Here is a 230,686-nt window from a genome sequence, read left to right as displayed (position 1 = left end):
GAGGACGTGCCGCAATATGCCTCGCCGGGCAATTCACATGATTTGTTCTCAGGGTGCGGCCGGGCTGACCAACAGCCTTCCGGACGCCGCCACATCTTCGGCGCTGGCGGCGTTGTTCTGCGGCAGGCTGTCCTTCCGTGCAACGGCCTCGGCGGTCTGGCACTCTTTCGGATTGCATCAGGATGATTCACGGGCAGTTTGTCCGAATGAACACGGCACAAGCCCGGATGCATCACGTGCAATCTACCGGGAACACCCCTTCGGCCGTCTTCGTCGTTGAACCATCGTTCATCCAGGCGGGAACGAAGCCCATGCCATGGCTGAGACGTGACTCCAGCTTCTGGTAGTCCGGCTCAAACCGCTCCACCAGTCGCCAGTAGGATTTGGAGTGATTGGGATGCTTCAAGTGACAAAGTTCATGGACCATCAGGTGCCGCAACAGCTCAGGGGACAGGAACAGCGCCTTGCAGTTGAGGCTGATGCGCCCACGCGACGAGCAGCTGCCCCAGCGACGGCTCTGACTGCGGATGGTCACGGAGTCGAAGGCAAGCCCAAGCTCCCCGGCCACGGCACGCAACATGGGCGGCAGGTGTTCGCGCGCCGTACGCCTGACGAACTCCCGCAGGCGTTCGAACATCGCATCTTCGGCCCCACCCGGGCCGGAAAGCATGATCGAGGCGGCGTTTCGGCGCAGACGGACCGCGCCCTCGCGCTCAACGCGGCGCACCTCGAACCCCAGCCCCACTCCCGGAAAATCAACACGGGAGGGCAACTCATGCGCCTCGGGCCATGGCGGGCGCCCCTGCTCCGCCATGGAGCGGACCGTATATTCGATCCACGCGCGCTTCTCGCGCAACACCTCTGACACCATGGATTCCGGCGCCCCCGACGGCAGCACCACCTGAAGCCCGGTGCCGGGAAGCAGCTTGACGATCACCCGCTTGGCCCGGGGATTCCTGCGGACGTAATACGGAAGCGAGGGCATCTCAGTCCCGCGTCTCGGCCGCCACCGGCTCTATGCCGGCACGGCGCAGGGCCCTCGCAAGAAATCCATCGCCGGGGATCAGCCTTCTCCGGAAGGACCCGTCGTAGATCATGCCGCAGCCGCAGGAAGGAGACCGCGGCTGAAGCAGAGCGGTCCGGCAGCCGGCGCGAACGGCCAGCTTGACGGCCTCCTGCGCTCCGCGACGAAAATTTTCCGTGAAGTCCGTTCCGCCTTCGTCGATCACCCTGTCTTCGCGAATCTCGACGGGATTGCGCGGCGTCGGCAGTCCGCCGAGCTGCTCGGGGCACACGGGGAGCGCCCGCCCCCGCTCCACCAGCCGCACCGCGTCGGGATGCTCGTTGTCGCCGCCGTCGTAACGGCACTTCACGCCCGCGAGGCAGGCGCTGACCAGTATCATTTCATCACTCATGAGAACTCCTTGAAGCCGCCGCTTTCAGGGCGCAAGGCCCGGCCGGGCAGTCGGCGGAACCTTACCCTTGATCAATGAGGGAATAAAGGCATATGTTCTGCACCCCCGAGGAGACCTCATGATTTCGGATCGCAGCAAACGAATGTACATCTTCCTGCTGGTGCTGACGCTCGGCGCACACGCCGCGTTTCAGGGCTGGCGGACGCTTCTGAACAACTTTGCCGTGGAAGTCGGCGGGCTCGGCGGCTTCGACATGGGCATCGTGCAGTCGCTCAGAGAGGTCCCCGGCTTTCTCGCGCTTCTGGTGGTGTACGTGCTGCTGATCGTCCGCGAACACCGGCTCGCCGCGCTCTCCGTCGGGGTCCTCGGCATCGGCGTGGCCATGACCGGCTTCATGCCTTCCACCGGGGGCATCATCTTCGCCACCCTCGTCATGAGTTTCGGCTTTCACTACTACGAAACCATGAACCAGTCCCTGACGCTGCAATACTTCGGACACACCGAAGCCCCGCTGGTGCTCGGCAAGCTACGCAGCTTCGCGGCCCTGACCAACATCCTCGTGGGCGGCGTCATCTTTGCCGCGGCATCCTTCACGGAGTACACTACCATGTTCGTCTGTGCGGGAGCCGTGGCCGTGCTCACCGGTATCTGGGCCTTCCTGCAGGACCCCACCCACAAAGAGATCGCCCCTCAGCAGAAGAAGCTGTTCCTGCGCAAGCGGTACTGGCTCTTCTACGTGCTGACGTTTCTCTCCGGAGGCCGCAGGCAGATATTCGTGGCCTTCGCCGTGTTCCTGCTGGTGGAGAAGTTCGGCTACTCCGTGCAGGAGGTGACGGTCCTGTTCGTGCTCAACAACGTCATCAACTGGTACGTGAACCCCCTCATCGGCCGCGCGGTGAACCGGTTCGGGGAGCGCAAGGTGCTCAGCCTCGAATACGGCGCGCTCGTGCTGGTGTTCACGGCCTACGCGCTGACCGACAGCCCGCTGGTGGCAGGAGCGCTGTACGTGCTGGACAACATCTTCTTCAACTTCGCCATCGCGGTGCGTACCTTCTATCAGAAGATAGCCGACCCCGGAGACATCGCCTCCGGCATGGCCATGGGCTTTACCATCAACCATATCGCGGCGGTGTTCATCCCCGCCATGGGCGGCCTGGCCTGGCTGGCCGACTACAGGGCGGTCTTCGCGGCCGCGGCGGTCATGGCCGCCATCTCCTTCGTACTGGTCCAGAAGATAGATTCGCAGGTGGCCAAAAATGCGCACAGCGGTTGACTTGCGGGCGACGCCGTGCTTGATTCGAGTGATCCGCATCCAAATTTTTTCATGATTTCCGGGCGAGCGTGATGCAGAAAAAAGAAGATTTCCCCAGCGTCTTTCTCCAGACTGGCGACTGCTATCTCGCCGTACAGCCCACCATGGTCACCACGGTGCTCGGCTCCTGCGTGGCCGTGACCATGACCCACCCGGGCAAGGGAATCGGCGCCATCTGTCACGCCTTCCTGCCGGACTCCCTCGAAGGCCGGCAGCGCGGCGAACGCGACCCGCAGATCTGCCGCTATGTGGACACCGCCATCTCCAACATGCTTCAGGGTATGAACAAGCTGCGCGTCCCCATCTCCGAGCTGCAGGTCAAGCTCTTCGGCGGCGCCTCGGGGCTTGCGGTGCGGCACACGGAGCACAGCACCTACAACGTGGGCCAGCGCAACGTGGACGCCGCCAAGAAGATGCTCTCCGACTGGGGGCTGCGCGTGGAAACCATGGACGTGGGCGGCAACCGGGGACGCAAGATTCACTACCTGACCCATTCGGGCGAAGTCTGGATGAAACGGCTCGCCGACCAGCCCCCGGCGCACCCCTCCGGCTGAGAACCGGATCCGCACCAAGGAGAACCCGGACATGAAACGCATAGCAATGCTCGCGGCGGTTCTGACGCTCATCGCGACATCCGCCCTCGCCGACGGCATATACCAGTACTCCACCATCGACGCCCTGCTCGCGGGCCGCTACGACGGCGACCTGAGTATGGAGCAACTGCTGAAGCGCGGCGGATTCGGGCTCGGGACCCTCAACGGCCTCGACGGCGAACTGGTGGTGCTCGACGGCAAGGCCTACCACGTGCAGGCAGGAGGCGAGGTCGTCCCCGCCGAGCCGAACGACCGGCCCCCCTTTGCCACGGTCACGCAGTTCGATGAAGACTCAATAGCCTCTCTGGACTCGGTGGCCGACCTCGGCTCGCTCAACAGGGCCATGCAGGACCGGCTGGTCTCCGAGAACTTCTTCCACGCCGTGCGCATCGAAGGCCGCTTCAACATGATCAAGACGCGCGCGATTCCCGCCCAGACCAAACCCTACAGGCCGCTCGCGGAGGTCATGAAGGATCAGGTCATCGTCAAGTTCACCGGGCGCGAAGGCACCCTCGTGGGCCTTTGGACGCCGGGCTTCATGAAGGGCGTCAACGTGCCCGGATTCCACTGGCACTTCCTCTCGGACGACGGCACCCGCGGCGGCCACGTGCTGGACGTGTCCTTCGACAAGCTCGTGGCGCGCATCGACGTGGAGCGTGAGTTCTCCATGACGCTGCCGGAGTTCCTCGACGGCGTGGACCTGACCCGCGACCGCACCGAGGCGTTGCACAAGGTTGAAAAGGACCCGGCCGAATGAGCGGCGGCGAAGATCGAACGCCCATCCGGGTTCGCGTCGACCCCATGCTGGAACCGATCATGGACCGGTACCTCGAGATTCGGCGACGCGAACAGAAGGATCTGGCCCAGGCGCTCGCCGAGGGGGACCTGACCCTCTTGGCCGAGATAGCCCACCGCATCAAGGGCTCTGCCGCCGCTTACGGGCTCAGGGAAGTGGACCGCAAGGCGCGCGAACTCGAAACGGCGGCAGGGGAGCAGGACACGGCGGCCTGCGCTGCCCTCATCCATGACCTCGACGACTACATGGAACGCCTCGTAGTGACCTTCGGCCGCAAATCGGAGTAACGCGTGAACATTCTCATGCTCGCCATCAACGACCCCGCAGGCACGGGCATCCAGTTCTGCCGGGCCGTGAACCGCCACACCGCGCACACCTGCCGCATCGTCACGCTGGAGACTCGGTATACCCACTCGTGGGAAAAGGACCTGCACGTCCCGGACCTGAACGACAACGGCCTTGCCGAACTGGAGGCGCTCCTTCGCACCAGCGACATCCTGCATTTCCACATGACCGCGGACGAGTTCACCCGCTTCGGGCCGTTCCTGCCCGCCGATCATCTGGCGGGCAAGGCCGTCGTGCACCACCATCACGGCCACCACGATTTTCGCTCGGCTCCGGATACATTTCGGGAGAAGTACTCCCGGCTGGGTCGCCGGAACCTGTTGGTGAGCACTCCGGACCTGCTCCGGCTGCTGCCGGAGGCGCGCTGGCAGCCCAACCTCGTCCCGCTGGACGACCCCGGATTCACCCCTTCGGATGTCGACCCGCGTCAGGGGCCGCTCAAGGTGGCGCACTCCCCCACCCGCAAGGACCTCAAGAACACCGACGATCTGCTTGAGGCAGTGCGCGAGCTTTCGGAGCGAGGCGCGGAAATCGCGCTCGACCTCATCGACGACGTGCCAAACCGCGAATGTCTGGAGCGCAAGCGCCGCTGCCACGTGCTTTTCGACCACATGCAGGGATATTACGGCGTAAGCAGCCTCGAGGGCCTGTCGCAGGGGCTGGCCGTCGTCGCGGGGCTTGATGAATGGAACATGGAACGCATCCGGGAGTTCACGGGCGCCACCGACCTGCCGTGGGTCATCGCCCGGGACCGCGATTCGCTTCGCGACGCGCTTGCCGGGCTGGATGCGGATCGGGAACAGTGCGCACGGGTCGGCCGTCGGGCACGGGCGTTCATGGAGCGCTTCTGGAGCGACGCCCGCGTCGCAAAACATCTGGCTGCCTTCTGGGAAACCGTCTGAGCCGGTTTGCCAACCGCGCCCCCATGCGATAAGAACGGATATTGGAGACATACCCTATGGGCAACATCGGTCGCATACTCGCTTTCGTCATCACCGCCGCCGCAGCCGCGGGCGTCATCATCGTGGGTTCGGAGAACTCCGGAGACGCCGAGCGGATGGCGGCCTCGGAAATCCGCAGGCCGGTCGATCCGAACGTGGTTGTCGCGGAGGACCGCATCATTTCGGAAACCGATGCGGACACCGTTTCGGAAGAAGCGAACGCCACGACGCCAGAGCCGGCTCTTACCGAAGCGGAACCCGAAACGCAGGCGAAAGAGGCCCCCCCGGAGCCAGCCGCCGGAAATGCGCGTAAAGCGGAAACGGCCGAAGCGGAAAGCGCCCGGAAGCCCGCGTCCGGAGAAACAGCGGCGGCCCGTGTAATAACGGACTTCTCGCTGGTGCAGGAGGACGGCGGGTTCACGCTCAATGTGATCGGGGCGTCGCCCTCCGCCAGGGTAAAGTGGTTCACGCTGGAGTCCCCGAAGCGGTTCGTCATCGACCTCGCGGGCAGCTGGGACATCCGCGGGGAAAACGTGTTCCGTGTCGACTCGGGGCCGGTACGCCATGTGGTCGCCGGAGTACACTCCGACAAGGTGCGCTTCGTCGTGCATTACAGGGAGGACGCGGTCATGCCGGGAAGTGCCCCGGATGCTGGGGGACAGGAGGGAGTGCTCAGGCTGACCGTGCGCTGAGCGCCCGGGAACAAAGGGTTTTGCTCCGTCGCTCAAATGTAACAAACGGGTCATTGCCGTGTAACCGGGGCAGAGTAGCCGTACTGAGTTCCGGGATCTGCCGGAAAACAGACAACGAATCCGAACGGAGTGGCATTATGGGCAACGCGAAGGTGACTTCCACGAATCTGGATTTCTATTATTCCGACTTCAAGGCGTTGGAAGACATCACCATGGACTTTGAAGAGAACCGTGTAACGGCTCTGATCGGTCCCTCCGGCTGCGGCAAAAGTACCTTCCTGCGGTGCATCAATAGAATGAACGACCTCATTCCGGGAACCCGCGTCGAAGGGAAGATGACCCTCGACGGCGAAGACATTTACGCTCCCGGCCTCGACGTGGTCTCGCTGCGCAGACGCATCGGCATGGTCTTCCAGAAGCCGAACCCCTTCCCCAAGACCATTGCGGAGAACGTCGCCTACGGCCTGCGGGTCAACGGCATCAAGGACCGCGCCTTCATCGACGAACGTGTGGAAGAGAGTCTCAAGGGCGCCGCGCTCTGGGATGAAGTCAAGGACCGGCTGAACACCTCGGCGCTGGGCCTTTCCGGCGGACAGCAGCAGCGCCTGTGCATTGCGCGCGCTCTGGCCGTGGAGCCCGAAGTGCTGCTCATGGACGAACCCGCCTCCGCGCTCGACCCCATCGCCACGCAGAAGATCGAAGACCTGATCCACGAACTGAAGAAGAACTTCACCATCATCATCGTGACGCACAGCATGCAGCAGGCCGCACGCGTGTCGGACCGCACCGCCTTCTTCTACATGGGCAGGCTCATCGAGGTCGACAGCACCAAGCAGATGTTCACCAAACCCAAGAACAAGCAGACCGAAGACTACATCACCGGCCGGTTCGGTTAGGTCGCACACCGGGAGAGCACTATGGAACAAAGAGCGCATTTCACCCACAAGCTGGAAGAACTCAAACTCATGGTTCTTCGCATGGCGGCCCTCGCGGAGTCCGCGGTGCACAAGTCGATCAAGGCATACCTCGAAGGGGACGCTGACCTTGCCGAGGAGGTCATCAAGGGCGACACCGCCATCAACGACCTCGAGGACGAGATCGACAAGTTCAACCTCGAACTGCTCGCGCTGGACCAGCCCATGGCCGTGGATCTTCGGGTCATCGTCGGCACCATGCGGATCACCGTGAACCTCGAGCGTCTCGGCGACGAGGCCGTGAACCTCTCGCACCGGGCCATGTTCCTGAGTTCGCGTCCGCCGCTCCCCTTCAACCCCAAGATGGAGAAGCTGGCCGACACCGCCAAGGGCATGCTCGCCGACTCGCTCAAGTCATTCGTGGACAACGACGTCCGCCTTGCCGAGCAGGTCTGCCGCACCGACGACAAGGCCGACGAACTCACCGTGCAGCTGCTCAAGGAGTTCATCAACGACATGGTCACCGAGTCCCGCATCGTGGAGCGCGGGGTGCACGCCATCATCGGCGCGAGACACCTCGAACGCGTCGGCGACCTGGCGACCAACATCGCCGAGACCGTCGGCTTCATCGTGGAAGGCGACAGCATGAAGCACAATTGCCGGGGATAAGCCTCCGCAATATGTGAAACCTTTTCAGACCGGCGCCGTCCCCAGCGGGGTGGCGCCGGTCTTTTCGCGCCCGACATGGAAACCCCATCGAAGAAGAGACGCCCGAAAGCTGTTTACAGGTGGTGCGATTTCCGTTAAGGGTGATAGCTCTCATAAGCTTTTCTCGGCGAGAAAGGCCTGTGAAACACAAGGCATAACGGCCGCGGACAGGCTCTGAGCCAATCCGACAGAAACGAACCCGGCACCTCGGACCGGACGTCACGACTGGAGGAAGTCCCTGCCAAAATATATATATGCGAAATTCGTCCGAGGCTGTTGTTGGAGGTAACAATGGAAAAGAACAATGAAATCGAATCCCCTGAAATGGAAATGAACTTCGAGGCCGCCCTCGAGGATTATCTCAATTCCGACTTCGGGGAACTTGACGAAGGCACCATCGTTAACGGTGAAGTCGTCAAGGTGGACAAAAACCACGTGCTCGTGGACGTGAACTTCAAGTCCGAGGGACAGATCCCCACTGCCGAGTTCACTGACGCCGAAGGCAACCTGACCGTCGAAGTCGGCGACAAGGTTGACGTTTTCGTGGTTCACAAAGACGAAGGTGAAGGCTCCATCAACCTGTCCCGCGAGCGGGCCAAGCGGATGCAGCTTTTCGATAAACTGGAGGAACTCCAGGAGCAGGATGGCGTGGTCCCCGGCCGCATCATCCGTCGTATCAAGGGCGGCTACACCGTGGACCTCGGCGGCGTCGAGGCATTCCTGCCCGGCTCCCACGTGGACCTGCGCCCCGTTCCCGACATGGACGCCCTCGTCGATCAGAGCTTCGACTTCAAGATCCTCAAGATCAACCGTCGTCGCAGCAACGTCATCGTCTCCCGCCGCGTGCTGCTCGAAGAACAGCGCGCCGAGCAGCGTGAAAAGCTGCTCGAAACCCTCGAAGAGGGCCAGGTCGTGGAAGGCAAGGTCAAGAACATCACCGAATACGGCGTGTTCATCGACCTCGGCGGCCTCGACGGCCTGCTGCACATCACGGACATGTCCTGGAAGCGCATCAAGCATCCCAAGGAAATGGTCCAGCTGGGCGACGATCTCGAACTGAAGATTCTCAACTTCGACAAGGAAGGCCAGAAGGTCTCCCTCGGCCTCAAGCAGCTCGTTCCCGACCCGTGGGAAAACATCGCCGAGAAGTACCCCGAGGAAAGCAGGCACGTCGGTACGGTCACCAATCTGGCCGACTACGGCGCGTTTGTTGAACTCGAGTCCGGCGTGGAAGGCCTCGTGCACATCTCCGAGATGAGCTGGACCCGCAAACTGCGTCACCCCTCCCAGATGGTGAAGGTGGGCGACGAAGTGAATGTCATCGTTCTCGGCGTGGACCAGGACAAGAAGCGCATCTCCCTGGGCATGAAGCAGGTCAACCCGAACCCGTGGGACGTGGTGGCCGAGAAGTACCCCGAAGGTACCGTCCTCGAAGGCTCCATCAAGAACATCACCGAGTTCGGCGTGTTCATCGGCATCGAGGAAGGCATCGACGGCCTCATCCACGTGTCCGACATCTCCTGGACCAAGAAGATCCGCCACCCGTCGGAAGTCTACAAGACCGGTGACGTGGTGCAGGCCAAGGTCCTCACCGTGGACAAGGAAAACGAGAAGTTCACCCTCGGCGTCAAGCAGCTGGCCGAAGATCCCTGGACTCAGGTCCCGGGCAAGTACCCTGTCGGACAGCTGGTGAACGGTACCGTCACCAACATCACCGACTTCGGTTTGTTCGTGGAAGTCGAAGAAGGCATCGAAGGTCTGGTGCACGTCTCCGAGATCTCTCGCAAGAAGGTCAAGAGCCCGTCCGAGATCTACAAGGAAGGCGAGACCATCGAAGCGAAGGTCATCCACGTCTCCGCCGACGAACGCCGTCTGGGCCTGTCCATCAAGCAGACCACCGAAGAAGAGCCCGCTCCCGCGCGCAAGCCCGCCAGCAAGACCTACGGCGGAACCACCGACTCCGGTGCTCCGACCCTGGGCGACCTGCTGCGCGAAAAGCTTGAAGAAGTCGCCGGAGAGGCTGACGAGTAAGACTGAATGGAAAAACGCCTGCGTTTCTCGCAGCGGCACCCCTTCCTTTTCGGGGTGAGCCTGATAATAATGGCCGTGGCCCTCGTAACGGGGGCCATGGCCCTTTTCCGTAGTGCGGAATCCGGCGCTTTCGCCGGTGAGCGCCTTGGAGAACTCCGCGTGAACGGCGTGATTATGGATTCCGCCGACATGGTGGACTTCGCACGCAAGCTCCGCGAGGACGACACCGTCAAGGGCGTCCTGCTTCGCGTCAACTCTCCCGGCGGTGCCGTGGCCCCGTCTCAGGAGCTGTATCAGGCCGTCAAGGCACTGGCCGACGTCAAGCCGGTGGTCGCTTCCTTCTCCACCGTCGCCGCCAGCGGCGGCTACTACGCCTCCGCTCCCGCCACCAAAATATACGCCAACCCCGGTTCCCTCACCGCCAGCATCGGCGTGAAGGTCGAGTTCGTTACCCTGCGCGACGCACTTGAAAAGCTCGGCATCACTCCCGAGGTGCTTACCACGGGACGCTTCAAGGCCTCCGGCACCCCGCTCAAGGAGCTGACTCCGGCGCAGCGGCAGCAACTGCAAAGCGTCATCGACGACCTGCACGACCAGTTCGTGGGGGACGTGGCAACAGCTCGCGGCATGAAGCGCGAGCAGGTGGCCTCCATCGCCGACGGACGGGCCGTGACGGGAAGGCAGGCGATGGCCTACGGGCTTGTGGACGCACTGGGCAGCCGGGAGCACGCCATCCGCGAGCTCAAGCGGTTGGCGGGACTGGAAGGGCCGGTTCCCCTCGAAAGCGGCCCAAAGGTCGAAGAACCGCTGCTCAAGGAGCTGCTTGGGGTCAACCTCTCGTTTGATTCCCTCGTCTCCGGCTGGAAGATTTCTTACTGATTCACAATATAACTGTGGTGACTCTGTCTCACCGTTAAGGTAACCTCTGTTCGATCCGTTCAAGCCGAACATGGGAGACCTCATGCGCTGTACGTTTGCGGGCGTCGGGGAAGCCTTTGACGAGACGCTTCCCAACACATCGATCCTGCTGGAGTCCGAAGCCGCTGCCATTCTGCTCGACTGCGGATTTACCGCTGCCCCGGCTTTCTGGAGGTATGCAGACGATCCGCTCGCACTTGACGCTGTCTGGATAAGTCACTTTCACGCCGATCACTGGTTCGGGCTTCCATGGCTGGTGGCCCGCATGAACGAGGAAGGTCGGTCGCGCCTGCTGACGCTCATCGGGCGCGAGGGCATCCGTCGCCGTGTCGAGTGGCTTCTGGATTCGGCCTACCCCGGCTTACGCGACAGGCTCGGTTTCGAGCTGCGCTACAAGCAGGCCTCGGCCGGCGGCTCCGATTCGGTGGAAGGCTTTCGCCTACGGTACGCCCGCAGCGGCCACTCCATCGAGAGTCTCTCCATCCGGGTGGAACGTGACGGAAAAAGTGTCTTCTATTCCGGCGACGGCGCTCCAACCGAAGAAAGCGTCGAACTCGCGAGGAGTTGTGACCTTCTGGTTCAGGAGTCGTATATGTTGACTGGCCCTGTGGACGGACATGGGTCGGTGGAGGATGCGATAGCGATGGCTAAGCGTGCGCAGACCGGAAGACTCGCGCTCGTTCACCTCAACAGACGATTGACCGCCGAGCGGATGCGGGACGTCGAATCAAAACTGTCCGAATCCGGAATAGACGGCTTCGTGCCGCGTCCGGGTGACAGCGTGGACGCCTGAAGGGTCCGGTCCACAGGAGCAATGCATGGCTGACAAACGATACGATGCCGTTGTTTTCGACTACTTCGAAAAGGAAAGCGGCAATATAGTCCTTCTGACCGAGGACCCGCTATTCTTCAAAACACTGAGGTCGACGGTCGTCAAGACAATCGGCACCAAGCGGGACTGCCTCTTCCATGTCCAGAACACAGGCCCCGCGGCCAAGGCCATCAAGGCGCTCATGGAGCGCAAGATGCCCGTGGTCGTCTGCGTGGAGCGCATGGTTCAGGGCAAACCCAGCACCGACTTCATTCTGGCGCTGAAGAACATGTACCCCGACATCCGCATCATAGTGCTCATCGGCGAGACGCGGCGGGAGAACATCGCCTACTTCTACGAGATCGGCGTGAACAACGTCATCTCCAAGCCCGCTTCAGTGAACAACATCATTGAAAAACTGGCCTTTACCATCAAGCCGCAGGGCAAACTCTCGGAGCTGATGCACACCGGCAAGCTGCTGTTGGATCAGGGCAAGCACAAGGAAGCGCTCGGCATCTGCGCCAAGATTCTCAAGCTCAAGCCCGGCAGCCCCGCCGCGCTGATGCTCACCGGTGACATCTACCTCGACATAGACAAGCGCGACAAGGCGCTGGAAGCATACATGGCCGCACACGAAAGCTCGCGGTTGTACCTTGAGCCCATCAAGAAGCTGGCGAACTTCTACAAGGGTCATGATCAGGAGCAATACCTCTCATATCTCAAGAAGCTCGACCGCCTTAGCCCGCTGAATACGGAGCGCAAATGCGAGATCGGCGCGGTGCATGTGGAGCGCGAGGAGTTGGACCGGGCCGAAAAGTACTTCGACCAGGCCATCGACACCGCCACCAAGGAGGCCATGAGCCTCGTGGCCGGAGTCGCCGACCGCGTCGCCACCTCCGTCTCCAAGGTCTCGCCGCGGATGAGCGAAAAGTACCTCGTCAAGGTGCTGGACCTCAAGGGCGACAGCCTCAGCAAGGACGACATCGGCACCTTCAACCGCCTCGGCATAGCCCTGCGCAGTCAGGGAAAATGGCGCGAAGCCATCGAGAACTACGAACGCGCGCTCACCATCTCCCCCAACGACGAAGGTCTGTACTACAACATGGGCCTCGCCTATCACGACGGCGGCCAGCGGGGACAGGGGATCGAGGCCATGGAGAAGGCGCTGAACATCAACCCCGATTTTTACAAGGAAAAGGAAGGCGTCAGTCTGAACATCGGCAACATGTACGTTGAGCTTCGCCGCTACAACGACGCACGCCCGTTCTTTGAAGAGGCGGCGCGCATCAACCCGAAGGGGCGAGGAGCCAAAAAGCTCCAGGCACTTCAGAAGGTGCTGACCTGATCCCCCGGCGGGACACGGGGGGAGACGTATGGCCGTATCCGGCCTGAGTGCACTGGTGGACTTCGTGGAAAACCGCGACGGCGTGGTGGTGGCCCTGTCGGACGACAAGGTCATCCACCGCACTCTGCGCTCTGCCGTCCACCGGGTGGTGGACACCCGGCGCGATTGCCTTGTGAGCACAGGCAGCCGCAAGACGGCCATGAAGACCCTCAAGGAACTCAATCAGGCAGGTCGTCCGGCGCTGATGCTGGTGGAGCACCGTTTCAACGGACGCTCGGGGGCCGACGTGGTGCTCGCGGTCTCGCAGCAGTTTCCCGACACGAAGATCGTCCTGCTCACGGCCGAAGTGCAGGCCGGAAACATCGCCTACCTCTTCGAGCTGGGCATCGCCGGCGTGGTGGTCAAACCCGTTTCCATCAACAACATGCTGGAGAAGATGGCCAACGCCATCAAGCCCCCCGACGACCTGCGCACGCTCATGTCCGAAGGGCATCAGCGACTCGCGGACGCGGACTACGACGGCAGCGAGGCAGTGGCCCGCCGGATCCTCGAGATCAAGCCCGGCAGCCCCGCCGGACTCATGCTGCTGGGCGACATCCACATGGCGCGAGATCAGCGTGAAGCGGCCATAAGCGCCTACCTCCGCGCCCACAGCGAAGCCGAAATGTATCTGGAACCCCTGAAGCGTCTGGTAACGGCCTTCAAGGGACTGGATGACGACAAGGTCCTCGAATACCTCACCAAGCTGGACTGGATCAGCCCGTTCAACCCCACCCGCAAGCAGGAGATAGGCGAAGCCTACATGCGCCGGGACGATCAGGAGCGCGCCGGAGAGTATTTCGACCGTTGTCTCGAGCTGGTGCAGGAGGAACTGCCTTCGCTCTACTCCAGCGTGGCCTCCGGCATCGCCACCGCCGTGGAGAAGCAGGCACCGGGCATGGCTGCACGGTACCTGAAGGATTCGCTGGACGCCAAAAAGGACAGCCTCGACGAAAGCGACATCGACACCTTCAACCGTCTGGGCATCGCTCTGCGGCGGCAAGGGAAATGGCGCGAGGCCGTGGAAGAATACGACCGTGCGCTCGGCATCGCACCAAAGGACGCGGGCCTGCATTACAACCAGGCCCTTGCCTGGCACGACGGCAACCGTCGCGGCGAAGCGCTCTCCAGCATCCGCAAGGCCCTCGAACTGGACCCGGCCCTGCCGAAGTACGGCGACGGTGTGGCCGTGAACATCGCCAACGTCTTTCTCAACGCCGGCAGCCCGGAGCGGGCGCGTCCGTTTTTCGAGACCGCCCTGGAACTCAACCCGGACAACGCAAGCGCCCGCCGACAACTCAAGCTGATGGACAAGGCTGCGGAAAAGCAGCCATGAGCCTTCCGAACCGCCCCCTCTAGAGCAGCGACGGCCGCGTCTGGGCGTCTATGTACTCCCTTATCCTGAATTTCGACTTTGCTCCGTTATAGCTCATGTAACGAATCTTGCCGAATATGGGTCGCTCGGCCCAGCCCCGGTCGTGCACACCGCCGATGGACCACGCCACGCCCGTATAGCCGTTGGAATCGCGTCCATCGAGCTGATAGCGGTCGTTGAGGTAAATGGCCCGCTCCATGGCCTCGGCGTAATGCGGGGTCCACTCCAGAATCTTCTTGGCCCAGTACATGCGCATGTAGTTGTGCATGTGGCCGGTGCGCACCATCTCCAGCTGCGCGGCATTCCACAGATCATCGTGAGTGGCCGCCTTTTCAAGCTGTTCCAGCGAATAGACATAAGGCCGGTCGTCAGACAGATGGTCTTCGAGTGTTCCCACGGCCCAGTCCGCGAAGCAGCCCGGGTTGTCATAGTCCGGATCGTGGAAACAGAAGTTGTCGGAAAGCTCGCGGCGCACAACGAGCTGCTCCACGTATGCGGCAACAGAGTCCCTGTCCCTGCCGCGCGCCGTCACCTCCCAGAGCACTCGCAGCGCGGATATCTGTCCGAAATGCAGATACGGCGAAAGTCGGGATACGCCGGGGGTGGTCGGCACGTTACGCCCCTTGCCGTAGCTGTCCAGCTCTTCACCGATGAACGCCTCAAGCCGCTCGGCCGCAGCCTCCTCGCCCGGAACGAAGTCGGTCTCCGGCAACGCCGGGGCCTGCCGCACGTACTGAAACGCCTCTTCAAAGCTGGCGCTTTCCGGGCGCTCCTTCAGGGGGAACGGATGCTCCGGCAACTCCGGCGGCTCCACCAGAAACTCGGAGAGCCTCTTGTGGATTTTGGGGCGGATGGTCCGCGCCGCGTACTCGCGTTTGTCAGAAGCCACCCGGCACGGGACCGTATTGCGCGAGTCCACCTCCCAGACCTCGCCCTGAACCGAGTCGGCAACGGTCTTCATCCAGCCGCGCTTGAGCCGCAGCACGTCAAAGTCCATGACCAGCGCGGAGACATTCAGCTCGCGCACCATCTCCGGCACCACCTCGTCCGGCGAGCCGAGGCGCATGAGGAACGGGATTCCCTTCGACTCCAGTATCGCCGTGGTCTCGCGCAGGCCGCGCAACAGAAAGTCGAACTGCCGCGTCGCAGCCTCCAGAAACGCCGGTGCCAACCCGTAGAGCACCACCAACGGCACCTTGCGCCGCTCGGCGAGCGATTGCGCGAAGAGCAGCGCGTGGTTGTCGCGCGCCCGGTGTTCGCGGTGCATCCAGAGGGCCACCGGCCCGTTTCCACCGTTTTCCGACTTGACTGCGTATGCTCTTGGATCGTCCATGCCTGACAGTTTACACCTTTACGGCCAACTGGCAACTTGCAACCGCCTCCGTGAGCGGTTAAGACCATGCGCATGGCTATGCAATTCACGGAAAAAGAAGAACGGATCCTCGCGCTGGCGGGCGGCGACATCCCTGACGGCCCCGAGCCGTTCAAGGCGATCGCCGAAGCCGCGGGAGCCGACGAGGCAGAGGTCATCAGCCTTCTCAAGACCCTCAAGGCGCGCGGCGTGATCCGTCGCTTCGGGGCCACGCTGCGGCATCAGAAGGCCGGTTACGGACACAACGCCATGGTCGCATGGAAAGTCCCCGACGAGCGCGTGGATGAAGCGGGCGAGATTTTCTCATCCTGCCCCGCCATCAGCCACTGCTATGTGCGCCGCACCTATCCCGAGTGGCAGTACAATTTCTACACCATGATCCACGGCAAGCGCCCCGGCGAGACCGACGAGATCGTCGCGGATCTGGAAAAGAAGGTCGGCATCACCGACCACTGCACCCTCAGGAGCCTGCGCGAACTCAAAAAGACCTCCATGGTCTACTTCAAATACGACAAGGATTGATGATGGACTCCAAGACACTCTACGCCAAGGCCCAGACTCTCATGCCCGGCGGCGTCAACAGTCCCCTGCGCGCCTGCCGCTACGTCAAGAGCGAACCCGCATTCATCGCCCGCGCACAAGGCTCCCGCGTCTGGGACGTCGAAGGCCGCGAATACATCGACTACGTCCTGAGCTGGGGCCCCCAGATTCTCGGACACTGCGACAGGGCCGTGAACGACGCCGCCCACAAGGCCGTCGACCTCGGCTCCAGCTACGGCGCACCCTGCGAGGGTGAAATTCTTCTGGCCGAAGAGATCTCCAAACTCATCCCCTCCATGGAGATGATGCGCATGGTCTCCTCCGGCACCGAAGCCACCATGTCCGCCCTCAGGCTGGCGCGCGGCTACACCGGCCGCAGCAAGGTGGTCAAGTTCATCGGCAACTACCACGGCCACGCCGACTCGTTCCTCGCCGCCGCAGGCTCCGCCGCCGCCACCGTTCCCGGCACCCCCGGCGTGCCCGAGGACATCGTCAAGCACACCCTGCTTGCCCACTACAACGACCTTGAAGCCGTGGAAAGGCACTTCGCCGAAAACGGCGACGACATCGCCTGCATCATCGTGGAGCCCGCGGCCGGCAACATGGGCCTCGTGCTGCCCGAACCCGGCTTCCTCGAAGGTCTGCGCGCCCTGTGCACCAAATACGGCGCCCTGCTCATCTTCGACGAAGTCATCACAGGCTTCCGCTTCAGTATCGGCGGCGCCCAGCAGCGCTTCGGCATCGAGCCGGACCTGACCACCCTCGGCAAGATCATCGGCGGCGGCTTCCCCGTCGGCTGCTACGGCGGCAAACGCGAGATCATGAACCACATGGCCCCGTGCGGCGGCGTGTTTCAGGCCGGGACCCTCTCCGGCAACCCCGTGGCCATGGCCGCAGGATACGCCACCCTCAAGCGCCTTCAGGAGTGCGACTACGACGCTCTCGAACAGCGCACCACCAGGCTCGCAGAAGAGCTGACCGCCATCCTGCGCGGAAAAGGTCAACCCGCCACGCTGGTGCGCATGGCTTCGGCCTTCACCATCTACTTCACGGACCAGCCCGTGGTGGACCAGCGCGGCTCCGCGGCCAGCAACGCCGACACCTACGCCACCTTCTGGCAGCAGATGCAGGCGCAGGGCGTCAATCTGGCTCCCGCCGGCTTCGAGTGCACCTTCACCTCCTTCGCCCACACGGACGAAGATTTCGAGAAGACCCTCGAAGCGGCCCGGAACGTAACGTTCTAACGTGAATCAACCACGGCCCTCCCACGGAGGGCCGAGCTTTCGGCGGCCCCCACGCCCGCCGCTCCCGACCCGGCATCCGGTACGGGAGGTATACACCATTTTGGAGACGATCCATGCTTGACCTGAAACTGATGCAGAACGACCCGGACAAGGTTCGCGAAGCCCTCAAACGCCGAGGCGCCAATCTCGACGTGGATGAGTTCGCCGCCCTCGACGCCAACCGCAAGAAGCTCATCAACGAAGTCGAGGAACTCAAGGCCGAACGCAACAAGGCCGGTGCCGAGATCGGCAAGCTCAAGCGCGAAAAGCAGGACACTACCGAGATCATGGAACGCATGGGCAAGGTCTCGGCCCGCATCAAGGAGCTCGACGCCGAACTCTCCGAAGTCGAAGCCGCCGAAAAGGAATGGCTCATGGCCGTTCCCAACATCCCGCACGAAAGCGTGCCCTTCGGCGAATCCGAAGACGACAACCCGGTCCTGCGCTACTGGGGCGAAAAGCCAGAAATGGACTTCGCCCCGCGCGAGCACTGGGACCTCGGCACCGAACTCGACGGTCTCGACTTCGAACGCGCCGCCAAGCTCACCGGCTCGCGCTTCTGCGTCCAGAAGGGCTGGGCCGCACGTCTCGAACGCGCCCTCGCCCAGTTCATGCTCGACACCCACGTCACCGAGCACGACTACACCGAGATGGTCACCCCCACCATGGTCAACCGACAGACCATGACCGGCACCGGACAGCTCCCCAAATTCGAGGAAGACCTCTTCAAGCTCGAAGGCTGGGACTACTACATGATCCCCACAGCCGAAGTGCCCCTGACCAACCTCTACTCCGGCGAAGTCCTCAGCGAAGACCAGCTGCCCATCCTCTTCTGCGCCCACACCCCCTGCTTCCGCTCCGAAGCCGGCAGCTACGGCAAGGACACCAAGGGACTCATCCGGCAGCACCAGTTCTACAAAGTTGAAATGGTCAACTTCGCCCATCCCGACAAATCCTATGAAGCCCTCGAAACCATGACCGCACGCGCCGAAACCATCCTGCAGAAGCTCGGCCTGCACTACCGCGTCATCGCCCTCTGCACCGGCGACATGGGCTTCTCCGCCGCCAAGACCTACGACCTCGAAGTCTGGCTGCCCGGACAGGACAAATACCGCGAAATCAGCTCCTGCTCCAACTGTGAGGACTTTCAGGCCAGACGAGCCAATATCAAGTTCCAGCCCAAGGACTCCAAAAAGAAGGAGTTCGTCCACACCCTCAACGGCTCCGGACTCGCCGTAGGAAGAACCCTCGTCGCAGTCATCGAAAACTACCAGCAGGCAGACGGCTCCATCATCGTGCCCGAAGCACTGCGCCCCTACATGGGCGGCCTCGAAAAAATCGAAGCCTAAACCCCACACAGGAATCCAAAAAAGAAGGCCTTGCGCGGACCGCGCAAGGCCTTCTTTTTGCCTCCGGCGGGCCCTTTAGGCGGACCAAAGGGGCGGGCCCCCTTTGGAATCCCTGGGTTGTCAGCAAGCTTGCAGCTGCTAGGTCCATGCGGCCGCATAATCCGCGTCCTAGCTGCAACCCCGCTGACGAGGTTTTGGTGTCTGTGGTTCTTGGCGGACGAACTCCGCAAACCAATCAACACCCTAAGGGACTCTCTTGGCGCACAAGTTTCCCGTTTGAAGTCACAACAAACCATCCTCTCCCGCTAACCAAGTACCGCAGCAATACCGATCGAGGCATAGAGGCTCTTTTGACCGGTCACGCGGGTCCGGGCGGTGTCTGGTGCATCCAGATGATTCGCCCGGAGCAGTGACCGCGTCATAGAGCCTCTCGCCGAGAGCGGTGGCGCACCCCCAAAAGCGCAGTTTTTGCCTTCTTGTTTCTGCGCAAGCAAAAAAGAAGGTCGGCCAACAGGCCGAAACCTGCATTGAACACGCATGAATTTTCAAAACTCATCAGTTGTTACTCACCAGGAAGTCTGATACGTGCTTTCGATGCGATTGATGCTATTTTGCATAATGCTGTCGGTGTTGTTGCCGACCGAGTGCCTTGGCCGGAATCAGGCTATTCCGGAAAGCATCATCGTCACGCATGCCGAAGCCATGCCGCCGCTTTCCTTTCGGGATGACGAGGGGCGCCCTTCGGGGCTAATCATTGACCTCTGGCGCGAATGGGAAGCTGCAACAGGCATTCCCGTGTGTTTTCGACTTACTGCGTGGAACAAGACCTTTCAGCTGGTCAAGGAAGGCGGAGCGGATGTCATCGGCGGATTGTTCTACAGTCCCGAGCGTGCGATGACATTTTCTTTTGCCAGTTCACTGACAAAGTATTCGGGCAGTTATTTCGCATCGCGCCACCTTGCCATCCAGAAGACAAATTCGGGGATCGACAAGCCGCTTGCCGTCGTGATGGGTGACTATGCCGTGGATTTCCTTCGAGACCACAGGCGCGGCAAGCCGGTGGACTACTACCCTACAGCCGAGGCGCTGTTTCATGCGCTGGAACAGGGATCGGTTGCGTATTTCCTGATGGACACGGCCCTTGCCGAGTGGAAGCTGGAACAGCTGGGGCAACGGAGCCGGTTTCTCTGGCTGGAGTTCGCGTATGAGCGGGATTTGCAGCCGGCGGTCCTTCGCGGAAATGATCACTTGGTCATGCTCATCAACGAAGGATTTCAGAACATCCCGGCCGATCGCAGGGCGGAGATTCTCTCCCGCTGGATTCCCAGAGAAAAAGAGGGCCGCCTGAATTCGTGGGATGTCCTGGGGCTCTGGGCGGCAGTGCTCCTCGTCGGCATGGTCACGTTCTTCTTCACCCGACTGCACCGTCGGTCGCACCTCACCTGAAAACCATTCGTCCGAGGGGGCTGGGCACGGTCAGAACGGGAACACGTTGTAGACCGTTCTGGTCCACGCACCGAGCGCGGCGAAGAATCCTCCTGAAAGAAAATCTCCCAGTATCAGCCCCACGAACAGGAAGCGCAGCTTGTTGTACAGCTTGGTACCACCGTAATGCAGACACAGGTGGTTGCAGAGCCAGCCGAGGAACATGCTGAACCACAAAATCTTGAGCGTGTCCGAGTAGCAGACCAGATATCCGATGGGATGCAGGGGCCACCAGGGGAAGCGGTAGTAGCAAAAGATGAGCAGCCCCATGACCACCGCGCCCGCTGACGAATAGAGGATCATCCACTTGTTGGGGCCGGTGGGCACGTCCACGAGGCGCTGCGCGCTCTCATAGTTGGCGATGACGGTCTGGGTGGCCCAGTCGAGATTCAACTCCCTGATGCCGTACTTGTGGCAGAGCATGAGCATCACGGCGAACCCTGCGGCGACGGCCAGTACGAGGGAAAGCCCGAGCGCGCCGATGACCATCCTGCGCTTGATGGAGCGCTCCGAGACCTTGCAGGAGTGGAACAGGGTCGGCATGACCGAGTCCTTCACGTCCAGAAAAAGCACCTTCTGCATGACGGCGGTGGCGGCGATTCCGGCGGAGCCGAAGAAGCCGGACCCGAAGAGACCGGTGAGTCCGTCGCTAGGTGCGGCGGTGAGCGTCAGGAACGGGACCCCGCCCTGACAGACGGCGCGGGCCGTCACCAGCATCACGATGAAGAACGCGCCGGGCAGCAGCAGGGCCGCGAGCGGAGGCAGCCCGAAGTACCAGCACCAGAAAGCGAGGAAGAGCAGTCCGAGGACGGTTCCCCACAAAGGCCAGATGGGCGGCGTCCACTCCTTGGGCGCTTCCGCGCTTTCGGGCGCGCCGCTGATGAACGGGGCGCACACCGGGCGGACGCTGCATATCCAGACTTCCTTGAGATGATGCCGGGCGAGCCAGACCAGAAAGATGAAGAATATGACATAGGCCCCGATGGTCTGTGCGGCTTCCGGCCGCGCGAGGTCCGGTCCGAAGGTTGTGCCGAGCGCGGCCTCGGGCAGCTGCCAGCCGAGCACGTAGAGCAGGCCGAAGAGCAGCCCCGCCAGAATGTGAAAGCCCCACAGGCTGAAGCTGATCTGCCGCGTGGTGAGGAAGGCGAACCCGATGAAGGCGGGCACGATGGCCAGCTTGAGCTTGTGGAAGCCCGAGAACAGGCCGAACTTGGGAAAATACTTCCCGGCCAGAATCAGTGTCGGAATCTCCGGGATGACCGGATAGTACTTGCTCAGACCGTTGACCGCGTGCAGGCACAGGGCCAGCGCGAGCCCCCAGAGCAGAAAGCGGTTCGTCCAGAGTTGCCCGGACTGGCCGTCGTCCAGCGCCTGCCCCATGATCTGAGGGGTGCGCAGCATGGGAAAGGTCACACGCTCGTTGACCACCCACTGGCGGCCGAAGAGCCGCATCAGGCAGATCATCACGAAATAGGACGCGAGGATGAAAACGGACCAGACCCCAAGTACGGGCAGCCACGATATCCACGGAATGCCTGCCGCGATCTCGCCGTAGTTCATCTCGCGGGCGTCGGGCAGCCCGTCGTAGAGCAGCTTCACGGTGTCGGGATCGGAGGGATACCACGCGTCGGGCAGGAAAGGCTGCAGCGCCTCGGCCCAGCGGTACCCTTCCGACGCGAAACGCTCCGGGGCCGTGATGTTGACGAAGAAACTTTCGGCCAGCCCGCCGTACGAGATGGTGGCGAACAGCGCGGTCATGGCCCAAATGACGAGTATCTCGGAGCCACGCAGCCACGACCTGCCGCCGCCGACTGCGGACTGCACCGCGCAGATCACATAGAGCCACGCAGCGATGAAGAACGGCGCCAGCGGGAACGAGCCCGAGCCCACGGGCGTGTTGCCGAGCACGGCGCTGTTGTAGGGTGTCACCGCGCTCATGACGATGCCGAAGAGCAGGCCGAGGACGATCGAGCGGATTCGTATGCCGTTCATGACAGGTCCTCCTTCACGCCGCCGAGCTTGCGGTCGATGTGGCCGCGAAGCTCTTCCGCAAAACTCTTGTTGGCCTCCTCGTCGAGGGAGCGCCAGGCCAGAAGCTGCTTTCTGAGATCATTGATGAAGGTTCGGTTGAGGTTCTGCCACGCCTTGGCTTCGCCCGCTTCCCGCGTGATGCTCACGCGCACCTGCCTGAAGCCCTTGTAGATTTCCGAAGGGCAGAAGATGATATGCACCTTCTGCCGCACGCCGAAGTCGAAAGGCGCCAGCCATGCGCGCAGGTTCATGTCAAAACAGAAGTCGTCCTGATCCAGCTGCTCGCCGGTGAGCCCGGAGAGGATGGACTGGTCGCGGAAGGCGGACTGATCCCTGTCCACGAAGGTGCATTCCACGTCATCCGTGCAGAACGCGCCATGGGATACGTCGTGGTGCGCCATGTAGTAGTCGCGCAGGAAGCCGCCAGCGCTGAACTGCTCGGAGAGCTTGATGAGGAACGGCAGCTCCACCGTCAGGGTGTCGCCCTTGGGTTCGGGCATGGTCCACGAGCGGTTCACGTCCGGGATGGCGATGCGCGCCGCCACCTTGGCCGGATAGATGGACGAGACCAGCGCCACGGCGATGACCAGCAGCATGGCGGCCACGCCCGCGGTGGATGAATAGTTGGCGGTCATGCCCGCCCACAGCGGCGTACCGGCTAGGAACGCCGCCGCCCCCTGCGCCAGCAGGTAGCCGAAGACAACCGAGATGACCGCGAAGGCCAGCGCCTCGGCGATGAACAGGAAGGCCACATGCTGCGGCGCGAGGCCGATGGAGGTGTACACCGCGATCTCGCCCTTGCGTTCGTAGACGCTGCCGATCATGGTGTTGAGCACGATCAGGATAGAGATGAGCACGGGTATCAGAATATTGGCCGCGCCCGCATAGCTCACGGTATTGGCCGTGTAGTAAAGCGAGGTGCCGTCGGGGCCGCCTCTGAAGATCATCATGCCGAAGCGATCGCCGAGGTCTCCGCCGGGCTGCTCCGATGTGAGCGGCTTGACCGCGATGCCCTTGAGCTTGCCCGCGCCGCCGCCCATGGAGAGCAGAACGTCGGCCGGGATGATCACGGTTTCGTAGCCAGGAATGTGACGGTAGCGGGACTGGTACGTAACCACCTCCTCGCCCTCGTCGATGGCCTCGGCCTCCACGTCGGAGAGCCGCGACGCGGCCTCGTTGGGATAGACGATGGGCGTGATCGGCTCGCCGTCAAGGTCCGGGTTGTCCCGCAGGCCGGTGTCCGCGAAGACGCCCACCACCTTGAGGTCGAATCCCCAGATGTCCACCATGTTCCGCTTCGGGTCTTCCGGGTCCACGTTCAGCTGCCTGGCGATGCGCTCGGGCAGCATGACCACGGCGCGCTCGCCGGTCTTGAACCATCTTCCCGCAGTCAGGATGGAGTCCAGCCCCGAGACCATGGGTTCGAGATGCGAGAGGCCGACCACGCCGCGCGCGACCGCCTCCATCTCGTCTCGGTTCACAGGAATCATCGCCGCCCGGGACATATCGTGCGGGGCGTACCATGCACGCGGTGTGACGATACCCTCCTTGCCCCAAGCGGATCGGGCCACGGAGAGCGACTCCAGCGGCATATCCTGCCAGTTGAAGTACTTGAGCAACAGCCCTTCATAGGAAGCGGTGTCGCTGAAGCGCGACCAGCCCTTTTCCCGCACCGACTTCACGGTGGTGAAGTTCATGATGGTGAAGGTCAGGATTATCAGTGTGATAAGGGTCAGGGCCGTTCGGATGGGCCGCCTGCGCAGGTTGCCGACCCCGAGGGAGAAAGCCGCGCCGAACGCAGCGGTGGCGCTCAGGTTGGAAATGCGGATATGCTTGGAGCGCTGCTGAAGCTCCACCATCTCACGCTCGAAACGGAAAAAGATGATGAGCCCGACGATGAGCGAAAGCCCGAGGATGAAGAAGGCCAGCACCACCACGAGGGGGCTGTAGGTCAGGTCAAAGGCCGGATGCACCGCATAGATGGCCCCGATGACCAGTCCGAGCATCCCCAGAAAGGCCACGATGCGCTTCTTGATGTCCGCGTAGCCGAAGACCAGCCGCTCCATGCAGTAGGCGAACGGGATGAACAGCGCCACATAGAACAGCACGCCGATCAGCACGTCCTGCTGGGTCTTGTCCACGTCGTTGTAGACCCGCGATGCCTTGGAAAGCGAGGCGCGCGCGGACTCCACGAAGCTGCGCCAGTTGCGATCCTCCCGCAGCTCCTCGGCCCGCTGGAGATCATCGAGACCGCGCTGCCAGAGGCCGCGGATGCGGTCGTTGACGATGCCGCGACTCTCCAGCGCACGGATACGCGGGGCCAGCAGCCGCCACATGTCGCGCGCGGCGCGATATTCGGTGAGGGGGATGACGGGCCAGTTCTTGGCGAGGTAGCCCGTGCCCATGGGATGCTCCTTGTCGGCATTGAGCAGGAGCACCTTCTTGTCGATGACCGTATCCGACAGGGTCAGCTTGATGGGCGTTTCCGGTTCCAGAAAGAGCGTTCCCAGCGTGGACCAGCGCGTGTCGAGACGGCTGTACCAGTAGTTGATCGGCGGCGCTTCGGTGCGCGCGTCGATGAGCTTCGGACGGTACAGGTACTTGAACGTGCGCGGGTCGAACATGTCATAGAGCGTGGTCTGGGTACAGTTGAAGAGGGTCAGGCCCGTCTTCATCTGCGAGCGGCTCATCTTGACGCGATAGTTGGCCTTGCCGGTCTTGGGCTTGTTGATGGCCCACTCGGCGAGCCCGGTGTCCGGGTCGAAACCGAAGCCCTCGATGACCGCCTTGTGGTAGCTGATCTTCTTGCTCGCCAGCCCCGGCACGCGAAAAATGCCTTCGGAGTCCACCATGGAATACATGCGCGTGGTCCACTGGAAGGCCAGCATGACCCCGCCCGTTCCGGGCTTGTCAGGAAAGATTTCGCCCTTGCGAAGCAGGTTGGCCCGCCCGGTCAGGACGCAGTACCGGTTCTTCTTGAGCTCTCCGGGATTGTTCATCGGCGTGCTTGCCAGGGCCTTCACCAGCGCCGTCACGGTGCTGGACTGCCTGTCGAGAAAATCCCTGTCGATGGCGTCCGGCGTGTCGAACGGCGTATGCCACTTGGCGCGCGCGTCATGCAGCGTCGCCAGCGTGAAGCCGCGCCGCCCCGCAACAGCCATGGGTTCGCCGCCCATCTCCGGGTTGTCCGGCAGGTAGCTCTGCCACGAGCGCACCGCGCTGGGCCGCAAGGTCCCCTGATACAGCGAGCGCTGACTCGCGGGCAGCTTCTCGGCCGCCTCGTTCATGATGTCGTGAATGCCGGAGAAAAAGCGGGTGCGGTTCACATGCGGCTTGAGGTGGTAGAGCCAGCCCTTGTCGAAGCCGCCCACTCCATTGCCGTGGCTGGAGAGATGCAACCCGATGTGAGCCGCCACGGGCCTGTCGCCCACGAGGTCCCGGACTTCGAACAGGCTCTTCAAATCTTCAAGCTGCTGCCGCGCGTCCTCGATGATGCGCCGCTCCTGCCTGCGCGCTTCCCGCAGAAAAGTCCCGAGCAACGCCCGCTCGCTCTCCTTGAGGGTCACATCGCCGCCCGTGGCCTGCACCCACTGCAACCGCTTGAGCTCCATGCGCTGCTCGGCCAGCCTGTCGATCTCGTTCTGGTCCGCGGCCTTGCCCAGCAGCCGCAACCGCATCAGATCCGTGGTGAGCACGTCCTCGCGGTTGCGCACCACGCGTCGGAAAGCCGTGCGCAGCAGCTCTTCGTCCGTATCGGATTCAAGCATCTCCAGATCGAGAGGGTTGTCACGGTCCAGGAGCCAGAGGGTTTTCTCGGCGTCCGAAAGTCGTTTCTCAAGGTGCTCACGCCGTTCGCGCAGCACCCCGCCGTCCACGGCGATGGCCTGCGTGAACTCGCGCATTCCAAGCTGTGCCTGCGCTGAGGCTCCGGCCGAGAGCAAGAGGACGCTCCGCTCCGGCGGATTGCCGGCGAACTCCGCCGCGACATCGGCCAGCGCCGCAGCGGACGCGGCCTGATCCGCTCCCGGCGAAGCTCCGGCCACCCAGCCTCCGGCGTCATGAAACGCCTGCACGATCAGCAACTCATCGGCAAGTTCCGGATCGCTGCCCGGAATGTGGACCCAGACGTTCTCCCCCTGCTCCCGCGTCCAGCGGGCATCGGCGGTAAGGGTGCACTGCCCCAGATCGCGAGGCCCGCGCTGACGAAAGTCAGACCCCAGAAACGCCTCGGCCTGATCCTCCGGGAGCCAGAGAAAAGGCAGGTCCACCGGGGTCGGCTCGTACTTGATGGCGAAGAGGCTCCGGGCGTTCTGGATATCGCGGCCCGGCCCCACGAAGATGATGGCCCGCGCACCCAGCATGGCCGCGTTGTTCCAGTTCTTGCCGGAAGCAAGCTCCATGACGACCACCGCACCCTCGGCATCGAGCCCGGTGAATTCGGAGAGCGTGCCCTTGCCCGCGTACAGCGCCGGACCGGTATACCCCGGCGGCGGAATCGCGCCCGGAGCAAGCGCATTGGAAGTCAGCTGTTTCGGTCGGTAGACCGCATCGGCCCCTTTCAGAGAAATGGTCGCACCGCCGCGGTGCACCCGCCCCACGCGAAACGTCTGCCTGCCGGATTTGGTGCCCGGAAGCTGCGAAGTGATGTCCTCGAGCCTGTTCAGAACAAGTGAAGCCGCCTCACGCGCGCCCTCACTGCCCGGTGTGCGATCCGGTATTGAGGACAGTTCGCGGATGACCGCGTCCCCCTGCACTCCGGCGAAAGCCGGTACAGAGACGAGCAGGCACAGGAGGCCGAGAATCGCGAAGAGGACGGCGCGGCGCATGCGTCAGCTCCCTTTTCCGGGCTGCTGGATGCCGCCCACGGAAATATCCAGCTCCTCGCGGTTCTCCACGCGGTCCACCATGCCGTCGCTGATCCAGACCACCCGGTCGGAGACGTTGAGCATCTTGTAATCGTGCGTTGCGGAGATGATGGTGACGCCGCGCTCGGCGGAAAGTGAACGCAGAATCTCGATGGCCTCCTCACCCGTGGTCAGGTCGAGGTTGCCGGTGGGCTCGTCAGCCAGAATGATGGAAGGGTCGTTCGCCAGGGCACGCGCAATTGCCACCCGCTGCTGCTGCCCGCCCGAAAGCTCGAGCGGCTTGTGGTCGTGCCGCTTTTGCAGCCCCACCAGCTCCAGCAGTTCCATACCCTTGTCCCGGGCGTCATCCTCGTTCATTCCCGCAAAGGTCATGGGCAGCGTGACGTTTTCCAGCGCGCTCATGACGGGAATCAGGTTGAACGTCTGAAAGATGTAGCCGATCTTGCGGTTGCGCAGCCACGCCAGCTCGTAGGCGTCGAGCTGCGAGATGTCCACCTCGTCGATGAACACCTTGCCGTCCGTGGGTTTGTCCAGCCCGCCGATCATGTTGAACAGCGTGGACTTCCCCGACCCGGAAGGCCCCATGATGGAAATGTATTCACCGGAAAATATTTCAAGGTCCACGCCCTTGAGAGCCTCAACCTCCACCTTGCCCATGGTGAACGTCTTCCTGACTTTGACGACGCGGACGATGACGTGCTTGTCCTGATTCATCGCTCTCCCTTAATGTTCCGCCCGGATGGCATTCACCGGCCGCATGCGGGCGGCCACCACCGCAGGATACAGCACCCCCGCCACACTGAGCAGCAGTCCCCCGAGCAGGGCGGCTCCCAATGACAACGCGACGCTCTCCAGAGGTATCGAGGTCACTGCATCGAACCCGAACCGAATCCAGCCAGCCAGCCACGCAAACAGCCCGCCGGCGAGCGCCCCTGCCAGCGAACCGGAAATGCCCTGCATCGCCGCCTCCAGCAAAAACAGCCGAAGCACAATGGCATCCAGCGCACCAAGACATTTCATGACGCCGATCTCACGGAACCGCTCGGTCACGGACATGAGCTGCGCGTTCACGATCCCCACCACGCAGACCAGCATGGAAAGAAACACGATCCAGCGCTCCTTGGGCGTCATCGCAACAGTGCCCGACTCCGCCCGGACATCATACCCGGCATCCAAAAGTTTCTTTGCCGCGTCCTCCCCGCCGCTGATCAAAACGCCCTCGGCAACGTTCAAACTTACCAGAACGAAAGCCAGAAACGCCACCGCCAGCACCAAACTGCTCACCGTGATCATCGAACGGAAAAAACGCACACGCAAACTCTTGAAGCTGATCTCAAACGACTTGCTCCAAGGTAGCACGATGGCACGACGAATGCCCTTCCTGTCTTTCGAACCGAAAACTGTTTTTTCCATGTTCCTCGACACTAAGCGGTTATGCGCCTGAAAACAAGACCCGGATGCCCTTTTTCACGACACCTTCAGTTATGCCTTTGTGCCTCCTGCGGGCCCTTCAGGCGGACCAAAGGGGCGGGCCCCCTTTGGAATCCCTGAGTTGTCAGCGAGGTTGCAGCTGCCAAGCCCATGCGACCGCACAAATCGCGTTCAAGCTGCAACCCCGCTGACGGGGATCTATGATTCTGTGGGTTTTGGCTGACGGACTCCGTTAACAGAATTCAATCAAAAAGAGACCTCTCTGCTCACATACTCCCCTTTCAGAACTCCCATCAAAACATCTTCTCCCGTCAACCAGAACCCCAGCAATGCCGATCGAGGCATAGAGGCTCTTTTGACCGGTCACGCAGGTCCGGGTGGTGTCTGTGGCCACAGACGTTTCACCCAGAGCAGTGACCGCGTCATAGAGCCTCTCGCCGAGAGCGGCGGCCACCCCAACAGCGCAGTTTTTGCCTTCTTTTTTCTGCGCCGGCAAAAAAGAAGGTCGACCGACAGGCCGAAACCTGCAACTCGTGCGAAACGGCAATGCCTCCGGCGGGCCAAAGGGGCGGGCCCCCTTTGGAATCCCTGAGTTGTCAGCGAGGTTGCCGCTGCCAGGTCCATGCGACCGCACAAATCGCGTTCAAGCAGCAACCCCGCTGACGGGGATTTATGATTCTGTGAGTTTTGGCTGACGGACTTGGAACTGCTTGGGCTATTTCATTTTTCAAAACATACGCCCACTGTCAGCATCCGCCAAGCCGCATACGCGCTTCAGCTTTCGGAAAGCCTCGTACGGCTTGGCAACCCAAAACGTTTTGGAAGGTGGAGGGGAAGGAGTCCAGAGGAAGGGGAGGAGGGAACCTTTTGGAAAAGGTTCCCTCCTCCCCTTCCTCTGGCCGCCGGAGGCACACTATAACCCGAAAAACCGTACTGCGTTCTTCCCGGTTTCTTCCCAGACGGTTTCGGCGGAGAGCCCTTTGAGTTCGGCGATGAAGGCGGCGGTGAAGCCGGTGAGTGCGGGATGGTTGCGCTTGCCGCGCCAGGGTTCCGGGGAGAGGAACGGGCAGTCGCTTTCAACGAGCATGCGGTCGAGGGGGATGATGGTTGCGGCCTCTCGCAGTTCGTCGTTTTTGCGATAGGTGACGGGGCCGGGGATGGAGATGGTCCAGCCGAGGTCGAGCAGCTCGCGGGCGAAGTCCGGCCCGGAGCCGAAGCAGTGCCAGAGCACGGGCTTTCCGGCGAAGCCGCATTCCTTGAGGACGGCCACGGTGTCATCGTGGGCGTCTCGGGAGTGGATAACCGGCGGCAGATTCAGTTCGCAGGCGAGTTCGAGCTGTTCGGCAAAGGCCCGTTTCTGGATCTCGTGCGGGACGCGCTCCCAGTAATAGTCGAGGCCGATTTCGCCCACTGCCTTGAGGCGCGGCTCCGAGCGGAACAGGGTGCGCATTCGGGCTATTTGGGATGACTCGTAGCTTGCGGAATCATTGGGGTGAACGCCGAGCAGGAAGAATATCTCCGGTCGGTTGTCGAAAAGCGAACGGTTGGCCTCGAAGGCGTCGGGGCCGAGGAAGACGTTTCCGAGGTGTTTGATGCCGCAGGCTCGGGCACGGTCAAGGATGGCCTCGCGATCTTCGTCGAAGTCCTCTAGATCCATGTGGGCGTGGGATTCGACGCCGACGGCGGGCAGGCCGAGGGTTTCCGGTTCGGGTCTGTTCTTCTTTTTCTTTTTTGCCATGACGGGACGGTCATACTCCCAAGCGGACCGGGAATCAACGACCGTTTCTAGCCGAGCAGGCGCAGGACAGCCTCGCGCTGCGCCTGCGGGGAATAGGCTGCCGATGTGAGCCGGGCGTTCTCGAGGGTGGCGGCCAGCTCCGGGGGCTGCCCTTCCCACCACTTCACGGCGGTCTCGAGACACAGGGCCGCGTCGAGTACGTCGCCGTCGGCGCTCCAGAGGCCGTTGCCGCCCCATGGGACGTCGCGCAGCGGCCACCATGGGGTGAATCGCGGCGCGGGTTCCGCCTGACGCATGTAGTCCCAGCCGCCGTAGCCGGAAAAACCGGTGCAGAGGCAGCCGCAGGCCATGGCCTCCAGCGGCGGCAGCGGGCAGCCTTCGGGGAATCCGGTCATGAGAAAGATGTGGCTCCTGCGCAGCGTGTCGGCCACGCCGAAGGCGTCCATGCCCTGCACGGGCACCCACCGGACGCGCTCCCTGCCGCAGCGGGCCTCGAAGGCGGCGGTGATCTGTGCGGCAAGCGACTTGTTCTTGCGTGGCATGTAGGCCACGCGGATTATTCCGGTGCGGGCACCGTCACCCCGGTGGAAGATTTCTGGGTCGATGCCGGGCCGCAGCTCGGGTGCGTCGCGCCCCACGGTCTCGGCTATGAACCGGCGCACGGGGTCGGATACGGAGAAAAAGCGCACGGGCAGCCGATCCCAACTCACGCCCTGCGGCAGCGACGAGAAGAGATAGGCCCAGTTCTGAACGTAGCTGATGCAGTCGGCCCCAGCGTCGAGCCCCGGAGCGAGGGCATTGACCCATCCTTCGGGCACGAGCCAGCGGTCGCCGGGGGCGAGCTTCAGTTCGTCCCATTCCAGCACGGGAGCCTCGTCCTTCAGCCCGCCGGGACGCCAGCCGCCTTTGTCCCGCGCCACGAGATACGTTTCGCGACCTGCCGCGTGCAGGATATCGGCGATCTGCCTGAGCACGGTGATGCCGCCCGTGGGCTTGTTGACCGGCGGCAGAAATATGCATGTCTTCATGTGCGACTCTCCTGCGGTCCAGAGAGCATACTCCACGCTTTTTGGCAAGGTTGGGCGGGCGTTACGGGAAACCGTTGCCCACCCTAAAGATGGCGGGGCATCTGTCCGATACAGCATATGAACCGAACTGTCTCAAACAAGGACAAAACCTTTCGCAAGGATGCGAAGGGAGGGGAGCACGGCCATGGACGGCAATGTACTCTTCAGTATCATCACGCCGAGCACAGGACGGCGGCCCCGCGCGCTGCAAATGGCGGTGAAGAGCGTCGAGCGTGCGGTTCTGCACTCCGGGATTCCACCTGAATCGGTGGAAATGCTCATAGGTTACGACGGCATCAAAGGGGAACGCCTCTCGGCGCCCTTTCCCCTTCGCTGTATCAATTTTCCGCCCGACAACGACTGGGGAAACGGCATCCGCCAGTTGCTGCTGAAGATTTCGCGCGGGCGAAAGATCATTTTCCTCGACGACGACAACCAGCTCAAGCCGCGTTCGCTTCAGGTCTACCTGATGCACATGGACGCGGAAATGGTCATAGGACGCGTCGACACCCAGCTGGCTTTCGACAAGCCGCACATCCCGGTTCGCGACGGCGGCTCGGTGGTGCGTCAGGGAAACATAGACCCGCTCTGTCTCTGCCTGTCGCGGGAGCTGGTGCTGGACCGCTGCGGCGGCTGGCGGCATCAGGGACTTTACGAGGCAGACTACATGAACACGCTCGACTGGCATCGGCGGGCAAGGAGCGTCACCGTCATCGACGAGGTGGTGGGCATCTACGACGCGGGCCGCAGCCTTGACGGCGGCGCGCTCTCGCGCAGACAGATGAACATGCTCGACCGCATGGCCCGCGAGCGCGGCGTTACCCTCTCCGGCGGCGCGGACGAAGCACACGCCATCGCCAGCGGCATCTGATTCGGCAGGACATTCCGACTGAACCCCCGGTTCGCGCATTTGCGGGCCGGGCTTTTTCTTTCACGGCCGCGCCTTTGTGTCCGCTCTCCTCAACCTCCGGGGCTGCTCCGATGAACAGCATTACGCACGAGCGTGAGGCTCTGCGACAATTTCCAAAGATATCCACCTACAAAAACTCATCTTTTCACCCTTCATTTTTCCATTTCCTTATCGAACCCTTTTAATGTAAGTAGAGGGGTTCCAAAATCACGACCGAAGCGCCGGTTTCCCGGCCCGTGAAATACGTTCTTTCAACGAGGTAAAGCTATATGCCGCTGTGCACCATCGAAGAAGCCATTGAAGACATCCGGCAAGGCAAAATGGTCATCATGGTGGATGACGAGGATCGCGAGAACGAAGGCGATCTCGTCTGTGCCGCCGAGAAGACCACTCCGGAAATGATCAACTTCATGGCCACCCACGGCAGGGGCCTCATCTGCCTGGCCATGGACGGATACATGGTCGACCGCCTCCAGCTGCCGCTCATGGCCCAGTCCAACAAATCCCAGTTCGGCACCAATTTCACCGTCAGCATCGAGGCCCGCGAGGGTGTCACCACCGGTATCTCGGCCTTCGACCGAGCCACCACCATCCTCACCGCCGTCGCCGACGACGCGGTCCCCGAGGACATCGTCACCCCCGGCCACATCTTCCCGCTGCGGGCCAAGGACGGTGGCGTGCTGGTTCGCGCAGGTCAGACCGAAGGTTCCGTGGACCTGTGCCGTCTCGCCGGACTCAAGCCCGCCGGCGTGATCTGCGAGATCATGCGCGAGGACGGAAACATGGCCCGCATGCCGGACCTGATCCCCTTTGCCAAGGAGCACGGACTCAAGATCTGCTCGGTGGAAGACCTCATCGCCTACCGCATGAAGTTCGGCAACTACTCCGTCACCAAGGAGGCCGAAGCCGAGCTGCCCACGCGCTGGGGCCACTTCAAGAGCGCGGCGTTCAAGTCCAGCACCGACGACAAGACCCACATCGCCCTGTACATGGGCGACATCAAGCCCGACGAGCCCGTGCTCGTGCGCGTGCACTCCGAGTGCCTCACCGGCGACGTGTTCGGCTCCCTGCGCTGCGACTGCGGCAACCAGCTCGCGGACGCCATGTGCATGATCCGCAACGAGGGCAAGGGCGTGCTGCTGTACATGCGGCAGGAAGGCCGGGGCATCGGCCTCGGCAACAAAATCCGCGCCTACCACCTGCAGGATCAGGGCTACGACACCGTGGAAGCGAACATGAAGCTCGGCTTCCCGCCGGACCTGCGCGATTACGGCGTGGGCGCCCAGATTCTGGTGGAACTCGGCATCTCCAAGATGCGCCTGATGACCAACAACCCCAAGAAGATGGTCGGACTCGAAGGCTACGGGCTGGAGATCGTCGAGCGGGTCGCCATCGAGGCGGGCGCGTGCGAGGTCAACCACAAGTATCTCATGACCAAGAAATCCAAGATGGGCCACATGCTGACCCTCGAGGATGAAGAATAGAAACGTCTTTCAGACGCGGAGGATAATCCAATGAACGTCAAGACCATCGAAGGCAAGCTGCAGGCTCAGGGGCTCAAGATCGCCATCGTGTCCGCCCGTTTCAACGACTTCATCGTGGACCGCCTCACCGGCGGCGCGGTGGACTACCTCGTGCGCCACGGCGCCGATGAAGGGGACCTCACCCTCATCCGCGTGCCCGGCGCATACGAAATGCCGCTGGTGGCGCGCAAGCTCGCCCGCTCCGGCAAATACGACGGCGTGGTCTGCCTCGGCGCGGTGATCCGCGGCGCCACCCCGCATTTCGACTTCGTGTCCAACGAGTGCGCCAAGGGCGTGGCTCAGGCCAGCTTCGAAACCGACCTGCCCATCAGCTTCGGCGTCCTCACCTGCGACACGCTGGAACAGGCCATCGAACGCGCCGGCTCCAAGGCCGGCAACAAGGGCGTTGAAGCGGCTTCCGCTCTGCTGGAAACCGTCCGCGTCATGGAGCAGTTGTAACATCCGATGAGCAAGAAGAAAGGCAACAGACCGGGCGTGCGCCGCATGGGCCGCACGCTCGCATTTCAGGTTCTCTACGGCGTATCCATGGTTCCGGAAACGGGCATGGAAGGGATGAAGGCCGCGTTTGAGCGCAACCCGCAGGTGGAGAGCGAAGAAAACGATTTCGTCCGCGACTTCGGCAGATCGCTCTATCTCGGCGTGATGGAGCACCTGGCCCGCCTCGACGAGCTGGTGCGCACCCACTCGCAGCACTGGAAGATCGAGCGCATCGCCAAGGTCGAGCTGGCGATCCTGAGGCTCGCCCTCTACGAAATGGCCTTCACCGACATCCCGGAAAAGGCGGCCATAAACGAAGCCGTGGAGCTGGCAAAGCTTTTCGGCGACGGCAACTCCAAGAGCTTCATCAACGGCATCCTCGACGGCGCGGCCAAGGAACTGAAAGCGAAATAAAGGAATTCGAGCAATGGCCATCGGAAAATACCATCCGGAAAAAATCGAGGGCAAGTGGCAGGAGATCTGGAAAGAGTCCGGATGCTTCGAGGTCGAGGCCGACCCCGCCAAGCCCAAATACTACGTGCTGGAGATGTTCCCTTACCCGTCCGGGAAGATCCACATGGGCCACGTGCGCAACTACTCCATCGGTGACGTGGTGGCGCGGTTCATGTCCATGCGCGGCTACAACGTCATGCACCCCATGGGCTGGGACGCCTTCGGCCTGCCCGCGGAAAACGCCGCCATCAAGAACGACTCCCACCCCGCGGAGTGGACCTACGCCAACATCGACGAGATGCGCGAGCAGCTCCAGCGGCTGGGATACTCCTACGACTGGCGCCGCGAGGTGGCCTCCTGCCGTCCCGAATACTACAAGTGGGAGCAGCTCTTCTTCCTGAAATTCCTCGAAAAGGGGCTCGTCTACCGCAAGAACTCCCCGGTGAACTGGTGCCCGGGCTGCAACACCGTGCTCGCCAACGAGCAGGTGGAGGAAGGCCTGTGCTGGCGCTGCGACGCCGAGGTGGAACAGAAGGACATGGAGCAGTGGTTCCTGCGCATCACCGATTACGCGGATGAACTGCTGGCCGACCTGGACAAGCTCGACAAGGGCTGGCCCGAGCGCGTGCTGACCATGCAGCGCAACTGGATCGGCAAGAGCTACGGCGCGGAACTGACCTTCTCCGTCAAGGGCTCCGACCGCAAGATCGACGTGTTCACCACCCGGCCCGACACCATTTACGGCGCGACTTTCATGTCCGTGGCCGCCGAGCATCCCATGGTGGAAGAGCTCATCGAAGGCTACGAGAAGGCCGACGAAGTCCGCGAGTTCGTCAGCAAGGTCCGCAACATGGACCGCATCAAGCGCGGCGCCGACGACCTCGAAAAAGAAGGCATCTTCACGGGCGCTTACTGCGTCAACCCGGTCACCGGCCGGGAGATGCCCATCTACGTGGCGAACTTCGTGCTCATGGCCTACGGCACCGGCGCGGTCATGGCGGTGCCCGCCCACGACCAGCGCGACTTCGAATTCGCCACCAAGTACGAACTTCCGGTTCAGGTGGTCATCAATCCGCCCGAACTGCACGCGAAAGGCGACGTCCTCGATGTCGCGGACATGAGCGAGGCATACGCCGATCCCGGCATCCTCGTGAACTCCGGCGACTTCGACGGCATGGAGAACGAGCCCGCCAAGAAGGCCATCGTGGAACACCTCGACGGCTCGGGCCTCGGCCGCATGACCGTGAACTACCGCCTGCGCGACTGGAACGTCTCCCGCCAGCGGTTCTGGGGCGCCCCCATTCCCGTCATCTACTGCGACGCCTGCGGCGCGGTGCCGGTCCCCGAGGACCAGCTGCCGGTCAAGCTGCCGGAAGACGCGCAGGCCCGCAGCGACGGCAAGTCCCCGCTTCCGGGCATGGACTCCTTCGTCAACTGCGAGTGCCCGCAGTGCGGCGGCAAGGCACGCAGGGAAACCGACACCCTGGACACCTTCTTCGAGTCCAGCTGGTACTTCCTGCGCTACTGCGACGCCCGCAACGACGACGCGCCGTGGGACAAGGAAAAGATCGACTACTGGCTGCCCGTGGACCAGTACATCGGCGGCATCGAGCACGCCATTTTGCACCTGCTCTACGCCCGCTTCTTCACCAAGGCCCTGCGCGACACCGGGTTCATCAACAACGACGAACCGTTCGAGCACCTGCTCACGCAGGGCATGGTCCTCAAGGACGGCGGCAAGATGTCCAAGTCCAAGGGCAACGTGGTGGACCCCAACGCCATGATCAACCACTACGGCGCGGACGCCACGCGCCTGTTCATCCTGTTCGCCGCCCCGCCGGTGAAGGAGCTCGAGTGGTCCGATCAGGGCATCGAGGGCGCCTACCGCTTCCTCAACCGCCTGTGGCGGCTGGTGGAAGACCTGCAGGACGTGTTGCCGCAGGCAAAGCCCGCGAGCTTCACCGACCCCGCTTCCGACGCCGCCAAGTCCCTGCGCCGCAAGGAGCACGAGACCATCAAGCGCGTCACGCACGACATCGAGAACCACTTCCAGTTCAATACCGCCATCGCCGCGGTCATGGAACTGGTCAACGAGCTGTACAGCCTCAAGGACGAACTGCGCGAGTCCGCTCCGCAGGCCCTGTCCTCCGCCATCGCCACGGCGCTGACGGTACTCTCCCCGGTGGCCCCGCACATTTGCGAAGAACTCTGGGAGACTCTCGGACACGGTACCCGTCTGGCCGAACAGCCATGGCCTGAGCACGATGAATCCGCGCTGGTCCTCGACGAGGTCACCGTGGTGGTGCAGGTCAACGGCAAGGTTCGCGGCAGGCTGAACGTGCCGAACAACGCGCCCAAGGATGACGTGGAAAAGATCGCCATGGAGCAGGAGAACGTGGTCAAGCACATCGAAGGCAAGACCGTTCGCAAGGTCATCGTCGTTCCCAACAAACTGGTGAACATCGTGGCCAATTAGCTCCCCGACATATCCGAAAGAAAAGGCCCCGCTCCGGTATTCCGAAGCGGGGCCTTCTTGCGTGTGATCTCTTTGGCTAGGGGGTCTCGATGATCTCCGGGTCCTTCCAGTTCCACCACTTGAGCTTCTCGGGGTCATGGAAGGTGGTGGAAGCGAAGTACACGGCGCAACGGAACACGTAGAGCACGCAGCGGTCCACGTGCTGGTCGGCCAGCGCCATGAGGCTCCTGTAGATGGCCTCGGGGTCCTGATCCTTCAGATCCCCGACCTCGCGGAAGCCCAGCTCGTACAAATCCTGCGCGATGCTGTCCCCCACGCCGGGGATAGAACTCAGCTCCCGGATGGCCTGATCGTGCTCGTCCATGTCTGACCCGCTAGATGCGTCCGTAGACCTTGTCGAGAATTTCCTTGCCGCCTGCGGCCAGAACGCGCTCGGCCAGCTCGGTGCCGATCTCCCATGCCGCGTCGCGGTGCCCTTGCTGCTCCATGCGGATGGGACGGCTGCCGTCCTCGTCCGCCACGAAGCCGGTCAGGATGATTTTCTCGCCCTCAAGGCGGGACCATGCCGCGATGGGCACCTGACAGCCGCCGTCGAGGCCGGTGAGGAAGCCGCGCTCGGCCAGCACCTGATACTTGCTCTCCCTGTGGTCGAGAAATTCGATCATGCCGCGCACTTCGGCGTCTTCCTTGCGGTACTCGATGCCCAGCGCGCCCTGCGCCACTGCGGGCAGGAAATCCGGCGGACCGAGAATCTCGGACTTGGGAGCGGAGAGGCCGAGGCGCACCAGACCGGCGGTGGCCACCACGATGGCGTCGTACTCGCCGTTCATGAGCTTGCCCACGCGGGTGTCGAGGTTGCCGCGCAGCCACTTGATCTCGAGGTCCGGACGCAGCAGCAGAAGCTGTGACTGGCGGCGCAGGCTGCTGGTGCCGACCACCGCCCCCTCGGGCAGTTCGGCAAGGCCTCGGTAGTTCACGGACAGCAGCGTGTCGGTGGCCGCCTCGCGTTCGGGGTTGATGCCCACTTCGAGCCCTTCGGGCAGCTCGGTGGGCACGTCCTTCATGGAGTGGACCGCGATGTCGGCGCGGCCGTCCAGCAGAGCCTCCTCGATCTCCTTGACGAAGAGGCCCTTGCCGCCGACTTTCGCCAGCGGAACGTCAAGGATCTTGTCGCCCTTGGTCTTGATCTTGAGCAGCTCCACTTCGAGACCGGGGTGTTCTTCGCGAAGCAGTGCGGAAATGTGATTGGCCTGCCACAGGGCGAGCTTGGAGCCGCGGGTGGCGATGGTGATTTTCTGTTTCATGAGAAGCGGTGTGGTTGGGCGCTAGCCGCAGGAGGAACAGTTGCCGCCCACGCATCCTGCGCAGCCGGAAGGGGCGCTTGCCGCAGCGGGGGCGGATTCGGTCTCGCCGCCGAAGTCTTCCCCGGAACCCATGCGGGTCCTGCATGCGGAGATGAGCTTTTCGGTCGCCCCGGATTTACAGGCCGGGCACGGCGGACATTCGTCATGGCTGAAGACCAGTTCCTCGAACTCGTTTTCGCAATCCTTGCACTTGTATTCGTAGATGGGCATAGGCTTCCCCCCTGATAGTTATCCTGTCGCGCCTCGGCGCGGCATACCTGATTATCGGAAAAGGTGGCGGCTGGCAATCACCGCCGCGCCATACGTAAGTATCGGTGACGATTTGTCCACCTGAAAATAACATCATCATCTGGCCTTTCCGGCCCGAAAACGGTATCTTCCGCCGGAAACCCCGAAAGGACTCCATGAACACGCACCAAGACGACATGCGCCTCCCTTCCGAACCGGATTTCGGGCACAGCGGCATCGACGACGCCAATGAAATGGTGCGGTGCGTGTTCTCCACCCAGCGCGAAATAACCATCGGCACCGGCACCACCAAACGCAAGCAGAGCAGCCGCATCATGTGGTTCGTGGAGCAGCGCGACGACGACACCTACGCCGTGCGCAAAATAAACTCCAACTTCGTGCCGGTGGGCAAGGAAACCACCATCACCGGAGAGCAGCTCTTCTCCGAATTCACCCCGGAAGTGGAAATCCACCTGACCAAGGTGGAGCCTGCCATGCTGAACCTGCACCGCACGCTGGAACGCGGCGACCTGCATCGCCTCGTGGGCGAAAGCGGCGAGGCAGAAATGGAGTACAGCGAGGCGTTGCAGATAGACGAGCTCAACGTGCGCGCCATCTTCGGCCTCGGCATCGTGCTGGCCCAGCGCGGCGCCGTGCAGCGCGCCCGCTCCGTCTTTCACGACATCGTCAGCCTCGACGCCGCGTTCGAGGAAGAGCACAAGCACCTGTTCAACGAATTCGGCATCAGCCTGAGAAAGGCGGCCCTGTTCGAAGAGGCGGTGCAATACTACACCCGGGCCATGGAGCTCACCCAGAGCGACGACCACCTGCACTACAACATCGCCCGCGTCCACTTCGAACTGGCGCAGTGGGAAGAGTGCTTCGACCACCTGAGCAAGAGCCTGTCGATAAACGGCAACCTCAACGAATCGCTGAATCTGCTCCGGCTGATAAAGGCCATTCACGGCGACCAGAACCTTTTGGAAAAATACGGGAAGGAACCGGTTCCGCAGTCCGTTGGGGAACAGGCCGAACAACTGCTGAAGGACACGGACTAATCATGAAGCTCGACATCACCCTTGTAGGAAACTACCACGCCGTGGGCCTGCTGCGCCTCAACCGCTACACCATCAAGCAGGGCGTGCAGTCCTTCGGCAGCCGCCGCTGGACCGAGCTTCTCAACGGCATCGCCTACGGCCCTCACCCGGACAGGCTTCAGGAGGCGGTGGAGGCCGCGCTTGGCAAACGGATCGAAGTGGCCTACTCCGGCGGCGGGGTCCTGCTGGACAATCAGTTCGGCATGGAAGTGTTTCTGGATAACGAGGAGTATCCCTGCGGCGGTGTGGACGGCGCCTCCAGACTGATTCGCCCGGAGAAGTTCATGACCGGCTTCCGCAAGAACGACATGCTGTGCGAGTGCAAGGCCTCGGGCATCGGCGCGCTCAAGTGTCGCTGGGAGTTCGACGAGGAGTTCGACGAACGCAGGATACGTCTGGAATACGACGACCTGCGGGAAGTGCTGAACACGCCCAAGGCCTTTGAAGTAGTGACCATGATCACCTACGACGGCAAGCAGCCCGACCGCCTTGTGCGCGATGGCGGTGAAGGGCTCACCACCTCCGCCCCGGTCTACCGCATCTCCTGAGCGGCCCCCTCGTCCAGCCGCGCGAAGAACTCGCGCATCCTCTTTTCCGACCAGTACTCGCCGTTGCCGTTGCGGTTCACGAATCCTACGTGCCCGCCGTGCGGCGGAATCTCCAGATACAGGGAGTCGTTCCGGCGCGCCCTGCCCTCGGGATAGCACAGGGCCGAAAGGAACGGGTCGTCGGCGGCGTTCACCAGCAGGGTCGGCACGCGTATCTCATCCAGGAACTGCCGGCTGGCACTCTTGGCGTAGTAATCCTGAGCGGAGGCGAACCCGTGCAGGGGCGCGGTATAGCGCTCGTCGTAGACTTCGAAGGTTCGGATGTCGTCCAGTCCCGTGAGGTCGAGCCCGAGCTCGGGAAACCGCTCGGCCTTGAGCCGGACCTTCTCCCGAAGCCCTCGCAGGAAATACTCCATGTAGACGCGGTTCACCGGCCGCCCCATGACCTTTGCCGCCCCGGCGAGGTCGCAGGGAACGGAAAACACGGCCGCCCGGCTCACCTGCCGCGGCACTCTGCCCGGGTCCTCCCCAAGGTATTTCAGGGTCTGGTTCCCGCCCATGCTGAAGCCCACGAGCGCGGCTTGCGAGTAGCCGCCGCGACGCAGGGCGTGCGTGAGCACGGTGTGCAGGTCGTCGGTGACGCCGGAATGATACAACCGCGGCAGCCGGTTCGGCTCGCCCGAACAGCCCCGGAAGTTCAGATTGACGGTATCCCAGCCGTCGCGGTTCAGGGCCAGCGCGGCCCCGGCCACGTATTTGCGCCGGGAGTTGCCTTCCAGCCCGTGGGAGATGATCGCCACGCGGTCGGCCCCTGTCCGGCTCCAGTCCAGATCGATGAAGTCGCCGTCGGGCGTGGCGATGCGCTCGGGCTCGAAGCTCAGCTCCGGCCTGCGGCGCGCCAGCACAGGGTAGATGGTCTGGAAATGTCCGTTGGTGAACGGGAACGATGGGGCGTAGTCGGATTTCGTCAGAAGCGGCATGAAAGGCTCATGCCCGATTTGCGGTGTGACGGCAAGACCTCAATTATCATTGACCCTCTGGCATTTCCTGCGGTTTGCTCCTAAAATGAGAATCATGTCTGTCGTCCGGATTCTGATTTCCACGAGCTTTTTTCTGCTGTTTGCGCTCCAGGCCCACGCAGTGGAATACCGCTCATTGCTCATCAGCTCGTATCATCCGGCCTTTCCCACCTTCAACAGGCAGATTTCCGGCCTCGAATCCCTGCTGGAGCCGGCAGGAGTCTCGCTGGACGTCGAATTCATGGATTCGAAGCGCTTTCCCTCAGAAAAACAGCGTCGCGCCTTCCGGAAAGCCCTCTCCTTCAAACTCGAAAGGCTCCCGAAATACGACCTCGTATTCGCGGCGGATGACAACGCCTTCAACTTCGTCATGGACAACCGCGAATCCCTGTTTCAGGGGATTCCGACGGTCTTCTTCGGCGTGAACGACAGCCGAAACGCCCTGCGCCGCGCCAAGGAGGACTCACTGACCACAGGGGTCCTCGAAGAGATTTCCCTCAAGCGGACCCTCGAAATGGCGCGGAAGATGATACCCGAGCTCAGACATGTCATCGGCATCGCCGACTCCACGACCACAGGCATGGCCGACGCCGAAAAGTTTCTTGCCGCACAGGACCAGACGCCCCTCTCGCTCTCTTTGCTCGACCTCGGCGCCCTTGAATGGAAACAGCTCGGGGACCGGATTTCGACTATGGACGACGACACGGCCCTGCTGCTGATCTCCGCCTTTCGCGACAGCCGGGGCGACATAAAGACCTTCGACGAAACCGTGGACTTCCTCACCACCCACACCCGTGTTCCCGTGTTTCACCTCTGGGAGCATGGCGTCGGTCAGGGGCTGGTCGGCGGGAGGGTGGTCTGTCAGTACAATCAGGGCAGACTGGCAGCGCAGAACGCCCTTGCAATCCTTCGCGGTCGCAGCCCTGCCGACATCCCGGTCACGCCGGGGCGCAGCGCCAACATCAATATCATGGACGGCGAAGCCCTCCGCTGCCTCGGCCTGTCCGAAGCGCAGGCGAGCAGTTTCGCGTCGGTCATCAATGGTCGCGAGAGCTTCTTCGAGCGCCATCGCGACCTCATCATGCGCGGCGGGCCGATCATCCTGCTGCTCCTGCTGGCCATCGGCTATCTGCTGTACCTCAACCGGGCTCTGTATCTGACACGAAGGGACCTGCACGAAAGCGAGAAGAAATACCGGGCATACATCGACTACGCCCCGGACGCGGTCTTCGTCACCGATGACAGGGGCTACGTCCTCGAGACCAATCACACTGCAAGAGAAATGGCCCTGATGGATGTGGACCGGGACATCAGCGGCCTGACCCTTTTCGACCTGCTGCCCCGGGTGAACTGGCGTGAGCTGCGCGACGCGTTGAACCATCTGGAGACCGAGGGCGTATTCCGGGGCCGGAGTCAATCCGTGAAGATGGTCGAGACGGACAGGTTCGTCTACGTTGACGCGGTCCGACTGGACACCGACCACTGCATCTGGTTTTGCAAGGACATCACCCAGATAAAGCAGGCGCAGGACGCGCTCGAAGAGAGCGAAACGCGGTTCAGAAGCCTCATTGATCAGGCCGCCGACGCGATCGTGGTCATGGATCTCGACGGCAGCATCGTCATGGCCAACCGCAGCGCCTGCTACTCCCTCGGCTACGGCACCGAGGACATCCTGAAGATCAACGTCGACGCACTTGTTCCGGGGCTGACGCTGCCTGACGCCCCGGACTACTGGGCATTGCTCCCGGCCACGTTCGAACGTGACATCAAACGCAAGGACGGCAGCGAATTTCCCGCCGAAGTCCGAATCGGCGGCATCGCCTACGGCGGCGAACGAAAACTTCTTGCGCTGGCAAGGGACATCACCAAACGCAGAAGCAATGAAAGGCGGATCCTGCGCGAATCCACCATCAATCTGGCGCAGGCGGAAGTATCCGGGGGACTCACGAGCCCTGACATGAGCATCAGCGAGGTCTCCGGGCTGGTGCTCAAACACAGCCTGAAAATTACCGGAAGCGTCTTCGGTTACGTGGGAACCGTGGACCCCGACGACGGAAGCCTGAAGGTCCATACCTTCAGCGACCTCATGAACGATGGCCACTGCAATGTCTCCTCTCCTCCCGTGACGTTCCCCAAGGAGGGCGACAGCTACCCCTGTCTGTGGGGCGTCAGCCTGAATACGCGCGAGACGCTGATCGCCAACGAGATCGACGCCCACCCCGCCTCCCGGGGCCTGCCCGAAGGCCATGTCCCGCTGGAAAGGATGCTCTCTGTACCGGTCATTCACGACGAAACCGTCGTGGGCCAGATCACCGTGGCCAACGCGGAACAGGACTACACGCGGGCTGATGCCGATGCCCTGGGCCGCATGGCCAACCTCTTTGCCGTGGGTGTGCACCGCAAGCGGATGGACCGCGCCATGAGGGTCGCCAAAGAGCAGGCAGAGGCCGCTAACCGCTCCAAGAGCGAATTTCTCGCCAACATGAGTCACGAAATCCGGACCCCGCTCAACGGCATCTTCGGCATGCTCCAGTTGGCCCTTGCCGCAAACCCCAACGAAGAACTGCGCAAGTATCTCGACACGGCCTTCGAATCGGGTCGCAACCTGCTCAGCGTCATCAACGACGTGCTGGACCTTTCCAAGATCGAGGCCGGTAAAATCGAATTGGCCGAAGAGGATTTCCGGCTCGAGGAGACGGTTTCCGCCGCCATGGAGATGTTCCAGGTTCCGGCGGCGGAGCGCGGCCTCGGGCTGTCGTGGTACGTCTCGCCCAAACTGCCGGATGCCGTGCGCGGCGACGCAGGCAGGCTGCGGCAGATACTCTTCAATCTGGTGGGCAACTCCATGAAGTTCACGGAAAAGGGCTCCGTCGCCGTGGAGTGTCACCCTCTGCCCGGCCGAAACAGTGATGAGGTACGCCTGCTGCTGGCGGTTCAGGATACCGGCATCGGCATCCCCGAAAACAAGATGGACAGCATATTCCAGGTGTTCGAGCAGGTGGACGGCTCCCATACCCGCCGCTACCAGGGGTCCGGCCTCGGTCTGACCATCGTCCGCCGTTTCGCGCGGCTCATGGGCGGGGACGCTCTGCTGGAAAGCGAGGAGGGAGAAGGATCCACCGCGCTGGTCTGCCTGTCGCTGCGGCGGGCGCACGAGACAGTGACATCCCTCGAGCAGAGCCGGCCCGCCGCCATCCCGCCGGGAGTCGAGCTGGACATCCTGCTCGTGGAGGACGAGCGGGTCAACAGGCTCGCGGCCCGCAAGCTCCTCGAGCGGCTGGGACACAGGGTCCGCACAGCAGAAAACGGCCAGCAGGCCGTGCAGGCGCTGGAGGAAAACCACGCGGACGTGGTGCTCATGGACGTGCAGATGCCTGAGATGGACGGACTGGAGGCGACGCGGATCATCCGCTCCCAGTCACCGGGCGGCAGGGGCGAGGTGCCGATCATCGCCCTGACGGCCCACGCGCTCAAGGGTGACCGCGAGCAGTTCCTGAGCGCCGGGATGGACGGCTACATCGCCAAGCCCATGCAGACGGACACATTGCAGCTGGAGCTCGGCAGGGTTCTCAGGCGCAAGGGACTCATGCCCGAAGGCTGACGGCAGGCGTGCCGGATTTCACCCACGAAAAAAGGCCCCGCCTTGCGACGGGGCCAGTCACCGAAACGAGTTCGGTGGGGAAACTTGCAGCTATTCGGCGGCCTTGACGGCCACGGGCTTCACGATGGCGCCGTCGCGGATGCAGCGGGTGCAAGCCTTGACGGTGACGACCTGACCGGTTGCCAGCTGATGGCGAACCTTCTGCAGGTTCGGCATGAAGCGACGTTTGGTCTTGATGTGGGAGTGGGAAACGTTGTTGCCCGTCTGGGGACCCTTTCCACAAATATCGCAAACCTTGGACATGGCGACCTCCTCGCATTATATGCAAATTCTTGATTCGTTCTTTATGATGCGCATGCGGAAGGCGGCTCCCGATACGCGGAGGGAGTTTCCTTACCGTCTTGTTCCGTTGTTGGCAAGGGTTTTTTTCTTGACAAGAGAAAAAGTTCCCATATAGGAATCACCGGTTGCCCGAAACCGGCAAGCGTGAGAGAGTCCCGACTATGACCGAATACATGATACCGCTCAACGACATCCCGGCAGAGGGCCGGGAATTTTCTTTTACGGACCAGGACCTCTGGCGCGAGCGCTGGGAAGCGTTCGACCTCGGCCTGGAACCGGCGAAGGACATCGAGGCCGTGTTCACGCTCATGGCGCAGGATGACGACTCCGTACTCGTACGCGGACGCATCGCCGGAGCGGTCAAGGCTCCCTGCGACCGCTGCGCCGAATCGTTCGAGGTTGAACTCGAAAGCAGCTTCGAACTTTTCGAGGAATCGGAAGCGGGCGACGGAATGCTTGACGGAGAAGAGGTGAGAATCGTCACCCGTGACGGTCAACTACATCTTGACATGGGCGCGATACTCTGGGAAGAGTTCGCCCTCGCCCTGCCCGTGAAGCCCCTTTGTTCGGAAAAATGCGAAGGACTCTGCCCCCACTGCGGCAAACCGAGCGCCGAATGCGAGTGCTCCGCGGAGGAAGAGGGCGACCCCAGACTTGCGGTTCTGCGCAATTTGAAGGTAAAGTAACCAGCCCCGCCCGGGTGAGCCCGGCCGGGAGATCAATATCGAGAGGATAGCATCATGGCACTTCCCAAGAAGAAAACTTCCCGTTCCCGCAAGGGCATGCGTCGCGCCCACGATGGCCTGACCGCCCCCAATGTCGTTTACTGCGAGTGCGGTGAGCCCGTGCTGCCCCATCGTGCCTGTGACGTCTGCGGCAACTACAAAGGCCGCCAAGTCGTGAACAGCGACGATGCCTAGCAAACAACCGCGCATTGCCATCGACGCCATGGGCGGCGACTACGGCCCCAGTGTGGTCGTCCCCGCCGCCGTCCGTGCCGCCGAGGAAGGCATTGCCCTGGCTCTCGTGGGTGACGAGGACGCCATTCGTGCCGAACTCGGCCGTCTGAAGACGGACGGGCTCGACATCGATGTGGTTCCCGCTTCCGAGGTCGTCGAAATGGACGACAAGGCCTCGGACGCCCTTCGGCGCAAGAAGGACTCGTCGATCCACGTTGCCTGCCGTACCGTCAAGGAAGGACGCGCCGACGGCGTGGTCAGCGCCGGACACTCCGGGGCCACCGTGGCCTGCGGCATGTTCGTGCTCGGCCGCATCAAGGGCGTGCTGCGTCCTGCCTTCGCCGGCATCATGCCCACCGAGAAGCGCCCCTGCGTGCTTATCGACGTGGGCGCCAACGTCGACTCCAAGCCGCAGCACCTGTTGCAGTTCGGGCTGATGGCCGACGTGCTGGCCCGCGACGTTCTCGGCACCGAGCGCCCCACCGTCGGGCTCCTGTCCATCGGCGAGGAAGAAGGCAAGGGCAACGCCATCGTCAAGGACTCCTTCGAGCTTTTCAGAGAGTCCCAGCTCAACTTCATCGGTAACGTGGAAGGCCGCGACATTTTCACCGGCGACGTGGATATCGCGGTCTGCGACGGTTTCGTGGGCAACGTTGCCCTCAAGCTGTCCGAGGGTCTGGCCAAGTCATTCGGGAACATCCTCAAGAAAGAGCTGAGCAGCAGCTTTCTCTCGAAACTTGGCTCCCTGCTTTCCTTCGGTGCGTTCAAGCGCTTCAAGCGGCTGGTGGACTACGCCGAATACGGCGGAGCACCGCTTCTGGGTCTGAAGGGCATTGTCGTGGTCTGTCACGGCAAGTCCAACGAGAAGGCCATTATCAACGCCATCCGCATGGCCGCCAAGTTCGTGGCCAACAAATCCCACGAGCACCTTGCCGAAGGTCTTGAGGCCCACCGGGCCCTCTCCGACGGCAACAGCGAGAAGGCCGCCTAGACGCACCGTCGCCGACAACCCGGGCCCCGAAGCCCACACCCTACGCAAACGATGAGCATCGATATCGTCCTGCGCGGCCTCGGCCGTTACGTACCCGAAAAGACACTGACCAACGCCGATCTGGAAAAGATCGTCGACACTTCCGACGAGTGGATCTTCACTCGCACCGGGATCAAGGTCAGACACATAGCATCCGAAGAACAAAACACCAGCGACCTCGCGGTGGAAGCCGCGAAGAAGGCGCTCGCCAACGCGAACATGAAGGCCGAGGAGCTGACCCACATCGTGGTCGGCACCTTCACGCCCGACGCCATGGTCCCGTCCTGCGCATGCGTGGTTGAGGAAAAGCTCGGCATCAAGGGCCGCGCGGTGTACGACATCGCCGCTGCCTGCTCCGGCTTCCTCTACGCGCTGGAGAACGCCCGGGCCATTCTCGCCCTGCATCCCGAGGCCAGAGTGCTCGTGATCGGGGCCGAGACGGTCACTCGGCGCATCAACTTCGAGGACCGCTCCACCTGCGTCCTGTTCGGCGACGGCGCCGGCGCCGCAGTGCTTACCCGCGACGGCGAAGGTCCCAAGGTGCTGGACGTCAAGCTCTCCAGCGACGGCAGCCTCGGCCGCTTGCTCACCGTCAACGGCGGCGGCTCCTGCTCCTCCTACTCCCGTCCCGGCGAACCCATCCGCGAAGACTACTTCGTGCAGATGGAAGGCCGCGAGATCTTCAAGCACGCGGTTCGTTCCATGACCGGCGTCTGCAACGAGATTCTCGCTGACAACGGCCGGACCCGCCACGACATCGACGTGCTGATCCCGCATCAGGCCAACTGGCGGATCATCGACGCGGTAGGCAGAAAGTTCGACGTCCCGCCGGAGAAGGTCTACTCCAACGTGGACCGCTACGGAAACACCTCTGCGGCGAGCATCCCGCTGGCCCTTTCCGAGGCCGTGGACAACGACTTCGTGAAGGACGGCGACCTTGTTCTGTTGACGAGTTTCGGCGGCGGCTTCACATGGGCCTCCGCGCTGTTGCAATTTTAACCGAATAGTTTCAAACGAACGTTTGCTGTCGATTTGCAGTCACGTCCGTATTGGTATATTGGGTTCGATCAACTACTCATACAAGACCCAAAGAGGTGAGTGACGAATGAGTGATCTTCCCAAAGTGGCCCTGGTTACCGGCGGGTCCCGAGGCATCGGAAGGGCCGTGGTCGAAAGACTGGCCCAGGACGGTTTCGAAACGTGGTTCACCTACGTGAGCCGTCCCGAAGAAGCCGAAAAGGTCGTCGCCGAGATCGAAGCGGCCGGCGGCAAGGCACGCGCCTTCAAGCTGGACTCCGGCGACTCCGAAGCCGTTGCCTCCTTCTTCAAGGAGGAGATCAAGGGCAAGGCGGAGCTGGAGGTGCTGGTCAACAACGCGGGCATCACCCGCGACGGCCTGCTCATGCGCATGAAGGACGAGGACTGGGACCGTGTCATCCAGATCAACCTGACCGGCTGTTTCACCTTCCAGCGCGAAGCAGCCAAAATCATGAGCAAGCAGCGGAACGGCCGCATCGTGAACATCACCAGCGTGGTGGGACAGATGGGCAATGCCGGACAGGCCAACTACTGCGCCGCCAAGGCGGGGCTCATCGGCCTGACCAAGTCTTCCGCACGCGAGCTTGCCGCGCGCAACGTGACGGTGAACGCCGTCGCACCCGGATTCATCCAGACCGACATGACGGCCGAACTGCCTGAAAAGGCGGTGGACGCCATGCTGTCCCAGATTCCGCTCAAGCGGCTGGGCGCACCCGAAGATATCGCAGCCGCCGTATCATTCCTCGCAGGCCCTTCAGCCGGTTACGTGACCGGCCAGGTCCTCGCGGTGAACGGCGGCATGTACATGTAGCAAAGAACCATCAAACACACCCATCATTGGAGGGTAAAAATGTCCGACGTTGCCAGCAAAGTCAAAGACATCATCGTGGATCAGCTGGGCGTGAGCGCAGACGAAGTCGTTGAAAGCGCAGCTTTTGTCGAAGACCTCGGCGCCGACTCCCTGGACCTCACCGAGCTCATCATGGCCATGGAAGAGGAATTCGACCTGGAGATCGACGACGAGCAGGCGCAGAAGATCCTCAAGGTTCAGGATGCCATCGACTTCATCTCGAAGAACCAGTAGCATCCGCACCGATCTGAAACGGTTACCACAGGAGCGTCTTATCCCGGCCTGGGTATAAGGCGCTCCCGTTGCTATTCGGAACCAACTAAGCAACCGGAAGGCAGTCAATGAACAGGGTTGTCGTCACGGCGGTATCCGCCATCACTCCTCTCGGAAACGACATTGAGACCAGCTGGGAAAACCTCCTCGCGGGGAAATCCGGCATAGGCCCCATCACCAGGTTCGACGCCGACGGCTTCGACGCCCGCATCGCGGGTGAAGTCAAGGACTTCGATCCCACCAAATACATCGACAAGAAACAGGCCCGGCGCATGGAGACGTTTACGCAGTTCTCCGTGTGCGCGACAAAAATGCTGATGAATAACGCAGGCTGGAGCGTTCCCGAAGAGGAAGCGCATCGCACCGGCGTCATCATCGGCGTGGGGCTGGGCGGCCTCGCCACCATCGAGTCCATGCACTCCAAGCTGCTCAAGCGCGGCCCGTCCAAGATTTCCCCGTTCTTCATTCCCGTGCTCATCGCCAACATGGCCGCCGGACAGGTTTCCATCGAAGCAGGAGCGCAGGGCCCGAACATCTGCACCACCACCGCGTGCGCATCCGGAACCCACGCAATCAGCGCCGCGTATACCGACATCATGCTCGGCCGCGTCGACGCCATGATCTGCGGCGGGGCCGAATCCACCATCACGCCGCTGGGCATCTCGGGCTTCACCTCCATGAAAGCGCTGTCCACTCGCAACGAGGACCCCGAAGCGGCTTCACGCCCCTTCGACTCCGACCGCGACGGCTTCGTCATGGGCGAAGGCTGCGGCCTGCTGCTGCTCGAATCGCTTGAGCATGCTCAGGCGCGTGGAGCCACCATCCTCGCGGAGATCGTTGGCAGCGGCGCATCCGGCGACGCCTACCACATGACCGCTCCGCCGGAAAACGGCGAAGGCATGGCGCTGGCCATGAAGGCCGCCCTGCGCGAGGCCAAGGTCGAGCCGGAAGCCGTGGACAGCATCAACGCACACGGCACCTCCACCAAGCTCAACGACCTCTGCGAGACCCGCGCCATCCGCTCGGTCTTCGGCGAGCACGCCGACAACATCGCCGTCACCGCCAACAAGAGCCAGGTCGGACATCTGCTCGGCGCGGCAGGCGGCGTGGAAGGCGTCTTCAGCGTCAAGACCATCGCCGAGGGCACTGTCCCCGGAATCGCCCACTACCAGACTCCCGACCCGGACTGCGACCTGAAGAACCTCGTCACCGAAGGCTCCAGGAAGCAGCAGGTCGAATACGTCCTTTCCAACTCCTTCGGCTTCGGCGGCACCAACGGCTGCGTGCTGTTCAAGCGTTTCGAGGGATAACCAACGAGGTTCGCCGTAATGGAAGAACTGCTGATTCAAGATCCGGAAGTGGCCGCCGCCATCGCCGCCGAGGCGGACAGGCAGGTGAGCAAGCTGGAACTCATCGCGAGTGAAAACTTCGTTTCCACCGCGGTGCGTCAGGCGCAGGGGTCCATCATGACCCACAAATACGCCGAAGGCTACCCGCACAAGCGTTACTACGGCGGCTGCGAATTCGTGGACATCGCCGAGGACATCGCCCGCGATCGCGCCAAGGCGCTCTTTGACTGCGACTACGTCAACGTCCAGCCCCACTCCGGTTCTCAGGCCAACATGGCCGTCTACTTCGGCTACTGCAAGCCGGGCGACACGATCCTGACCATGGAACTGTCCCACGGCGGACACCTGACCCATGGCGCATCGGTCAACTTCTCCGGCAAGCTGTATAACGTGGTCCACTACGGCGTGACCCGCGAGACCCAGACCATCGATTACGATCAGGTCGAAGCGCTGGCCAAGGAGCACCGCCCCGCCATGATCGTGGCAGGCGCCTCCGCCTACCCGCGCATCATCGACTTCGCCCGCTTCCGCGCCATCGCGGACGAAGTGGGCGCCAAGCTCATGGTGGACATGGCGCACATCGCGGGTCTTATCGCAGCCGGCGAGCATCCCAGCTGCATCCCGCACGCGCACATCACCACCACAACGACCCACAAGACCCTGCGCGGCCCGCGCGGCGGCATGATCCTCTCCACGGAGGACCAGACCAAGACCCTGAACTCCCAGATATTCCCGGGCATTCAGGGCGGACCGCTCATGCACGTCATCGCGGCCAAGGCAGCCGCCTTCGGCGAGGCCCTGCGCGAAGGGTTTGTGGAGTATCAGAAACAGGTGGTCAAGAACGCCAAGGTTCTCGCCAACTCTCTCGAAGAGTCCGGCTTCGAACTCGTCTCCGGCGGCACCGACAACCATCTGCTGATGATCGACCTGACCAACAAGGACATCACCGGCAAGGACGCCGAGCACGCTCTCGATCTGGCAGGCATCACCGCCAACAAGAACACCATCCCGTTCGAGACCCGCTCCCCGTTCGTCACGTCCGGCATCCGCCTCGGCACGCCTGCGCTCACCACGCGCGGCATGATCGAGGAAGACATGATCGTGGTCGCAGAGGCCATCACCGCTGCCATTGACAACTGGCAAAACGAGAAGGCTCTCGAAGAAATTGCCAGCGAAGTGGAAGAGTTCGCCCGCGAATTCCCCCTCTTCGCCTGGTAACGCGCCCCCTGTATGCAATGAAAAGGCCTTCCCGCCATGGCGGGAAGGCCTTTTTTCGGGCTCATGCCCGGCAATTTCAATACGGTTCGGCGCCGGCCGCCCCTACTCGCCCAGATACGCCTTCCTGATGTCCGGATTGTCCAGCAGAGACGCCGCATCGTCTTCCATGACCACCTTGCCCGTTTCGAGCACATAGGCGCGCTGCGAGGCCTGCAAAGCCAGATTCGCGTTCTGCTCAACCAGCAGCACGGTCACGCCCTGCTTGTTGATGTCCTGCACGATGTCGAAGATCTGCTTCACGATCAGCGGAGCGAGCCCCATGGACGGCTCGTCCAAAAGCAGGAGCTTGGGACGGCTCATGAGCGCCCTGCCGATGGCCAGCATCTGCTGTTCGCCGCCGGAAAGCGTACCGCCGAGCTGTCTGCGCCGCTCCCGCAGCTTGGGGAACAGCTCGTAGGCGTTCTCCATGTCTTCCTTGATCTTGCGCTGGTCCTTGCGGAAGAAAGCGCCCATCTCGAGGTTCTCCGTCACGGTGAGGCGCGGAAAGATGCGCCTGCCTTCAGGGACCTGGCAAAGCCCGCGACGCGGCATCTGGTCGGAGTTGAGTCCGTTGATGCGCTCGCCTCGGTACAGAATCTCGCCAGAAACGGCCTGTACCACGTTGCAGATCGTCATGAGCGTGGTGCTCTTGCCCGCGCCGTTGGCGCCGATGATGGAGACGATCTCCCCCGGCATGACCTTGAGCGAGATACCCTTGAGGGCCTCGATGTTGCCGTAGGCGGCAACCACTTCCTTGAGTTCGAGAATCGGTGTCTTGTCGTCCATGCTCATCCTCTCTAATCCGAATCGTCCGAGCGCTTGCCCATTCGCTTGGCAGGCCACAGGCCCTTGGGCCGCACGAGCATCATGCCGGTCATCACGCCGCCGAAGACGAGCATCCTGTAGAGCTCGAACTCGCGGAACGCCTCGGGCAGCGCCACCAGCGCGATGCAGCCGAGGATGACCCCGGGGATGGACCCCATGCCGCCCAGCACGACCATGGCCAGCACCATGGCGGATTCGAGGAAGGTGAAGGACTCGGGACTGACGAAACGCATACGCGAAGCGAAGAAGGCACCGGCGAACCCGGCAAAGGTCGCGCCCGAGGCATACGCCAGCAGCTTGAGCAGGAAGGTGTTGACCCCCATCAGCTCCGCCGCGGTCTCGTCCTCGCGGATGGCCTCCCACGCGCGCCCGATGCGCGAGTAATTCAGGCGGTACACCGCCACGATGGTGAACAGGGTGATGCCGAGTATCACATAATAATACAGCGAAAGGTCCCTGATCCAGAAATGTTCGATGCTGAAGCCATTGCTGAAGTCGAACCAGTAATAGCCCGGCCGCTCGATTCCGAGAATTCCGTTGGGACCGTTGGTCAGCTCCATCCAGTTGTTCAGCAGCAGCCGCACGATCTCGCCGAAGCCGAGGGTGACGATGGCCAGATAGTCGCCGCGCATCCGCAGAGTCGGATAGCCGATGATGCATCCGGCCACCGCGGCCAGCGCCGCAGCGACGGGCAGGCAGAGCCAGAAGGGAATGCCGAAATGCACCGAGAGCAGTGCGTAGGTGTATGCTCCCACGCCATAGAACGCAATGTAGCCGAGGTCGAGCAGGCCGGCGAGGCCCACCACTATGTTCAGACCCAGCCCGAGGCAGATGTAGACCAGAACGTTGATGGCGATGTCATGTCCGTAGCGTCCGGTGAGCATCGGAAAGACGATCGCGAACGCCAGAAGCGCGGTCATCCAGATCCAGTTCGGCATGGCCTCGAACCCGGCGGAGACGCGCTCCTTGAGCGTCCCGGCGGAACGGCCGACGAAATCGAAAACGCCCTTCTGCTGCAACTGGTAGAAGACGGCGATGATGAAGGCGGCAAGCGCCACGCGAATCCAGACCGTGAACGTCTTGCCGAACTCCAGCCCTTCGGGCTTGATGCCCAGAAGCGGCCACAGCAGCGCCAGGAACCAGAGCAGCCCGACGCCGAGGTATACCCAGATTTTCTTAGACACGCGTGTCGTCAACGTTCTCTCCCATGATGCCGGTCGGTCTGAAATACAACACGCCGATCAGAATGATGAAGGCGAACACGTCCTTGTACTCGCTGGAAAGATAGCCCGCCGCGAAGATCTCCACCATGCCGATGATCAGCCCGCCGATCATGGCACCGGTGATGTTGCCGATTCCGCCGAGGACGGCCGCGGCAAAAGCCTTGATGCCCGGAACGAAGCCCATGTCGTACCGCACGGAACCGTAGTAGAGGCCCACCATGATTCCGGCTGCGGCCGCGAGCCCCGCGCCGATGGCGAAGGTGGTCGAGATGATGCGGTTGGAATTGATCCCCACAAGGCCGGACATGATTTTGTCCTGTGCGGTGGCGCGCATGGCCTTGCCGATCTTGGTTTTGAACACCAGCAGGTTCAACCCCACGAGCAGAAAGACGGTCAGACCGACGATGAGCACCTGCATGTAGGACACGCTGATCATGCCGAGTTCGAAACCGCCCTGCGTGATCTCGGTGGGGTACGGCTTGTCGTAAACGCCCTGCGTGAGCATGAGGCCGTTCTGAAGAAAGATGGACATGCCAAGCGCGGCGAGCAGTACACTCAACCGGGAGGCGTTTCTGAGCGGCTTGTAGGCCAGTTTTTCCACGGCCATGGCAAGAAGCGCGCAATATCCCATGGTCAGCACCAGTGAAAGCGCCAGACAGGTGTAGGGGTCAAGACCCTGCGCCGCCAGCCATGAAATGAGGATCACGCCCATGTAGCCGCCCGCGGCGAAGAACTCGCCGTGCGCGAAGTTGATAAGCTGAATGATGCCGTACACCATCGTGTACCCGAGGGCGATGAGCGCGTAGACCCCGCCGAGGGTAATGCCGTTGAGAAGCTGCTGGAGGAAATATTCCATTCGGTCTCGCCTGTAGAATCGGGAGCCGGGCCGCGACCCGACTCCCTTTTGTGAATATGAGCTAGAACTTTTCGCCGGTCTGGGGATCCCAGAAGTTGACGAACTCTCCGTCCTTGACGACCTGAATCACGTAGTTGGAACCGGAGTCGCCGTTGGACTTGTAGTCGATGCGCTTGGAGGCACCGTCGAAGGTCATGTCAAGCAGGGCCTGACGGACCTTGTCGGCATCCGCGGAGCCGGCCTGCTTCACGGCCTTCAGGTAAGCCATGGCAGAGTCGTAGGCATAGGCGGAATATGCGCCCGGGTCGCCGTACTTGGGCTTGTAGGCATCAAGGAAGCGCTTGTAGGACTCGGATTCCTTGTCGGTATACCCGAAGGTCAGGTACACACCGTTGGCGGCGTCCTTGGCGATCTCCATCAGCTGCGGATGGTAGACCGCATCCTGTGCGAGGATTTCGGCGTTGATACCCATGCGCTTGGCCTGAGTCAGCATAAGCGCGCCGGTGGCGGAGTTCTGCAGGGAGACGTAGAAGACATCGGGGTCGGCGGTCTTCACCTTGGTCAACACCGCGGAGAAGTCCTTGTCGCCCTGGTTCACGTGGTCATGCGCCAGCACTTCGATGCCGTACTCGGGGCAGAGCTTTTCGAGGTTGTCGGCCAGCCCCTGCGAATAGGTGGTCTTGTCGTCCACGATGTAGACATTGCCGGCCTTCAGGAAGTCGCGGATGAACGTGGCGGCGGCCTTGGACTGGTCATCGTCACGACCGCAGGTGCGGAACATGTACTTGAGCCCGCGCTCGGTCACCTTCTCGGAGGTGGAGGCCGGGGTGAGCATCACGATGTTTTCCTCGGCCAACGTCTCGGATGCCGGGATTGTGGCGCTGGAGCAGTATGCCCCGATGACGCCGGAAACTTCTTCGTTGATGAGCTTGTTGGCTGCGGCAACGGCCTGACGCGGGTCGCATGCGGAGTCCTGCGAGGACAGCGTGATGTCGCTGAATCCGGGGATTCCGCCTTCTCCCTTGACCACTTCGATGGCAGTCAGCGCGCCGTTCTTGATGTCGTTTCCGTCCGCGGCGTACGGGCCGGTCAGCGGGCTGATGGAGCCGAGCTCGAGCACCTTGCCCCCTTCAGCGGTCTTTTCTTCCCCGCCGCCGCAACCGGCAAGCAGGACGACGGCCAACATGGCCACGCACAGAAGCATCAAACGTTTCATAATCTCTCTCCCTTGACTTGAAGTTTCCCCTATTGGCCCAGATATGCTTCGATCACTTTGGGGTCTTTCTGAATGGCCTCGGGCGTACCCTCGGCTATCATGACACCGTGATCGAGAACGACGATTTTGCGGCATACGCCCATGACGACTTTCATGTCGTGTTCCACCATGAGCACGTTGATGCCCAGATCGGATATATGGCCTATGGAATCCATCAGTTTGCGGCTCTCGGACGGGTTGAGCCCGGCGGCAGGCTCGTCCAGAAGGATGGTCTTGGGCTCGGAGGCCAGCGCCCGCGCTATCTCAAGCCTGCGCTGATGCCCGTAAGGCATGTTGGAGGCGGCTTCGTCGCGATAGTCGGCAAGCCCCATGAACTCCAGCGCCTTCATGGACTGCTCCCGGATCTTGCGCTCCTCCCGCTTCTGGGACGGAGATCGAAGGACCGCTCCGAACACTCCGGTCTTGGACCGGCTGTGCTGGGCGACCATGCAGTTCTCCAGCGCGGTCATCTGTGAAAACAGTCGGATGTTCTGAAACGTCCGGGCCACGCCCATGGCGAGCACCTGATACGGCCGCAGTCCCGTGATGGTTCGGTCATCATACGTGACCTTCCCCTCGGACGCGCGGTACACACCTGTAATGACGTTGAACACCGTGGTTTTCCCGGCACCGTTGGGGCCGATCAATCCCATGACCTCGCCCTCGTCCAAAGAGAAGTTCACATCGGTGAGAGCTTGCAGTCCTCCGAAACGGACACAGACATCGTGTAGAGTGAGATTCGCCATAATTACAGACTTGCATATTGAAAATCGTCAAAAATTTCAAGTCAAAAAACCTGCCCGAGGCCGCGGTTGAGCGATTTTTTTCGTTTGCGTCAAGCCGTTATAATTTCGGCAACTTTTATTCTGCATTTTTCTGAAAATTGTAAAGACATCTTTTTTCCTCGCTGCACAAACACCACTCGGCAGCGATGCAAGACGAAATTTTATTCTCTATTGCATCTCAAATGCAGAATCTACAATTCTCCATAGCCATTGCTTTATTCTGGTTCGCCAATACTGCCGTGAGGTCACGAAACTTGACACGGACGACATATCAGGTTTGCTGATAACGTTGGACACTTTGGCAAATGGAAACTCTTCCAAACACCTGTCTACTAACTTACGGGACATCAGAAAAATGGCCTACCCTGCATTGAAGCGACCACTTCTTCCGACAACTCATCTGCATTTGCGGAGGTAAAGCTCGGTTGGTTTGGTAAGCGCCAGGGCATTAAATTGATCGTGCCTGAAGCTCACTCTTCTTGGTTATCCTCAGAGAAGGAAACAGAAAAGCCCCCCGGAAAACCGGGGGGCTTTGTACTTTTCAGCGGGAACCGAGGTGGTGGAGCGGAGTCTACCAGTCGGAGTCGGCGAAGGGGTTGGATCCGAAACCGAAGTCGGCTTCGGGTTCACCGCCGGTGTCGGGGGAGTCGCCGGGAGCGGCGGCAGCGCCTTCAGCGCCGGCAGCACCTGCGACAACAACGCCTTCTTTCTTGACCTTTTCCACTTCGGCCATGAGTTCGTTGAGCTTCTTGATGTGCTCGTCGATCTTGGTGTTGGAGGCCACGATCTTCTTTTCGCCGCCAGCGGAGAAGTCTTCGAAGGTCTTGACCTTGGCTTTCAGGGTCTTGACGTCGGTTTCGGCAGATTCCTTGGCGGAAGCGAGATCGGAATTCTCGGCCTTGAGCTTGGCGTTTTCGGCCTTCATGTCGTTAAGCATGTCAAAAACGGCCACAGCCTGAGAATTGTCGGCGATCGGAGCGATCTTGACCTGATTGCCCAGCTTGGAGATGTCGCCCTCGGCGTACTTGGTCAGACCGGGCTCGGCTTCGTAGATGGCTGCCTTGGCAAGGGACTGGGCGACGGCGCCGAAGTCGGCGTCGATTTCGTCCAGGCCGAGGATGAAGGCCATCATGTCAAGCTGCTCCTGGTCGGCAGACTGGCCGCGAAGGACGGACACGAACGTGTTCATCGGGAAAACCTTTGCTTCGGACATTTGTATTCCTCCTACAGAATAAGCTGTCTCTTTATATTATTCCCATGCGCCCTTACTTCGCGGCACCCATGGGGATACGACCGATCTTCTTGGCATAGCTCAGCGCCACGGTGCGGTACACCAGGTGACCCAGCTTGGTCCACGGCAGGTAGGCGATCATCATGAAGACCGCGATCAGGTGGACGTAGTAGGTCGGGTAGGCGAGGTACTGGATGCCCAGCAGGCGCAGCACTTCGCAGGCGATACCGGTGATGGCGATGATCCAGATCACGTAGAGCAGGAACCAGTCGTAGAAGCTGGAGCCCTGCTTCTTCGGATCGAGGCTCTTGCGGCGCTTGGTGAGCTGCCACAGGCCGTAGACCATCAGCACTGCGCCGATGTTGGCCAGAACCTTGATCACGCTGTCCTGCGGAAGCGGAGTGGCGCCGAGGCGGGCCAGCAGATCCACGGGACCGGCGTGCAGGCCGAGGACGCTCTCGAAGAACCAACCGCCGACCCAGTGACCGGTGGCGATGGTGCCGGTGACGAAGAGCAGGATGATAAAGGCGAACATCAGCATACGGTGGCCGTTGGCGCGCTTCTTGTCCTTTTCGTCGTCGCCGCAGTCGTTGAACTGGGTGTGGTTGAAGATCTCGTACTTGAGCGTATCAATGAAGGCTTCCATCATGCCGGGCTTCTTCACACCCGTGAGGTCGAAGACGCGCGGCTGGGAATCAAAGCCTTTGATGAGCTTCTGGATGCCCATGTAGAAGCAGACCACCATGAACGCGAAGGCCGCGCCGAAGATGGGGTCGATGAAGTAGTCGCCGGGGAACAGGCCGCCGTAGACGATCTGTCCGTCCTGCGCCAGCTTCCAAGCGCCGTGTCCTTCGGCCGCTTCAAAAAGCGGGAAGGCGGTGCCGAACTTGGCTGCCTGCATGGACCAGATCAGCAGATAAATGACCGCCGGGACCAGCGCCAGCATCAGGGCGCCGCCCATGTTGGACATCAGCTTGCCGATGAATCCGAACGGGGCCAGGCTGCGGTAGGCCATGTTCCGAAGAGCGGCCAGCAGGTCGCCGGGCTTGGCGCCGCGCGGACAGAGGTCGGAACAGGTTCCGCAGTTGTGGCAGAGCCAGATATCGATATCGTTAACCAGGCGATCCTTGAGACCCCACTGAGCCCAGACCATTTCCTTGCGGGGGTACGGGCTGTCGGCCGGGGAAAGCGGACAAACGACGCTGCAGGTCGCGCACTGGTAGCACTTCTTGAGGGAATCCCCTCCAACGGTCTGCAGTTCCTTGACGAACTTGAGATCCGGTTGAACCCTAACGGTGTTCGACATGATCCGTACCTCCTAGTAACCCTTGAACGGGTTCGGTCCGAAGTTTTTGGTGATGGATTCGACGAATTCCTCGATCAGGTCGGGGACCGTGTCGTAATCGTCGATCGCAACCTCGTACTGCTCCACGCGCTCGGGCTCGACGCCCAGGCGTCCAAGGGATTCGGCGATGTTTTCCTTGCGGCGGCTGCAGAGCTCGGAGCCCTTCATGAAGTGACACTGGTAGTCGTCACCGTATTTGCAGCCGAGCATCATCACGCCGTCAACACCCTTACTCATGGCGTCGGCGACCCAGATGGCGTTCACGGAGCCGAGGCAGCGCACCGGAATGAAGCGAACGAACGGGTTCCAGGTGCGGCCGCGGATGGCAGCCATGTCGAGCGCAGGGTAGGCGTCGTTTTCACAGGCAAGGACGAGAATGCGGGGGCCGCCTTCGTCGATCTTGTCCGGAACGCGCACTTCCTTGATGGCGGTACCGATCTGGTCGATGTTGTAGTTATCGAAGCTGATGACGCGTTCCGGGCAGGCACCCATGCAGGTACCGCAGCGGCGGCAACGGGTCGGGTTCGGCTTCGGGGTTCCCTTTTCATCATCGTCCAGCGCGCCGAACGGGCATTCCTCGGTGCAACGCTTGCACTGCGTGCAGCGCGTGAAGTTGAACACCGGGTAGCTCAGGTCGCCGGAGCGCGGATGCACCGCAACGCCGCGGTTGGCGGAGGAGATGCACTGCACGGCCTTGAGCACGGCGCCCGCCGCGTCTTCGCGGCAGAGTCCGAGGCCCATGGGCTGGCGGACGCAGCCCGCAGCGTACACGCCGGTGCGGCGGGTCTCGTACGGGAAGCAGATGTAGTTGGAGTCGGCGAATCCGTCGAACAGCTCAAGGTCGGGGAAGGCCGGACCCTGGCGGTAGAGCAGATTGATGGTCGGGTCGTGCGCGGTGGTCGGAACCAGCGCGGTGGGCAGAACCACCATGTCCACGGCAAACTCGACGCTCTGGCCGAGCAGCGTGTTCTTGGCGGAGACCACGACCTTGCCGCCTTCTTCCTTCACGGAGGTGACGGAAGCCTTGGAGAGCATGACGGCCGGGTTGTCCTGGGCAGCCTTGTAGTACTGCTCGTTGATGCCCGGGACCATCATGTGGTCATAGAGAATGTATCCGATGCCGCCCGCGTCGGCCACATAGTTGGCCTGCTTGAGGGCGACCAGAGAGGTCAGCTCGGAGCTGTATGCCAGATGACGGGCGGATTCCTTGTCTTCGTAGACAAAGACTTCGCATTCCTCGTCTCCCGCCTCGCCTTCCGCGGAAGCCTCTTCGGTGTCGGTGTCGCAGGGAAGCGGCTCAACCGGTTCACAGGTCTCGCCCTTCACGTAGTCGACGCGCTCGACCAGCTTGCCGGGGTCGCAGACGAATGCAACGGATTCGGGGATTTTCTCGCCCTTCTTGACCATTTCCTCGAACTGTGCGCTGGTGACGATCTTGGAAGACTCGCCGTAACCCAGAGGCTTGAGGTAGTCGGCATCGCCCGGAACCCAGCCGGTGGCCAGAACCACGGAGCCGATGGGCATGGTCTCGCCGCTCACGGTCACATCGTACAGGCCCGGAGCGCCTTCGATGTTTTCGACGGTGGCGCCGGTGATGACGCGAATCTTGTCGTTACCCTGAACCTCTGAGATGAGCGCCTCAAGGCCGACTTCCTGCGTCTGGTCATACGGATATGCCAGCGGGAAGGACTTGGAGAAGTTGCGGGCCTTGCCGCCGAGTTCGGCTTCCTTTTCCACCAGAACAACGTCGTAGCCCATGCCCGTGGCGTAAAGCGCCGCGTTCAGGCCGGTGAAGCCGCCGCCCATGACCAGAATGGTCTTGTTGCAGTCGGGTACTTCAGGGTCCGGGTTGTTGCTCTTGGAGGCCTTGGCAATGCCCATGTGCACGTAGTCACGGGCGATTTCCTGCAGCTGGCCGGGGTTGGCCTTGTCCTCGCGGAAGGACCAGACGGCCTGTTCGCGCAGGTTCACGCGCTCACACTGGGTGGTGCCGAACTCGAAAACGTCCCACTTGACGCGGGGGGAACAGGCGCAGACAACCACGCCGCCCAACTCGTTTTCCTTGATGTCGGCTTCGATTTCCGCCTTGGCTTCGGGGCTGCAAAGAACCTTGTTGGTCTTCACCACCGGGCAGATGGAAGAGTATTTGCCCTTGCCCACAAGCTCAGCCATGGCGGCGACGTCGAGATCCTTCCCGATGTCGCATCCCTCACAGATATATACACCAAGCTTATCAGCCATCATTTACCTCCCAACAACGGTTTGGATAGCCTTCAGAGCGGCACTGGTGCCGGACTGGGCAGACTTCATAACGTCAAGCGGCTGCTTGGCGCATCCGGCGGCCACGAAACCCTTGTCATCGCCGCCGACGACGAAGCCTTCCTCGTCCACCTGCGCGCCGATCTGGATCTGCTGGCCGGCGGTGCTGGGCTGCATGCCGGTGGCGAGCACGACCATGTCGAACTTCTCGTCGCTCTTGATGCCGCTGACGGCGTCTTCGACGGTGACCACCGGGTTCTTGCCCGTGTCTTCGCAAATATTGGCGACCTTGCCCTTCACGAGGGAGAGCTTGGGATCGTCACAGGTCATGGCCTTGAATTTGTCGTAACGGCCCGGGGTACGCAGGTCGATGTAGTAGATCACGATGACGGCATCCGGATACTGTTCGCGCAGGTAGCGCACGTGCTTCAGGGAAGCCATGCAGCAGATGTAGGAACAGTAGTTGAGATGATTCTCGTCACGGGAGCCAGCGCACTGAACGAAGGCGATGCGCTGGGGCTCGCCCTTGTCGGACGGGCGGACGATCTTGCCTTCGGTGGGTCCGTTCGCAGCGGCCAGGCGCTCGAACTGCATGTTGGTGACCACGTTGGACAGTTTGCCGCCACCGAGGGTCTCCAGCTTTTCGGCCTCGTAGGGCTTCCAGCCGGTGGCCCAGACAACGGAACCGACCTGCAGGTCGAAAAGCTTTTCGGCGTCCTCGGTCTCCACGGCTTCGTAAGGACATGCCTTGGCGATGGCCTTGAGTTCCGCGGGGTCGATCTTGTCGCCATCCACCACATACTGCATGGGGAACATGAACGGGTGCGTCTTGTAAGCGGCCTTGCGCTTGCTCAGACCCAGCTCGAAATCGTTCTCGAACTTGGTCCAGGCGGCCTTTTCACATTCGCCGCAAGCGGTACACCGGCCGTTGACGTAACGGGGGCGCTGCTTGATCTTCACATCATAGCTGCCGGGGCCGCCGGAGACGGAGACCACTTCGGCCATGGTGTAGAATTTCACATTGGGGTTGTTCTTGATGCGCTGGAACTGGATTTCCAGCCCGCAGGAAGGAGGACACTGCTTGGGGAAATATTTATTCAGTTGTGCCACCCTTCCACCGAGGTATGGGTTGGTTTCTATGATGTAAACCTCGTGCCCGACCTCTGCGGCCTCGAGGGCGGCGGTGATCCCGGCGAATCCTCCGCCTACTACGAGAATACTGTTGTTCGACATTCTCACACTCCTCCCTAATGATGTTGAGGCACAGCCAACAAAATGGCCTAAATCCGGCCTGGACATCCGCATGTGTTCCAATCCGGATTCAGACCATTTTGCCGAAGGTCTGAGAAAGAAAGCGGCCGCAGGCCGGAGCCTGCGGCCGCTGGGGATCATTACTTAGTCAGCAACAATCTGAATGTAGGGCTTCTTGAACACGGTGGTATCTCCGGTTTCCGGATCATACTTGGAGTTCACGAAGCACTTCCACTTGGAGTCGTCGAGACCCATGAAGTCGCCGCGGTAGTAGAAGCCCGGGTAGCGGGATTCTTCGCGGAACTCGATGTGCTGCATGTGCAGGCGGACAGTCCACAGGCGGTGGAACTGCTCCCAGCAGCGCATCAGTTCGTGCAGGTCGCGGGCGGCCAGTTTCTTGGAGTCTTCTTCGAGCATGCCGAGCAGCCAGAAACCGGTGTTCAGCAGAGCCTTGGAAGTCATGTAGAGGGTAGCAACACCACCACCGTATTCATCGGTGCACTTGATGAGGCGCATCATGAAGTTCTTCGGGGTGATGTAGTTCGGGTTCACCACCGGGTCGGTGGAGATGTCCTTACCCTCGAGGTAGGTGTAGTACGGCTGGTAGATCTCTTTGGCGAGATCGGCAGCGTTTTCCTTCGGCGTGGGCTTGAAGTCCTTGTGGTCGACAACCCAGCGGACCATCTGCTTACCGACGATGCGGCCTTCAGCATGGGAACCGGAGGAGAACTTGTGACCGGAGGCGCCAACACCGTCAGCACAGGTCCAGAGGCCGTTGACGGAGGTCATGCGGTTGTAGACCTTTCCGTTGTCAGCCTTGATCTTGTACTCTTCGGGGACCCAGTCTTCATCCGGACCGGAAACCCAGATACCGCAGCAACCGGAGTGGGAGCCGAGGAGGTAGGGTTCGGTCGGCATGATTTCGGAGCCGCGGTCTTCCGGAGCGCAGTTGGTAGCGGCCCAGAGGTTTGCCTGGCCGACGCACATGTCGAGGAAGTCTTCCCAGGCTTCGGACTCGAGGTGCTTCCACTCGGGGCTGGTGAGGTCACCGTTGACGGTGTTCAGCAGCGCGGTCTTGGTGTCCATGTAGATCGGACCACGACCTTCGCGCATTTCGCGAAGCATCATGTGGTTACGCAGGCAGGTCGGGATGATGTGACCCTTGGCGTAGCCGCGATCTTCGTAGGGCTTGAGCATGGCGCGGTTGGTTTCGCAGTAGTCTTCGCCCTTGTAGTTGGTGGCTTTCGCCTTGAAGAGCAGGAACCAGGCGCCGACCGGTCCGTAACCGTCCTTGAAGCGGGCGGGGACGAAGCGGTTTTCCATCATGGTCATTTCGCCGCCGACCTGAGCCACCATGGTGTAGGTGGAACCGGCGTTCCAGACGGGGTACCAAGCGCGACCCATACCCTCACCGGTGGAGCGGGGGCGGTACACGTTAACGGCACCACCGCAGGCAACGACAGCAGCGTTGCAGCGGAAGTAGTAGACCTTGTTTTCACGGGTGGAGAAGCCGACGGCACCGGCGATGCGGTTGGGCTCGTTGGCATCCAGCAGCATCTTAACGATGAAGATGCGCTCCATGTAACGGTCTTCGCCCAGTGCGTTCTTGGCAGCTTCTGCCACGATGCACTTGTAGGACTCACCGTTGATCATCATCTGCCAGCGACCGGAACGGACCGGGGAGTCGCCGTTGCGCAGGGCCAGGCCTTCAGCCTTTGCCTTGGCGCCGTCGAGGTTCTTGCCGTCCTTCTTGATCCAGCAGGGCAGGCCCCACTCTTCAAAAAGATGGACGGAATCGTCAACGTGACGGCCGAGGTCGAAAATGAGGTCGTCGCGAACGATGTGCATGAGGTCAGTGCGAACCATGCGGACGTAATCGTCGACTTCGTTTTCACCGATGTAGGTGTTGATTGCGGACAGACCCTGGGCCACGGCGCCGGAGCGCTCGAGGGAGGCCTTGTCAAGCAGCATCATAGAGATGGACGGATCGACTTTTTCAATCCAGCGAGCGGCTTCGAAAGCCACGCCGCAGTTGCCCATGCCGCCGCCGACGAGCAGAAGATCGACGTCCTGCTCGATGACTTCCGGCTCGGCGAGTTCGATACCTTTGGGAGCTTCGTTGGTGGGAAGCAGAGCCATGTTATCCTCCTGAGAGTAAAACTCTGAAATAGTTCAGCTAAGAAGCCTTCCGGCTCGTTACCAGAACGTCCTATTCTTCGAATTCGCCAGCCTTCCACACACGGGAGGCGTCAGCGTCGGAGACCTCAAACTTCTTGTTCACGACTTCCTTCGGAGTAGCGAGTTCGCTCTCGGTGAACAGGAGTTCGCTTTCGAGGTCGCCCGGCTCGGGCTTTCCTTCGAAGGGCTTGATGGAGCCTTCAGGGGTGGTACGGATGGGGAACTTGAAGCGCTTCACGGAACCATTACGGAATTTGATGGTCCACATGATGTCTTCAGCGGAACGCATGGGGATGGAAGTTCCGCCCATCGGGGCAAAGTCAGCGTAGGGGCGTGCTTCGATAGCGCCCTGGGGGCAAATCTTGACGCAGGAGTAACATTCCCAGCAAGCTTCAGGTTCCTGGTTGTAAGCCTTCATGGCTTCAGGGTCCAGGATCATCAGATCGTTGGGGCAAATGTACATGCAAGCGGTCTTTTCGCCACCCTTGCAGCCGTCACATTTTTCCGGGTTGACAAAGGTCGGCATAACTTCTCCTCCTAAAGGGTTTGTTTGATGCCTATTACCGACGTCCTCTAACCAAAAATCTTTCGCCAACACACTCAAATAGCGTGTGGAAATTGAGGACTAGCAAGCCAGGTTCCCGATGTCAACGAGAAAGTGAATTTTTGAACAAGCAAGACACCGGATGCAGTCCGCCACGCCTTCAAAAGGCGCCCTCACCATCATTGACAACCCTGACGAACAGGTCGACAGAGACGGCGGATGGATTCCCACGACAATCACTCAGGGTTATTAGTTCATCAGCGACTTCTTTTGCAACCCATTTTTTTATTCAGAGGAAAATCGATGCAAATCATTCACAAGACATTGATATTTATAATCTTCACAACAAGCCCACGGCCACCTGTTTTCTAGATATTCTTTGCACTTTCTCTATCTCACTTGCAGCCAATTCAATAACTATATGCAGCTTCGCATTCGTTGCCAAATTAGAGCTTGACACGACTTTCACAAAGAGCAATAAGGACCTTTCCGAACGCTAGGAACGGTATTATCCGGCAATGGATCCGGAAGTCCGGATTCATATTGCGACGGTTAAAGGATCTGTCCATTTAATTATCAGGAGGCTAACATGTCCAAACTGGTTCCCCCTCATGGTGGTAAAGGTCTCGTCTGCTGCCTGCTCGAAGGCTCCGAGCGCGACGCTGAACTCAAGAAGGCCGAAGGCCTGAAGAAGATCGAAATTTCCGCCCGTGCCAAGGGCGACCTCATCATGATGGGTATCGGCGGCTTCTCCCCGCTGAACGGCTTCATGACCAAGGCCGACTGGAAGGGCGTCTGCGAAAAGTTCCTGCTGGAAGACGGCACCTTCTGGCCCGTCCCGGTCACCCTCGACACCAACGATGAAGACGTCAAGGAAGGCGATGAAATCGCTCTGGTGCAGGATGGCGACATTTACGCCACCATGCAGGTCACCGAAAAGTTCGAAATGACCGAGGCTAACAAGAAGTGGGAAGCCGAAATGGTCTACATGGGCAACGGTGAAGACTCTGTCGACGGCAACTTCTGGAAGCTGGCCGAAGACGAGCACATCGGCGTCAAGATGGTCATGGCTCAGGGCAAGTACAACCTGGCCGGCCCGGTCAAGGTCTTGTCCGAAGGCGACTACGCCGACCGTTTCCCCGGTGTCTACCTGACCCCGACCCAGATTCGCGAAGAGATGGAAAAGCGCGGTTGGTCCAACGTTGCCGCTCTGCAGCTGCGTAACCCGATGCACCGCTCCCACGAATTCCTGGCCAAGATCGCCGTGGAAGTTTGTGACGGCGTGGTCATCCACTCCCTGATCGGCAACCTGAAGCCGGGCGACATTCCGGGAGACGTGCGCATCAAGTGCATCCAGACCCTCATCGACTACTACTTCGTGCCCGAGAACGTGATCAACGCCGGCTACCCGCTCGACATGCGCTACGCTGGTCCCCGCGAAGCTCTCCTGCACGCCACCTTCCGCCAGAACTACGGCATCAACAACATGCTGATCGGCCGTGACCACGCTGGCGTGGGCGACTTCTACGGTCTGTTCGAAGCTCAGGAAATCTTCGATCGCATTCCGTACCAGAACGAAGAGTGCCCCGAGCCGGGCAAGGCCCTGCTCTGCCAGCCGATGAAGATCGACTGGACCTTCTACTGCTACAAGTGCGACGGCATGGCCTCCATGCGCACCTGCCCGCACACCAAGGAAGACCGCGTCATCCTGTCCGGCACCAAGCTGCGCAAGGCTCTCTCCGAAGGCGGCGACATCCCGGATCACTTCGGCCGTGAAGAAGTTCTCGAAATCCTCCGCGATTACTACGAGAACCTGACCGAAAAGGTCGAAGTGAAGATGCAGAAGGCCGCTTCCGGCGCCGACATGTAAGCTCCCGCTTACCACTGCATATTCAAGGGGAGCGGCTTGTGCCGCTCCCCTTTTTCTTTAGAGCGTTTCACCTTGTGAAATTTTTCCCCTCCTTCATTGCGAAGCGCCAACTTTTCCGGCCGTAGAATGAGCAAATGCCGTTTTTCACAAACACACCTCGCAGACCAAGCGCGATGACATGCAATCCGGGGCTTGCCCGCCGGTCATTTTCGGGCTAAGGACATTCGTTCCTGCGAGAGCGGGAACTACATTACAATATAGAGGAAGACGGTAAGACAATGTCCGAAAAGAATTTCGATGAAACTGCCGAATGGCAGCCGAAGCCGAGTACCCGCTTCAAACAGATTTCCGAGATCGACTCCAAGATCCTCGGACTTCTGGAAAAACGCAGTTATCTGCTGCGCAAGGAAGGCGCATGGCGCCGCTCTAAACAGAAATCCCAGATTGACCCCAAGCTGGAGAAGGAACTCCGGCGCGCATGGGAAGAAGCTGGCGAAGGCCTTGGCCTCGACCCGCGTCTTTCCAAGCAGCTTTTCACCCTCGCCAACCAATTCGCCCAGTCCTCCACGGGCGGCGACAAATCCGGCTACAAGCTCGCCCCCAGACGCGAACCCGCCGAGGCCGAAGTCCTCGGGCCTCGCTCCCTGCGCTCCACCCGCCTGTGGATGGCCGTGGCAGCCGCATCCGGCCAGCCCTGCAGACTTCCCGAAGCCCTGCTCAACGCTCCCAACAAGGACCTCGCCAAAGGCCTCAAGCAGGCCGGGGCCGCCGTGTCCTGGGACGAGAACGGATTCATTTTCGGCTCGGCCGACCCTCTTGAATTCGAAAACGCCATGCTCTTCGCGGGCGACGATCCGCTCAACTTCTACCTGCTCCTTTTCATGGCGCTGGGGGGCATGGGCCGTTGCAAATTCACCGGACAGGCAACGCTTCAGCTGCTTGAAGTGCAGAAGCTCAACCGCTTCCTGCCGCAGCTCGGCGCGCGCGTGGTTCCCATGAACCCGAACAACCCCGGCCTGCCCTGCCGACTCGAGTCCGGCGGCGTCATGGAAGAAGAGATCGAACTCCCCAAGGACGTTGATCCGGACCTCGTAGCCGCACTGGTGCTTTCCGCCTGGACCTATCCCGGCGGGCTGACAGTGACCGGGCTTTCCGAGCACGCCATGGAAGCCGGTGAACAGGCCGCTGCCGTGCTTGAAGCCTGCGGCATCGAGGTCAATCGCATCAAGAAGGGTTTTGAAATCTCCGACGGCATTCCGGAGCTTCCGGAAGCGCCCGAGCTGCCCCTCGACACCGTGCTGACTCCTTACCTGCTGGCAATTCCTGCTTTCAGCGGCGGCCAGATAACGGTGAAGGGTTCCTGGCCCGAATCCGCACAGGACGTCCTCGACGACCTGTCTTCCCTCGGTGTTCAGGTGGAACGGCAGGACGGTCAACTGAAGGCGACTTCCACCGGAATGCCCGCCTACCCGCGCATTACCATCGGTGAACGCCCCGGTCTGTATCCGCTGGCACTGGCGCTCGGCGTGCGTGCCCGCAAGGCCGTCATCGAAGGCAAGCCGCCGCAGGATGCCTCCGATGTGCTGGACCACATGAACGCCACCTACGAGCCGGGCGAAGAATCCATCACCATCAGCAACGTGGGCGAATGGGAAGGCACCTTCGGCAGCCCTGCTCCCGAATGGTCCCTCGGGCTGGCTCTTGCCGCCTGGCCCTGCCCGGCGATCATGCTTTCCAACCATAGTGAGCTCACCGCATGGTGGCCGCAGTTCTGGAACTTCTACAACACCCTTCCCACGGGCATCATGAAGCCCAAGCCCAAGAAGGAGGTCAAGGATGTCAAACGCCGCAGAATCCGCATCGGATAATCCGCAGCTTTCCGATGACGTGAACGTTCTTGAAGCGGAAGCGGCCAAATTCGCGCACCTCATCACCGAGTGCGAGAAACGCATCCGCGAGTTGATGGATGCCGAAGACCCCAAGAACGGGGTCTTCCATCACGCCGAAATCCACCAGCTTCAGCAGGACAAGCTTCGCTATGACGTGGAAGTGAAATTCCGCCGCAACAAGATCAACCGGCTCGAAAACGGCATGGACGAGAGCCAGGTCTCGGAAGGCGTCAAGAACGGTTTCCTTTTCTAACGACACTTCAACATGCAGGAGAGGACAATGGGGAAGAACATCACCCGGAAGATCATAGAGCGGCACCTGAAGAGCGGCTCCATGGAATCCGGTGCCGAAATAGGTCTTGAAATCGATCAGACCCTGACGCAGGACGCCACCGGCACCATGGCCTATCTACAGTTCGAGGCCATCGGCCTTGACCGCGTGAAGACCGAGCTCTCGGTGAGCTACGTCGATCACAATACGCTGCAGATGGGCTTTCGCAACCCTGACGACCATCGCTACCTGCGCACGGTCGCCCAGCGTTACGGCGTGATCTTCTCCCCTCCCGGCACCGGCATCTGCCACCAGCTGCACCTCGAAAACTTCGCCCGGCCCGGCCGCACCCTCATCGGCTCCGACTCCCACACCCCCACCGCGGGCGGCATCGGCAGTCTCGCCATGGGCGCGGGCGGTCTTTCCGTGGCGTTGGCCATGGCGGGCGAGCCCTACGCCATCTCCATGCCCAAGGTGGTCAAGGTCAACCTTACCGGCAAGCTCACCGGCTGGGCTGCCGCGAAGGATGTCATCCTGCACCTGCTCGGCAAGCTCACCGTCAAAGGCGGCGTCGGCAAGGTCTTCGAATACGCCGGCCCCGGCGTGGAGAGCCTCTCCGTCCCTGAACGCGCCTGCATCACCAACATGGGCGCGGAACTCGGCGCCACCACCTCCATCTTTCCCAGCGATGAGCGCACCCGCGACTTCCTGAGGAAGATGGGCCGTGAGAACGACTGGGAAGAGCTGCTTCCGGATGCCGACGCCGAGTACGACGAGGTGATCGACATCGACCTTTCCGCGCTGGAACCGCTCGTGGCGCAGCCGCACATGCCGGACCTCGTGGTTCCGGTCCGTGAACTGGCCGGGCTCAAGATCGACCAGTGCGCCATCGGCTCCTGTACCAACAGCTCGTATTCCGACCTGAAGACTACCGCCCTCGTGCTCGACGGCCGGCGCATCCCCGCGTCCACCGACGTGCTCATCTCCCCGGGCTCCAAGCAGGTGGTCAAGATGCTGGCGGCCGAGAACCTCATCGAACCCATGCTCGACGCGGGCGCCCGCATGCTCGAATGTACCTGCGGTCCGTGCATCGGCATGGGCGGCTCCCCGGTCAGCGCCGGTGTGAGCGTGCGAACCTTCAACCGCAACTTCGAGGGCCGCAGCGGCACGCAGGATGCGCAGATTTACCTCGCTTCCGCCGAGACTGCGGCGCGTCTGGCGCTTGAAGGCCAGTTCACCGACCCCGCCACCTGGGGCGAGCGTCCCGAGCGCATCGAGCTCCCTGACGAAGTTCCGAGCATCCGCGACCTGTTCGTATTCCCGCCCGAGGACGGCAGCGATGTCGAAATCCTGCGCGGACCCAACATCGTCCCGCTGGAAAAGTTCGACGAGCTGCCTGCAACCGTCGAGGCGCAGGTGGCGCTCAAGGTCGGCGACAACATCACCACCGACCACATTCTGCCGGCCGGCCCGCAGATCACTGCCCTGCGCTCCAACATCCCGGCCATCAGCGAACACATCTTCGGCCGTGTGGACGAGGAGTTCGTGGGTCGCATCCGCGGCATGGATCAGGGCGTAGTGCTCGGCGGCGAAAACTACGGGCAGGGCTCCAGCCGCGAACATGCGGCGCTGGCCCCCCGTCATCTGGGTGTGCGCGCGGTCGTGGTCAAATCGCTTGCCCGCATCCACCGCGCCAATCTGGTCAACTTCGGCATTCTGCCACTGCTGCTCGTGAATCCCGAAGATTACGACGCAGTGGCCCAGGGCGAAGGCTTGTCCATCCCCGCATCCGAAATCACCCCCGGCGGCACAGTCTCCATGCGCACCGGCTCCGGCAAGTCCGTGGAAGTCACGAATGATTTGACTGCGAACGAACTGGAGATTATCAAGTCAGGTGGCCTGCTGAATGCGGTCCGCAGCCGCCAATCATAACCGAGAACGAGGAAATCTGGAGTTTCAATGCTCGACATAATGCGCCAGAACGCTTCGAGCTGGATCGTGAAGATCCTTTTCGGAGTCATCATTGTGGTCTTCGTATTCGCCTTCGGCATGAGCAGCCTCGACGACCGGGGCGATCCGATTCTCGCCTACGTGGACGAGGAGCCCATCCCCCGCAAGGAATTCGAGGAAGCCTACGCCCGTACTACCGAGGCGCTGCGCAATTCGCGGCCCGACATCACCGCCGAACAGCTCGCCAGCCCCGCCGTCAAGCAGATGGTGTTCAACGAGCTGGTCACGCGCATCCTTCTGCTGGATGAAGCCAAGAAGCTCGGCATCACCGCCACTGACAAGGAAGTTGCTCAGGGCATCGCTTCCATCCCTGCCTTCTGGGGGCCGAACCGCCAGTTCGACCGTGAAGTGTACAAACGCACGCTTCAGGCACAGCGCATGACGGCCTCCGGATTCGAAGCCGACTTCCGGACCAGCCTCATCACCCAAAAGCTGCGCCAGAGCGTCGCCGCCACGGCGGAAGCTACTCCCGCGCAGGCCCGCCAGATTTACGACTGGGTCCGGGAAACCGCCACTCTGCGCTATATCCCCTTCAGCATCGAAGCCTACAAGGGCGATGTCGAGGTGACGGAAGAGCAGATCAAGGCGTACTACGAAGAAAACGCCGAGCGCTTCACGCGGCCCGAGATGTCCACTTTCGAGATGATCGCTTTCACACCTTCCGCGCTGGCCCCCTTCCAGGAGGTCTCCGACGAGGAGGCGAGGCAGTTCTATGAATCTTCTCCCGGCGAATTCACCCGGCCCGCGGAAGCAAAGGCCCGGCACATTCTGATCGGCACCGATCAGAACGCGTCCGAGGCCGAAATCCGTCAGGCATACGAGAAGGCCATGGAAGTCTATGAGCAGCTCCAGTCCGGCAAGGACTTCGGCGAGCTGGCTATGCTTCACTCCGACGGTCCCTCCGCCACCAAGGGCGGCGACCTCGGTTGGTTCCCACGCGGCGTGATGGCCCCGGCCTTTGAGGAGGCTGCTTTTGCACTCGACAAGGGCGAAATCTCCAAGCCGGTCAAGACTTCTTACGGCTGGCATATCATCCAGCTTCAGGACCGCAAGGACTCCGACAAGCTGCCGTTTGACGAAGTAGAAGGCCGCATCAAAACCACGCTGGCTCAGAACAAGGCTTCCGACCAGATCTCCGATCTGCTCGACCAGGCCATGGACCGCCTCGTTTCCGGCATGCCCATTGACGAAATCGCCCGGGAGCTCGGCATCCTTGCCAACACCACCCAGCCCATGGCCAAGAACACCGCCGTACAGTACCTCGGCATGACTCCCGAGGCCGCCGACATCCTGTTCGGTCTGGCTCCGGATGATTCCCTCAAGACTCCGCTGGCGGTCAAGGACGGCTACATCCTGGCCCGCAAGATCAAGGACATCGAGCCGCAGCCGATTCCGCTGGAAAAGGTCCGTGAGCGTATCGTCAACGAGCTCAAGGCCAAGGGCGCCGAAGAGCTGGCCCGCAAGGAGGCCGAAGAGGCGCTTGAGAGGCTCACCGGAGACAACGCGGCCAAGGCTGTCCAGAGCTTTGACGGTGTCATGCAGGTCTCGGAGCCCTTCGACCGTCGCGGCCCCGTGCCTTCCATCGGCGGCTCCGCGGAACTGGTTCAGGCTGCGTTCAATGCCGACTCGGGCGAATGGCTGCCCAAGGTCTTCCGCATTCAGGACGGCTACATTGTCGCCGCTCAGGAAAAACTGATCCCGGCACCGGACGCCGAGTGGAACGAAAACAAGACCCACTGGATCGACACCGCCTCTCAGAAGTACGGCGATGAGGCCTTCCAGGCATTCATCAATCAGCTCCGTCAGGAGAGCAGCATCGAGCTGGTCCGCCCCGACCTGCTGAACTAGACCGGTTCGACCTATCAGAAGCCAAGGCCCGCCTTTCGAGGCGGGTCTTTTTTATCCATGCCGACGCTCCGTATCTTCTCTGCTAGGACTCGCCTCTAGCCACAGAACATCCATTTCGCAGGGTTGTACGACGGTGTCAGCCTGAATGGGACCGCACGGCTCACCCCTTGTGTTCGGCGAACCATGTTCACCCAGACCGGGATGATGTATGGAAAGGGGAATTGTGCTCATGAGCACACTCTCGAATACGGCAAGGCGATCCCGACTTCGGCAAACTAGCCATAGCAGTTCCTCCACTCGACCATACACGCAAACGGACCCTGCCACGATAATCGTGACAGGGTCCGTATTCATTGCCTCTGAGAGGGCTCTGTCCGGCAGTCCGGCGGAGCGCTCCTCTCGCGGTCTTTATGGTCTACTGCTGCTGTGCTTCGTCATCCAGAGAGGGGTGGGTCTCGATGACCTTCACCAGCTGGTCGGTGCGCAGGTCGAGGCGGTCCTTGGCGAGACTCCAGAGATTCCAGAGCAGCGGCATCCCCTTGCAGTCCTCGGATTCGATGATCCCGCGCAGGGTTTCGCCGTCCACCACTTCCACCACGCACCGCTCGGCGCAGACGATGGTGTGCTGACGCACGCTGTCTTCCTCGAGCGCGGACCAGCCGAAGCAGTACCCGCTCTTGAGCGCGCCCAGGTTGATCTGGAAGCCCTTCTCGGATTCGACCTGAAGCAACGCCTTGCCCTCATCCATGAGGTAGACATTGTCGGCCTTGTCGCCCTTTTCGTAGATTATCTCGTTCTTCTCGAACGTCACCTCGGTCACGGCGCTTTTCACCTTGTCCACGACTTCCTGAGAGACATTGTTGAATATATTGAATCGCATATGCTGCAAACTTCCCATGGTGAAACCTCCTTGGAATTAGAGACTCAAGGCCAGCACGACGGCCAGGCCGAGGATGATCGTGAGCAATACCCCGCCTATGGGCAGCGTGCCGAGGTCAAGATCCTGTTCAATGTTCTTCTGCCGGACCGGGAAGGACCGGTTTTCCTCGCCGGGAGTTTCCGAGGAGAACATCTCCACGAGATACATTCCGGCGACCGGCAGCTGTCTGGCGCCGCGCTCGAAGCCCTGAACCGCGCGGCCGACCATTGCGGCGCAGGCGGTGTTCAGGCCGTTCATGACGCGGTCGGTGGCCTTGTAGAAGAGCTTGCCGCCCACACGGTAGAACCAGTCCACTTCCAGTGCGATGGTGTCGGTGCGCTTGAGCAGCGGCAACAGCAGGAAGAAGGCCAGCGCAGAGAACGTGAGCAGCTGCATCTGTCCGACGACCTTGCCCGCCTTGTACACGGTGAAGTCGCCCATTTCGTAAGGCAGGATCGAGTACAGCGGGTCGGGGTAAACACCGAGGAAGATACACAGGAACGCCAGACCGCCCATGGCCCAGAGCATGTTTGCGGGCGCCTCGGGCGGCCGCAGCCCCTTGTCCTTGGCGAAGAACACGAAGTACGGGAACTTGATGCCCGCGTGCAGGAACACGCCTGCGGAGGCGATCTCGAGAATCAGCAGGACCCAGGTCAGGTGCTGCTCTCCCGCGGCCATGATAATCAGCGACTTACTGGTGAAGCCGCTTGTGCCGGGCACCCCGGATATCGCGAGCGCCCCGATGAGGCCGAGCAGCAGCGTCCACGGCATGGTCTTGTACAGGCCGCCGAGGTCGGTGCATTTGCTCCTGCCGACCATGGCCAGAACCGCTCCCGCAGACATCCAGAGAAGCGACTTGTAGATGATGTGGCAGAAGGCGTGCGCCGCGGCGCCGTTGATGGCCATGGCGGTACCGATGCCCGCACCGGTGATCATGAAGCCGACCTGGTTGGTGATGGAGTACGCCAGAATCCGGCGCATGTCGTTCTCGAGCAGTGCGTAGATGATTCCGTACACCGCCATGAAGCAACCGACCACGATGAGAATCTCCCATCCCGGGAAGCCGCGCAGCAGCACGTAGACCGCCGTCTTGGTGGTGTAGGCCGAGAGCACCACGCCGCCGACGACGGTGGCCGCGGGGTAGGAATCCGAGAGCCAGCTGGAGAACGGAAACGCCGAAGCATTGACCAGCACCCCGACCAGGATGAACCAGCTGCTGACCATTTCCGGAGAGAAGGTCGTGAACACGGTGGAGCCGGTGGTCTGGATGTGCATGATCACGCCAATCAGCATGCAGAGGCCGCCAAAGAGGTGAATCAGCACATAGCGGAACCCGGCACCGTAGGCCTCCGGGGTCTGGCGCGCGAGAATCAGGAACGTGGAGGCCACGGCCATGATTTCCCAGAACACGTAAAGCGTTATCAGGTCGCCCGCGAAGACGGCTCCCAGAGCCGAGCCTATGTAGAACAGCGCGGCCAGCTGCTGGCGCACGTCCGAGAGCCGCAGGGCGAACACGAAGGCGATTGTCGCATTTATGGTAAAGACGTAGCCGAACACCTTGTTCAGCTTGTCGATGTTCATGAATACGAGATCGAGTCCCATGAACGATGCCGACAGACTGTATCCGGGTTCCAGGCTGTAGACGCAGAACACGGCGAGTGCGCCGGCCGCCAGCAGCATGTAGTTCCTCCATCTTCCGAGGAAGACCGGAATCAATACGGCTGCGGCAAAGAGTACAAATGCCGGATGCAAGTTAGTCATCATAGTAGTCCGTCGGTTTTTTGAGTATGAATCCGAGTCCCTTGGCCACCACGATCAGCACGACGCAGGCAACAAAACCGAACAGGCCGTTGAACCCGAAGAAGTTGTCGAAGCCGAAGTGCGGCTTGGGCGACGCCACGAACTGCAGAGCCAGAACGCCGACGCAACAACCCCACAAAAGGTACCAGAGGCCGCGCTTGGTCTTTGGCTTGTCGAAGAAGTCGAATTCCTTTCGCTTGCTCATTGCGCCTCCTAATTAGCGGCCATCCGGGCCAGGTTGAAGAACACGTCGGGCCAGAAGAACAGAGCCATGGAGATTCCCGCGGTTATCAGCAGGGGAACCACGCAGGGCAGCGGCGCTTCGCGAACCGGTCCGGCGTGCACGGCCTGATCTTCGGGGCAGAACCAGGCCCTGTAGACGATGGGCAGGAAGTACGCCGCGTTGAGCAGCGAACTGACGACCAGCGCCCCGGCGAGAATCCACTGCCCGGAGTCGAGGCAGCCGTTGAGCAGCATCCACTTGCTGAGGAAGCCGCCGGTGGGCGGGATGCCGATGATGGACAGCGAGCCTATGAAGAACGCGGCCATGGTCCACGGCATGCGTCTGCCGATGCCGGTCATGCGGCTGATGTATTTCTCGCCCGTGGACACGTAGATGGCGCCCGCGCAGAAGAACAGCGTGATCTTGCCGAAGGCGTGCATGGCCACATGCATCATGCCGCCGGTCAGCCCGGCGGCGTTCATGAGGCCCGCGCCGAGGGCGATGTATGAGAGCTGCCCGATGGTGGAGTAGGCCAGCCGGCGCTTCAGGCCGTCCTGACTCAGGGCCACGAGGGAAGCCACGATCATGGTCGTTGCGGCCACTCCCGTCAGCAGATCGTTCACCCCGATGGCCATGAGCGTCTCGACGCCGAAAACGTCGATCACGACCCTCAGCAGGCAGAAGGCGCCGACCTTGACGACCGCCACCGCGTGCAGCAGGGAGCTGACCGGGGTGGGCGCCACCATTGCGGCGGGCAGCCATGCGTGCATGGGCATGAGCGCGGCCTTGGCAAAGCCGAAGATCATCAGGCCGAACAGCACCGCGATGGTGGTGGGCGAAGCCGAAGCCAGCGCCACGCCGCCCGCGGTGAAGTCGAGGGTGCCGGTGAGGTGGTACAGGACCACCATGGCCGGAAGCACCATGCCGATGGAGGAGCCTACGATGAGGCCGAGGTACTTGCGCCCGGCCTTGCGGCTGTCTTCATCCTGATGGTGCGTGACCAGCGGATATGTGGAGAACGAGAGCAGCTCGTAGAACATGTACATGGTCAGCAGGTTGGCGGAGAACGCCACGCCGATGGTACTGAACAGGGCTGCCGCGAAGTAGGTGTAGAAACGGGTCTGGGCGTGTTCCTTGCTCGCCCGCATGTATCCTATGGAGTATGCGGACGTGATGATCCAGAGCGTGGAGGCCACGATGGCGAACAGCATCCCGAGGCCGTCGACCCTGAAGGCCAGCGGCGCGTTGGGGAGCACCTCCGCCAGAACCCAGGTATAGGTTTTTCCGTCCAGCACCGTCGGCGCCATGCTGAGCACGAGGCCCATGAGCAGCAGGGCCGCGGCAAAGCTCCACGCCTCGCGAATATTGGGCGTGCGGGCGGATATTATTCCGGGTATGGCCGTCAGCGGCGCGGCGACGGCAAGCAATGGTTGTATGGAAAGAATGCCTGACATGTCTTCCTCGGCTAGATTAAATCGGTGGGGAGAACGTTGGCGACGATGGTTTCCACTATCAGACCGGAATACACTCCCCCGAGAATGAGAAGCAGCGCGGTCAGGGCGAGCGGGGCCGTGCGGGCCCAGTGCTCACCCGTGGGCGTCTTGTCTTCCGAGCTTTCGAAAAACGCGGTTTCGAAGATGCGGAAGAAGATGACCACGTTGACCAGACTGGACACCAGCAGGCCGGCCATGAAGCCGAACTCGCCCGCCTCCAGCGCTCCGGACAGAAGACGCCATTTGCTGAAGAACCCGAACAGCGGCGGAACGCCGATCATGGACATTCCCGCCAGCACGAAGCTGGCCATTGTGAAGGGCATGGCCTTGAACATGCCCTTCATGCTCGCGAGGCCGCTTTCAGCGCGGTGACGCAGAATGCTGCCCAGCGCCACGAACAGGGTCAGAGTCATCAGCGCGTCGGCAAAGATGTGCAGGATGGTTCCGGTCATGGCTTCGCGGTTGCCTATGAACAGGCCGCCGACCATGTACCCCACCTCGGCCACGAGAATGTAGCAGAGCGTCCTGCGCAGATCCTTCTGGCGGTAGGCCATTATGGAGCCGAAGAAGATGGCGGCGGTCGCCAGCACGAGGCCGACCTCGGGCAGCATGTTCGAATCCAGCAGGGTGCCGGGGAACAGGCTGAGCACGAGCCGCAGCATCACGTATACCATGACCTTGGTGGTCATGGGTGCCAGGAAGGATGCCGATACGAACGAGGAGTTGGAATAGGCACCCGGCAGCCAGCCGTGGAAGGGAAACAGGGCCATCTTGACCCAGAGCCCCAGCATCATCACGGCCACCGCCGCCTGCAGGGAAGTCGAGACCTGCGCGATCTCCAGCAGACCGGAAAGGTCGAGCAGGTTCAACGAGCCGGTCATGACATAAAGGTAGCCGACCCCCAGCAGGTAGAAGGAGGCGCCCACCGAGCCGATGCACAGATAGCTCAGGCTGGACAGGGGCGAGCGGTCGCCGCTGAAGCCGAGCAGTGCGTAACCGCTCAGCGCGGCCACTTCGATGAGCACATAGAGGTTGAACAGGTCGCCGGTGGCCACGATGCCCATGTGGCCCGCCACCACCAGCAGGATGAGCGCCACGAACGCGGCGGTCTTTTCCTTGAAGTGATCGACGATCTCGTCGTGGTAGACCACGTAAGTGATCAGCGAGGACACCGCGATGAGCACCAGCATGGCCGCGCTCAAAGCATCCACCACGAAGACGATGCCCCACGGCGGCGCCCAGCCGCCCATGGAGTAGCTGAGCGTACCGTCGGTCACGACCTTGGCCAGCACGCGCAGCGTGAAGAACACCGACCCGGCAAGGCCGATCACGCCGATGGAATAGCTGAATTTCGGCCGAATCCACCCGGCCACCAAGGCAAGGAAGGCGCCGAACAACAGCGGAAGTATGGTGAGAACTACATCATGCATAGGTATTCGATCTCTTTATTTGATCCGCGATTTCATCTTCTTCCAGCGTGCCGTACTTGCCGTGAATCCGAAGGACCAGGGCAAGGGCCACGCCCAGCGTCGCCACCGAGACGACGATGGCGGTGAGCATGAGCACGTGCGGCAACGGGTTGATGTAGTCCGCCGGATTGACCGCGTGCTTGGATGCGGCGCGGAGAATGGGAATGGTCGCGCCCTCCTTGGACCCGATGGCCACGAAGAAGAGCATGATCGAGGTCTGGAATATGCTCAGGCCGATCAGCTTCTTGATGAGGTTGCGCTTGGCAATCATCGCGTAGAGGCCGACCATCATGATGACGACGTAGCCCCAGTAGTTGAAGTGGGCCTGCACCTGTGTGAGAACAGCTTCCATAGCTTACAAACCCTCCATGACGGTGCCGCGCGAAGACAGCAGCTTGAAGATGATCGCCAGCGCCGCGGTGACGGTCATGCCGACGCCGGTTTCCACCAGCAGGATGCCGTTGGAGTGGCCGCTGGCCAGAGTCTCGCCCATGAAGCCCTGCAGTCCGCCGTAGTCGAGGAAGTTGGCCCCGGAAGCCAGACAGAACAGTCCGACTCCGCTGAAGACCAGCACCCCGGCCGCGGAGAGCAGGTGCGTGGTGCGCTCCGAGAGCTTGCGGACCATGGTCCGCAGATCTGTGGAGACCGCCAGCAGCACATAGCTCGCCGAGAAGATGACGCCGCCCTGAAAGCCGCCACCAGGGCTGTAGTGTCCGTGGGCCAGAACATACAGGCCGAACAGCTGGATGAACGGGATGACGAAGCGGCTCACGGTGGAAACCACCACATCCTGCGGCGTCCAGTCAGAGTCGATGCGCTCGAAGCAGTAGTCTTCGTCCTCGAGCACGCACTGGCTCTTCTTGCGGACCACGATTCCGGTGGCCTTGTGCCTGTACATGTACAGGTCGGGAACGCAGACCTCGCGCGGGACGCGGATAATCAGAAAACAGGAGAGCGCGGCCAGAAAGACGACCACGGTTTCCAGCATGGTGTCGAATCCACGATAGTCCCCGAGCACCGCGGTGACGATGTTGGGCGTCGCCGTCTGCTCGTAGGCCTGCTCGAGGAAGTAGCTTGACAGGTGCAGGCTCGCCGGAGACATGACATCGCCCCATGACGGGAAGTCCGCCATGGACAGGATCATGAGCCCGCCGGCCAGCAGTACCGATATGAGTGCTGCCTTTTTCAATCTTTCGTCCTCCTGGTCGTGCGGTAGATGGCGGCGAATACCAGCACACTGCTGATGCCCGCGCCGATCGCCGCTTCCGTGAAGGCCACGTCCACCGCGCCCATGACAAGCCACATGACGCACATCATGAAGCTGTAGATGCCGAACAGAATGGCGGCTCCGAGGAGATCCTTGATGCTGATGGCCGCGATGGCGCAGGCTATCATCAGGATCAGGGCGACCACCTTGATTTCGAGAATCATGAACGCCTCCTCTTGGTAGCGGGCTGCATCCACGGCTCGATGCCGGCGCGTACGCCCGCGTCGACCATGGCGTGCGTGGCCGTGGGACTGGTCACCAGGACGAAGAACCACAGCAGCCCTATCTTGAGCTGCGCCAGCAGCCCGACGGACTCCGAGTAGTACCCGCCGTAAAGAATGATGCCCAGAAGCAGGGTAAGACTTCCGAGCGTATCGAGTTTGCCTGCCATGTGCAGCCGCGTGTAGACGTCGGGCATTCTGAGTAAGCCCAGAGTCCCGGCCGCGAACATCAGCATGCCGATGCAGCAAAGGAATATTATTGCGATTTCCAGCATATCTTTATCTCCAAATCCGGATCAGGAACGACCACGGCCTTTCTTGTGCAGATACCTGCTTGCGGCCAGCACGGTGATAAAGTTGAGCATCGCGTAGCAGAGGGCGATGTCTATGAACATGTCGAGACGTTCGAAGATCAGCCCCACCACGACGATGAGCACAACCGTTTTGGCACCGATGGTGTTCATGCCCATGAGCCGGTCGAGGGTGGTGGGCCCCACCGCCGCCCGGTACAGGGAAAAGGCCATGATGCATGCCAGAAACAGTCCGATTACGAGGCCAAGATGTTCCATTAGTCCACCTCGAATATGTCTTTGATCTTGCGCTCCATATCGCCGGGGAGGCCCTCGGCGGAAGCGTCGTCGATCGAGTGTACGGCCACGTAGCCACGCTCGTCGATCATCACGGTGATGGTACCGGGAGTGAGCGTGATCGAGTTGGCCAGCATGGTCAGCGCCAGCTTGGACCGCAGCCGCGTCTTGAAGGTGACGATGCGCGGATTGATGACCTTTTTGGGATTCGGGTGGAACGCCAGACGCAGCATACGCATGTTCGCGACGACGATCTGCCAGATGAGCCACGGCGCATACGCCGTGACGCGGACCGTGGAACGCAGCAGGGCGCTCATGGGCCAGACTTCACCCTCGGCGGGGAACATGTCCATCGAGAGCCACGTCACCAGCGCACAGCAGAAAACGCCGAGGGACAGGTGAAAGGCGTCGTACATTCCCGACAGCAATGCCCACATTGCCATGAGGGCCAGAAAACGAAAGCCCAGACCGATGATTCGGGACTTGAGCCCGGGCTTTTTGGGACGGACTCCGTCCGGCCGCTTCGTGACGGTGATGCCCTGTTCATACAAAGACATTTGATACTCCGATCATAACAGCTCGTGAGACTATTGAGTTGATGGTGGCCATGAATCCGGGACCGCGACGCCGCGCACGGTTCATCCGCGGCGCGTCATACGTCTTTTCCCGGCTCCAGCCGCTGGTTCGCCCCGGACGGCAGGTCCGTACCGAGGCGTGGTCGAATCAGGCGAGAGGCGGGTCTTTTATAAAAAGAACGTGCCCTTCCGAGCAGACGGAGAATCGTCTGGACAGGGATTCGACACGGGGGCAGGCGCACAGCCGATCCTTCCAGAGACGTCCCGCGGCGAAAGGCGGGAAACGCAAACGGCTTCTGGAGATCAGCACCGAACCGCAGCGGACGTCGCCGGGCACTGGGCCGGAAACGGATGCTGCGTCTGCCTGGTATGTATTCGGATGCGCCATTTTTTTGCTTTACGTCCATTTAGCGTGCACTCGGCGCAGCAGTCTTCCGTTCGGCCTTTTTGCGGAAATGGACGGCCGGAGGAAACAACGGAACGGGCTCTGCGTAAATGCGAATGAACTATTCCTCAATTTCTCATCAAAATCAACGGCCCTCGCTCAGATTCTCCGATGCCTATGCGGATCGGCCCGGGCGCCCCGGCGAAAACCGTCGTGACGGCAGGGTGCGACGGCGCTTCCGTCGCGCTCCCCCGTCGAAATATCATTCCGTCCGTTCCCGCGAGCGGGCGGCCGGTCTGCCCGGCCGCCCGATTCTAGCTTACGCGGATGACGGTTTTCATTCCGTCGTGTGACCGATGCTCACCTGCACCGGTCGGCTCCCCTGCCCGTTCTAGTCGTTGTCCGGGGTGAACGGTTCGATGGAGAGCGAGGGGCACAGGCCCTGCTTGTCGCCCTGCGTGAACGGCATGAGGATGCTGTAGGACACGCGGCGGTTGTTCTGGGCGTGGCCGCTGGTCTCGGGCGAGCCGTCGTAGAACGCGCCGTTGAGCTCGAGGATGTGTTCCACGCGGTGCGCGAAACCTTCCACGAACTTGGAGCCGATGCCCTCGAAGGTCATGTTGCCGAGGCTGAACTGCCCCTTGAGCTTGGCGAAGTCCGCCAGCGCCATGGAGTTGGTCTCCAGGTCGCGGGTGCAGGTGATGAAGCCCCAGACCAGATGATCTTCGGGAATCTCGATGGGCTCCGCCGCGTCGATGATGGTATGCGGCATGACGATGCAGCCGTTGCCCACCTTGACCGGGGCCTCCTCGAGGCCGCGCAGGAAGCAGTTGAAGCCCACGAAGGTATTGGTTCCCATGCGGCAGTTGATGACCTTGCCGCCGTGGGCGGTCACGTTGTTGCCTTCGTAATGGGAGTTGATGATGTAGCAGTTCTCCTGCGCGTTGGCGCCCTTGCCGAGGTGCGAGTTCTCGACCCAGCTGCGCTGTGCCACGAGCACGTTCTCCGCCACGGTCACGTCGCCGCGCACCAGCGCGTACGGAGAGACCTTGGAAGACTCGGGGATGTCGATCTCGTGCTCGAAGCTCACCGTGGCGTACATGGGGATGAAGTCTTCCTTGCGCTCTTCGAGGAACTTCATGAATTCGCCGGAGGGACGCCCGCTCTCATCCATGGAGATGTACTTGTCCAGCACGCCTTCCGGGTACTGATAGTCCCACTCGAATGCGCCTTCGGCCTTGATCCAGATGCGGCCCGGCTCGATGCGCTTGTGCAGCAGCTCGCCCGCCTGCACGTAAGAGAACTCGCCGATGGCGCAGTCGTGTGCCACGGAGAGGTCGATGGTGGAGAACGGGGCGAGGAAGGTTCCGTTCAGGGAGGAACCGTGAATGTTCGCGTAGTGCAGGGCCACGGTGTTGTGGACCTTGAACAGTTCGGGGTTCTGCGGGTCCTTGGAGTGGCAGTGCACCAGCGTCTTCATCAGGAAGCTGTCGCGGATATGGAACTTCTCGTCCTCGCGCAGCGCGATCTCGATGCCGGACATTTCCACGAGGTCGCCTTTGGACTTGAGCTCGTCCCCGCGGATGTCGCTCTTGTAGAGCACGGAGTCGAGCACCTCGCACTTGCCGAGAAAGTAGGTTCCGGCAAGGCTGGAGCCCTTGAACTTGAACAGGTTGGTCCGTTCGGAGTCAAGGGAGTAGAATGCGTAGTACTGAGCGTGGGATTTGCTCGGGATAAGGCCGCGGACGAACGGGGAGACGTCCAGCAGCGGGTTCCTCAGGTTGACGTTCACACGTCGGATGATCCGTTCAATGAGTCGTTCAAGATGCGTCATGATTCCGTCCTTGGTGGGGCGGTTGCACGTTGTTGAGGGCGATCCCGGGACATCCGGGACCGCCCGACGTTTATAACGGCTTGGCTACGATACGTAAATGGGCATTCCCATGAGAGGCCAGATCACGCCCACCGCGATGGCGACCATGATCATGAGCAGAACACTCGCCGGGATGCCGTAACCGAAGAACTCACCGGTGGTGAACTGTCCGGAGTCGTAGGCGATGGCGTTGGGGGCCGCACCGACCAGCAGCAGGAAGGGCATACCCGCAACCACCAGCGAGGAGTACAGGATCACTTCCGGCGCCACGCCGAGGTACGGCGCGATGACCAGAGCGACCGGCAGCGAGATGGCGATCGCCGCGACGTTCATGATGAAGTTGGTCATCATCATGACGAAGAACGAGATGCCCATGATGAACAGGAATCCGGGCGCTTCCTCGAACATGCCGAGCCAGTTGACCGCCAGCCACTTTGCCGCGCCGGTCTCCCAGAGGCAGAAGCCGATGGACATTGCGCCGGCAAAGAGCAGGATGATGTTCCAGGGGATGTCCTCGAGGTCCTTCAGATCAAGAATCTTGAAGATGTAGAAGGCGATGGAGGAGCACAGGATGAGCGCGGTCTTGTTGATGGCCGCCAGCGCGGGCACGAAGGAGCGCAGGGACATCAGCAGGATCACGCCGCCGACGATGACCGCCGCCATGATTTCCTGACGGGTCAGGCCGCCGAGACGGCTGTTGAGCTCGCTGGCCTTTTCGCGCAGGCCGGGGATGCGTTCCTTCTCGGGCTTCATGAAGACCATGAAGAAGCCCCAGAGCACGAAGACCATGATCCAGCCGATGGGCGCCATGTAGTAGGTAAGCTCGAAGAAGGACACGTCCTTGTTCACGATCTCGGTGTAGAAGCCGAGGGCCACCGCGCCTCGGGCCGCGCCGAGCAGGGTCACGATGGAGCCTGCGCCAGCCACGAAGGCCATGCCCATGAACAGGCCCTTGCCGAACTTGGTGGGCTTGTCGCCTTCGCCGTAGAGGCCGTAGATGGCGATGAGCAGCGGGTAGATGGTGGCCGCCACCGCGGTGTGCGCCATGATGTGCGTCAGCGCGGCGGTGACGATGAACACCCCGAGATATATTCGGCTGGTCTTCTCACCCACCACCATGAGCATCTTGTAGGCCAGACGCTTGGTGAGGCCGGTCTTGGTGAAGACGAGGCCGATCATGATGGAGGCGAAGATGAACAGGACCGAAGGGTCCATGAAGTCCTTGAACGCCGTCTTGGCGTCGCGCACGTGGAACATGGCCTGAAGCACGCCGATGCCCAGCGAGGTCACGCCGATGGGCACCACCTCGAAAACCCACCAGGTGCCGGCGAGCAGGAAAATGGCGATGGCGCCCTTCCCTTCGCGGGAAAGGACGAAGTGCTCGCCCATGGGGTCGACCGCATCGGGCCACGGAGGGGCGAAATAGACAAGGGTGAACAGGCTGACCCCCAGCAGCATGAACACAAGTCTCTTCCAGTCGAATGCGGGCTTTTCAGCTTTTGCCGCGTCCATAGTCAATCTCCTTGAGTATCGATGAAAATCTTTTGAAAAGACCCTAGAGCTTGCAGGTCTTCATGACTTCACGAATATGGTCGAACACGTCGCCGAGGCGAAGCACGCCCACAACCCTCTTGCCGTCCATGACCATGAGCGGGTGATGCACGCCCATGACGAACAGGTGCAGGGCCATGTCGATCTCCTCTTCGGCCTGGATGTATTCGGCCTCGTTCGGCGGATGCATCACCTGCGACACCTTGAGGGCCGCGCCCTTCTTGCACAGGTCGTGCAGAGGCTCGGACCACAGGTCGTACTCCCTGTAGATTTTCTTGACGTAGGAACCGGTGAGCGCCTTGTTCTGGCCGTTCTTCTCGAGCTTGGCGTAGGAAGGCTCCATGCCCATGATGACGTCATGCACCGTGATCTTGCCGATCAGGTCGCCATCGTCGTTCACCACGAGCACATCTCTGTGAGGGCGTTCCATACCCTCGGGCAGTTCGCCTTCAAGACGCTCGAACATCTCCTGCAACGTCTCTTCGCCCTTTGCTGTATTGTATTCGGCAAGAGGCACCATCAGATCTTTGACTTTAACCGGGTTCACACTCATCCCCCTTGGTGTATGCGCGGTCCCGGCTCAGGCTCCGCGCCTGAGCCGCCGGGCCGCGAGAAGTTTCTTCATGAGCGCATCGATGTCCACGGGCATGGTTATCTCGTCGAACGCACCCAGCTTCATGGCCTCTATGGAAAGCGCCACGTCCTTGATGCGACTGAGCAGGATGACCTTCGCCTGCGGCTGATGCCGTGCCACATCCTCGATGACCTTCAGGCTCTCGCGCCCGAACTCAGCGAGATCGATAAGCACCGCGTCCGCATCCATCTCCGCCGCCTGCCGCCCGACACCTTCGGCACCACCGGCTGAAGCAACGGCACACCCGCGCGCCTCAAGGCGCTGGGCAAGATTTCCGCGGAATCCCTCGTCGGTCTCCACGACGAGAACATTGACATCACTCATATCTTCCTCAATTCACCATGTCACCGTCCCTTTTCGGGACGTTTACCACGCCTCCACTATGGAAGCTGCAACCGCGCATCTACAGCAACCATAGTGCCACAAAAAAAAACCGCCGTGTAAACGGCGGCTTAACTGAAAAACGATTGTTTCAGAAGCGTCTCATGAAACCTTTATGAACCACACTGAAACATATTGAGAAATATTGAACAAGACAAAATGAAACAAAATGAACCAGTCGTTATTATTTCGGGAACAATATCGCCCCGCTCTCGAGGTTGCCCTCGAGGAAGCACTGCAACACCTTGTCCACCGGGCCGAGAACATTGTCGAAAACGGCTACCTTTTTCCAGGTGAGGTACTGGTGGTACTCTTCCTCTATGGCCGAACAGACCACGGCATCCATGCCGTCCGCGATTATCAGCTGGCACAGTTCGTCCGCCGACGCCTCCGGGAGCACCACCACCTTCTCGTCGGCGCGGCTGGTCCCGTCGGGACGCCGAACGATGTTCACGATGCAGACCTCGGTGGCCAGATCAAACCGCGGGGCCACGTCGTTGTCATACAGGGGGATGAGCAGTTTTTCCGCCATATGTCAGCTCCTACTCGCTCAGTCCGTGCGTCTTCATCTTACGCCAAAGCGTGCTCCGGCCCCAGCCGAGAATCTCGGCGGCACGGCCCTTCCGCCCGCCCGCACGGAACAGGGCGTCCATGATCATGCGCTTTTCCAGCCCTTCCCACGTTGCGGGAGTGTCGCCGGCGGGCAGGCCCGAAGACTCCCGCTCGGCCTCGGCCGGTGCCCCGATGGCGGTCTCCGCCTCCACATCCGCCAGATACTCCGGGAGATGGCTCAGGCGAATCTCGTGCTCCCGACAGAAGTTCACCGCATACTCGATGATGTTGCGCAGCTCGCGCACGTTGCCCGGGAAGCGGTACAGGGCCAGCCTGCGCTTGGCGCGGTCGGAAAATCCCCTGATATCCTTGTGGAAGCGCTCGTTGAAGGTGGACAGAAAATGATTCACGAGCAGACCGATATCCTCCCCGCGCTCTCGAAGCGGCGGCAGGTGAAACCTGACCACGTTCAGGCGGAACAGCAGGTCTTCCCGGAAGCGCTTCTCGCGCACCATCTCGCGCAGATTGCGATGCGTGGCGCAGATCACGCGTACGTCGGCATGAAAGCCCGAGGTGCTGCCCAGCGGGTAAATAACCTTGTCGTCGAGAAAAGAGAGCAGCTTGACCTGAAGCGGTATGGGCAGGTCGCCGATTTCCGTCAGGAACAGCGTGCCGCCGTGGGCCATGCGGAAGCGCCCCGGCTTGTCCTCCACCGCGCCGGTGAAGGCGCCCTTGGTGTGACCGAACAGCTCGGATTCCAGCAGCGTCTCCGGAAGCGCGCCACAGTTGACCTTCACGAACGGTCCGTTGGCGCGGTCGGAGTTCTGGTGAATGACTTCGGCCAGCACATCCTTGCCGGTACCGGTCTCCCCGGTGATGAGCACCGAGGAATCGGTCCGGGCGATGCCGGGAAGCATCTGGAAAATCTTCTCCATCTCCGGCGAGTTGCCCACGAGCCCGCCAAGGCTGTAGGCGCGCGAGGCCTGACTGCTCAACTCCGTGATCTGGCGCATGTCCTGAACGGTTTCCAGATATCCCGAGGGGTTGCCCTCGGCATCATGGATCGGGGCCACCGTCAGCCGGACGGGGATACGCTGGCGATCGGTGTTGATGATGTCGGTTTCACGGGTCACCGGCTCGAACTCGCGGATGCCTTTGAGCACGCGGCACCCCTGCATGCAGAACCGGCAGCGAAGCGCGTGCAGGCACGGGAGCCCGCGCACGTCCTCGGTCCCGAATCCGACCAGTGTCTTGTAGGCCCGGTTGACCAGCAACACCCGCCCGTTGCCGTCCAGCACGGCAAGGCCGACGGGCACCTCGTCCAGAAACGGGGCGAGGCTGAGTTGCTCAAACGTCAGTCCGGTAATGGTTCCCAATGATTCCAAAGGCGTATCGCTCCGGGGTCGCAAAGTTTCCTGTAGGTACCACGGAGCCGGGCGGAACAACAAGGCCGGAGGTGATCGTTTCCCGCGCTTTTCCCAATCTCCTCCGGATCGTAACGACGAACGCGCCGACCCGATATATGGTGCATCCCGGAAAGGCGTTGGAAAGAACCTCGCTCTCCCAAGGGGAGGGTCGGATCCGGCCCCGGCCCTTCCCGCCTCTCCTCAGCGAAAAGCCCCCGCCGCAAAATGCGGCGGGGGCTTTCGTATTGTCATTATGTCGCAGGAAGCTAGGCGGTTTTTTCCTTGATCTTCCCTGCGAGGGTACGGCCCAGCTCCACGCAATCCTTGAGGGTGTCGTGGGTGGGGATGTGCTTGACCTTGATGTTGGGCTCGACGATTTCGCAGCCGACGTCCTCAAGCCACTTGTTGAGGATCTTGACGCACTCGCCGGACCATCCGAAGGAGCCGACGGCGGCACCGAGCTTGTTCTGGGGGCGAAGACCCTTCATGTAGGTCAGCATGTCGGCCATCATGGGCAGGATGCCGTTGTTGTGCGTGGGCGATCCCACCACCACCGCGGCGGCCTCGAAGATTTCGCTCATGACCGTGGAGTGGTGGTTGTTCTTCATGCTCATGACCTTGACGGAGACGCCTTCCTCGGCGAGGCCGGAGGCGACGGCGAGCATCATCTTCTCGGTGGACTCCCACATGGTGTCGTACACCAGCACGGCCTTGTTCTGCGGCTTCTGTTCGGCGAACTTCTGGTACTGTTCCAGCACCCATGCGCAGTCGTCGCCGCGGAAGATCAGGCCGTGGTCCGGGCAGAGCATGTCGATGTCCAGATTCATCTCGCCCAGCGCCTTGAGGGTCTTCAGGACCACCGGAGAATACGGCAGCACGATGTTTGCGTAGTATTCCTTCATGGCCTTGAGCACTTCGTGACGGTCGTACTCGTCAACGAACCGTTCGCTGGAGGCGATGTTCTGGCCGAACGCGTCGTTGGTGAAGGCCAGCTTGGCCTCCGGGCAGTAGGTCAGCATGCTGTCGGGCCAGTGAAGCATGCGGGTTTCCACGAACTGCAGGGTCTTCTCGCCGAGGGATATCTCGGAGCCGGTGGGGACGACCTCTACCGGCCAGTCCTCATAATGGAAGTGGGCCTTCATGGCCTTTTCACCCATCGGGGAAGTGTAGATCTTCTCGGGCTGATACTTCTCCACCGCTTCGGCGAGGCAGCCCGCATGGTCCGGCTCGAGGTGGTTGATGACGAAGTAGTCGATCTTGCGGTCGCCCAGGACGTGGGCGATGTTGCATTTCATCTGGCTGAAGAAGTGGCGGTCCACGGTATCGACGAGGGCGACCTTCTCGTCCATGACGAGGTAGTTATTGTACGTGGTGCCGCGCGGGGAGAGCGAATAACCGTGGAAGTTCCTACGGTTCCAGTCCACACAGCCGATCCACCAGACATTTTTTTTTATTTCAACGGGCTTCATGGATAGTCTCCGAAGCATGCTGGGCCGAGAAAGCTCGGCGGTTACAGAAAAAAGAACACGGTCCACCCCGGTAAGGCGGACCGCGTTTCCCTACCTGTCAGGCTGCTTCTGACGGCAGCCGTGCCCGAAAGCTAGGCTTCGGGCGAAAAATTATCCTTGGGAGCACCGCAGATGGGGCACACCCAGTCTTCGGGGATGTCCGCAAAGCTGGTTCCGGGAGCCACATCGTTGTCGGGGTCTCCCACCTCGGGGTCGTACACGTAGCCGCAGATGTTGCAAACGTATTTTTCCATGTCGGAATTCTCCTTGTCTGACCCGTTATTGGCAGGTGCGGCGTTTGCTGTCAACTCTTCGCCGGAGTCCACGGTGGGCAGCTCGCAGTCCGCCTTGGTGGACCCTTCACCCATCAGCGGGCGGAAACATTTCTTGGTGCCCCCGCAAATGGGGCATCTCCAGTCGTCCGGCAGGTCCTCGAACTTGGTTCCCTTGGGAATCTTGCCTTTGCGGTCGCCCTTGTCGGGATTGTAGATGTAGCCGCAATTGACAGTCTGACATTGCCACATGTCTTCAGGGCGAGCCATGGTTACCTCCCGGATGAAAAAGGACGGACCGGCAGCAATGACCGGTCCGTCCGCATTGATGAACTACTTGCTGGCCCAGAGGCCGTGAAGGTTGCAGTAGGCGCGGGCGCCCTTGAGTTCGCCGGTGTTGCCGTGCAGACAGAACTCGGCTTCCGGTGCGTCGCCGGCCTTGAGCATCTTGGTGTAGCAGATGTCGCCCACCATCAGCTCGATCCATTCGATGTAGTGTTTTTCTTCCATGGGGTGGGGGACGCTTCCCACCTTGACCACGACCTTGTCACCGTCGCGCTCGACCACGGGGACGTGCTTTTCCTGAGCGGCGTCCACGGTGTTTTCCTGCATCAGGACCATGTTTTCGCCGCAGCAGACCAGATCGCCGCCGCCTTCGTGCATCACGATGACGATATTGCCGCAGGCCTCACATTTGTATACTCCGCCAAGCTGGGTAGCCATAAGGGTCGTCCTCCGGTTTGTTTACCAGTTGTAGTCGCGCATTTCGAAGTGGGCCTTGGGATGGGCGCAGGCCGGACAGAGCTCGGGGGCGTTCTTGCCTTTGTGGTTGTACCCACAGTTGCGGCAGCGCCAGACGATCTCGTCGTCCTTCTCGAAGACCTTTCCTTCCTCGATGTTCTTGATCAGCGCCTTGTAGCGCTCTTCGTGGTAGGTCTCGGCAACGGCGATGTTGCGGAAGACGCAGGCGATTTCGCCGAAGCCTTCTTCGTCGGCCACGTTGGCGAACTCGGGGTACATGGTCACGAACTCGTAATGCTCGCCGGCAGCGGACTCCTTGAGGTTGTCCAGCGTAGTGCTGAGCACGCCCGCGGGGTAGGAAGCGGTGATCTCCACTTCGCCGCCTTCAAGGAACTTGAACAGACGCTTGGCGTGTTCCTTTTCATGCGCCGCGGTCTCTTCGAAGATGTGCTGAATCTGCACGTATCCTTCCTTCTTGGCGATGGAAGCGAAGTAGGTGTAACGGTTGCGGGCCTGGGATTCGCCGGCAAACGCCTTGAGGAGGTTCTGCTCGGTTCTGGTTCCCTTGATGGATTTAGCCATTTGGTATCTCTCCTTACAACTTGTATATTTTCGTATTTCTAACTGATACCTTCAGCGTATCTGTAGCACAACTGCCGAAAAAAAGAAGCCCGCCCGAACGGTTTTTTCTACTGCCGGGCCGACCGGCACTCGGGGCAGACTCCCACGAACTCCACGTTGCAGTGATGCACCGTGAAGCCCTGCTCTTCGCCCTGCGGGAGCACGGGGTCCTCGATGTCGCACATGATATCCGCGATGCGCGAACATATCTCGCATCGAATATGAGGGTGCGGCTCGGGATTGCCGTCGAAGCGCTTCTGCTCACCCGGCCCCCCGAGCTTGAGCACAAGACCCTGCGTATTCAGGAACTCCAGGTTCCGGTACACGGTACCAAGACTGATCCTCGGCAGAATCCTTCTGACCATGTCATAGACTTCATCCGCCGTGGGGTGGGACGTAACCTTCCTGAGTTCTTCAAGAATGACGCGCCTCTGCTTCGAAAGGCGAAAATTCATTTCCGTATGCATGCCATACCTCCGCGTTAACGATAATAATTCCTAACAAGTGGTCGATGCCCAGTCAACCCCTTTCAGAAAAAAGGGGTGGCTCCTTACGAGCCACCCCTCTTGAGTGATTGCTTTGCCGACTCGTTACGCCTTGAACTTTTCCACGAGGCGAGAGAGTGTCTGGGCCATTTCGTCAACCTCTCGGATGCCCTCGTTGGACTCCCTGATGCCCGTGAGAATCTCCTGCGAGAGCTCGTTGATGTGGTTGACGCTGCCGTTGATCTGGTCGCTCGTGGCGGACTGCTCTTCCGCCGCCGCCGCGATGCCCTGAACCATGTTGGCCATGCTGCCTGCCTGATTGACAATCTGGCTGAGCTTGTCGCCCGAGCTGACTGCCATTTCGGAGGCCTTGACCACACGGCCCTTGGTGCTGTCCATCTCGCGGACCGCATCGCCTGTGCTCTGCTGAATCAGGGAAATGGCGTCTTCCACTTCCTTGGTGGCGCTCATGGTCTTTTCCGCGAGCTTGCGGACCTCGTCCGCGACCACCGCGAATCCGCGTCCCGCCTCGCCTGCCCGGGCGGCCTCAATGGCCGCGTTCAGGGCGAGCAGGTTGGTCTGGTCGGCGATATCGTTGATAACGCCCATGACCTTGCCGATATTCTCGGCCCTGTCTGACAGATCGGAGAGAGACTCGGCGAGGCTGTCCGTGATGCGCGCGACGTAGTTGATCTCTTCCACCGTGGTGGCGACCACCTGGCCGCCCTCTTCGGCCACCTTGTTGGACTCGTCCGAGGCCTGCGAGGCTTCCGACGCGTTTTTGGCGACCTCCAGCACGGTGGCGTTCATCTGCTCCATGGCCGTGGCCACCTGACCCGTCTGGTCCGCGGTGGTGTCCACGCCCCGGGACAGGTTCTCCATCTGCTGCGACAGCTCGGTGCTGGAGGCTGACAGGCGCGACGCGACCTCGGTCACTTCGTTGGCGACCTCCATGAGGTTCTGTTGCTGCTTTTCGATGTTCTTCTTGTCCTCTTCCTCGCGGGTGAGGTCGATGAGAACACCGATGGCCCCGACCACTTCGCCCTTGGCGTCCTTGAGCGGGGAGCACTCGAAGTGCACGGGGACCTTTTCGCCGTTGTCCCGAACAAAGACGAAGTTGCCCGAGAGAGCCACTCCGGCGCCGATGACATGCGCCGCGTCGCAGGTTTCGTCACCTTCGGCGCACTCGAATATCTGGGACACGGTCTTGCCGACGATCTTGTCCTTGTCCTTGCCGAGCACCTCGCACATGGGCGGGTTGGCGAACTGGAAGCGCTCCTTGGCGTCGGTGACGAAGAGCGGCACGATGATGCCGTCGAGGATGCTCTTGTTGTACTGGAGCTGGTCCTTGATCTGGCGCACCATTTCCGAAAGGTAGCTGCTCAGGTTGCCGAGCTCGTCGGATCCTTTGACAGAGAACTCGGCGTCAAGGTTGCCCTTGCTCACTTCCTCGGTGGCGTCCGCGATGAGCTTGATGCGGTTGACCACGTTTCGGCGCATGAAAATGATCAGCGCGGTGAGCAGCGCCAGCACGCCGAGCACGGATATCCCGGCCGACTTGACCTGGGTGCTCTTGAGGCTGTTGAACTGCGGTGTCACGTCCTGCACGAGCACCATCGCGCCGAGGATGTCCCGCGACGAGCCGTGACAGTGATGGCAGCTTTTCTCATTGGGAATGGTGGCGACGCTGGTGAAAAAGAGGCCGTCGCCGTCCTCGACAAGCTCGCCCTTCTTGACGGGCCTCTCGAGGCTCTCGATGATCAGGTCGGTGGCCTTTTTGATGGAAAAGACCTCGAAGACTTCCTTGCGGACGGTCTCCTTCTCGGTGGAATAGGTGATCTCGCCCTTGTAGTCGATCATGTGCGCGGTGATGTCGTCGTACCGCTCGGCCACCGTGTCGAACTTGCTAATGGTGCCCTCGTTGTCGCCCACTGCCATGGGCTCCTCGATGGCCATATAGAGCATGTCGGAGTTTCTGTCGGCGGCGCCGTGGACCTCCTCCAGCATGGTCTCGTAGTTGGCGTAGGAATTCCAGATGAACAGGCCCGTGAAGGCGACAATGGTCAGCAGCGACGTCAGCAGCAGAACCTTGACGCCGAGAGATTTCCGGATGAACTGCATTGCGGCCTCCTAGTGAGCGCCGCCGAACAGCAGCGGCTTGTAGTCGAAGGCCTCGACCCGTTCGGAATTGTGGCAGGTTTCGCAATCGGAAACCTCGAGTTCACCCTTGATAAGGTAGGGATCCCCGCCGGATTCGACATGTTCGTATCCGGGTCCGTGACACACTTCGCAGCCCGCGTCACTCAATTCGGGCGTCTCCTCGAAGCTGACGAAGCCCCCCGGCTCGCCGTAGCCTGTCACATGGCAGGAGAGGCACTCCTTGAACTCCTCATCCGTCAGGTCGCCGGCCATGATCTGGACCGACTCCCCGGAATGGGCTTTCTTGGCGTACTTTTTGAAATTTTCATACTCTACTTCATGACAATCGGCACAAGCGCCGCTCCCCACGTATCGACCGGATTCACAGAATCCGGATGCCGCAACAGCACCAACGATGAGGAGCGCCGCCGTACCAACCGTCAGGCAGCGCCGCACCGGCTTGAAGAACCTGGACATTGTACCCCCCTAGGCAACTTTCCGACCAGAAAATGGTTCTTGCTATACTCCCCGACAGAACACCTCCGTAAGGCTTCGTACCTCCATATTCTTTTTTCGTTATCGGGTAAACCCCCAACAACGGCGCGCTTTATCTCGCTACCAGTCCAGCGTGGCCCGGAAGGCGCGGCCGAGGCTTTCCACCCCGGAGGTCAAAACAGTCTTATCGGAAGCTCTGGCGATCAGTTTAGCCCCCTGCTCCACCCTGCCGATGCGCGCGAAATGCGTCCCGGCCATGGCCTGCTCGAACGCCGGACGGTTTCGTTCGGGAACGCTCACCAACAGGCGACTTGCGGATTCGGAATACAGAAGCGAGGTCAGGTCCACTTCGCCGCAGGTCGGGACCGCGTCAAGGTCCACGTTGGCCCCCAGACGCCCGCCGATGCACATCTCCGCCAGCGCCACGGCGAGGCCGCCGTCGGACAGGTCGTGCGCGCCGTTGACGAGCCCTGCCTGCACTGCGTGGAAGAGGCGGCGATACCGCTCCCGGGCGGCCAGCGCGTCCACCTGCGGCACTTCGCCGTGCACGAACCCGAGCTGTTGTGCAAGTTCGGAGCCGCCGAGTTCGGTACGCGTGAGGCCGAGAACGTAGATGTCGTCGCCGGGATTTTTGAAATCGGAAGTGATGCACCTGTTTACGTCGGGCAGCACGCCGATGACGGAGAACAGCACGGTCGGCGGGATGGAAATCTTCTGGCCGCCTCCCTTGTAGTCGTTCTTCATGGAGTCCTTGCCGGAAACGCACGGAACGCCGAAGGACAGGCAGTAGTGAGCCAGCGCCTTGTTGGCGCGCACCAGCTGGGCGAGCTTGTAGCGCCCGTCCGGGGTTGCCTCGGACTGGACCGGATCGCACCAGCAGAAGTTGTCGCAACCGGCCATGAAGTCCGGGTCCGCGCCAACGGCCACGGCGTTTCGCACCGCTTCGTCAACGGCGTTGGCCATCATCCAGTAGGTATCGATGTCCGAGAACTTGGGACAGATGCCGTGAGAAATGACGAGGCCCTTTTCGCTTTCCAGATCCGGACGCAGCACGCCCGCGTCGGAGGGACCGTCGTTCTCCTTGCCGACCATGGGCTTGACCGCGCTCTTGCCCTGCACCTCGTGGTCGTACTGACGCACCACGTACTCCTTGGAGCAGATGTTGAGCCGTCCGAGCATGTCGTGCAGCAGCGCGTCGTGGTCCTGCACCTGCGGCACCGGATCGGACTCGATGCGCGGGGCTTCCCAGCGGGCCTCGAGCTTCATCTGCGGCACGCCGCCATGCAGGAAATCCATGTCGAGGCAGGCCACCGTGGTGTCGCCGTAACGCACGAAGTAGCGGCCTTCATCGTTGTAGCTGCCGAGCACCGTGGACTCCACATCCATAGCGCGGGAAAGCTCCATGAACTCGTCCAGCTTTTCCGGCGGCACGGCCACGGTCATGCGCTCCTGCGCCTCGGAAATGAGGATCTCCCACGGCTTGAGGCCGTCGTACTTGAGCGGCGCCCTGGCGAGGTCCATGTCGAACCCGCCGCAGTCTTCGGCCATTTCGCCCACGGAGGAGGACAGGCCGCCCGCGCCGTTGTCGGTAATGGCGTTGTACAGGCCCTTGTCGCGGGCACGCATGAGAAAATCGTACATCTTGCGCTGGGTGATGGGGTCGCCGATCTGCACCGCGGTCGCCGGGGACCCCTCGTGCAGCTCCTCCGAGGAGAACGTTGCCCCGTGGATGCCGTCCTTGCCGATGCGCCCGCCGCACATGACGATGGCGTCGCCGGGCATGGCGCACTTGTCTTCGCTGGGTCGCCCGGCCACAGTGACGGGCATGGTGCCCACGGTGCCGCAGTAGACCAGCGGCTTGCCGAGGTAGCGTTCGTCGAAGACGATGGAGCCGTTGACCGTGGGGATGCCGGACTTGTTGCCGCCGTGCTCCACGCCCTCGCGCACGCCTTCGAAGACGCGGCGCGGGTGCAGCAGCCTCGGGGGCAGTTCGCCCTCGTGATACGGCGAGGCGAAGCAGAAGACGTCCGTATTGCACAGCAGGTTGGCGCCGAGGCCTGTGCCCATGGGGTCGCGGTTCACGCCCACGATTCCGGTGAGCGCCCCGCCGTAGGGGTCGAGGGCGGACGGGCTGTTGTGGGTCTCCACCTTCACGCACACGTTCAGGTTTTCCGAGAACTTGATGACGCCCGCGTTGTCCTTGAAGACGCTGAGGCAGTAGTCGCCGTAAGGGCCGTCTTCCGCGTTGCGGCGGCGGATGGCCTTGGTGCTGCCCTGAATGAAGGTCTTGTAAAGGCTGTCGTGGGTTTCGACCTTCCCGGTCTCCACGTCCTCGTAGGTGATGAAGGAGCTGAAAATCTTGTGTTTGCAGTGCTCGGACCAGGTCTGCGCCAGCACCTCGATCTCCGCGTCGGTGGGGTCGGCGGGAAGACCGGCGGCGCGACGGTCGGCGGCCACGTCCTCACGCAGGTAGTAGGCGCGGATGGCGTACATTTCGTCCAGAGACAGGGCCAGCGTGTTGGCGCGGGAGAAGTCCATCATTTCGTCGTCGGTCATGGAGGACAGCGGGATCACCGCCACTTCGTCGCTGGCCTGCCCGGTGACCTGTGCGGCGCGCGGCGCAAAGCCCGGCTCGGTCTTCCATGCTTCGGCGGATTTGTACTCGTAACGCTGGATGAGTTCGTTGGCGAGCAGGTCGGTGCAGACATGCTTGACGGTGGCCTCGTCAAGGTCCCCGGAGATCAGGTACTGGTTGGCCACGTAGACCTTCACGGACTCCATGCGCTGACGGTCGAGCCCGAGGACCACGGCCAGGGTCTCCTGCGCGGTGCGGCCTTCGTTGTCGGTGACGCCGGGGCGAAAGCCCACTTCCACGGCCCAGTCGAACCCTTCGGCGATCGGCCCGAGAGAGACCTCGTGCAGCACGGGATCGTGCAGCGCGCCGCGCTCCACGGCCATGTCCACCTCGTCCTGTTCGAGCCCTTCAAGCGTAAAGACCTTGACCACTCGCACGCCTTCGGTGGCGACACCCAGTTCGTTGGCGATCTTGCGGGCGACACGCGCGCCCACGACGTCACGGACATGGGACTTGAGTCCCACCTCGACACGGCACAGCATCCGGATACTCCTTTGACGGTTGTCTCTATGAGAAAAGGCCGGTCGGGCACCCCGAAACCGGCCAGTCAGCTACTTGTTTCTTGTCAGCACGTAATCGGCGGCTTGGCGCAGTACAGCGAGTTCCGCCGAGTCAGCCATCCCGGCGAGCGCGGCCTTGGCCTTTTCCACGTACATGGCGGCCTCGTCCCGCGTCTTTTCCGCGTACCCTCCGGCCCGGATGCGCTCCAGCACCGGCGCGGCCTCCTCGTCCGGAATATCTCCGGTCTTCAGCCTCGCCAGCAGGGTCTGACGCTCCGCCTCTTCCGAGGCCTCCATAAGCAGGATCAGCGGCAGCGTGACCTTGCCTTCGCGAAGGTCGCCGCCCTCGGGCTTGCCTGTCTCCGACGTGGGGGAGACATAGTCCAGCGCGTCGTCCACGAGCTGGAAGGCAATGCCGAGGTTCAGGCCGTATTCGCCCGCGGCGTCCTCCTGCTCCTGCGTGGCACCGGCAAGCGCCGCGCCGCAGCGGCAGGCGGTCTCGATGAGCCGGGCGGTCTTGCCTATGATGATTTCCATATAGGTGTCGCGGTCCAGCGCGGGGTCGCGGGAAAACTCGATTTCACGGATCTCGCCCTCGGCGGTCTGCATGATGCCGATGGCCAGCAGGCGGCTCAGGCGGGCGTTTCCGTAGCGGGAGGCCATCTCGTTTGCCAGCGCCAGCAGCGCGTCGCCCGCGAGAACGGTCTCGGTGGTGCCGAACTGCAGATGCGCGGCGCGGCTGCCGCGGCGGGTGTCGGCCCCGTCGAGGTAGTCGTCGTGCAACAGCGTGGCGGAGTGCAGCAGCTCCAGCGCGCAGGCCATGGGCAGGTGGTCGTCCCGGTCGTAGCCCAGCGCGCGGGCGGTGAGTATGGTCAGCATGGGCCGGATGCGCTTGCCGCCGGACGCCATGATGTGCAGGCAGACCTCCCGCACGATGCCGTTGAGCTCACGCCCTTCCTGCATCAGGAAGTCGTTGACCGCGGGCAGTTCCCTTGTGAAGTAATCTTTGAGTTCAAGCATATCCCTCGCCCTATGCCGCAAGAAGCGCACCGCAGGCCACTTTCAGCGCGGTGAACGCCCCGCCGATGTCCCACCCTTCGCGGGAACCGACGCGGTTCGATACGGTGCGGATTTCGAGAAACGGCAGCCCGGCCCGCACGCAGGCCAGCGCCACGGCAAAACCTTCCATATTCTCGAGGTCCGCGTCAAATGTCGTTTTCAGCCCCTGCGCCCCCTCGGGCGTACCGGTCGCCGCCGAGACCGTGAGGCTCGACGCTGTCTCCAGCCACGGCAGGGAAAGTCCCATGTCTCCGGCGGCCCGCACCGGATCCATGCAGATGCGGTTGCCGACGGCCTGACCGTCCACGGTGGCCAGCGGAAACCCGATGCCTTCGGGGTCCACCCCTTCAGCAGTGGCGAGCCCGTACTCCGGCCATGTTTCACAGCGCACGGCGCACACGGACTGCGTGGGCAGCCGCCCGGTGTCGAAGCTCCCGGCCAGCCCGGCGTTAACAACGCCGCCGACCCCGCGCTCAATCAATCTGCCAGTCATGATGCCGGCATTCACCGGACCCACGCCGCTGACTGCCACGAGCCATTCGCGGCCGTTGCAGGTCCAGCTCTCCATGTCGCCTTCGGCAACGCGCGGCGCGTCGTCGAATTTGCCCAGCGCGGTGCGGAGCTCCTTTTCCGTGGAAACAATGAGGGCGAGCATGGAGTTTCTACAGCCTCCAGAGGTGCACGCCCGCGGCGGCCATGGCCTCGCGGTCGAAAAAGCCCTTCACGTCAGCCACCATGGCCTTTTCCGGGTCGCGGAACATGGCCTTGAGCGCTTCTGCGTCCAGCGAGCGATATTCATCGTGCGAGACGGCCAGCACCACGGCGTCCAGATTGGTGAGCGCGTCAAGGCCGCACAGCTCCATGCCGTACTCCTCGCGAGCCTCTTCCGGGTCGGCCATGGCATCGGTGACCAGCACCTCGCAGCCGTAGTCGCGCAGCTCTTCGACCACATCCACCACCTTGGTGTTGCGCAGGTCGGGCACGTTCTCCTTGAAGGTGAAGCCGAGCACGCCCACTCGCGCGCCACGGATGACGGCGCCCTCGCGGATGAGCCGCTTGACAACGGACTCGGCGATGAACTTGCCCACGCCGTCGTTTATCTGGCGCCCCGCAAGGATGACCTGAGGATGAAAGCCCATGGCCTCGGCCTTGAAGGTCAGATAGTAGGGATCCACGCCGATGCAGTGGCCACCCACGAGTCCCGGACGGAACGGGAGAAAATTCCATTTGGTTCCGGCCGCTTCGAGCACGTCCAGCGTGTCGATGCCCATGCGGTCGAAGATCATGGCGAGCTCGTTCATCAGCGCGATGTTCAGGTCTCGCTGGGTGTTCTCGATGACCTTGGCCGCTTCGGCGGTGCGGATGTCGGCGGCGCGATGGGTTCCGGCCTCGACCACGGTGCCGTAGACCTTCTCGAGCAGCTCGGCGCACTCGTCGTCCTGCCCCGCCACGACCTTCACGATGGTCTGGAGCCGATGCGTCCTGTCGCCGGGGTTGATGCGCTCGGGAGAATAGCCGACCTTGAAGCCCGCGCCGCAGGACATGCCGGACTCGCGCTCCAGGATGGGCACGCAGATTTCTTCGGTCAGGCCGGGATACACGGTGGACTCGTAGACCACCACGGAGCCTTCGGCCATGTTGGCGCCGACGGTACCGGAGGCACCGACGACCGGGCGCAGGTCCGGGCTGCGGTACTCGTCTATGGGCGTGGGCACGGCCATGAGCACCAGCCGGGTATCCTTCAGTCGGGAAACGTCGGCGGTGAATTCCAGATCCACCTCGCCCACTTCGGAAAAATCGACCTCGCCGGTGGAGTCTCTGCCTTCACGCAGCTCCCGCACCCGCTTTTCGGAAACGTCCACGCCGAGCACCGTGAAGTGTTCGGCCAGCGCCACCGCCAGCGGCAGGCCCACATAACCGAGGCCGACCACCGCTATGGCGTCGCGTTTATCCGCCAGACTTTCGTATGTTACCATTATGCGGCTCTCTCCCTGAATGTTGTTGCGGCACCGCACGGCTGGACACGACCCCCGGGGGTGGGTAGAAAGACCCCATGAATATCGACTGGTCCACCCTTCTCTGTGCGGTCGGCATCGCTTTCGTTCTCGAAGGCATCCCTTACTTCGCCTTTGCGGAAAAGATGCCCAAGGTACTTCTCACTCTGGCCTCCCAGCGTCCGAAAAGCCTTCGCTATCTCGGGCTGACGGCCATCATCCTCGGATTGCTGACCGTTTCGCTGGCCCGCTCCCTCGGCTAGAGGGGCTTCTCCGCCACGTGCAGAAACACGATCCCCGACATCATGGGGACGTGGTACACGCGGTCGAATCCCGCCTCGCGCATCTCAAGCGCAAGGCTGCGCTCGTCCGGAAAGGCGCGGATGGTGTCGGCCAGATACCGGTACGCACCGGAGTCCCCGGAAACCACCTTGCCCACGCCGGGCAGAACGCGATCCAGATAAAAATTGTAGACGCCCTTCCACACGCGCCTGCTGCCCGTGCCGAACTCCAGCACGCACAGCCGCCCTCCGGGCTTGAGCACTCGCAGGAACTCCGCCCACGCCTCCTGCCTCGGCACGATGTTGCGGATGCCGAAGGCGATGGTGGCCGCGTCCATGCACTCGTCGGGCAGCGGCAGAGAGCGCCCGTCAGCCTGCACCGGGAAGATGCTCTCGGCACGCGCTCCGGCCAGCTTCTTGCGCTTGCCCTGCTCGAGCATGGGCAGGGAGAAGTCCAGCGCGGCCACGCTGATGCCGGGATACTGCCGCAAGAGCTCCACGGAAACGTCGAGCGTTCCGGCGGCAAGGTCCAGCACGCGACCGTCCGGCGCCGGACGCGCCGCCCGCGCCAATCGATAGCGCCAGTAGACGTCCTGCCCCAGGCTCAGGAAATGATTGAGAAAGTCGTACCACCCCGCAATGCGCCCGAACATGTCGGAAACCTTGCGGCCGTGCTCCACGGGATCAACGGCGGCACCGTTTCGGCTGCTGCTCATCCGCGCCCTACTCGTCGCGGTCGTCGCGGTTGTTCTCGGCGATGGTGGTGACCACGTCCGAATAGATGGTCTTGAAGTGCTCGCCGAAATTCGTCGGGGAGATACGTCCCACCTCGATGAACTTGATGATGACTTCCTTGGCGACCTGAAGCGCCTGCTTGTCTGCTTTTTCCATTGCTTTACTCCGAGAAGCTAAAACCCGCCCGGTGGGAAACGGCATTGACCCATGTCAAAGTCGGCCGGGCGGGGAAGCGGAAGAAACCTGGCGGCACCTTCCGTTTTTTGGGGGTCTTTAGCACGTGCCGGGCCGACTCGTCGAGTCGGAAGTGGGCCCTGCAAACAAAAGCAGGCCCGCACGAGGCGGGCCTGCGGCAAATCTTTATGCGGACGCGGGCCTACTCGCCCATCTCCTCCATGAGCGCGGCGATCTCCTCGCGGATGATGCGTGCCGCCTCCTCCGGAACGGAGCGGCCCACCTCTTCGCGCACCGCACGGCCGACCTCCTCGCGGACCATGTCCACCAGCTCGTCGCCACCTGCGCCCGAGGATTCCTCCGGAGCGTTCTGCTCCAGAGCCTCGCGGACGGCATCAGCCGCCACGTTGCGAACATCCTCGCGCACGGCACGGGCCACCTCTTCGCGAAGGAAGCCCTTGAGCCCCTCCACACGGTTCTCGAGCACGTCCACGCGGGCGGCCAGTTCCAGTTCATGATCGGCGCCGGCCTTCATGAGCATGTCTTCCATGCGACCCATGCGCCTCTCGAGAGAATCACCGGCTGCGCTTTCCATCTCGGCAAGCCGCGCCTCGAGCGCGTCGATGCGCAGCATCAGCGCCTCGCTCACCGCCTCGTCGGTCTCCAGCGCGTCCTCGGAAAGGTCGAACCCGAGATCGTCATCGCCAGCCGGGACTTCAAGGTCGGACACATCCACGTTCGCAAGCAGGGAGTCGACGTCTTCGTCAACCACCGGCTCTTCGACGTCTTCCGCGTCCTCGTCCGTGCGCGCGGGACCCGCGAGCGAGGCAAGCTCCTCTTCGGACACGCCTTCAATGGCGGGGGAGTCGTCCTCGACCTCGCGGTCAAGGCCTATCTCGCTGCTGGTCTCCAACAGGTCCTCGGCAGGAGCGGAATCCTCATCTTCCTCGACCTCGCCGGCTTCGGGCTCTTCCGGAGCGCCTTCCTCGGCGGCCATGGCTTCCGCGAGCAGGCGGTCCGCCTCGTCGTCATCCTCGTCGGAATCCAGAATGGAGGGGTCGATCTCCGCAGGTTCGATCTCGGGCGCCCCGGCTGCAGGTTCCGGGGTTTCGGCCTCTTCGGACATGGTTTCGGACACGTCCTCGACAGCCTCTTCAGCCACCTGATTCATGGCCTGCTGAAGCTCGTCCTCAACGTCGACCTCGTCGACGTCCTCTTCGCCAGCCACAGCTTCATCCGGAGTTTCATCCGAAATGTCAGCCGCAGCTTCGGCCGTGTCCTCATCCGGGGCCTCGGGCTGTGCTTCAGGCTGCGCTTCTGCTTCAGGCTGCGCTTCTGCTTCAGGCTGCGCTTCTGCTTCGGGCGCAGGCTCCTGCGAAGGCGCTTCGGGGGCCTCCGGCCCAGAAATATCTTCTTCGGGTTCGACCGCTTCGGGAGATTCCTCGGCTTCGCCGTCGCTCTCCTCAACCAGATCGTCGAGCTTCAGGGCATCCAGATCGTCCCCTTCAGGCTGCTCCGACTCCTGAGAGGGCTCCGCCAAATCGTCCACCTGAGACAGCATGGCATCCAGATCGTCGTCGGAATCGTCGTCCGAGGCATCACCGAGAATGTCATCCACCCCGTCAAGGCCCAGATCGTCGGAATCCGGAGCTTCCGGAGCAGACTCCTCAGCGGGGGCCTCGGCCTCCTCTTCCACGGCCATGCCGGAAAGGTCGAGCGGCTCTTCGTCCTCGGCGGGATCGTCTTCGTCCGCAACCTCCAAATCCGCTCCGAGCTCCATGGGCTCTTCGTCTACGCCCGGCTCATCGGCTTCGCCGCTCACCTCCAGGTCCGCCCCCAGCTCAAGGGGCTCCTCATCGTCAGCGGCGCCATCTTCGGCGGTTTCTTCGTCGGCGACCTCAAGGTCCGCTCCGAGTTCCATGACATCGTCGTCATCGGCCAGTTCTTCAAGCACGACAACGTCCTCGTCATCGGAGGCGGCCTCCGCAGGCGCAGGCTCTTCCTGTTCGGAAGTCTCCTTGTCCGAAGCGTCAGCCCCTTCCTCGACGAGATCGTCGAGCATGATCGGCTCCGGCTCGCCCGTGGGGGGAGTTTCTCCCAGTTCCTCGGCGAACAGGTCTTCCAGCTCCTGCTCGAAATCGGCATCCGTGGAGCCGCCGTCCGTCGAATCGTCAGACTGGCTTCCGTCGCCTTCAACGATATCGGTCAGTTCGAGAATGTCGTCTGAAGGGGGAGCGGGAGTCATGCTCGAAACCTCCGGGCAAAATTTGGAAAAAATGGGGGGCCGCCTCAGCGACCCCCCTTGTCAGCCGAGTCGGCCGCTACTTCTTCTGGCGCGGGTGGCAGTCGTTGCAACCCTTGGGACCCTTGCGCTCCTTGCGATGGCACTTGATGCACATGTCATGGTATGCCTTCTTGAAGGAGAGGGTTTCGCCGCGCTTGGCACGCTTCTTCACGTGGCAGCCTTCGGCGGCGCAGGACTTCACGTCGGACTTGCCGTCCCAGGTGTGGTGGCAGGTCGTACATTCGGGGACCAGTTTTTCGTGAGCGGCGTGCGGGAACTGCACGGGCGCCTTCCTCATCTTGTAAGGCGCTTTCAGCAAGATGTCAGCGGGAGCCTCGTTTGCGGCGCTCAGGTTGGGCAGTGCGAAAGCACACACCAGAGCGGCCACGACGAGGCTGATCATGAAAGTTTTCTTCATTCTCCTCGTTCCTCCTGTTGCGAAAAGGTAATACGTCACACTCTCTACCATTGCGGAATAAATGACCTGTCCCGCAGTGTCAAGCCGACGCGGCCTGAATAGAGGCCGCCTTTTTACTAGAAATCATGGTGTTTCCGCAAGAAGATTGTGACGGAATTCACCTACTCCGCTAATACTCGTACTTCCCGTGATATCCCCGCGGGGTGAGCATGTAGCCCCCTGCCCGGCGAGTGGCGCTATTACCAATGAGTACGACCGTCTGCATATCAACGGCTTCGGGATTTACGGCCGATAGTTCCGTCACCGTGACACGCTCGCCGGGCCGGGCCGCACGGCTCACGATGCCCACCGGCGTGCTCCCCGAACGGTGTTTGGCCACGATTTCCAGCGCGCGCGGCAGCTGGTCCCGTCTTTTTCTGGAGCGAGGATTATAAAGGGCCAAGACGAAGTCGGCGCCCGCAGCGGCCTCGATGCGACGCTCGATGGTCTCCCACGGGGTCAGCAGGTCGGACAGGCTCACCGAGGCGAAATCGTGCATCAGCGGCGCGCCCAGCAGCGCGGCTGCGGCGTTGAAGGCCGCAATGCCCGGAATGACCCGGAACGGGATCGAGGCCAACAACTCCCGGCTCTCGAGTACTTCCAGGGCAAGCCCCGCCATGGCGTAGATGCCCGCATCGCCGGAACACACCAGCGCGACATTCTTTCCCGATGCCGCCAGCTCCACGGCGCTGGTGACGCGTTCCACTTCGCCGCGCATCCCGGTGGCGACCACTTCTTTCCCCTTCAAAAGATCCCCGGACACCAGTTCGATGTATCCCCGATAGCCGACCACGGCGTCCGCGCCCTCCAGCGCCTGCCGGGCCGCCGGGGCCATGAGGGAGTCGTCCCCCGGTCCGAGGCTGACAACTACAAGCATGTATTGCTCCGCGCCACGGCGAGCGTGGCCTTTTTCGATTTTCTCTTGGGCACCACGACGCTGCCGCCGTTTGCAGCGAGCACCGCCGCGGCTTCGCACACCGAGGGCGTCCCCAGCGTATCCAGAACAAACTCCGAGGGCGTAGGCACATCGACGCGCGCCAGTTCCGCCTCGGGATGAAACCGCACCTCCAGCCCCAGTTCACGGGCAGCTTCCAACAGGCCCGCCTCGTGCCGCTTGGCCTCCACCGAAGCCAGCGCGCCCACGCTCTCGGGCCTGATGCGCTCGGTCGCCAGCGTCTCGCGCACGAGTTTGATAATCTCTGAGGCCGTAGCGCCGCGCCGACACCCTATGCCCAACGCAAGCACCTTGGGATGCAGCCGCAGGGCGTCCGGGTCGCGACAGTCGTCGCGCCACGAAACCCATATGCCGGGTTCGCCTTCCTTCCACTCGCCGCGCCGCACCTCGCGCATTCGCGCGCCGTCGATCCCGAGCAGCCGCTCCTCGGGGTCGAAGATCTGCACGGTGCGGCCTTCGAGCCATGCGGCGTTGACATGCCGGACTGCATCCAGATTCCCGATGATCAGCCCGGAACGCGCGGCCATCATGTCGGCGGAAGGCAGCCCCTCCATATCGGTGGCCGTGGTGATGACGGGATGCCCGTTCACGGCCTCGGCGATGCGCAGGGTCAAAGCGTTGCCGCCGCCGAGGTGGCCGGAGAGTAGACTGATGACGTGCCGGGCGTGATGGTCGAGGCAGATCACCGCCGGGTCCGTGTCCTTGGCGACGATGTGTTCGGCGATTACGCGCACGGCAATGCCCGTGGCCGCCACGAAGACGTGCCCCTCGTAACGGATGAAGGTCTCGCGGACGCACTCGCGCAGCGACTCGAAGGGGATGGCCCCCTGTTCCTCCAACCGCTTCGGAGCGTAGACGTCTGCGCCGAGGGTTTCGCGTATTCTTTGTGCCGGGGCGAGCCCCTGCCGCGTCACTGCGTACACTGCCAGTTTCATGCGCGAGGTATAGCCGATTTGCCGGTGCTTCGCCATGCCCTTGGCCACCGTTGAAAAGGGACCACTTCATATTGATTTACCCGTGCAGGTGATGCATGAAGCGGGACATGGAAGGAATTTTCACATTCGAGGCCATCGTCGCCCTGCTGACCCTGACCGGACTGGAAATCGTCCTCGGCATCGACAACATCGTGTTCGTCACCGTTGTCACGAACAAGCTGCCAGAAGCCAGACGCGCCGCCGCCCGGAGGCTGGGCATCGCTCTTGCCATGATCATGCGCATCCTGCTGCTCCTGACCATCAGCGCAATCATGGGGCTGACCGCGCCCCTCTTCGAGATATTCTCACACGCGGTTTCCGGCAGGGACATCGTGCTGCTGCTGGGCGGTCTGTTCCTCATGGCCAAGGCCGTGCACGAAATCCACGACAAGATGGAGGAACCGGGCGCGGCGCACGTCTCGGCGGCTCGTTCCTATGCCTCGGCCATCGCACAGATCGTGATCCTTGATCTGGTGTTTTCGCTGGATTCGGTCATCACGGCGGTGGGGATGGTGGACCAGCTCTGGGTCATGGTCACCGCCATCGTCATCGCGGTGGGCGTGATGTTCATCTTCGCCGAGGCCGTGAGCAGGTTCGTGTCCCGGCACCCCACCATTCAGATGCTGGCCTTCGCCTTTCTCGTGCTCGTGGGCGTGTTCCTCGTGGCCGAGGGCCTCGGCAAGCACATCGACAGGGGCTACATATACTTCGCCATGGCCTTCTCGCTGGGTGTGGAGATGCTCAACCTGCGCATGCACAAGGCGCGGCAGGGAGGTTCGGATTGATTTCCGCGACAGGCTGAGGCATTCTCCGCTGCCTTTCTCCCCGAACCGCAACCCGGAGTCCGCGCATGAACATCGTCTTCGTCAATTCCACCCGCAAATGGGGCGGCGTGAAGTCGTGGTGCATCAACTCCGGCAAGGCGCTGGCCGCCATGGGCGATACGGTGCGCATCTACGGACGGCCCGGTCCGTTCATCGACAAGGCGCTGGAGCAGGGCCTCGATGCGCGTGCGGTGGAGTTCGGGGCCGACTTTCACCCACAGACTCTCGCCCGGTTCTGGCGCGACTTCCGTCAGGACCGCCCCGACGTGGTCATCTGCAACATTTCCAAGGACCTGCGTTCGGCAGGAGCCATGGCGCGGCTCCTTGGCGTTCCGGTGGTGCACCGCGTCGGCTCTCCGGCGGACGTGGAAAACACCCGCAAGACGCGCCTGACGCAGCGGCTGCTCGCCCCGTCCCTGTTGGCGTGCAGCGAACACGTCAAAACCTGCCTGACGCGTCGGGTGCCGCTTTACGCAGCCCACACCTTCACGGCCATCCACCCCGGCGTGGTCCTGCCCGAAGGCACGCAGGAGCTGCGGCCCCGCGATGTGCCGACCCTCATCACCACCAGCCAGCTCAACCCCGACAAGGGCCATCACGACCTGCTCCACGCCCTCGCGGAGCTCAAGCGCGAAGGGATCGCCTTTCGGCAGATCATCTGCGGCACCGGGAAGATCGAGAAAAGGTTGAAGTCGCTGTGCGTGGAGCTGGGGCTTGAAGAACAGGTGCAGTGGACCGGGTTCGTCAAGAACGTCCAGGACTATCTGGACAGGGCGGACATCTACGTGCTGCCCTCCCACGCCGAACCGTTCGGGCAGGCGCTGGCCGAAGGCATGGCGCACGGGCTGGCCCCGGTGGCGCGCCGCACGGGCGGCGTGCACGAATTCTTCCCGTCCGAGCTTTCCGACTGCCTCGTGGAAGAACGCAACGGGCACGAACAGATACTCGGCGTGCTGCGGGGCCTGCTCTCACTTTCACCAGATGAGTTGCTTGAAAAAAGACGCACTGCCCTTGAACACGCCAGACAGCATCTGGACATCCACGCGCAGACCACGCGGCTGCGGGAGTGGCTGGAATCCGTGATCCGCAGCTAATCCGGCTGACGCACCCTGTATATCCCCGCCACCCCGGAAAGCCCGTAGGCCAGACGCTCCCAGCTCAGGCCGGAATCATCGAGGAATCCTTCGGCGGCCCCACGGCGCATCCAGTCGGCATAGTTACGATGATGCTCGGCTCCGGCCAGCCGTTCCACCAGCCCCGCTGCGGCCGCGGCCACTTGCGACGCGCCATGCGGCCGGCAGTAGTCGGCCACGAGGAGCGTCCCGCCGGGGCGCAGCACGCGCATGGATTCCGCAAGGATATCCTCTCGCGCTGGCTGCGTTTTTTCGTGCAGGGCAAAGGTCACGGCTGCGGCATCGAAGGCTTGGTCGGCAAAGGGCATGGCGGAAGCGTCGGCACGCACCAGTGGCAATCCGGGGTGCTTGCGCCGGGCCACGGCCAGCATCGGCTCGGAACGGTCCAGACCGCACACAGGAAAACCCTGCTCCTGCGCCATGGCGGCGAACATGCCGGTGCCGCAGCACACGTCCAACAGTCTGCCGTTCGGCGGCAGGTTCGGGATGAGTTTTCGGAAAACCGAGGCGAGCGGCCTGCCCACCACCCAATCATAGATTCCGGCAAAGCGGGAATATTCGTCCATCTCACACCCTAACGCGGCGGACGGACGCGGGCAAGGGCGTCAGATCGGCTGATCGGTGAGCAGCAGGGTCTCGCGTGCGTTGACCATGGCGGCCGGGAAGAGGTGCCGGGCCGTATCGGTGCCGCGCATCTTGGCGAGCACCTGCGCCTTGTCCGCTCCGGTGGCGAGAAACACAACCCGCGCCGCATTGTTCAAAAGCGGCAGGCAGAAGGTCAGGCGATTCACATCGGGCGTGACGTCGGCGGGCCTCACGGAGGTCACGAGACAGGACTCAGCCACCGCGCGGGTGCCGGGAAAGATGCTGGCCGTGTGGCCGTCAGCGCCCATGCCCAGCAGCACGAGGTCGAACTCGGGGACACCGGGGCCGAAGACCGAGCGCAGTTCCGCCTCGCAGGCGCTCACGGCGCTTTCCGGCTCCAGTTCGCCGCGCATGCGGTGGATGTTGGCCTTGGGAAGAGGCACGCGGTCCAGCAGAATCTCGCTGGCCATGCGGTAATTGCTCAGTTCACTGTCCGGCTCGACCATGCGCTCGTCGCCGAAGAAAACGTGGGTCCGATCCCACGGCACGGCGCGCCAGCGCGGGTCGCTCGCCAGCAGCTCGTAGGCCAGCTTCGGCGTCGATCCACCAGCCAGAGCGACGGTGAATCGCCCGGATCGCTCCAGCGCCCGGTGCGAGGTTTCTACGAACAGGTCTGCCGCGGCGCGGCTCGCCGCCTCATGATCATCCAGAATACGAATTTCCATGGTTCCTCGCGTGGTCGGGGAAGCTAGCACTCGGCGGGTTCCGGCCCATCGGATCCAGCCCGATACAGCTTGAGCATGTTTCTGCGCTCGGGACAATCGCATTCCATCAGGACAGGCGTCAAGAATCCCCAGCACAAATCCACGCCGTCCTGACGCCAGAAAAGCGTCTGGTCCCCCAGCAGGACGTCCAGAAGCACCTTTTCGTACGCGCCGAGGTTGTCAGCGTGTTCATCCTTGTAGTCGAAGCGCATGTCCACATTGCGCAGGCACATGCCCGAACCGGGCACTTTGGCCTGAAACGCGAGGCGGACCTCCTCTTCCGGCTGGATGTTGATGATCAGCCGGTTGGCGGTGATGTGCTCGCCCAGTATGTTGCGGAACATGGAGCACGGCACTTCCTTGAACCGGACCTCTATGCGGGTGCGCTTCTCCCGCATCCGCTTGCCGGACACCAACTCGAACGGCACGCCCTGCCAGCGCCAGTTGTCGATGAAGACCCGCATGGCCGCATAGGTTGGCGTGTCGGATTCCGCCGGGACGCCCGGTTCGTCCACATAGGCCGGGACCTTCTCGCCGTCCACCACGCCGGAGGCGTACTGGCCCAGCGTGAGCAGCGACTCGATGTCCTCGGTGGGGAACGGCTTGAGCGCGCGGTAGAGCTTGGTCTTCTCGTCGCGGATGCGCTCGGCCTCGTAGATCGAGGGAGGCTCCATGGCCACCAGCGAGAGCAGCTGCATCATGTGGTTCTGGAACATGTCCCGCAGTACGCCCGCGCTATCGTAGTAGCCCGCGCGGTGCTCCACCCCCACGCTCTCGGCGGCGGTGATGTGCACGGACTCCACGAACTGGCGATTCCAGACCGGCTCGAACATGGCGTTGGCAAAACGCAGCATGAGCATGTTCTGCACGGTCTCCTTGGCCAGATAGTGATCGATGCGAAAGACCTGCGACTCGTCGAAGCTGCCGAGCAGAGCGGTATTCAACCGTTGGGCCGATGGCAGATCGTGACCGAAGGGCTTTTCGATGACGATGCGGGAGAAACCCTTTTCCTGTCCGGCCAGCCCGGCCTCACCGGCGTTGATCGCGATCTCCTCGTAGGCCGCTGGCGGCACGGCAAGGTAGAACATGCGGTTGCCGGAGGTTTGAAACCGGTCGTCCAGTTCATTCAGAAATTCGGCAAGCGACCGATAATCGTCCGGAGAGCCGAAATCCAACGGGCGGTAGAACAGGCGCGAAGCCAGCGCATCCCAGTCCTGCGGGAGGGCTTCAGCCTTTTCCGCGGCCTGCCGCATGCGCTCGCGGAAGGCGTCATGGTCCAGCTCCGTTCGCGACGCGCCCACCACGGCGAAATCCTCGGGCAACGCCTGCGTTTCGAACAGACGGCACAGGGCGGGAAAGAGCTTGCGTGCGGTCAGATCGCCCGTAGCCCCGAAAATGACGATGACGCAGGGGTCGCCCGCGCCGGAGCGGGCACACGGATCATCACGCATCACCCCCCTCCTTTTTCACGGCGTGGCCGCCGAACTCGCGGCGCAACGCGGCGAGGATCCGGTTGCGGAAGTCGTCTTCGCGGCGGGAGCTGAAGCGCTCCATCAGGGCCAGCGAGAGCACCGGAATCGGCGTGCCGCTCTCCACGGCCTGCTGCACGGTCCAGCGGCCTTCCCCCGAGTCCTCGACCCACCCCTTCACATCCTCCAGCCGCCCGGAATCCGCAAAGGCCTTTTCCGCCAGCTCCAGCAGCCACGAGCGGATGACGCTGCCGCGATTCCACAGATTCGACAGGGCCGAATAGTCCAGCTCAGGGCCGTAGCGGGAATCCTCCAACATGGCGAACCCTTCGGCATAGGCCTGCATCAGACCGTATTCGATGCCGTTGTGGACCATCTTCACGAAATGTCCGGCTCCGGGTCCGCCGCAGTACATGTATCCTTCGGGCTGGGCCAAGGATTTGAAAACGGGCTCCACGCGCTCAAACTGTTCGCGATTGCCGCCGACCATGAGGCAGTAGCCGTTCTCCAGCCCCCAGACGCCGCCGGAAACGCCCGCGTCGAGGCAGTGCAGGCCCTTCTTGGAGCATTCCCACGCTCGGCGCACCGCGTCCTTGTAGAACGAGTTGCTGCCGTCGACAAGCGCATCGCCCGGCTCCAGCAGACTTTCGAAACGATGCGCGGCCTGAATGGTGGCGGCGCCGGCAGGAAGCATGAGCCAGACAGTGCGCGGCGGCTCCAGTTTTTCCACCAGCTCCTCGAGGGTGTAGGCGCCCTCTCCGCCCTCGCGGACCAGCCGCTCCACCTTGGCCGGGCTGCGGTTGTGGCCGACGACCTCATTTCCGGCGAGCATCAGCCGCCGGGCCATGTTCATGCCCATCTTTCCCAGTCCCACCATTCCAACACGCATGGCGACGCTCCTTGTATGCGATCGAGCCGGAGCTCCCCTCCGGCGGCCGGCTACACTGCCAGCGAGTTATACCGGCTGCTGCCAAAGCCGAGTATGGGCCAGAAGACGAACGGCAGCAGGAACAGCCCCACGCTGAACACGGCGGGCATCCCGAACCGTCGCGAAAGGTCGATGAAGGCCAGCAGCATGAAGACCAGATTCACCAGCGGAATCAGGAACATGATGAACCACCAGCCGGGGCGGCCTACGATGCGAAGCAGCACCCAGAGGTTATAGAACGGGATCAGCACCGCCCAGCCCGGCTCCCCGGCTTTCTGGTAGGTCTTCCAGCTCCCGGCGATGATCAGGACGAGGCAGGCCAGCTGAAACAGCACTTCCATGAATGGGCTCCTTTTTTTCTTTCCTTCATTAGCACGAAAAAGCCGAAATGGGTCAACCGCCGCCGAGCTCTTTCAGGCAGTCGGCAAACGGCACGACGCGAACGGGCTCCTCCGGGGTGATCATGGTCGCCCAGACGTGGTTGTGGTGCCGGATGACCGCAGCCGCGTCCAGTTCGGGCTTGTCCCCGGTGGTGTGGCAGTCCGAGGGCACCGTCAGCCGGAATCCGAGACTTGCGGCCGCCCGCACCGTGGCATCAATGCAGTAGTCCGTGCAGCAACCCACTATATAAAGATGCTCCACGTCGCGCTCGCGCAGCATGGTCTCCAGAGGCGTGCGGCAGAACGAGTCGCAGGATATCTTCTCCACGAAGAGGTCCGTCTCGAAGGGATGCAGCTCCGGCAGGATCTCCCAGCCTTCGGTTCCGGGCTCCAGCCAGCCGTCCCCTCCGGCATGGCGAACGAAAACCACTGCCGAGTCGGCGGCGCGCATCGCGCTGCACAGTGTGTCGATACGACGGACCACACCCTGCGCGTCGTGCCGGGTCCCGGAGACTTCAAACAGGTCCCGCTGCATATCCACCACAAGAAGTGCGTTCATTGCTTTCGCCAAAAGAAAACCCCTGACGACCCGGGCGGGCTGACAGGGGTGATGTTCGCGTCGTTCGGCACGGACTAGAATCCGTGCTTTCTCAGAAAATCTTCGGTGAGGGAGGACTTGGGCGCGTCCTGCGATGCGCCGCCGGTCCACGGAGCCACCATCCGCTCCACGTACTTGCCGATGACGTCGGTCTCCATGTTCACCTTGCGGCCGGGGGTCCAGCCCCTGATGGTTGTGGCGCCCTGCGTCTCGGGAATGATGTTCACCTCGAGCCAGTCGGGGCCGCACGCGTTCACGGTCAGGCTGATGCCGTCCAGCGCCACCGACCCCTTGCCGATGACGTACCGGCCGTGCTCCGCGGGAAAGGTCAGGCGGTAGACCTTCGACTCTCCGGCGGGACGGACCTCGGCCACCTCCGCGATGCAGTCGACGTGGCCGCTGACGATATGCCCCCCGAGACGGTCGCCCATGGCCAGCGCGCGTTCCAGATTCACGGTGGAGCCGGTGCGCAGCCCGCCGAGACTCGTGACCGAAATGGTCTCCCGGCTGGCGTAGGCCGTGAACCAGCGCTCGCCGAAGGTCTCCACGGTCAGGCAGACGCCGTTGACCGCGATGGATTCCCCGAGGACGATGTCTTCAAGGGCATAGTTGGCCCTGATGCGGAAACGAGTCTCCGCGCCGCGGTTTTCGGCGCTCTCGACGGCGCCGGTTCCCTGTACGAGTCCGGTGAACATGTGCATCCTCCACTTGGTTGCGTGGATGATCAGATAGCAGGTGACCGCCGGGGTGTAAACGCCGGACAGAGGCTAGTAGCGCGAGATCCCGTCGAAGGCGCGGCGAAAGCTGTTAACCACCTGATCCGGAACGGCCTTGTTGAAGGCCATGCACATGCTGATCTCTCCAAGCTGACGGATGACCCGCAGCCCCTGCAGTTCGTGACGGTTTTGCGCGCTCATGAGGTACCGCTCCGTGACCACTATGTAGTCCAGACGCTTTTCGACGAGCTTTCGGACGTTGTGCTCGGCGGAGTTGGCGACCTCCGGGATCAGCTTGTCGCCACAACTGCTTTTGACCACCTCGTAGGCGGCCCCGCCGCGCACCACGCCCACCCTCACGGGATACCCGTCGAGGCACAACTCCGCCGCGGGAATGGAGTCCTGCCGTCCGACCATCACCAGCGGCTCGCTCGGGAACGGACAGGCCCATTTGAACATGTCCTCGCGAGAGGGCAGACGGGCCGTACTGAAGAGCACGCCCTGCGGATCGGTCATGGCGGAATCCATGGCCCGGGCCCAGGGCAGAATGTTGATGTCCTTCTCCGGCACTCCGAGGCGCGCCCACGCCCGCCGCAGCAACTCCATGGAGCGACCACGCACGACACCGGCCTCCAGATAATTGTACGGGGGCAGGTTCTCCGAGTAATACTCAAGCGCCGACAGCCCGGAGGCATCGGGCGGCTCCGAAGCAGAAGCAGGAGAAATGGTTACTACTATCAGGCATGCTATACAAAAGAGTCCCTTCTTCATCGGCGCGAAGTATCACACCGCTCATCCGGCTGCAACAGACAAAGCGATATTTTGCGAAACCGAGAAGGATTCTTGACGGTTCTTCGCGAAACGCGAAGGGTCAGTCCCTGTCGGGCAGAAGGGTCAGACGCAGGTCGCGCCCCACGTGCCGGATGCGCGCGATGCGATAATCCACGGCATCGGCCATGCGCATGCCGGTCCTGCCGGAAAAGGCGGAGCGGGCGGTCGCGTCGCCGAGGACGCGGGGGGCGAGGAAGTAGTCCATCTCGTCGGCGAGCCCCTGCAGGACCAGCGTCATGGCGAGCCGTCCGCCGCCTTCCACCATGGAATAGTGGCAGCCGCACTCTTTCCGGAGCCAGCGGAAGCCCTCTCCGAGCAGCAGGCCCGAATCGTCGGCGGGCAGACCGATGACGCGAACCCCCTTGGCACGAAGCGCCTCGGCCTGTTCGGAAGCCGCCTGCGCCTGTCCGGTCCAGAAGACCGTCTGGTGCGGCCTGAAGCGGAGGAGCTTGCGGTCCGCGTCCGGCGCGGGAAGCGCGGAGGTGACGACAACGGCAAGGGGCTGCTCGAACGCTTCGGGCAGGCCGGCGCAGCGACACGTCAGGGAGGGGTCGTCGTTGCGGAAAGTCTCGCCACCGACCACCACCGCCCCCACAAAGGAGCGGATGTCCTGAACGCACTCGAATGACGCGGGACAGGACACGGCTTCGGGCGTACCGTCCGCGGCAGCGATGCGTCCGTCGAGCGTCGCGGCGAGCTTGAGGATGTTGTAGGTGCGGTCCGTCTCCTGCCAGAGCAGGAAATCCGCCACCAGGTCGCGGCATTCATCTTCCAGGACACCGTGACTCACGGAAACGCCGTGCTCCGCCAGCCGCTCCATGCCGCCGGCCGCCAGCGGGTTGGGGTCGCGGAACCCGATGACCACTTCGCCGATCCCGGCCTCGATGATGGCCTCGGTGCACGGCGGGGTGCGGCCGTGATGGTTGCACGGCTCCAGCGTCACGTACATGGCGCACTCGGAGGCGGGAACGCGGTCGAAGACGCCCTTTTCGCGGGCATCGGCCAGACATTCGCGCTCCGCGTGCAGCTCTCCGGCGCGGGTGTGCCAGCCCTCGGCCACAACCTGTTCGCCGTGCACGAGCACCGCGCCAACGCAGGGGTTCGGGGCGGCGGGTCCTCGGCCATTGCGGGCCAGCTCCGCCGCGCGGGCCATGAAGCGTTCCCTAGCAGTATTCGCCGGACAGCAGTTCATGGTTCACTCCCGCTTCGGCCAGCATGGCCTCCGCCAGTTCGTCGGGGTAATGTTCCGCGTAATAGATGTTGTGTGCGCCGCAGTTGATGAGCATCTTGGTGCAGATCAGGCACGGCTGGGTGGTGCAGTAGATATCGCAGCCCTTCAGGGACAGCCCGTAGGAGGCGGCCTGAATGATGACGTTCTGCTCCGCGTGCAGTCCGCGGCACAGCTCATGCCGCTGGCCGGAGGGGACCTCCATGCGCTCGCGGATGCAGCCCACCTCACCGCAGTGCGGGACCTTGGTGGGCACGCCGTTGTAGCCGGTGGCCACCACGCGCTTGTCGATGACCGCCACCGCGCCCACGGCGCGACGGGTGCACGTGGAACGCTGGGCCACCAGATGGGCGATTTTCATGAAATAATCGGGCCATGGCATTCTGCCGGACATGGCTGTTTCTCCTGTCTTTGGGTTCTCCGCCGTTGCGGGAAAGGCCCCGATAGCACGGGCGTTCCCGAAAGAAAACATCCCTCAGGGCTTCTCGGCCCACAGGATGAAAACGGGGTTGGCGGCGCGAAAACGCAGGTCGCCCGCGAGCCTGTCGGCCTCGTTGGCCTGAAGCTGCGTCACGCCGAACAGCCAGCCGCGCTCCTTGAAGAACATCTGCGCACGATGCAGCGTGTCCAGCAGGATGCAGTGGGCCACCAGCCTGCCGCCGGGGCGAAGCCGTTCGGCCACGGCCTCCAGCAGGTCGGACTCCCTGTTGGACTCGCCGCCGAGCCCGCCGCCGATGAACACGCGATCCGGGTCGGGCAGCCCCTTGAGGCAACCGGGCAGGCCGCCCGTCACCACCTCCACCAGCCACGCGCCCATGCGCCGCTGGTTCTCCCGGATCATGGCGGCGCGGGTGCGATCGCGCTCCACAGCCACCACGCGCCCGTCCACCGCGAGGTGCGAGGCCTCGATGGCCACGGAGCCGCACCCGGACCCGAGGTCCCAGACAGTTGAACCGGGGGCGATGGCCAGAAGCGCCAGCCCCGTTGCACGGACCGGCAGCTTGGTGATCAGGCCGCGCTGATGAAAATAGAAATGATCCGGCACGCCGAGGCGCAGGGGGACCTCCGGCGGATACTCCCGCTCAAGAAAAACAAGGTTCAGGGGATCGAAGCCCATGCCCCACGTCTCTTCAAGCCCCACGCGGCGGACCTGCTCGCCCTCCGTGCCGAGGCGTTCCAGCACGGTCATGGTGAACCCGTCCGCGCCGCGCTCCAGCATGGCGCGGGCCACCGCGGAAGGATCGTTCTCCTCGTCGGTGAAGACCGCGATGGTATCCGCCCGGACCAGCGCGGCAAACAGCGGCGTATAGTCGCTACGCCCATGCAGGGAGATGGAGACCGTGCGCTCCCACGAGACCCCCAGCCGCGACGCCGCCAGCTGGAGCGTGCTTACGGCCGGGAGCACTTTCAGTCGCTCGCGCCCGAGCTCACGCGAGAGCAGGTTGCCGATGCCGAAAAAGAGCGGGTCGCCGTCAGCCAGCACCACCACGCGCCCGCCGCCGTCCACCTCCTTGCGGATACGCCGGACGCAGCGGTCCAGCGGCGAGGACAGAGGCAGCCTGTCCGCCTCCGGGGCCGCATCGCGACCGACGGCGTCCAGAAGACGGTTGCCGCCCGCCAGCAGCGTGGCGCTCTCCAGCAGGTGGTGACAATTATCGGGTATATCGAGTGTGCCGGGGCTCATTCCCAGCACGCACACGGTTTCTGTCGTTTCCATGGCTGCGTTGTAACGCAACGCAAGGCCGGTGAAAAGGACAGTTTGCTTGCCTTTTGGTCCTCCCGGCTGCACGGTGGGCGCACGGAGGACCGATTTGAACAACGAACCGCGCGGAATCTGGGCATGGGCCTTCTACGACTGGGCGAACGCCGGCTTCAATACGCTGGTGCAGACCTTTGTGTTCGCAGCCTACTTCACCTCGGCCGTGGCCGTGGATGAAGCCGCCGGAACCGCCATGTGGGGCAACGCCATGGCGCTGGCGGGCCTGTGCGTGGGCCTGTCCGGGCCGGTGGTCGGAGCCATCGCCGACCACACCGGCCGGCGCAAGCCGTGGGTGGGAGCCCTGACAGCCGCGTGCATCGCCGCCACCGCCCTGCTCTGGTTCGTCAAACCCGACCCGGAGTGGGCCATCTACGCCGTGACGCTGGCCTTCGTTGGGGTGACCGCGTCCGAAGGCGCGCAGATATTCTACAACGCCATGCTGGCCGACCTCGTTCCCGAAGAGCGGCTCGGCCGTTGGTCCGGCTGGGGCTGGGCCATGGGCTACGCGGGCGGACTGATCTGCCTCGTGGCCGCGCTCTACGGCCTCATTGACGACAACGCCCTGTTCGGCGTGACGCACGACGAAGCCCTGCACGTACGCACGGCCATGCTCTTCTCCGCAGGCTGGTATCTCGTGTTCGCCCTGCCCATGTTCCTGCGCACGCCGGATACGCCCTCCACGGGGCAGACCATGCGCGCGGCGGTCCGACACGGCTTCCGGCAGCTGAAGGGTTCGCTCGCCAACGCGAGGCGCTACAAGGGCGTGGGCCTGTTCCTGTTGGCACGCATGTTCTACAACGACGGGCTGACCACCCTGTTCGCCTTCGGGGGCATTTACGCGGCCGGGACCTTCGGGATGCAGACCTCGGAGGTCATCCTCTTCGGCATCGGCCTGAACGTGACCGCGGGCCTCGGCGCCGCCGGATTCGCGTGGATCGACGACCGCGCCGGCCCCCGCAGGACGCTCATCATCTCGCTCGTTGCGCTTACGGCCGCGGCCGTCGCCACCCTGCTCGTGACGGATAAAACGCTTTTCTGGATTTTCGGCCTGACCGTAGGTATATTCGTCGGCCCGGTGCAGGCGTCGAGCCGATCCTATCTGGCCCGCGCCGCGCCGCCCGATCTTCGAAACCAGTTTTTCGGGCTGTTCGCCCTGTCCGGAAAAGTCACGGCCTTTCTCGGTCCGCTCCTCGTGGGGTGGATCACCGTCGCGGCCGACAGCCAGCGGGCCGGGATGGCCTCCGTGGTGGGACTTTTCCTGATCGGTCTGGCCCTGCTCGCGGCCGTGCCGCGCGTCAAAAAGCAACAAACCACCGAGGAGCTCAGATAATGTCCGATTTCCATTTCATGCTCAGCGACGAGGAAAAAACCTACCTCAAGGACCTCGTCAGGCAATCCATCCGCGCCAAGCTCGAAGGCGACGAGTCCGCCGCCCCGGCCGAGCCGGAATCCCACAAGCTGCGCAAGGAGTTCGGCGCGTTCGTCACCCTGAAGATCGACGGCCAGCTGCGCGGCTGCATCGGCAACGTGCAGGGCGGCGGCGAAATCTTCCAGACCATCTGGGACATGGCCCGCGCCGCAGCGTTCAGTGACCCGCGCTTCCCGCCCCTGAGCGCCGAGGAGTTCGACAAGGTGGACATCGAAATCTCCATCCTCAGCCCTCTGAACTACTGCCGCTCTCCGGAGCAGATCGAGGTCGGCCGCCACGGGCTGATCATCCAGCGCAACCAGAGCACCGGGCTCCTGCTGCCGCAGGTGGCCGTGGAGCAGGGCTGGGACAAGTACCAGTTCCTCGCCAACACCTGCCGCAAGGCCGGGCTGCCCGAGGACTGCTGGAACAAGGTCGGCACCAACATCCTGTGGTTCGAGGCCGAAATCTTCTAGCCCACATACCGCCCTTTTCGGCCCGGCGCGTCCCCTTCCCGAAGGATACGCCGGGCCGCTTCCGTTCCGACCCCGTTTATAATTCCCCGTGCCTTCCTGCGGCGTACCCTCGAATCAGGAGGGGAAGACCGCATGGAACAGGATTTCAGGGATTTCGTCCTCGAACACATGCCCCACATGGACCGCCGCCGCATCGGGCGGCTGTACACCGATACGTCCGACTTCACTTCCATAGGCTACGGTGACGTCATCCGTCTGGCGGCCCGGCACTACCTGGTCCTGCGCGACGAGGCCGAGCGCCGCTTCGGCATCGAGGACTTCAAGTTCTGGGTCAAGCGCTGCCGCTGTCTGGAGACGAGGGAACCCGCCATCCTCAAGCTGGTCTTCCACGAAGAGTTCACGCAAAAGATCGGTTCCATGAGCATCCGCAGCTTCCGCAGCGCCACCAAGGAGGCGCGGATTCTCGAGCTGGTGCGCGACGACCCGCGGTTCATGCACGGCTTCTCCGCCCGCGACGAGGCCGGAAACCTCGTGCGCGTGCTGGAGGTCATCCGCGGCAAGCGCTTCGACGAGGTGGTGGATTCGCTACCGGGCGACCACGCCTTCTACTTTCACAACAACCTGCGCCCCGTGCTGAACACCTTCATCGACGCCTGCGAGGCCATCGGCTTCCTGCACGAGCACGGCGAACAGCACGGCGACGTGCGGCGCGACCACCTCTGGATGGAGACCTCCACCGGGCGGGGCCGCTGGCTGGACTTCGACTACGCCTACGAGACGCGGGCCAACCCGTTCGGGCTGGACCTGTACGGCTTGGGCAACAGCCTGCTGTTCCTCGTGGGCAAGCGCATATATACGCCGCACGCCTTCGAGGGGATGGAAGGCTCCGACACCTTGCAGCCCGGAGATTTTTCCCCGGTCATCCGGAACAGGCTGGTCAACCTGCGGCGCCTGTTCCCCTACATCCCCGAACCGCTCAACAACGTGCTGCTCCACTTCTCGGAAGGGGCCGAAACCTTTTACGACTCCGTGGACGAAATGCTCTGCGAGCTGCGGCCCTGCCTTGACCTTCTGCCCAACCCGCAGGAACCGAAGGAGGAAGTCCCATGAACCCCAGAAAGATCCTCGTGGCGGTGGATGCAAGCGAAAACGCCATGCGCGCCGTGGGATACGTGGGTGAAATCGCGGCCGGATGCCCCGGCTTCGAAGTGCACCTGCTCTGCATCGAACAGCTTCCCCACCGGGACCTGTTCGGCAAGGACGAGGACTGGGTGCGCGCCTGCCGGAACGCCAGAGCCGAGTTCGAGGACTTTCTCGATCAGGCGCGGGAGCGACTGGTGGCCATGGGCATGAAGGATGACGAGGTGCAGAAGAACTACGTCGCCTTCTGCCACTCCCCGTTCAACGATCAGGCCACGAGGTGCAGCATGGGTACCAGCGTGGCACTGGAGATTCTGGAGACCGTCAAGTCGGGCGGGTTCGGAACGGTCGTGGTGGGACGGCGCGGCCTCTCCAAGGCGGAGGAGTTCCTGTTCGGTTCGGTCTCCAACAAGATCGTCCACTCCGCCAGAGACTGCACCGTCTGGGTGGTCTCCTGACCTTCAGCCTGCCGGCCGCAGCGACCTCTCGCGCCGACTGCGTGCAACAGGTCAGCCAGAGCGGGAATCTTTCCCGGGTGCCGAGCGCATCTCCGGGAGAAGTTCCCGCACCCATCCCCTTGCCTTATTGCCCGTGTACCGCATATATTGACGTTCTAAACTCATCCACTGCACGGGAGACAGCTACCGTATATGGCGGACCATCTCACATCGACCGAAACAAACGGTACATCCAGAGACAGCCGAGTCACCAAGATGGCTGGCGTGAACCTGGAGGTGGCGCTGGGCGCCGATCTGGTGGTGACGTTTCCCGGCATGCAGCGCGGATACCGCGGCCGCGTCGTGGGCTTCGACCCGTATGAATTCCTCGTGGCCAACGTGCGGCTGCCGTCATCCGTTCGCGGCGGCATGGGCTACAAGGACACCATCGTGGTGAAATACCTCCACGAAGGCACGGTCTACGGCTTCGAGACCCTCGTGCTGAACCACATCACGCGCCCCGCTCCCCTGCTCTTCTTCGAATACCCCGAGTCCATCGAAAAGCTCGACCTGCGAAACGCCTCGCGCACCAACTGCAACATCGACTCCACCCTGCACACCGCCGACTCCGACTACGACTGCCTCGTGGTGAACGCCAGCGACACGGGCTGCCGGCTTTCCGTGGCCGTAGGCAGCCGGGACGCGCTGAACATGGTGGAAGTGGGCGACGACATGGTCGTCAGCATGCGTCTGGGCAATCTGGGGAACATCAAGATCCCCGTCACCATCAAGAACATCGTCGCGAAGCAGGGGGTCCTGCTGCTCGGCTGCATGTTCATCGACATAAGCGAAGAGGAGCAACAGCTCATTTCCACTTACGTGGAGAGGATCGCCAGACTGAGCATCTGACGATCCGCCGAAGGAGGGGGCGGCGGTGATCAGAAAGATTTCGGTTCAGGACCTCAAACCGGGCATGGAAGTGGTGCGCATGGCATCGGACATGTGGACGCATCTTCCCTATCTGTACACGAAACCCGGGGTCATCCGGTCGGAGATGGAAGTCCATCGCATCCGGCAGGAGGGCTATCTGGACGTCTTCATCAGGCAGGAAGTCCCGGAGGACGGAAAGACCGACGACGAGCGGCTTGAGCGCATCGTCCTGCAACGCAGGGACAGCCCGCCGCGCAAGCGACGCGCCCCGTTTCACCGCGAAATCCGCAAGGCCAGAAAGGCCTACGACGAAGCCCTGGTCCAGACCAAGCGGATGATGACCGACGTGAAGATGGGCCGTCAGGTGGATGTCGAGAGCACCACCCACGCGGTTGAAGGCATCATCAACGTGGCCGTGCAGAACCCGGATGCGCTCATCTGCCTCTCCAAGCTCTCCCGCTACGACTCCTACACATACGCCCACTGCATCAACGTGGCCTCCATCGCCGTTGTCTTCGGCGAATATCTCGGCCTGCCGCTGGAAGACCTGGTGCTGCTCGGGCTCGCGGGCATGATGCACGACCTCGGCAAGACCGCGGTCCCCGAACGCATCATCAACAAGCAGGGACGGCTCTCCCCGCGCGAGTTCGAAGAGGTTCGCAAACACCCCACATACGGCCAGATGATTCTGGACAAATCGGGCAACATCGCCCCGCGCGTGATGCAGGCGGTGGCCCAGCACCACGAGAAGTTCAACGGCTCGGGCTATCCGCACGGCATGCGCAAGGACGACATCGGCGTGTTCGGGCGCATCCTGTCACTGGCAGACGTCTACGACGCCCTGACCAGCGACCGCTCGTACAAGGACGCCATCCTGCCCAACAAGGCGCTGGCCATCATGTACGGCATGCGCGATCAGGACTTCTGCTCCATCGAGGTGCAGATGTTCATCAAGTGTCTGGGGATATTCCCTTCCGGGAGCCTCGTCCGGCTCAACACCGGCGATCTGGGCGTGGTCTTCGAGAGCAATCCCGAACGTCCGCTGCTGCCGAAGATCAAGGTCATTCTGGACGAGGACCTGCGCCCCATCCCGGCAAAGCTCGTGGATCTGGCGGCGGAGCAGACCCCGGCCTTCAACATCGTGGAGTGTGCGGATCCCTCGCAATACAAGCTCAACCTCAAACCCTACATTCAGACACGGGAATAGGCGGTACCGATCATGTTCGAAGAAACTTTCTGGATTCCGGTATTCGCGCTGCTGGGGGTCCTGCTGATCATCCGGGCCGTGTGGAAGCCCGCCAAAGGCAAGCGCTACGTCATCTCCGAGGAGTCGCTCAAGAACTCGCACAAGATCGCCATGGAGGTCCTGCCGCTTCTCGAATCGGCGCAGGACGTGCGCGACGTGGCCGAGCTGCCCTACCCGAAGGAGAAGCTCAAGAGCGCCCTGAAGATTCTGGCCTACCAGTTCGCGCGCAACACTCAGCACGAGGAACTCGCACGCATCAAGAAGGCCTTCGTGCAGCTCTCGCGCTTTCAGGACCTCGAGCGGGCCGGAGGCCGCGCCGAAGCCCTTTGCGAAAAAGAGAGCAGCGAGCTGGCGGCGGATATCAACCGCCACCTGCTCACGGTCCCCAGGGCCTAGCGGCCCATGCGCTCTCGTATCTTCTTCAGGATGTAATCATACCCTTCGGGCATGTGGGGGATGGTGCACAGGGTACAGTCCTTCACGCCCGAGTCGGTGACGGAATACCGTCCGCCGCACTCCTCGTAGAAATACAGCGGGCAGAAGCAGAACAGGCAGTTGAACTTCTCCGGGTCCTTCACCTTGTGGCAGGGAAAGTACTCGCACTCATCATTGCGAAAAAAGCGGCAGCTGTTCTTCACTCTCTGTCGAACTCCGGTTCTTCCGCCGGTTCGCCGCTGGAGGGGAAATCCTCGAACGGGAAGGGCCGGGCGTTTTCATTGAGGGTGGCGTAGCGCAGCAGCCTGTAGGCATACAGCGACAGCCTGTTGTTGAAGTTGCGCAGCGGCGCGCTGTAGCTCTTGGAGATGAGCATCCACGCATACTGGAACAGGGCGGAGACCTGCACGAGCAGGCGCACCAGCTCGAACACCAGCAGACAGACTATGGTCACGGCAAGGCGCTTGAGCACGCCAGTGCGCTCGACGTTGATTTTGGGCATCAGGGTATCCTTTTCGTTTCATCCGGGGTTTACCGCTCCTGACGGGAACGGATCGCCCACCGGATCATTATCGGGAATGCAAGGGAGTAATCGTATCCGAGTTCAGGGCTTGGGGCAAACAGCCGGACATCGCTCCATGTCCGCTGGTCCTTTCTCCGCTACGCTCCCAGCCACTTGACCCACAACTTGCGGGAGCGCGGGCCGTCGAACTCGCAGAAGAAGATGCGCTGCCACGTGCCGAGCTTCACCTCGCCGGATTCCACGATGAGGTATTGCTCCGGGCCGAACATGCTGACCTTGATGTGCGCGTCCGAGTTGCCCTCGGCGTGACGGTAGTCCCCCCTGTGAGGCACCAGCCGCCGCATGTTGGTCACGATGTCGCGCTTGACGTCGGGGTCGGCGCCCTCGTTGACGGTGACCGCACCCGTGGTGTGGGGGCAGTAAAGCAGGACCGCGCCGTCCTTCCAGCCGTTCTCTCGGACCGTGCGCTGCACGAGCCCGGTGATGTCGATCAGCTCTTCACGCTGTCCGGTATCGATGTGCAGTGTTTCCATGAGAATCCTCCTAGCCTCTGAACATATGACGGAAATCCTCGTCGTACAAGAGGGAGCGGGCGCTTTCGGCGTCCTGCCCCGGCAGGATCAGGAAAAGCGTCTGGCGGGTGAATCCGTTCTCGCGCGCCGTCTCCGCCAGAGCGGAAACTGTCGTCTCCACTATTTTTTCTTCGGGCCAGCCCACGCGATAGGCCGCGAGCGCGAGGGTGGACGGCGCAACGCCGCCCTCCAGCAGCGCATCGCGGACGCCTTCGGGATTGCCCGCCGAAAGATACACGGCCATGGCCGATCCGTGCCGCGCCAGCTCGCGCAGGTGTTCGGATTCCGGAACCGGGGTGCGTCCGGCCAGACGCGACAGGATAAGGGTCTGGGTCCCGCCGGGGACCGTGAAGGAGCGACCGGCCGAGGCGACCGCGGCCGAGGCCGAGGTCACGCCGGGGACAATCTCCCAGCGCACGCCGTCGCGGTCAAGCAGCTGCGCCTGTTCGCGCACGGCGCCGTACAGACCGGGATCGCCGGTATGCACACGGGCGACGAAACCGCCGGAGCGCACGGTCCGCAGTATCAAATCGTGGGTTTCGGAAAGGGACAGCGGCGCGGAGTCGACCACTTCGGCATCGCCGCGGGCGCAGGCCACGAGCTCGCGCGGCACGAGCGACCCGGCATACAGCACCAGCTCCGCCTGTTCGATGATTCGCTTTCCCTTGACCGTGACCAGCTCCGGATCCCCGGGACCGGCGCCAATGAAATACACGCTGGACAAATGTTCCTCCCGCTCGGGCAGTCGGTTTTCGAAATCAGCGTGCAGGTACTATTTCCTCCCGAAGAAGCCAAGAGCGAGCGGACGAAAAGGCTCCGCGCAGGGACGAGACGCCATCAGTTCCTGCGAGGCAGAACCTTGCGGATGTCGGCGACGCGTCCATGGTAGTTCTCGGGACGGTATTCCAGAAACTCCAGCAGGCCTTCCGCGGACTCCTCGGGCGTGATGAGCATGTCCTGCTCCTTCCACGGCCTGAAGACCTTGCGCAGCGGCTCGGCACATTCGCCTTCGGCGTTTCTGGCCTGCTCCTGCATCTGCCCTTCCACGATGCCCGGTCGCCAGATGAGGGTCAGGATCTCCGGCGCCTCCACCGCCAGCTGTCGCGCGAGATGCTCTTCCGCGGCCTTGGCGGCGCAGTAGGTGCCGATGCCCGGCTGGGTCTTCTCGGCCGCGCCGGAACCGAAAAACACGGCCAGCCCCTGCCCCTGCTCGCGAAGCCGGGGCACCGCATGGCGAATGAGCAGATGCGAGGCCGTGACGCTGGCGTCCATTACCTCATGAAAACCGGAGGTGGGCATCTCCCACACGGCCGGGCCGGGCTTGAGCACACCGGCCACATGGATGAAGCCGAAGAAGTCGCCCATGTCACAGGCGGCATCCACCATGCGCCGGACGTTTTCCGGGTCCGCGGCGTCGCCGGCTATGCTCTTGGCGGCCACCCCCTCGGCCCGGCATGCGTTCCTCGCCGCGTTGAGCGGACGCTCCCGGCGCGCATTGAGCACAAGGCGCGTCCCCCGCCGCGCCAGAGCGAGCGCCAGAGCGCGCCCGATGCCCTCGGAGGCCCCGGTGATCACCAGTGTTTGATTTTTCAGCGTTATCATAATACCTTTATCCCCTCATTTTCAAAAATATCGTTTGCCACCAAACTACCCCATTGCGGGGCTTCCAACAAGAGGACCGGGTGCATGAACAGCAGGGAACGCGAAGAATTCACAAACGTCATCCAAAAGGAACTGGAGAATCTCAGGGAACAGCTGCCCTCGCTTGAGGAACGCATGTCTCCGGTTTCACCCGACCAATCCATCGGCAGACTGAGCAGGCTGGACAACATGGTCAATCAGGGCGTGGTGGAAAAACAGCTTTCGCAGACCCGCACGCGCATCCTCAAACTGGAGATGGCCCTCAAACGGCTTGAAGAAGACGAGGAGTTCGGTACCTGTCAGGAATGCGGGGAAAAGATTCCCATGAAACGGCTGCTGGTCATGCCGGAGGCCGAACTGTGCGTGGAGTGCGCCTCCTGAACCGCCGCACAAGCATGTTTCCTTTCCGAACGGAAATGCCGCCGAGCGCGCCGTCTGCCATCGCGGACGCATATTTTCTGCCCGTTTTCACCCCCTGTGAAGGCCCGCCGGGCTTGACTAACGGTTGACAATGGAATAACTCACGGCTTCTTTGCCCGTGTTGGACGGGCCTTTTGTGCGTGGAAAACGACGGATCACGGGAGTTTCGGAGTGTTTGACAGCCTTCAGGATCGGCTTCAGGGAGCCTTCAAGAAACTGCGCGGACAGACCCGCCTTGATGAAAACAACGTCAAGGAAGGCTTGCGCGAGGTACGTCTTGCCCTGCTCGAAGCCGACGTCAACTTCAAGGTCGTCAAGGACTTCGTCAATCAGGTCAAGGAGCGCGCCCTCGGCGAGGACGTCCTCAAGGGCCTGAACCCTGCGCAGCAGGTGGTCAAGATCGTCAACGAGGAACTTACCGAGCTCCTCGGCGGCGAGCAGGAAGGCGTGGACCTCTCCGCCAAGCCGCTCAAGATCATGATGGTCGGCCTGCAGGGCTCCGGTAAGACCACCTCCTCCGGCAAGATCTCTCTCTGGCTGCGCAAGAACCACAAGCGCAAGCCCTACCTCGTCCCCGCGGACGTTTACCGCCCCGCGGCGATCGACCAGCTCAACACGCTGGCCAAGCAGCTGGACGTGCCCGTCTACCCGTCCACCACGGAGATGAATCCGGTGGACATCTGCCGGGACGCGGAAGAGAAGGCCGCCGAGCTGGGCTGCGACGTCATCCTGTACGACACCGCGGGCCGTCTGCACATAGACGAGCCGCTGATGGAGGAGCTCTCCTCCATCAAGCGCGAGTGCCGGCCGCAGGAGATCCTGTTCGTGGCGGACGCCATGACGGGTCAGGACGCGGTGACCGTGGCCGACAAGTTCGACGAGACCCTCGGCATCACCGGCGTGGTGCTGACCAAGATGGACGGCGACGCCCGAGGCGGCGCGGCGCTCTCCATCAAGTCGGTGACGGGCAAGTCGGTCAAGTTCGTCGGCATGGGCGAGAAGCTCTCCGAACTGGAACTTTTCCACCCCGACCGCATCGCCTCGCGCATCCTCGGCATGGGCGACATGCTCACGCTCATCGAGAAGGCACAGGACGAGATCGACGAGGACGAAGCCAAGGACATGGCCGACAAGATGGCCAAGGCGGAGTTCGACCTCGAGGATTTCCGCACCCAGATGCGCCGCATCAAGAAGCTCGGCTCCATGGAGGGCCTGCTCAAGATGATTCCGGGCATGGGCAACATGATGAAGCAGCTCGGCGACGCCCAGCTGCCCGAGGACGAGATGAAGAAGTCCGAGGCCATCATCAGCTCCATGACCATGGAAGAGCGCCGCAACCCGGACGTGCTGAAGAAGGCCAGCCGCAAGGAGCGCATCGCCAAGGGCGCCGGCATGACCGTGGCCGACGTCAACGCCCTGCTGAAGAACTTCAAGCAGATGAGCGGGATGATGCAGCAGATGATGGGCGGCAAGACGGGCAAGAAGGGCAAGCTCGGCATGCCCAAGCTGCCCAAGGGGCTCGGCGGCATGGCGGGCCAGATGCCCGGCATGGGCGGCGGAGCCGGTGGCGGAATGCCCGGCCTTCCCGGAATGGAAGGCATGGAGGGCATGGAGGGAATGGAAGGCATGCCCGGTATGGGCGGCGGCGAGCAGCCCAAGAAAGGCCCTTCCAAGAAGACCCTCAAGGAAAGAAAGCGGAAAAAGCTCAACAAGAAACAGCGCAAAAAGAAGAAAAAGTAATTTTTGCGCCGCGTTTGCGGAGAGCTTCGAAAATAACGGTGATTACTTGCCAAAGACTGGCTTAAAACGTAAAGAATAAAAACTGGGGGTATTGACACCATGGCTATGACTATTCGACTGACCCGCATGGGTTCCAAAAAGCGTCCGTTCTACCGCGTCGTCGCACTCGACAGCAAAACCCGTCGCGACGGTCGTCCGGTGGAGTACCTCGGACACTACAACCCGATGGTCGAACCCGCAGATGTCAAGATCGACAAGGAAAAGGTCGAAAAGTGGGTCAGCGAAGGCGCCACTTTGTCCAATACCGTTCGTTCCCTGCTCAAGCAGGCCGGAAAGTAGTTGTTGCGGCGCTACTGGTCCGGGCTTGTTTGGCGGAACTTCATGTTCGTAGGCGCTCTCACATCGCACCGCCTGAATCGGAGGTAGATCATGCTGAAGGAACTTATTGAGTTCATTGCCAAAGCCCTTGTGGACAACCCGGACGAAGTGCTGGTTTCCGAAGTCGAAGGCGAGCAGACGTCGGTGATCGAGCTGAAGGTCGCCAAGGAAGACCTCGGCAAAGTCATCGGCAAACAGGGCCGCACCGCCCGTGCGATGCGCACCCTTCTGGGTGCCGCGTCCACCAAGGCCAGAAAGCGCGCCGTTCTGGAAATCCTCGAGTAGGAGACCATGACCGCAGCCGCCAGGCCCGTTGCCGACAAGTCCTTCGTGACCGTCGGCAGGGTGGTCAAACCGCATGGCATCCGCGGGGAGTTCAGCATGCGCATGTATGCTGACTCCCCTTCGCTGTTTGACGAAGTGGACCGCGTGTTTCTCGATACGGGAGGCAGGCGGCCCAAACGGTATAGTATTGTCAAGTGGCGAATGCACAAGGGGCTGGTCCTCGTGACCTTCGAAGGCGTGGACGACCGCACCGCGGCCGAAGGCCTGAGAGGGGCCGACGTGCAGGTGCGCAAACGCGACCTGCCTCCGCCGGACGAGGACGAGGTCTACCTGCATCAGCTGGAAGGGTGCGACGTGGTGCTGCCCGACGGGGCTTCCCTGGGCGTACTTACCGGATTCATCGAGACCCCGCAGCAGGACACGTGGAGCATCACCACTCCCGAAGGGCGCGAGCTGCTCCTGCCCGCCGTTCCCGAATTCGTTCTGGACATCGACCTCGACGAAAGACGAATCGTGGTCGACCCGCCGGAAGGCCTCGCCGAAGTCTGCACCGACTGATCCCGCCTGCGCCCTCAGAAACCTTTCACGCACCGGCTCGCTCATGAACTTCCATCTCGTCAGCCTTTTCCCCGAGTTCTTCGAGACTCCCCTCTCGTCCGGCCTCATGGGCAAGGCGACGGAGAGCGGCCTCGTGCGCTTCGACCACGTGGACCCGAGGGACTTCACTACGGACCGGCATCGTACCGTCGATGACCGCCCTTACGGCGGCGGTCCCGGCATGGTCATGATGCTCGACCCGCTGGATCTGGCGCTGCAGAGCATCCAGCGCCCCGGGCGCATCCTGATGATGTCCCCGCGCGGGAAGCCGTTCGACCAGTCCATGGCCCGCGAACTCGCTGCGGAAGAGGACGTGACCATCCTGTGCGGACGCTATGAAGGAATTGACGAACGCCTGCTGGATATCCACGACGTGGAACTGGTGAGCATGGGCGACTTCGTGCTCAACGGCGGGGAAGCCGCCGCGCTTTGCATGGTGGAATCCGTGGCGAGGCTGGTTCCCGGCTTCATGGGCCATGAGGATTCCGGCGAAGAGGAGAGCTTCTCGGGGGGCACCCTGGAATACCCGCACTACACGCGCCCCGTGGAGTACAAAGGGCACGGCGTGCCGGACATCCTCAAGAGCGGCGACCACGGCCGCGTCGCACGCTGGCGCAGGGAGCAGGCCCTCTCGCAGACCCTCTGGCGCCGTCCCGACCTCTTGGACGGGGCCGGGCTCGCACAGGAGGACATCGACTTCCTGAGCGACCTCTCGCGCCACAGGCTGGGACGAAACCTGTACATCGCGCTGGTGCACTATCCCGTCTGGAACAAACACAAGCAGAAGGTGGCGGTGTCCCTGACCAACCTCGACGTGCACGACATGTCGCGTGTTTCGCGCTCCTATGCGCTCGGGGGATTCTACGCCGTCACTCCGCTCGAAGACCAGAAGGAGCTTGCGCGCTCGCTGCTGGAACACTGGACGAGCGGCCCCGGAAGCCGCGTCAACCCCGACCGGGCCGAAGCCCTGTCGCTGGTTTCCGTTTCGGACGATTTGTCGCAGGTTGTGGTTGACATTTCCGCCAGAACAGGGCAATTACCCCTGCTCGCGGCAACGTCTGCGAAGCTCGACTGGAGAAAGGGGGCACCACCGCCCATGACGGTGGAAGATGTCCGCAACCAGTTGGAATCACGCCCGGTTCTGCTCGTATTCGGAACAGGGCACGGATTGGCCGAGGAAGTGCTCGACGCCTGCGACGGCACCATCAGGCCCATCCGATTCATGGACGACTACAATCACCTGTCCGTAAGGAGCGCGGTGGCCATCACCATTGACCGCCTGCTCGGGGACATTTGGTAAATATTCGTTACAAGGAGACTGACATGAACGCCATTCAGAAGATCGAAGCCGAACACATGCGCCTCGACCTGCCCCAGTTCAAGGGCGGAGACACCGTCAAGGTGCACTACCGCATCCTCGAAGGTGAAAAGGAACGCATCCAGGTTTTCCAGGGCACGGTCCTTCGCGTTCGCCGCGGCACCACCAACGCCACCTTCACCGTCCGCAAGATTTCCGACGGCGTCGGCGTTGAGCGCGTGTTCCCCATGCACAGCCCCTACATCGACAGCATCGAAGTGGCTGCCGAGGGCAAGGTTCGCCGCAGCCGCATCTACTACCTGCGCCAGCTCCGCGGCAAGGCCGCCCGCATCAAGTCCAAGGCCAACTGGGAATAGACCTCCCGGCCCCGGACGCCGCAAGAATTTCGGCAACCGCCTCGAGCATTCCCGCAGTGCTCCGGGGCGGTTTGTCGTGCTTGTGCGCAATGCGAACCGTCCTTTCGGCATCCGGCAACGGAACGCCGCCTGCCAGCTTGGAGCATGTCGGTCAGAGCCGCCTGCCCTTGCGGGCAACGGCGGTTTTCGCGTATCCGATGGATGCCGCCAGCTCGCACCGCCTCGGCCTCCGGCCCTGACGAAGGAAGGCGGCCCAACCCGTCTGCCCCCTCAGGCAGGACACCACATACAGGAGTCGTCCATGCAGCCCGGTTCCCTGATCGAATCCGAGCCCCTGCTCCCCGACCATATCGCCGGAGTGGATGAAGCCGGACGCGGGTGTCTTGCCGGTCCAGTGGTCGCCGGTGCCGCAGTGCTCCCCGCAGAGTACGACCTCCCCTTTCTCACAGACTCCAAGAAACTCACCGCCGCAAAACGGGAAGTCCTCTTCGATCAGGTCCGCGAGCAGGCCCTCTTCTGGGCCGTGGGTGTCGCATGGCCTGCCGAGATCGACCGGGTGAACATCCTTCAGGCCACCTTCCGCGCCATGAGCCGGGCCCTGCGACATCTCCGCACGACGCCCCGGCTGGTCCGCATCGACGGCAACCAGACACTTCCTTCTCCCCTGATGCCCTTCAACGCCTCACAGGAGGCCGTGATCAAAGGCGACGGCACGGTTCCGGCCATTTCCGCCGCATCCATCCTCGCCAAGACCTTTCGTGACCGGGTCATGATCAAGCTCGCCCGCCAGTACCCTCAGTACGGCTTTGACGGACACATGGGGTACGGAACCAAGGCCCATTGCGAGGCCATCCGCACCCACGGGCCCAGCCGCATGCACCGCCTGACCTTCGGCAAGGTAGCCCCGGAAAAACCCGCCGCAAAACAGGCCGGACTGCCCGGACTGTAAGCGAATCCTCCTCCGCTTGCCGAAATCCTCCAGGCATCGTATGATGCCATCATGCTGAAATATCTCTTCGCCACCACAGCCCTGCTCGGAGCCGTGCTGTTCGGCCTTGGTTGGAACACGCCCAACCCCTACCTCTGGAACACGATTGAAGTGACCGTCACGGCATACAACTCCGTGCCTTCGCAAACCAACTCGCAACCCTTCCTCGCCGCCTGGAGTGACACCCTCAAGCCCGGGATGCGCGCCGTTGCAGTCTCTCGCGACCTCATCCCCATGGGACTCGACCACAAAACCAAAATCCACCTCGAGGGCCTCGGCCCCTTCGACGGTAAATACACCGTCCTCGACAAGACCAACCGACGGTTCAAAAAGCGCATAGACCTGTACTTCGGCCTCGACATCCAAGCCGCCCGCGAGTTCGGCGTGCAGCAGGCCACCGTCTACTGGCGCGGCGAAGATTTTCGCCTGGCGGAAAACCTCTTGAGCGACTGAGGGTGCAGCCCATTTCGGGGAACTGACCCTGTCCTGTTTCGTTCGTCTTTTCCTGCTTCAGAGTGCGGCAATGCCCGGCGCGGCAGGCGCATGAACCGTTGCTGCTCCGTGGGAAGGGCGCGGGCCGGGTGCGGTCGAAGAGCAAAAGAAAAGCCTTCCGCGCTTCGAGCGGCAATTGCTGCGGGGCTTGGTCGACGCGAAATAATGCTTTGCCGGAAGTTCAGAGGAATCATTTTTGGCTTGGCGGAGCTCCTTGGAACCAAATCAGGCTAAGAGAGTCCGTCCGCCCAGACGCACGGAACCCAAAATCCCGTCAGCGGGGTTGCAGCATGGCCGCGGGTTGTGCGGTCGCATGGATCTTGCGCTGCGAGCCCGCTGACAACCCGGGGATTGCAAAGGGGGGCCGCCCCTTTGCCCGCCGGAGGCATATACGAGCCTAAAAAAGGCCGGTCCGCATGGTGTTGCGGACCGGCCTTTTGGGTATCTTTCGAGCTGAGGATCAGGCTTCGAGCAGGTCTTCCGGGCCGACGAGCTTGTAGCCTCTTTCCTTGAGCACCGCGTTGATTTCGGTGGGCTCCTCGGTTGCGACGCGGATGACGATGATTCTGCGCGGTCCGTGGAAGAAGGTGGAGGTGGAGATGATGGAGTATTTCATATTGGCGATGATGCCTGCCACTTCATAGAGAACGCCGAAGCGGTCTTCGGTTTCTATGGTGATTCGGCTTCCGCCTTCGCGATATCCCATTTCTTCCACGAGCACTTCGAGCATGCTGGAGCGGTTGATGTATCCGATGAGTTTGCCGTGATCGTCGATGACGGCGAGTCCGGCGAGGTTCATTTCATACATCATGTCGGCGGCGGCTTCGATGTCGGTCTGCGGGGTGACGGTCCGGATGTCTTTCCGGACGACTTCGCTGATCGTGAGCTGGCTCATGAGGTAGTTGAGCTCGTGTTTATCGAGCGAATTGACGACGCTGGGCATGGCGGCGCAGAGGTCTTCCTTGCGCACGTAGCCTACGAGGTCGTCGCCGTCGACTACGAGCAGCATCCAGAGCTTGCTGGCCTCGATCATCTTCTGAGCGTCCTTGACCAGTGTCTCCGGGGTGACGGTGACGAAATCCTTGAGCATTTTCAGCCCGACAAACATGCGAATTCCTCCTTGAAAGACAGAAACCGTGCAACGCAGCCTTCCCGGGGAAGGCCTACTTGAAAACTATGTAAAGGGAGTTCTACTTCCAGGAGCCGTTCTGGAACCTGAATATGACGTAGTTGGGTTTGCGCTCGACGACATTGAAGTCGCCGGCCCTGCACTCGCTGCGGGTCTCGGCGACGGATTCGTAGACGCGTTCTTCGAGGATCATGGTTCCGGTGTAGGGAACCTGCTTGCTCGATTTTTTGCGGACGCGACAGCGTTCGGTGTTGGTGGCGTATTCGTGGTAGCGTGCCCGCCATTCTCCGGTGGGCAGCTGCTCCACTTTCATGCGGGAGCGGGAGTGGAGGTGATTCCTGTTGAGCGATGCGATGCGTTGTTTGGCGAAGCGCCTGAAGTGAGCGTGCATCTTGACCAGTTCGTCCTTGACGCGTGGCTGAAGCGCTTTGCCCTGCGCTTTTCCGGGCTCGGCGGTCGCTACGTCGAGCGTACCGGTCGAATCCCCTTCCGCGTGTGCGGCGGGGACCAGAAGAAGCGCAACAAGAATTGCGGCGAATGCCATACCGGCCGTGGATTTCATACCAACTCCGCGAAATGAAAAGCCTTGCCGGAAGCGACGTGCACCCGGCAAGGCCCACAATACGGCTATTTGCTCAGGAGATCAACCCTACGGTTGAGCCTGCGGCCTTCACGGGTGCCGTTGTCGTACTTGGGATTGAGCTCTCCGTAGCCCTTGGTGGTCAGGCGATCGGAATCAATGCCGTTTTCCACGAGCCAGTCATGAACGGAACCGGCGCGGCGTTCGGAAAGGCCCTGGTTGTACGCTTCGGTACCGATGGAGTCGGTGTGACCGGCGATCTCGAACTCAAGGGACTTGTTTTCTTCGAGCAGCATCTTCACTTCTTCGAGCACGGGGACCATCTCGTCGGTGATCCTGTACTTGTCGAAGCCGAAGTGCAGGTCGAAGGAAATGGTCATGGCCTCGGGCGCGGGCATGGGCTCGGGCTTCTTCTCCTCCTGAACTTCCTTGTAGAAAACGTTGTTGGCGTAGTTGCTGAGGAAGGCGGGTTCGAAGAACTGGGTCACTTCCGCGTTGACGGAGCAGCCGTCAAGGGCGCGGATCTTGTCGATGACCATGCGGCCGTGGTCGTTGGTGGCCAGGCTCACGATGTGCAGGCACAGGTTGGAGCCGTATTTGGCGTACAGCGCCTTGGCCTGCATGACCGGGTCGGCACCGATGTTGGAGTCGCCGTCGGTGAACATGACCACCGCGGTCTTGCCGGAAAGTCCGGAAAGCACGGGGTCGAGATCCATGAAACCGTTACCCATGGGGGTGTTGCGGTCGAAGATGTCGAAGTCGTCGGGCAGCGCGGCGATGCCGTCGGCGAAGGCGCCGGTGCTGTAGCCCGTGGGCTGGATGCGGGCCTCGAACGGGGCGAAGCAGAAGATCGCCGCCGTGTAGTCAAGGTCGGGCACTTCATTGTTCATTGCGGAAGCGGCCTTCTTGGCGAGGTCGATCTTGGTTTTGCCCATTGCCGTGTACTGCTGGGCCATGGAGCCGGACTGGTCCATGAAGATGATGAAATTGTCCACCTTCTTCACCATCTTGGCGTTGGCGATGCCGACGCCGAGCAGCATGGTTGCGGCCATGGCGAGGCACAGGGCGATGATACGGGTCTGTTTCATGACGATCTCCTTGTATCCGGTTGAAACGGTAAAATAATTCTACACGGTTTTCAGTGGACCTAAACGTTAGAACAGAAAAAGGGATGAATCAAGCGGGTGTCTGAAAAAATCACATTCATTATGCTTTTTGCGCGTCAGGCCCGCGGTTGCGCCCCGGAGCATAACAAAGTATAAAACCGTGTTTTGCCGCGAGCGGCAGTAAAAATGAAATCGCTTTCCGGGAGTTGCGGAATGTACATAGTGACCGGCGGCGCGGGCTTCATCGGCAGCGCCATGATATGGAAGCTCAACACCATGGGCATCACGGACATCCTCGTGGTGGACAACCTCTCCACCTCAGAAAAGTGGAAGAATCTCGTCAATCTGCGGTACGAGGACTACCTGCACCGTGACCAGTTCCTCAAGATGATCATCAGCGGCGAAGACCCGTTCGAGACCGAAGGGGTCATCCACATGGGCGCCTGTTCGGCCACCACGGAACTGGATGCGGACTTCCTCATGGAAAACAACTACCGCTACACCCAGCACCTTTGCCGCTTCAGCCTCTCGGCCGGAGCCCGGTTCATCAACGCATCCAGCGCTGCCACCTACGGCGGCGGCGAGCACGGTTTCTCGGACGACGAGGACGGCATCGACGCGCTGCGGCCGCTGAACATGTACGGATACTCCAAGCAGCTTTTCGACCTCTGGGCCAAGCGCGCCGGACTTCTGGACCACCTCGCGAGCCTGAAGTTCTTCAACGTCTTCGGCCCCAACGAGTATCACAAGGGCGACATGATGAGCGTGGTCTGCAAGGCGTTCTCGCAGATCGGCGACAACGGCAAGCTCAAGCTGTTCCGCTCCCACAGGCCCGATTACGAGAACGGCGGCCAGTCCCGCGATTTCGTCTACATCAAGGACTGCGTGGACATCATGGGCTGGCTGCTGGAGAACCCGGACGTGGGCGGCATCTTCAACGTGGGCACCGGAGAGGCGCGGTCCTTCCGCGATCTGGGGCTGGCGACCTTTGCGGCCATGGAGCGCGAGCCGAATATCGAATTCATCGACATGCCAGAGACCATCCGGGAAAAGTATCAGTATTTCACGCAGGCGGAGATGGGCAAGCTGCGCGGCGCGGGCTACGACGCCCCCATGACGCCGCTGGAGGACGCGGTGAAGGATTACGTGCAGAATTATCTGGCACAGGATGACCCGCACCTGAAACCCTAACCTCCTGAGATCGGAGACATCTTGAAGCCGTTTTCGCGAAGTGCACTGCTGTCGGCCGCCGGGGCGGCCGTACTCATCCTGCTCCTGCTGCCCGCCATGCTCATGGGCAAGGACAGGGTGCTCAGCGGCATTCGCGCCTATGTGCCCCAGATGCCCGAAAAGGCCGAGGAAGAGCCCGACAGATGGACCTTTTCCGCAGACAAGGTCTCGGCCCAGCATACCAGTGAATACATCGAGGCCACCGGCAACTGCACCCTCGCCATGGGGGGCAACCTCATCCGCGCCGACTTCGCCCGCTACTATCGCGAGACCGGGTGGGTGCTCCTGCGCGGCAACGTCCGCGCCCGGTGGGAGGGGGACTTCCTCGAGGCCGACGAGGCCGAATTCGACCTGAACAACATGCTCGGCTGGCTCAAGAACGGCCGCGCCTTCATGGCCAAGTCCCACGTCTACGTGGATTCCGAGCGCATCGAGCGAAAGCCGGGGGGGATGTACTCCTTCGAGAACGCCCGCGTGACCCGCTGCTCGGGCGACAACCCGGCGTGGTCCGTGACCTCGGCCCGTGGCGATGTGACCCTCGACGGCAAGGTGCGGCTGTATCACACCGCGTTCCGGGTCAAGAATCTTCCCGTGGCGTATCTGCCGTATGCATCGCTGCCCGCCACCGGCGACCGGCAGAGCGGTTTTCTCTTTCCGGAGGTCGGGTCCAGCTCGCGGCTCGGGTTCAACGTCAACGCCGCCTACTACTGGGCCGTCAACGACGAAATGGACGTGACGGTTTCGGAATACTTCATGAGCAAGCGCGGCCTGATGCACGGGCTGGAGCTCAGGCACACCGAAGACAAGAACTCCAGAGGCCTCTGGAAAGGCGACTGGCTCGTTGACAACACGCGGGCCACCAGTGAATCTGACGAGGACGAGGCTTTCGACGACGACGGGCTCACCCGCCCCAACCGCAACCGCTGGTGGCTGCGCGGAAAGTACGACGGCTGGCTGTTCAGCCCAGAATGGAAGACGCTGGTGGACCTCGACCTGGTCTCTGACCAGAACTACCTGCGCGAGTTCAACCACGGCAGGTCCGGATTCGAAGCCAGCCGCGACGAGTTCGTGGACAAGTTCGGCCGGGACATTGACGACGCCGACTCCGAGACCCGCACGAGCAGCGCCTATATCTCCCGCAGCTGGGACCGCTTCGGGGTGGCGGGCAAGGTCGAATACAACCAGAACCTCGCCTACCGCAACGGCAACGGGGACGACAGCAAGGACCCGTCGGTGCACTCGCTGCCAGAGCTGGACGCTTTCGCGTGGAAGGATACCATCCCCGGCACCCCGCTGGAGTTCCAAGGGTCCGCCAAGTTCGACCATTTCGTGCGCCGGTACGGCGACGCCGGGCAGCGGCTTGACCTTCGCCCCGCCATCAGCCTGCCGATGGCCAGCAAGTTCGTGACCGTGATTCCCCGAGCCCGCGTGTTCGCCACCTTCTACAACACCACCGAGCAGGAAGACACCGGCAACCGGACCATCTCCCGTTTCGACGTGGAGAACAACAGCACCGAGGGCGGCAGACAGAACCGCATCGGTTACGAGGCGGGGGTTTCGGCATTCTCCGAGGTTGACCGCGTCTACCAGCTCGACGGCTCTCTCGAGGCCTCGCGCGAAAACGCCGGAAAGAGCAGATGGAGCAGCCTGCGCCACTCGGTGATTCCCCGCGTGGACTACAATTATCGGCACAGCATGGGCGACCAGTCCAGGCTGCCCTATTACGACAGCCGCGACAGGCTCGAGCCGGAAGATCTCCTGACCTATTCCCTGACCAACGTGTTCACCCGCAAGCGCCAGTCCGTGAAACTTCGCCCCGGCGGCGACGACGGACCGCAGGCGTTCATGAAGACGGATTATCTGGACTTCGCCACCGTGCGCTTCGAGCAGAGCTACGACCGCAACGAGGCCCAACGCGACGACCGCCGCGATCAGTATGAGCGCAGGCCTTTCTCGGATTTCCTCGCGGAAGTGGTGGTCCGCCCCGACAACTATCTCGACGTGGTCATGCGCACCTGGTGGTCGCCCTATATCCAGAAGGTCACTCAGCACGAGGGCACGGTCCGGGTCCACAACGACATCGGCGAAGTGTGGGCGGGCTACGACCTGCGCTCCGAGGTCGACGAATACAAGCGCCTGCGCGAGGACGAGATGTCCATCGGCAAGATCGGCGGCTCGCTGCGCGTGGCGAAGAACGTGACCCTCGGCGTGGAATACCGCCGCGACTTCGAAGCCAGCGAAGACCTTGAAAAGACCGTGCGCATGACCTTCGAAGGCGAGTGTTACGATGTGTACCTGCACTACTCCAGAACGCCCGACGACAGTCGTTACGGCATAAGCTTCGACATCCTGAAATTCTGATATGACCGAACGCGCCACCATCAGACCGCTCCCCCAGAGCCTGCGCAACCAGATCGCCGCCGGTGAGGTGGTGGAGCGGCCTTCCAGCGTGGTCAAGGAGCTGGTGGAAAACAGCCTCGACGCCGGGGCGACCCGTGTCGACGTCACCGTGGAGCAGGGCGGACGCACGCTCATCGTCGTGCAGGACGACGGCTGGGGCATCCCGCCGGAAGAGCTGGAGCTCGCCGTCACGCGCCACGCCACCAGCAAGATTCACGAGCTGGGCGACCTTGCGGCCATCGGCTCCTTCGGGTTCCGCGGCGAGGCCCTGCCGAGCATCGCCTCGGTGTCCCACTTCAAGATGACCTCCAAGGCCGAGAACCACGACGTAGCCTCGCACGTTGAAGTCCGCGCGGGCGAGGTGGAGTCCTCGGGACCGGCGGCCCTTGCTGCTGGAACACGCGTCGAGGTTCGGGGACTTTTCTCCAACGTCCCGGCGCGCCTGAAATTTCTCAAGACCGACGCCACCGAGCACAAACGCATCACCGACATCCTTTCGCGCATCTCGCTGGCGCATCCGCACGCGGGCTTCTCCCTGACCGTCAACGGCCGCGAGAGCTTCCGCCTCCCGCCCCGGCAAAAGCTGGCCGACCGGCTGTCGGCATTCTGGCCGCCGCAGGTGTGCGACAAGCTGCTGCCGTTCGACGCGGAGCGCGACGGGTACCGTGTTCACGGCGTGGCGGGGCACCCGAGTCAGGCGCAGGGGCGCGGGGACCGGATCTTCCTGTATGTCAACGGCCGGGCCGTGGCGGACAAGGTCATGCTCCGCGCCGTGAGGCAGGCCTACGCCGGGATGCTGCTCTCGCGCGAGTTTCCGCAGGCGTGCCTCTTTCTGGACATGCCCGCCGATCAGGTGGATGTGAACGTGCACCCCGCCAAGATGGAGGTGCGGTTCGTCGACGAGAAGGCGGTCTTCTCGGCCATTCGGCGAGGTGTCGTGCAGGCGCTGACCTCCCATCAGTCCGCCCGTGATGAAAGCCCGGCAATCGAAGCGACAGCCCGTCCCGGCGTCGGCGGCGACACGCCGGATCGCCAATGGAGCGCTCCGTCCGGTTCGGCTGAACCTTCCAAACGGCCACACACGCCGGGCGGCGACGCGCCCAAGTTCTCCTCATATCGCGAATACCGCTCCACCTACGGCGCCCCGTCCACCATGGACGTCCCTCTCCCGGTGGCGCCCTCGCGTGCGCCGGAAGCGGGCGGGGACGAAGAAATCCCTGCTCCGGACGAAGACGCAGCCTTTTCGCCCGAGCCCGGAACGACCGGTCACGAAGCCGAGGTCTCCCGTCGGACCGAGCGGCCCCTTTCCGGCACCGGCATGGAATATCTGGGGCAGGTGGCGGACACGTATCTGGTGATCCGCGAGGGTGGCCGACTGGTGCTCGTGGACCAGCACGCCGCGCATGAACGGGTGATCCTCGAAGCCATGCGCCGCGACCGCACCCGCGGAGACTCCCAGCCGCTGGGCATCCCGCTCGAGGTGGCCCTGCACCCGTCCGAGGCCGAGGTGCTCGAGGAGCTGTGGGACGGCCTGCGCACCATGGGCTTTCTGCTTGAGAGGGACGGCCCGAATCGCGTTCTGGTCAAAGGCATCCCGCCCACGCTGGAAACGGCCAAGGCGCGCGAATATCTTTCCGCCGCGCTGGGAGAGCGCTCCCGCGGCCTCGACGAGCTGTGGACCATGCTCGCCTGCAAATCCGCCATCAAGGCCGGGCAGCCGCTGGCGGACGACGAGGCGCTGGCCCTGCTGGACGAATGGATGCGCTGCCCGGAGCGCGAATACTGCCCTCACGGAAGGCCCGCCGTGCTGCGCTGGAGCGCGGCCGACATGGAAAAACTCTTCAAGCGCAAGTAGATTCAGCCATGAGCATCACCTATTCCAAACTTCGCTGCATCGTCGACCTCGACGCCATCCGCCACAATTACAGGCTCATGAAGGAGGATGCCGGGAACGTGGTCCCGGTCATCAAGTCCGACGCTTACGGGCACGGCCTCGTACAGGTGGCCCGCGCCCTCGAGTCCGAGGGGGCCTCGGATTTTGCCGTGGGCTACGTGCACGAAGCCGTTGACCTGCGGCACGCCGGCATCTCCGGCGGCATCATTTCGCTGCTCGGGCCGGTGAACATGGACGACTGCGAGGCCATGATCGAACACGACATCGTGGGCTTCGTGGGGCACTTCGAGACGCTGGCCCGACTGGCCTACAAGGCGGACGGGCGGCCCGTGCGCATCAGCCTCAAGTTCGACACCGGCATGTCCCGGCTGGGCTTCACACGCGAAGAGCTGCCGAAGCTCAAGGCGTTCCTGCGCGGTCGGCCGAACATCGTCCCGGTGATGGCCAGCTCGCACCTTGCGGTGGCCGACGACCCCGCGGCACGCGAGATCACTGCCGCGCAGGCTCAGGTTTTCTGCGAGATCGTCGAGGACCTGCGCGCCTCCGGCTTTGCGGTGCAGGCGAGCCTCGCCAACTCCGCAGCCATCATGGGGCACGAGGGCTGCCGTCTGGATGTCCAACGGGCGGGCATCTCCCTCTACGGCGGCAACCCGTATGCAGGGACCGAGTGGGAATCGCTCGGCGACGATCTTCGTCCGGCCATGCAGGTGGCGGCGCCCGTCCTGCACGTGCACACGCTGGACAAGGGCCGCAGCATCAGCTACGGCCATACCTTCACCGCGGACAGGGACATGACCGTGGCCGTGGTCGGCGCAGGGTATGCCGACTGCTACAGCCGGGGGCTCTCCAACACCGGCTGGATGAACGTGGGCGGCGTGCGCTGTCCCATCGTGGGCCGGGTCTGCATGCAGATGACCGCCGTGGACCTCTCCCCGGCCGAGGCCGCCGGAGTGCAGGTGAAGACCGGAGACGACGCGTGGCTGCTGGGCGGCCCCGGTGAAGGACGTATTTCACCACAGGACCTTGCGGACTGGTGGGGAACCATTACATATGAAGTGTTCTGCGTGCTGGGAATGAACCGGCGCGAGTATCCGGACACATAAAAGGAGCGACACGATGAGCGAATGGGTCATTGCTGAGAACTACCCCAAGGAAGAGCTGGAAAAGGAAGGCGTCACCCCCGAATGGCTGCTGGGCAAGTGGCTGGACGTGGCCGAAGACATGGCGCTGATCCCCGAGCGCAACGTGCGCGTTGAAGAGCGCGGCGGCGTCGTCTTCGTTGAAGTCAGCGAGGAACTGATGTCCTGCATGCGCGGCATGTAGCATTTCCCGTCCACAGGGACGATGAAACGGGAACCGTGACCTGCGGTTCCCGTTTTTTGTTCGTGTTGGCGGCCATTTCCGCTCCGTACTTTTCCGCTTGACGCGTTGTTGAAACCGGTTATACGGTGGATCATGGCCCGTCTGCGCGTGGTCCCCTGCGCAGGTCGGGCCATACTTGCGTCCAATATACGGAGGAGAAGCAATGGCACCTTCAAAGCCAGCAAAAACGAAATTTGATGTCATCATCGTGGGCGGCGGTCCTGCGGGACTTTTCGCAGCCTATTACCTTGGCGAGCACACCGATCTCGACGTACTCGTCATCGAGCGCGGCAAGTCCTCGCTCAAACGCAAATGCCCCATCGCCGGGGACGAGTGGTGCGTCAAGTGCCGCCCGTGCAACATCCTGTGCGGCGTGGGCGGAGCCGGGCTGTTTTCCGACGGCAAGCTCAACTTCATCCCGAAGCTCGGCAAGACCGACCTGAGCCAGTTCATGCCCATGTCCGAGGCCAACAAGCTCATCGATGAAACCGAAGCGATATTCAACCGCTTCGGCATGGACGGCAAGGTCTACCCGACCAACATGGACAGCGCCAAGTCCGTTCGCAAGGAAGCCAAACGCAACGGCATCGACCTGCTGCTCATCAAGCAGAAGCACCTCGGTTCCGACAACCTGCCCGGACACATCGCGGGCATGGCAGAGCATATCAAGGAAAAGGGCGTAGTGTTTCAGACTTCCGAGGAAGTGAAGGACGTCACCGTTGACAACGGCAAGGTCACCGGCGTTGTCACCAGCCGCGCCGAGTATCAGGCCGACAACGTCATCCTCGCTCCCGGTCGCGTGGGTGCGGAGTGGGTCGCCTCCGTCGCCAAGGGGCACGGCATCAACGTCTCCCAGCGCGGCATAGAGGTGGGCGTTCGCGTGGAAGTCGCCAACGAGATCATGCAGGACCTCTGTGACGTGATCTACGACCCGACCTTCTTCGTGCGCACCACCAAGTACGACGACCAGACCCGGACCTTCTGCACCAACTACGGCGGCTTCGTGGCGCTGGAGAACTACCAGGACTTCGTCTGCGTCAACGGGCACGCCTACATGGACAAGAAGTCCGACAACGCCAACTTCGCCTTCCTGTCCAAGGTGGTGCTCACCGATCCGGTGGAGAACAACACCGCCTACGGAGAGTCCATCGGCAGGCTCGCCACCATTATCGGCGGCGGCAAGCCGATTCTGCAGCGATTCGGCGACCTCAAGCGCGGCAGACGCTCCACGTGGAACCGCGTGCGCAACAGCTCCATCGAGCCCACGCTCAAGGATGTGGTCTGCGGCGACATCGCCATGGCCCTGCCGGAGCGCATCGTCACCAACCTCGTGGACGGGCTGGAGCAGCTCAACGAAGTGGTCCCGGGGGTCTCCAACGACGAGACCCTGCTGTATGCTCCCGAGATCAAGTTCTTCGCCACGCAGGTGGACACCACCAACTCGCTGGAGACTTCGATTCAGGGGCTGTTCGTGGCCGGTGACGGTCCGGGCGTCGCCGGAAACATCGTGTCCGCCGCCGCGACCGCGCTGGTCCCGGCCAAAGAGATTGCCAAAAGGTCTTAGAAATGTGTCCCGGCAGCCCGCAACAGGGCTGCCGGGTCTTGCCGTACCCCGCTGATTCTTGTAGAAAAGAGGGGTGCGAACAATTCATTTCCCGGCTGCGATGGCCCTCCTTCTGCTCATGGTCTGCTCCTCCGCGGCGCAGGAGCTCGACGTGGCCTATCTGGAGTATCCGCCCTACATGTACACCGAGGACGGACGCTTCGAGGGTATCCTCGCCGACGCCACCCGGGAAGTGATGGACGAGGCCGGCATAGACGCCAACTACAAGGTGCTGCCGGCAAAGCGAATCCTCACGCTCATGATGGCGGGAGAGAAACTTTGCGCGATCGGCGCCTTCCGCACCCCGGGTCGGGAGTCGTACGCATGGTTTTCCGACGTCACCTACCAGAACTCCCCTCTTGCGGTGATTCATCGCAGCTCCGACGAGCGGTTCGACAAGAAGCGCACCCTCACCGACATCCTCGACGACCCCGATCTGGTCATGGGCAAGATGTACGGCTACTCGCTCGGCAGCATGCTCGACCACGAGATAAACATGCGCGTGCGCCGCGTGCGCGAAGTCACCGCCGACCTGCAGCAGTTCCTGCGCATGATCGAGATAGACCGCGTGGACTATGCGTTCTTCTCACCCGAGGGCATCCGGGGCCTCATGGCGACCAGCGGCACAGAGCCCGGCAGCCTCGAATGGTTCATCCCGGAGGGCATGCCCGAAGGACAGACCCGGCACATCATCTGCTCGCTTTCCGTACCGAAGGACGTTCGCAAGCGCATCAACGACGCCGTGAACAAAGTCGAGTTTCCTCGCTGGCAGGACGTCATCAACTGACGCTCCCTTTGTCACCTTCCGTTTTTTCTCTCTTCGCCCCGCTCCCGACCGGGAAGGCGGGGTTTCGTTTTGCGGTGTGGAAAAACCGCAGTGCATGTTTAGAAATTTTTTAAAAAAATCGGATACCGCTTGACATGGTGTCATTAGATTGACAGAGAGTGTAGAGCGTAGGGTGAATCGCGACGTGTTGCGCGCGGTTCGCGAGTTCTGAAGCGGAGGATCAATGGCGCTGAAACTTGACGGTATCATCGGGGGCAGCCCGGCCCTGACCGAAGTCTTCAAGGTTCTGGAGAAGGTCGCCCCCACCGAGAGCACGGTGCTCGTGAGCGGGGAGTCCGGCACAGGCAAGGAGCTGCTGGTCAGGGCGCTGCATCGCAACAGCGATCGTCGCGACAGGCCTTTCGTTCCCATCAACTGCGGCGCCATCCCCAAAGAGCTGCTCGAATCCGAACTGTTCGGCCATGAAAAGGGCGCTTTCACCCATGCGGTGCGCTCCCGCCCCGGTCGTTTCGAGCTGGCGGACGGCGGCACCATTTTCCTCGACGAAATCGGGGAGATGGACCTGAGTCTTCAGGTGAAGATCCTGCGCGCCCTTCAGGAAAAGGAAATCGAGCGCGTGGGCGGCACGCAGGTCAAGAGCGTCGATGTGCGCGTGGTCGCCGCCACCAACCGCGATCTGGAGGTGGAGGTCGCCGCCGGTCGGTTCCGGGAGGACCTCTTCTACCGGCTCAATGTCATCCCCATGCACCTTCCGCCGCTTCGCGAACGCGGGGCGGACATCCTCGAACTCGCCCGTCATTTCCTGGGAGGCTTCTGCCGCGACAAGGGCCGCAAACGCCTGAAACTGACCCGGGACGCTCGAGAGATGTTTCTGACCTACTCCTGGCCGGGCAACGTGCGCGAGCTGGAAAATTTCATGGAACGCCTCTCCATCCTCTGCGACGGGGAGGAAGTTCTGCCCGAGGACCTGCCGGACAAGATGTGGCAGGACATCGGCGAAAAACCCCGCAGAAAGGAAGAGGAGGTCATGGTCCGGCCCGCCGGATTCGCATGGCCCACCCTGAGCGACATGAACGACAAGGCCGGCGACCTCAAAGCCTTTCTGGAATCCGTCGAGGACAGGCTTCTTCTCGAAGCTCTGGACGAGGCGGAAGGGGTCAAGAACCGGGCCGCCGAACTGTTGGGAATCAAGCGGACAACGCTCATAGAGAAGCTCAAAAAGCGCAAATTGCTGGACAACAAGCAATAGCGGCCCCGGTGCGTCCGGGGTTGCAGCACGGAAATTGCAAAGGCAACCCTCGTGACCGAGATACGTCTGCACCGAATCGTCTGGCTGCTGGCCGCCCTGATGTCCGGGTTGCTTCTGGCAACACCGGCCAAGGCCTTGAGCATTGCCTATGCCCAGCGCGGCGATTCAGACCGTTTCACCTTCACGTTCGACGGTTCCCGCCCGGAATTTTCGGTAAAGCGCACAGGACGGCAACAGATCACCGTGCAGTTCCCTCCCGGTTTCTGGGACGATGAACGCCAGCCCTCCACATCCGCTTTTCAGGGCGCCAAGCTCGTGGACTCGGTAAATATTTCCGGCAATTCCCTCCTTATTCGCACCGGCACCGACGCCTTCGGCTACCTGCGACTCAATGTCCCGGGACGCCCGGAGTTCGTCCTGCAAGTGTTCCGGGATCCCATCGGCGCCAAATGGAAACCCGAGTCGGAGCGCAGGATCGCGCCTGATCCGGAACCCGCTCCCCGACCCGAGCCGCAACCTCGGCCGGAGCCCGCCCCCGAGCCTGAACCGGAGCCGGAACCTGCCCCCGACCCTGATCCCGCTCCTGCGCCAACGCAGGAAGCTGCGGAGCCCGCACAGTCCGCCAGCGACATCGCCGCAAGGCTGGACGAGGTTCAGCCTGCGCCGAGGTCTCCCGAAGCGCAGCCCGCCCAGCAGGCGGAAGAGAGGCCCGCCCCGGTCCCGCAGACGGAACAGGTACCGGCAGAGCCCGCTCCGGAGACGCCCGCCCCGGTCAGTCAGGCCATGCCCGCTCCGGACAAGCCGTTTTACTCCGTACCGTACTCCGTGCGCAGTCAGGTAGTCGCCCCCCCGGCACCCGGCGAGGAGCCGGCCCCCCCGCAGCCCGTGCCGTCGGATGTCGCCGACACCGCCCCCACCGCGAAAGGGGAGGTGCGTTTTCAGGCGCAGAACCGAGACGCGGAGGACGTCAAACTTTCCGAACTGGACGGAGAAGGCGCATCGCAACCGGTAGCCCCGGCCCCGGAACAGGAGGCGGGCGGTCAGGTCGCTCCGCCACCGCCGCAGGGAGAGGATCCGGCGCCCGTCGAACCAGCGGAGCGCCCGCTCCCCGAGCCCGTGGCGGAAGACATGGCCGCGGCTGACGCCTCCACCGCGCCCGGAGCAGTATCCGGCGCAGTGGTCCCGCCCCCGACGCAGAAGGCTCCCGTCGAGCCTCCCACCTCGGAAGAGGTGAAGACCGATGCGCCAATCGTGCAGGAGACGGCGGACCCCGCCCCAGCTCCTGATCCTGCTGTGGAAAAGCCCCCCGAGGCTGCACCGGAAACCGGTGAAACAGCATCCGCCGAATCAACCGCAACGGCCAACGCCACGCAGGAAGAGGAACCCGTCACCCTCCCGGAAGGCGTGCCGGAAAAGGACCTCACTCCCGCCCAGAAGCAGCTGCTGGTCAAGAACAAGATGTACGACGCCCAGTCCATGATGTTCAACGGCGAGTTGCAGGAGGCTCTGGCGATCTATGAAGAGCTGCTGCAGAAGCCCTATCTTCCCGAAGATATGCGCGAAGAGATCCTCTATGCCGTGGCCGACATCAAGATGCAGCTCTACAAGAACGACCCGGAAGGCTTCTACGCCGAGGTCAACGACGCCTACCAGAAGGCACTCAACGCCAACCTCGAGTCCGAGCGGGTGCCGCGTGCGCTTCTGAATCTGGGGCTGGTGAACCTCAGGGCGGGCAACGTGCCCGAGGCCAAGGCGTACTTCAACATCCTGCGCAACAAGTATCCGGACGACCCGAACATCCCGGCCATCAGCTATTACTGGGGCGACTACTATTTCAAGCGCGGCGACTATCAGGAGGCCGCCGAGCAGCTCCAGTACATGATCCAGAAGTACCCGGAACACGAGCTTGTAAAATCGGCCGCCTACCTGCTGGCGCAGGCCCTCGAGCGCACTGGTTACGACAAGCAGGCCTTTCAGGTGGTTGACTACATCGACAAGCGCTGGCCCGACTTCTACATGCAGCGCCCGGAATTCCTGATGCTCGCAGGCAGCATCGAGGAGCGGGTGGGCAAGCTCCGTCAGGCCAAGGACCACTATTTCACCTATTACAACCTCAACCCCGCCGCGGATCGGGCCGACATCGCCATGGCCAAGATCGGGGACCTGTATCTCCAGATGGACCTTCAGGACCCTGCCAAGGAGATCTACCAGAAGGCCGCCAAGGAGTTCCCGGACAAGGAGGGCGGACTCATCGCAAAGATGCGGCTGGCCGAGGAAGGCATCTACGACGACCCCACGCTCGTGCAGATGGGCAGCGTCTTCGACCGCCCCTACAACCTGCAGCCCGTGAACATATACAAGGAAATTGTCGAGAAGCATCCGGAAAGCCCGCTGGCTCCGGTGGCGCAGCTCAAGCTCGCCATGTGGTACGCCTTCCACAACAAGAACGCGGACGCCCTGGCCGCCGCGCAGGACTTCCTCGACCTGTTCCCGGAGAGCGAACTCGCCCCCAGGGCCAGAAAGCTCGGCGACAGCGTCTTCGTCAAGGCCGTCCCCGGCCTCATGGAGCAGGAGCACTACAAGCGCATCGTACGCTACTGGGAAGACTACGATTTCATCGGCGAAGAGGATACCAAGGTCGACGACGACACCAAACTCATGGTCGCCACCTCCTACTGGAAACTGGACCAGCCCGCCAAAGCCCTTGCCCTGCTTGAGCCGTACCTTGACGAGCAGATTCCCGGCGTCTCGGAAAAAGCGCTCGATCTGGCCGTGAACGTCTACCTCGGCGAATACAACTGGAACGGCATCAACCGTCTGGTGCAACACGCAGAGGAAAACTGGGACATCGACGAAAAACAACTGCGGCAGCTGAACTACGCCCGGGCCATGGCCCTGCAGAACATGGGCGAGGATATTCGCGCCGTACCGCTCTGGGCCGAACTCGCCAAGAATCCCGAGGTGGACCCGTCCTTCCGCGGCTACGCCATGTATTACCTCGCCAAGAACGCCCTGCGAAAACAAGACCTTCGCCGCGTCTTCCTTTACTCGCAGGAGGCGCTCTCCCTGTTGTTGCAGACCGACGGCGACCCCGAAAAGATCAAGGATGCCGTGTTGATGTCCATTAACGCCACCGAACGCTCCGGCCGCTACGAAGAGGCCCTGCGCTGGGTGCGCGAGTACGACAAATACATCACCCCCGACCATCCCGAATGGGCGCCCACGCGTCTGAAGCTGGCCCGCATCTACCGAAAGGCCGGAGCCATGGACGAGTGGAAATCTTTATTGCAGGATATAGTGGAAAGAAAACCCGGAACCCTGCAGGCGGACCTCGCCCGGTCCGAGCTGGAAACCTGGGAACTGGAACAACGGGCGCAGGAGTACGCGCCCCAGTAAACGGGAGGTGCGAATGAACAGGCAACCCTGCGTCGCCGGACGCTTTTATCCCGGCGAACCCGCCGCCCTTCAGGCGGAACTGGACACCTATCTCGATGACGGCGGCGACCCCCGTCAGGCCCAGACACGCCTCGCCATGGTCCCGCACGCGGGCTACATGTTCTCCGGCCCGCTCTGCGGAAGAACCCTCGCACGCGCCAGACTCGCCGACACCATCCTCATGCTCGGCCCCAACCACACCGGCATGGGCACGCCAATGAGCCTCTGGGACAACGGCCACTGGGAATTCCCCGGCGGCTCCACGCCAATCGAGACGGAACTCGCACAGAACCTGCTCGCCAACGTGGACGAGTTCCAGCCCGACACCCGCGCTCACCTGAACGAACACTCCCTTGAAGTCGTGCTGCCCTTTCTGCACCGACTCAACCCCGAAGTGCGCATCGTCCCCGTAGCCGTGGCCGAACAGGACCCCGAAGCGCTCGCCGAAGCAGGAAGACAGGTAGCCGCGGTGCTGAGAAGCCACTCCGAAGACGTGTCCATCGTCGTCAGCTCCGACATGAGCCATTTCATTTCCGAAGAACAGGCCGCCAGACAGGACAAGCTCGCCCTTGATGCCGCTTTGGAAATAGACCCCGAAGCCCTCTGGCAGACAGTACGAACCAACCGGATCTCCATGTGCGGCGTCATGCCCATGACCCTCGGCCTGACAGCAGCAAGAAACCTCGGAGCAACCTCTGCCACGCTTACCGGATACACCTCGTCAGCAAAAGTGACCGGCGACCGGGAACAGGTGGTAGGATACGCAGGAATTATCGTAGAGTAAGCAAAGCAGCCTCCGGCGGGCAGGGGCTCCGCCCCTGCACCCCGGCAAAGGGGCGGCCCCCCTTTGCAATCCCTGGGTTGTCAGCGGGGTTGCAGCGCAGGGTTCATGCGGTCGCACAACCCGCGTCCGTGCTGCAACCCCGCTGACGGGAATTTTGGGTCCTGTGGGGTTTGGCTGACGGAGATTCATGTGTGATCCCCTCGGATAACCAGTTCTTGGTTCCCTAGAGACTCCCCTCACTTATGACCGGCAACCGCCACTCGCCCCCGCCAAGCCGCCAATGAGCTCAGGCTTTCGGAAAGCCTCATGCGGCTTGGCAAGCCAAAGGTTTTTGGGAGATTCTTAAGAACCCTTTTGCAAAAGGGTTCTTAAGCCCCGGAGGGTCCTCGAAGGGCCGCCGAGGGCATATCGGATTCAGGAGATGGGCAGTCGGACCGTGAAGGTGCTTCCTTTGCCGAGGGTGGAATTCACTTCCATGGTGCCGTTGTAATGGTCGATTATTTCGCGACAGATGGCGAGGCCGAGGCCGCTTCCTCTGCGGGTGCGGCGCAGGGTGTCGCCCTGTTCCACGCGATGGAAGCGTTCAAAGATTCGTTCTTTTTCGTCTTCCGGGATTCCTCTGCCCGTGTCGCGCACCTGAACAACGAGCTGATCGTCTTCTGTGGCGGCTTTGAGTTGGATCTGCCCTTTTTCCGTGAACTTGGCGGCGTTGCCGAGGAGGTTGTTGAGCACCTGTTCGAGGCGCTTGGGGTCTGCGTTCAAAGTGGGCAGGGTCTCCGGGATATCCCACTGAAACTCGACCTGGCCGTCTTCGGCAAAGAGCCTTTCTCCTCTGCGCGCGGCGACCATGAGTATCTCGGCGGGGTCCATGGGCGAATCATTCCATTCGAGGCCGCCCGTTTCGAGCTTGGAAAGGTCTAGGAAATCGCTGACGAGTCGGGTGAGATGGTTGCCTTCGTCTTCTATGATATCGAGATTCTTGAGGACTCGTTCTGTCAGGGCTCCGTGTTCGTCACAGACTGTCTCGTCCTTGCGCATGCTCATTATGTCCCTGCGCAGCAGCTTGGTGAAACCGATGACCGATGTCAGCGGGGTCCGAAGGTCGTGGGAAACGGTGGTGAGCATGCTCGATTTCATTTTGTCGAGTTGCAGGAGTCTGGCGTTCGCCTTCTCCAGTTCCCGGCTCTTGTCGACGAGGGAAGCGGTTCTCGCCTGCACGAGCGCTTCCAGTTCAGTGCTGGTCTGGGCAGCCTTCTGTTCCAGTTCGCGCCGACGGGTGATGTCCATGAGCATGACGAGATCCGCTGGCTGGCCGTCCTGCATGACCGTGAGCGAATGGATTTCAACCCAGCCTTCGGAGCCGTCCTTCCTGAGGTTGCGGAACGTGTAGTTCTCCACAGCGTTGCCCGGGGCACCCTGTTTCACGGCCATCTGTTCAGAAACGAGTTTTCTGTCGTTTTCATGGACCAGACCGAGAATGCTCTGGCGGTCGAAGGCCAGCATTTCATCGGGCTCGTAGCCGAATATCTCGGCAAAGGCCGGATTCACGTACTGAAAACGATCCTCCTTGAGCACGGCGATGCCCAGGGGGGCCTGATCGGTATAGACACGGAAGCGCTCCTCGCTCTCGCTCAGGTCCTGCCTTGTCTGGAGGCGGTTGACGGTGTCGCCCATTCGCCGGGCCATCTCCTTGAAGAGATCGACCTCGGCGGGCTTCCATATCTTGTCATGACTGCATTGGTGCAGCCCAAGAGCCCACATGCGGCCGTCGGTGGAGCTGAAGCAGATGACCATCATGCTGCGCACGGAAAAATCCCGCCTGAGCAGTTTGGGAACCTGCTGTTCCGTGGTGGGGTCTGCCGAGAGCGGGCCTTCCATCTGCATGAGCTTCTTCAGCATCGAGCTCATGGTGTTGTCCATAACGAGCTTCTTGCCGAGCGCTTTGAGGCCCGGGTATTCCATGCTCGTCCGCTCGGCGACGACCTCCCACTCCACGAGGCTGTCCATGGCCTGCGTCAGAAGCCATGCGCGGTCGACACCGAAATAGCGGCGCATATCCTCCATGGCCGAATCCATCACGGACTCGACGGAGTGCCCGGACCGAAGGCTGCGGTCCAGCTCTTCAAGGCCTTTTTCCAGCCACTTTCGCTGATTGTGGTCCTTCTCGGCCTTTTTGCGGTCCATGATATCGAGCAGCACGGCGTCGAGTCGGGTGCCGGATTTCATCTCGAACGGTCTGCCCCGCTCCTGCACCCAGCGGACGACTCCGTCAGCGTGCATGATCCGGTACTCGACGACATACTCCTCGAAGGTCTCCACGGCGTCGCGAATCTTTGAGAGAACACGCTGCCGATCATCGGGCAGCATGACGGAAACGAAGTCCCTGCCCTGCTCGGTGAACGTTTCCGGGGCATGGCCGGAGAGTTTGGCGATGTGGTCACTGACGAAGTCCACGGGCCGCCGGTCGTCATGCGTCGTACGCAGGATGACAGCCGGAATGTTTTCTCCCACGGAATGAGAGCCGTGCGCGGTCGGAGCTTCTGCCCCGGTCTTTTCGCCGCCCCTTTTGGGGAAATCGGCGAACAGCATGAGACCGCCTGCGAGAGCCAGAAGAAGAAGCAGGGCGAAGGCCAGAGGCTGGCCGGGCAGCAGCACCCACGCCAAGCCGGTGAGCGACGCTACCGAAACCGCCGGCAGAAGCCATCGCATAGCTGTATTCATGACATCGCACTCCTGTTCGATTACACAGCCCCGTTCATAGCAATCTCCAAGGTAAAAGGCTACCTGGATGCAGTTCATTTTCCGATATCAATACATGGACGGACAATGTGCGAACATGCTACATGAACAGTGGGACGTATTCCTTTGTCATTACATTTCCATACAGGAGAGTCCTGCCGTGCACGAGACCGATCCTTCCACACAGAACGATTTCAGCATCCTCATGAACCGAGTCCCCGTGTTCGACCGGGAAAGCGCCATTCAAGGCTATGAACTAAGCCTGCATGAGGATGACTCTTCGCCCGTAGAGACCGCAGACCAGTTTTCTGAATTGCTTCGCACGTTCGAGGCGGAACTGTCGCAGGACAAGAAGATTCTGCTCGGCATGGACGGCCGACTGGGGGCAATGGTGCTGCCCGACGCGACGGAGCGTCACATCATCGCTATCAGCCCGGACTCCTCCACCGAGGAAGTGGCGACTGCGAAAAGACTGCGGGAGAGCGGCGCAAAGCTCATGGTCCATTACAGACCCCACAGCCGTGACCGGCATGACCTGCTTCGGGAAGCGGACATTATCCGGCTCTCCATCCGCAACCGCAGTCCAAGAGAGGTCATGGCGGTGCAGAAGGACCTCAAGGGAATGCCGGGGATGAAAATGGCCGCGGATATTGATTCATGGGAGGCGTATGAAGGAACCCGGGCGCTCGGCTTTCAATGGTTCCACGGCCCGTTCTTCACCCGCCCGTTCTTCAGGCCCGGCGAGCCGGTCAGCACGGGTGCCGTGGCCAAACTTCAGATTCTGCGGGAGCTCAACATGCCGGAATGCGACCTGAAGCGCCTCTCCGAGGCCATCGCCACGGACGCGGGGCTGAGCTATCGCCTGCTCTCGTACATCAACTCCGCAGCGTTCAGCCTGCCCAACAAGATCAAATCCATCCAGCAGGCGGTCGCGCTTCTGGGGCTCGAAGAAACCAAGAAGTGGGCCATGGTCGTGCTGATGTCCGGACTGGACGAGACCGACAAGGGAGGCGAGCTGGCCTTCATGGCACTCCAGCACGCCCGTTTCCTCGAAGACATGGCAGCGCTGGAGTCCGTTCCCCACACGCCCGGGACCATGTTCCTGCTGGGGCTGTTCTCCCGATTGGACGCCCTGCTCTCGCACCCCATGCCGCAGCTGCTGGAAAGGCTTCCGCTTGATGACGAGATCAAGCTCGCCCTGTGCGGACGCGAGTCCCCCCTGCGCAACTGGCTGCGAATGCTGGAAGCGGTTCAGCGCGAGGATTGGAAGAAGGCCAACGAGATTCTGTGCGGATACGGGGCGTGCCTGCCAGAGGCCGCGGCAAGCTATCTGCGGGCCTCCTCATGGGCCAACCGCCAGTGCTCCGCCATCTCATGCTCCCTCGGCGCGGAAAGCGCCAGCGACAGCACTCACTGACGCAGCTGGGCCAGACGGAAGATTCCCATCATTTCGAATACGGCGCGGAAATTCTCCGAGAGGCCGGCAATGTAGATGTGTCTGCCGTCCTCCACGCATTTCGACATGCGCCCGGCCAGCGACGAGAGGCCGGCGCCGTTGATGGAGGTGTTCTCCTCGAAGCTCAGAAGGATGTCGCCGTCCGCGGAGCAGGCCTCGTCGAAGGCACGGTTGAGCACGGGGCCGCTCAGTGCGGTGACGTTGCCGCGCACCCGGATGTGCGTCTGGTGGTCCTCTGGCTCCACAGAGACCAGGCTCTCCTCGTTGCGGGAGAGAAGGATCCGCTCCTCGGCGCGTTTCAGGGCCTGCTCCAGCGCCTCTCGCTGGACCGGCTTGTTGATGAAATCCGTGGCGTCCAGGTTCAGCGCCTCGATGGCCAGATCCATATCGCCATGCCCGGTGATGACAACCACCTCTGCCAGCGGCGACAGCTCCTTGACTCGGCGCAGCACCTCTATGCCGTCCATGACGGGCATCTTGATGTCCGTCAGCACGATGTCCGGCCGTTCGCGGTCGAACATCTCGACGCCCTGCTGCCCGTCCGAAGCGGCAAGTGTCTCGTAGCCCATGGCGCCAAGCAGCAGCTTGAACATGTTCAGCGTTGGCTTTTCGTCATCTATTACCAATATTCTGCGGCTCATTGCTTTCGTCCCCTCTCTGGCGCGGCCGGAAAGTCGAGGGTGAACCTCGTGCCCACTCCGGCTTCGCTCTCGATGTCCATGGTTCCACCGTAATCTTTTACTATGCCGTAGGAAATGGCAAGCCCCAGCCCCATCCCCTGGCCGGTTTCCTTGGTGGTGAAGAACGGTTCAAAGACCTTGTCGAGTACGTCTTCCGGTATACCGCCTCCGGTATCGGTCACGGATATCAGCACCCTGCCGTCCTCCTGACAGGTCTCTATGCCGATCCGCCGCGGCGCATCGCCCGACCGCTCGTTGATGGCGTCGCGGGCGTTGGTGACCAGGTTGAACAGCACCTGCTGCAGCCTGTTGCTGTGACCGAGCACCTCGAGGCCGTCGTCGGCCATGGAGAGGTCGAAAAGGATATTGTCCAGCTCGAACTGCCTCTTGAGAATGGAGAGCACATCCGAAACCACCGCGTTCATGGAGACCCGCTCGCGCACCAGGTCCGACTTTCTCCCGAAGGAGCGCAGCGTATTGATTATCTCGGAAGCGCGGTCCACCTGTGTGCTCATCTCGCGGACCACGTCGCGATACTGGTCCGGCCCCACCGTCACGTCGCTTTCGTCCATCATGATCAGGTATTCGCTCCCCATCTTGATGGCATTGAGCGGCTGGTTCAGCTCATGGGCTATGCCCGCGGACATCTCGCCGAGGGATTTCATCTTGCCCGCCTGAATGAGCTGGGCGTCCTTCTCGATCATTTCGGTTATGTCCGTGGCGGAGACCACCACCGCCCTGCGCCCCTTGTACGAGATGGAGCACGCGTGCACGTTGACGTAGAACGGCTCCCCGCCGCCCTTGTAATGAAGCACCTTGGGACGATACAGGCACTCGCTTCCCGGATTGGTGGATTCGAGGCTTCCGGGGACGTATTCCGGCCAGAGGGTCTTGAACTCCATCCCCACAACCTCCTGCCGCGAGTACCCGTACAGCTCCTCCACTCTCGGGTTCGCGTCCAGAATCCGGCCCGTGTCGCAGTCGAGCACGAACACCGGGTCCGGCCCCGAGTCGAACAGGGAGCGGTATTTCTCCTCGGACTCCCGGAGCCTGCGGCGGTAGAGCTTGATGCTCCAGACCATGTTGCGGAACGAGTTGCCCAGCTGCAGGACCTCGTCCCCCTCTCGAGTGCCGTAGAAAAGACAGCTGCCGCAGTTTTTATAGACCTCCGTCTTTTCCAGATCGGCCTGCTCGCGGGCCGAGAGATCAAAATGCCAGCACGGCAGATTCGAGTCCCGATAGGCCGGACAGTCGTTGGGATTCCAGTCCTTCCCGGCGCTCTGCAGCAGCGGCACGTCGAAGTTGCCCCGGCTCACGTCGTCGGCGATCCGCGTCAGATTGCTGATGGGTCTGGTAATGTAATGCGACAGGCGATTGGAAAGGTAGACCGCGATGAGCACGATGCCGGAGATGAACCCGAGAAAGGCCACGCGCAGCTTGGACACGAGGCTGTCTATGTGGCTCTTGCTGAGCCCCACGTGCACCGTGCCGATGCGGTACAGTCCCTCGTTGATGGGCACCGCGATGTCGATGATCGGGGTATCGCCGAAGTTGATGAGCTTGACGCTCCTGATGGCTCCGTCCGGGACCGAGTTCTCCTTGAACCCCTCAGGGACCGGCCGCGTGAGCGTATGGGCGACGATCTCGTTGTTCTGGTCCTCGATGAAAATATAGGATACCAGCCGCCTGCGTTCGTGCAGCCGCACTTCGTCGAAGATCAGCGCCAGCAGCATTGGGTGGTCGTGGTCCAGTATGAACCCGCCGCCGCGCTCCGCTATGGAATGTGCAATGGCGCTGCCGCGCATTTCAAGCTCGCTGGTGAGCGACGAGACGAGAATCCAGCGGGCGATGAACGCGATGGCCACGCTGATGAACATCACGCCGGCCAGCATGGACAGCACCAGCTTGTTCTTGAGGCTCATGACCTCGAACCGCTGCCTCGCCCTTCTGAAGAAGTCCATCATCGCGGCACTCCGAAGGTATGGCAGGGCCGCAACTTGTCCCATTCCTGAAACGGGACGAACCTCCCCCCCTGCAGGCGGGTGAAGAACACGCGGTCCATCCCCTGGTGATCTTTCGGGCCGAAGGAAATGCGCGTGGATTCACCGATGCGCAGGTCGTGTATGGATTCGATTGCGTCGATGAAACCTTCGCGGGTCAGGTCCCTGCCGGCGCGACGCAGCCCCTCGACGAGCACGCGGGCGTTCAGGTACCCCTCCAGCCCCACGAAACTCGGCGGCTCTCCCGGATAATAGCGGTTCAGGAGCGCAATGTAGTCCAGCGCGGCCTCGGCCGGTCTGTGGCGACTGTCGCCGAAGGGCGTCGGAACCACCTGAGACATGACTACAGGCGCCTTGGGGTCGCTCTTCAAGCGGCGGGCGAGCTCTTCCGCCCCCACAAAGGAAACCGTATAGTAGAGCGGATGGTAGTTCTTCCGAGCCGCCTTCATGATGAACTCGGCACACGCGCCGTAGGTGCCTATCATGACCACGGCCTGCGCCCCCGAGCTGCGTATCCGCTTGAGCCCCTCCTGAACGTCGAGGGTGCCCCGGATGTACGACCCCCGCGCAACCGGTTCGAGCCCGAAGCGTTTCAGGGCCAGCTCCGTGCCCACGAGTCCGTCAAAGCCATAGGCGTCGAACTGGTAGAACACGGCGATCTTGCGCATCCCCAGATCCTGAACCATATGCCGGACCGCGGCCTCGGTTTCCTGATAATAGGAGGCGCGGATATTGATGACGTATCGGTTGAACGGCGTCCGCAGGGCGTTGGCGCCTGTAAAGACGCCCAGCAGCGGCACCTTGGCCTCTTCGACCATGGGCAGCACCCGCACGGTCGTGGGCGTTCCCACATAGCTGAAGAGTGCGAAGACCTTGTCTTCTATAAGCAATTTTTGCGTATTGGCGAGACACTTGGGCGGGTCGTAGGCGTCGTCGAGGGCAAGAATCCTTATTTTCCTTCCATGGACGCCGCCGTTTTCGTTGACGTGACGAATGTAGCTCATGGCTCCGCGCAGGGTCTGGGTTCCCAGATATCCCGCATGGCCTGTCAGCGCCAGAGATGATCCTAGCAATATCTCATCTTCCGACACACCGGGAACCCTTGCACGCGTCCCCCCTTCCCCTTGCGAGGGCGAGCACGCAGCCAGCGCGAGAACGAGTAGGGACAACAGCAACCGGACCATGACACCCCTCATTTCACCAACTTATGAAAATAATAATGACACTACTTTTCTTATACAAAAAATACAAGACCACACCGAAGCCGCCCTCCACGCCATTCTCTCCCCGTTTTTGACTTGACTCTCCCGGCCAGTATCGCTTATTTTCTTCCTCCTTCGCCAGAGTAGCTCAGTTGGTAGAGCAACTGATTCGTAATCAGTAGGTCGTCAGTTCAACTCTGATCTCTGGCTCCAGGAAAATCAAAGGCTGATGCGGGTTTGCGCCCGAATCAGCCTTTTTTTGTACTGCCGAAAAATGGCGAAAATTACCCAAAAGGGACCCGTTTTTTGGGGTCCCTTTACCTTTTTGGGGTCCCTTTTGGGTCCCTTTTCGGGTCCCTCTGGGTCACCTTTTGAGGAGTGCTAGGATTTGGACGAGCCGAGCAAATCCACGGGGCCGAGCTTGACCAGGTTGACGGCCTTGTGGAGCTCTTCGTCGGCTACGTGAGCGTAGGTGTCGGCGGTCATGCGGAACTCACTGTGGCCGAGGAGAGCCTGAAGGCTTTTCATGTCCCCGCCGGTTTCGAGGTAGACCACGGCGAAAGAATGCCGAAGGTCGTGCAGGCGAAGGTTTCCGAGGCCTGCTGCGCGCAAAGCCTCTTTGACCTTGTGGGTGAACGTGTCCGGGTGCGACCACTTGGAAAAGATCCGTCCTCGCTCCCTGGGCATGGACTCCAGAACCGCTTTGAAAGCCGAGCTCATGGGATAGAAGCGGCAGAGGTGGCGCTTTTCTCTTGCCACGAAATAGCGGTTTTCGTCCCACCGGATATCCTCCCAGCGGAGCCGAAACAACTCCGCGCGGCGGCGCCCGGTGGCCAAGTACGCCGCAATAAGCCGACGCAGATCCACGTCCTCGACGCTGGCCAGAAATCCCGTGAGCTGTTTTTGCGTCAGGTAGTTCGCCGCGGCTTTTGCCTTGGGCAACTCCTTGGCTCCCCTGAAAGGATTCTTCTGGAGATAGCCCCACTCCACGGCCTTGTTCAGCACCGCCTTTGCGTGCCGCAGATAGTTGTTCACCGTGGAAGGTTTCAGGTGCCGGTGGACGCGCTTGAGCTCGTCCATGGTTTTCATGGTCAGTCGATCCAGCCGAACGTGGCTGCCTTCGATCTGAATGACCTTCTTCAGCGCCAGCCGGTTTGCCTTGAAGGTCTTTTCAGGCTGCACTTCATACGCCCATTCCAGATACTCATCGCGAAAAGTGCCGAGCGTCTTGGAACTGTACCCAGAGATTCTCAGCAGCTTCCCCTCGTTGTACGCCTTGCGGATGCAGGCCAACAGCTTGAGGGCTTCGGAGTAGCTTTTGGTCTTGAGGGATAAGCGGCGGCCGTCGATCTTATAAAACCACGACGTCTTGCCGGCCACCTTGAACGGTTTGCGGCTCAGGCCCATGATGACCTCACAGGCCAGCGGTATGAATCAGAGAGGCCACCTTCGCGTCGAAGGCCGATTCGGAATAGATGGGGAGGGAGTCTTCTCGGATGCGCCAGTCGAACCGCTTTCCGGCCGGGACCTGCTTGGCAACGACCAAGCCATCGACACACCATCGTCTCATTGTGTCCCGACAGACGTTTGCCTTTTTGCAAGCTGTTCCCATTTTTAACCAACGTTCCATTCCAGAGCCCTCACTTAAGAAGGCTCTTTCTGTTGCATATGTGCGACAAGAAGGTCAACAAAAATGCCGACCATCTCCAACCAAAGCCGGGTCAACTACTCGCCGACAATCCCTGACGCCCTCTTCAAAACCGCATCAGGCGATACGCCAACCGCCTTGCATATCTTAGAAAAATCACTTGTCCGCATAGGCTCACGTCCGGTGAGAAGTGCTCGAACATCTGGCAGGTTAAGGACCTCCAGGTCTCTGGCCACATCGTCGAACTCTTTACCCAGAGCCTTAGCTGCAGCAACGAGAGTCGCTGCTATAGCTTTATCCAGTTCCGTCATAGCCCGATCCGGAGACGGTGGCGGCAAATCGACACTGTCACCAAAAACTTTGTTCAGAGGGATCCTCAGCCGGTCCAAGTAGCGAACCATGTCGCGAAAAGACGTGTTCTCACGCACAACACGCTCTGTATACCAGCGGTGCACGGTTGTTCTGTCACAGCCGACCAAACGACTTATCGAGGACTGGGACTCTCCTTCCGAGACCCTTCTGACCACCTCTTCAATGATCAAATCCGCTGCCTGCCGTGTAATGCGATAACTATCCATGTTTTCAGCCATAAGCCCCTCGCTAGTGACAACGTTCACTTTTAGACTTGACTTGACCGTTGACAATTAGCAACATAAGCACCATGAAAAACGCACTCGAACGATACCGGCAGAGGATGGGTCTGGGCTTCGCGGAGCTTGCACGTCAGGTCGAGTACGACCGCGCGACCGTGTGGAAACACTGTCGCGCCAAGCAAGTCCCCGAGTCCGCAGCGGCCCGATACCATGCAAGGTTGCAGATTCCGCTGGAAGATCTGCGCCCGGAACTGTTCAAGGGCAAGCACAAGGTATCAAGCCGATAACCGCCGCTCTACCCGTGTGAACAAACCAGAGGAGCACAACTATGGGACAGCACGACAACGAAATACCGGGACTGCTCAGGCTCGATGCCATTGACGCCTTCAAGCTCGCAGCCCAGAAGTCCGGCAAAGGCGTCGGCGAGATCGCCAAGGAGATGGGCTGGGACGGCGGCCAGGCCCGCAGAATTTTCTCCGTTGACCGCTACTACCCCTCTTACGAGCAACTGCCGAAACTCTGCGGTGTACTCGGCAACACAATCATCATCCAGTGGCTGCAGGTTCAGGCCATGCACGCAGGAATGGCCACGGTCCCGCAGGACATCAACTGCGCAAAGCTGATCCAGCAGATCGGCAAGCTGTTCGGGGAAGTCTCCGACGTGGGCAAGGAAGCGCAGTGCGCGATCGAGGACGGCAAGCTGGAGCCCAAGGAAGTGCGGCGCATCATCCGTGAGCTCAACGACGTGCTGGACCATGGCGCCGACATGCTCGGCACGCTCAGGGCATGGGAACGCGACAACATCGGGAGGGCCTCGGAATGAACAAGCACGAGCTCAAACGCAATGCGCGCAAGGAACGGCTGGCCGAGCTGCTGCAACTGGGGCTGAACGCCGGGCGCAGGGAGTTGGCTCTTTGCAATCTCTTTCCCAAGTTCCGAGACGAGGCGCGGTTTACCAGAGTCTCCGCCCTGCACGCCTTTGTGAACCGGCTTCCCCTGACCGCTCCGCATCCCGGGATTGGTGGGCACCGCAAGCGGGTCATCGTGCTGGATGCCCGGGCGGAAGCATTCGTCCGCCGTGAGCTGAAGCTGCCGGATCCCGACGACGTGCCGGACTTCACGCCGCAGGGTGACCCGATCTTTTCAGCCGCAACCCAGCAAGGTTAACCCATGACCAATCATCGTCCCGACATCGGCGCAGCTGAAGTAGTTCAGGCCTTGATGCAGGAATCCTCCTTCCAGTTTCAGGATCAGGGGGATTACCTGCGCAAGGGCGTATGCCCCAGCTGCGGCAAGAAGGAACTCTACGTGAGCAAGGAGCGGCCCTGGAAGCTGCACTGCGGCCGGCTCAACAAGTGCGGATGGTCGGCAACCACGCGGGAGATTCTTCCCAAGCTGTTCGAGGACTTCTCGCGGCGCTACCCGCCGACCGAGCAGGATCGCAACGCGACAGCCTCCGCCTACCTCGGCATGGACCGGGGATTCGACCTCTCCAAGATTCGGGGCTGGTACGAGCAGGGAGCCTACCAGTTCCCGCGTACCAACCAGTTCGCCCCCACCGTGCGGTTCTATCTGGACCGGGAGCAGGGCATCTACTGGGAGCGGTTCATTGACCGCCGTCCCCGCGACGGCCGCAAGGCCAACTTTGAGGGCAAGTACAAAGGCATGGCGTGGACGCCGCCCGGATTCGCACTGGATAAAGGCGACCGCTGCTATCTGGTGGAAGGCTGCTTTCACGCCATCGCCCTGCACCATCTGGATATCAAGGCCGCGGCCTGCCTTTCGTGCGTGAACTTCCCGGCGCAGCTCATCGAAGAACACAAGGGACAAGACATTACATGGGTCCTCGCGCTGGACGGAGACGAAGCCGGGCGGCGCGACGCTCGAAAACATGCGCGCCGGCTCAAGGAGATGGGCGAGAAGTTCGAGGTTCTGATCCTGCCGAACAACGACAAGGACCTGGACGACTACCACCGCGAACACAAGCTCACCCGCGAGTTCCTCCGCGAGCGCCTCTATCACGGCAAGCTGTTCATGGCGGAAAACGTGGAGGAAAAGGCCTTCCACTTTTACAACAGGCATCAGCTGCGCAAATTCATCCTCGATTTCAAGTCGGCGCTTTACTCCGTGACCGTGGACACCGCCGGACTGCATCACGAGCTGACCCCATCAAAAAAGGACGACGGGGAACCCGACCAGGAACCGATCGAACTGGACTCCCCGCAAGGCTGGGGAATCTTTCTGCGCTATGTGGACGTGGATCAGATCAGCAACGTGAATCCCCGCTTCCTCTACATGGAGCGGGATCCGATCATGGACGAACAGCGGTATGTCTTTCAGATCGAATACGCCAACGGCAACGCGCCTGACATCATCGGGCTGGAGGGCACGAACATCACCAGTCCGGACGCCTTCCACAAGTCGCTACTGAACCGCTCCAGCGGGGGCACCTTCGACGGCGACGTCCGGCAGCTCAAGATCCTGCGCGACAACTGGCTGAACCGGAAAATGAAGACGGTCCAGTCAGTGCCGTTCGTGGGCTATGACCGCGACACCAAGACATACGTTTACCAACAGGCCGCATACAACGGAGGCCGCGAGATACGGCTGAACCGGGACGGCTATTTCCGCATAGGCAACGTGGGCATCAAGACCAACCTGAACGGCGTGGCCATCAACACCGACGGCGATTTCCACCCGGACTGGCTGGACGACTATTTCAAGGCCTTTCACTGGCAGGGACTCGGCCTGCTGGCCTTCTGGCTCGGCAGCCTGTTCGTGCAGCAGATCCGCGCCAAGCACAAGACGTTCCCCTTCTGCGAGTTCACCGGTGAGCCGGGCGCGGGCAAGTCCACCGCTCTGGAGTTCTGCTGGAAGCTCTGCGGCCGCGACGACTACGAAGGGTTCGACATCATGAAGTCCACCATCGCCGGACGCCGGCGCGCCTTCAGCCAGCTTTCCAACCTGCCCATCGTGTTGATCGAATCCGACCGCGACTCGGGCGAGAAGGACGCCAAGGCCCGGCAGTTCAACTTTGACGAGTGCAAACCGTTTTTCAACGGCCGCGGCACAGGGACGCTCGGTGTGGCCAGGCGAAACAACGACGTGGAGGAAAACCTTTTTCAGGCCGCTCTGGTCATCAGCCAGAACGCCGAGGTGGACGGCTCCGAAGCACTCCTACAGCGCATCGTTCATTTCCACGTGGACAAGCGCCACCACACGCCGGACAGCCGCGAGGTGGCCCGTTGGTTCGAGCGGCAGACCTCGCAGTCCGTGGGCGGCTTTTTGCGCAAGGCCCTGCAGAAGGAGCGCGAGATCCTCTCCGTGTATGAAGAGGCCTTCCATCGCTATGAAGAGTGGTTCGCCCAGAGCGACATCCGCAACGAGCGCGTGGTGAAGAACCATGCGCAGATTGCCGCATGCGGCGCAGCGCTGGCCGTGCTGTTCCCGAGCCTGGATCAGGAACGGCAGGACAAGCTGGCCATCTATATTCTTGAACGCGCCCGCAAGCGCGAACAGCGGCTTTCCGCAGACCATCCGCTGGTGGAGCAGTTCTGGGAATCCTTCCACTATTTGAACAGCCAGCACGAGACCAAGGTGGACAACTTCCTGGACCACTCGTCCGATCCCGGCATCATCGCCGTCAACCTGAGCCAGTACCGCGAGCTCTGCCAGAAGCATGGCCAAGAGCTGCCGGACATGAAGACGTTGAAAAAGCTGCTGCCGCAATCCAAGCGCCACAAATTCGTGGAAGCCGGCAGAGCGGTCAGCAGCCAGCACTTCAACAAGACCATGCGCTGTTGGATTTTCAGCAAGTAGTCACTGGAGAAGCCATGAAAGAAACCATCGACCGATTACGGGCGGAGATGCTTTCGCACGAGGCGGAGGTCAAGAAGCGCCGGGATGCGATCCGGGCGCTGCAGGAGGTTTGCGACCACGACTTTGTGCCTGATGGGCATGACAGCCATCACGAATACAAGAGGTGCACGCGCTGCGGCCTGGAGAAACAGGCTTGAGCGGATCAACCGATTCTAGAAAAGGAGATTCCTGATGTTCAGCAACGGATCATGGGCAGTCAATGTCACAACGGTAGGCGAGATGGTGGACGAACTCTCACGGCTCCCGAAAGACATGCCTGTGCAGGGCGTTCTGGAGGATACCGTGGACGCCGTGATCATGAATCGCAGATATGCCTCGGCGTTCGTTGCCTTTGAGGAAGGCGGAGAATGGACGACCGAGGAGGAGGAGTAGCAGAATTATGTACGACAAGCCTTCTCGACCATGTTCGGATCCAGCCATTGCCGCCATTCTGGAATGCCACCAGGATGGCTACTGCCTTGGCAAGGTTCGTTGGGAGAAACGTCCGCACGCCCACGGGGAGCTGCGCAAGGCGGCCAACGTGAGGCGCTGCCCCTATGTAGATGCCTGCCGGCTGTGGTGGCGCCAACACCCTGAACTCACGCAGCACGTGCAGCGGTAGCTCTCCCCCAGCCAAGCGGCCATCGAGGATTCGTCCTTGATGGCCGCTTTGTTGTGTCCTGTTCTTTTACGCACACGCACGTGCGTGTGCGCGACGCGGGACAAGGAATTGCGGAAACCAGAGGGGGCTACGGAAAACCGTAATTGGCGTAATGACTTCCCCTTGAACGTCGGGAAATGCGCGGCAGACAAGGGATTGTGGAATATCCGTATACTGTAATTTTTATGTAATAATACTGTAATCCAATTACACTCATTTCATTACACTTTCCCTATAAACCAACCCACTGTTTTCATTGACCATTACTTTTTTGATTACATTCAATTACCAATTTATTACATTTGCTGCCCCGTTCTTTAACGACTGTAAGGATTGGAAAAATCGTATCAAGCCATTGGCAGATTGCATTAATTACACTTTTCCGTAGCCCCTCCCCCTATAGAGCATTTCAGCTTTGCGGATTCGTCCCGGAGACAGTTCGCGTACCTCCGCCGAGCGGGACGTAAAAAATACAACTCGGAGGCTACATGCTCGAATCGAACACACCTTCCACCGACGACATTCTGAACACGCTTTCCCGAATCGCGCACGCCATGAACTACCTTGCCGATCTGGATCCAGACGCGGCCCCGCTGCTGCGGCTTCTGGCCGAGCGGATATCCATCTGCACTTTGGAACTAGATGAACGAATGGGAGGATAAGGAAAGCCCCCGGCCAGATTGGTCGGGGGCTAGCTGCGACAATGCGTGTTGCCTTTACGCAACAAATGAAGAATGGTAGCCAAAAGAGAATACGCGAACCCAATACGCCTATACGAAGCGCATATGTGAGGAAATAAAACCACCCCGCCCCTATGACCTTGATCAAATAGCGTCGGGAGGCGGAGATGGCTGCATTTTCCTCTACGGAGAAGACGCAACGATAAGGCTCGTTCGTAGATACTAGTCAGGACAGTCTGATTCGAGAGCAAACAAAAAAATAGTGAGGATGACCATGGCAACTCCTGGAGCAAAATTATATGAAATGCGCAACAGAGCACGGACAAAACCGCTAGATTTCGAAGAAACAATGACTTGCCTTCAAAAAATTGAAGGGGCCAAAAACTGTAGAATATTCGACCTCAACAATAGGTCATTACACGCACACAGCCTTAAGCACATTCACAATGGCGAAGGACATTTTATCGATGGATTTTTGAAATATGGCAGTTATGGCATGCATCAGGCCCACCATGATGTTAAAAAAGAAGGAGATGAAGAAGAAATACCAAGTGAACACGCCACCACGAAAGAATTTTACTTCATGCTCTATGACAATTCTCAAAACAAAAAATCCAGCAAACCATACATATTTGCAACGCAACTTTGGGGCCGTGAAAACCCATACTCTTGCGTAAAAAAGTTTTTCTCACGAGATCTTCATTATTGTATGAATCCATTAGTAAATAGAAAGCATCTCACAAAGATGCTTGAAAGTGGACGTGGAAATGAGATGATCCTAAAATTCACAACAACTCCTGAGTACAAAGACGAAATACCATCCGAGGAACCTTGTATAATTACATTGCGAGGCAAGGGCAAAGGATTGACGGAGATATTTAAGGATAAACTGGCGAGTATGCTAAAAAAAGATGACTATGAAAACTTCTTAGAAATATGCGAAGAAGAAGTTGCAACACGGTTCAACTACACTGAGGGCGATCTTGACGAGGTCTCTTTCAAAGTTCTTACGGCAGCTGGCGAAAAGACGGTTTCTTATAGCAAATTATCACAAGGCCTTCAGGAAAAGTATTGCCTGAAAGCACTCTTCAAAGATAACGTACAGCCTGACAGAGGAGATCTACGCAAGGAGTTCCTCGAAATCATTCGCACCTCTTTATGACAAAGACTTTGTTCAAAGCCATATCCCTGTACATGGAAGGGTTTAGGACCGAGAAATCTAACAGATTGACCTCTAGATTTTACGTTCCTCACTCCCTTCCTGTACTTCTCAGCTTTGTTGGCATCATCTGTGAGTGGCAGGTAAAGACAGCCCTATCCTCATTTGGATCTTTGCTTGCCCTTGTATTTGGATTCACAACAACGATTTCGCTATTCATATTTCAACAATTGTCAGAAACTGACTTCGATAAACACACAGATTTTGAAATAGAAAATAGATTAAAACTTCGGTATGTATTTTATGCTTCAATACTATCTTCAGTTGGAAGCATCTTTCTCGTTTTCATAATGTTAATTGACCACCTTTCCAACATTTTCAGCATGTCTTTTTCTCTCAACACACTTTGCTTCAACATTACTATATATCCATTCTCTATCTTGTTTATATTCTTTATGTGCTTGACCTTGCTCATTATGATTCAAATCATTCTACAGATGGTTCGTCATTTTGATTTCAAGGTATCAAACCACAAAGACTAACTTCCGTTGCCGCAACCCCCTTGACACCCACCCCACCCCTGTGGCTAACTCTTCTCAGGTGCTAAACACACCGTAGGCGGAAGCCACACCCGAAAGACGTGGTTTTTTTGTGCCCGACGAGGGGCAGAACTACGACTATATTTTGTCGGGTGGTGGCCGAATACAATACCCTTCGGGGGAATACGCCAGCAGCTCCTACGCTGTGTTTACCACCCGGCATCTTTCATTTCGAAGGATGTCCATAAACAAACGTAGGAGAAGCCTCATGGCACACACGCCCCACCCCAATTCCCTTTCCGTAGTGGATGATCTTCACGATGTGGCGGCAACGCTCGACACGTTGCGCGACAAGGCGACCGGACCGGAATCGGTCGCGCTGGACTATCTGGCCGAAGCGGTCCGCCGCAGTGCGACGCAAGTAGCCATCAGCGCCGCCCCGGCCAGCCGGATCCACCAGCACGGAGGCGAAGCATCATGGCAGCAGTAAACCTTACCGCCCACCAAGCCCTCTGCCGCCTTTACTCCATCTCCTTCTCCTTGGACGAGCTCGCGCAGATCACCGAGTCCTCCGCCGAGACGAGTCTAGCCAGCACCCTGAACCTGCTGCACCAATGCTCGGAAGAAGCCCTGCACGTCATCAACCCGCATATTCCACAGTCGAAGCGAATACGCCCGGAACTGAACGAAGAATAAAGAAAGCCCCGGCAGCCGAAAGGTTGCCGGGGCACCTATTTACTATGCCTTACAATTGTTGTAGAAATACAACACAGTCTAGTTGGCTAACCTGAATGCACACTGCGTTAGCTTCTTTGAAATAGTCCTTGTGCATGGACATAGCCTATCGAGAGGTTCGCATGAAGCGCTCCACAGATAGGAGCCCTATCGGGATTCGCATTGTAATTCCCGATTGGCTCTCAGTACTGCTCTGCGTCGAGATAGCGAAGACATTACTTGCTTCTGCCCATTCATTGTTTTGGGGTGATGTAAGCATTAATGTTAGCTTCCACATCTCTCACCTGCTGTAGCTGGTCTGTGAACAAGAGTGCGAGAATATTGAATAAGAAAACAACACGCATATATCTAGCATGCAGGTTAGCACACGGCCCTAACGCTGGCTAAATCTGCACTTATACAATGCATCATAACAGGTGGCTACACTCTGGATTAAAGAGTTTCTGTAGCGTAAAGCCAACCATTACCGCCGATAGTCCCGCGGGGACAATCCTGAACAGTATCTACAAGCCCGTCATTTTGTATTCACAAAATGACTCAGGGCCTATCCAAATGAGCCATCCCTTGAGGATGTGATAAAACACTACCCTAGGCAGCTACTTTCGTCTCTCAGAGATAATGTGGCGTAAGGCCGACAACACTAGCGATAGTCCCGTCGGGACAATCCTGAACAGTATCTACAAGCCCGTCATTTTGAATTCACAAAATGACTCAGGGCCTATCCAAATGAGCCATCCCTCGAGGATGTGAAAAAACACTACCCTAGGCAGCTACTTTCGTCTCTCAGAGATAATGTGGCGTAAGGCCGACAACACTACCGATGTCCCGTCGGGACAATCCTGAACAGTATCTACAAGCCCGTCATTTTGAATTCACGAGATGACCAAGGGCCTATCTAACAGCGCCATCTCTTGAGAAGAAAGATGGAGAAGCGAAAGATTAAACATGCGTTTAATGGGCTCGGCAAGTCGAGTCTTTGGCATTGTACCTTTAATGGATACAGTCAACAAACGGCTCACACTGCCCAAGCATCCAGACACCAAACTAGATCATAACCAGCCTGTCGGCTGGACATATTGTCGCACATGCTTGTTGGGCCATGCTATAGGCTACAAACAAAGCCCCGGCATCTTGCCGGGGCTTCCTCTTTTACTGCTTCAACATACTCTTCACCCAAACAAACTCGCCTGCTCCGCAGGCGCAGTCTCGCGGATCCGGCGGCGCATGTCATCGGGGAAGTCCAGCGCGCTGGGTGAGAGGGTGTGGGAAAACTCGATGTTTATGACAAAGGTGTGTCCGCAGGTCGGGTCCGTGCATTGGCAGTAGGCCTGCTTCAGCTCTCCGCCTACTTCTTTTGAGCTGCAGATCCTCGCCTTTCTGCCGCACTTGCATTGCACTCGAAACGCCATGGTGATCACCTCGCTTATCGATCACATTGGACTTGTTTCATTTTCCGGGTCAAACCGGACCCTGCCCCGGCTGGGTAGGACCTCGTTCACACCCTCCGCCAGCAGGTCCTGAACCGGACGGATCTCGTTTCGCTGATACACCTCGTCGATCTTGGTGATGTCGCCGAAGCCGCCGTTGTTCTCAGGGATGAGGCAGGCCATCGCCGGCGGGATCCGGTGGGCCGCGATGATGTCGTCCCGCGAGAGGTTCTTGATCTTCTCCAAATCGTCCTTGGTGGAGAAGTCACCCACCGGCAGGATCTGCACGTCCTTTTCCTTGCCGTTGGGAATATGGAGAAACATGGACCGGAAGTTCCCGACGCCCTTGGTGCTCTTGATTCGCTCCGTGATCTCGTCCTGCACGTCCTTGTCCAGATTGCCGCCCGCGTAAAAGACGTAGCCCATGTGCGCCCCGTTCTTGTAATATTTGCGACGAAACAGCGTGGCGTCCTCATTGAGCAGCATGGACTGCATGGCACCCAGATAGCCCGGCAGGCCGTAGACGCTCTGGCTCACGTCATAGTTGTGCAGGTGCAGGACCTCGCCCGGCTCGAACTCGGTTATCTCGCCGGTGAGCTGCAACATGCAAAACGTGTCCGCTTTCTTCATGCGCCGCATGTTGATGGCGGGCAGATGCCGCAGCTGCACCACCTCGCCCAGCCAGTTGCGCACCATCTGATAGTAGGCATTGGCGAACACCATGAAGTCGGTTGCGCCCGCGTGCATATCCCTGCGCGAGAGCGCCGGAGAGCTCTTGAAGCCGCGCATGATCTGCAGGACTTTTGGCTTGGCCCAATGCTCCCCCCTACAAATCAACCTGTTTAAAAAAAACCGCTTTTCCAATCAAAATGACATAGCATCCGATTCTGCAATCAATTTTCAATACGTTTAACGAGCATCGCGAATCACGGTCCTTTTTTGAAGAATTGCGTCAGCAGCGAGCAACCGCTTGAATTCAGAACATTTTTATGTCGAAAACTCTTACACGTTCGACGGCTTTCCTAACACAATCCGGCACTCTTTCTTCAGAGCAGTCATTTATTTCAGACAGTTATCGTCTGGCATGGGTTTTGATACCCGCCATACGGTTTTACAAATACAAGGAGGCTGTTCCATGAAACGTTTTGCCCTGATGTGCCTGATCGCCGTCTTCACCCTGACGGCCCATGCCGCAAAAGCGGAAGTACTCACTTTCGACGACCCCGACCTTTCCAGCTGGTATACCGACCGCTTTGAGCCCGCGGTGTTCGAAACCGCCGTATTCGACGGCGACAACCGCCTGCATATCGGCATCGACGGCGCCGACCAGCAGGACAGCAGCTTTTACAACTACCAAGGCAAGAAGCGCGACTTCAACGTGCCCATCGGCTCTTACTCCATCAACGCCGACCTGTTCGTCGACTCCGCATGGGGCGACTCCAACGTCGGCATATGGGGCACCACCTACGACAATTTCGGCGATGTCTCGGGCTATCCTCTCGTGGCCTGGCGCTCCGGAAGCGAAATCGACGACGGCTTCTACGCTTTCGACTATTTCGAGGGCGGCTGGCTCGACATGGTCGCTCCGAGCGACACCGGACGCTGGTACGACATCACCATGAAGTACACCGGCACCAGCATGGACTACTACATCAACGACGCCCTCGCCCTCTCCTTTGCCGATGACACCCAGAACGGCCTGCTCGGAAACATCATCCTGAACTCATACAACTTCGGCGAATCCTACGACGTCTACTGGGACAACGTGGGCGTGGCGCCGGTCCCCGAGCCCTCCACCTTCCTGCTGATGGGCCTGCCCCTGCTCGGCCTCATTGCTTTCAGGAAAAAGCTCTTTCGACAGGGATAAGCCTTCCGACACCGAAAGGGCGGCCCCGGCCGCCCTTTCTTTCGCCCTTGCCCCTACGCAATTTACACATGCCACAGGCCAAGATATCTGCTACGGTCGGGCATGATCGAAAGAATCGGCTTTCCCTGCGTCATGCACGCTCACAAGCGGTCCACCAACCACGGGTTTCGTCTTGCCAGCCTCTCGGAGGAGAAGCTCTCCCGGACGATCCGGACCAACCTCGACGACATGCAGTTCATCCTCGACTGGATGCACACCCGCGACATGCGGCTTTTCCGCATCGGCTCATCCGTGGTGCCCTTTGCGTCGCATCCGGACATGCAGCTGGACTGGCGGGCCATGGCCGGTGACCGTCTGGCGGAGCTCGGCGAAGCATATCGGGACAAGGATTTTCGGTTTTCCCTGCACCCCGGACAGTACAACGTCCTGAACTCGGAAAACCCAGAAGTGGTGCGCAAAACCGTCGCGGAGCTGGACTACTCCTGTACCATTCTGGAGCTTATGGGCCTCGACGCATCCCACAAGGTTATCCTGCACGGAGGCTGCCGCTGCGGCGACATGGACAAGGCCGTGGACCGGCTGTGCATAGAGGTGGAAAACCTCCCGCAACGCCTGCGTTCACGCCTGGTGCTGGAAAACGACGAACGCATATTCACGCCCGAGCACATCCTGACCGTCTGCCGCAGATGCGGGATACCCGCAGTCTTCGACATTCACCATCATCGCTTTCATGCCGGAAAAACGTCGCTTCCCGAACTCATGCCGCAAATCCGCGAGACATGGCGCAAGCAGGACGGCAGGCCCAAGCTGCACCTCTCTTCAAGACGCCCCGACGCCCGGCACGGCGCTCACGCGGACATGGTGGAAGCCGCAGACGTGCGCGAACTCTGCGATGCGGTGCCGTTCGACTTCGACCTGATGATCGAGGCCAAGCACAAGGAGGTCGCCGTCATGCAGGCCATGCAGGCCGCGAGGGACCACGGCTGCCTTGCCGGTACCCGCAGGGAGGCCCCATGACCGCACGCCCGGCGATCACGCTCGGGTTCACCACGTTCCGACCCGAGACGCTGCCCTTCGCGGAGCGCGCCATGCAGGGCCACGCACTGGTGCTGCTGGAAGAGCCGGAGACGCCCGGATTCGAGGCCATGTTGCGCGACGAGCTGCCGGTGGACGAATACCTCATGCTGACGGATTTCGAGTTTCCTCTGTACGCCGCCGAACAGTGCGCGCTCCTCAAGCGGCTGCACGCCGACAGCGTCCGGGTGATGCAGGTGCACCCATGGATGGATCGCCTCGCCTCCATTCATGAGTTCTTCGCCTCCGGCAAGGGACCGGGGGACCTCCCTTCGGGCGGACCGGAGCGCGAGGTCTATGAACGGGAGCGGACATGGACACGCAGCCTCATGGATTATTACGAGACCTCGGCCACCGGTGACTTCGGAGCCATGATCGAAGCGGTCCGCCGGTTCGCCGCCGAGGATGCGCGGAAGATTCGCGACATGGACACGGCCCGCGCGGACGCGGTGGCGGAGGCAGCCGAAGGGGCAGCCGGGACGTATGTGGAGTGCGGCTCCATTCACCACCTCATGATCCCGCTGATGCACCGCCGCACGGGAGCGCCGGGCGTGGTCCATCTCATGGAGGAGGTCTGCCGCTCCCGCCACGGCAGGAGACGGCTGCTTCCCCCGGGCGACGTTCTGACCTACCGTCATCTGCTCCTCGCCCCGCCGGACCCCGAGACCGAACGGCTGCTCGCAGCCCGTGCGCTGGCCTATAACCGTCTGATCGCCAAGGAAGAGTCCTCGGCGGACATGGCGACCTACCCTCACATGCAGAACGAGGCCGCCGTGATCGGCATCGTGGACCGTCTTTCCATAGACCAATGCAGGGAGGCGTGCCAACGCGGCGGCCTTCCGGCGAAACACTCGCCACGGGACTCCTCGGGGCTGAACAGGCAGTAATCCATGAGCACCGATATCCGCCCGCTCGTCGCGACTCCGGCAGGAGAACCGCTCCCGGCTGACGCCGGGGCCAAGGTCGTGAATCTCCAGCGACTGGACCGCGAAGGGATTCCGGTCCCTCCCACGCTGTTTCTCCCGCCGGAGGCCTATTTCGCGTTCGTCCGTCACAACGGTTTTTCCGAGCGCGTGCGCGCCATGGCCGAGGCCGACATGGACGGCCTGCGCTGGGAGGAGATATGGGATGCGTCGCTGGCGCTGCGCAACCTGTTCCTCCGGGGGGAGATTCCCGCCCGAATCGCCGCGGACCTGCTCGCTGCCGTCCGGACGCATCTGGGCAACGGCCCGCTGGCGGTGCGCTCCTGCGGACGGGACGAAGACTCGGGCCTGTCCCACGCCGGGATGCACGAGACCGAGCTGAACGTCCACGGTCGCGACGAAATCCTGCGGGCGGTGCGCCTCGTGTGGGCATCCCTGTGGAGCGACAGGGCCATGCTCTACCGCAACGAGATGGCCCTTCGCGCGGACGCGTCGGGCATGGGCGTCATCCTGCAGCCGATGATTCCCGGCCGCGCCTCGGGCGTCATGTTCACCAAGGACCCGACGGATGAAAGCAGGCTGGTCATCGAAGCGGTCTCCGGTCTGGCCAGAGACGTGGTGGACGACGCCGCGGAATCCGAACGCACGCTGCTCGCACGCTCCGGCGGCGACGTCCTCGACCGCAAGCTCGCGGGGGCGCAGGTGGTGGACGACGGGCTGGCCAGCAAGCTCTTCCGCATCGGCCGCAGCGTGGAAGACATCTTCGGCACCGCTCAGGACGTTGAGTGGACCATGGGCGAAAAAGGCCTGTTCGTTCTTCAGTCACGCCCGATTACAACTTTCTCCGGACGCGGCGATGAAGACGGCTGGAACGAATCGGACAAGCGCCCGTGGTACCTGAGCCTGACCAGAAGCCACGAAAACCTGCTGCACCTTCGCGAGCGCATCGAGTCGGCGATCCTGCCGGAGATGCAGGAGGACAGCCGGCGCATGAAGGCGCTCGACCTCGACGCACTGTCCCCGGATGAACTGAAGCACGAGCTGGCCTCCCGAGAGCAGCGGCTCGCCCACTGGCGGGACGTGTACTGGCGGGAGCTTATTCCCTTCGCGCACACGGTGCGGCAGTTCGGCATGCTGTACAACGACGCGGTGACGCCCGACGACCCGTTCGAGTTCACCACCCTGCTCTCGGGCCAGCATCTGCTGGCGGTGGAACGAAACGCGCTGCTCGAGGACATGGCGGAAATCGTGCGCCGCGACCCTGAACTGGCCGCCGAGCTGCGGGCGGGCAGACTGCCGGAGTCAGGACCCTACTCCGACAAGCTGGACGCGTTCATGGAAACGTTCGGCGACCTTGCCTGCAGCACCTCGTGGTGCGACGAGGGGCCGTGGGGCATCATCCGGCTCACGCTGGACGCGGTACCGCAGCATCCGAGGCCGGGAACGGCCATGCGCTCGGACGAACTGGAGCAGCGGTTCCTGAACGCGTTTCCGGAGCAGCGAAAGGAGTTCGCCGCGTCAGTGCTGGAGCTGGCCCGCACCGGATACCGGCTGCGCGATGACGACAACATCCATCTGGGCCGGATTCAGGCGCGCTACAACGAGGCGCTGGACCGTGCCCGCGCACAGGGCCTTGAACCCCATGAGACCGGAACCGAGGCCAAGAAGGCCATGCCCAAGGGGCTTGCATGGCACGAAAAGAAAGCGGTGTCTGACGAATCTTCGGGATTGACCGGCTGGCCCGCCGCCTCCGGCATCGCGCGCGGCCCGGCAAGGGTGGTCACGGGGCCGAACGACCTTTTCTCCTTCCGCAAGGGGGAGGTGCTCGTCTGCGACGCGCTCGATCCCAACATGACTTTCGTGGCCCCCATGGCCTGCGCCGTGGTGGAGCGGCGCGGCGGCATGCTGGTGCACGGCGCCATCATCGCCCGCGAGTACGGCATCCCCTGCGTCACCGGGATTCCCGACGCCACCTCGTGCATCCGAACCGGACAGTGGCTCATGGTGGACGGGTTCCGGGGGACGGTCATGCTGGAAGAGGAGGCCTCCCGGCCCGAGGAGTCAGCACGGAACGTGCTCGGCGGCGAACTCCAGCCGTGCGGCAGCCGTCCCATGACCGGCTTCTTTCGTCACGGCATCTGCATGACCGGCCCGCAGGACAGCGGAAGCCACGTTGTCTGCGCTCGCATGACAAAGGGTTTTCTGGACTTCACCCGCTCGCGCGGCAACGACCTCATCACCCCGGCCCCGCAGCACGGGTTTCCCGGACTGGTCCCGGGGGACACCTGGTGCCTGTGCGCCCTGCGCTGGGAGGAGGCGCGACAGGAAGGACACGCCCCGCCGGTGCTCCTCGAACGCACCCACGAGGCCGCCCTGAGGCACGTAACCCTTGAGCATCTGCGCGCGCACGCCGAAGGACGCGGGACGGCCTCGGGCTAGCCCTTGTCCCTGCGACGGATGATGGTGGTGATTATCTCGCCGACGCGAAAACCCCATTTGCGCATGGTGCTCTTGTTGACCACCACGTCCGGCTCCATGCGCCACAGCCAGTCCTCCACGGACAGGGTGACGGAGCGGCCGCTCACCGGGACCACCAGCGAATAGTCCATGCGCACCGCGTTGCCGGCGCTCTCCACCACGGCTGTCCCTTCCACGTCGGAGGCCGTGCCTTCGAAGCGCCCTTCGCCGGTCCCGGTCAGCTCCCAGCGGCGCTGAAGTTCTTCGCCGTCGTCAAAGACAAAGTCCTCGGTGAGGACGCCGCGCAGGACACCGTTTTCCTGATGCCACTTGCCGCGCATCACCGCGTTGAAGGACCGGCGCACCTCGCCGCCCCGACTCAGTATGACGCCGTGGGCTTCCAGCTCGCCGGAAAAGAACTCCTGAAGCACGAACGGCGTGCCGCCCGCGGCGTTATCGGATGCGGGGATGTTGGAGCACCCCGCCAGCATCATGGCGCACAAGGGTATGAGCAGTTTTTCCATCAGCCCCTCCTGTTGCGGCTTCCGGTTATGCGCCTGACCAGCGCGTGATAGACGGGATACGGCAGGATTCGCAGCAGCTTGCAGGACCACGAGAACAGCGGCGGGAAATGAATCTCCATCTTCCTGCGGGCCAGCCCGTTCGCGATGTATCCGGCGGCGCGCTCTGCGCTGATGATCATGGGCATGGGATACGGGTTCCGGTCGGTGAGCGGGGTCCGGACGAACCCCGGGTTGATGGCCGTCACCGACAGGCCGTAGGTCTCCACGTCGAAGCGCAGGCTCTGCAGAAAATTGTTCAGCCCGGCCTTGGTGGCCCCGTAGGCCGCTGCCAGCGGCAAGCCCCGGTAGGACGAGAGCGACCCCACCCCGGCAAGATGCCCGGACCCGCGCGCCAGCATGTCCGGCAGCGGGGCCAGCAGCGTGGACATCGCGCCGAAGAGGTTGACATCCATGAGCTTGCGGCATTTCCGGGCGTCGAGCTCGCTGGCGGCCATGTTGATGTGCGTCCCCGCGTTGGCGATCACCAGATCCGGCACGCCGAGCGCCTCCCGGACCTCGACGTAGGCGCGCTTCACGTCCTCGTCGTCCGTCACGTCGGCCTGCACGGCAACCACGGCTTCACGGCCCTTTACCAGCTCCTCCAGTTTTTCCCGGCTGCGCGCCGTGATCGCCACGCGCTTGCCGTCCGAAACAAAGCGCTCCACGAGCGCCTGCCCGATGCCGCTGGTCGCTCCGGTTATCCAGACCGTCTCCACATGTTCCATGCTGTTTCCTTTGACGAAGGTGAGAGGGAATCACCTCCATCTCTAGCATGTTTTTTTGTGCGGAAAAAGATTATGACGGATTTCATGAAATCTTCCCGGAACGAACAGGCGAGCTGGCCCGTCCGGCTCTGGCGGCGGCGCGTGCGCGAACCCGTCATGCGCGAGCTGCGGCGCGGCACCTCGCCGGCCATGGTGGCGCTGGCCTGCATCATGGGCTTCGTCTCGGCCACGTGGCCGCAGATCGGCACCAACCCGATCATGGCCCTGCTCCTGTCCTGGCTGTTCCGGTGCAACAAGGCCGTCACCAGCGGCATCTCGCTGGTCTTCACCCCGCTTCAGTACATGCTCATGATCCCGTTTCTGCGGCTGGGCGAGACCATCCTCGGGGTCGACCATTTTGAGACCTCCGTGCCCGAGATCATCCGAATCGTTGTCACCGACCCCATCGGCTCGTTCGAGGTACTCGGCGTCCCTTTGCTGCACGCCATTCTGGGCTGGATATGCACATGGGCCGTGCTTGGCCCGGTAACCTTTCAACCGGCGCGGGTCATCCTGCGCCGCATCGAGCTTCGCCGCGAGCAGCGGCTCCGGGACGCCGCTTCAAGCCGGGAGCCATGATCACGCGCCCACGCGACGATCTTTCGCAAAAATTCTCCACGGCACTTCCCATATCGGTTTTCCTGCGGTATGGAAGCGGCATGTCTCAAGAAAATATCGATCTCACTTCCGGTGGCCTGCGAGTGGCCGTCATTGGCGGCGGCATCTCGGGCATAGTCGCGTCCCATCTCATCTCCAGACGCAACCATGTGACCCTGTTCGAAAAGGAGCCGAAGCTCGGCGGACACACCCACACCGCGCGGGTCAACCGCAACGGCGGACAGGTGCCGGTGGACATGGGGTTCATCGTCTTCAACGAACCCAACTACCCGACCTTCAACAGCTTCCTCGCCGACCTCGGCGTGGAGCGGGCGGAATCGGACATGTCCTTCGCCTTCCACGACCCGGCCACCGGGTTCATGTACGCGGGCACGGGCATCCGCGGAATGCTGGCGCGCAAGCGCAACCTCGTCTCCCCCGTTTTCTGGCGCATGCTCTCCGGCATCAGGCGCTTCTGCACCGAGGCCAGGAAGGACCTCGAGGAAGGTCGGCTTCAGGGCGTAACCATCGGAGACTACCTTGAAGCCCACGGCTACAGCCGGGAGTTCGAGGACAACTACCTGCTGCCCATGGCCGGCTCCATCTGGTCCGCGCCCGACGGCGAGGCCCACGACTTTCCCGCCGAAGCGCTGGTGCGCTTCTTCGACAACCACATGCTGCTGGACTACATGGAGCGCCCGCCATGGTATTTCGTGAAGGGCGGCAGCGACACTTACGTCCGCGCCTTTACGAAAGAATTCACCGGCGAGGTGCGCACCGGCACCCCGGTCTGGTCGGTCAGGCGCAACCACGACGGCGTACACATTGCAACCAACCACGGCTCCGAGGAGTTCGACGCCGTGGTGCTGGCGACCCACGCCTCGGACTCCCTGCGCCTGCTGTCCGACCCGGACGAAAAGGAACAAAGGCTGCTCGGCCCGTGGCGCTACGCCGCCAACCGCGTGGTGCTGCACACCGACGAGGAATTCCTGCCGCCGCGCGTGGCCGGTCGCGCCTCGTGGAACTTCATCCGCGACCCCGGCCGCCCTGCGGACGCGCCGGTGGGCGTGAGCTATCACATGAACCGCCTTCAGGGCATCGAGAGCCACGAAGAGTACGTGGTTACCCTGAACCCCGTGCGCGAGCCCATCAGCGGCACGGTCATAGAGGACGTGCTTTTCGAGCACCCCCAGTATTCGCTGGCCTCCATGGCCACCCAGAAGGAGCTGCCCGAACTCGACGGCAGCAACCGCACCTTTTTCTGCGGCGCGTATCAGGGCTACGGGTTCCACGAGGACGGCGCCCGCTCCGGAGCGCGGGTCGCGGCGCATTTCGGAGAGGCGCTTTGAACAGCCGCCTGCTGAACTGCCGCGTCCGGCACGAGCGGACTTGGCCGAAAGCCCATCGGTTCGAATATCCGCTCTACACCTATCTGCTGGATCTGGACGAGTTGGACGAACTGGACCGGGGCTTGCGCCTGTTCGGCCACAACCGCGTCAGACTGGCTTCCGTGCACGACGCCGACTACCTCGAAGACGGCCCCGGCACGATCCGCGACAAGCTCGCCCGAATGCTGGAACCGCACGGAATGACGATCACAGCGCACGATACCGTGCTGGTGGCCACCTCCGCGCGCTTTCTGAACTACGTGTTCAATCCGGTGAGCTTCTACTGGATATTTCGCGACGGCTCCCACCTCGGCTGCGTGGCTGAGGTCAACAACACCTTCGGGGAAAAACACGTGTATCCCCTGCCGGGAAATGGCGAAACTGACAGCTTCCCGGCTCAGTATCGAGCCGACAAGGCCTTTCACGTCTCGCCTTTCTTCGACCGCAGCGGCGAGTACCGCTTCCGGTTCGGTGACGTGCGCCACGGGCTGGATGCGACCGTGAGCCTGCACCGGGAAGGCGAAAAGGTCTTCGAGGCATCGCTGGTTGAAGAAGGGGCACGGCAGCCGATCTCCGATGCGACCCTTGCCCGGGTCGCGCTCACCCGCCCCTTCACCGCGCACCTGACCTTCCCGCGCATCCTGTGGGAAGCCGGGAAAATCCATTTCGGCAAAAAGATCGACTATCACCCCAAACCCGCTCCGGCCAGCCCCATGACCATACGCAGCAAGAAATCCAGCTCGGTAAAGGAATCCACCTGCCGCCACCTTGTCTTCCGTCACCTCCGGGCCATGAAGCGGGGCAGTCTGTCCATTTCGCTCCCCGACGGCTCGGAGAAACGCTTCGGCGACGACCGGCCCGGCAGCGAGGCGTCCATGCGGATACACTCGGACGCTTTCTTCCCCATGGCGGCGTTTCACGGTGACATCGGCCTCGGCGAGGCATACAGCGAGGGGCTTTGGGATTCGCCCGATCTGGTGGCGCTGTTTCGTTTCTTCCTCGAGAACCGGCAGGTGAACGCACCGGCGGGAAACATCCTCAAGCGGCTGGCGCAGGACTCATGCGGCCTGTTCCAGCGCTGCCGCCACCAGAAGGCGCCGAAGAACGACGAGGCCGGTTCGCGGACCAATATTTCGGCTCATTACGATCTTTCCAACGAGCTGTTTTCCCGCTTCCTCGACCCGACCATGACCTATTCCAGCGGCATCTACCGCAACCCGTGCGACCCGGACGAGGATCTGGAGCAGGCCCAGCTTCGCAAGAACCGGGTGTTGGCCGACAAGGCCTGCATCGGGCCGGACGACCACGTGCTGGAGATAGGCTGCGGCTGGGGCGGCTTTGCCGAACAGACCGCGCGGGAAAAGGGCTGCCGCGTGACCGGGGTGACCGTCTCCCGCGAACAGTACGACTACGCGCGCGAACGCATCCGCCGCGCCGGGCTGGAGGACTTGGTGGAGATTCGTTTTCAGGATTACCGCAAGCTGAACGAACGCTTCGACCGCATTGTGTCCATCGAGATGCTTGAGGCCGTGGGGCACCGCTATCACGCCGAGTATTTCCGCACCCTTGAACGGCTGCTGACGCCGTCCGGCGTGGCGGTGATTCAGGTCATCACCATTCAGGACCCGCACTACGACCGCTACCGCAGGAGCATGGACTGGATCCGCAAGCACATCTTCCCCGGCGGGACGCTGCCCTCGCTGACGAGGATATGCGCCACCGCTTCGCGACACACCGCGCTCACCGTGCAGAACGTGGACGCCGTGGGCCTGCACTACGCCAACACCCTGCGGCAGTGGCGACGCAACTTCAACGACAACTGGGAGTCCATCGCCCCGCTGGGCTTCGACGAGTATTTCCGCCGTACGTGGAACTACTACCTCGGCGTGTGCGAGGCCGGATTCATCCACGGACATATCAACGACCTGCAGATCGTGCTCTCCCGCGCGGAACCAGCCGCCACCGCACACTGCTGCGGCATTGTAGAAAAACCCCCTCAACACACTGAATAAACATATTTTACACCTTCCAACACCCTGTTGATTTTCACCATCTTCAGACGATTCGTTTTATAACGCGAGATCGTCATCTTTCGCTTGCAATCCTGTCCCCGTTTGTATTTATGCTGAAGTTTGACCCGTCTCCTCCGGCCCTTTGCCGGAGGGCAACCACAGCACGCAACGAAGGGCACGGAACATGCGAAAAGTCCAACGGGAAGACTGCATCAACACCGAGGCGGCGCAGCGCCGGGAGTGGCTCGACACCAACGGCCTCGGCGGCTACGCCTCCAGCACGGTCATCAACTGCCACACCAGAAAGTACCATGGCATGCTCGTGGCCGCCCTGCGCGAGCCTCGGGGCAGCTTCGTGCTGCTCTCCAAGGTGGAAGCCTCCCTCATGCACGGGGAAAAGGAGTTCTTCCTCTCCACCAACAAGTACCCCGGGGTGTACCACCCAACGGGGCATCAGTTCTCCGACGGTTTCGAACAGGGGCTGACGCCAAGCGCCACCTACCGCATAGGCGATGCGGTGGTGCGCAAGAGCATCATGATGGTGCACGGCGAGAACACCGTCCTGATCCGCTACGAGCTGCTCGAAGGGGACCTCTCTCCCACCCTGCGACTCAGGCCGCTGCTGGCCTACCGCGACATCCACGCCCTTGCGCACGAGAACATGCACCTGCGCCCCAAGACCTTCCCGGTGAACAACGGGCGCAAGGTCGACCCGTACGAAGGGATGCCGCCGCTTTACATGACGCTGAACAGAACCAACGAGTTCTATCCCGGCCCGAAGTGGTACAACAGTTTTGAATACCTCAAGGAGCGGAGCCGTGGCTTCGAATATCACGAGGACCTATTCAGCCCCGGCGTTTTTGAACTCCCGCTGAGAAAAGGCAAGCCCGTGGTCTTCGCGGCGTCCACCCAAGAGGTGAAGAACCCCGAACGCAGACGCAGGGCGGAGCTGGCGCGCCGCGAGGAGGAATTCTCCCGCTGCCGCTCCAATCGCAAGCATGTGCGGTTCCTCAAGTATCAGGGACGGCAGTTCCTCGTGCGCAACCGCGACGATATGCCCTCGGTGGTGGCGGGATACCACTGGTTCGGCGAGTGGGGGCGCGACACCATGCTGGCCCTGCCCGGGCTGGCCTTCTGCTGCGGCAGACAAGGCTTCGGCGAGGAGGTCATGGCCGCATACGCCTCCCTTGAGCGCGACGGTCTGCTGCCGAACTATCTGGCCCAGCAGTCCTCGCACATGGCGTACAACTCGGTGGACGCCTCGCTGCTCTTCTTCTGGACCGTGCAGCAATACCTGCGCTTCGGGGGGCACATGGGGTTCGTTCAGGAGGCCCTGTATCCAGCGCTTCGCAACATCGTCGCCGCCCACCTGAACGGCAAGGTGCCGCACTGCCGCATCGACGAGTCCGGGCTGCTGTTTGCCGGGGACGAAAACACGCAGCTCACGTGGATGGACGCGCAGGCGCACGGCAGACCCGTCACGCCGCGTCACGGAGCCGCCGTGGAGATAAACGCCCTGTGGTACAACGCGTTGCGGTTTTTCCTTGAGCTTTCGTCAGAGAGGAGCTCGGTGGACTCCTTCGCAGGGCGGGCGGAAACCGCCGCCGAGGCCGTCCATGCCGCCTTCGAGGACCGCTTCTGGAATCACGAGGACAACTGCCTCGCCGATGTCGCCGGCAGCAACGGGCAGGACCGCTCCATCCGGCCGAACCAGATCTTCGCAGTATCCCTGCCTTACTCCATGCTGGGAATCGAGCGGATGCGCGCCGTGATCCAAACCGTGCAGGAGCATCTGCTCACGCCCTTCGGCCTGCGCACGCTCTCGCCCCGCAATCCGTCCTATGCGCCGTTCTACGAGGGCGGCCCCGACCAGCGGGATGCGGCCTACCATCAGGGACAGGTCTGGCCGTGGCTGACCGGCCATTTCGGCGAAGCCTTTCTGCGGCAGGCCCATGATGCGGCCTCGGCACGCAAGTTCCTGCGCGACTATCTCACGCCGCTGCTCGACGCGTTTCCTGAGGAATACGGCATCGCCTCCATCCCGGAAATCTACACGGGCGATCCGCCCCACCGGCCGGACGGCTGCGTCGCGCAGGCCTGGAGCGTCGGGGAAGTGATCAGGCTGCACCGCCTGCTGGGAGGAAAATAGGATGCGGGTACTCATGTTCGGGTGGGAATTTCCGCCATTCATCTCGGGGGGCCTCGGCACCGCATGCCTCGGCCTGACCAAGGGGCTCGCCACGCTGGGGACGGACGTGAGCTTCGTGCTGCCGCGGCTGGAATCCGGCGAGGACGCCGCGCACCTCTCACTCATCGGCGCCAATCAGGTCCGCGGCACCGTGGGCGTGCGCGAAGTTGCCGAGCTGACCAACCGGGTCAAGGTGCTCGAGGTCCTCTCACCGCTTCGGCCCTACATCACGGAAAAGGAATACCGCTCCATCCTCGAGACCGAGCGCAACCTGCGCATCGAGGACATCGTGGGCGAAATGGAGTCCGACTTTTCGGGCGGCTACGGCGACAACCTCATGGCCGAGATCGTGCGCTACGGCGTCATCGGTGCGCACCTCGCCGTGAAAGGGGACTTCGACGTTATCCACGCCCACGACTGGATGACCTTCCCGGCAGGCATCGAGGCCAGACGCGTTTCCGGCAGGCCGCTGGTTGTCCACGCCCACGCGCTGGAGTTCGACCGCAGCGGCGAGCACGTGAACCAGCAGGTCTACGACATCGAGCGGGCCGGATTCGAGGCCGCCGACACGATCATCGCCGTGAGCCACTACACGCGCGACAGGATCATCACCCGCTACTCCATCCCGCCGGAAAAGGTGAAGGTGGTCTACAACGCGGTCTCCCGGGACCGGCGCTTCGGCGCGCTGCGCTTGCACAAGCCCTACAAGGAAAAGATCGTGCTCTTCCTCGGGCGCATCACGCTCCAGAAAGGCCCGGACTATTTCGTGGAGGCCGCGGCAAAGGTGCTTGAACACTATCGCAACGTACGCTTCGTCATGGCCGGATCCGGAGACATGTTCCCGCGCATGGTGGAGATGATGGCAGACAGGCGGCTTGCGGACCGCTTCCATTTCCTCGGCTTCGTGCGCGGGGCGGACGTGGAACGCATCTACGCCATGAGCGACCTGTACGTGATGCCCAGCGTGTCCGAGCCGTTCGGCATCACGCCGCTTGAGGCCATGGTGCACGACGTGCCCATCATCGTGTCCCGTCAGTCCGGCGTGGCCGAGCTGCTGGACAACGCCGTGAAGGTGGACTTCTGGGACGTGGACCTGCTTGCAAAGAGCATCCTCGAGATCATCACCGACGACGAACTGAGCGCGGAGCTGGCCCGCAAGGGAGCCGAAACGCTCAAGAAGATCCGCTGGGAGCAGGCCGCGGAGCAGGTGATGGACATTTACTCGCAACTGTGCGGAGAACCGGCATGACCTCTATCTGCTTCTATTTTCAGGTGCATCAGCCCGCCCGGCTGGACCAGTCGTTTTCCTTTTTCGATCTGGGCACCGGCAGGCCGTATCGCGACGAGCGGGCCAACCGTGAGATCATGAACAAGGTGGCGGACAAGTGTTACATCCCCGCCAACCGAATGATGCTCGAACTGATCGAGCGGCACCGGGGGGACTTCCGCGTCGCCTACTCCATCACCGGCGTGGCGCTGGAGCAGATGCAGGAATTCAGGCCCGACGTGCTGGACTCCTTTCGGCGGCTCGCCGACACCGGGTGTGTGGAATTCATTGCCGAGACCTACTACCACTCGCTCTCGTTTCTCTTTTCCAGAAAGGAATTCCGCAGGCAGGTGAAGCAGCACCGGGAGGTCATCCGGGACTTCTTCGGCACGGACGCCCGCACCTTCCGCAACACCGAACTGATCTACAACAACGACCTCGCCCGCGAGATCGAGCGCATGGGCTTCTCCACCATCCTCGCCGAGGGCGCGGATCAGGTGCTCGGCTGGCGCTCGCCAAACTTCGCCTACCAGCCCGCCGGGTGCTACAAACTCAAGGCTCTGCTCAAGAACTACCGGCTCTCGGACGACATCGCCTTCCGCTTCTCGGACCGCAACTGGGACCAGTGGCCCGTGTCCGCCGACACCTTCGCGCGCTGGGTGCACTCCACCGCGGGGACCGGAGAAACCGTCAACCTGTTCATGGACTACGAGACCTTCGGGGAACACCAGTGGGCGGACACCGGCATCTTCGAGTTCTTCCGCGCCCTGCCCGACATGCTCATGCAACATGGAGACTTCGCCTTCCGCACACCCGCAGAGGCCTCGGCCATCAGCGACCCGGTGGCGCAGCTGGACGTACCCTACTTCACCTCGTGGGCGGATCTGGAGCGGGACATCTCGGCGTGGCTCGGCAACCCCATGCAGGACGCCGCCGCGGAGCTGGCCTACTCCCTTGAGGACAAGGTGCTTGCCTGCGGTGACGACGAAGTGGTGGCCACGTGGCGCGAACTGCTGACCTCGGACCACTTCTACTACATGTGCACCAAGTGGTTCTCGGACGGCGACGTGCACAAGTATTTCAACCCGTACCCGACGCCGCATCAGGCGTTCATCACCTACATGAACGTTCTCAACGACATCGCCCTGACCATTGAAAGACAAACCGCCGACAAGGCCGCATAGGAGCATCGGCATGGAAAACAGCTGGCTCTTCGAAGTTTCCTGGGAAGTATGCAACAAGGTCGGCGGCATCCACACCGTCCTCAACAGCAAGGCCGGACACGCCTCGCGCCTCTTCGAGCGGCGCTACGCCGTCATCGGCCCCAAGCTGGCCCGCAACCCCGGCTTCGAGCCGGGCGAACCGCCGGACGAGCTTCGCCCGGCGCTCAAGCGACTCGCGGACCGCTCCATTCCGGTGGAGACCGGACGCTGGGACGCCCCCGGCCGGCCCTACGCCCTGCTCGTGGACTTCCTGCAGGCCGTGCCCGATCACGACAAACTGCTCTTCCAGCTCTGGAACGACTTCGGCGTGGACTCCATGACCGGCGGCTGGGACTACGTGGAGCCCGTGATCTTCAGCACGGCGGCGGCCATGGTCATCAAGGAGTTCGCGGACGACGCGGCGGACGTGTCCGACGTCTACGCCCACTTCCACGAGTGGATGTCCGGGGCCGGAGTGCTGCACCTTCGCAAACACGCCCCGGCGGTCTGCACCCTGCTGACCACCCACGCCACCATGCTCGGCCGCTCCATGTCCGGCTCGGGCAACGATATCTACGCCATCCTGGACGAGATCGAGCCCACGCAGGAGTCCAAGGTCTTCGGCGTGGCCGCCAAACATTCCATGGAATCGGTCTCGGCCCGTGAGTCGGACTGCTTCACCACGGTCAGCAACATCACCCGACGCGAGGCCGCCACCCTGCTGGGCACCAACCCGAGCGTGGTCACGGTCAACGGCTTCAACCTCGACGACTTCGGCAGACCGGAAGAAGTCATGGCCCGGAAGCAGCGCTCCAGAAAGCGGCTGCTGGAGTTCGCCTCCCATTTCCTTGAAAGGGAGCTCGACCCCGAAAAGACGCTCTTCGTGGCCACCAGCGGACGCTACGAATTCCACAACAAGGGCATCGACATGCTCATCGAGAGCCTCGGCGAGCTCAACGGCAGACTTCAGGGGCAGGACGTGGAGGTAATCACCTTCCTGCTGGTGAGCTGCGGCTACGCCGGGTTCAGCGACGAGGCGCGCATGCGCATCAAGAAGGGCCATTACGGCATGGAAAAATACGCGGGCATCGCCACCCACCATCTGGGCAGCCCGGACCAGGACCCCATTGTCAACGCCTGCCGTAACGCGGGCCTCGACAACGAGGCGGACGATCGTTGCAGCGCCATCTTCATCCCCGTCTACCTCGACGGGCACGACGGCGTGCTCGACATGGAATATTACGACGCGCTTGCCGGAATGGACCTGACGGTGTTCCCGTCCTTCTACGAACCGTGGGGCTACACACCCATGGAGAGCGCCAGCTTTGCCGTCCCCACCGTGACCTCCAACCGCGCGGGCTTCGGCCAGTGGGTACAGGAAAAGCACCCCGAGGGACACCCCGGCGTACTGGTGCTGGACCGCCTGAAGCAGGACTACGCAGGAGCCAGAAGCCAGCTCACCGACTTTCTGGATCGCTTCACCCACTGGGAGGCAGAGGAGCATGAGCAGCGCCGCGACGCCGCGCGAGAGCTCTCCGAGGAGACCACATGGGACAACTTCTACCCCCTCTACGAGGACGCCTACGCCCGGTCCGCCACCGCGCGCACGGAACGCGTGGCCGGCGTGCAGCGGCTGGCCGCGACCCCGAGCGAGCTCATCAGCTTTTCCGGGGTCAACACCACGCAGCCCCGGCTGCGGTCGTTTTCCGTGGTGACCGAACTGCCCGAGGCGCTCGCCCGGCTGAGGGAGCTGGCGGAGAACCTGTGGTGGGTCTGGCACAAGGACGCGCAGGCCCTGTTCCGCGACATCGACCCCGAACACTGGGACGCCTGCGAAGCCAACCCGGTCCGCTTTCTGGACACCATGAACCGCGAGCGGCTGACGGGACTGAGCGCAGACGAGGCCTTCATGGGCCGCTTCCGCGACATCCTCGCCCGCTTCGACGCGTACATGGCCGAGAAGGCCGTCGCGGACACGGAGGGGATCACGTGGGACAACCCCGTGGCCTACTTCTCCATGGAATTCGGCCTGCACGAGAGCATCCCCGTCTACTCCGGGGGCCTCGGCCTGCTCGCGGGAGACCACATCAAGTCCGCCAGCGACCTGAACCTGCCCTTCGTGGGCGTGTCCCTGCTCTACAAGAACGGCTACTTCCACCAGCGCATCAACGGCTACGGCGATCAGGTGGTGGAATACCGCGAGAACGATTTCGCGAGTATGCCCGTTGCGCCGCTGCACAACGTGGACGACGAGCGAATCCTCGTCACCGTGGACCTTCCCGGCAGACAGGTCTTCGCCCAGATATGGGAGGTGCGCGTGGGCCGCGCCTCGCTCTACCTGCTGGACACGGACGTCATGGAGAACTCCCGCCCGGACCGCGACATCGCCGCGAGGCTTTACGAGCCGTCCTCCAAGGGGCGCATCGAGCAGGAGATCATCCTCGGCATCGGCGGCGTGCGGCTGCTCAACGCCCTGGAGATCGAGCCGAGCATCTTCCACCTCAACGAGGGCCACTCCGCGTTCATGCTGCTGGAGCGCATCCGGCAGCTCATGGTCATGGAAGGCATGGAGTTCTCCGAGGCGAAGGAAGCGGTGCGCGGCGCGACGGTCTTCACCATGCACACGCCCGTGCCCGCAGGCAACGAGCGGTTCGAAAAATCGCTGGTGGAGAACTATTTCCGCAACTACGCAGCCGGGATGGGTGTACCGTGGGACAGCCTCTGGAACCTCGGTCACATGTATGCCGAAGAGTCGGACCACCTGAACATGACGGTGCTCGCCCTGCGCCTGTCCTGCCGCAGAAACGGCGTGAGCAGGCTGCACGGCGAGGTCTCCCGCAAGATGTGGATGGACCTCTGGCGTGGCTTCCTGCTGGGCGAAGTACCCGTCGGTCACGTGACCAACGGCGTGCACATGCCCTCCTGGGTGGATGAGGAGATGCGCGGCCTCATCGAACGCAACTGCCATGTCGGCCTGCACGACGCCCTGCTTGGGCATCAGGACTGGAACTGCCTCGAGGCCGTTGACGACCGCGAGCTGTGGGACACCCACTGCCGCCTCAAGGACCGGCTCTACGACGCGGTTCGCCGTTCCATAACCAACCAGTGGGAGCGCGAGGGCGAAGCCCCTAACCGGCTCCGGCACTTCCTGCGCGAGCTGAACCCGGGCCACCTGACCATCTGCTTCGCCCGCCGCTTCACCGCCTACAAGCGGCCCACGCTGATCCTGCACAACATGCAGACCATCAAGAACATCCTGTGCAACCCGGACCGACCCGTGAACCTGATCTTCGCGGGCAAGGCGCATCCGGCGGACACCGTGGGCGCGAGCTTCATCAACCTCATCGTCAGGCTCGCCAAACAGGACGACTTCATGGGGCGGATCATCTTCCTCGAAGGCTACGACATCCGGCTGGCGCGCCTGCTCGTGGCCGGGTCCGACCTGTGGCTGAACAACCCAACGCGGCTCATGGAGGCCAGCGGCACCAGCGGCATGAAGGCCGCCGCCAACGGCGTCCCCAGCTGCAGCGTGCTGGACGGCTGGTGGGATGAAGCCTACGACGGCGCCAACGGCTGGGCCATCGGGCAGGGCATGGTCTACGACACGCAGGTCAATCAGGACATCGTGGACGCGGACCATCTCTACTCCGTGCTGGAGCATGAGGTGGTGCCGGAGTTCTACGAGCGCGACGAGCACGGCGTGCCGCACGCATGGGTCGCGCGCATGAGGGCCGCCATGAAGAGCTCCCTCGGACAGTACGGAACCCACAGGATGGTGGAGGACTACATCGACGAGCTGTACCGGCCCGCGCTGGAGCTCTCCTCGAGACGCTCCCGTGACGGATACTCCCTCGCCCGCGAGGTGGGCGGCTGGAGAAGGCGCATCCCCGGCCGGTTCGCAACCGCATCGGTCAGGGAGGTGCGGGTCACCGGCATCAGCGGCGACGTCATCCGCTACGGCGAACCGCTGCACATCACCGCGCAGGTGGAGAAGGGGCAGCTGCACGACGAGGAGCTGCTCGCCGAAATGGTGGTGGCCGACGAATCCGGCACCCGCCCCATCGACGTGGTGCCCATGACCATCAGGCACTCCGAGGGCAACACCCTGACCTTCGAAGCCCAATACTCCCCCACGACCGTGGGGCCGGTGCGCTACGGCGTGCGCATCATGCCCGTACATCCGGGCCTCGGCAGCAAGTACGAGACCCGCCTCATTCGCTGGAGCTGACGCGGCGCCGCACTCACCCGGGCCGCCGGGGATGCCAGCAGGCTCCCCGGCGGCCTTTTTCGATCCGGATAAACAATAATCCACCACTTCGACCGGTTACCGTTATCGTGACGGTCGTCCGACCTTTGACCACGTACCTTGGGAGGAGGTGCCATGGAATCAATGGAGTTGATGAGACTCACGGCCCGCGTCGCGCTTGCCTCCGCTGCACTCCTTGCGGCGGCGGGCCTGCTGATCTGGCTTTTCCGGGGCCGGAAGTCCGGCAGCGTCCGCTTTCGCGACGCGCTGGTGGACTCCGTGCGCTCAAGAACGAGAATGCTCATCCCCACTGCGGCGGTCATCTTCGCCGTGGGCATGCTCGTGCCCTTGGCGCAGCTGGACACAACAACAACCAGAACGCTCGGGACGGCCCTGAACATCCTTTGGATCATGCTCGCGGCCTGGGGCGTCACGGCCGTGGTGTCCATTTTCTGCGATGCGACCCTCTGGCGGTACGATGTGAACGTGGAGGACAACCTCGGCGCGCGGCAGGTGCATACGCGCATCAGGGTTCTTCAGCGCATCGTGACGGTCGTGGTCTGGATCGCCGCCGTGGCTGGAGCGCTGTTGCTGTTCGAGCGGTTCCGGGCCCTCGGCGGGACGCTGCTGGCCTCGGCCGGGGTATTCAGCATCCTGCTCGGCCTGTCCGCCCAGAAAACCTTCGGCGCCATGGTGGCCGGGATTCAGGTGGCCCTGTCGCATCCGGTGAACATCGACGACGTGGTCATCGTGGAGGGCGAATGGGGCCGCATCGAGGAGATAACCTTCACCTACGTGGTGGTCAGGACGTGGGACCTGCGCCGCATCATCCTGCCCATTTCCTATTTTCTCGAAACCCCATTTCAGAACTGGACCAGAAAGAGCGCGGAGATACTCGGCAGCGTGTTCCTGCATGCGGATTACACCGTACCGATGGATCAACTGCGCGAAGAACTGCGCAGTCTGTGCGAAGCCAATTCCGGGCTCTGGAACGGGAAGACCTGCGTGCTGCAGATGACGGACGCTGGCCCGGACACCGTGACGCTGCGGGCCCTCGTGAGCGCGGACAACGCGGGTGCGGCGTGGGACCTGCGCTGCGCCATCCGCGAGGGGCTCATCCGGTACATGAACGAACACTGCCCGCAAAGCCTTCCGAGACACCGCGTACGGCTTCAGGAAGAGCCGCACGCGCCCGAGCAGGCCGGGAGCGACGCTCCATAGGAAAGCGGACGCTACTCGTCTCCGCCCACCTTGCCGCGTGCCTTCTTGATGGCGCCGCGATGCTTTTTGCTCTGCAGCCGCCGACGGACGCTGGAGCGCGTTGGCCGTGTGGCCCGTCTGGTCTTGCGCTTTTTCAGAGCATCGCGAAGAAGCTGGGCGAAACGCCGGATCGCGTCCTCCCGGTTGCGTTTCTGACTCCGTTCGCTCTCGGAGGAGACGCGCAGCACCCCGTCCTTCCCCATGCGCGAAGCGAGCGCACGGGTCAGACGGTCCTTCTGCCACCGCGACAGGGTCGGCGAGGCCTCCACGTCGAAGAGCAGGGTCACGCGCGTGTCGGCCGTGTTCACATGCTGCCCCCCGGGCCCCGAGGAACGGCTGAAGGTAAACCGGACCTCGGCTTCGGGGATGACCAGCCTATCGTTGATTCCGATATCCATCCCCGGGAGATACCGCCGCGCGGGGGATGCGTCAAACCAGGTCGTTTTATCATGGTCCCCGTTCTTTTTTTCCCGTAATTTCAATCGAAGAATCGAACTTCCGGCGGGAGACGGGATGCGACTGACCAAAAGCAACATCTGGATTTTCGGCGCCACGCTGGCCGCGGCCATCGTGGCTGTTGCGGCGATATCCTTCTATGTCCAGTACGAGTCCGCCTATTCGCAGCACCGCGAATGGATCTGGCGCAGCCTGCTCAAGGACAGCGCCATGATACGCGAAATGTACCGTTCCAACCTCAGCATCATGCACAAGGACCGTGCCCTTGACGCCACCATCGGGCAGGTAGCCTTCGCCCAGTCCACGCTCGCCAAATCCGCACCCAAGAGCAGCATCGCCGTCCGGGTGGAACAGACCGGCGGCATCCGCTTCATGGTGGTCAACGGTCAGCTGGTGCGCGATACGGAACTCGAGCTCTCCAGTCTGGCCTTCGGCAAGGGACTCGGCAAACCCATGGCACTGGCCCTGGCGGGCGAACAGGGCGTGACCACTGTGGACGCGCGTGGCGAACCCGCCGTGCTGGCCGCCTACAAACCTCTCCAACTGGACCAGAACGTCAGGCTGGGGATGGTGGTCAAGATCAACCTCGAAATCATCCGCGGTCCATTGCTCGAAGGCGGCGCCATCGCCCTCGTCACCGGGGTCGGCCTCGCCCTGCTGTGCATGATAGTCCTCGTGCGGACCGGAGAGCCGCTGCTCGACAGCCTGCGGCACAACCGCGACAGCTACCGCAATCTCGTGGAAAGCAGCGGCAGCGTCATCATGCGCCTCTCTCCGGAGGGTAAAATCCGCTTCCTGAACCAGTACGGTGCCAACCTCTTCAGCCCGGACGAGGATAAAGAGAACCGACCGGTCTTCGGGTTCGTCTTTCCCGACGATGAAAAAAACCGGGCGGAGTTCTCTTCCATGGTGAACCAGCTCGCCTCCAGCGCGTCATCCGTCTCTCTGGAGATGAACTGCCCCACATGCAAGGGGCACCCCGTCTGGTTCGCGTGGACCTTCTCCCCGATGACCAACGAACAGGGGCGGCTCACGCAAATCCTCGCCGTTGGGAACGACATCACCGCCACCAAGCGGGCCGAAGCCGCGCGACGCGAGAGCGAGAGCCGCTTCCGCAGCATCGCCGCGGCCAGCCCGGTGGGCATTCTCATCACCGACCTGCACGGCAACCCCGCCTATGCCAACGATCAATTCCTGACCATGTTCGGCACCACGCTCATTCAGCTGCTCTCGGAGGGGTGGATGAAGATGGTCCACCCCGAAGATCGCAAGCGGGTACGGGACAACTGGCTCGGCGGCGCGAGTCGAAAGCGCAGCAGCCGCTCGGAGTTCCGGATCATCGCCCGCGGCGGCCGCGAGTTCTGGGTTCTGGGCATGGCCGTCCCCATGGGGGAAGACGTCAACAAGCCGGTAGGCATCGTGGGCACGTTCACTGACATCACCGCCATCAAGGACGCCGAGGCCCGCAGCCGCAGGCTCGCCAAGGCGCTGGATCAGGCCGCCGAGGTAGTCATCATCACCGACGCCGACGGGGTGATCGAATACGTCAACCCCGCCTTCGAGACCGTCACCGGATACACGCGCAAGGAGGCCATCGGAAACAAGCCCTCCCTGCTCAAGAGCGGTGAGCACGATCCCCAGTTCTACGAGGATTTCTGGAAGACCATTTCCGAAGGCCGGATCTGGAACGGACAGTTTCGCAACCGCCGCAAGGACGGCAGCATCTACCAGCAGGAATGCACCGTGGGGCCGGTCAAGGACGATGACGGCAAGATCGTGAACTACGTTGCCGTGGCTCGCGACATCACGAAGCGGGTGGAAAACGAGGCCCAGATCCGACACAGCCAGAAGCTGGAATCCATCGGCCAGCTTGCCGCCGGCATCGCCCACGAGATCAACACACCCATCCAGTACGTTGGCGACAACCTGCACTTCCTCGACGAGGCGTTCGGGCAGGTCAAGCAGGTTCTGGACACGGCCCTCGAACAAGTGGAAAAGCTCTCCGGAGAGGAGGCTGAACAGGCGCGTCAGACCATCAGAAAGATCGCCGAAGAGGCCGACCTCGACTTCATGTACGAGGAGATTCCACAGGCGCTTCAACAGTCCACTCAGGGCGCTGCCCGCGTGGCGGAGATCGTCCGCTCCATGAAGGAGTTCTCCCACCCCGGCGACGAAGGCATGAAGCCTTCCGACCTCAATGAAGGCATCCGCAACACCGTCAACGTGGCCCGCAACGAGTGGAAGTACGTGGCGGACCTGGAGACGGACCTGGACGACTCCCTGCCCGCCGTACACTGCCAGATAAGCGAGCTCAATCAGGTGCTGCTCAACATGATCATCAACGCGGCCCACGCCATCGCCGACAAGCCCGGACGCGGCGACGAGAAGGGACGCATCACCATACGCACCCGCCACGAGGACGAATGGGTCCTGATGGAGGTCGAGGACACCGGCACAGGCATGAGCGAAGAGGTCCGCCAGCGGGTCTTCGATCCGTTCTTCACCACCAAGGACGTGGGGCACGGCACGGGACAGGGGCTTGCCATCGCCCACAACGTCATCGTCACCGGACACGGCGGCAGGCTCAATGTTCGCAGCACGCCCGGTGAAGGGTCGACTTTCGAGATTCGGCTCCCGCTTGCTCCGGAGGCCGCAGAGCAATGACGGCGCGGGTTCTCATCGTTGACGACGAGAAGAATCTTCTCAGCGCGCTGCGGCGTCATCTGCGGGAGGCCGAGTACACGGTCCTCACGGAGGAAAACCCCGGCAAGGCGCTGGACACGCTCAGACAGGAGAATCCGGCGGTGCTTGTCACGGACCTGAAGATGCCCGGCATGGACGGCATCGAACTGCTGCGCCGGGCACAGGAGCTCAGGCCCGACTGCATCCGCATCCTCATGACGGGATACGCCGACCTCGGCGCGGCCGTGGACGCGGTGAATCAGGGAGGAGTCTTCCGTTTTCTCGCCAAACCGTTTCAAGCCGAGGACCTTCAGCACGCCATAGACGAAGCGATCCGCTACCGTTCGTTTCTCGAGAGCGACCGGGAGCTGCGGATTCTCAAGCGCACGCAGTCCGCCATGGAGGGGATGATCCGCGCCTTCGTGGATCTGGTGGAAACGCGCGACCCGTATACCTGCGGACACCAGAACCGCGTGGCCCGCCTGAGCGCCGCCATCGGCCGCGAGGCCGGGCTCGACGACGACAGGTTGCACGGGCTGCGGCTGGCCGCGCTGGTCCACGACATCGGCAAGATCGGCGTTCCCTTCAGCATCCTCAACAAGCCCGGCGTGCTCAGCGAGGCGGAAATGGACATCATTCGCGAGCACCCGGAAAAAGGCTGGGGGACCCTGCGGCACGTGGATTTCCCGTGGCCCATCGCAGAGGTCGTGCTCCAGCACCACGAGCGCCTCGACGGGTCCGGATACCCCCATGGGTTGGAAGGCGACGCCATCCGCACCGAGGCACGGATCATCGCTGTGGCGGACATGGTGGACGCCATGGCCTCGCACAGGCCCTACCGTCCGGCTCTGGGCGTGGACGCCGCCCTCAGGGAGCTGCGCTCCGCCCGTCATCAACAGTACGACGCCCGCTTCGCCGATATCTGCGTCGACCTCTTCGAAAACGGCTACCGGCTCATTCAGGATTCCCGCACGGAGTCCGACGCGAACTAGTCCAGCGTGCGTCTGAATCGCTTGAGTCCCACCAGCAGCACCGCCAGCAGGAAGATCGCCACAGGCCAGACGTGATGCAACGCGTCCAGCGGCCCGATGCCCTTGAGCAGCACCCCGCGCACCAGCCGCAGGTAATGCGTCAGGGGCAGCACGGAACCGATGCCCTGCGCCCACTCCGGCATCCCCCGGAACGGGAACATGAAACCCGAGAGCAGCAGCGACGGCAGGAAAAAGAAGATGGAGAGCTGCACGGCCTGCAACTGGTTTCTGGCGATGGTGGAGACGGTCACGCCCACGGTCAGGTTCGCGGCGATGAAGACCACGGAGAGCAGGAACACCAGTGGCACGCTGCCCTCGAAAGGCACCCCGAACAGGAACCGGGCCGCCACCATGATCAGCACCATCTGCACGTAGCCCACGAAGATATACGGCACGATCTTGCCGAGCATGACCTCCAGCGGTCGGATCGGTGTTGTCAGCAGATTCTCCATGGTGCCTCGCTCCCGCTCGCGGGTGATGGCCAGTGACGTTATCATGACCAGCGTCAGGGTCAGGATGACGCCCATAAGGCCCGGCACGATGTTGTACTGCGTCTGCACCTCCGGATTGAAGTCGCGGTGGATGCGCAGGTCCACGGGGGCTTGTTGCGGAATCAGGCTGCCGAAGGCCCCCTTCAGGTCGCGGGCAATGGCCGTAGTCACCACGCGGTTCACGGCGGCGATGGCCCCGGACGTGGCGGAGGGGTCGGTGGCGTCGGCCTCCAGCAGCAGCACCGGACGCTCGCCGCGCATGAGCTTTCTGCCGAAGCCCTCCGGAATGGTCAGCACGAACTGCTGAGTGCCGAGGTTCATGGCCTCGCGCGCCTGATCCCGGCTGTCGATGATGCGGTTCACGTCAAAATAGCTGCTGGTCTGCATGGCGGCCACGATGGAACGCGAATACGGCGACTCGTCCGCCGAGAGGATGGCCGTTGGCAGATGGCGCGGGTCCGAATTGATGGCGTACCCGAAGAGTATGAGCTGAATGAGCGGAATGCCGATCATCATGGCAAAGGTCAGGCGGTCGCGCCGCATCTGCACGAACTCCTTGGCGGCCATGGCCGCGAACCGGCTGAAGCTGAACCGTCCGAGACTCATTGCTTGCCGCTCCTTCGCATCATGTCGATGAATACCTCTTCGAGCGAGGTGTCCACCGGCTCCGCCGTATGATCCGGTCCCGAGGCCGCTCGGATGGCCTTTTCCAGCAGATCGCCGTCCGGACCGGAGACATGCAGGTCATTCCCGAACGCGGCCGACTGGCGCACGCCGTCCATGCCCTTGAGCTTTTCCGCCAGCTCGTGAAGTTTCGGTCCCCGGACTCGCCATGTGACCAGCGCGGACTGTTCGATGATCTCATGCACCGTGCCGCGCACCAGCAGGTCCCCGTAGGCGATGTAGGCCAGCCGATGGCAGCGCTCCGCCTCGTCCATGTAGTGGGTGCTGATGAGCGCGGTGACGCCCTCTTCGGCGGCCAGCCGGTGCACCTCATCCCAGAAGTCGCGGCGCGCGCCCGGATCCACGCCCGCCGTGGGTTCGTCGAGCAGCAGCAGTTTCGGCCCGTGCAGGATGCTCGCGCCCAGCGCCAGTCGCTGCTTCCAGCCGCCCGAGAGGCCCCCGGCAAGGATGTTCTCGAACCGGTCCAGCCCCATGGAATCCAGCATCCGCGCCACGTGCCGTTTCACGTTTTTCATGCCGTATGCACGGGCCATGAATTCGAGATTCTCGCGCACGGTGAGGTCTTCATACAGGGAGAAGCGCTGGGCCATGTACCCCACGTGCGGCTTGATGCGGTCGCCTTCGGTACGGATGTCGTAGCCGAGGCAGGTACCCTCGCCCGCATCCGGCTCCAGCAGTCCACAGAGCATGCGGATGAACGTGGTCTTCCCCGAGCCGTTGGGGCCGAGAAAACCATATATCTCGCCCCGCGACACATGCATGTCCACCTCCCTGACCACCGTGCGGTCGCCGAAGGACTTGGTCACGCCGCTCACGTCGATGACGCGCTCGTCACTCATGCCCGGCCTCCACGGGAACACCCTGCGGCGGCAGCACGTCCAGCGGCTGCCCCGGCTTGAGCCTCGCCGCGTCCTGCGGCTCGACGGGCCGCGCCTCCACCATGAACACCAGCTTGTAGCGGGTGGAGCTGGAGTAGATCACCGGCGGCGTGTACTCGGCCTCGGGCGCGACGTAGCTGATGCGAATGGGAAGCAGCTCCTTGCGACCGTCCATGCGCACCGAGGCGTCCATGCCCGGCTCCAGCCGCGAAACCACGGTCTCCGGCACGAAAAAGCGCACGATCCGGTTTTCCGGCGGCAGCAGGGATACAACGGGGTTTCCCGCGGGCACCCATTCGCCTTCCTCGCGGATGGTGTCGAACACCAGCGAGGCTTTCGGAGCGTCCTGCGCCTTTTGCTCAAAATTCCAACGGGCCTGCTCCAGCTTGGCTCGGGCCGCGCTCACGTTGGCCTCCGCTGCCTTCACCTCGTCTTCTCGCGCTCCGAGCCGCGCGGTGTCGAGCTGGGCGCGGATCTGCGCCACCTGCTGACGTGCCGTTCGGTATTCGGTAAGTGACCGGTCGCGCTCTTCTTCCGAGATGGTCTTCTCTTCCAGCAGCTTCTCGCGGCGCTTGTATTCGGCCTCGGCAAGAATCATGGACGCACGGGCCTTGCGAAGCCGCGCCTCGATTTCGGCGATCTCGGACGGACGCTTGCCCTTGGAGAGGTTGGCGAGCTCGTTCTCGACGCGACGCAGGTTGTCCTCGGCTTCGGCAACCCCGGCCGCCTCGAAACGTCGCTCCAACGTAAACAGGGGCGCGCCAGCATCCACGGTCTGCCCGCGCTGCACCGAAAGTGTCTGCAACCTGCCGCCGATGGGGGCGGCCACGTGCACGTATTCACCTTCCACGTATCCCTGCCACGAGTCCGGCGGCTCGGAGCAGGCAGCCAGCAGCACCGACAGGAGACAAACACAGGGAATCAGGCGCTTCATCAGTCATCCCTCCGTGCGCGCACGGTTTGCTCGAAGAGCCGCCAGTTCCGGTGGACCTGTTCCCGGAAATCGAACGATCCGCCGCTGATGTGATTCAGAAAGACCGGCGGCAGCAGGATGCCCAAAAACATGAACATGAGGTCGGTGGAGTCGGCATCGTCGCGGATCACGCCCTCACGCTGCCCATGCTCCACGAGCAGTCGGACCCGCTCTCGGAAACTGCCGGAAGTGCGGTCGAACCCGGAGCGCACCTCGGGGCTGGACCCGACGATCTCCTCGGAGAACATCAGATGCATGACCCCCGGACGGCTGTGCAGGGTATCTGCCTGCAGGCGCGACAGGCGACGCAGGGCATCCAGCGGGTCGACGGCGTCACTGACCGCCTCCCTGGCGTTTTCCTCCATGACCCCGCGCATGTGCGCCAGCACGGCCAGCATCAGGTCGTCCTTGCTCTTGAAATGGCGGTACAGCGCGGACGGCACCACGCCCATCTCCTCGGCGACGCCTGTCAGCGTCACTGCGGAAAGCCCAGCCTCCGCGAGCTTCAGCGCGACCTCGGCCGCCTGTGTTCTTCTTTCTTCCCCCGACATTCGCTTTGCCATGACACACCTCCACTTGGTGAATGTGATTTCACTTTCACTTTACCAAAGGTTTTTGTCAACCGCAGGGGGTTATAATTTGCAAATCGTCACACAACCACTGCCATGGCGTTGGATTGAGCCGCGGCACCGAGCTGGGGAATCATGCACAACAAAAAACGGACCGCCCGGTGGACGGTCCGCATGGGATGTCGAGTGTTCAGTCGAGGCTAGGAATTGCGCAGGGAGAACATGCCCACGAGCATGGCTCCGGCCTGCGCCACGTTGAGAGAATCGAAGTCCCTCTTGAAAGGAAGATAAATCTCGCGGGTGCACTGTTTGGCCACGCCGGGCCGTACGCCCTTCTCCTCGTTGCCGAGGACCAGCACGGCCGGAAGGTTCAGCTTGGTGTCGAAGGCGTTTTCGGATTCCTCGCCTGAACGGGCGCAGAATATCTCGTAGCCATGCTGACGGCAGTCCACCAGCGTGCGGGAGAGGTTGTTGGCCTTGGCCACGGGCAGGCGGTTGAGCGCCCCCGCGCTGGCCTTGACCGCACCGGCCCCGAGGTATGCCCCGTGGTGGCGGCAGACGATGACCCCGGCCCCGCCCATGGCGTAGACCGTTCGCACCAGCGCGCCCACGTTGCCCGGGTCCTGTACCTGATCAAGCGCGACGATGAGCGGAAGCGGTGCATCCGGGGCTGTCTCGAGCAGCTGCTCCACGGGCGTATATTCCAGCGCGGCCACCTGTGCGGCCACACCCTGATGGTTGCCGGAATAAGCCCGGTCCAGGTCCTTGGTCTGCACGGATTTGAAAGCAATGCCGTTATCGCGGCACAGGGTCACGATGCGGTCCAGCTGCTTGTCGTGCCTGCCCTTTTTGAACATGACGTGGTCCACGCGTTCCGGGTTGGCTTCCAGAAGCTCCAGCACCGGCTTGGTGCCTACCACAAAATCCTTGCCGCCCCTCGAAGGGGCGCGATCGTCACTTTTGTTTCGCATTATCTCGCCTTTTGGACGTTTGAGAGCCGTATCGGCCTGTGTTCCGAGTAGTCGTTTTCCGTCGCTATTGCAATCGGCACGCAGGTGAGATAGCACGTACTCTCAGCCAAACAGGTAGATCAAGAAGTTTTCTAGACTTCCCTGCAACGCGCCTTTCTGGTACAGTTCGGCGCAACCACGGAGGCAACTTTGCTCGATTATAAATGGTTTCGCGGTCTTCTGATCGCAACTCTCGCTCTCGGACTGCTCGCAGGCTGTGCCGAGAAAAAGGCTCCCTCTCCCAAGGACGAGGAGCTTCCCAAAGTCTTCACCGAGGCGGACGAGGCTGTCCAGCCCCTTGAAGAGGCGGTCAACGCCGAACCCGAAGAAAAAGAGGAAGAGTCTCTCACGGAAACGGAGAAGACCGTTCTGGAGTCCCGCTTCGGGCTGATGTTCGACCTCGACTATCGTGAGACGAAGGAAGTCAGCCAGTACTTCGCCTATTTCACTCACAAGAAGCGCAACGTCATGAAACGCTGGCTCAAGCGCGCCGAGCCCTACCTGCCGTACATCCGGCAGGAGCTGACCAAGCGCGGCATGCCGCAGGATCTCGCCATCCTGCCCTTTGCCGAGTCGGGCTACAACCCCTACGCCTATTCCTGGGCCGGGGCCGGCGGCATGTGGCAGTTCATCAAGGGCACGGGCCGCAAGTACGGCCTGCGCATCGACTGGTGGATCGACGAACGTCGCGACCCCTACAAGGCCACGCGCGCTGCCCTCGAATACCTCGAGGATCTGCACGAACGCTTCGGCGACTGGTACCTGGCCCTTGCCGGCTACAATGCCGGTGAAGGCAAGATATCCCGCGCCCTGCGCAAGACCAACTGCAACGATTTCTTCGAGCTTACCAAGAACAACCGCAAGCTCAAATACCGTTACAGGCTGCGCAAGGAAACCCGCCACTACGTTCCCAAATTCATTGCCCTTTCCAAGATATTCCAGAACCTCGACACCCTCGGTTTCGACCCCGTCCGCTGGGACCGTGAACCGAACCTGACTCCCGTCGAGGTGCCCGGCGGCACCGATCTGCTGGCGCTGGCCCGCGCAGGCGGCCTGAGCTGGAAGGAGTTCCACAAGCTCAACCCCGCCTACCGCAGGCAGGTCAGCCCCCCCCACTGGACCACCACCGCGTATCTTCCGGCCAAGGAAGCGCCCAAGATGGTGGCCTACCTTGAGAATCCCAAGTCGCAGCCCTACGCAGGCTACCTGACCTACCGCGTGCGCCGCGGCGACTCCTGGTGGAAGATATCCCGCCGTTTCGGCGTGCCCATCTCGGTGCTCAAGAAGATCAACAATCGCCGCTCCAACATCCTGCGTCCGCGTCAGACCGTAATGGTCCCGGGCAAGGGTTCCCGCCGCTCGGTGGCCTCGGCCTCCAGCAGCAAGCGTCGCCGCATCGCCAACTCCAAGGGCGCCTACGTCATCCGCAGGGGCGACACCCTGTGGTCCATTGCGCGCACCTTCGGCGTCAGCGTGAACACGCTCAAGCGCAGCAACGGCATCGTCAACTCCCGCAGGATCAAGCCGGGCATGCGCCTGTACATCCCCAATGCCGGAGCCAAGGCGACCAAGCAGGCCAAGAAGGGTGCCGGAGAAGTCCGCGCCAAGCTGGTGAAGTACAAGGTGCGCCGGGGCGACAACCTCATCAGCATCGCCCGCCGGTTCGGCTGCACCGTGGCCCAGCTGCGCAAGTGGAACAAGCTGAACCGCAACACCATCTATGTGAATCAGCGGCTCAAGGTCTACGTGAACTAGAGCCGATTCAATCCCCTGAAAGGAAAACGGGCGACGCGGATGTACCGCGTCGCCCGTTTTCACGTTGAAAGGTCTTGTCGCTTTTTTCGTCTACTTCTTCCGGCCCAGCATCCGGCAGCCGTTGGAGATGTGCCCCTGCATGGTCTCGAAGACGGTCTCCTCGACATGCAGCAGCTCCATGCACGAAAACAGCGAGGTCAGGTGGTCCATCTCGTGATGACGGAAGGTGCCGCCGTCCTCGATGTCGAACATGCCGTAGACCTTGTACTTCCTCTGCCCTTCTGCGTACCGGTCCAGATTGCGGCGGTCGTTGTTGAGCAGAAAGTCGTTGATGTAGAGGTATCCACCCGGACGCAGCACGCGGCAGGCTTCTGCGATGCACTGCTCCTGATCCGCCGTGCTCGGGATGCAGGTCAGCACGCCCAGCATGAGCACGCCGTCGAACGATTCGTCATCGAACGGGAGGCAGTCGTCGGGCATGTGGCGCAGATCAAGGTCGGGATGCTCGCGCAGCCCTCGTTCCACCAGCGAGAGGGAGATGTCGGCGCCGACGAGCGAGGTATAGCCTGCGTCACGCAGTTCCGCCACGGTACGGCCGTAGCCGCAGCCGAAGTCGAGCACCGGAGCGTGCGAGGGGACGTGCCTTGTGAACAGTTTCAGGTCGAAGGGGGTGGTGAAGGTTCTGGTCGCACCCGCCTCGTTCCAGTATCGTCGATAGGGGTCTATGGCCGTCAGCTCCTGTTAGAGTTGCAGTGGGACGTGGTACAGCTTGCCGCCGCGGCGCACGTTCAGGAAAACCGTGGCCTGCAGCCGGTTCATGAGAACCGCTCTGACCACGTCGTCCATGCCGCGAAGACCCACGTTGCCTATACGATGTATGACGTCGCCCCGCTTGATGCCGAGCCTCGCGGCGGGGCTTCCCTTTTCCACTGCGGAGACGCGGACGCCGCCACTGTTGGAGCGGCTCAGGGAGAGTCCCCAGAGCTGCCGCGCCAGCTTGAGCGCCATGTCGCGGTCCACCGCCTGCGGACGCAGCTCGACGCTGATCCGCTTGCCCTGCCGGAACACCTCCAGCCGGATCGTCTCCTTGCGGGTCAGCCCGCGCATCTTGAGCAGATAGTCGTCGCGGTCGAGGACCCTGTTCCCGTTGAGGGTCAGCAGGACGTCGCCGGGTCGCAGCCCGGCCCCGGCCGCGGGGGTGTCCTCGTACACTTCCGCCACGAGCAGGCCGTTGAGCGAGGGCAGGGAAAAATAGTGCGCCGTGCCCTGATCGATGTCCTGCCCGGAGACGCCGAGCCAGACAGGGGCCACGGTGCCGGTGGTGAGCAGTTCCTCCACCACCACGCGCGCCTTGTTGATGGGGATGGCAAACCCGATGCCCTCGCCCTTGGCAAAGATGGCGGTGTTCACGCCGATGAGCTCGCCGTTGAGGTTGAGCAGCGGCCCGCCGGAGTTGCCGGGGTTGATGGCCGCATCGGTCTGGATGAAGTTGCCCATGGCTCCGCGCTTGGTGCGAATGGAGCGGTTGAGCGCCGAGACCACTCCGGTGGTCACGGTATGGCTGAAGCCGTAAGGGTTGCCGATGGCGACCACGGTCTCGCCGATCAGGATGTCGTCGGAGTGGCCCATGGGAACTTCCGGCAACCGTTTGGCCTGTTTCAGCCGCAGCACCGCGAGGTCGAAGTCGAGGTTCGCGCCGAGCAGCTCCGCGTCGAAGGTTCTGGCGTCGTTGAGTCGCACCTTGATGGAGTCGGCCCCGGCCACCACGTGGGCGTTGGTGAGCACCAGCGCTCGGTCGCCGTCGATGATGACGCCGGAGCCGAGACTGTTCCGCTGTTGCTTGCGCTTGGGCAGGTTGTTGAACATCTCGAACCAGCGGCCTATGGCGTCGTTGGGGAACGGGAAGGCGCTGGTGGTGGTCTCCGAGACCGCCGTGATGTTCACGACGGCCGGACTGACGCGCTCCACTGCGCGCACCACCGGGGTTCGCCGCGCCGCAAGACCGTCGTCGGCACGGGCAAGAGGCGCGGGAGCGATCGTCAGCAGTGCGACCAGCAGCCAGAGGGCCCGCATCCCTATCGGCCTCCCGCCATCTGGTTCAGCCTGCGGATGCGCTCCTCCACGGGCGGGTGGGTGCTGAAAAGATTCGCCATCTGCTTGCCGCCGGAAAACGGCGAGACGATGAACATGTTCTCCGTTGCCGGGCTGCCCTTCATGGGCACCTGCGAAGCGGCGCTGGAGAGCTTGCCCAGCGCCGAGGCCAGCGATTTGGGCTTGCTGGAGAGCTTCGCGCCGGTCTCGTCGGCGAGATACTCGCGGGAGCGGGAGATGGCCATCTGGATCAGCGTCGCCGCGACGGGCGCGAGCATGGCCATGGCGATGGCCGCGATGGGGTTGGCGCCTTCATCGTCGTCACCGCCGCCGATGCCGAAGATGGCGGTCCACTGAAGCATGGTGGCGAGAAAGACGATGGCGCCGCCGAGCACGGCCGCGATGGTCTGGATGAGAATGTCGCGGTTGACGATGTGGCCGATCTCGTGGGCGATCACGCCGCGCAGCTCCTCCGGGTCCAGAATGCGCACGATGCCGCTGGTCACGGCGACCACGGCGTTTTCCGGATTGCGGCCCGTGGCGAAGGCGTTGGGCTGGTCCTGCGGCACGAGATATATCTTGGGTTTGGGGATGCCCGCGTTGGAGGCGAGCTCCTCCACCACGGCGTGGATATGCGGCGCGTCGCCGCGGGAAAGTTCCCTTGCCTTGTACATGGAAAGCACGAGCTTGTCGGAATACCAGTAGCTCCCCACGTTCATCACCATGGCGATGACAAAGGCGATCATCAGGCCCGCGCGACCGCCCATCGCGCCGCCAAGAAGCATCAGCAGCCCGGTCAGAAGGCCGAGCAGAATCACGGTTTTAATCTGGCTGGTCATCGTATTGTCCGTCTCCTTGCAATCATCGTTGCCCGTCTTCAAGCGAACGGGAGACAGTTTATATAATCAGCCCCGGGCGCTTGGCAATCGTTACCGGTCAATTTCCCAGGCCGTAACGTTCATGAATCGCGCTCACCGACCCGTCGGCCCACATCTCGCCCAGAACCTGATCGAAACGCTCCCAGAGCGAACGGACCCGACTCCCGCCGGCGCGGGAAAACATGGCGAACAATTCGGTGCGGCCGATGGTGTACAGCACCTCAAGCCCCTCAATCGCGTGGCGTTCGGACTGGGAGCCGAAAACCCGCAGGTTCACCAGCGCCACGTCGGTCCGACCGCGGGACAGCTTCCTGAGCTGGGCCACCACATCCGTGCTGTAGTCCTTGTCCAGCCCGCGCATGCTGTCGAACTCCTGCCCGTAGGAGTGCTGCCGGACCACCCCCACGCGAAGCCCCCTGAGGTCGTTCAGCGACCCCACGCGCACGCCCTCGCCGCTTCTCCCGACGACAACGACCCGCTCTCTGGCAAGCGGATGCTTCGGGTACAGGGTGTAGACCTCGCGCTCCATGGTTCTGAAGCCGGAGGAGAGGACGTCGACGCCGCCCTCGCGCAGTTCCAGCAGGGCCCTGCGCCACGGCAGCTGCATGAAATGGGGCGTTACGTCCATGCGGCGGCAGGCCTCGCGGATCACCTCCACGTTGGCGCCCACGGCCACGCCGTCTTTCATGTATTCGTATGGAGGAAAGGACTCGAAGGCCACTGTCATTCGCTCATCCGCCCGGCTGACAGCGGTCGGCGAAAACATGCTCGGAGCCAGCAGGAGAAAAAGGAGAACTGCTGCTTTTTTCAAGAGTGCTACGTCACCCGACTTTGATGGTTCGCCGTCCGGTCGGACGCTTGGCGATGGTGATGGTCAGCAGGCCGTCGCGCAGACGCGCGGCCACGCACCTGCTGTCCACCCGAACCGGCAGGGCGAACCGCCGCAGGAACGGCCCGTAGTCGCGCTCCAGCACATGGTAGACGTTGTCCCGGTCCTCCCGCGCGAAGCAGCGGCGGCCGCAGACGACGAGCTCGTCGCCGTGCACTTCCACCACCATGTCCTCGAGACTCATCCCCGGAACCTCCACGAGGATGTGGATGTGCCGTTCGCTCTCCACCATGTCGGCAGCGGGCGACCAAACATTTCCGGGGTCGGTGTTCACGGAGATTTCCTCGAAACCCCTCTCCGTGTCGTCGCCGTTTTCGTCGAGCCCCATCCAGGGGTTCCAGTTCAGTTTCGCCATGAGAAGCTCGCTTCACAGGAATATAATTTGCCCTGCTTTAAAATGGGATATAGCATTGCAGCCAAATCTTCAACCGCTGCCCAAGGAGACTCACCGACATGAAAACCTGCCGAGAGCCTATCTACAAAGCCGGAGACACCACCATCCCGCAGCTGGGCGACCCCCGCGTGGACAGCCCGCTGACCTTCGGACGCTTCGTCGACGACGATGACGCCGTGCTGGTGAACATCTCCCGCAAGAGCGTGGACAGGACCAAGGGCCGCAAGAAGGAACCGGAACACATCTACTTCGAGCTGGCCGGTCCGCGCCAGAAGATCTACTTCGACCCCAAGAAGGCCAAGTGCGCCATCGTCACCTGCGGCGGCCTCTGCCCGGGCCTCAACGACGTCATCCGGTCCATCGTCATGACCGCCCATCACGAGTACAACGTGCCCAGCGTGCTGGGCATTCAATACGGCCTTGCGGGTTTCATACCCGATTACGGCTACGACGTCATTGAACTTACGCCGGAAAGCGTGAACCAGATCCACGAATTCGGCGGCACCATCCTCGGAAGCTCCCGGGGACCGCAGCCCGTGGACCAGATCGTGGACGCGCTGGAGCGCATGAACATCTCCATGCTCTTCATGATCGGCGGCGACGGCACCATGCACGCCGCCGAGGCCATCCAGAAGGAGATCGCCAAGCGCAAGCTGTCCATTTCCATCGTGGGCCTGCCCAAGACCATCGACAACGACATCAACTTCGCCTCGCCGTCCTTCGGCTTCGACACGGCGGTGGAAAAGGCCACGGAGGCCATCCGCTGCGCCCACGTGGAGGCCAACGGCGCACCGTGGGGAATCGGGCTGGTCAAGCTCATGGGCCGCGAATCCGGCTTCATCGCAGCCCAGAGCGCCATGGCCCTGCAGGATGTGAACTTCGTGCTGATCCCCGAGGAGCCGTTCGACCTTTACGGCGACAACGGCTTCCTCGCTCATCTCGAAGAGCGCATGAAGCGGCGCGGACACGCCGTAATCGTGCTGGCTGAAGGCGCGGGACAGGACATCATCGGGCAGACAGGAGCCAAGGACAAGTCCGGCAACGTGGTCCTCGGCGACATCTCCACGGTGCTGCGCACGGAGATCAAGAAACACTTCGAGGAGCTCGGCATCGAACTGACCCTGAAGTACATCGATCCGAGTTACATCATCCGTTCCATCCCGGCCAACTCCAATGACCGCATCTACTGCTCGTTCCTCGGCATCCACGCCGTGCACGCGGCCATGATCGGCCGCACCGGGCTGGTCATCTCCCGCTGGAACGGCCGGTATGTGCACATCCCCATGGAACTGGTGACCAAGCGCCGCAAGCGCATCAACACCTGCTCCAACTATTGGCGGGCCGTGCTCGAATCCACCGGGCAGCCCCTGAACATGCGCAACGAGTAGCCCTGCGACTCACGCAGTCAGGAATGATAATTTTTATTGATTTCTCTGACTGCGTGGGTATGATGCAAAAACGATTGAACATATTGCTCGATTCGGGCTATAAGTGTGCCTGAAATATCATTATCAGGGGGTTTGCAATGGACGTTCTCATGCTTTCAAGGTTGCAATTCGCCGCGGCAACCGCGTTCCACTTCATCTTCGTGCCGCTTACGCTCGGGCTCTCCGTGGTTATTGCGTGCATGGAGACCGCCTACGTGCGCACCGGCAAGGAAGTGTATCGCAGAATGGCGAAATTCTGGGGAAAACTCTTCCTCATCAACTTTGCGCTGGGCGTGGTGACGGGGATCACGCTCGAATTCCAGTTCGGCACCAACTGGGCCGGATACTCCGCCTATGTGGGCGACATTTTCGGATCGCTGCTGGCCATCGAGGCCACGGCGGCCTTCTTCCTCGAATCCACCTTCATCGGCGTATGGCACTTCGGCTGGAAGCGCCTGTCTCCCAAGGCGCACATGATCGCCGCATGGTGTGTGGCCGGTGCGAGCAATCTTTCCGCCATCTGGATTCTCATCGCCAACGGCTTCATGCAGCATCCCGTGGGATACGTGATGCGCAACGGCCGGGCAGAACTCGAAAACTTCACCGAAGTCATCACCAACATGTTCGCGTGGCACCAGTTCATGCACAACGTGCTGGGCGCCTTCTGCGTGGCCGCGTTCTTCGTCATGGGCATTTCCGCATGGCACCTGTACCGCAAGAGCCATGTCGACTTCTTCCGCAAGTCCTTCCGCATCAGCGCCACACTGGGCCTCGTGGCCACGGTTCTGGTGGCGGTGCAGGGACACGCACACGGCAACCACGTGGCCGAGGTGCAGCCCGTCAAGCTGGCGGCCATGGAATCCCACTGGGAGACCAGCACCTACGCGCCCATGTACCTGCTGCAGATTCCCGGACAGGACGGCAACAAACTCGAAGCCCTGCCCATTCCGGGACTGCTGAGCATCCTCGCCTACAACGATCCTTCCGCTGAAGTCATGGGCCTCAACGACGTCCCCGAAGACGAGCGCCCTCCGGTGACGCTGACCTTCATGGCCTTCAGGGGCATGGTCGGCTTCGGCACCCTGATGATCGCGGTGGCGGGCTTTGCGTGGCTCATGCGCAAGCGCATCGAAGACTTTCCCAGGTTCCTCAAGGTGCTGCCGTTCCTCATTCCGGTTCCCTACCTCGCCATGCAGATGGGCTGGATCGTGGCCGAGGTGGGCCGCCAGCCGTGGATCGTCTACGGGCTGATGAAGACTTCCGACGCCGTGTCCCCGGTGACCGCCGGGCAGGTCGGCTTCTCCTTCATCACCATGTGCGCCATCTACACGCTGCTCGGCATCGCCGGCATCTGGCTCATGATCCGCTTCGCCAGACAGGGTCCGGAACCCGAAGAAGGCTAACCCAGGGAATCACAGGAGAAGAATCATGGAACCGACTCACTATCTTCTTGCCACCGTCTGGTTCGTCCTCTGGGGCGTTCTCTGGTCGGTATACTTCATGCTCGACGGCTTCGACCTCGGCTCCGGAACGCTCATGCCGTTCCTCGCAAAGAACGACGCGGAAAAACGGGTCATCTACAACGCGCAGGGGCCCTTCTGGGACGGCAACGAGGTCTGGCTCATCGCCGCGGGCGGCGTCACCTTCGCCGCTTTCCCGCTGGCCTACGCCAAGATGTTCAGCGGGCTGTACACGGCGCTGATGCTGCTGCTCTTCGCCCTGATCCTGCGCGGGGTATCCTTCGAGTTCCGCTCGAAGATCGAGAATACCGCGTGGCGCAAACTCTGGGACGGCTGCCACTTCATCGGCTCGTTCCTGCCCGCCGTGCTGCTCGGCGTGGCCTTCGCCAACCTCTTTCAGGGGCTGCCCCTGGACGAGACCGGCTTCTCGCAGGCAGGACTGTTCGGCCTGATCAACCCTTACGGACTGGCGGGGGGCGTGCTGTTCCTCGTGATGTTCCTCATGCACGGCTCGCTGTGGCTCTCCATCCGCGGCGTCGGCCCGGTCAAGGCCCGCGCCGAGAATCTGGCGGTGAAGCTCTGGCCCCTGCTGGTGCTGCTCACCGTGGCGTTTCTGGTCTACTCCGCGGTCCAGACCAAGCTGTTCAGCAACTACCTCGCCCACCCGTGGCTGCTGCCGATTCTGGCGCTGCCCGTGGCGGGGCTGGTGCTCATGCGCAGCTACATGGGCGCAGGCTCGTGGTGGAAGGCCTGGGGCTCTTCGTCCCTGTTCATCGTGGGCACGGCGCTGTTCGGCGTGACCGGGCTGTTCCCGACGATCATCCTGTCCAACCCGAACCCCGGGCGCAGTCTGACCATCATGAACTCCTCGTCCAGCGAGCTGACCCTGACCATCATGCTCGGCGTGGCGCTGGTGTTCGTGCCCATCGTCATCGCCTACCAGTTCTGGGCCTACAAGACCTTCGCCACGCACAACGTGGATGAACTGGACATGGAATACTAGACGGAGCCAACACCCGAAAGACAAGCAAGGCCCGCCGGAGACGGCGGGCCTTTTCTTTTCCGACTGCGAAAAAGCCATGACGAGACCCCGACCGCCTTGAACGCAAGCGGTCGACACCGGAGCGATCCGGCAACTCAAGGGGCTGGCGTGGCCCGGCTAGAGGCTGATGCCCAGCTTCTTGTACTCGTTGATCTTGTTGCGCAACGTACGCACGGAGATGCCGAGCATTTCGGCGGCGCGGGTGCGGTTGCCCTGCGTTTCGTCAAGGCTCTTGAGGATGAGCTTCTTCTCCATCTCATGCAGCGGCATGACCGAGAGCGCTTCTTCCGCGCTGTGCGGTTCCGGGGGGGCGGCCTCTTCCCCGGCCTGCTGCATCTCGTCGAGGTCGTCGGGCACCCACTCCACGTCGTCCATCAGAAAATGGTCGCGGCGGATGGGCCCGTCCCCGGCCAGCAGCACGGCGCGCTCCATGAGGTTCTGCAGTTCGCGCACGTTGCCGGGCCATTCGTACTCCATGAGCCAGTTCTTGGCGTCTTCGGAGAAGGCCAGCCTGCCCATGCCGTAGGCGGCGCAATATTTGGCGGTAAAGAATTCGGCCAGCCGAACCACGTCCTCGCCGCGCTCGCGAAGGGCCGGGAGCTTGAGCGGGATGACATTCAGCCGGTAGAAAAGGTCTTCGCGGAATTTGCCCTCGCGCACCGTCTGCTCGATGGAACGGTTGGTGGTGGCCAGCACTCGCACGTCCACCTTCACGGTCTCGGTTCCGCCCACGCGGTCGAACTCGGATTCCTGCAGGACGCGCAGCAGCTTGGCCTGCAGCCCCATGTCCATCTCCGTGATTTCGTCCAGCAGGATGGTGCCGCCGTCGGCCAGCTCGAACTTGCCCTGCTTGCGGGCGATGGCTCCGGTGAACGCGCCCTTTTCGTGGCCGAAGAGCTCGGACTCCAGCAGATGCTCGGGCAGGGCCGCGCAGTTGATGGCCACGAACGGCCTCTCGTCGCGGTCGGAGTTGTGGTGCAGGTAGCGGGCGAACATTTCCTTACCCGTACCGGACTCGCCGGAAATGAGCACGGTGGCCTTGGAGCGCGCCACGCGCTTGGCGAGCGCCAGCACTCGCAGGACCGCCGGATGCTGGCCGATGATGGAGAATCTGGACTCCCCGCGAGGCGGAGGGGGCGGGACGTCGGGGGCGACGGGCGCCGGCTCCGGCTCGGGTTCCGGCTCGGCATCCCGGGCGGCCTGAGGCAGAATCAGCCGAATCTTGTCCCAGACGAGCGGCTCCAGCCAGTAATCGCGTGCGCCCTGTTCGAGGAATTCTCGCGCTTCCTCGGCGGACCCGCTGGGCGAGAAGACCACCACCGGCGGAAACTCGGGATCGTCAGCAGCCTGACCGAGCAGGTCCGACGCGGAAAAACCCTGCAGTCGGGGACGACAGAAGACCACGGCCGGCCGGGATTTGCGAATGAACCCGAGCGCGCCGTTGAGAGTATCGGCCAGACCGGCCTGCAACCCCTGCTCCCTGAGCGCGGGGAAGATGCCCGTCACGGCCTGCGGTTCCGCGATGAAAAGGACCGTGTTAGCCGTCATGATTCCGAATTCATAGCCGCTAACACGCACGATTTCAATAGCCTTGAGGAAAACCCGCTTTCTTGCGCGGTTTCCGGCGGCGTGATACCTATTCCATGCCCGACGGCAAGCCCCTGCCGCCGGAGACATACCGCCGGGAGACTCCCCAGAGACATGTCCTTCAAAAGCATACCCGTTTTCTGCTACCACGACGTCGGCCCCGAAGGCGGCCTGAGCGCCGAACGGTTCCGCGAACACCTCGACGCCATCGAGGACGCCGGATACGCCACCGCCACCGCGGCCGATCTCGCGGCCTTCATGCGCGGCGAGAAAAAGCTCGACGGACGCCGCGTGGTCCTGACCTTCGACGACGGCCACATCTCCAGCCGCACGGTCATCGCGCCCGAGCTGGCCAAGCGCGGCATGACCGGATGCTTTTTCGTGCTGCCCGATTTCATGGACGACGCCCCGGCGCGCGACGAGAAGCGTATGCCGCAGCCAAAACACATGCGCCAGTGCTTCATCGACGCCTACGGCAGCGGGAACAACGCCCAGTTCATCAACACCGGCGAAACCGCCGAGATGCTGTCCATGGGCATGGAGATCCATTCCCACGGCCTGCGGCATCAGGGAACCTTCCGGACCCTCGACCGAAACCGGCTCATGGGCGACCCCCGAGCGCACTGGGGCGCGTGGAGCATCTACCCCGGCTTCTACCCGGGCTGGCCCGTCTTCGACGTGGGCAGCGCCTATGTCCACGACGGCTTTTGGCCCACCCTGCGCGAGGACGGCGTGCCGCAGTTCCGGCTTCGCCCCGAGCAGGAACGGCGGGCATTCTGTCTCAAGGATTTTCGCGACAGCCTTGAACGGGTGCGCGAACTCAACGGCCTCGACGAGCAGCTCTTCTGCTGGCCGTGGGGCCATTTCGACGAACTTTCCATGAACGCGCTCAAGGAGGCCGGATACGCCGGGTCCTTCACGCTGGAGCGCGGCCCAAACGTCCGCGGCGGTGACCCATACAAAATGCATCGCGTGGGCGTCGGCAGGAACAAGAGCGGCAAGTGGGTGCAGCAGCGGCTTCGCATGTACGGCAACCGCGTCAGCGCCACCGTCTGCTTCAAGCGCTTCACCAAAAAGCCCGCGCCCAAGTGCGTACTCTACGCAACCGACTCCTCCAAGCTCTCGGGCGGCTCGCGACAGATGGTCAACAACGCCGAGGCCATGCGCGACCTCGGCCTGCGCACACTGGCGCTGCTCAAGCCCGACTCCCCGCTCAAGGCTGAAATGGAGCGCGCGGGCGCCCAGGTCTTTGAGTACGACGGCTTCGACAGGCCGCTGGCGGGTGCCTCGCATCTCAAGCGGCTTGCGCACGAGCACGACGTCGACGTGGTGCACACCTTTCACAACCGCGCCTACAAGCTCGGGTCGCTGGCCCGGCTCATGGGCGGCAGATTCAAGCTGTTCATCAACCGTGGCGTCATCTCCCGGCCCAATGACGTCTTCTTTCTCTGGACCGCTCCGGCTGACGCGGTGGTCTGTAACTCGGTCATGTGCGCTGACGTGCTTCGCAAAAAGCGCATCCCGAAGAAACGGCTGGCCGTGGTCTACAACGCTTACAACGGCCCTGATCTCGGCGGCGTGCGCGAACGCAAGAAGCGCGGCGTGCGCGTGCTGTACATCGGCAACGCGGCCGCGGTGAAAGGGTTCGACGTTTTTCTGCGCGCCATGGAAGAGTTTTGCAAACAGGATGCGCGCGACGTGGAGTTCGTGGCCGTCGGCGTGCGCGAATCCGAGATGAAGCGCTTCGACGGCGTGGTCTCAGCCGCCACGCCGGACCGCCTGAACCTGACCGGCGTACTGGAACACGCCGAGACGCTGGAGCAGGTTCGCGCTTCCGATCTGATCGTGGTACCATCGCGCAAGGAGAGTCTGCCCAACACCCTGCTGGAGGCTTTCGATGCGGGCCTGCCCGCCGTGGTGACCCGTGTTGGCGGGATGCCGGAGCTGGTACGCGACGGCGTCAACGGCTTCATCTGCGGCGACGAGGACGCAGAATGCATCGCCCGGCGCATCCGGCAACTCTGCGAGGACCGCGACCTGCGCATGGACATGGGCCGGGTGAACCGTCGCATCGTGCGCACGCTCATGACGCGGCAGGCCAAGGGCATGAACCTCGTGCGCGTGTACATGGGGCAACGCCCGCTCTCCGCTCTGAACATCGAGGAGGTTTCGGATGACGGATAACCCGGTGCTCGAATTCTGGAACAGCCTGCCGCAGGAGCTGTCGCACCTGTTGGCGCAGGGCTTTACCGGCCGCACGCACCTGCTCAAGGTGGCGCGCGCCGCGCTGGCCTCCGGCGACCAGGAGCTGTACCCGGTGGCAGGCAGCGCCCTGACCACGGCTTTCTCCGAAAATCCGCTGGACGGCGTGTTCGCTGAACAGATGCTGCGCTCTCCGGAAGTGTCCGGACTGCTTCCGGACGAAACCGTGGCCACGCTTCAGGCGGTCAAGGACCTCTGGCGCGAGCCCAGAAGCGCGGACCACCTCAACAGGCTGGCAGGCAAGAAGGACTTTCGGCGCATCAAGGAATTCATCGCCAGACAGGCCGCCACGGACCCGGAGAATCTCTTCTGGGCCTCCAAGGCGGCCTTTTTCGGGCTAGTCGACAACGACCCCGACTTCGTGGAGAGCCTGCTGCCTCCGCTCACCGGCGGCCCCGCAGACAAGGCCCAGGTTCCCCTTCGCGAAGAAATCGAACGTTTCCGCGGCACGCCCTGCGAGCCCGACCCGCTGGTGGTGCAGGGCGATCCCGTCTTCGGCAGGGGCTGGGGCGCCATGCACGCAGGCCTGCGGCTTGCCCGCGAGGGGTACCGCGACGAGGCCGCCCTGTGGCTCATGGAGGCCTTCAAGGCCATGCCGTGGAACGCGGGCCTGCTGCTGCGACTGCACGACCTTCTCGGCAGCGTGGACCTCGAACGGGCGGCATTGCTCGGCCGCACTGCAGTCTTGCTCTACTCATGGAACAAGCGGGAGGACCTTGACGCCACCCTCGGCTCCCTGTTTCGCGCCGGGGACGACCCGGATCTGCTCGTGCTGGACAACGGCTCGGACGACGGAACCGCCACCGTTCTCGAACAGTGGGAACACCGCTTCAACGCCCGGCGGGGGGACAGCTTCACGCGCATCTCGCTGCCCGTGAACACGGGCGCGGCCGTGGCCCGCAACTGGCTGCTCAAGGAGGCGCTGGAGCGCGGATACGACTTTCTCTGCTACCTCGACGACGACGTGGACCTGCCCGCGGACTGGCTGCAACGCCTCGGCGCGGCCGTGCAGCGATATCCCGAGGCGGCGGTCTGGGGATGCAAGGTGGTGGACCACGCCAACCCCGCCATAATCCAGCACGCCGACCATCAGCTGGAAATCCCGGAGAATCAGGGTACCGGCGACCCCGGCCTGTTCGTGCAGACGCTGGACGCGGGCCTGTTCGACTACATGCGCCCCTGCGACTCGGTGACCGGGTGCTGCCACCTCTTCCGGACAGAGACCCTGCGCTCCTCCGGCGGCTTCGACATCCGGCTCTCACCGTCGCAGTACGACGACCTTGAGCACGACATCCGCCTGCTGAAGAACGGCGGGTACGCCGTCTATCAGGGGCACCTCGCGGTGCGGCACCGCAAGCGCAGCGGCATGGCCAGCCATAGCTCCCCGCAGGCCGAGGGCAACGCGCTGGGCAACAAGTTCAAGCTGCAGGCGCTGCACCCCAACGAGGAACTCCGGGAACTGGAGCACGCAGGTCGCGAGCGGCTGCTGAAGGACCTGCGGGAAAAAGCAGCGCATCTGGGCCTGATGCTGGATGTTTCGGCCCGGTAAATTTGACAAACATGTCCGCGACATCTATTCGCGTCTCAAAAAAGACGGGAGCATGGCGCTTCCCGGAGGTTTCATGAGCCAAGAAGACCAGACCAAGGATTTTCTCGACAGCCTGCCCGAACTCAAGCCGGGCGAAAAAATAAACTTTCGCTGCTACCCGGGCATCAAGTGCTTCAACAAGTGCTGCAGCGACCTGAACCTCGTGCTCGCCCCGTACGACGTGCTTCGCCTGCGCCGCAGCCTCGACATGTCCAGTCGCGACTTCATCCACTCCTTCGTGGACGCGCAGAAGTCCGAAGGAAGCCACTTTCCCCTGCTGCACCTGCGCATGACCGACACCGCGGGACGCAGCTGTCCCTACGTCCGCGAGCAAGGCTGCTCCGTCTACCCGGACCGCCCGGGCGCATGCCGCACCTACCCGCTGGGACGCGCCGCGCGCCCCGACGGAGAAGGCGGCGTCACAGAACAGTTCTTCGTGGTGCGCGAGGATCACTGTCGCGGCTTTGAAGAACCGGACGAGTGGGACACCGACGAATGGTTCGCGGATCAGGGCTTTGACGACTACATCCGTTTCAACGACCGCTACATGCACATCATGTCGCAGGTGAACCAGTCCGGCCGCATGCTCAATGACCGCATGGTCCAGATGATCATGCTCTGCCTGTACCAGATCGACGACTTCCAGCAGTTCGCGCAGGACATGAAGCTGTTCGAACGAGTGGAAATAGACGAGGAACGCCAGAAGGCCGTGGTCGAAAACGAAGAGGCCGCGCTGGAATTCGGCATGGACTGGCTGGAGCTGCTGCTCCTCGGTCCGGTCGGCAACCTCAAGCCCAGAGTCTAGCATGAATGTGCCCGCCAGCCCCAAGGTCCTGACCGTGGCCGAGTTCCGCGCCAAGCGCGAGGAGCTAGCCGAGAAGCGGCTCGTGTTCACCAACGGCTGCTTCGACCTGCTGCACCCCGGCCACGTGGACTACCTGCAGCGCGCCCGGCAGCTCGGAGACGCGCTCCTGGTGGGGCTGAACAGCGACGCCTCGGTGCGCAGGCTCGGCAAGGGCGACGATCGCCCCGTCAACGGACAGGACGCGCGCGCCTTCGTGCTCGCGGGGCTCGCCTGCGTGGATTTCGTGATCATCTTCGATGAGGACACTCCGTTTGAGCTGATCCGGGCCGTGCGTCCGCAGATTCTGGTAAAAGGCGGAGACTGGCCGGTGGAGAAGATCGTCGGACGCGACGTGGTGGCGGCTGACGGCGGAAAAGTGCTAAGTATTCCGCTGCTTGAAGGGTATTCGACCACCTCGGTCATTGAACGCATCCGGTCGGACATTGCGTAACGAACGCTTGACAAACAGGCTTTTCCCGGATATCGGGTTTTGTTCTTGCGGAGTGGGCCAGTAGCTCAGTTGGCAGAGCCACCGGCTCATAACCGGTCGGTCCCAGGTTCAAATCCTGGTTGGCCCACCACCCCTAACCCCTCAACCATGGGGGAACGAGAACCGTGCCCATGAGCGTGAAGCGAATCCCGCGCCGCATCCGGAACAAGGCTCTATGCTGATATGAGATGATTCGATGCTCCTTGAGGGAAATGCCCGATAGGAGCATCTTCTTTTCGACGCAGGAATAAATTTCATGGAAATTCAGGCTGTTCTCAATATCGTGCGTTCGTTGGCACCCGAAGAACTGCAGGCCGGATGGGACAACTCCGGGGTGCAGGTTTCCGGCGTGGCCGACAGAGCGGACAAGGTGGCGGTGACGCTGGAGCCCACTCCCGAGGCGGTAGCGCGCTGTCTTGACTGGGGGGCTTCCCTCGTGGTGACCCACCACCCGCTGTACATGAAGCCCAAGGCGCCCACCGGCGGCGCCTATCTCGACGTCCTGCGGGCCTGCATCCGCGCCGACGCATGGCTGTATGCCGCGCACACCTCGCTCGACTCCGCCCCCGAAGGCCCCGCCTTCTGGCTCGGGGACGATCTGGGCCTGCAGAACCGCAGGGTGCTGGAGCCGGGCACGGCGACCACGCCCATCGAGGTCTCCTTCTACGCCCCCAAGCCGCTGGGCCGCGAAGACGGCGAACGCTGGGCGGACCGTGAAGGCGTGCACAGCGTGTCGCAGAGCGCCGCGGGCGAAGTGCGGCTCATCGTGGAGCGCGACGCATGGCCCTTCGTGTCCGAGGCCATCGCCTTCGGTCAGGGGGAGCGGCCCGAATTCTACATTCGCGAGCTCGTTGAACCAAGGACGGTGGCCGGACTTGGCGAGGCGGGCGAGCTGCCGGAGGAGCTTTCCTTCGACGACTTCATGCAGCGCCTGCACGACCTCACCGGACGGCGCTACCTGCCCCACTGCGGGCCGCGTCCGGAAACGGTGCGCACCGTCGCCTACTGCGGCGGCTCCGGTTCCTCGCTGGCGAACCGCGCATCCGGGGCGGACGTGTTCGTCACCGGCGACATGAAATACCATCCGGCGGTGGACGCCGGTACCGAGGGTTCGGTCTGCATCATTGACGCCGGACACTTTTCCATAGAAGAAGAGATGATGCGCCGCTTCGCCGCGGAGCTGGGAGCCGCACTGGAAGGCGTGGAAGTCCGCTTCTTCCCGGGCGAGGACCCGTTCCGCTGGTCGGTGGCGAAGAATAAAGACGGTTAATTTTCCAAATATAATCGAGAGGTATCAACATGTACCAGAAACAGATCGAACAGCTTGTGGTGCTGCAGCAGGTGGATGACGAGATCCTCGTGCTGGAGGAAGAGATCGGCAGGGCCCCGCGTGAGCTGGCCGCCCTCGAAGAGCAGCTCGAAGGCTTCCGCGCCCGCAAGGAGCAGATCGAGGATAAGCTGAACCTGCTCGACGAACAGCGCAACAAGCTGGGCGGCGAGATCGAGGAAGACGACGCCAAGATCAAAAAGAGCAAGAACAAGCTGATGCTGGTGGACAACACCAAGCAGTATCACGCCATGATGCGCGAGATGGACAGCCTGGAAAAGCTCAACCGCATGCGCGAGGAAGAATACGAGGCCGTCAAGGAAGAGCTGGCCCGTCAGGCCGAGCTGGTCCGTCAGGTGGGCGAGGAAATGGACGAAGTGCAGAAAGAGTACGACGCCAAGAAGACCACCCTCGACGAACGCGTTGCGCAGGCCCAGAAGCAGCTCGACGCCCTTCAGAAGAAACGCGCCAAGGCCTGCGAAGTCGTGCCGCCGCCGATCCTCGGCCGTTACGAGTTCATCCGCTCGCGTCTGGACAACCCGGTCATCGTGGCTGTGGAAGAGTCCGTGTGCACCGGCTGTCACATCAAGATTCCGCCGCAGGAATACAATGAGCTGCAGAAGGGCAAGCAGATTCTCTCCTGCCCCAACTGCCAGCGCCTCATCTTCTGGTCCGAGCACGTTAGCACGGCAGACTAGATCGAGACCAACGCCGTTCGACGGCGAATGATATCATGGAGTCGGACGGACCACCGCCGCGGTGTATTCCGGGGAGGAAAGTCCGGGCTCCGCAGGGCAGGACGCTGGGTAACTCCCAGGGGGAGCGATCCCCGGCAAGCGCAACAGAAAGCAGACCGCCCTCCGGCTCGCCGGAAGGTAAGGGTGAAACGGTGGGGTAAGAGCCCACCGGCGGGCATGGCGACATGCCCGGCCAGGTATGCCCCGTCCGGAGCAAAACCAAATAGGGAAGCGCTTGAGGTCGGCCCGACCGAGGCTTCCGGGTAGGTTGCTTGAGACGGCGAGTAATCGTCGTCCTAGATGAATGGTGGTCACCCCTTCACGGGGACACAGAACCCGGCTTACAGTCCGGCTCCGCTTGACAGACCCGCGCGGGGGGCTCCGGTCCCCCGCGCGTTTTTGCAGGCAGCAACCGAGGTGAAAAACACCAATGGCAAAGCCCGCCCATCCCACGGCCGTGATCCTCGCCGCAGGCAGCGGCTCACGCATGGCCGACGCCACAGGCGGCGTCCCCAAGCAGTACCTGTCCCATGCGGGCGTACCGCTCTTCTGGCTGAGCGCGCGCACCTTTTCCCGGGTCGCCGCCCTGCGCGGTCTCGTTTTCGTTTTTCCGCCCGCCGACGCCGAACGAATGCGCGCCGAAGTCGAACGCCTCAACGCCGAGGAAGACCTTGGCCTGCCCTTCAGTGTCGTCGAAGGCGGTGCAAGGCGTCAGGATTCAGTCCGAAACGGCCTTGCCGCACTCGACCGTAAATGCGACACCGTACTCGTGCACGACGCGGCCCGTCCGTTCGCCACGGCCTCCCTCATCACCGCGCTGCTCGATGCGCTCGACGGGGATGCCGACGGCGCGATTCCGGCCGTGGAAGTGACGGACACCGTCAAGCGCGTAGAGGGAGCCACTGTCTCGGAAACGCTGGTGCGCGCCGAGCTTCGCGCGGTCCAGACACCGCAGGCTTTCCATCGCCACCCGCTCGAGGAGGCCCACCGCCGCGCCGTGGAGGAAGACTGGAAAGTCACCGACGACGCGAGCATGGTGGAACGGCTCGGAACGGTGGTCACGGTCCCCGGCGAGATCGGCAACTGCAAGATAACCACCCCCGAAGACCTGAAACGGCTGGAGGAACCCGTGGCCGAACTCAGCGTGACCGGCTGGGGATACGACGTACACCGCTTCGGAGGCGAACGGCCGCTGGTTCTTGGCGGCGTAGCGATTCCCGGCGGCCCCGGCATACATGCCCACTCAGACGGCGACGTGCTGCTGCACGCCCTTGCCGACGCCATCCTCGGCACCTTCGGCGGCGGCGACATCGGGAGCCACTTCCCTGACACCGACCCGAATTTCGACGGCGCCAACAGCGGCGTCCTGCTCAAGGAAGTGCAGCTCATGGCCATGAAGGCCGGAGCTCGCATCGTCCACGCCGACCTGACCGTCATTGCCCAGACCCCGAAGCTGGCCCCGCACGCCAAGGGCATCCGCCGCAACGTGGCCCGCCTGCTCGGGCTGGATGAATCCTTCGTCAACTTCAAGGCCACCACCGAGGAAAAACTCGGCTTCACCGGCGAGAAGAAAGGCATCAAGGCCGTGGCCTGCGTCAGCGCCGTCCGGAGGCTCGCATGAACCGCGGCATAAAGATTCTGCTGATCGCACTCGTGGTCATCGCCGCCCTGTACGGCGGGCTGAAATGGTTCGTGCAGTCGCAGGTGGAAAAGGGCATCCGTCAGGCGGCACAGTCGCACGGGGCCGAGGTGAGCTGGCAGACCCTGAACGTGAATCTTCTGAAGCGCTCCGTGTCCATGGACGGCATGGAGGCGGTCTGGAACGGCCGGGAGTACAGCGCCGAGCGCATCGACTTCATTGATCTGGACCACAAGAACCGGCCTCCCCACTTCGCTCACGTGGAGGTGCAGGGGGCGGACTTCGCCCTCGACCCGCAGCTGCTGGGCTGGGCCTCGGCGCTCGCATCCGGCATGCGCCTCGAGCGCGTCCGCGGGGATCTGGCCCTTGACTACAAATACGACAAGGGCGACAACTCCCTGCGAGTCAAACGCATGGCCGCCGACCTGAAAGGCATCGGCGACCTCGAGGGCTCGATCGGCCTGCACAACATCGAACTGGAGACCTTCGGCCTTGCCGACCTCGTGGGCCTTCAGGTGGGCAAAAGCAGGATGCGCTTCACCGACGGCGGGCTGCTGGACCGGCTTTCCCTGGCACTGGTCGCCGGGCCGGAAGAGGAACGACGCGAACGCTTCGCCGCATCGCTGGACCTGCTGGCTCGCAGCGCCGAAGGCCGGCAACAGCCCATCATGGCCGAAGCGTACGCCGACCTCGGACGCTTCTTCGAAGACGGCGGCACGCTCAGACTCAGCACCGCGCCGCCGGAGCCCGTCCCGTGGCTCTACTTCTACATGGGCAACTCTCCGGAGCGAATCGCCCGGATGCTGGCCCTTGAAGTCACGGTGAAAAACGAATCAAAAGTCAATAAATCCAAATAGCCATAAACGGAGCAATACGATGAAACTCTACAACACCCTGGCGAGGAAGAAACAGGAGTTCACCCCGGCGAACGGCAACGACGTCTCCATGTACGTCTGCGGCATCACCGCCTACGACCTCTGTCACATCGGCCACGCCCGCTCCAGTGTGGTCTTCGACGTCCTGTACCGCTACCTCAAGCACCGGGGCTACGACGTCACCTTCATCCGCAACTTCACGGACATCGACGACAAGATCATCAAGCGCGCCAACGAGACCGGCATGGGGTCCGGCGAAGTGGCCGAGAAATACATTCAGGAATTCTACGTGGACATGGACCGCCTCAACGTGGAACGGGCCACAGTGGAACCCAAGTGCACCCAGCACATCCCCGAGATGATCGAACTGACCCGGCATCTCATCGAAAAGGGGCACGCCTACGCCGCGGACAACGGCGACGTCTATTTCCGTGTGCGCACCTTCGACGGCTACGGCAAACTCTCCGGCCGCCAGATCGACGAGCTTGAGTCGGGCGCCCGCATTCAGCCCGGTGAAAAGAAGGAGGATCCTCTCGACTTCACCCTCTGGAAAGCCGCCAAGCCCGACGAGCCCTCTTGGGACTCCCCGTGGGGCCCCGGCCGTCCCGGCTGGCATCTCGAGTGCTCGGCCATGAGTGAAAAATATGCTCCTCTGCCGCTGGACATCCACGGCGGCGGGCAGGACCTGGCGTTCCCGCACCACGAAAACGAGATCGCCCAGTCCGAAGCCGCCACCGACAAAGCCTTCGCCCGCTACTGGGTGCACAACGGATTCGTGCGCATCAACTCGGAAAAGATGTCCAAGAGCCTCGGCAACTTCTTCACCATCCGCGACATCCTCGCCCAGTTTCTGCCCGAGACCCTGCGCTATTTCCTGCTGACCATGCACTACCGCAGCCCGCTCGACTTCTCCTTCGAAGCGCTGGAAGAGGCAGAGAAAGGACTCAAGCGCGTCTACACCGCCCTCGACCAGATCGAGACCGCCCTCGGTCGCGCCAAATGGAAGAAATCCCCCTTCCCCGAAGAACTCACCCAGGAGCTGGCCGACATCGAAGCCAAGTGGACCGAAGCCATGGAAGACGACATGAACACCGCCGCCGCCCTCGGCCAGCTGTTCAATGCCGTTCGCCTCGCCGGACGCGTGGCCGAAGACAAGAAGCTGCGCCAGTCCGAAGGCGCACGCGATCTCTGGACCCGCATCCGCGAAGACGTCGCGGTATGGGCGCAGGTCTTTGGCGTCTTCGGCCGTGAGCCCGGAGAGTTCCTCACCGAACTCCGCGACAAACGCGCCGAACGAAAGGAAATAAACCCGGCCGTCATTCAGACCAAGCTGGATGAACGCCAGCAGGCACGCAAAGACAAGGACTTCGAGCGAGCCGACACCATCCGCAAGGAACTCGAAGCCATGAGCGTGGAGGTCAAAGACACTCCCGAAGGCGCCACCTGGGACGTCATTTAGAAAAGATTCCCATGATTCAAAAAAAAGGGAGCATCCGCGGATGCTCCCTTTTTTATTGATCATTGAATTTCGGCGGGTTCCGGCGGCCCCTCCCGGCGGGCCAAAGGCCCCCTTTTGTATGTCATGCCGAGCTGAAGAGCCATGCAAAAAGAATGGAATCACTGCCTTGCAGCGATCTACTGGCCGGACCGGGGCTTGTCGGCCTTACCCTTCCTGCTTCGCGGACACTTTCAGTGTCTGCATTGCCTTCAGAAGGCGGACCAGCTGGTTGGAAAAGCCTGCCTCGTTATCATACCACGCCAGAAGCCGAAGCATGGTGCCGTCGGTGACGAGTGTCAGCTCTTCGTCGACGACGGAACCGTAAGTGGAGCCATTGAAGTCGGACGAGACGAGCGGCTTTGAACTGTAGCCCAGATGCTCGCTGGCAGCATTGCGCAGGATGGCACGGACCTCGTCGGTAGTCGTGGGCGTTTCGAGTTCGCAGACGAGATCGATGAGGGCAACGCTGGCAACAGGGACTCGAAGAGCTGTACCGAAGAGCTTCCCCTTGAGTTCCGGGATGACTTTTTCGACCGTCTTGTGCGCGCCGACCGGGGTCGGGACAATATTCATTGCCGCCGCGCGGGCCCGGCGGGTATCGGAATGGCTTCCGTCCAGCAGCCGTTGACGCATCGTGTAGGGATGAACCGTGGTCATGTTGCCGTGGACGATCCCGAATCGCCTCAGAATGTGCCGGACAGGCAGGGCCAGGCAGTTTGCCGTGCATGAGGCGTTGGAGATGACGCGGTGTTCGCTGCGGAGGTCGCCGTCGTTGGCCCCCATGACCACCGTGACGTCGGCGCCCTCAGACGGGGCCGCGATGACCACTCGCCCGGCTCCGCGTTGCAGATGTCGCTCGGCATCTCGCCGTTTCGTGAATATTCCGGTCGATTCAACCACGGTATCGACGCCATCGGAACGCCAGTCCCATTCCTCGGGGGAGCGGCGGGAATAGCGGATGGTCGCCCCGCCAACCCTGATGATATCCGGGGCAAGCAATTCCGCATCGGGAAAGCGGCCGTGCACAGAGTCGTACTTCAACAGATGCACTGCCTCGTCTGCGGGCATTATGTCGTTTACCGCCACCAGTTGCAGGGCCTGCTCGCTGGCCAGGAGGTGCGCCAGATAGCGTCCGATTCTACCAAATCCGTTGATTGCTATGCGCATTGTATTTCTGTCGACTCGGTTTTGACAGGCATGAGGCGGGCCCACAGCAGAACCGCAGGGGTTCCGCTGTCAGTGTCGCAGGTTCATGGAGCGGAAAGGAGATGGGCTGGCTGTCTACTCTTCCTGATGGACGTCAACCCCGTACTTCGCCATCCGTTTGCCGGATTCGATGTAGTGATTGCGAATGGTTCGTTCCAGCTTGGCGGGCTTGCCGGCCTTCAGCGTCTCGAGGATGGCAAGGTGCCGTTCGTAAACCTGTTGGGGCGTATACAGGGCTATCCAGTACTTGTAGAGGAGAAATTTCGAGATGCCCTGACAGGAACGCCGGCAAAGCTCTATGAGGAGTTCGTTGTCGATGCGGGAAAAGAGTATGTTGTGGAAGCTGCTGTCCAGCTGCGCCAACGGTTCCGGGGTCGGCCCGGACTGCGCCACCTGACGCATCTCTTCGACAATCCGCTCCAGCTCGGCAATGTCCTCGTCGGTATAGAAAGGCAGCGCCTGAGTGACGGCGGCCGCTTCGAGGACGCCACCTGTGAAGTAGCTGTCCTCGATCTGCTTGGCCGTCAGCGCCACGACCTGCTTGCCCTTTTGCGGCTCGGACTGGATCAAGCCCTCTCTCGCAAGAATCTGAAGAGCCTCGCGTATGGGAGCCCTGCTGACGCCGAGTTTTTCGGAGAGAGCGATCTCCTTGATCTGGTCGCCGGGAGACAGCTCGCCGTTGAGGAGGGCTTGCTTGATATATTCGGCGACCTGTCCGCTATAGGTAAGCTTTTTGATCCCGGGCATGGCTTCTCCTGAACCGAAGTAATCGAGGGTCTCATGATTCTTTATCATATTGATTGAGCTCGTATATCTACAGGCTTGTTCATATACTGTCGAGGCTTACGGGCAGCAGTGACTCTGTTTTTATGGATCGCCCCAGAAACAGCTCCCCGACTCTGGCAAAACGGGCGCACGCATCCGTCACGTAATATTTCACATCCCCGCCTGCCGCTCTCTTTTCCCTGCGCCGGGAAGGCATGTACTCCTCGAGCAGCTGCCCCAGCCTTTCTGCCGGGTTGATCAGCGAAACGCCTGGCGGGACCATGCGCTCGATGACCGATCGAAAGCGGGTGAAATGGGTGCACCCGAGCACGAGGCAGTCCGGCCGGCTCCCCTGAAACCTTTGAAACAGTGGCTCCAGATACCGTCGCAGGGCCTTCTCTGCCACATACCCTTCCGTCCACCCCTCTTCCGCCAGAGAAACCAGAAAGGGGCAGGGGGTGGAGTGAACCTCCGCCGTCGGCGTGCTCCTGAGAATCCGCCGTTCATACGCTTTCGTCGTGACGGTGCACTCCGTGCCGATGACCGCGATTTTCCCGCGAGCGGCGGCCTCCACTGCTGCCTGTGCTCCAGCTTCCACCATCCCGACGGTGAGGTGGGCCGGATATGCCTGCTGCGTGGCGCGCAGGGCGACCGAAGAGGCGGTGTTGCATGCCATGACGATCACATCCACCTGCCGGTCCACGAGGAATTGCGCAGCCTGCAGGGAGTACCGGGTTATGGTCTTCACGCTTCGGGTGCCATACGGAACCCGGGCGGTGTCTCCCAGATAGAGGTAGTCGAACGCCGGGAACCGCTTGAGCAACTCCTGCAATACGGACAATCCGCCTACACCCGAATCGAAAAGCCCGATGACGGGGCTTCGCTCTTCAGCAAAAGCATTCGTTTCATACGCTGCCGCCTGCGAAGTTCCGGCAGCAGCGCACAGTGAGTCTTCCAACATCACGCTTCATCCTGTCTGAACAGGAACTCGTAGGACTCTTCGTCGAAGTCGAAACGGTCCTCCAACTGCCTTCGGGCGTCCTCTGCCGTTTCAGCCAGTTTCTCGACGGCACCGGCCAGTACGCGAACGTACTTTTCGGTGTCTTTCGGACAGAACGCGGGAATCTTCCATTCTTCGATGTACGGTTCGGAAACGGCCATGGAGAGAACCGCCGCCGTTCCGGGGATGATGCCGCCACCGGCGACGTGGTCATGCATCTGAGCCCCCATGAAAGTGACGCCGCCCGCGTCCTGACTGACGAGGAGTGCGAGTTCCGACATGATGTCCACTTTCCGTGCAGCGGTCTCCGCCTGCGAAAAACGTTTCCCGAGGTCAACGATGCGTTCGCCCATTTTCGCCGTGGCTTCGGCCATTTCACCAGTGTGACGCGGGTACGCCTTGTCCGACGCGATAAAGGGCAGCTTCGCGGCTTCCGCCCCGGAGACCAGCGCGTCGTAAACAAACGAGTTGTCGACTTCCCCGTTGGTGCGAATCCACATGCAATCATTTTCCATACCCCGGCAGACTGACGGGACATAAGCCTTGCTCTCGAGAACGATCGTGGGGAGTCGGTCCAGACCAAGGTCTTTCATGGCTCGTCCTTTGTCGCCGAGCATGATGTTGCCCTCGAGGTCTTCATCCGGACCAATGCCGCCCTGACTGGCATTGACCAGAGCCATGACGGCCACCGGCGTGTCGTTGATGGTTACGTGCGTCCCGATGCATCCTCCCCCCTTGCCGGGCATGTCCTCCACGCCGGAAACGAATGCTCCGGGGTGCCGCTTTCGGAACGAGTCCATGACTGCGAGACAGCAGGCCGCCTGAAAGGCCACTGGGGTCTCGAGGACGCCCTGCCCGTATATCCGGCCAAAAACCTTGAAGGCAGTGGCCTGGCTGTATGCGGCGTCCTGCCCCATGGCGCGGACCAGCAGTTCGGATTCATGAGGAGTAAGCCCCCTGCGCGGGGTGGCAGTCCCCTTGCCGCCGCTTCGTGTCTGGACCACGATTTCGCCGGTGGCGGTATCGGCCCTGACAAGGTCGATGGTGGTATCCACCGGGAACGCCTCTTTCATGACTGCGACCGCTACGGCAAACCCTGCGGAATCGTCCTGGACAAAGCCGAGGTGGCTGTGGATGTGGCCGACTCCGGCATGACCGGAGATGGCAAGGAGGCTTTGAGCGTCGCGGGAAGGTCGTATTTTCATATCTGCGTTCCGACTGCTCCCCGCTGCCGGGCGAGGCAGCGGGGAGTTTCTTGTATTAGATTCCGGGGAGCCAGAGTGCCAACTGCGGGACAAAGACTATGGCCAGCAATGCCAGAATCATTGTGAACAGGAATGGCAGGACGGCCGTACTGAGCTTTTCTATGCTGATGTTGCCTATACTGCACCCGACAAAGAGGTTCACCCCGACGGGCGGTGTCAAAAAGCCCATGGAGGCGCAAACGATCATGACGATGCCGAAATGGATCGGGTCCATGCCGAGATGCTTGACCACGGGCAGCAGCAGGGGCGTCAGGATGAGGATGTTTGCGAGCGCGTCCATGAAGGTGCCCATGATCAGCAGGAACACCAGAATGATGGGAAGCAGTACATACTTGTTGTCGGATATGCCGACAAGCACTTTCACCAGCATGTCCGGCACGTTGTAGAACAGGAGAATCTGCCCCAGAGCGGTGGCCGTGGCGACCACAAGGAAGATGGAAGCGGTAGTCAGCGCCGTGCCCCTGAAGATTTCCAGCACCTTGCCCCAGGAAAGGGTCCGCAGCACCAGCCCTTCCGCCACGAAGGAGTACAGGACAGCGATGACCCCGGCCTCGGTCGGCGTGGTCAGGCCGCCGTAAATGCCGCCCAGTACGATGAGCGGAACCATGAGGGCCACGATCGCATCCTTGAAGGAGATGGCGATCTCCTTGAGGGTGGCACGCTGGCCGGAGCCGGTATAGCCGTAGCGCTTGGACAGCACGTAGCTGCAAAGCATCAGGCAGCCGCCGACAAAGAGGCCCGGGATGATGCCGGCAATGAACAGATCGCCGACGGAAACACCGGCAGTCGTTCCGTAGATGATGAGAGGTACGCTGGGCGGAATCATGACGCCAAGGCATCCGGCAGCAGTGTTCACGGCCGTGGAGAAGGACTTGCTGTAGCCCTCCTTTTCCATGGACGGAACCATGATGCCGCCGACAGCCGCAACGGTGGCCGGGGCGGATCCGGACAGGGCGCCGTAGAACATGCTCGTGAGAACGGAGATATGCGCCATGCCGCCGGTGATGTGACCGACGAGCCTTTTGGAGACGGTCAACAGCCTCTGCGCCATGCTTCCTTTCTGCATGATCTCGCCCGCCATGATGAAAAACGGAACAGCCATGAGCGGAAAGACATCAAGGGATGTAACCATCTTCTGGATAAGGAATTCATAGGGCAGCATCCCCCCTGCCGATATGCCCACGATCACACTGAGGCCGATGGCCACACCGATGGGAACGCTCAGAAACAGAAACGTCGCCAGAGAGACAAATGTCAGGATTATTGCGGTATCCATGAAAAAAACTCGTTTACTTGCAGGTCATGGTGGTGAAATCGACCTCACCACGGAAGATGGCAAAAAGACGCTGGACCGTTCTCAGAGCCATAAGGCCCATGCCGACGGGGACACTTAGGAACACCCAGTACATTTGAATTTCCAGCGCGGGTGTTTTCTGTCCGGTTCCGGCAAGGAAGTCGACCATCTGGGTTCCCCAGTAGGCAACGAACAGGCAGAAGGCTATGGTGCAGAGGTATGCGGCTATAGTGACGCACTTTGCCACACCGGCCCCGAACAGGTTCCGCATGATGGTGACTTCAAGGTGGCGATCTTTCTGCGTCGCGAAGCTGCAACCGACATAGACGGACCAGATGAAGAGGTAACGGGCGAGTTCCTCGGACCAGTCCAAAGAGCTCTGCAGAACATAGCGCTGAAAAACCTGAACCGCGATGATCAGCGTCATCCCCGCCAGACAGGTCGAGGACACGACTTCCTCAACCCTTTCCAAAAAAGTTTTGTTCACGGCACTCACAATGGATCTCCTGAAAAGGTCGGCCGCCGGCGAAGAGGTGCAACCGGCGGCCGACAGAGGCTTTAGTTGCCGGCGATGGTTGCCTTGGCTTTCTCAATAAGGTCCTTGCCGATGCGCTCTTCAAACTGCTCGTAGACACCTGCAGTCGCTTCGGCCCAGCGGGCGCGCTCTTCGGGGGTCAGGGTGTAGACGGTCACACCCTTGTCAGCGAGCTTTTTCATGATTTCCTTCTCACCTTCGCGGATGAGCTTGCGCTCGTAGAGTTT

Annotated in this window: 213 protein-coding genes, 2 tRNA genes, 1 other RNA gene and 1 pseudogene (1 of these 217 running past the window's edge); 108 read left to right on the top strand and 109 right to left on the bottom strand. The window is 62.0% G+C overall.

Annotated features, from left to right (window positions below; all coding sequences use genetic code 11):
• Positions 1-232 precede the first annotated feature (232 nt).
• A complete protein-coding gene (locus BR24_RS03465) occupies positions 233-985 on the bottom strand; it encodes a M48 family metallopeptidase (protein WP_496540111.1) in 753 nt (250 codons plus the stop codon).
• Between the two features lies 1 nt (position 986).
• Positions 987-1,415, bottom strand: a complete 429-nt coding sequence (locus tag BR24_RS03460; RefSeq protein WP_496540110.1) for a 2-thiouracil desulfurase family protein — start codon at positions 1,413-1,415, stop codon at positions 987-989.
• Between the two features lie 118 nt (positions 1,416-1,533).
• Between BR24_RS03460 and BR24_RS03455 the strand changes: the two genes are divergently transcribed.
• From BR24_RS03455 to BR24_RS03395, 13 genes are all read left to right on the top strand, one after another.
• Positions 1,534-2,688 carry an MFS transporter gene (locus tag BR24_RS03455; RefSeq protein WP_496540109.1) on the top strand — a complete coding sequence of 385 codons (1,155 nt, stop codon included), beginning with the start codon at positions 1,534-1,536 and terminating at the stop codon, positions 2,686-2,688.
• A gap of 71 nt (positions 2,689-2,759) precedes the next feature.
• Positions 2,760-3,281, top strand: a complete 522-nt coding sequence (locus BR24_RS03450) for a chemotaxis protein CheD (protein ID WP_496540108.1) — start codon at positions 2,760-2,762, stop codon at positions 3,279-3,281.
• A gap of 31 nt (positions 3,282-3,312) precedes the next feature.
• Positions 3,313-4,077, top strand: coding sequence for an acetolactate decarboxylase (budA, locus tag BR24_RS03445; protein WP_496540107.1), 765 nt, complete (start codon positions 3,313-3,315; stop codon positions 4,075-4,077).
• Positions 4,074-4,403, top strand: a complete 330-nt coding sequence (locus BR24_RS03440) for an Hpt domain-containing protein (RefSeq protein ID WP_496540106.1) — start codon at positions 4,074-4,076, stop codon at positions 4,401-4,403. The genes budA and BR24_RS03440 overlap by 4 nt, the downstream gene beginning before the upstream one ends.
• Before the next feature lie 3 nt (positions 4,404-4,406).
• A complete protein-coding gene (locus BR24_RS03435) occupies positions 4,407-5,363 on the top strand; it encodes a glycosyltransferase family protein (protein WP_496540105.1) in 957 nt (318 codons plus the stop codon).
• Positions 5,364-5,419: 56 nt separating this feature from the next.
• Positions 5,420-6,094, top strand: a complete 675-nt coding sequence (locus BR24_RS03430) for an AMIN domain-containing protein (protein ID WP_496540104.1) — start codon at positions 5,420-5,422, stop codon at positions 6,092-6,094.
• Between the two features lie 137 nt (positions 6,095-6,231).
• Positions 6,232-6,990, top strand: coding sequence for a phosphate ABC transporter ATP-binding protein PstB (gene pstB / locus BR24_RS03425; RefSeq protein WP_496540103.1), 759 nt, complete (start codon positions 6,232-6,234; stop codon positions 6,988-6,990).
• Between the two features lie 21 nt (positions 6,991-7,011).
• Entirely contained in the window at positions 7,012-7,677 is a 666-nt protein-coding gene (phoU, locus tag BR24_RS03420; RefSeq protein ID WP_496540102.1) for a phosphate signaling complex protein PhoU, read from the top strand.
• Positions 7,678-8,007: 330 nt separating this feature from the next.
• On the top strand, positions 8,008-9,747 hold the full coding sequence (locus BR24_RS03415) for a 30S ribosomal protein S1 (protein ID WP_496540101.1): 1,740 nt from the start codon (positions 8,008-8,010) through the stop codon (positions 9,745-9,747).
• Between the two features lie 6 nt (positions 9,748-9,753).
• Complete coding sequence (sppA, locus tag BR24_RS03410; protein ID WP_496540100.1) at positions 9,754-10,626, top strand: signal peptide peptidase SppA; 873 nt, start codon at positions 9,754-9,756, stop codon at positions 10,624-10,626.
• 82 nt (positions 10,627-10,708) lie between these two features.
• Positions 10,709-11,458: an MBL fold metallo-hydrolase gene (locus BR24_RS03405; RefSeq protein WP_496540099.1), complete on the top strand. Its 750-nt coding sequence runs from the start codon at positions 10,709-10,711 to the stop codon at positions 11,456-11,458.
• Between the two features lie 25 nt (positions 11,459-11,483).
• Positions 11,484-12,821 (top strand): tetratricopeptide repeat protein, encoded by a 1,338-nt coding sequence (locus BR24_RS03400; protein ID WP_496540098.1) that lies wholly within the window; start codon positions 11,484-11,486, stop codon positions 12,819-12,821.
• 28 nt (positions 12,822-12,849) lie between these two features.
• On the top strand, positions 12,850-14,196 hold the full coding sequence (locus BR24_RS03395) for a tetratricopeptide repeat protein (RefSeq protein WP_496540097.1): 1,347 nt from the start codon (positions 12,850-12,852) through the stop codon (positions 14,194-14,196).
• A gap of 19 nt (positions 14,197-14,215) precedes the next feature.
• Here the strand turns inward: BR24_RS03395 and phrB are convergent, their stop codons facing one another.
• Positions 14,216-15,568 carry a deoxyribodipyrimidine photo-lyase gene (phrB, locus tag BR24_RS03390; RefSeq protein WP_496540096.1) on the bottom strand — a complete coding sequence of 451 codons (1,353 nt, stop codon included), beginning with the start codon at positions 15,566-15,568 and terminating at the stop codon, positions 14,216-14,218.
• Between the two features lie 72 nt (positions 15,569-15,640).
• On the opposite strand from phrB, the gene ahbB reads away from it, so the two are divergent.
• The 4 genes from ahbB (at position 15,641) to BR24_RS03370 (ending at position 20,225) form a co-directional block, all read left to right on the top strand.
• Complete coding sequence (gene ahbB, locus BR24_RS03385) at positions 15,641-16,129, top strand: siroheme decarboxylase subunit beta (RefSeq protein WP_496540095.1); 489 nt, start codon at positions 15,641-15,643, stop codon at positions 16,127-16,129.
• Positions 16,129-17,391: a glutamate-1-semialdehyde 2,1-aminomutase gene (gene hemL / locus BR24_RS03380; protein WP_496540094.1), complete on the top strand. Its 1,263-nt coding sequence runs from the start codon at positions 16,129-16,131 to the stop codon at positions 17,389-17,391. The genes ahbB and hemL overlap by 1 nt, the downstream gene beginning before the upstream one ends.
• Positions 17,392-17,504: 113 nt before the next feature.
• On the top strand, positions 17,505-18,779 hold the full coding sequence (gene serS / locus BR24_RS03375) for a serine--tRNA ligase (protein ID WP_496540093.1): 1,275 nt from the start codon (positions 17,505-17,507) through the stop codon (positions 18,777-18,779).
• Between the two features lie 594 nt (positions 18,780-19,373).
• Positions 19,374-20,225, top strand: a complete 852-nt coding sequence (locus BR24_RS03370; protein WP_496540354.1) for a transporter substrate-binding domain-containing protein — start codon at positions 19,374-19,376, stop codon at positions 20,223-20,225.
• 30 nt (positions 20,226-20,255) lie between these two features.
• Here the strand turns inward: BR24_RS03370 and BR24_RS03365 are convergent, their stop codons facing one another.
• The 6 genes from BR24_RS03365 to BR24_RS03340 all read right to left on the bottom strand — a co-directional run bounded on the left by BR24_RS03365 (position 20,256) and on the right by BR24_RS03340 (position 31,357).
• Entirely contained in the window at positions 20,256-22,256 is a 2,001-nt protein-coding gene (locus BR24_RS03365; RefSeq protein WP_496540092.1) for a DUF6785 family protein, read from the bottom strand.
• Positions 22,253-27,121 carry an FtsX-like permease family protein gene (locus tag BR24_RS03360; protein ID WP_496540091.1) on the bottom strand — a complete coding sequence of 1,623 codons (4,869 nt, stop codon included), beginning with the start codon at positions 27,119-27,121 and terminating at the stop codon, positions 22,253-22,255. The genes BR24_RS03365 and BR24_RS03360 overlap by 4 nt, the downstream gene beginning before the upstream one ends.
• Before the next feature lie 3 nt (positions 27,122-27,124).
• Entirely contained in the window at positions 27,125-27,874 is a 750-nt protein-coding gene (locus BR24_RS03355) for an ABC transporter ATP-binding protein (RefSeq protein WP_496540090.1), read from the bottom strand.
• Between the two features lie 9 nt (positions 27,875-27,883).
• A complete protein-coding gene (locus BR24_RS03350) occupies positions 27,884-28,573 on the bottom strand; it encodes an ABC transporter permease (RefSeq protein WP_496540089.1) in 690 nt (229 codons plus the stop codon).
• A gap of 931 nt (positions 28,574-29,504) precedes the next feature.
• The gene (locus BR24_RS03345; RefSeq protein WP_496540088.1) at positions 29,505-30,329 is read right to left on the bottom strand and encodes a TatD family hydrolase; all 825 of its coding nucleotides are present in this window, start codon (positions 30,327-30,329) and stop codon (positions 29,505-29,507) included.
• A gap of 47 nt (positions 30,330-30,376) precedes the next feature.
• On the bottom strand, positions 30,377-31,357 hold the full coding sequence (locus tag BR24_RS03340) for a glycosyltransferase family protein (protein ID WP_496540087.1): 981 nt from the start codon (positions 31,355-31,357) through the stop codon (positions 30,377-30,379).
• Positions 31,358-31,541: 184 nt separating this feature from the next.
• Between BR24_RS03340 and BR24_RS03335 the strand changes: the two genes are divergently transcribed.
• From BR24_RS03335 to leuS, 5 genes are all read left to right on the top strand, one after another.
• The gene (locus BR24_RS03335; protein WP_496540086.1) at positions 31,542-32,267 is read left to right on the top strand and encodes a glycosyl transferase family 2; all 726 of its coding nucleotides are present in this window, start codon (positions 31,542-31,544) and stop codon (positions 32,265-32,267) included.
• A 308-nt stretch (positions 32,268-32,575) separates the two neighbouring features.
• Entirely contained in the window at positions 32,576-33,790 is a 1,215-nt protein-coding gene (locus BR24_RS03330; protein WP_496540085.1) for a bifunctional 3,4-dihydroxy-2-butanone-4-phosphate synthase/GTP cyclohydrolase II, read from the top strand.
• 30 nt (positions 33,791-33,820) lie between these two features.
• Complete coding sequence (ribH, locus tag BR24_RS03325; protein WP_496540084.1) at positions 33,821-34,288, top strand: 6,7-dimethyl-8-ribityllumazine synthase; 468 nt, start codon at positions 33,821-33,823, stop codon at positions 34,286-34,288.
• A 6-nt stretch (positions 34,289-34,294) separates the two neighbouring features.
• Positions 34,295-34,741 carry a transcription antitermination factor NusB gene (gene nusB, locus BR24_RS03320; RefSeq protein ID WP_496540083.1) on the top strand — a complete coding sequence of 149 codons (447 nt, stop codon included), beginning with the start codon at positions 34,295-34,297 and terminating at the stop codon, positions 34,739-34,741.
• 13 nt (positions 34,742-34,754) lie between these two features.
• Entirely contained in the window at positions 34,755-37,256 is a 2,502-nt protein-coding gene (leuS, locus tag BR24_RS03315; RefSeq protein WP_496540082.1) for a leucine--tRNA ligase, read from the top strand.
• A 76-nt stretch (positions 37,257-37,332) separates the two neighbouring features.
• On the opposite strand, the gene BR24_RS03310 is transcribed toward leuS, so the two are convergent.
• The 3 genes from BR24_RS03310 to BR24_RS03300 are packed head-to-tail and all read right to left on the bottom strand — an operon-like array spanning position 37,333 to position 38,830.
• A complete protein-coding gene (locus BR24_RS03310) occupies positions 37,333-37,620 on the bottom strand; it encodes a helix-hairpin-helix domain-containing protein (RefSeq protein WP_496540081.1) in 288 nt (95 codons plus the stop codon).
• Positions 37,621-37,630: 10 nt separating this feature from the next.
• Positions 37,631-38,560, bottom strand: coding sequence for a hydroxymethylbilane synthase (gene hemC / locus BR24_RS03305; protein ID WP_496540080.1), 930 nt, complete (start codon positions 38,558-38,560; stop codon positions 37,631-37,633).
• A gap of 21 nt (positions 38,561-38,581) precedes the next feature.
• On the bottom strand, positions 38,582-38,830 hold the full coding sequence (locus BR24_RS03300) for an FmdB family zinc ribbon protein (protein ID WP_018125963.1): 249 nt from the start codon (positions 38,828-38,830) through the stop codon (positions 38,582-38,584).
• 194 nt (positions 38,831-39,024) lie between these two features.
• On the opposite strand from BR24_RS03300, the gene BR24_RS03295 reads away from it, so the two are divergent.
• Positions 39,025-39,906, top strand: coding sequence for a tetratricopeptide repeat protein (locus tag BR24_RS03295; RefSeq protein WP_496540079.1), 882 nt, complete (start codon positions 39,025-39,027; stop codon positions 39,904-39,906).
• A gap of 2 nt (positions 39,907-39,908) precedes the next feature.
• Complete coding sequence (locus tag BR24_RS03290) at positions 39,909-40,493, top strand: hypothetical protein (protein ID WP_496540078.1); 585 nt, start codon at positions 39,909-39,911, stop codon at positions 40,491-40,493.
• Here the strand turns inward: BR24_RS03290 and BR24_RS03285 are convergent.
• Positions 40,478-41,473 carry a YheT family hydrolase gene (locus tag BR24_RS03285; protein WP_496540077.1) on the bottom strand — a complete coding sequence of 332 codons (996 nt, stop codon included), beginning with the start codon at positions 41,471-41,473 and terminating at the stop codon, positions 40,478-40,480. The two genes, BR24_RS03290 and BR24_RS03285, sit on opposite strands and share 16 nt — an antisense overlap.
• Before the next feature lie 85 nt (positions 41,474-41,558).
• Between BR24_RS03285 and BR24_RS03280 the strand changes: the two genes are divergently transcribed.
• On the top strand, positions 41,559-45,113 hold the full coding sequence (locus BR24_RS03280) for an ABC transporter substrate binding protein (protein ID WP_496540076.1): 3,555 nt from the start codon (positions 41,559-41,561) through the stop codon (positions 45,111-45,113).
• A 90-nt stretch (positions 45,114-45,203) separates the two neighbouring features.
• On the opposite strand, the gene rpmB is transcribed toward BR24_RS03280, so the two are convergent.
• The gene (rpmB, locus tag BR24_RS03275) at positions 45,204-45,416 is read right to left on the bottom strand and encodes a 50S ribosomal protein L28 (protein WP_496540075.1); all 213 of its coding nucleotides are present in this window, start codon (positions 45,414-45,416) and stop codon (positions 45,204-45,206) included.
• Positions 45,417-45,616: 200 nt separating this feature from the next.
• Between rpmB and BR24_RS03270 the strand changes: the two genes are divergently transcribed.
• The 8 genes from BR24_RS03270 (at position 45,617) to glyA (ending at position 52,172) form a co-directional block, all read left to right on the top strand.
• Complete coding sequence (locus BR24_RS03270; protein WP_496540074.1) at positions 45,617-46,141, top strand: DUF177 domain-containing protein; 525 nt, start codon at positions 45,617-45,619, stop codon at positions 46,139-46,141.
• Positions 46,142-46,195: 54 nt separating this feature from the next.
• On the top strand, positions 46,196-46,375 hold the full coding sequence (gene rpmF, locus BR24_RS03265) for a 50S ribosomal protein L32 (RefSeq protein ID WP_018125970.1): 180 nt from the start codon (positions 46,196-46,198) through the stop codon (positions 46,373-46,375).
• Positions 46,368-47,405, top strand: a complete 1,038-nt coding sequence (gene plsX, locus BR24_RS03260) for a phosphate acyltransferase PlsX (protein ID WP_496540073.1) — start codon at positions 46,368-46,370, stop codon at positions 47,403-47,405. Before rpmF ends, plsX begins: the two co-directional genes overlap by 8 nt.
• A gap of 51 nt (positions 47,406-47,456) precedes the next feature.
• A complete protein-coding gene (locus tag BR24_RS03255; protein ID WP_496540072.1) occupies positions 47,457-48,443 on the top strand; it encodes a beta-ketoacyl-ACP synthase III in 987 nt (328 codons plus the stop codon).
• Between the two features lie 106 nt (positions 48,444-48,549).
• A complete protein-coding gene (fabG, locus tag BR24_RS03250; protein ID WP_496540071.1) occupies positions 48,550-49,293 on the top strand; it encodes a 3-oxoacyl-[acyl-carrier-protein] reductase in 744 nt (247 codons plus the stop codon).
• Between the two features lie 39 nt (positions 49,294-49,332).
• The gene (locus BR24_RS03245) at positions 49,333-49,566 is read left to right on the top strand and encodes an acyl carrier protein (RefSeq protein WP_496540070.1); all 234 of its coding nucleotides are present in this window, start codon (positions 49,333-49,335) and stop codon (positions 49,564-49,566) included.
• Between the two features lie 107 nt (positions 49,567-49,673).
• Positions 49,674-50,915 (top strand): beta-ketoacyl-ACP synthase II, encoded by a 1,242-nt coding sequence (fabF, locus tag BR24_RS03240; protein ID WP_496540069.1) that lies wholly within the window; start codon positions 49,674-49,676, stop codon positions 50,913-50,915.
• Positions 50,916-50,933: 18 nt separating this feature from the next.
• Positions 50,934-52,172, top strand: coding sequence for a serine hydroxymethyltransferase (gene glyA, locus BR24_RS03235; RefSeq protein WP_496540068.1), 1,239 nt, complete (start codon positions 50,934-50,936; stop codon positions 52,170-52,172).
• 102 nt (positions 52,173-52,274) lie between these two features.
• Here the strand turns inward: glyA and BR24_RS03230 are convergent, their stop codons facing one another.
• The 11 genes from BR24_RS03230 to aprB form a co-directional block, all read right to left on the bottom strand.
• On the bottom strand, positions 52,275-52,997 hold the full coding sequence (locus BR24_RS03230) for an ABC transporter ATP-binding protein (RefSeq protein WP_496540067.1): 723 nt from the start codon (positions 52,995-52,997) through the stop codon (positions 52,275-52,277).
• Positions 52,998-53,008: 11 nt separating this feature from the next.
• Positions 53,009-54,220, bottom strand: coding sequence for a high-affinity branched-chain amino acid ABC transporter permease LivM (gene livM, locus BR24_RS03225; protein ID WP_496540066.1), 1,212 nt, complete (start codon positions 54,218-54,220; stop codon positions 53,009-53,011).
• The gene (locus BR24_RS03220; protein ID WP_496540065.1) at positions 54,213-55,115 is read right to left on the bottom strand and encodes a branched-chain amino acid ABC transporter permease; all 903 of its coding nucleotides are present in this window, start codon (positions 55,113-55,115) and stop codon (positions 54,213-54,215) included. The genes livM and BR24_RS03220 overlap by 8 nt, the downstream gene beginning before the upstream one ends.
• A 61-nt stretch (positions 55,116-55,176) precedes the next feature.
• On the bottom strand, positions 55,177-56,331 hold the full coding sequence (locus BR24_RS03215) for a branched-chain amino acid ABC transporter substrate-binding protein (RefSeq protein WP_496540064.1): 1,155 nt from the start codon (positions 56,329-56,331) through the stop codon (positions 55,177-55,179).
• 29 nt (positions 56,332-56,360) lie between these two features.
• Positions 56,361-57,116 (bottom strand): ABC transporter ATP-binding protein, encoded by a 756-nt coding sequence (locus BR24_RS03210; protein ID WP_496540063.1) that lies wholly within the window; start codon positions 57,114-57,116, stop codon positions 56,361-56,363.
• Between the two features lie 610 nt (positions 57,117-57,726).
• Positions 57,727-58,368, bottom strand: a complete 642-nt coding sequence (locus tag BR24_RS03205; RefSeq protein ID WP_496540062.1) for a hypothetical protein — start codon at positions 58,366-58,368, stop codon at positions 57,727-57,729.
• A 52-nt stretch (positions 58,369-58,420) separates the two neighbouring features.
• Positions 58,421-59,692, bottom strand: coding sequence for a quinone-interacting membrane-bound oxidoreductase complex subunit QmoC (qmoC, locus tag BR24_RS03200; protein WP_496540061.1), 1,272 nt, complete (start codon positions 59,690-59,692; stop codon positions 58,421-58,423).
• 12 nt (positions 59,693-59,704) lie between these two features.
• Positions 59,705-61,972, bottom strand: coding sequence for a hydrogenase iron-sulfur subunit (locus BR24_RS03195; RefSeq protein ID WP_496540060.1), 2,268 nt, complete (start codon positions 61,970-61,972; stop codon positions 59,705-59,707).
• Between the two features lie 3 nt (positions 61,973-61,975).
• On the bottom strand, positions 61,976-63,223 hold the full coding sequence (locus BR24_RS03190; protein WP_496540059.1) for a CoB--CoM heterodisulfide reductase iron-sulfur subunit A family protein: 1,248 nt from the start codon (positions 63,221-63,223) through the stop codon (positions 61,976-61,978).
• A 162-nt stretch (positions 63,224-63,385) separates the two neighbouring features.
• Complete coding sequence (gene aprA / locus BR24_RS03185; protein ID WP_496540058.1) at positions 63,386-65,380, bottom strand: adenylyl-sulfate reductase subunit alpha; 1,995 nt, start codon at positions 65,378-65,380, stop codon at positions 63,386-63,388.
• Between the two features lie 70 nt (positions 65,381-65,450).
• Positions 65,451-65,945, bottom strand: coding sequence for an adenylyl-sulfate reductase subunit beta (aprB, locus tag BR24_RS03180; RefSeq protein WP_462965589.1), 495 nt, complete (start codon positions 65,943-65,945; stop codon positions 65,451-65,453).
• Positions 65,946-66,552: 607 nt separating this feature from the next.
• Between aprB and sat the strand changes: the two genes are divergently transcribed.
• From sat to BR24_RS03155, 5 genes are all read left to right on the top strand, one after another.
• Positions 66,553-67,833, top strand: a complete 1,281-nt coding sequence (sat, locus tag BR24_RS03175) for a sulfate adenylyltransferase (protein ID WP_496540057.1) — start codon at positions 66,553-66,555, stop codon at positions 67,831-67,833.
• A gap of 278 nt (positions 67,834-68,111) precedes the next feature.
• On the top strand, positions 68,112-69,701 hold the full coding sequence (locus tag BR24_RS03170) for a chorismate mutase (RefSeq protein WP_496540056.1): 1,590 nt from the start codon (positions 68,112-68,114) through the stop codon (positions 69,699-69,701).
• Complete coding sequence (locus BR24_RS03165) at positions 69,670-69,975, top strand: hypothetical protein (protein ID WP_496540055.1); 306 nt, start codon at positions 69,670-69,672, stop codon at positions 69,973-69,975. The genes BR24_RS03170 and BR24_RS03165 overlap by 32 nt, the downstream gene beginning before the upstream one ends.
• A gap of 27 nt (positions 69,976-70,002) precedes the next feature.
• The gene (locus tag BR24_RS03160) at positions 70,003-71,925 is read left to right on the top strand and encodes an aconitate hydratase (RefSeq protein WP_496540054.1); all 1,923 of its coding nucleotides are present in this window, start codon (positions 70,003-70,005) and stop codon (positions 71,923-71,925) included.
• A 27-nt stretch (positions 71,926-71,952) separates the two neighbouring features.
• Entirely contained in the window at positions 71,953-73,851 is a 1,899-nt protein-coding gene (locus tag BR24_RS03155) for a SurA N-terminal domain-containing protein (RefSeq protein ID WP_496540053.1), read from the top strand.
• Between the two features lie 415 nt (positions 73,852-74,266).
• Here BR24_RS03155 and BR24_RS03150 read toward each other — a convergent pair whose 3' ends face one another.
• The 29 genes and pseudogenes from BR24_RS03150 to BR24_RS03010 form a co-directional block, all read right to left on the bottom strand.
• Entirely contained in the window at positions 74,267-74,731 is a 465-nt protein-coding gene (locus tag BR24_RS03150; protein WP_496540052.1) for a cyclic nucleotide-binding domain-containing protein, read from the bottom strand.
• A 36-nt stretch (positions 74,732-74,767) separates the two neighbouring features.
• Positions 74,768-76,531, bottom strand: coding sequence for a Na(+)/H(+) antiporter subunit D (locus BR24_RS03145; RefSeq protein ID WP_496540051.1), 1,764 nt, complete (start codon positions 76,529-76,531; stop codon positions 74,768-74,770).
• Positions 76,524-76,775, bottom strand: coding sequence for a hypothetical protein (locus BR24_RS03140; RefSeq protein ID WP_496540050.1), 252 nt, complete (start codon positions 76,773-76,775; stop codon positions 76,524-76,526). The genes BR24_RS03145 and BR24_RS03140 overlap by 8 nt, the downstream gene beginning before the upstream one ends.
• Before the next feature lie 8 nt (positions 76,776-76,783).
• Positions 76,784-78,247, bottom strand: a complete 1,464-nt coding sequence (locus tag BR24_RS03135; protein WP_496540049.1) for a monovalent cation/H+ antiporter subunit D family protein — start codon at positions 78,245-78,247, stop codon at positions 76,784-76,786.
• Between the two features lie 11 nt (positions 78,248-78,258).
• A complete protein-coding gene (locus tag BR24_RS03130) occupies positions 78,259-79,716 on the bottom strand; it encodes a complex I subunit 5 family protein (protein ID WP_496540048.1) in 1,458 nt (485 codons plus the stop codon).
• The gene (locus BR24_RS03125) at positions 79,709-80,107 is read right to left on the bottom strand and encodes a cation:proton antiporter subunit C (RefSeq protein WP_496540047.1); all 399 of its coding nucleotides are present in this window, start codon (positions 80,105-80,107) and stop codon (positions 79,709-79,711) included. The genes BR24_RS03130 and BR24_RS03125 overlap by 8 nt, the downstream gene beginning before the upstream one ends.
• Before the next feature lie 3 nt (positions 80,108-80,110).
• A complete protein-coding gene (gene mbhE / locus BR24_RS03120) occupies positions 80,111-80,944 on the bottom strand; it encodes a hydrogen gas-evolving membrane-bound hydrogenase subunit E (RefSeq protein WP_496540046.1) in 834 nt (277 codons plus the stop codon).
• Positions 80,941-81,186, bottom strand: coding sequence for a hydrogenase subunit MbhD domain-containing protein (locus BR24_RS03115; RefSeq protein WP_018124542.1), 246 nt, complete (start codon positions 81,184-81,186; stop codon positions 80,941-80,943). Before BR24_RS03115 ends, mbhE begins: the two co-directional genes overlap by 4 nt.
• Entirely contained in the window at positions 81,183-81,518 is a 336-nt protein-coding gene (mnhG, locus tag BR24_RS03110; RefSeq protein WP_496540045.1) for a monovalent cation/H(+) antiporter subunit G, read from the bottom strand. The genes BR24_RS03115 and mnhG overlap by 4 nt, the downstream gene beginning before the upstream one ends.
• 21 nt (positions 81,519-81,539) lie before the next feature.
• Complete coding sequence (locus tag BR24_RS03105; protein WP_496540044.1) at positions 81,540-81,812, bottom strand: MrpF/PhaF family protein; 273 nt, start codon at positions 81,810-81,812, stop codon at positions 81,540-81,542.
• Positions 81,812-82,387 carry a Na+/H+ antiporter subunit E gene (locus tag BR24_RS03100; protein WP_496540043.1) on the bottom strand — a complete coding sequence of 192 codons (576 nt, stop codon included), beginning with the start codon at positions 82,385-82,387 and terminating at the stop codon, positions 81,812-81,814. The genes BR24_RS03105 and BR24_RS03100 overlap by 1 nt, the downstream gene beginning before the upstream one ends.
• 794 nt (positions 82,388-83,181) lie before the next feature.
• On the bottom strand, positions 83,182-84,624 hold the full coding sequence (locus BR24_RS03095; RefSeq protein ID WP_496540042.1) for an LbetaH domain-containing protein: 1,443 nt from the start codon (positions 84,622-84,624) through the stop codon (positions 83,182-83,184).
• Positions 84,625-84,708: 84 nt separating this feature from the next.
• Positions 84,709-86,175: an SLC13 family permease gene (locus tag BR24_RS03090; RefSeq protein WP_496540041.1), complete on the bottom strand. Its 1,467-nt coding sequence runs from the start codon at positions 86,173-86,175 to the stop codon at positions 84,709-84,711.
• Positions 86,176-86,218: 43 nt separating this feature from the next.
• Positions 86,219-86,761, bottom strand: a complete 543-nt coding sequence (locus BR24_RS03085) for a CBS domain-containing protein (protein WP_496540040.1) — start codon at positions 86,759-86,761, stop codon at positions 86,219-86,221.
• Between the two features lie 33 nt (positions 86,762-86,794).
• Positions 86,795-87,172 (bottom strand): response regulator, encoded by a 378-nt coding sequence (locus tag BR24_RS03080; RefSeq protein WP_496540039.1) that lies wholly within the window; start codon positions 87,170-87,172, stop codon positions 86,795-86,797.
• A gap of 241 nt (positions 87,173-87,413) precedes the next feature.
• The gene (locus tag BR24_RS03075) at positions 87,414-87,761 is read right to left on the bottom strand and encodes a dinitrogenase iron-molybdenum cofactor biosynthesis protein (RefSeq protein WP_496540038.1); all 348 of its coding nucleotides are present in this window, start codon (positions 87,759-87,761) and stop codon (positions 87,414-87,416) included.
• 10 nt (positions 87,762-87,771) lie between these two features.
• Positions 87,772-89,166 carry a sigma-54 interaction domain-containing protein gene (locus BR24_RS03070; protein ID WP_496540037.1) on the bottom strand — a complete coding sequence of 465 codons (1,395 nt, stop codon included), beginning with the start codon at positions 89,164-89,166 and terminating at the stop codon, positions 87,772-87,774.
• Positions 89,167-89,453: 287 nt separating this feature from the next.
• Positions 89,454-90,656: an FprA family A-type flavoprotein gene (locus tag BR24_RS03065; protein WP_496540353.1), complete on the bottom strand. Its 1,203-nt coding sequence runs from the start codon at positions 90,654-90,656 to the stop codon at positions 89,454-89,456.
• Positions 90,657-90,787: 131 nt separating this feature from the next.
• The gene (rd, locus tag BR24_RS03060; RefSeq protein WP_496540352.1) at positions 90,788-90,949 is read right to left on the bottom strand and encodes a rubredoxin; all 162 of its coding nucleotides are present in this window, start codon (positions 90,947-90,949) and stop codon (positions 90,788-90,790) included.
• A gap of 72 nt (positions 90,950-91,021) precedes the next feature.
• Positions 91,022-91,237: pseudogene (locus BR24_RS03055) on the bottom strand (rubredoxin); the annotation flags it as partial.
• A 63-nt stretch (positions 91,238-91,300) separates the two neighbouring features.
• Positions 91,301-91,690: a desulfoferrodoxin gene (locus tag BR24_RS03050; protein ID WP_496540036.1), complete on the bottom strand. Its 390-nt coding sequence runs from the start codon at positions 91,688-91,690 to the stop codon at positions 91,301-91,303.
• Between the two features lie 21 nt (positions 91,691-91,711).
• On the bottom strand, positions 91,712-92,290 hold the full coding sequence (gene rbr, locus BR24_RS03045) for a rubrerythrin (RefSeq protein WP_496540035.1): 579 nt from the start codon (positions 92,288-92,290) through the stop codon (positions 91,712-91,714).
• Positions 92,291-92,397: 107 nt separating this feature from the next.
• Positions 92,398-92,796 carry a Fur family transcriptional regulator gene (locus tag BR24_RS03040; protein ID WP_496540034.1) on the bottom strand — a complete coding sequence of 133 codons (399 nt, stop codon included), beginning with the start codon at positions 92,794-92,796 and terminating at the stop codon, positions 92,398-92,400.
• A gap of 123 nt (positions 92,797-92,919) precedes the next feature.
• Complete coding sequence (locus BR24_RS03035; protein ID WP_496540033.1) at positions 92,920-94,935, bottom strand: methyl-accepting chemotaxis protein; 2,016 nt, start codon at positions 94,933-94,935, stop codon at positions 92,920-92,922.
• A 9-nt stretch (positions 94,936-94,944) separates the two neighbouring features.
• Positions 94,945-95,430 (bottom strand): cytochrome c family protein, encoded by a 486-nt coding sequence (locus BR24_RS03030; protein ID WP_496540032.1) that lies wholly within the window; start codon positions 95,428-95,430, stop codon positions 94,945-94,947.
• 138 nt (positions 95,431-95,568) lie between these two features.
• A complete protein-coding gene (locus BR24_RS03025) occupies positions 95,569-98,565 on the bottom strand; it encodes a phosphoribosylformylglycinamidine synthase subunit PurS (RefSeq protein WP_496540031.1) in 2,997 nt (998 codons plus the stop codon).
• Positions 98,566-98,634: 69 nt separating this feature from the next.
• On the bottom strand, positions 98,635-99,603 hold the full coding sequence (locus BR24_RS03020) for a polyprenyl synthetase family protein (RefSeq protein ID WP_496540030.1): 969 nt from the start codon (positions 99,601-99,603) through the stop codon (positions 98,635-98,637).
• Positions 99,604-99,613: 10 nt separating this feature from the next.
• On the bottom strand, positions 99,614-100,297 hold the full coding sequence (gene mqnB, locus BR24_RS03015) for a futalosine hydrolase (RefSeq protein WP_496540029.1): 684 nt from the start codon (positions 100,295-100,297) through the stop codon (positions 99,614-99,616).
• 7 nt (positions 100,298-100,304) lie between these two features.
• A complete protein-coding gene (locus BR24_RS03010; protein WP_496540028.1) occupies positions 100,305-101,618 on the bottom strand; it encodes a nucleotide sugar dehydrogenase in 1,314 nt (437 codons plus the stop codon).
• Positions 101,619-101,695: 77 nt separating this feature from the next.
• Between BR24_RS03010 and BR24_RS03005 the strand changes: the two genes are divergently transcribed.
• Entirely contained in the window at positions 101,696-101,899 is a 204-nt protein-coding gene (locus BR24_RS03005; RefSeq protein ID WP_018124520.1) for a DUF2065 domain-containing protein, read from the top strand.
• Here BR24_RS03005 and BR24_RS03000 read toward each other — a convergent pair.
• From BR24_RS03000 to BR24_RS02975, 6 genes are all read right to left on the bottom strand, one after another.
• On the bottom strand, positions 101,896-102,633 hold the full coding sequence (locus BR24_RS03000; RefSeq protein ID WP_496540027.1) for a ubiquinone/menaquinone biosynthesis methyltransferase: 738 nt from the start codon (positions 102,631-102,633) through the stop codon (positions 101,896-101,898). The genes BR24_RS03005 and BR24_RS03000 overlap by 4 nt on opposite strands.
• 7 nt (positions 102,634-102,640) lie before the next feature.
• The gene (locus BR24_RS02995; protein ID WP_496540026.1) at positions 102,641-102,808 is read right to left on the bottom strand and encodes a hypothetical protein; all 168 of its coding nucleotides are present in this window, start codon (positions 102,806-102,808) and stop codon (positions 102,641-102,643) included.
• 220 nt (positions 102,809-103,028) lie between these two features.
• On the bottom strand, positions 103,029-105,071 hold the full coding sequence (locus BR24_RS02990) for a hypothetical protein (RefSeq protein ID WP_496540025.1): 2,043 nt from the start codon (positions 105,069-105,071) through the stop codon (positions 103,029-103,031).
• A gap of 76 nt (positions 105,072-105,147) precedes the next feature.
• Positions 105,148-105,528: a cytochrome c3 family protein gene (locus tag BR24_RS02985; RefSeq protein WP_496540024.1), complete on the bottom strand. Its 381-nt coding sequence runs from the start codon at positions 105,526-105,528 to the stop codon at positions 105,148-105,150.
• 169 nt (positions 105,529-105,697) lie between these two features.
• The gene (cobJ, locus tag BR24_RS02980) at positions 105,698-106,444 is read right to left on the bottom strand and encodes a precorrin-3B C(17)-methyltransferase (RefSeq protein ID WP_496540023.1); all 747 of its coding nucleotides are present in this window, start codon (positions 106,442-106,444) and stop codon (positions 105,698-105,700) included.
• Positions 106,435-107,493 carry a cobalt-precorrin 5A hydrolase gene (locus BR24_RS02975; RefSeq protein ID WP_496540022.1) on the bottom strand — a complete coding sequence of 353 codons (1,059 nt, stop codon included), beginning with the start codon at positions 107,491-107,493 and terminating at the stop codon, positions 106,435-106,437. The genes cobJ and BR24_RS02975 overlap by 10 nt, the downstream gene beginning before the upstream one ends.
• Positions 107,494-107,564: 71 nt before the next feature.
• Between BR24_RS02975 and BR24_RS02970 the strand changes: the two genes are divergently transcribed.
• Positions 107,565-108,281: a TerC family protein gene (locus tag BR24_RS02970; protein ID WP_496540021.1), complete on the top strand. Its 717-nt coding sequence runs from the start codon at positions 107,565-107,567 to the stop codon at positions 108,279-108,281.
• Between the two features lie 65 nt (positions 108,282-108,346).
• Positions 108,347-109,414, top strand: a complete 1,068-nt coding sequence (locus BR24_RS02965) for a glycosyltransferase (RefSeq protein ID WP_496540020.1) — start codon at positions 108,347-108,349, stop codon at positions 109,412-109,414.
• Here BR24_RS02965 and BR24_RS02960 read toward each other — a convergent pair.
• The 11 genes from BR24_RS02960 to cbiE form a co-directional block, all read right to left on the bottom strand.
• The gene (locus BR24_RS02960; RefSeq protein WP_496540019.1) at positions 109,411-110,019 is read right to left on the bottom strand and encodes a class I SAM-dependent methyltransferase; all 609 of its coding nucleotides are present in this window, start codon (positions 110,017-110,019) and stop codon (positions 109,411-109,413) included. The two genes, BR24_RS02965 and BR24_RS02960, sit on opposite strands and share 4 nt — an antisense overlap.
• A gap of 39 nt (positions 110,020-110,058) precedes the next feature.
• Positions 110,059-110,763 (bottom strand): 6-phosphogluconolactonase, encoded by a 705-nt coding sequence (pgl, locus tag BR24_RS02955; RefSeq protein ID WP_496540018.1) that lies wholly within the window; start codon positions 110,761-110,763, stop codon positions 110,059-110,061.
• Between the two features lie 23 nt (positions 110,764-110,786).
• The gene (gene zwf, locus BR24_RS02950) at positions 110,787-112,253 is read right to left on the bottom strand and encodes a glucose-6-phosphate dehydrogenase (RefSeq protein ID WP_496540017.1); all 1,467 of its coding nucleotides are present in this window, start codon (positions 112,251-112,253) and stop codon (positions 110,787-110,789) included.
• Complete coding sequence (gene gnd, locus BR24_RS02945; RefSeq protein ID WP_496540016.1) at positions 112,246-113,160, bottom strand: phosphogluconate dehydrogenase (NAD(+)-dependent, decarboxylating); 915 nt, start codon at positions 113,158-113,160, stop codon at positions 112,246-112,248. Before gnd ends, zwf begins: the two co-directional genes overlap by 8 nt.
• Positions 113,161-113,210: 50 nt before the next feature.
• The gene (locus tag BR24_RS02940; protein ID WP_496540015.1) at positions 113,211-113,540 is read right to left on the bottom strand and encodes a DUF5684 domain-containing protein; all 330 of its coding nucleotides are present in this window, start codon (positions 113,538-113,540) and stop codon (positions 113,211-113,213) included.
• A 52-nt stretch (positions 113,541-113,592) separates the two neighbouring features.
• Positions 113,593-114,138: a cysteine hydrolase family protein gene (locus BR24_RS02935; protein WP_496540014.1), complete on the bottom strand. Its 546-nt coding sequence runs from the start codon at positions 114,136-114,138 to the stop codon at positions 113,593-113,595.
• 74 nt (positions 114,139-114,212) lie between these two features.
• On the bottom strand, positions 114,213-114,872 hold the full coding sequence (locus tag BR24_RS02930; RefSeq protein WP_496540013.1) for a riboflavin synthase: 660 nt from the start codon (positions 114,870-114,872) through the stop codon (positions 114,213-114,215).
• A gap of 72 nt (positions 114,873-114,944) precedes the next feature.
• Positions 114,945-115,664 (bottom strand): substrate-binding periplasmic protein, encoded by a 720-nt coding sequence (locus tag BR24_RS02925; RefSeq protein WP_496540012.1) that lies wholly within the window; start codon positions 115,662-115,664, stop codon positions 114,945-114,947.
• A 100-nt stretch (positions 115,665-115,764) separates the two neighbouring features.
• The gene (gene ribD / locus BR24_RS02920) at positions 115,765-116,916 is read right to left on the bottom strand and encodes a bifunctional diaminohydroxyphosphoribosylaminopyrimidine deaminase/5-amino-6-(5-phosphoribosylamino)uracil reductase RibD (RefSeq protein ID WP_496540011.1); all 1,152 of its coding nucleotides are present in this window, start codon (positions 116,914-116,916) and stop codon (positions 115,765-115,767) included.
• Positions 116,888-117,346 carry a deoxycytidylate deaminase gene (locus BR24_RS02915; RefSeq protein WP_496540010.1) on the bottom strand — a complete coding sequence of 153 codons (459 nt, stop codon included), beginning with the start codon at positions 117,344-117,346 and terminating at the stop codon, positions 116,888-116,890. Before BR24_RS02915 ends, ribD begins: the two co-directional genes overlap by 29 nt.
• An 81-nt stretch (positions 117,347-117,427) precedes the next feature.
• Positions 117,428-118,669, bottom strand: coding sequence for a precorrin-6y C5,15-methyltransferase (decarboxylating) subunit CbiE (cbiE, locus tag BR24_RS02910; protein ID WP_496540009.1), 1,242 nt, complete (start codon positions 118,667-118,669; stop codon positions 117,428-117,430).
• Between the two features lie 94 nt (positions 118,670-118,763).
• Between cbiE and BR24_RS02905 the strand changes: the two genes are divergently transcribed.
• From BR24_RS02905 to BR24_RS02875, 7 genes are all read left to right on the top strand, one after another.
• Entirely contained in the window at positions 118,764-120,041 is a 1,278-nt protein-coding gene (locus BR24_RS02905) for an MFS transporter (protein ID WP_496540008.1), read from the top strand.
• Positions 120,041-120,595 carry an AmmeMemoRadiSam system protein A gene (gene amrA / locus BR24_RS02900; RefSeq protein WP_496540007.1) on the top strand — a complete coding sequence of 185 codons (555 nt, stop codon included), beginning with the start codon at positions 120,041-120,043 and terminating at the stop codon, positions 120,593-120,595. The genes BR24_RS02905 and amrA overlap by 1 nt, the downstream gene beginning before the upstream one ends.
• A gap of 132 nt (positions 120,596-120,727) precedes the next feature.
• Positions 120,728-121,705, top strand: coding sequence for a serine/threonine-protein kinase (locus BR24_RS02895; RefSeq protein ID WP_496540006.1), 978 nt, complete (start codon positions 120,728-120,730; stop codon positions 121,703-121,705).
• A complete protein-coding gene (locus BR24_RS02890) occupies positions 121,702-122,193 on the top strand; it encodes a universal stress protein (RefSeq protein ID WP_496540005.1) in 492 nt (163 codons plus the stop codon). The genes BR24_RS02895 and BR24_RS02890 overlap by 4 nt, the downstream gene beginning before the upstream one ends.
• 255 nt (positions 122,194-122,448) lie before the next feature.
• Positions 122,449-123,081 (top strand): flagellar brake protein, encoded by a 633-nt coding sequence (locus BR24_RS02885; protein WP_496540004.1) that lies wholly within the window; start codon positions 122,449-122,451, stop codon positions 123,079-123,081.
• Positions 123,082-123,106: 25 nt separating this feature from the next.
• A complete protein-coding gene (locus BR24_RS02880; protein WP_496540003.1) occupies positions 123,107-124,309 on the top strand; it encodes an HD-GYP domain-containing protein in 1,203 nt (400 codons plus the stop codon).
• 12 nt (positions 124,310-124,321) lie between these two features.
• Positions 124,322-124,744: a hypothetical protein gene (locus tag BR24_RS02875; RefSeq protein ID WP_496540002.1), complete on the top strand. Its 423-nt coding sequence runs from the start codon at positions 124,322-124,324 to the stop codon at positions 124,742-124,744.
• Here BR24_RS02875 and BR24_RS02870 read toward each other — a convergent pair.
• From BR24_RS02870 to BR24_RS02850, 5 genes are all read right to left on the bottom strand, one after another.
• Positions 124,741-124,986, bottom strand: coding sequence for a cysteine-rich small domain-containing protein (locus tag BR24_RS02870; RefSeq protein ID WP_496540001.1), 246 nt, complete (start codon positions 124,984-124,986; stop codon positions 124,741-124,743). The two genes, BR24_RS02875 and BR24_RS02870, sit on opposite strands and share 4 nt — an antisense overlap.
• Positions 124,983-125,285: a DUF4389 domain-containing protein gene (locus tag BR24_RS02865; RefSeq protein WP_496540000.1), complete on the bottom strand. Its 303-nt coding sequence runs from the start codon at positions 125,283-125,285 to the stop codon at positions 124,983-124,985. Before BR24_RS02865 ends, BR24_RS02870 begins: the two co-directional genes overlap by 4 nt.
• Before the next feature lie 158 nt (positions 125,286-125,443).
• Positions 125,444-125,839 carry a secondary thiamine-phosphate synthase enzyme YjbQ gene (locus BR24_RS02860; protein ID WP_496539999.1) on the bottom strand — a complete coding sequence of 132 codons (396 nt, stop codon included), beginning with the start codon at positions 125,837-125,839 and terminating at the stop codon, positions 125,444-125,446.
• A 10-nt stretch (positions 125,840-125,849) separates the two neighbouring features.
• Positions 125,850-126,602, bottom strand: coding sequence for a precorrin-4 C(11)-methyltransferase (cobM, locus tag BR24_RS02855; protein ID WP_496539998.1), 753 nt, complete (start codon positions 126,600-126,602; stop codon positions 125,850-125,852).
• A 113-nt stretch (positions 126,603-126,715) separates the two neighbouring features.
• The gene (locus tag BR24_RS02850) at positions 126,716-127,480 is read right to left on the bottom strand and encodes an SDR family NAD(P)-dependent oxidoreductase (RefSeq protein ID WP_496539997.1); all 765 of its coding nucleotides are present in this window, start codon (positions 127,478-127,480) and stop codon (positions 126,716-126,718) included.
• Positions 127,481-127,564: 84 nt separating this feature from the next.
• On the opposite strand from BR24_RS02850, the gene BR24_RS02845 reads away from it, so the two are divergent.
• The 9 genes from BR24_RS02845 (at position 127,565) to BR24_RS02805 (ending at position 134,054) form a co-directional block, all read left to right on the top strand.
• The gene (locus BR24_RS02845) at positions 127,565-127,900 is read left to right on the top strand and encodes a TraR/DksA family transcriptional regulator (RefSeq protein WP_496539996.1); all 336 of its coding nucleotides are present in this window, start codon (positions 127,565-127,567) and stop codon (positions 127,898-127,900) included.
• 210 nt (positions 127,901-128,110) lie between these two features.
• Positions 128,111-129,679 (top strand): signal recognition particle protein, encoded by a 1,569-nt coding sequence (gene ffh, locus BR24_RS02840; RefSeq protein ID WP_496539995.1) that lies wholly within the window; start codon positions 128,111-128,113, stop codon positions 129,677-129,679.
• A gap of 99 nt (positions 129,680-129,778) precedes the next feature.
• Positions 129,779-130,018: a 30S ribosomal protein S16 gene (gene rpsP / locus BR24_RS02835; RefSeq protein WP_496539994.1), complete on the top strand. Its 240-nt coding sequence runs from the start codon at positions 129,779-129,781 to the stop codon at positions 130,016-130,018.
• A 90-nt stretch (positions 130,019-130,108) separates the two neighbouring features.
• On the top strand, positions 130,109-130,342 hold the full coding sequence (locus BR24_RS02830) for a KH domain-containing protein (protein ID WP_496539993.1): 234 nt from the start codon (positions 130,109-130,111) through the stop codon (positions 130,340-130,342).
• A 6-nt stretch (positions 130,343-130,348) separates the two neighbouring features.
• Positions 130,349-130,900, top strand: coding sequence for a ribosome maturation factor RimM (gene rimM, locus BR24_RS02825; RefSeq protein WP_496539992.1), 552 nt, complete (start codon positions 130,349-130,351; stop codon positions 130,898-130,900).
• Between the two features lie 43 nt (positions 130,901-130,943).
• Positions 130,944-132,239, top strand: a complete 1,296-nt coding sequence (trmD, locus tag BR24_RS02820; protein ID WP_496539991.1) for a tRNA (guanosine(37)-N1)-methyltransferase TrmD — start codon at positions 130,944-130,946, stop codon at positions 132,237-132,239.
• A gap of 23 nt (positions 132,240-132,262) precedes the next feature.
• Complete coding sequence (gene rplS, locus BR24_RS02815; RefSeq protein ID WP_496539990.1) at positions 132,263-132,613, top strand: 50S ribosomal protein L19; 351 nt, start codon at positions 132,263-132,265, stop codon at positions 132,611-132,613.
• A 301-nt stretch (positions 132,614-132,914) separates the two neighbouring features.
• Positions 132,915-133,562 (top strand): ribonuclease HII, encoded by a 648-nt coding sequence (rnhB, locus tag BR24_RS02810; protein WP_496539989.1) that lies wholly within the window; start codon positions 132,915-132,917, stop codon positions 133,560-133,562.
• A 51-nt stretch (positions 133,563-133,613) separates the two neighbouring features.
• A complete protein-coding gene (locus tag BR24_RS02805) occupies positions 133,614-134,054 on the top strand; it encodes a 3D domain-containing protein (RefSeq protein WP_496539988.1) in 441 nt (146 codons plus the stop codon).
• Positions 134,055-134,553: 499 nt separating this feature from the next.
• Here the strand turns inward: BR24_RS02805 and BR24_RS02800 are convergent, their stop codons facing one another.
• The 3 genes from BR24_RS02800 to BR24_RS02790 form a co-directional block, all read right to left on the bottom strand.
• The gene (locus BR24_RS02800; RefSeq protein ID WP_496539987.1) at positions 134,554-135,201 is read right to left on the bottom strand and encodes a CBS domain-containing protein; all 648 of its coding nucleotides are present in this window, start codon (positions 135,199-135,201) and stop codon (positions 134,554-134,556) included.
• A gap of 82 nt (positions 135,202-135,283) precedes the next feature.
• A complete protein-coding gene (locus BR24_RS02795; RefSeq protein ID WP_496539986.1) occupies positions 135,284-135,784 on the bottom strand; it encodes a hypothetical protein in 501 nt (166 codons plus the stop codon).
• A gap of 65 nt (positions 135,785-135,849) precedes the next feature.
• Complete coding sequence (locus BR24_RS02790; RefSeq protein WP_496539985.1) at positions 135,850-136,890, bottom strand: OmpA family protein; 1,041 nt, start codon at positions 136,888-136,890, stop codon at positions 135,850-135,852.
• A gap of 231 nt (positions 136,891-137,121) precedes the next feature.
• On the opposite strand from BR24_RS02790, the gene rfaD reads away from it, so the two are divergent.
• The 10 genes from rfaD (at position 137,122) to amrB (ending at position 151,652) form a co-directional block, all read left to right on the top strand.
• Positions 137,122-138,099 (top strand): ADP-glyceromanno-heptose 6-epimerase, encoded by a 978-nt coding sequence (gene rfaD, locus BR24_RS02785; protein ID WP_496539984.1) that lies wholly within the window; start codon positions 137,122-137,124, stop codon positions 138,097-138,099.
• A gap of 21 nt (positions 138,100-138,120) precedes the next feature.
• Positions 138,121-140,499, top strand: coding sequence for an LPS-assembly protein LptD (locus BR24_RS02780; protein ID WP_496539983.1), 2,379 nt, complete (start codon positions 138,121-138,123; stop codon positions 140,497-140,499).
• Between the two features lies 1 nt (position 140,500).
• Positions 140,501-142,393 carry a DNA mismatch repair endonuclease MutL gene (mutL, locus tag BR24_RS02775; RefSeq protein ID WP_496539982.1) on the top strand — a complete coding sequence of 631 codons (1,893 nt, stop codon included), beginning with the start codon at positions 140,501-140,503 and terminating at the stop codon, positions 142,391-142,393.
• Between the two features lie 8 nt (positions 142,394-142,401).
• The gene (gene alr, locus BR24_RS02770) at positions 142,402-143,535 is read left to right on the top strand and encodes an alanine racemase (protein WP_496539981.1); all 1,134 of its coding nucleotides are present in this window, start codon (positions 142,402-142,404) and stop codon (positions 143,533-143,535) included.
• Between the two features lie 13 nt (positions 143,536-143,548).
• Positions 143,549-143,755, top strand: a complete 207-nt coding sequence (locus tag BR24_RS02765) for a hypothetical protein (RefSeq protein ID WP_018124568.1) — start codon at positions 143,549-143,551, stop codon at positions 143,753-143,755.
• Between the two features lie 202 nt (positions 143,756-143,957).
• The gene (locus tag BR24_RS02760) at positions 143,958-145,358 is read left to right on the top strand and encodes an NAD(P)/FAD-dependent oxidoreductase (RefSeq protein WP_496539980.1); all 1,401 of its coding nucleotides are present in this window, start codon (positions 143,958-143,960) and stop codon (positions 145,356-145,358) included.
• 100 nt (positions 145,359-145,458) lie between these two features.
• Positions 145,459-146,184: a substrate-binding periplasmic protein gene (locus tag BR24_RS02755; RefSeq protein WP_496539979.1), complete on the top strand. Its 726-nt coding sequence runs from the start codon at positions 145,459-145,461 to the stop codon at positions 146,182-146,184.
• Positions 146,185-146,407: 223 nt separating this feature from the next.
• Positions 146,408-147,433 (top strand): sigma-54 interaction domain-containing protein, encoded by a 1,026-nt coding sequence (locus BR24_RS02750; protein ID WP_496539978.1) that lies wholly within the window; start codon positions 146,408-146,410, stop codon positions 147,431-147,433.
• A 51-nt stretch (positions 147,434-147,484) separates the two neighbouring features.
• Positions 147,485-150,829 (top strand): tetratricopeptide repeat protein, encoded by a 3,345-nt coding sequence (locus BR24_RS02745; RefSeq protein WP_496539977.1) that lies wholly within the window; start codon positions 147,485-147,487, stop codon positions 150,827-150,829.
• Positions 150,830-150,842: 13 nt separating this feature from the next.
• Positions 150,843-151,652, top strand: coding sequence for an AmmeMemoRadiSam system protein B (amrB, locus tag BR24_RS02740; RefSeq protein ID WP_496539976.1), 810 nt, complete (start codon positions 150,843-150,845; stop codon positions 151,650-151,652).
• A 414-nt stretch (positions 151,653-152,066) separates the two neighbouring features.
• Here the strand turns inward: amrB and BR24_RS02735 are convergent, their stop codons facing one another.
• Positions 152,067-154,373: a sensor histidine kinase gene (locus BR24_RS02735; RefSeq protein WP_496539975.1), complete on the bottom strand. Its 2,307-nt coding sequence runs from the start codon at positions 154,371-154,373 to the stop codon at positions 152,067-152,069.
• 115 nt (positions 154,374-154,488) lie between these two features.
• Between BR24_RS02735 and BR24_RS02730 the strand changes: the two genes are divergently transcribed.
• Positions 154,489-155,808, top strand: a complete 1,320-nt coding sequence (locus BR24_RS02730; protein ID WP_496539974.1) for an EAL and HDOD domain-containing protein — start codon at positions 154,489-154,491, stop codon at positions 155,806-155,808.
• Here the strand turns inward: BR24_RS02730 and BR24_RS02725 are convergent.
• The 3 genes from BR24_RS02725 to BR24_RS02715 are packed head-to-tail and all read right to left on the bottom strand — an operon-like array spanning position 155,802 to position 159,711.
• A complete protein-coding gene (locus BR24_RS02725; protein ID WP_496539973.1) occupies positions 155,802-156,488 on the bottom strand; it encodes an STAS domain-containing protein in 687 nt (228 codons plus the stop codon). The genes BR24_RS02730 and BR24_RS02725 overlap by 7 nt on opposite strands.
• Positions 156,485-158,491 carry an ATP-binding protein gene (locus BR24_RS02720; protein ID WP_496539972.1) on the bottom strand — a complete coding sequence of 669 codons (2,007 nt, stop codon included), beginning with the start codon at positions 158,489-158,491 and terminating at the stop codon, positions 156,485-156,487. Before BR24_RS02720 ends, BR24_RS02725 begins: the two co-directional genes overlap by 4 nt.
• Positions 158,488-159,711, bottom strand: coding sequence for an ABC transporter substrate-binding protein (locus tag BR24_RS02715; protein ID WP_496539971.1), 1,224 nt, complete (start codon positions 159,709-159,711; stop codon positions 158,488-158,490). The genes BR24_RS02720 and BR24_RS02715 overlap by 4 nt, the downstream gene beginning before the upstream one ends.
• 155 nt (positions 159,712-159,866) lie before the next feature.
• Between BR24_RS02715 and BR24_RS02710 the strand changes: the two genes are divergently transcribed.
• A tRNA-Thr gene (locus BR24_RS02710) sits at positions 159,867-159,942 on the top strand.
• Between the two features lie 168 nt (positions 159,943-160,110).
• Here the strand turns inward: BR24_RS02710 and BR24_RS02705 are convergent.
• From BR24_RS02705 to BR24_RS02695, 3 genes are all read right to left on the bottom strand, one after another.
• Complete coding sequence (locus tag BR24_RS02705) at positions 160,111-161,136, bottom strand: tyrosine-type recombinase/integrase (RefSeq protein ID WP_496539970.1); 1,026 nt, start codon at positions 161,134-161,136, stop codon at positions 160,111-160,113.
• A gap of 7 nt (positions 161,137-161,143) precedes the next feature.
• Entirely contained in the window at positions 161,144-161,299 is a 156-nt protein-coding gene (locus tag BR24_RS02700) for a hypothetical protein (RefSeq protein ID WP_496539969.1), read from the bottom strand.
• Between the two features lie 155 nt (positions 161,300-161,454).
• Positions 161,455-161,967 (bottom strand): hypothetical protein, encoded by a 513-nt coding sequence (locus BR24_RS02695; protein WP_496539968.1) that lies wholly within the window; start codon positions 161,965-161,967, stop codon positions 161,455-161,457.
• 71 nt (positions 161,968-162,038) lie between these two features.
• Here BR24_RS02695 and BR24_RS02690 point away from each other — a divergent pair, with 71 nt between their 5' ends.
• The 10 genes from BR24_RS02690 to BR24_RS02645 all read left to right on the top strand — a co-directional run bounded on the left by BR24_RS02690 (position 162,039) and on the right by BR24_RS02645 (position 169,563).
• Positions 162,039-162,257 (top strand): hypothetical protein, encoded by a 219-nt coding sequence (locus tag BR24_RS02690; RefSeq protein ID WP_496539967.1) that lies wholly within the window; start codon positions 162,039-162,041, stop codon positions 162,255-162,257.
• A 41-nt stretch (positions 162,258-162,298) separates the two neighbouring features.
• Positions 162,299-162,793 (top strand): phage regulatory CII family protein, encoded by a 495-nt coding sequence (locus BR24_RS02685; protein ID WP_496539966.1) that lies wholly within the window; start codon positions 162,299-162,301, stop codon positions 162,791-162,793.
• Entirely contained in the window at positions 162,790-163,137 is a 348-nt protein-coding gene (locus BR24_RS02680) for a hypothetical protein (protein WP_496539965.1), read from the top strand. The genes BR24_RS02685 and BR24_RS02680 overlap by 4 nt, the downstream gene beginning before the upstream one ends.
• A gap of 3 nt (positions 163,138-163,140) precedes the next feature.
• Positions 163,141-165,789, top strand: a complete 2,649-nt coding sequence (locus tag BR24_RS02675; RefSeq protein ID WP_496539964.1) for a toprim domain-containing protein — start codon at positions 163,141-163,143, stop codon at positions 165,787-165,789.
• Positions 165,790-165,803: 14 nt separating this feature from the next.
• Positions 165,804-165,986, top strand: a complete 183-nt coding sequence (locus BR24_RS02670; RefSeq protein WP_496539963.1) for a hypothetical protein — start codon at positions 165,804-165,806, stop codon at positions 165,984-165,986.
• 34 nt (positions 165,987-166,020) lie between these two features.
• A complete protein-coding gene (locus BR24_RS02665; RefSeq protein WP_496539962.1) occupies positions 166,021-166,221 on the top strand; it encodes a hypothetical protein in 201 nt (66 codons plus the stop codon).
• A gap of 756 nt (positions 166,222-166,977) precedes the next feature.
• Positions 166,978-167,151 carry a hypothetical protein gene (locus BR24_RS02660; protein WP_496539961.1) on the top strand — a complete coding sequence of 58 codons (174 nt, stop codon included), beginning with the start codon at positions 166,978-166,980 and terminating at the stop codon, positions 167,149-167,151.
• Positions 167,152-167,443: 292 nt separating this feature from the next.
• A complete protein-coding gene (locus BR24_RS02655; protein ID WP_496539960.1) occupies positions 167,444-168,331 on the top strand; it encodes a hypothetical protein in 888 nt (295 codons plus the stop codon).
• Positions 168,332-169,135: 804 nt separating this feature from the next.
• Positions 169,136-169,357 carry a hypothetical protein gene (locus BR24_RS02650; protein WP_496539959.1) on the top strand — a complete coding sequence of 74 codons (222 nt, stop codon included), beginning with the start codon at positions 169,136-169,138 and terminating at the stop codon, positions 169,355-169,357.
• Complete coding sequence (locus BR24_RS02645; protein ID WP_496539958.1) at positions 169,345-169,563, top strand: hypothetical protein; 219 nt, start codon at positions 169,345-169,347, stop codon at positions 169,561-169,563. Before BR24_RS02650 ends, BR24_RS02645 begins: the two co-directional genes overlap by 13 nt.
• Positions 169,564-170,771: 1,208 nt before the next feature.
• Here BR24_RS02645 and BR24_RS02640 read toward each other — a convergent pair.
• Together BR24_RS02640 and BR24_RS02635 are read right to left on the bottom strand one after the other, a co-directional pair.
• Entirely contained in the window at positions 170,772-171,011 is a 240-nt protein-coding gene (locus BR24_RS02640; protein ID WP_462999710.1) for an ogr/Delta-like zinc finger family protein, read from the bottom strand.
• 21 nt (positions 171,012-171,032) lie between these two features.
• Positions 171,033-171,866 (bottom strand): phage portal protein, encoded by an 834-nt coding sequence (locus tag BR24_RS02635; protein ID WP_496539957.1) that lies wholly within the window; start codon positions 171,864-171,866, stop codon positions 171,033-171,035.
• 298 nt (positions 171,867-172,164) lie between these two features.
• Here BR24_RS02635 and BR24_RS02630 point away from each other — a divergent pair, with 298 nt between their 5' ends.
• The 4 genes from BR24_RS02630 (at position 172,165) to BR24_RS02615 (ending at position 177,332) form a co-directional block, all read left to right on the top strand.
• Entirely contained in the window at positions 172,165-172,896 is a 732-nt protein-coding gene (locus tag BR24_RS02630) for a PEP-CTERM sorting domain-containing protein (RefSeq protein ID WP_496539956.1), read from the top strand.
• A gap of 102 nt (positions 172,897-172,998) precedes the next feature.
• Positions 172,999-173,913 carry a UV DNA damage repair endonuclease UvsE gene (gene uvsE, locus BR24_RS02625; protein ID WP_496539955.1) on the top strand — a complete coding sequence of 305 codons (915 nt, stop codon included), beginning with the start codon at positions 172,999-173,001 and terminating at the stop codon, positions 173,911-173,913.
• Positions 173,910-174,857 (top strand): hypothetical protein, encoded by a 948-nt coding sequence (locus BR24_RS02620; protein ID WP_496539954.1) that lies wholly within the window; start codon positions 173,910-173,912, stop codon positions 174,855-174,857. Before uvsE ends, BR24_RS02620 begins: the two co-directional genes overlap by 4 nt.
• 3 nt (positions 174,858-174,860) lie before the next feature.
• The gene (locus tag BR24_RS02615; RefSeq protein ID WP_496539953.1) at positions 174,861-177,332 is read left to right on the top strand and encodes a DUF2237 family protein; all 2,472 of its coding nucleotides are present in this window, start codon (positions 174,861-174,863) and stop codon (positions 177,330-177,332) included.
• Here BR24_RS02615 and BR24_RS02610 read toward each other — a convergent pair.
• Together BR24_RS02610 and BR24_RS02605 are read right to left on the bottom strand one after the other, a co-directional pair.
• Positions 177,329-177,874 carry a DUF3833 family protein gene (locus BR24_RS02610; RefSeq protein WP_496539952.1) on the bottom strand — a complete coding sequence of 182 codons (546 nt, stop codon included), beginning with the start codon at positions 177,872-177,874 and terminating at the stop codon, positions 177,329-177,331. The two genes, BR24_RS02615 and BR24_RS02610, sit on opposite strands and share 4 nt — an antisense overlap.
• Complete coding sequence (locus BR24_RS02605; protein WP_496539951.1) at positions 177,874-178,638, bottom strand: SDR family NAD(P)-dependent oxidoreductase; 765 nt, start codon at positions 178,636-178,638, stop codon at positions 177,874-177,876. Before BR24_RS02605 ends, BR24_RS02610 begins: the two co-directional genes overlap by 1 nt.
• Before the next feature lie 72 nt (positions 178,639-178,710).
• Here BR24_RS02605 and BR24_RS02600 point away from each other — a divergent pair, with 72 nt between their 5' ends.
• From BR24_RS02600 to BR24_RS02565, 8 genes are all read left to right on the top strand, one after another.
• Positions 178,711-179,256, top strand: a complete 546-nt coding sequence (locus BR24_RS02600) for a DUF2062 domain-containing protein (RefSeq protein ID WP_496539950.1) — start codon at positions 178,711-178,713, stop codon at positions 179,254-179,256.
• Positions 179,257-179,336: 80 nt separating this feature from the next.
• Positions 179,337-180,623 carry an NAD(P)/FAD-dependent oxidoreductase gene (locus BR24_RS02595; protein WP_496539949.1) on the top strand — a complete coding sequence of 429 codons (1,287 nt, stop codon included), beginning with the start codon at positions 179,337-179,339 and terminating at the stop codon, positions 180,621-180,623.
• The gene (locus BR24_RS02590; RefSeq protein WP_496539948.1) at positions 180,620-182,674 is read left to right on the top strand and encodes a DUF1365 family protein; all 2,055 of its coding nucleotides are present in this window, start codon (positions 180,620-180,622) and stop codon (positions 182,672-182,674) included. The genes BR24_RS02595 and BR24_RS02590 overlap by 4 nt, the downstream gene beginning before the upstream one ends.
• 184 nt (positions 182,675-182,858) lie before the next feature.
• Positions 182,859-184,823, top strand: a complete 1,965-nt coding sequence (locus BR24_RS02585) for an amylo-alpha-1,6-glucosidase (protein WP_496539947.1) — start codon at positions 182,859-182,861, stop codon at positions 184,821-184,823.
• A gap of 1 nt (position 184,824) precedes the next feature.
• Positions 184,825-186,111: a glycosyltransferase family 4 protein gene (locus BR24_RS02580; protein WP_496539946.1), complete on the top strand. Its 1,287-nt coding sequence runs from the start codon at positions 184,825-184,827 to the stop codon at positions 186,109-186,111.
• Positions 186,108-187,313: a glycoside hydrolase family 57 protein gene (locus BR24_RS02575; protein WP_496539945.1), complete on the top strand. Its 1,206-nt coding sequence runs from the start codon at positions 186,108-186,110 to the stop codon at positions 187,311-187,313. Before BR24_RS02580 ends, BR24_RS02575 begins: the two co-directional genes overlap by 4 nt.
• Positions 187,314-187,323: 10 nt before the next feature.
• A complete protein-coding gene (glgP, locus tag BR24_RS02570; RefSeq protein WP_496539944.1) occupies positions 187,324-191,559 on the top strand; it encodes an alpha-glucan family phosphorylase in 4,236 nt (1,411 codons plus the stop codon).
• Between the two features lie 162 nt (positions 191,560-191,721).
• The gene (locus BR24_RS02565) at positions 191,722-192,798 is read left to right on the top strand and encodes a mechanosensitive ion channel family protein (protein WP_496539943.1); all 1,077 of its coding nucleotides are present in this window, start codon (positions 191,722-191,724) and stop codon (positions 192,796-192,798) included.
• An 11-nt stretch (positions 192,799-192,809) separates the two neighbouring features.
• On the opposite strand, the gene arfB is transcribed toward BR24_RS02565, so the two are convergent.
• Positions 192,810-193,235, bottom strand: coding sequence for an alternative ribosome rescue aminoacyl-tRNA hydrolase ArfB (arfB, locus tag BR24_RS02560; RefSeq protein WP_496539942.1), 426 nt, complete (start codon positions 193,233-193,235; stop codon positions 192,810-192,812).
• A gap of 115 nt (positions 193,236-193,350) precedes the next feature.
• On the opposite strand from arfB, the gene BR24_RS02555 reads away from it, so the two are divergent.
• Together BR24_RS02555 and BR24_RS02550 are read left to right on the top strand one after the other, a co-directional pair.
• Positions 193,351-195,957 carry a PAS domain-containing sensor histidine kinase gene (locus BR24_RS02555; RefSeq protein WP_496539941.1) on the top strand — a complete coding sequence of 869 codons (2,607 nt, stop codon included), beginning with the start codon at positions 193,351-193,353 and terminating at the stop codon, positions 195,955-195,957.
• Entirely contained in the window at positions 195,954-196,967 is a 1,014-nt protein-coding gene (locus BR24_RS02550; RefSeq protein WP_496539940.1) for an HD-GYP domain-containing protein, read from the top strand. Before BR24_RS02555 ends, BR24_RS02550 begins: the two co-directional genes overlap by 4 nt.
• On the opposite strand, the gene BR24_RS02545 is transcribed toward BR24_RS02550, so the two are convergent.
• From BR24_RS02545 to rlmB, 5 genes are all read right to left on the bottom strand, one after another.
• Positions 196,964-198,103, bottom strand: a complete 1,140-nt coding sequence (locus tag BR24_RS02545; RefSeq protein WP_496539939.1) for an ABC transporter permease — start codon at positions 198,101-198,103, stop codon at positions 196,964-196,966. The genes BR24_RS02550 and BR24_RS02545 overlap by 4 nt on opposite strands.
• On the bottom strand, positions 198,100-199,020 hold the full coding sequence (locus BR24_RS02540; protein WP_496539938.1) for an ABC transporter ATP-binding protein: 921 nt from the start codon (positions 199,018-199,020) through the stop codon (positions 198,100-198,102). Before BR24_RS02540 ends, BR24_RS02545 begins: the two co-directional genes overlap by 4 nt.
• Positions 199,013-199,993, bottom strand: a complete 981-nt coding sequence (locus tag BR24_RS02535) for an HlyD family secretion protein (RefSeq protein ID WP_496539937.1) — start codon at positions 199,991-199,993, stop codon at positions 199,013-199,015. Before BR24_RS02535 ends, BR24_RS02540 begins: the two co-directional genes overlap by 8 nt.
• Positions 199,993-200,595 carry a TetR/AcrR family transcriptional regulator gene (locus BR24_RS02530; RefSeq protein ID WP_496539936.1) on the bottom strand — a complete coding sequence of 201 codons (603 nt, stop codon included), beginning with the start codon at positions 200,593-200,595 and terminating at the stop codon, positions 199,993-199,995. Before BR24_RS02530 ends, BR24_RS02535 begins: the two co-directional genes overlap by 1 nt.
• 206 nt (positions 200,596-200,801) lie before the next feature.
• A complete protein-coding gene (gene rlmB / locus BR24_RS02525; protein ID WP_496539935.1) occupies positions 200,802-201,572 on the bottom strand; it encodes a 23S rRNA (guanosine(2251)-2'-O)-methyltransferase RlmB in 771 nt (256 codons plus the stop codon).
• A 189-nt stretch (positions 201,573-201,761) separates the two neighbouring features.
• Between rlmB and BR24_RS02520 the strand changes: the two genes are divergently transcribed.
• On the top strand, positions 201,762-203,366 hold the full coding sequence (locus BR24_RS02520; RefSeq protein WP_496539934.1) for a lytic transglycosylase: 1,605 nt from the start codon (positions 201,762-201,764) through the stop codon (positions 203,364-203,366).
• Between the two features lie 90 nt (positions 203,367-203,456).
• On the opposite strand, the gene BR24_RS02515 is transcribed toward BR24_RS02520, so the two are convergent.
• The 5 genes from BR24_RS02515 to BR24_RS02495 all read right to left on the bottom strand — a co-directional run bounded on the left by BR24_RS02515 (position 203,457) and on the right by BR24_RS02495 (position 207,579).
• Entirely contained in the window at positions 203,457-204,020 is a 564-nt protein-coding gene (locus BR24_RS02515; protein ID WP_496540351.1) for a class I SAM-dependent methyltransferase, read from the bottom strand.
• Between the two features lie 87 nt (positions 204,021-204,107).
• Positions 204,108-205,439: a trypsin-like peptidase domain-containing protein gene (locus BR24_RS02510; RefSeq protein WP_496539933.1), complete on the bottom strand. Its 1,332-nt coding sequence runs from the start codon at positions 205,437-205,439 to the stop codon at positions 204,108-204,110.
• A 2-nt stretch (positions 205,440-205,441) separates the two neighbouring features.
• Positions 205,442-206,296: a zinc metalloprotease HtpX gene (locus BR24_RS02505; protein ID WP_496539932.1), complete on the bottom strand. Its 855-nt coding sequence runs from the start codon at positions 206,294-206,296 to the stop codon at positions 205,442-205,444.
• A 97-nt stretch (positions 206,297-206,393) separates the two neighbouring features.
• Entirely contained in the window at positions 206,394-207,062 is a 669-nt protein-coding gene (locus BR24_RS02500) for a substrate-binding periplasmic protein (protein WP_496539931.1), read from the bottom strand.
• Between the two features lie 94 nt (positions 207,063-207,156).
• Positions 207,157-207,579, bottom strand: a complete 423-nt coding sequence (locus BR24_RS02495; protein ID WP_496539930.1) for an Hsp20/alpha crystallin family protein — start codon at positions 207,577-207,579, stop codon at positions 207,157-207,159.
• A gap of 98 nt (positions 207,580-207,677) precedes the next feature.
• On the opposite strand from BR24_RS02495, the gene BR24_RS02490 reads away from it, so the two are divergent.
• The 3 genes from BR24_RS02490 (at position 207,678) to cydB (ending at position 211,508) form a co-directional block, all read left to right on the top strand.
• Entirely contained in the window at positions 207,678-209,006 is a 1,329-nt protein-coding gene (locus tag BR24_RS02490) for an ATP-dependent 6-phosphofructokinase (protein WP_496539929.1), read from the top strand.
• 137 nt (positions 209,007-209,143) lie between these two features.
• Entirely contained in the window at positions 209,144-210,448 is a 1,305-nt protein-coding gene (locus BR24_RS02485; RefSeq protein WP_496539928.1) for a cytochrome ubiquinol oxidase subunit I, read from the top strand.
• Between the two features lie 25 nt (positions 210,449-210,473).
• Positions 210,474-211,508, top strand: a complete 1,035-nt coding sequence (cydB, locus tag BR24_RS02480) for a cytochrome d ubiquinol oxidase subunit II (RefSeq protein ID WP_496539927.1) — start codon at positions 210,474-210,476, stop codon at positions 211,506-211,508.
• 156 nt (positions 211,509-211,664) lie between these two features.
• Here cydB and BR24_RS02475 read toward each other — a convergent pair whose 3' ends face one another.
• Positions 211,665-213,095 (bottom strand): sigma 54-interacting transcriptional regulator, encoded by a 1,431-nt coding sequence (locus BR24_RS02475; RefSeq protein WP_496539926.1) that lies wholly within the window; start codon positions 213,093-213,095, stop codon positions 211,665-211,667.
• Between the two features lie 153 nt (positions 213,096-213,248).
• On the opposite strand from BR24_RS02475, the gene BR24_RS02470 reads away from it, so the two are divergent.
• The 11 genes from BR24_RS02470 to cysS all read left to right on the top strand — a co-directional run bounded on the left by BR24_RS02470 (position 213,249) and on the right by cysS (position 224,355).
• Complete coding sequence (locus BR24_RS02470; RefSeq protein WP_496539925.1) at positions 213,249-215,318, top strand: glycosyltransferase; 2,070 nt, start codon at positions 213,249-213,251, stop codon at positions 215,316-215,318.
• Complete coding sequence (locus BR24_RS02465; RefSeq protein ID WP_496539924.1) at positions 215,308-216,945, top strand: glycosyltransferase family 2 protein; 1,638 nt, start codon at positions 215,308-215,310, stop codon at positions 216,943-216,945. Before BR24_RS02470 ends, BR24_RS02465 begins: the two co-directional genes overlap by 11 nt.
• A 73-nt stretch (positions 216,946-217,018) precedes the next feature.
• Positions 217,019-217,789: a YkgJ family cysteine cluster protein gene (locus BR24_RS02460; protein ID WP_496539923.1), complete on the top strand. Its 771-nt coding sequence runs from the start codon at positions 217,019-217,021 to the stop codon at positions 217,787-217,789.
• A 1-nt stretch (position 217,790) separates the two neighbouring features.
• Positions 217,791-218,279: a D-glycero-beta-D-manno-heptose 1-phosphate adenylyltransferase gene (rfaE2, locus tag BR24_RS02455; RefSeq protein ID WP_496539922.1), complete on the top strand. Its 489-nt coding sequence runs from the start codon at positions 217,791-217,793 to the stop codon at positions 218,277-218,279.
• Positions 218,280-218,333: 54 nt separating this feature from the next.
• Positions 218,334-218,409: transfer RNA gene (locus tag BR24_RS02450), tRNA-Ile, on the top strand.
• 165 nt (positions 218,410-218,574) lie between these two features.
• Complete coding sequence (locus tag BR24_RS02445; protein ID WP_496539921.1) at positions 218,575-219,588, top strand: Nif3-like dinuclear metal center hexameric protein; 1,014 nt, start codon at positions 218,575-218,577, stop codon at positions 219,586-219,588.
• Between the two features lie 29 nt (positions 219,589-219,617).
• The gene (locus BR24_RS02440; RefSeq protein WP_496539920.1) at positions 219,618-220,343 is read left to right on the top strand and encodes a zinc ribbon domain-containing protein; all 726 of its coding nucleotides are present in this window, start codon (positions 219,618-219,620) and stop codon (positions 220,341-220,343) included.
• Positions 220,344-220,380: 37 nt separating this feature from the next.
• Positions 220,381-220,742: RNase P RNA component class A (gene rnpB / locus BR24_RS02435), an RNA gene on the top strand.
• Between the two features lie 70 nt (positions 220,743-220,812).
• A complete protein-coding gene (gene ispD, locus BR24_RS02430; protein WP_496539919.1) occupies positions 220,813-222,003 on the top strand; it encodes a 2-C-methyl-D-erythritol 4-phosphate cytidylyltransferase in 1,191 nt (396 codons plus the stop codon).
• Entirely contained in the window at positions 222,000-222,878 is an 879-nt protein-coding gene (locus tag BR24_RS02425) for an aq_1923 C-terminal domain (protein WP_496539918.1), read from the top strand. The genes ispD and BR24_RS02425 overlap by 4 nt, the downstream gene beginning before the upstream one ends.
• Positions 222,879-222,897: 19 nt before the next feature.
• Positions 222,898-224,355, top strand: coding sequence for a cysteine--tRNA ligase (gene cysS, locus BR24_RS02420; RefSeq protein WP_496539917.1), 1,458 nt, complete (start codon positions 222,898-222,900; stop codon positions 224,353-224,355).
• A 204-nt stretch (positions 224,356-224,559) separates the two neighbouring features.
• Here the strand turns inward: cysS and BR24_RS02415 are convergent, their stop codons facing one another.
• From BR24_RS02415 to BR24_RS02385, 7 genes are all read right to left on the bottom strand, one after another.
• Complete coding sequence (locus BR24_RS02415) at positions 224,560-225,561, bottom strand: type I glyceraldehyde-3-phosphate dehydrogenase (RefSeq protein ID WP_496539916.1); 1,002 nt, start codon at positions 225,559-225,561, stop codon at positions 224,560-224,562.
• 114 nt (positions 225,562-225,675) lie between these two features.
• Positions 225,676-226,347, bottom strand: a complete 672-nt coding sequence (locus tag BR24_RS02410) for a GntR family transcriptional regulator (RefSeq protein WP_496539915.1) — start codon at positions 226,345-226,347, stop codon at positions 225,676-225,678.
• A gap of 79 nt (positions 226,348-226,426) precedes the next feature.
• Positions 226,427-227,326, bottom strand: coding sequence for a glutamate racemase (gene murI / locus BR24_RS02405; protein WP_496539914.1), 900 nt, complete (start codon positions 227,324-227,326; stop codon positions 226,427-226,429).
• Positions 227,326-228,570 carry a hypothetical protein gene (locus tag BR24_RS02400; RefSeq protein WP_496539913.1) on the bottom strand — a complete coding sequence of 415 codons (1,245 nt, stop codon included), beginning with the start codon at positions 228,568-228,570 and terminating at the stop codon, positions 227,326-227,328. Before BR24_RS02400 ends, murI begins: the two co-directional genes overlap by 1 nt.
• A 55-nt stretch (positions 228,571-228,625) precedes the next feature.
• Positions 228,626-229,906 (bottom strand): TRAP transporter large permease, encoded by a 1,281-nt coding sequence (locus BR24_RS02395; RefSeq protein ID WP_496539912.1) that lies wholly within the window; start codon positions 229,904-229,906, stop codon positions 228,626-228,628.
• A gap of 13 nt (positions 229,907-229,919) precedes the next feature.
• Positions 229,920-230,351: a TRAP transporter small permease gene (locus tag BR24_RS02390; protein ID WP_496539911.1), complete on the bottom strand. Its 432-nt coding sequence runs from the start codon at positions 230,349-230,351 to the stop codon at positions 229,920-229,922.
• A gap of 131 nt (positions 230,352-230,482) precedes the next feature.
• On the bottom strand, positions 230,483-230,686 hold the final stretch of the coding sequence (locus BR24_RS02385; RefSeq protein WP_496539910.1) for a TRAP transporter substrate-binding protein. Its footprint extends 789 nt past the window's final position; only the last 204 of its 993 coding nucleotides appear in the window; its start codon lies off the right edge, out of view; it ends in the stop codon at positions 230,483-230,485.

Source organism: Pseudodesulfovibrio halophilus DSM 5663, from assembly GCF_059568665.1.
Note: the sequence above shows the minus strand (reverse complement) of the source record. Positions and strands in the feature narration are given on the sequence as shown.

Bases quoted from the DNA above. Each gene is read 5' to 3' on its own strand.
- BR24_RS02940 (WP_496540015.1), bottom strand. From the start codon at position 113,540: ATGGAAGTGCTGTTTCAGCTGGCCTGCCTCGTCCTGATCATCGCCGGG.
- arfB (WP_496539942.1), bottom strand. From the start codon at position 193,235: ATGGATATCGGAATCAACGATAGGCTGGTCATCCCCGAAGCCGAGGTC.
- BR24_RS02800 (WP_496539987.1), bottom strand. From the start codon at position 135,201: ATGTTTGTCGGGCTGAAAATGCTCAAGGATTTCGTCACCGTCACCCCG.
- rd (WP_496540352.1), bottom strand. From the start codon at position 90,949: ATGGAAAAATACGTTTGCAACATCTGCGGCTACGTGTACGACCCCGAG.
- zwf (WP_496540017.1), bottom strand. From the start codon at position 112,253: ATGCGTGATGATCCGTGTGCCCGCTCCGGCGCGGGCGACCCCTGCGTC.
- BR24_RS03125 (WP_496540047.1), bottom strand. From the start codon at position 80,107: ATGGAAGCTGTTCTCACACAGGTGCAGGCCCACTTCAACTACTGGGGC.
- BR24_RS02850 (WP_496539997.1), bottom strand. From the start codon at position 127,480: ATGATAACGCTGAAAAATCAAACACTGGTGATCACCGGGGCCTCCGAG.
- BR24_RS02865 (WP_496540000.1), bottom strand. From the start codon at position 125,285: ATGCCCAAAATCAACGTCGAGCGCACTGGCGTGCTCAAGCGCCTTGCC.
- rfaE2 (WP_496539922.1), top strand. From the start codon at position 217,791: ATGAATGTGCCCGCCAGCCCCAAGGTCCTGACCGTGGCCGAGTTCCGC.
- cbiE (WP_496540009.1), bottom strand. From the start codon at position 118,669: ATGGAAACGACAGAAACCGTGTGCGTGCTGGGAATGAGCCCCGGCACA.
- BR24_RS03195 (WP_496540060.1), bottom strand. From the start codon at position 61,972: ATGGCTGATAAGCTTGGTGTATATATCTGTGAGGGATGCGACATCGGG.
- BR24_RS03000 (WP_496540027.1), bottom strand. From the start codon at position 102,633: ATGAGCAGCAGCCGAAACGGTGCCGCCGTTGATCCCGTGGAGCACGGC.
- BR24_RS02660 (WP_496539961.1), top strand. From the start codon at position 166,978: ATGCTCGAATCGAACACACCTTCCACCGACGACATTCTGAACACGCTT.
- BR24_RS03365 (WP_496540092.1), bottom strand. From the start codon at position 22,256: ATGAACGGCATACGAATCCGCTCGATCGTCCTCGGCCTGCTCTTCGGC.
- serS (WP_496540093.1), top strand. From the start codon at position 17,505: ATGCTTGACCTGAAACTGATGCAGAACGACCCGGACAAGGTTCGCGAA.
- budA (WP_496540107.1), top strand. From the start codon at position 3,313: ATGAAACGCATAGCAATGCTCGCGGCGGTTCTGACGCTCATCGCGACA.
- BR24_RS03020 (WP_496540030.1), bottom strand. From the start codon at position 99,603: ATGCTTGAACTCAAAGATTACTTCACAAGGGAACTGCCCGCGGTCAAC.
- BR24_RS02500 (WP_496539931.1), bottom strand. From the start codon at position 207,062: ATGACAGTGGCCTTCGAGTCCTTTCCTCCATACGAATACATGAAAGAC.
- BR24_RS02830 (WP_496539993.1), top strand. From the start codon at position 130,109: ATGCTGAAGGAACTTATTGAGTTCATTGCCAAAGCCCTTGTGGACAAC.
- BR24_RS03080 (WP_496540039.1), bottom strand. From the start codon at position 87,172: ATGAGTGATGTCAATGTTCTCGTCGTGGAGACCGACGAGGGATTCCGC.
- BR24_RS02395 (WP_496539912.1), bottom strand. From the start codon at position 229,906: ATGGATACCGCAATAATCCTGACATTTGTCTCTCTGGCGACGTTTCTG.
- BR24_RS03065 (WP_496540353.1), bottom strand. From the start codon at position 90,656: ATGAAGCCCGTTGAAATAAAAAAAAATGTCTGGTGGATCGGCTGTGTG.
- fabG (WP_496540071.1), top strand. From the start codon at position 48,550: ATGAGTGATCTTCCCAAAGTGGCCCTGGTTACCGGCGGGTCCCGAGGC.
- BR24_RS02720 (WP_496539972.1), bottom strand. From the start codon at position 158,491: ATGATGGACTTCTTCAGAAGGGCGAGGCAGCGGTTCGAGGTCATGAGC.
- BR24_RS02585 (WP_496539947.1), top strand. From the start codon at position 182,859: ATGCGAAAAGTCCAACGGGAAGACTGCATCAACACCGAGGCGGCGCAG.
- cydB (WP_496539927.1), top strand. From the start codon at position 210,474: ATGGAACCGACTCACTATCTTCTTGCCACCGTCTGGTTCGTCCTCTGG.
- BR24_RS02990 (WP_496540025.1), bottom strand. From the start codon at position 105,071: ATGACTCCCGCTCCCCCTTCAGACGACATTCTCGAACTGACCGATATC.
- BR24_RS03150 (WP_496540052.1), bottom strand. From the start codon at position 74,731: ATGCGATTCAATATATTCAACAATGTCTCTCAGGAAGTCGTGGACAAG.
- BR24_RS03345 (WP_496540088.1), bottom strand. From the start codon at position 30,329: ATGGCAAAAAAGAAAAAGAAGAACAGACCCGAACCGGAAACCCTCGGC.
- pgl (WP_496540018.1), bottom strand. From the start codon at position 110,763: ATGGAAATTCGTATTCTGGATGATCATGAGGCGGCGAGCCGCGCCGCG.
- mqnB (WP_496540029.1), bottom strand. From the start codon at position 100,297: ATGCTCGCCCTCATTGTTTCCACGGAAAAGGAGCTCCGCACCGCGCTG.
- BR24_RS02425 (WP_496539918.1), top strand. From the start codon at position 222,000: ATGAACCGCGGCATAAAGATTCTGCTGATCGCACTCGTGGTCATCGCC.
- BR24_RS02845 (WP_496539996.1), top strand. From the start codon at position 127,565: ATGAACAGCAGGGAACGCGAAGAATTCACAAACGTCATCCAAAAGGAA.
- BR24_RS03400 (WP_496540098.1), top strand. From the start codon at position 11,484: ATGGCTGACAAACGATACGATGCCGTTGTTTTCGACTACTTCGAAAAG.
- BR24_RS03285 (WP_496540077.1), bottom strand. From the start codon at position 41,473: ATGCCGCTTCTGACGAAATCCGACTACGCCCCATCGTTCCCGTTCACC.
- alr (WP_496539981.1), top strand. From the start codon at position 142,402: ATGAGCATCACCTATTCCAAACTTCGCTGCATCGTCGACCTCGACGCC.
- BR24_RS02975 (WP_496540022.1), bottom strand. From the start codon at position 107,493: ATGGCGAAGCACCGGCAAATCGGCTATACCTCGCGCATGAAACTGGCA.
- BR24_RS02595 (WP_496539949.1), top strand. From the start codon at position 179,337: ATGTCTCAAGAAAATATCGATCTCACTTCCGGTGGCCTGCGAGTGGCC.
- BR24_RS03220 (WP_496540065.1), bottom strand. From the start codon at position 55,115: ATGGAATATTTCCTCCAGCAGCTTCTCAACGGCATTACCCTCGGCGGG.
- BR24_RS02860 (WP_496539999.1), bottom strand. From the start codon at position 125,839: ATGGAAACACTGCACATCGATACCGGACAGCGTGAAGAGCTGATCGAC.
- BR24_RS03030 (WP_496540032.1), bottom strand. From the start codon at position 95,430: ATGTCCAGGTTCTTCAAGCCGGTGCGGCGCTGCCTGACGGTTGGTACG.
- BR24_RS02665 (WP_496539962.1), top strand. From the start codon at position 166,021: ATGTTCAGCAACGGATCATGGGCAGTCAATGTCACAACGGTAGGCGAG.
- BR24_RS02640 (WP_462999710.1), bottom strand. From the start codon at position 171,011: ATGGCGTTTCGAGTGCAATGCAAGTGCGGCAGAAAGGCGAGGATCTGC.
- sppA (WP_496540100.1), top strand. From the start codon at position 9,754: ATGGAAAAACGCCTGCGTTTCTCGCAGCGGCACCCCTTCCTTTTCGGG.
- BR24_RS02445 (WP_496539921.1), top strand. From the start codon at position 218,575: ATGGAAATTCAGGCTGTTCTCAATATCGTGCGTTCGTTGGCACCCGAA.
- plsX (WP_496540073.1), top strand. From the start codon at position 46,368: ATGCCTAGCAAACAACCGCGCATTGCCATCGACGCCATGGGCGGCGAC.
- BR24_RS02750 (WP_496539978.1), top strand. From the start codon at position 146,408: ATGGCGCTGAAACTTGACGGTATCATCGGGGGCAGCCCGGCCCTGACC.
- BR24_RS02475 (WP_496539926.1), bottom strand. From the start codon at position 213,095: ATGACGGCTAACACGGTCCTTTTCATCGCGGAACCGCAGGCCGTGACG.
- BR24_RS02615 (WP_496539953.1), top strand. From the start codon at position 174,861: ATGAGCACCGATATCCGCCCGCTCGTCGCGACTCCGGCAGGAGAACCG.
- BR24_RS02685 (WP_496539966.1), top strand. From the start codon at position 162,299: ATGGGACAGCACGACAACGAAATACCGGGACTGCTCAGGCTCGATGCC.
- BR24_RS02410 (WP_496539915.1), bottom strand. From the start codon at position 226,347: ATGCCCGGGATCAAAAAGCTTACCTATAGCGGACAGGTCGCCGAATAT.
- BR24_RS03145 (WP_496540051.1), bottom strand. From the start codon at position 76,531: ATGACTAACTTGCATCCGGCATTTGTACTCTTTGCCGCAGCCGTATTG.
- BR24_RS02890 (WP_496540005.1), top strand. From the start codon at position 121,702: ATGAACCCCAGAAAGATCCTCGTGGCGGTGGATGCAAGCGAAAACGCC.
- BR24_RS02400 (WP_496539913.1), bottom strand. From the start codon at position 228,570: ATGAAAATACGACCTTCCCGCGACGCTCAAAGCCTCCTTGCCATCTCC.
- BR24_RS03040 (WP_496540034.1), bottom strand. From the start codon at position 92,796: ATGCATACGGAAATGAATTTTCGCCTTTCGAAGCAGAGGCGCGTCATT.
- BR24_RS03335 (WP_496540086.1), top strand. From the start codon at position 31,542: ATGGACGGCAATGTACTCTTCAGTATCATCACGCCGAGCACAGGACGG.
- BR24_RS02460 (WP_496539923.1), top strand. From the start codon at position 217,019: ATGAGCCAAGAAGACCAGACCAAGGATTTTCTCGACAGCCTGCCCGAA.
- BR24_RS02930 (WP_496540013.1), bottom strand. From the start codon at position 114,872: ATGTTCACCGGACTCGTACAGGGAACCGGCGCCGTCGAGAGCGCCGAA.
- BR24_RS02705 (WP_496539970.1), bottom strand. From the start codon at position 161,136: ATGGGCCTGAGCCGCAAACCGTTCAAGGTGGCCGGCAAGACGTCGTGG.
- BR24_RS03350 (WP_496540089.1), bottom strand. From the start codon at position 28,573: ATGGAAAAAACAGTTTTCGGTTCGAAAGACAGGAAGGGCATTCGTCGT.
- BR24_RS02765 (WP_018124568.1), top strand. From the start codon at position 143,549: ATGAGCGAATGGGTCATTGCTGAGAACTACCCCAAGGAAGAGCTGGAA.
- rpsP (WP_496539994.1), top strand. From the start codon at position 129,779: ATGGCTATGACTATTCGACTGACCCGCATGGGTTCCAAAAAGCGTCCG.
- phoU (WP_496540102.1), top strand. From the start codon at position 7,012: ATGGAACAAAGAGCGCATTTCACCCACAAGCTGGAAGAACTCAAACTC.
- BR24_RS02925 (WP_496540012.1), bottom strand. From the start codon at position 115,664: ATGAAGAAGGGACTCTTTTGTATAGCATGCCTGATAGTAGTAACCATT.
- BR24_RS02550 (WP_496539940.1), top strand. From the start codon at position 195,954: ATGACGGCGCGGGTTCTCATCGTTGACGACGAGAAGAATCTTCTCAGC.
- trmD (WP_496539991.1), top strand. From the start codon at position 130,944: ATGAACTTCCATCTCGTCAGCCTTTTCCCCGAGTTCTTCGAGACTCCC.
- BR24_RS02725 (WP_496539973.1), bottom strand. From the start codon at position 156,488: ATGAGCCGCAGAATATTGGTAATAGATGACGAAAAGCCAACGCTGAAC.
- BR24_RS02575 (WP_496539945.1), top strand. From the start codon at position 186,108: ATGACCTCTATCTGCTTCTATTTTCAGGTGCATCAGCCCGCCCGGCTG.
- BR24_RS03360 (WP_496540091.1), bottom strand. From the start codon at position 27,121: ATGCGCCGCGCCGTCCTCTTCGCGATTCTCGGCCTCCTGTGCCTGCTC.
- BR24_RS02680 (WP_496539965.1), top strand. From the start codon at position 162,790: ATGAACAAGCACGAGCTCAAACGCAATGCGCGCAAGGAACGGCTGGCC.
- BR24_RS03395 (WP_496540097.1), top strand. From the start codon at position 12,850: ATGGCCGTATCCGGCCTGAGTGCACTGGTGGACTTCGTGGAAAACCGC.
- glyA (WP_496540068.1), top strand. From the start codon at position 50,934: ATGGAAGAACTGCTGATTCAAGATCCGGAAGTGGCCGCCGCCATCGCC.
- BR24_RS03355 (WP_496540090.1), bottom strand. From the start codon at position 27,874: ATGAATCAGGACAAGCACGTCATCGTCCGCGTCGTCAAAGTCAGGAAG.
- BR24_RS02965 (WP_496540020.1), top strand. From the start codon at position 108,347: ATGAACATCGTCTTCGTCAATTCCACCCGCAAATGGGGCGGCGTGAAG.
- BR24_RS03340 (WP_496540087.1), bottom strand. From the start codon at position 31,357: ATGAAGACATGCATATTTCTGCCGCCGGTCAACAAGCCCACGGGCGGC.
- BR24_RS02490 (WP_496539929.1), top strand. From the start codon at position 207,678: ATGAAAACCTGCCGAGAGCCTATCTACAAAGCCGGAGACACCACCATC.
- BR24_RS03330 (WP_496540085.1), top strand. From the start codon at position 32,576: ATGCCGCTGTGCACCATCGAAGAAGCCATTGAAGACATCCGGCAAGGC.
- BR24_RS02600 (WP_496539950.1), top strand. From the start codon at position 178,711: ATGACGGATTTCATGAAATCTTCCCGGAACGAACAGGCGAGCTGGCCC.
- mutL (WP_496539982.1), top strand. From the start codon at position 140,501: ATGACCGAACGCGCCACCATCAGACCGCTCCCCCAGAGCCTGCGCAAC.
- BR24_RS03405 (WP_496540099.1), top strand. From the start codon at position 10,709: ATGCGCTGTACGTTTGCGGGCGTCGGGGAAGCCTTTGACGAGACGCTT.
- BR24_RS02670 (WP_496539963.1), top strand. From the start codon at position 165,804: ATGAAAGAAACCATCGACCGATTACGGGCGGAGATGCTTTCGCACGAG.
- BR24_RS03140 (WP_496540050.1), bottom strand. From the start codon at position 76,775: ATGAGCAAGCGAAAGGAATTCGACTTCTTCGACAAGCCAAAGACCAAG.
- BR24_RS02970 (WP_496540021.1), top strand. From the start codon at position 107,565: ATGGAAGGAATTTTCACATTCGAGGCCATCGTCGCCCTGCTGACCCTG.
- rfaD (WP_496539984.1), top strand. From the start codon at position 137,122: ATGTACATAGTGACCGGCGGCGCGGGCTTCATCGGCAGCGCCATGATA.
- BR24_RS02735 (WP_496539975.1), bottom strand. From the start codon at position 154,373: ATGAATACAGCTATGCGATGGCTTCTGCCGGCGGTTTCGGTAGCGTCG.
- BR24_RS02530 (WP_496539936.1), bottom strand. From the start codon at position 200,595: ATGGCAAAGCGAATGTCGGGGGAAGAAAGAAGAACACAGGCGGCCGAG.
- BR24_RS02470 (WP_496539925.1), top strand. From the start codon at position 213,249: ATGTCCTTCAAAAGCATACCCGTTTTCTGCTACCACGACGTCGGCCCC.
- nusB (WP_496540083.1), top strand. From the start codon at position 34,295: ATGAGCAAGAAGAAAGGCAACAGACCGGGCGTGCGCCGCATGGGCCGC.
- sat (WP_496540057.1), top strand. From the start codon at position 66,553: ATGTCCAAACTGGTTCCCCCTCATGGTGGTAAAGGTCTCGTCTGCTGC.
- rbr (WP_496540035.1), bottom strand. From the start codon at position 92,290: ATGGCTAAATCCATCAAGGGAACCAGAACCGAGCAGAACCTCCTCAAG.
- BR24_RS02605 (WP_496539951.1), bottom strand. From the start codon at position 178,638: ATGGAACATGTGGAGACGGTCTGGATAACCGGAGCGACCAGCGGCATC.
- BR24_RS02915 (WP_496540010.1), bottom strand. From the start codon at position 117,346: ATGTCCGGCAGAATGCCATGGCCCGATTATTTCATGAAAATCGCCCAT.
- murI (WP_496539914.1), bottom strand. From the start codon at position 227,326: ATGTTGGAAGACTCACTGTGCGCTGCTGCCGGAACTTCGCAGGCGGCA.
- BR24_RS03170 (WP_496540056.1), top strand. From the start codon at position 68,112: ATGTCCGAAAAGAATTTCGATGAAACTGCCGAATGGCAGCCGAAGCCG.
- fabF (WP_496540069.1), top strand. From the start codon at position 49,674: ATGAACAGGGTTGTCGTCACGGCGGTATCCGCCATCACTCCTCTCGGA.
- BR24_RS02675 (WP_496539964.1), top strand. From the start codon at position 163,141: ATGACCAATCATCGTCCCGACATCGGCGCAGCTGAAGTAGTTCAGGCC.
- BR24_RS02465 (WP_496539924.1), top strand. From the start codon at position 215,308: ATGACGGATAACCCGGTGCTCGAATTCTGGAACAGCCTGCCGCAGGAG.
- BR24_RS02620 (WP_496539954.1), top strand. From the start codon at position 173,910: ATGACCGCACGCCCGGCGATCACGCTCGGGTTCACCACGTTCCGACCC.
- BR24_RS03290 (WP_496540078.1), top strand. From the start codon at position 39,909: ATGAAGCTCGACATCACCCTTGTAGGAAACTACCACGCCGTGGGCCTG.
- BR24_RS02875 (WP_496540002.1), top strand. From the start codon at position 124,322: ATGTTCGAAGAAACTTTCTGGATTCCGGTATTCGCGCTGCTGGGGGTC.
- BR24_RS02540 (WP_496539938.1), bottom strand. From the start codon at position 199,020: ATGAGTGACGAGCGCGTCATCGACGTGAGCGGCGTGACCAAGTCCTTC.
- BR24_RS03310 (WP_496540081.1), bottom strand. From the start codon at position 37,620: ATGGACGAGCACGATCAGGCCATCCGGGAGCTGAGTTCTATCCCCGGC.
- BR24_RS03210 (WP_496540063.1), bottom strand. From the start codon at position 57,116: ATGGCGAATCTCACTCTACACGATGTCTGTGTCCGTTTCGGAGGACTG.
- BR24_RS02715 (WP_496539971.1), bottom strand. From the start codon at position 159,711: ATGGTCCGGTTGCTGTTGTCCCTACTCGTTCTCGCGCTGGCTGCGTGC.
- BR24_RS02935 (WP_496540014.1), bottom strand. From the start codon at position 114,138: ATGAACGCACTTCTTGTGGTGGATATGCAGCGGGACCTGTTTGAAGTC.
- BR24_RS02645 (WP_496539958.1), top strand. From the start codon at position 169,345: ATGGCAGCAGTAAACCTTACCGCCCACCAAGCCCTCTGCCGCCTTTAC.
- BR24_RS03215 (WP_496540064.1), bottom strand. From the start codon at position 56,331: ATGAAACGTTTGATGCTTCTGTGCGTGGCCATGTTGGCCGTCGTCCTG.
- BR24_RS03035 (WP_496540033.1), bottom strand. From the start codon at position 94,935: ATGCAGTTCATCCGGAAATCTCTCGGCGTCAAGGTTCTGCTGCTGACG.
- BR24_RS02510 (WP_496539933.1), bottom strand. From the start codon at position 205,439: ATGCGGGCCCTCTGGCTGCTGGTCGCACTGCTGACGATCGCTCCCGCG.
- BR24_RS03190 (WP_496540059.1), bottom strand. From the start codon at position 63,223: ATGTCGAACAACAGTATTCTCGTAGTAGGCGGAGGATTCGCCGGGATC.
- BR24_RS03205 (WP_496540062.1), bottom strand. From the start codon at position 58,368: ATGTCCGAAGCAAAGGTTTTCCCGATGAACACGTTCGTGTCCGTCCTT.
- BR24_RS03300 (WP_018125963.1), bottom strand. From the start codon at position 38,830: ATGCCCATCTACGAATACAAGTGCAAGGATTGCGAAAACGAGTTCGAG.
- BR24_RS03075 (WP_496540038.1), bottom strand. From the start codon at position 87,761: ATGGCGGAAAAACTGCTCATCCCCCTGTATGACAACGACGTGGCCCCG.
- cysS (WP_496539917.1), top strand. From the start codon at position 222,898: ATGAAACTCTACAACACCCTGGCGAGGAAGAAACAGGAGTTCACCCCG.
- rimM (WP_496539992.1), top strand. From the start codon at position 130,349: ATGACCGCAGCCGCCAGGCCCGTTGCCGACAAGTCCTTCGTGACCGTC.
- rlmB (WP_496539935.1), bottom strand. From the start codon at position 201,572: ATGCGAAACAAAAGTGACGATCGCGCCCCTTCGAGGGGCGGCAAGGAT.
- gnd (WP_496540016.1), bottom strand. From the start codon at position 113,160: ATGCGTGTTGGAATGGTGGGACTGGGAAAGATGGGCATGAACATGGCC.
- ispD (WP_496539919.1), top strand. From the start codon at position 220,813: ATGGCAAAGCCCGCCCATCCCACGGCCGTGATCCTCGCCGCAGGCAGC.
- BR24_RS02535 (WP_496539937.1), bottom strand. From the start codon at position 199,993: ATGAAGCGCCTGATTCCCTGTGTTTGTCTCCTGTCGGTGCTGCTGGCT.
- hemL (WP_496540094.1), top strand. From the start codon at position 16,129: ATGATGGACTCCAAGACACTCTACGCCAAGGCCCAGACTCTCATGCCC.
- BR24_RS03460 (WP_496540110.1), bottom strand. From the start codon at position 1,415: ATGAGTGATGAAATGATACTGGTCAGCGCCTGCCTCGCGGGCGTGAAG.
- BR24_RS03050 (WP_496540036.1), bottom strand. From the start codon at position 91,690: ATGGCTACCCAGCTTGGCGGAGTATACAAATGTGAGGCCTGCGGCAAT.
- BR24_RS02790 (WP_496539985.1), bottom strand. From the start codon at position 136,890: ATGAAACAGACCCGTATCATCGCCCTGTGCCTCGCCATGGCCGCAACC.
- BR24_RS02495 (WP_496539930.1), bottom strand. From the start codon at position 207,579: ATGGCGAAACTGAACTGGAACCCCTGGATGGGGCTCGACGAAAACGGC.
- BR24_RS03430 (WP_496540104.1), top strand. From the start codon at position 5,420: ATGGGCAACATCGGTCGCATACTCGCTTTCGTCATCACCGCCGCCGCA.
- rnhB (WP_496539989.1), top strand. From the start codon at position 132,915: ATGCAGCCCGGTTCCCTGATCGAATCCGAGCCCCTGCTCCCCGACCAT.
- aprB (WP_462965589.1), bottom strand. From the start codon at position 65,945: ATGCCGACCTTTGTCAACCCGGAAAAATGTGACGGCTGCAAGGGTGGC.
- glgP (WP_496539944.1), top strand. From the start codon at position 187,324: ATGGAAAACAGCTGGCTCTTCGAAGTTTCCTGGGAAGTATGCAACAAG.
- BR24_RS02630 (WP_496539956.1), top strand. From the start codon at position 172,165: ATGAAACGTTTTGCCCTGATGTGCCTGATCGCCGTCTTCACCCTGACG.
- BR24_RS02415 (WP_496539916.1), bottom strand. From the start codon at position 225,561: ATGCGCATAGCAATCAACGGATTTGGTAGAATCGGACGCTATCTGGCG.
- aprA (WP_496540058.1), bottom strand. From the start codon at position 65,380: ATGGCTCTGCTTCCCACCAACGAAGCTCCCAAAGGTATCGAACTCGCC.
- amrA (WP_496540007.1), top strand. From the start codon at position 120,041: ATGTCCGATTTCCATTTCATGCTCAGCGACGAGGAAAAAACCTACCTC.
- BR24_RS02985 (WP_496540024.1), bottom strand. From the start codon at position 105,528: ATGAAGAAAACTTTCATGATCAGCCTCGTCGTGGCCGCTCTGGTGTGT.
- BR24_RS03440 (WP_496540106.1), top strand. From the start codon at position 4,074: ATGAGCGGCGGCGAAGATCGAACGCCCATCCGGGTTCGCGTCGACCCC.
- BR24_RS03245 (WP_496540070.1), top strand. From the start codon at position 49,333: ATGTCCGACGTTGCCAGCAAAGTCAAAGACATCATCGTGGATCAGCTG.
- BR24_RS02755 (WP_496539979.1), top strand. From the start codon at position 145,459: ATGGCCCTCCTTCTGCTCATGGTCTGCTCCTCCGCGGCGCAGGAGCTC.
- BR24_RS03370 (WP_496540354.1), top strand. From the start codon at position 19,374: ATGCGATTGATGCTATTTTGCATAATGCTGTCGGTGTTGTTGCCGACC.
- BR24_RS02390 (WP_496539911.1), bottom strand. From the start codon at position 230,351: ATGACGCTGATCATCGCGGTTCAGGTTTTTCAGCGCTATGTTCTGCAG.
- BR24_RS03415 (WP_496540101.1), top strand. From the start codon at position 8,008: ATGGAAAAGAACAATGAAATCGAATCCCCTGAAATGGAAATGAACTTC.
- ahbB (WP_496540095.1), top strand. From the start codon at position 15,641: ATGGCTATGCAATTCACGGAAAAAGAAGAACGGATCCTCGCGCTGGCG.
- BR24_RS02730 (WP_496539974.1), top strand. From the start codon at position 154,489: ATGCTACATGAACAGTGGGACGTATTCCTTTGTCATTACATTTCCATA.
- BR24_RS02805 (WP_496539988.1), top strand. From the start codon at position 133,614: ATGCTGAAATATCTCTTCGCCACCACAGCCCTGCTCGGAGCCGTGCTG.
- BR24_RS02565 (WP_496539943.1), top strand. From the start codon at position 191,722: ATGGAGTTGATGAGACTCACGGCCCGCGTCGCGCTTGCCTCCGCTGCA.
- BR24_RS03295 (WP_496540079.1), top strand. From the start codon at position 39,025: ATGAACACGCACCAAGACGACATGCGCCTCCCTTCCGAACCGGATTTC.
- BR24_RS03135 (WP_496540049.1), bottom strand. From the start codon at position 78,247: ATGTCAGGCATTCTTTCCATACAACCATTGCTTGCCGTCGCCGCGCCG.
- BR24_RS03090 (WP_496540041.1), bottom strand. From the start codon at position 86,175: ATGGACGCGGCAAAAGCTGAAAAGCCCGCATTCGACTGGAAGAGACTT.
- BR24_RS03115 (WP_018124542.1), bottom strand. From the start codon at position 81,186: ATGATTCTCGAAATCAAGGTGGTCGCCCTGATCCTGATGATAGCCTGC.
- BR24_RS02485 (WP_496539928.1), top strand. From the start codon at position 209,144: ATGGACGTTCTCATGCTTTCAAGGTTGCAATTCGCCGCGGCAACCGCG.
- BR24_RS02440 (WP_496539920.1), top strand. From the start codon at position 219,618: ATGTACCAGAAACAGATCGAACAGCTTGTGGTGCTGCAGCAGGTGGAT.
- BR24_RS02960 (WP_496540019.1), bottom strand. From the start codon at position 110,019: ATGGACGAATATTCCCGCTTTGCCGGAATCTATGATTGGGTGGTGGGC.
- BR24_RS03155 (WP_496540053.1), top strand. From the start codon at position 71,953: ATGCTCGACATAATGCGCCAGAACGCTTCGAGCTGGATCGTGAAGATC.
- BR24_RS02650 (WP_496539959.1), top strand. From the start codon at position 169,136: ATGGCACACACGCCCCACCCCAATTCCCTTTCCGTAGTGGATGATCTT.
- BR24_RS02795 (WP_496539986.1), bottom strand. From the start codon at position 135,784: ATGAAATCCACGGCCGGTATGGCATTCGCCGCAATTCTTGTTGCGCTT.
- rplS (WP_496539990.1), top strand. From the start codon at position 132,263: ATGAACGCCATTCAGAAGATCGAAGCCGAACACATGCGCCTCGACCTG.
- rpmB (WP_496540075.1), bottom strand. From the start codon at position 45,416: ATGTCCAAGGTTTGCGATATTTGTGGAAAGGGTCCCCAGACGGGCAAC.
- BR24_RS02995 (WP_496540026.1), bottom strand. From the start codon at position 102,808: ATGGAAAAAGCAGACAAGCAGGCGCTTCAGGTCGCCAAGGAAGTCATC.
- rpmF (WP_018125970.1), top strand. From the start codon at position 46,196: ATGGCACTTCCCAAGAAGAAAACTTCCCGTTCCCGCAAGGGCATGCGT.
- BR24_RS02610 (WP_496539952.1), bottom strand. From the start codon at position 177,874: ATGGAAAAACTGCTCATACCCTTGTGCGCCATGATGCTGGCGGGGTGC.
- BR24_RS02505 (WP_496539932.1), bottom strand. From the start codon at position 206,296: ATGACCAGCCAGATTAAAACCGTGATTCTGCTCGGCCTTCTGACCGGG.
- hemC (WP_496540080.1), bottom strand. From the start codon at position 38,560: ATGAAACAGAAAATCACCATCGCCACCCGCGGCTCCAAGCTCGCCCTG.
- BR24_RS03255 (WP_496540072.1), top strand. From the start codon at position 47,457: ATGAGCATCGATATCGTCCTGCGCGGCCTCGGCCGTTACGTACCCGAA.
- ribH (WP_496540084.1), top strand. From the start codon at position 33,821: ATGAACGTCAAGACCATCGAAGGCAAGCTGCAGGCTCAGGGGCTCAAG.
- ribD (WP_496540011.1), bottom strand. From the start codon at position 116,916: ATGAACTGCTGTCCGGCGAATACTGCTAGGGAACGCTTCATGGCCCGC.
- BR24_RS03455 (WP_496540109.1), top strand. From the start codon at position 1,534: ATGATTTCGGATCGCAGCAAACGAATGTACATCTTCCTGCTGGTGCTG.
- BR24_RS03165 (WP_496540055.1), top strand. From the start codon at position 69,670: ATGTCAAACGCCGCAGAATCCGCATCGGATAATCCGCAGCTTTCCGAT.
- BR24_RS03005 (WP_018124520.1), top strand. From the start codon at position 101,696: ATGAATATCGACTGGTCCACCCTTCTCTGTGCGGTCGGCATCGCTTTC.
- BR24_RS02895 (WP_496540006.1), top strand. From the start codon at position 120,728: ATGGAACAGGATTTCAGGGATTTCGTCCTCGAACACATGCCCCACATG.
- BR24_RS02690 (WP_496539967.1), top strand. From the start codon at position 162,039: ATGAAAAACGCACTCGAACGATACCGGCAGAGGATGGGTCTGGGCTTC.
- pstB (WP_496540103.1), top strand. From the start codon at position 6,232: ATGGGCAACGCGAAGGTGACTTCCACGAATCTGGATTTCTATTATTCC.
- BR24_RS03095 (WP_496540042.1), bottom strand. From the start codon at position 84,624: ATGACGCATCTTGAACGACTCATTGAACGGATCATCCGACGTGTGAAC.
- mnhG (WP_496540045.1), bottom strand. From the start codon at position 81,518: ATGCTGGAAATCGCAATAATATTCCTTTGCTGCATCGGCATGCTGATG.
- BR24_RS03270 (WP_496540074.1), top strand. From the start codon at position 45,617: ATGACCGAATACATGATACCGCTCAACGACATCCCGGCAGAGGGCCGG.
- BR24_RS03010 (WP_496540028.1), bottom strand. From the start codon at position 101,618: ATGGTAACATACGAAAGTCTGGCGGATAAACGCGACGCCATAGCGGTG.
- BR24_RS02580 (WP_496539946.1), top strand. From the start codon at position 184,825: ATGCGGGTACTCATGTTCGGGTGGGAATTTCCGCCATTCATCTCGGGG.
- BR24_RS03025 (WP_496540031.1), bottom strand. From the start codon at position 98,565: ATGCTGTGCCGTGTCGAGGTGGGACTCAAGTCCCATGTCCGTGACGTC.
- BR24_RS03160 (WP_496540054.1), top strand. From the start codon at position 70,003: ATGGGGAAGAACATCACCCGGAAGATCATAGAGCGGCACCTGAAGAGC.
- amrB (WP_496539976.1), top strand. From the start codon at position 150,843: ATGAACAGGCAACCCTGCGTCGCCGGACGCTTTTATCCCGGCGAACCC.
- BR24_RS02545 (WP_496539939.1), bottom strand. From the start codon at position 198,103: ATGAGTCTCGGACGGTTCAGCTTCAGCCGGTTCGCGGCCATGGCCGCC.
- BR24_RS02555 (WP_496539941.1), top strand. From the start codon at position 193,351: ATGCGACTGACCAAAAGCAACATCTGGATTTTCGGCGCCACGCTGGCC.
- BR24_RS02655 (WP_496539960.1), top strand. From the start codon at position 167,444: ATGGCAACTCCTGGAGCAAAATTATATGAAATGCGCAACAGAGCACGG.
- BR24_RS03280 (WP_496540076.1), top strand. From the start codon at position 41,559: ATGAGAATCATGTCTGTCGTCCGGATTCTGATTTCCACGAGCTTTTTT.
- leuS (WP_496540082.1), top strand. From the start codon at position 34,755: ATGGCCATCGGAAAATACCATCCGGAAAAAATCGAGGGCAAGTGGCAG.
- phrB (WP_496540096.1), bottom strand. From the start codon at position 15,568: ATGGACGATCCAAGAGCATACGCAGTCAAGTCGGAAAACGGTGGAAAC.
- BR24_RS03230 (WP_496540067.1), bottom strand. From the start codon at position 52,997: ATGGACGACAAGACACCGATTCTCGAACTCAAGGAAGTGGTTGCCGCC.
- BR24_RS03130 (WP_496540048.1), bottom strand. From the start codon at position 79,716: ATGCATGATGTAGTTCTCACCATACTTCCGCTGTTGTTCGGCGCCTTC.
- BR24_RS03100 (WP_496540043.1), bottom strand. From the start codon at position 82,387: ATGTCTTTGTATGAACAGGGCATCACCGTCACGAAGCGGCCGGACGGA.
- BR24_RS02700 (WP_496539969.1), bottom strand. From the start codon at position 161,299: ATGAGACGATGGTGTGTCGATGGCTTGGTCGTTGCCAAGCAGGTCCCG.
- BR24_RS03450 (WP_496540108.1), top strand. From the start codon at position 2,760: ATGCAGAAAAAAGAAGATTTCCCCAGCGTCTTTCTCCAGACTGGCGAC.
- BR24_RS02885 (WP_496540004.1), top strand. From the start codon at position 122,449: ATGGCTGGCGTGAACCTGGAGGTGGCGCTGGGCGCCGATCTGGTGGTG.
- BR24_RS02695 (WP_496539968.1), bottom strand. From the start codon at position 161,967: ATGGCTGAAAACATGGATAGTTATCGCATTACACGGCAGGCAGCGGAT.
- qmoC (WP_496540061.1), bottom strand. From the start codon at position 59,692: ATGTCGAACACCGTTAGGGTTCAACCGGATCTCAAGTTCGTCAAGGAA.
- BR24_RS03465 (WP_496540111.1), bottom strand. From the start codon at position 985: ATGCCCTCGCTTCCGTATTACGTCCGCAGGAATCCCCGGGCCAAGCGG.
- cobJ (WP_496540023.1), bottom strand. From the start codon at position 106,444: ATGCTTGTAGTTGTCAGCCTCGGACCGGGGGACGACTCCCTCATGGCC.
- BR24_RS02760 (WP_496539980.1), top strand. From the start codon at position 143,958: ATGGCACCTTCAAAGCCAGCAAAAACGAAATTTGATGTCATCATCGTG.
- uvsE (WP_496539955.1), top strand. From the start codon at position 172,999: ATGATCGAAAGAATCGGCTTTCCCTGCGTCATGCACGCTCACAAGCGG.
- BR24_RS03105 (WP_496540044.1), bottom strand. From the start codon at position 81,812: ATGGAACATCTTGGCCTCGTAATCGGACTGTTTCTGGCATGCATCATG.